Below are 230,686 nucleotides of genomic sequence, written 5' to 3'. Positions count from 1 at the left end.
TTCTTCACTAGCTTGTGCAACTATGAGAAAAATTATTCCAAGCAAATCTTGTTGTAAGTTTTTTAATTTTTTTAAATCCATGATAATTATCATTAATATTTAAATATTTTAGTGAAATAATATAGTACTATAGTTATCCAATCAAGATAAATAATTAATATATTAAGGAATAAAATGCCAATTAGCAGTCAAAAGAATAGAATGAAATATCAAGCGATATCCTCTATAATTAAATTTTTTGAATGAAGAGATGATGATTCGTGTAGGAATTAATGGTCTGGGTAGAATAGGAAGAAGTGTTCTGCTTGCTATCCATGAAGTGGAAAAATATAGCAAGCAGATAGAAGTTGTAGCAGTGAACGGATCGCTCGGTGCTGAGCAGCATGCACATTTGATTAAATATGATTCTGTTCATGGCAAATTCAGTGGTGATATTGATTTTAATGAGTCTCAAAATTGGCTATCTATAAATGGCAGAAAATTTTCTTTATATAGAGAACGGAGCCCTGAAAATATTCCTTGGAATGTTGATGTAATACTTGAATGTACTGGTGCATTTAACAAGCGTGAAGAAGCAATAAGGCACAATGCAGAGAAAGTAATTGTCTCTGCTCCAGTTCCGGATGCTGATGTCACTATAGTTTACGGTGTGAATAACGATATGCTCGAAAAAGAGCATAAAGTGATATCAGCAGGTTCTTGCACTACAAATTGCCTGGCTCCGATTGTGCAGGTTCTACACTCCAATCTAGGTATAAAAAGCGGTTTTATGACTACTATACATGCCTACACGAATGATCAAAATGTTCTTGATGGTAATCATAAAGATTTGCGCAGGGCAAGGGCTTGCGGACTATCTATGGTGCCAACTACAACCGGGGCAGCAAAAACAATTGGTTCTATAATTCCTGAATTAAAGGGAAAGCTAGATGGCACTGCCGTCAGAGTTCCGGTTAGCAATGTTTCTATGGTTGATTTTAAATTTACGACTGATAAGAAAGCGACCGTTAAAGAAATAAATGAAATGTTTAAGGATGCAGCAAGCAATGTGCTTTCTGTATGTGCGGAACCTTTAGTTTCAATAGACTTTGTGCATAACCCTTATAGTGCAATTGTGGATTCAACTGGTACATATGTTACAGGCAACATCTGTAGAGTTGCAGCGTGGTATGACAATGAGTGGGCTTTTTCGCTGAGAATGTTAGACATAGCATTATTGAGCCATAGTAAAGTATGAATGAAAACTCGAACAAATATGCCTCTTTTTATGAGCACTTTGCGGAACTCAGAAAAAGAGTTATCTTTTGCTTTCTATTTTTTTGCGTTGCTTTTGGTTTTTGTTACTACTTTAAGGAAAATATATACCGTTTTTTACTTGCACCTTTAATAGAAGCAACAAAAGGTAGCGAAGGTTTTTCTTTAATTTACACAGACTTAACAGAGGCATTTTTTGTATATCTTAGGGTTGCTGTAATGAGTGCACTTTTGCTCTCTTTTCCTGTGTTTGCATGGCAATTCTATATGTTCTTAGCACCTGGGTTATATAAAAGTGAAAGGGCAGTGTTGCTGCCATACTTAATTGCAACACCGGTTTTATTTGTAACGGGAGCTACTGTAGTCTATTACTATATATTTCCTTTAGCCTGGAAGTTTTTTATCAACTTCGAACACAGTGGTAAATCCTTCGATATACCGATAGAGTTTATGCCATCAGTTAGCGAATATTTAGACCTTGTTCTCCAATTTATGTTTGCATTTGGCACTGCATTTCAAATTCCAGTCATACTCACATTAATGGTGAGAGTTGGGCTACTGACTGCACAAAGTTTGTCAAATAAACGTAGAATCGCAATAGTGGTAATTTTTATTATTGCTGCAATCTTAACTCCACCTGATGTATTAAGCCAAGTAGGGCTTGCAATACCAATGCTGATTCTATATGAATTGTCCATTCTGATATGTAGGTATATTGAAAAAAAGAAGACAAAGGATTAGATATAGCTAATTAAAGTTATATGGACGGAGTATTTAAAATACAAGGAGAAAAATGGAAATAGAAGATGAAAAAAGCACAAAAAATCTTATTCGTGAGGCAATCAATGAAGATCACCCTCTAACGCGAATTCTGGATTAAGGAAGGAAGAAAGTATAGGAAATAGAAGGCTTTTTGGATTTGATGGAATAGGAAATGAGAGTAGAAAAGATATGAACCAAAAAATTAACAGGGGATCTATGGCGAGTGTGTTCAATTTCTAGTCTATTTTTTAGGTAACCAAAAACAGTCTCAATGATAGACCTTTTTCTCAGTAAAATCTTCTCATTTAGCGAAATCAATGCATTTTTCATACCTTTTTTCACCTTGGTAACAAGTTTCAAACCTCGGTCAAACAGCTTCTGAAAAAGCTCTTTTGCAATATAACCTTTGTCACCAAACAAAAGGCCGGTTAATTTTTCCGTCAGATTTGGCACAGGTATCCTATCATCAACATTGCCTTTTGTTAGCGTAAGTGAATGAATTTCACCATTTTCATTGATTACCATATGTAATTTGAAACCAAAAAACCAGCCGTAAGTACTCTTGCTTAATTTTGCAATTCCAGCAAAAACTTTGTTTTTGGATATTCTTTTTGCATGACAAACTGCAATGGGAGTTGTGTCTATATATGAAATTCCAGTGTTTTCTGACTGTCCACAAAGCCAATGCAACAACATTGCTAAATGCCACAAAACCCTAGGCTTTAGAGCAACAAACCTGGTATATGAAGGCAACTTTGGAAACTCTGATTTGTAGAGCAACGTTAGGTAATGTAGATAGAAAGTTTTGAAATTTTTACACGGAGATTGTTGATATAGCAGGATTATTGTCATGATTTCGGAGTGCTCAATTTCCGTTGTTCTTGTGGGTTTTTTACCATTTGGCAGTAGTTTACCTGCAAAATTTTTCTCTATATCTCTGCAAAAATCATCGACCAAACAAAACAGTTTGTTATATCTTCCATGGTTAACCTCATCTATTAATCCAGAATTCGCGTTTTTAGTAGAGCATCGTTACTAAGCAGCTGTCAAAAATTTGAATGCATAACTTCAAGACGTAACACTGCTGATACGCCATTTTTAGTCATTGGTCATAGAATTAGTATTCATGACATATTTGGCTATTTAGAGAAGAAATCAGAGCGGCAGTTTGAAAAGATTATAATACCTGCAGTACTTGAAGATGGGACAAGTATTGATGAAGATAGATTGCCGATACAGGAATTGAAAATTAAGGAAAAAGCTGAGCCTTATGTTTATCAGTCACAATATATGCAGGACCCGCAAGAACCAAAATGGCGAATATTTAATGAAAAATACTTTAAGAAGATTGATTTTGCTTATAAGACAATTGGCGATAAAGATCTGGTAGCATTTGAACCAAAACGGTGTGGAGTATGGGTGGCTTTGTTGCATCGCTAGCTATGATGGATTAAAGATAAAAAAGATAGAGAATATCAGCAGCTTATTATTCTGGTATTTATAACAAGAACGGTCAGTGAATACCTAAATTTGAGTAAAAGAAATTTCACTACCACTCACTAATCCGGCTAAAATTCAAGAATTTCAATGCTTTAGCTATTTTCAATAGAATTAAATTTATTAATACAAATAACAAATTACTATTCTTAAATTTGATCAGATTGATTGCAAAAAAACAAGATTTTCAATAGGTTGCTTATAATCCTAACTATGTTAGCCTTTCATAGGTAGCGATGCAACAAAGCCAGTATGGGTAGACTTACTAGCAGCAAAATTAGACCCAGCTACAGTTGAACGGGATATTCATAACTTTTTGAGAAAGTACGAACAGAGATTACATGCCATAGTAGTAGAGGAACATGGTATAGGTTTTAAGGTTATAGCGGATTTACGAACGCTACTGCAAAATACATTGATTTTAGGCTCAAGAAGGAAGAGATCAAAAATGGAAGTATTTCAGTCTTGTAGCCAATTTGTGAAGCAGGGACATATATTTCTTGAAAGAGAATATCGAAATTTTCATTATTTGATATTCAATGAATTTGAAAAGATCCACACTGAAACTAAATACACAGATGATATAGCTGATGTTTTGAGTGAATTTATTATGTGGTTTCCTGAAAAAAACCGTCTTGGAATACCTTGTCCTGAAAGTATAGTTTTATAAATTATAATAAATATGACTTTCAAACACTAAAAAATTACATAATATATATTATGGAAAATAAAATCACATAATATAAGAAGCAAGGTTTTCCTACGTCATACCGCGATTCATTCGCGGTATAGATTCCGCTATAGCTTAATGCATAAAGGTAGAGACAAAGGTGTAGAGATATGGTAGAGTAGAAAAAACCAAAAGAGAGGTAATAGATGGCATCACCATATCAATATGAGCTAAGGGAAAGAGTGATTTCAGCAGTGGAATCTGGAATGGCAGTAGTAAAAGTAAAAGAAATCTTCAAAGTAGGTAGGGCAACTATTTACAGATGGAAAAAAATCAAACAAGATACTGGAGATATAAAATCGAGGACCTGCTATCAAAAAGGTCATAGTCATATAATAAAAGATCAAGAAGAATTCAGGGAATTTCTCGATAAAAATAATGATAAAACTTTACAAGAACTATCGAAGATATGGCGAAAAAAAGTATCTCCAACAACAATACACCGAGCAATAAAAACACTTGGTTACAGCTATAAAAAAAACTTTTTATCATCCGAAAAGGGATACTGGAGCAAGAAAAAAGTTTCAAGAAATAATTGCAGAAATTCCAAGAGATAAGCTTGTATTTATAACGCGAATTCTGGATTAAAGGAGAATAGAAAAGGCAAGAAAACAGGGTAAACTCAGCAGTTATAAAAAAACAGATGAGGTTAACCATGGAAGATATAACAAACTGTTTTGTTTGGTCGATGATTTTTGCAGAGATATAGAGAAAAATTTTGCAGGTAAACTACTGCCAAATGGTAAAAAACCCACAAGAACAACGGAAATTGAGCACTCCGAAATCATGACAATAATCCTGCTATATCAACAATCTCCGTGTAAAAATTTCAAAACTTTCTATCTACATTACCTAACGTTGCTCTACAAATCAGAGTTTCCAAAGTTGCCTTCATATACCAGGTTTGTTGCTCTAAAGCCTAGGGTTTTGTGGCATTTAGCAATGTTGTTGCATTGGCTTTGTGGACAGTCAGAAAACACTGGAATTTCATATATAGACACAACTCCCATTGCAGTTTGTCATGCAAAAAGAATATCCAAAAACAAAGTTTTTGCTGGAATTGCAAAATTAAGCAAGAGTACTTACGGCTGGTTTTTTGGTTTCAAATTACATATGGTAATCAATGAAAATGGTGAAATTCATTCACTTACGCTAACAAAAGGCAATGTTGATGATAGGATACCTGTGCCAAATCTGACGGAAAAATTAACCGGCCTTTTGTTTGGTGACAAAGGTTATATTGCAAAAGAGCTTTTTCAGAAGCTGTTTGACCGAGGTTTGAAACTTGTTACCAAGGTGAAAAAAGGTATGAAAAATGCATTGATTTCGCTAAATGAGAAGATTTTACTGAGAAAAAGGCTATCATTGAGACTGTTTTTGGTTACCTAAAAAATAGACTAGAAATTGAACACACTCGCCATAGATCCCCTGTTAATTTTTTGGTTCATATCTTTTCTACTCTCATTTCCTATTCCATCAAATCCAAAAAGCCTTCTATTTCCTATACTTTCTTCCTTCCTTAATCCAGAATTCGCGTTTCTAGTCTATTTTTTAGGTAACCAAAAACAGTCTCAATGATAGCCTTTTTCTCAGTAAAATCTTCTCATTTAGCGAAATCAATGCATTTTTCATACCTTTTTTCACCTTGGTAACAAGTTTCAAACCTCGGTCAAACAGCTTCTGAAAAAGCTCTTTTGCAATATAACCTTAAAACCCTAGGCTTTAGAGCAACAAACCTGGTATATGAAGGCAACTTTGGAAACTCTGATTTGTAGAGCAACGTTAGGTAATGTAGATAGAAAGTTTTGAAATTTTTACACGGAGATTGTTGATATAGCAGGATTATTGTCATGATTTCGGAGTGCTCAATTTCCGTTGTTCTTGTGGGTTTTTTACCATTTGGCAGTAGTTTACCTGCAAAATTTTTCTCTATATCTCTGCAAAAATCATCGACCAAACAAAACAGTTTGTTATATCTTCCATGGTTAACCTCATCTGTTTTTTTATAACTGCTGAGTTTACCCTGTTTTCTTGCCTTTTCTATTCTCCTTTAATCCAGAATTCGCGTAAGAAAGGTTTCCCGCGATTCATTCGCGGTATCTCAGCCGCTAACAAGTAGCGGGATGACAGCAATTCTACGTCATACCGTCACGGTATCTCATCCGCTAACAAGCAGCGGGATGACGGTTGTCGTTTAGCTATAAATATTAAGAAATTTACCAAACGAAAAAAAGGCAAAAGAAGCCCTGGTCATTGTCTATTTTCAATATTGGCGTTTTTTTATGTTTTAAACGTTTAATAACCGCGACTCAGCTGCTTTTTAATGCAACTAACCTTTAGTCATAAATGTTTAAGAAATTTACTAAGCAGAAAAAAAGGCAAAGAAACCCCGTGGTAATTAGTGTTCACTCTCTAATCCTTCAAATTGGCGTACTATACTGTCTTAAACGCTTTATAAGCGCGTTTCGGCTTGTATAGGTAGAAACCTAAAAGTTTTATAAAGACATAAGGTGCACATAGTGCGAAAAATTAAAAATAAGACGCCAAGTACGTTGTTTTTTTTGCTGTTTAATCTGCACAGATGAAGATAACTGAATACCTTCAGTACCATGATAAGGGCGCTGGTGGAGTTTGTCAAGTAAGTTTTCGTTTCTGTGAGCCACCTGCTAACCGACAGCTAACATTAACACCAATATCATATCTGAAGAAACCCCCTGGCCATTCTAAAAAATTTAATGCTGAGTACACCTTACTTTTGGCTTCCTCTATAGTGCTCCCTTCTGCTACTATATTTAGCACTCTTCCGCCATCTGAAACCCAATTACCACTCTCATCTAATTTAGTACCAGCATGAAACACCAATATACCAGGAATGCTTTCAATTTTATCTAATCCCTTAATTACTTCTCCCTTTTGATAATCACCCGGATAGCCTTTACTTGCAACAACTACACAAATTGTAGATTTGTTATTAAGCTCCACCATTTTGACATTTAACTTTCCTTCTGCAGCTGACAACATCAATTTTAACAAATCGCAATTTGAATCAAATCTAGGTAATATAGATTGCGTTTCTGGATCACCGAATCTAACGTTATACTCGAGAAGTTTTGGGCCATCTCTGCAAATCATTAAACCAGCAAAGAGTACTCCCTTATAAGGCGTACCCATGTTAACCAATGCTTGAGCTGTAGGGTATATTATTTTTTGGATAATTTTTTGCTCCATGTCCTTACTTATAATTGAAGGTGATGAGTACGATCCCATGCCTCCAGTATTTTGGCTTTCATTACTTTCATCAACTCTCTTATAATCTTTTGCACACCCAAGAGTTACTACTTTCAACCCATCAACAAGAGCAAAAAAACTTACTTCTTCTCCAATTAAAAACTCTTCTATGATTATTTCTTCACCTGATTCACCAAATTTTTTCTCCACTAGCATTGAATCTATTGCTGAAAAAGCTTCGTTTTCTGCGCAACATATCATCACGCCTTTCCCTGCCGCAATTCCATTTGCTTTCACTACAAGTGGAAACTTTATTTTATTGCTACGTACAAAATCTTTAGCTAATCCTTCATCAACAAAACACTCGTACTTGGCAGTTGGTATACCATATCGCTTGCATAGTCCCTTGGTGAAAGACTTTGATCCCTCAAGCTTTGCAGTTGCTTGACTCGGAGCAAAAACATTTATTCCCTCTGCAACTAAATCATCAGCAAGCCCATCAATTATTGGTTGTTCTGGACCAATAACAACCAACTCTATATTTTCTCTCTTGCAAAATTGTGTAACATCCACTGAATTTTGAATATTTACATCCACAAGAACTCCCAAATTTTCCATGGCCGGGCGACCAGGAGTTACATATAACTCAGTCAAGATAGGAGATTTTTTTAGAGCCCAAAGTAGAGCGTGCTCACGTCCACCAGAACCTATAACCAGAACCTTCATCTTTATTTCCTCGCTTTTCTATATGTCAAAATTATTATTTGCTTATAACAGTATCATTACTCATGTATTTTTGCAACACGTTTGGTATTATAATCGATCCGTCGGAATTTTGGTAATTCTCCATTATGGCAATAATCGTTCTTCCTATAGCTAAAGCTGAGCCGTTTAAAGTGTGAACATATTTTTTTATCTTTTTATCAGTTTCTGAAGAGTATTTAGCGTTCATCCTTCTTGCTTGAAATGCACCACAATTTGAGCAGCTTGATATTTCTCTATATTTATTTTGCTCAGGTAACCATACCTCTATGTCATAAGTCCTTTGTGCAGCAAAACCCATATCACCACTACACAGTAGCATTACTCTATACGGTAATTCTAGTTTTTTTAATATCTCTTCAACAACACTCGTCATGCGCTCAAGTTCATCGTTTGATTGGTCTTCAGTTGTAATACTCACCAATTCCACTTTACCAAATTGGTGTTGCCTTATCATGCCTCTCGTGTCTCGCCCTGCGCTGCCTGCTTCTTTACGAAAACACTCTGAATACGCAGTAAAGCGAATAGGCAGTTCTTTTTTTTCTATTATTTTATCAGTAACCAAATTTGTCAGAACCACTTCACCTGTGGGAATCAGCCTTAATTCGTCGGTAGTTAGATATGAATCATTAGAAAATTTCGGTAGCTGACCAACATTATACATAGCCTCGTTTTTCACCAAAGTCGGGTGGTACACCTCAGTATAGCCAAATTCATTAACATGCATTTCAAGCATAAAATTTATTAGCGCTCGTCCAAGCTTAGCTAACTGTCCTTTTAATATCGCAAATCTTGATCCGGAAATTCTCGCCGCTTGTTCGAAGTCCATTAAATCTAATTTTTCTCCGAGTTCATAATGAGATTTTGCTGTAAAATCAAACTGTCTTTTTTCTCCATATTTTCTCACCTCTAAATTAGAGTTCTCATCTGCGCCTATTGGCACATCTTGCGCAGAAATATTCGGCAAGTTAGATAAAACATTCACTAACTTATCCTTTTCTGCTTGCTCTTTTAAGCTAATTGCCTCTATCTCATTCGTGATGTTTTTTGATGATTTTATTTGCTCTTCACAAGGGCTCTTGCTCATTTTAAGCTTCTTTATTTCCTCTGTGATTTCATTGCGCTGCCTATTTAAATCTTGCAATTTAGTGGTTAATGACCTTTTCTCGTGATCAATTTCTAATACCTCTTTTGCAGTAAACTCTCTTATCCCCCTGCTTTTCATTGCCTTTTCAAATCCTTTAGGGTTTTTGCGTATATATTCTATATCGTGCATATATTGTGCTATTACTAACATTATTACTGTACTTCAAAAGCTCTTAATATTCAATATTTTCTCATACTACTAAAATTATTATGGTTGATTTTTTTGTTAGAATTTGTTAAAATTTAATTAACTTAGCGTTCATAGGATATAGTATGTTGGGCATCACAGAAAAATATAATCAATTTAAAGAGAGCACTTACTTTGCTGGTGGGAAATTTGTTATCTGCGCTACTTGTGTATGCCTAGCAGCCACATTCGCTGCTGGCTGTTTAGGAGCGGTAATAGGATCCCCTCTATTGACCTTTCCACTTGCTATGCTAATTTCTCATCCTGTAATTTGGATTATAATGGGAGTAGTTCTTACAACAGCATACAAATTAGCGAAGAACTATATTAATGGAAATGGAAAAGGAGCTTCAAAGGGGGAAAAGAGTAAAGAAAAAGATACAGAACTACAAGATTTGCAAGGCAAGACTCCAGAAAAGCAAGCAAGACCAAAAATTCCTGATAGGGATAGTGGTATTGTACCAGGCAGTGAACCCGATTCAAGGAACAGTAGTCGTAGAAGCTCTTTGGATAGTGGTTTGGGTGGTAAAGAGTTTCATGAAAATTTGGACACTCTTGTGCATCAGACAAATAGAAAGAATTACGCTTACTGGTTGCAGCAACATGATATTGCTCATATTGCAAGAATTAAATATAAGTATTCAGAAGGTTTTACGGATGGTGTATTCTTCTGTATTCCTGGTAATCTTGAATCCTTGAGTGAAAGGTTGAGAGAATATAAAAATAAAGCAGAACGAGAGAGTTCGAAAAGGATATTTTACTTCAGTTATTAATTTGGGTGGTAATCATTGGGTAACGCTAGTTGTTGCATACAGCTTAGATAACAAACAATTTAGAGCTTATTATTGTGATTCTTTTAGTGCTGATTTACCAAGTCCTGGTAGTCAACGTAAGAAAATAGAACTTGCAAATGAAATTAAAGAATTGGTTACACCTCTTACTGATCAAGCTAGTGAGTTGAATGCGCAAGGAAAAAAAGAAATGAGTAAAGATGTCAAAGAGACAGCACAAACGTGTCGGAACAAGAAAGATGAATTAGTTAACGTCCCAATAAATACCGATAATATAGTGAGTGCACTGGAAGAAATTTTGAAAATAGGAAAGGATAACATAAGAAGCTCTAAAACTAAGCAGCAAAACGATGGCTGCAATTGTGGCATATTCGCACTAGAAAATGCTCATAAAATTACACAAATGCTCAACGAAGGCAAATCATTTGACGAAATTGACAAAGAGTTATCAGAATATAAATTTGATTTGAATGGGAAAAGAAGAGAGTTTACAAAAGCGCTTATGGAGGATGAAGGGTGGAAAGAGCATTTAAAAAACGGGCTTTTGTGCGATCTTCCACCAGGAACGGACACCTCTCTTACCTCAAGGGTGCAGAATACAGCTCAGGTTGCTATATAGTTTACAATGAAGAATTACCATTAACCTTATGCCCCTGCAAATAGGAAATCTAACGATTGATTCCCCGGTAATCTTAGCTCCAATGTCTGGGGTGACTGATTATCCGTTCAGAAGTATTGTAAAGAAACTTGGTGCAAGTTTGTTAGTCTCAGAAATGATTGCAAGCAGAGCCATGATTATGCAAACTCGCCAGAGTCTGCAAAAAGCAAAAGTCGATGAATTAACTGCTGTGCAGCTTGCTGGGTGTGAGCCAGATGTTATGGCGGAGGCTGCAAAACTAAATGAGGATATGGGTGCAAAAATTATAGACATAAACTTTGGTTGCCCTGTTAAAAAAGTTGTAAACGGTTATGCAGGATCAGCGCTAATGCGTGATGAGAAAAAAGCTGCTGAAATCATTGAAGCTGTGGTCAATGCAGTAAATATACCAGTTACAGTGAAAATGCGCACTGGATGGAATGATGAAAATCGCAATGCTCCACGTTTAGCAAAAATCGCAGAGGACTTAGGGGCAAAAATGATTACTGTGCATGGAAGGACAAGAGCGCAGCTCTATAACGGTCAAGCAGATTGGAAATTCGTTAGAAATGTTAAAGAACAAGTGAAAATTCCAGTTATAGTAAATGGCGATATTAAAAACTTGAGTGATATTCAAAGTGCTCTTAAAGAATCCGGAGCAGACGGAGTGATGATAGGTCGTGGTGCCTACGGTAAACCTTGGCTGATTAATCAAGCAATGCACTTTCTCAGTGGAAGTAAAACTTCTGAGCCAACAGCTTCAGAGAGATTAAGCATCATACTTGAGCATTACGATAATATTCTTGAGTACTATGGAAATGACACGGGGATAAAGATGGCCCGCAAACACATAGGTTGGTACAGTAGCGGGCTTCAATGCTCATCTGAATTTCGTGTGAGAGTAAATAACATGACAGATAGCACAGAAGTGAAAGAAAATATTATTGGCTTTTTTGGTCAAGAGACACACGTATCTGTTTAGGGGCGTGGCTAATGTGCAAATATTGAAGCAAAAGTGGTCAGTGCTTGACACTGGCTTTTTAAGTCATAAAAACCTACTTGACAAACTCCCCCAGCCCTCTTATCATGAAACTGAAGCTATTGTATTTGCTTTCGCCAATCTGCAGATTAAAAGGTAAGGATTACTTAATGTATCGGCGTCTTATGTTCAATTTTTTGCAGTATATAGATACTGTATGTCTTTACAAAACTTCATCTACATCTAGATTTTTATCTAAATAAGCTGAACGCGCTTATAAAGCGTTACAAGACATCAAAAAATGCCAATACTCGACAGAGATAGTAAAAGACTAGCTAACTCGGGGATTCTTTGTCTTTTTTTCTGCTTAGTAAATTTCTTAAACATTTGCAGCGTAGGTTAGTTGCAATTAAAAGCAGCTGAATCTCGCTTGTCAAGCGTTTAAAACGCGAATTCTGGATTAAGGAAGGAAGAAAGTATAGGAAATAGAAGGCTTTTTGGATTTGATGGAATAGGAAATGAGAGTAGAAAAGATATGAACCAAAAAATTAACAGGGGATCTATGGCGAGTGTGTTCAATTTCTAGTCTATTTTTTAGGTAACCAAAAACAGTCTCAATGATAGCCTTTTTCTCAGTAAAATCTTCTCATTTAGCGAAATCAATGCATTTTTCATACCTTTTTTCACCTTGGTAACAAGTTTCAAACCTCGGTCAAACAGCTTCTGAAAAAGCTCTTTTGCAATATAACCTTTGTCACCAAACAAAAGGCCGGTTAATTTTTCCGTCAGATTTGGCACAGGTATCCTATCATCAACATTGCCTTTTGTTAGCGTAAGTGAATGAATTTCACCATTTTCATTGATTACCATATGTAATTTGAAACCAAAAAACCAGCCGTAAGTACTCTTGCTTAATTTTGCAATTCCAGCAAAAACTTTGTTTTGGATATTCTTTTTGCATGACAAACTGCAATGGGAGTTGTGTCTATATATGAAATTCCAGTGTTTTCTGACTGTCCACAAAGCCAATGCAACAACATTGCTAAATGCCACAAAACCCTAGGCTTTAGAGCAACAAACCTGGTATATGAAGGCAACTTTGGAAACTCTGATTTGTAGAGCAACGTTAGGTAATGTAGATAGAAAGTTTTGAAATTTTTACACGGAGATTGTTGATATAGCAGGATTATTGTCATGATTTCGGAGTGCTCAATTTCCGTTGTTCTTGTGGGTTTTTTACCATTTGGCAGTAGTTTACCTGCAAAATTTTTCTCTATATCTCTGCAAAAATCATCGACCAAACAAAACAGTTTGTTATATCTTCCATGGTTAACCTCATCTGTTTTTTTATAACTGCTGAGTTTACCCTGTTTTCTTGCCTTTTCTATTCTCCTTTAATCCAGAATTCGCGTTTAAAACATAAAAAACGCCAATATTTTAAAGCGGATAATAACCACGGGGCTTCTTTTGCCTTTTTTTTTATTTGGTAAATTTCTTAATGTTTGTAGCTAACATGAAGCTAAGTACGAACTTTGTTAAACACAACAAATGGTGTCATCCCAGTGTCAGCTACTTGCATGACAGGAGAAAGAGGCTACTGGAATGACAGGAAAAGGGGCTACTTGGATGACAGGAAGAGAAGGCTATTTAGAAGGACCCAAAAAACGCGAATTCTGGATTAAAGGAGAATAGAAAAGGCAAGAAAACAGGGTAAACTCAGCAGTTATAAAAAAACAGATGAGGTTAACCATGGAAGATATAACAAACTGTTTTGTTTGGTCGATGATTTTTGCAGAGATATAGAGAAAAATTTTGCAGGTAAACTACTGCCAAATGGTAAAAAACCCACAAGAACAACGGAAATTGAGCACTCCGAAATCATGACAATAATCCTGCTATATCAACAATCTCCGTGTAAAAATTTCAAAACTTTCTATCTACATTACCTAACGTTGCTCTACAAATCAGAGTTTCCAAAGTTGCCTTCATATACCAGGTTTGTTGCTCTAAAGCCTAGGGTTTTGTGGCATTTAGCAATGTTGTTGCATTGGCTTTGTGGACAGTCAGAAAACACTGGAATTTCATATATAGACACAACTCCCATTGCAGTTTGTCATGCAAAAAGAATATCCAAAACAAAGTTTTTGCTGGAATTGCAAAATTAAGCAAGAGTACTTACGGCTGGTTTTTTGGTTTCAAATTACATATGGTAATCAATGAAAATGGTGAAATTCATTCACTTACGCTAACAAAAGGCAATGTTGATGATAGGATACCTGTGCCAAATCTGACGGAAAAATTAACCGGCCTTTTGTTTGGTGACAAAGGTTATATTGCAAAAGAGCTTTTTCAGAAGCTGTTTGACCGAGGTTTGAAACTTGTTACCAAGGTGAAAAAAGGTATGAAAAATGCATTGATTTCGCTAAATGAGAAGATTTTACTGAGAAAAAGGCTATCATTGAGACTGTTTTTGGTTACCTAAAAAATAGACTAGAAATTGAACACACTCGCCATAGATCCCCTGTTAATTTTTTGGTTCATATCTTTTCTACTCTCATTTCCTATTCCATCAAATCCAAAAAGCCTTCTATTTCCTATACTTTCTTCCTTCCTTAATCCAGAATTCGCGTAAAAAGGGTGTCATCCCAGTGTCTGGGCACTGCCCTTTTGGATGGAAACCAGTGTCAGCTACTTGGATGACAAGAGAATGATGTTATTCCAGACTGGAATGACACCATCTGTTGTAAACTCACTTTTACTTTATTGGTTATCTTGTTATGCTACCTTGTCTACCTTATTTTGTCACTCTCCTGAACTGATACGAAACACACTAGCTGTACTCAATTCGACTGATCATATGCCACTACGCTCTCTTCCTCACCAGAGTGTAAATAACAACCATTATCCATCAACCATTTCTCGTCATAAGTTTCAATATCAAAATATTTTTCATATTCATCTATATTATCACAAAGTGAAAGTGCTCTGATCTTATTCATAATCAAACCTGTACCAGCAGGAATTAATCTTCCTACTATAACATTTTCTTTTAATCCACTTAAAGGATCACTCTTTCCGCAGAATGCTGCTTCTGTAAGTACCTTTGTTGTCTCTTGGAAAGAGGCAGCAGAAATAAAGGAGCTAGTTTCAAGACTTGCCCTAGTAATCCCCTGCAGAATAGGAAGATAATGAGTAGGCCGTTTGCCAGAGTTACTCATAGCATCATTTTCCCTATCAACTTCCAGCTTGTCAATGCTTTCGCCAATCAAGTACATAGTATCACCAGGATCAGTAATTTCCACTTTTTGTAGCATTTGTTTTAAGATCACCTCTAAATGCTTGTTGTCTATACGAACACCCTGCAATCTATAAACTTGCTGTATTTCAGAAATCATATAGTGTGCTAAAGCTTCTAACCCAAGCACACGTAAAATATCATGGAGATCAGGGTCACCATCCATCAATAGATCACCTTTACGTACAAAATCACCTTCATTGACTATTACATGCTTACTTCTTGATACCAAATATTCAACTGGAGAAATTTGTTCATCTACAGGTTTAATTAATATACTGCGTTTTCCTCTACGGTCTTTTTCAGAAAACGCTACATAGCCATCTATCTCACTAACAATAGCATGCTCTTTAGGACGACGTGCTTCAAATAACTCTATAACCCTCGGTAAACCACCAGTAATATCACGAGTTTTAACTGACTCTCTTGGTGTTCTTGTAATAACATCACCTGCATGAACCTTCTGGCCATCTTGTACATTGAGCACTGCCCCGATTGGTATAAAATAACATGCTTCAACGCCACTTGCGAGTGTCATTACTTTACCATTATCGTCAAGCAGGACAATACGAGGACGTAAATTAGCTCCACCAGAATGCAATTTCCAATCTTTTACTACTTTGCTTGATATTCCTGTAGATTCATCCATCACTTCAGTGATCGAAACTCCATCTTTTAAGTCCTGATAAGACACTGTACCAGTCTTCTCCGTGATAATAGGCAATGTATAAGGATCCCATTCCGTAACTTTATCGCCAATTTTTACTGACCCACTCTCATCCACATAAAGTTTAGCACCGTAAGGTACACTATGCTTCAACTTTTCACTACCAAGGCTATCAATCAACACGACTTCACAGGAACGGCTTATCACAATTTTATTTCCGTTTCTATCTATAATTATATTACTATTGTTTAACTTTATTTTAGCATTAATAGAAGCTATAATATTCGAGGATTCAACGCCTCTAGTCATTACTCCACCTATATGGAAAGTACGCATCGTTAACTGAGTACCTGGCTCTCCAACAGATTGAGCAGCTATAACACCAACTGCTTCACCTATTGAAACAATTTTACCAGTTGCAAGGTCTCTTCCATAACATAAAGAACACACACCAGGACTTATTTCACAAGTTAAAGGCGATCTAATTTTTATAGCATCAAGACCTGCAATGCTGATTTGCTTTACTTTATCCTCATCAATTAATCCCCCTGCTTTTACTAATAATTCTTTTGTCACTGGGTTATATATATCATCTGCAGCTGTTCTACCCAGCACAACACTCTCTAGAGATGCAACTATAGTACTTCCTTCAACTTTAGCTCTCACAACAAGACCATTTTTTGTTTTACAGTCATGCTTTGTAACTATGCAATTTTGAGACACATCAACTAAACGACGAGTTAAGTATCCAGAGTTTGCAGTTTTAAGCGCAGTGTCAGCTAAACCTTTACGTGCACCGTGAGTAGAATTAAAATATTCAAATACGTTCAATCCTTCACGGAAATTAGAAATTATAGGTGTTTCTATAATCTCACCAGAAGGTTTGGTCATGAGCCCTCGCATTCCTGCTAGCTGTTTCATCTGTGAAGTAGAACCCCTTGCACCAGAGTTAACCATCATATACACTGAGTTGTACTTACTATTTTCATCATATATAGATATTGCTTTTAACATATCATTAGCTATCATATCCGTACACTTAGACCATTCATCTATAACCTTGTTATACCTCTCACTTCTAGTTATTAGCCCATCTTGATATTGCATAGAGAATTTCTTAATTTCACCCCTCGCGTGATCAACATGTGTAGCTTTAGTTTCAGGTATAACCATATCACAACGACCAAAAGAAACACCAGAAAATGTGGCATACTCAAAGCCAAGTACCATTAATTTATCAGAAAATGCCACTGTAGCACTTTGACCACAGTTACGATATACCAAATCAACTATACTAGTTATTTCCTTGACTGTTAATATCTGATTTATTAGATCGAAGCCTAGATTCTCATGCTTAGGAAAAATTTGCCATAATATTAAACGGCCAGGAGTTGTACAAACAGTTTTATAGTGAATTTCACCGCTGCTATTAATATACTCCATCCTATACTTTATACTAGAATGAATATGCAAAGTACCATCACTCAAAGAATGCTCAACTTCACAAAAAGCACCAAAAGATGGTATATTATCTTCCTTAGGTTCTTGTAAAGTCAGATAATATATACCAAGTACTATATCTTTACTAGGAACTATAATCGGTCTGCCATTAGAAGGACTTAAAACGTTATTAGTAGACATCATCAACACCCTAGCTTCAAGCTGAGCTTCCAATGAAATTGGCACATGCACTGCCATTTGATCACCATCAAAATCAGCATTAAACGCCGTACAGACAAGCGGATGAAGCTGTATTGCTTTGCCTTCAATAAGGATTGGCTCAAAAGCCTGAATACCAAGTCTATGTAGCGTAGGCGCTCTATTCAACAAAACAGGATGCTCTTTTATTACCTCTTCAAGCATATCCCAAACTTCTGGTTTTTCTGCTCTTATCAACTTACTAGCAAACTTAATAGTTGGAGCCATACCATACATCTTAAGCTTTGAGTAAACAAAAGGTTTGAATAGTTCAAGAGCCATTCTTTTTGGTAATCCACACTGATTTAGTTTCAAAGTTGGACCAACAACTATTACAGAACGTCCAGAGTAGTCTACCCTTTTTCCTAAGAGGTTCTGGCGAAAACGACCCTGTTTTCCTTTTAACATATCACTAATGGACTTTTTATATCCAACAGCACCAGCTTTATTTACCAAAGTACTACGACGACTATTATCAAAAAGAGAATCAACTGCTTCTTGTAACATTCTTTTTTCATTACGAATCATAATCTCAGGAGGATTTAAGCTCAACAATTTCCTCAACCTGTTATTTCTATTAATAATAGTCCTATAATGATGATTCAGATCAGAAACTGCAGGACGACCACTTTCAAGCGATACCAAAGGACGCAAATCAGGTGGTAAAATAGGTATAGTTGTAAGTATCATCCACTCAGGCCTATTTCCAGATTTAATGAAGTTTTCAACAATACGCAATCTCTTTATAATTTTCTTTCTTCTTATCTCAGAAGCAACAGACTCTAATTCTAGTCTTAAATCCTTCCTAATTTCATGTAAATCAAGGCGCGTTAGCAACTCTCTTATAGCTTCAACACCTTGCATAGCTACAAAACTATCGATCCCATAGCTATCTTTAACTTCATTATAAGCTTTTTCACTAATAATCTCACCTTTTTCAAAAGGCGAAACAAGAGGATCTATCACGATATAATTATCGCTATGTAAAATATTCTCAATATCTCTGAGAGACATATCCAATAATGCTCCAATTCTTGAAGGAAGCGATTTCAAAAACCATATATGAGCAACAGGAGATGCAAGCTCTATATGACCCATCCTTTCTCTTCTTACTTTAGAAGATGTAACTTCTACTCCGCATTTTTCGCATATGCGACCCCTGTGTCTTCTTTTTTTGTATTTTCCACATAAACACTCATCGTCATTGACAGGGCCAAAAACCTTAGGGCAAAATAATCCACCTTTCTCAACTTTGAACGTACGATAATTTGCAGTTGAAACATCTTCTATCTCACCACAAGATATACGCTTAATACTTTCAGGGCTAGCAATCGATATGCTAACCTCATTAAAAGGTTGTGCAATGTTAGTGTGAGATATATCTTCAATCACTACATCATTTTGCTTTAAATCTACATTTAAACATAAAGAACGTAGTTCTTTTATCATCACATTAAAGGATTCAGGAATTCCACATTCAAAATTACTGTCACCTTTTATTATCGACTCGTAAATCTTAACTCTACCATTAATATCATCAGACTTCACAGTTAACATTTCCTGCAAAGTATAAGCAGCACCATAGGCTTGTAATGCCCAACATTCCATTTCACCAAAACGCTGACCACCAAAATGAGATTTTCCTCCTAGAGGTTGTTGAGTAACCAAACTATAAGGCCCTACTGAACGCGCATGAATTTTACCATCAACTAAGTGGTGCAACTTAAGCATGTACATGTAACCAACTGTAACCTTGCGGTCGAATTTTTCACCACTGCAACCGTCATATAATACAGCTTGTCCAGAGTTATCCAAACCAGCAAGTTCAAATAATTTTGCTATTTGTTCATCTTTTGGACCCTCAAATACAGGTGCAGCAACAGGAACGCCATCACGTAATTTACGTGCAAATTCAATGAGATTATTATCACTAATATTACGAATATCATTACAGATAGATACGTTACTACCATAGCTATAAACCTCAATCAGGAAATTACGTAAATTGCTGTATGAACTTTTACAAGAGTTCAAATAGTTCTCTACTAACGCATTCAACTCGTCATTTAGTGCATTCTTATTAGGTGTATTTAAAACAGAAGCCATTATTTCATCATCATCAATATTTTCAATTTTTTTATTGTCAAGGTATGCTACTGCAAATTGTGTAAAATTATCATCGTTAAGGGACCTAATTCCCTTGCAAAAAGCACTTTTGATTTTATTGATCTCATCGAGAATATTACTTACCCTTTCCCCTAATTTTCTACAAGCCCAACCTACATGCGTTTCCAGTATTTGCCCTACATTCATTCGTGAAGGAACACCAAGAGGGTTAAGAATAATATCAACAGGAGTACCATCTTCCAAATAAGGCATATCTTCCACTGGCACAACTCGAGAAATCACACCTTTATTCCCATGTCTACCAGCCATTTTATCCCCTGTTTGCAGACTATGTTTCACAGCAATGAAAACTTTTACTGACATCGACACACCTTGAGGCAGGTCATAACCTTCATGTAATTTTTCTACTTTTCGCTTAAACTGTGCTATTGCATGTGATACTTTTTCATCAAAATCTTTTTTTAAGCTCTTAACTTGCTCATAAATGGATTGGTTTTTTAATCCCATACCCCACCATTGCTCACGTTCAATAGAGTCAAATTTTTCTTGATCTTGAGAACCAGAATTAATAAGAAGTTTCTTCAGTTCATCATAGAAATATTCACTAGTAACATTGATTATATAATCTCGCTCTTCCTCAAAGTCATTTACCTCTTTTTGTTTGATGAGTAATGCCCTTTCATTTTCTTCAACCCCCCTGCGTGTAAAGACTTGTACATCAATTACTGTCCCTTCAACATCTGGAGATGTATATAAAGAGGAATCCGCACAATCGAATGACTTTTCACCAAAAATTGTCATTAATAACTTCGTTTCAGGAGGCAATGAAAGAGAAGGTTTAGGTGTAACTTTACCTACCAGAATATAGCCTGGACCAACTCTTGTACCAATTTTCACTATACCACTATCATCCAAGTGATATAGATTTTCTTCATTAACACCAGGTATAGCACGAGTTATTTTTTCTGATCCTAAAGGGATATCATGTACAACACAGTCAAATTCTTCTATATGAATAGAAGTAAAGAGATCTTTTTTAACAACTTCACTAGAAATAATAATAGAGTCTTCAAAGTTATAACCTTGCCAAGACATAAAAGCGACTAGCAAATTTTTACCAAGAGCCAACTCACCACTGTTAATTGCAGGACCATCAGCTATTACATCACCCTTTTTAACATAATCACCTACGCACACTAGCGGTCTTTGATTAATACAAGTATTATGGTTAGAACGCTGAAATTTCCTTAGATGATAAATATCTACATCCAAGTAGTTAACCCTTTCTTTATCAAAAGCACGTATAACTATAGAGTTACTATCAGAACTATCAACTATGCCATCGCATTTTGCTAAAACTACAGCACCAGAGCCAGAAGCTACAAAAGACTCCATACCAGTAGCAACCAGAGGAGCGGTAGGCTTCAATAAAGGTACGGCCTGACGTTGCATATTTGAGCCCATTAATGCTCTATTAGCATCATCATTTTCTAAAAATGGAATCAAGGAAGCTGCAACTGATATTACCTGCTTAGGAGATACGTCAATGTAACTCACCTGATCACTACTTACCATAATGAAACTACCAGCATATCTACAGTATAGCATGTCATCAACAAAGCAATTATTTTCATCGAGCTTTACGCTGGTATCAGCTATATAATATAAACCTTCATCTATAGCAGACAGATACTCAATTTGATCAGTAACAACCCTATTAACTACTTTTCTATAAGGACTTTCAATGAAACCATATTTATTAATACGCGCGTATATAGCTAAGCTGTTGATTAACCCTATATTTTGCCCTTCAGGAGTCTCAATAGGGCAAATTCTTCCATAATGAGTTGGATGAACATCACGCACTTCAAATCCTGCCCGTTCTCTTGTTAAACCGCCAGGACCTAACGCGGACAACCTTCTTTTATGTGTTATTTCAGATAACGGATTAGTCTGATCCATAAATTGAGATAATTGAGAAGAATTGAAGAAATCTCTTAAGACATTAGTTAACACTTTTGGATTAATAAAATCAGATGGAGAAACTTTATCTAAACTAGAAGTGGACATAGAATCAACTATTGCGCGTTCCAATTTCAACAACCCAGTTCTAAATTGATTTTCTATAAACTCTCCAACTGATCTTACTCTTCTGTTTCCTAAATGATCAATATCATCTACAGATCCTTGACCGTCACGTAACAATACTATTTTTTTTACAATTTCAATAATATCTTCATATGTTAAAACAGTTAAATCCTCATCATAATTTAATCCAAGGTAAGAGTTAAGCTTCAACCTACCAATGTTAGACAAATCATAATATTCCGGACTGAAGAAAAGATTACGGAAAAACTCCTCTACTATCTCTAAAACAGGAACTTCACCAGGACGCAAAACTCTATATATTTCATATAGCGCATCCTGATAAGACATGTTTTCGTCTAAGAAAAGCGTATTTAATATATAAGGTCCAACAGATACATTATCTATGTTCAATACTGATATTTCATCCACAGACAATAACTCAAGCTTCTTTATGTCTTCCAGCTTTATAGATTCACCAGCAGATAAAATTTTCGTAGAGCTAGCACTATCCATTAAATCTTCTGCGAGGAATAAACCACATATAGAATTAAAAGGAACCAGATACTCTTTTAATTCATTATCATATAGCTTTTTAGCTAGTCTTGAGGTAATACGAACGTTAGCTTTAAGCAGCACATTACCTTCAATATCCATTAAGTCGAAAGGCAGCCTCACTCCTTTAAATTTATCAGGAACAAAAGGCACTTTCCAACCATCTTTATGTTTTACATACTTTATTTTCTGATAAAATCTATCGAGTATATCATTATTTGATAGACCCAACGCCTTTAATAAAACTGAGATTGGCAATTTTCTTTTTCTATCAACACGAAAATACAAATGGTCTTTAACATCAAATTCAATATCAAGCCAAGAACCCCTATAAGGAATAATTCTAGCAGAATAGATCAATTTACCAGAATTGTAAGTTTTTCCCTTATCGCTATCAAAAAATACACCAGGAGACCTATGCATTTGTGAGACGATAACTTTTTCCACACCATTAATGATGAAAGTGCCCTTATCAGTCATCATAGGCAACCCACAAAAGTGGACTTTCTGCTCTTCTATAGATTTTACAACGGTTGCAAGTTTAGAATGATCTCCACTCTCTTTAATCGATTTATATTCATCAAGAGAAATACCATCCTGCATAACAACAAGACGTATAGAAGCAATAACCTGAGCAGAAAAAGTTACACCACGCTTTATACACTCAGATTCGTCATACTTAGGATCATCTACCCTACAACTTATAAACTCAATAGTAGCCCTACGCAAAGGATCATTTATTGGAAAGATTGTATGAAAGATAACTTCAAGTCTTTCATTACCCTTATTCTTAGGAGCAAATGAATCATACGATTCTTTTTGAACCTTAACCAAATCCAATAAAGAATCTTTTAAATCAATCGACCTAGAATAAGAAACTCTAGGAACAAAAGCACCAGAAGCGTACATATAAGAAGAATCAACCATTAAAATACCCCAAATTAATTAAAAGAGCTATATCAATATAAAATTAATACATTAAATATTATTCAAGCTCCACTTTAGTTGCTCCTGCTTCAATAAGTTTTTGCTTGATTTTTTCTGCTTCGTCTTTAGGAACATTAGCAGTCAAATCTTTAGGTAAAGATTCAACCAACTCTTTTGCTTCTTTTAAACCCAATGTAGAATTAACTTCTCTCACAGCTTTAATAACTCCTATTTTTTTACTCGCATCAATTTCTTTAATCACAACTTTATACTCAGCTTTTTCTTGAGCAGCAGGAGCAGCAGCATTATCACTAATAGGCGCCCCAGCACCAACAGCTCCACCAAGAAAAGAACCAGCAGGCAACCCTATTTTCTCTTCTAGAACTTTTACAAGTTCAGAAGCCTCTAATAGGTTTAAAGATAATATTTTATCAACCAAATCACTTGTTACATTACTCATAATTATCACCTTACTTAACAACAAATTTATTTTTTAGAACTATAATAATCCAAAACTCTCATAAGCCTCATAGAAGATGAATTAATAGACAACGCCAACCGAGCAGGAATATCATAAGATATTAAACGCATAATTTTAACACGCAATTCATCCAGAGAAGGCAACTTAGCCAGTTTATTAACATCTTCCACTGTTAACAATTCATTTAAATGAGCTGCGCAAATCACAGACATTTTTTCTTTGTTAGCATTAGTAAAATCAACTATTAATTTTGCAGCTTCTACTATGCCACTAGAGTATATAATAGCAACAGGACCAGAAAATTTGCCCGATAAATAAGAAAATTTACCAGTCCTTTCTAAAGCCAAGCGAGCTAGAGTATTTTTAACTACTAATACCCCACCTGCTATAGACTTCAGGCTATTTCTCAGAGTTAACGAATCATTAGCATTTATAGATTTAAAATTTACTAATATTAAGAAATCATTATTTACAAATACGTTTATTGTGCTCTGTATAAATTCATCCTTATTTTTACGCTTCACGGTATCACTCCCTTAAATTACATCTTCCACTTTGCTTATCTTATAAGCTTTACCCATAGTTGAATTTAAAAAAACACCCTTAAAGTAAATTCCTTTCACAGAAATAGGTTTATTATCTTTAATTACTTTAAGAAAGGCTTTTAAATTTTCTAGCAAGCCATCAATATCAAATTTAATATTTCCTAATTTACCATGAATAACACCATTTTTATCTGTTCTAAATTTCACCTGACCAGACTTAATGGTTTTAATAGCTTCTGCAATGTTAGAAGTCACAGTACCAAATTTAGGGTTAGGCATCAGCCCTTTAGCACCCAATACTTTTGCAATAGGAGTGATTTTTGCCATAAAATCAGGAGTAGTAATGCACCAATCAACATCTAATTTTCTACCTTTTTTTATTTCTTCAACTAAATCCTCTCCTCCTGCAATATCAGCACCAGCTTTTTCAGCTTCTAATAAATGTTTATCTTGAGCGAAAACAGCTACTTTAATATTTTTCCCGATACCTTTAGGCAAAACTACTGTACCACACACCTGCTCTTCAGATTTACGTGAATCTACGCCTAAATTGACTGCAATATCAACTGATTCATTAAATTTTGCTGAAGCAGACTCAACAATCTTCTTCAAACACTGCCTAGGATTATCATTATATGTATTCATTTACCTAACCTTCCACAACTTCTATACCCATAGATTTTGCAGTGCCTACAACCATTTTCACTGCTGAATCTTCATTATCCACCTTCATATCAACCATCTTGCACTTTGCCACTTTAATTATAGCAGACATAGGTAATTTAGCCACTAATTCTTTACCAGGATTACCAGAACTTTTACTTAATTTAGCCTCCTGCTTAAGTAAATAAGCCACAGGCGGACCGCTGACAGTAAAATCATGAGAGCGATCATCCTTTATGGAAATTCGCACTGTTACTAAATCGCCTACTTTATAATTAGCGTTAGCAGTGCTAGTAACTTTATTAAAAGCTTCACAAAACTTAGGAACAGGTATACCACGTGGACCAAGTACTGAAGCAATTTTCGGCCCTGGAACTGCTTTCCCAGCTTCCATAAGTAAGTTAATCTTAGCAACTACAACACTCATAATTAATCCTCTATTTTCTCTACTTGAGCCAGATCAAGCTCTATTATTGTCGGCTTACCTAAAATCGATACTTCCACATTAATAATTTTTTTCTCATTGTTTACCATATTTACCTTACCAGTAAAATTTTGAAAAAGACCATCATTAATTTTCACTTTTTCACCTTTTTCATAACCATAACCTAACTTCTTTGTCTCTTGAGCATCATAAAGTGCATTACACATTGAGTGAATCTCATCATCCAAAATCACCTTTGGAATATTACCATTTTTCAAAAATCCATAAACCTTAAGAGATTTTGGTATATTATTGATAAAATTCAATACTTCATCGCATAAATTCACGTATAAAAAGACATAACCAGGAAAGCATTTCCTTCGTGTAGCAATTTTCTTAGATTTCAACTCTACTTCACTTAGCTCTTCATATGGAATAAAAACTTCCTTAAAGTAATCATTAACACCCAATCTCATAGAATTTTCCAATATATGTTTGCGCACTTTCTCTTCACAATTGGAAGCAACTCTCAAGATATACCATTTATATCTATTAAATTCTTTACACTTTAAACTTATTTCATCATCTGAAATCATCTCAAAATCACCAGATTCGCCACTGCAGAATCCAGGCGTTTGATTCAAAATATTTTTGCTTTCATCACATAGATGCATATATACATACACTTCACATAACTCTTTTATATCAGACTTTGAATTACATACCGTTTGATAAGGAATAAACACTTCCTTAAAATAAACAGCATCACTTACCAATTCGCGTATATTTTGCTCATATCCATAATCAACTTTAATGATATACCATTTATATTCACATTCCATAAATAATTCCAAATAAAGCCTTAATTACGTAAAGAGACATAAAATCCACAAAACAGAAGAAAATCGAAAAGCATAATATAACAATCATTACAACAAATAGAGATGACAACACCTCCTGTTTCTTTACCCAAGCAATTCTTCGTATTTCTTGCTTTATATCACAGAAAAAAACACACAAACTTTTTAACATTTTCACCACAACATTAATGCAGGAGCGATAGGAATTGAACCTACAACCTCTGGTTTTGGAGACCAGCGCTCTACCAATTGAGCTACACTCCTATAACTCAAACTCTCACTCCAAAATTTCAGAAACAACACCAGAACCAACAGTTCTACCGCCTTCTCTTATCGCAAAACGCAATCCCTTATCCATTGCTATCGGTACTTGCAATTCTACTTCTACACTCACATTATCTCCTGGCATTACCATCTCCTTCCCATCTAGCAATTTTATGCTCCCAGTTACATCCGTTGTCCTTAAATAAAACTGTGGCTGGTAATTCGCAAAAAATGGTGTATGCCTTCCTCCTTCCTCTTTCTTTAATATATAAACCTCCGCCTTAAACTTTCTATGCGGCGTTATCGTCCCCGGTTTTGCTAATACTTGCCCTCTCTCCACTTCTTCTCTTTTTGTTCCTCTTAACAATATTCCTACATTGAGTCCTGCACTTCCCTTATCCAGCAACTTCTTAAACATTTCTACACCTGTGCATATCGTCTTTTGCGTCTCCTTCAGACCTATTATCTCTATCTCTTCTCCCGTCTTTATCTCTCCCTTCTCTATTCTTCCTGTTACCACCGTCCCTCGCCCCAATATCGAAAATACATCTTCGATTGGCAATAAAAATGGTAAATCCACAGGCCTTGGTGGAACCGCCACATATTCATCTAACTTTTCCATCAATTTGTCTATTGATTTCTTTCCATATTCGCCGCTGTCATCCTCCAGCGCCTTGAGTGCTGACCCAACTACCACAGGCACTTCATCCCCTGGAAATCCGTATTTACTCAGCAATTCCCTCACTTCCATTTCTACTAAATCTATCATATCAGCATCAGCAACATCAGCTTTATTTATATACACCACGATATATCCAACACCCACCTGCTTCGCCAGCAATATATGCTCTCTCGTTTGTGGCATTGGCCCATCAACTCCCGACACTACCAATATCGCTGCATCCATCTGTGCTGCACCTACTATCATATTCTTTACATAGTCAGCGTGTCCAGGACAATCAACGTGTGCATAATGCCTTTTTTCCGTCTGATACTCAACATGCGCTGTTGCTATCGTTATCCCCCTCTTCCTTTCTTCTGGCGCTTTATCTATCTGATCGTACGCTACAAAATTTCCATAATGCTTTGTTATCGCCGCTGTTAACGTTGTCTTCCCATGATCCACATGTCCTATTGTTCCCACATTTACATGTGGCTTTCCAAATGCTTCCACTACTGCTGTCATAATTTAAACTTTTCTACCTAAAATACAAATACATCAATAAATAATATGTTGATTTTATAAAAATACAATAAAAAAAAGAGCGGATAGTGGGAATCGAACCCACGTCACTAGCTTGGAAGGCTAGAGCTCTACCATTGAGCTATACCCGCACAATGGAGGAGGTAGGATTCGAACCTACGTACGCAATGCGGACAGATTTACAGTCTGTTACCTTTAACCACTCGGTCACTCCTCCACAAAAATTTGTTAAGAGAACGCTATTTTAGTACCTTAACTCAAGCTTTTATTGTATTTAATACTAAACGCCTAAAATTAAAAAATCAAGCAATAAAACCTACCCTGATTAAAATCATGCAGATTTCATTTTATACAACACAATATTGTCAATAAAACGTCTAAACAAATAATGCGAATCATGCGTACCTGGCGCTTCTTCTGGATGATATTGCACAGAAAAGACTAGGTAATCCTTCATCATTATTCCCTCTACACTATTATCAAATAGAGAAATGTGAGTAATTTTAACATTACTTGGAAGAGAAGCTGAATCAACAACGAAACCATGATTTTGGCTAGTGATCTCAACTTTTCCACTACTTACATCATAAACTGGATGGTTACTCCCTCGGTGACCAATATCCATCTTGATGGTCTTTGCCCCCAAAGTAATCGCAAGTAATTGATGGCCCATGCATATGCCAAAAATTGGTATTTTAGATTTTATAATAATGTCTATTTCTGAAACTACACTTTCTCCTATTTCTTGCGGATCACCAGGACCATTTGAAAGCACTATACCATCTGGATTCATACTCAACACTTTTTGAGCAAAACCTGTGCTTGGTCTGATTAATTCAACTGTACAACCAAGTTCTATTAAGCGTGAAACTATACTGATTTTTACGCCAAAATCAACGATTACAACCCTATATTTTGCATTAAGGTCACTTTTAAAATTACTATGCAAGCTAACTTTATTGGTTATTTCCATCCCATTTACAGGTTTGTATTTCTTCAATTCATCCAACACATACGTCTCGCTTGACGGGCATATCATTCCATTTTGAGATCCATGTTCTCTCAAATGTCTCGTTAAAGCTCTAGTATCAACTCCTGATATCCCAATCACGTTATTTTTCTCTAACCAATCATTTAAACTGATATATGAAGAAGGGTGGGACATAGAAGAAAGTTCACGCATAACCACACCACTTGCAAAAATTTTCTTTCCTTCATTATCTTTATGGTTTATTCCAATGTTACCAATATGAGGAAAAGTGAACGTTATAATTTGATCAGCAAAAGAAGGATCAGTTATAGTATGCTGATAACCGGTCATACCAGTGGTAAAACAGACCTCACCTATGCACTTGCCTTTTTTACCTACTGATTTTCCCCAAAAGCACTTGCCATCTTGTAAAATTAAAACTGCGTCCTGCACTTCATTATCTATTTAACTGATTCAAAACAGTATACAAGAATTTTAAATAATACGTAACTCTTTCTAAAATTCCAAATTTAACCACGAGGCGGCGAAGAACAATATGAAAAAAATTTTTAACGCGCCCTTTCATAAAATATGTTGACTATCTCCGTATTTTATATTAGGTATACTCCGGCAGTTATGAAATGGAGGTTTATTATGTCAAATGAAATCCAACCTAAAAATAAGTTACTAATTGTAGGAGCTGGCTTACTATTCTTTGCAATGGTGTTCCCATCATTTTTTCTCTTAGCAAAAATAGCCATAGGATTAGCTATGATCGCAATTGCAACAATCGTGGTAAAAATTTTCTCAAAAACAATATCAAACGTTCTTGAAAAAGAAAAAGTAGATCAGAATCAGGCAGCACAACAAACAACACAAAGTAAAATTATAAACCTAGCTATTGGATTAACATTTATATTTGCAGGAGGATTATCAATGCTCATTATAGCAAAAACTGGCTTAATTGCAGCATGTGCAGCTATAACTGCTTTAGCTCTACACGAATATGTTAAAAATGAAGAAATAGGAAAAAAGATAAATGATAAATTCGATAAGGTAGCTGACGATACAATCAATTTTATTGTTAGCAGTGTTGAAAAACTTATTCCAACAAAGCCGCCAGGCATAACAGCCTAAACTGTCTCCGTTCAGCAGAGTGGTTTAAGAAACAATAGATAAGAGGTTTTGAAAAGGGTTCAGCCTTCTTTTTATGTCCATCTTGAGGAACTTCTTGTACAATTAGTTTCTCTTGAGAAAATGAATCTAACATTTTAACACTCCCTTTAACTCTTACATAATATATTGAAAAATAATTAACCTAACTTTTGTATAACTTGCACCTTTATCAGCTTGTTAGGTAGAATTATTAAAGAACTAGTTGAACAGAAGTTATCAACTCCATCCACAAGTTCTCCGTTTGTTACTCCAGTTGCAATGAACACTGATTCACCTCTTGCCATATCTTTTATGGTGTAGATTTTTTCTGGATCGTGAATGTTCAAATCTTTTGCTCTTTCTCTTAACTGATCCGTGTCAAATATTAACCTTCCCTCCATCTGTCCGCCGATTGAGCTTAGCGCTGCAGCCGCAAGCACCCCTTCTGGTGCTCCTCCTATACCGATATACATATCGTGATTGCCATTTACTAGTGAAACTACGGCCGCAACATCACCATCATCTATTAGTTTAACTTTTGCTCCTAACTTCCTGATTTTCAATATTAATTCATCATGCCTTTCACGTTTAAGTACAGTTACCACGAGATCATTTACTTTGCATTTTTTTGCCTTGGCTAAATTGTCTAGATTCTTTTCAATGCTATTTTTTAGTGAGACTACACCCTCTGGAAGATTTTTTCCTACTGCTATCTTTTCCATATAAACATCAGGTGCATGTAAAAAATTACCTTTTTTCGTTGCAGCAAGAACGGACATTGCCCCCTGTTTGTAGTGAGCGCAAATTGTGGTACCCTCAAGTGGGTCAACAGCAATGTCGATTTCAGGACCATTTCCAGTGCCAACCTTCTCGCCAATATATAGCATCGGCGCTTCATCTCTCTCACCTTCACCAATTACGATAGTACCATTTATTTCCATTGAATTTAACACTGTTCGCATTGCATCAACTGCAACCTGATCAGCCTTTTTTTCATCCCCAAAGCCTGCTAGTTTATATGCAGCAAGCGCCGCAGCTTCGGTCACTTTCACTAACTTATAGGCTAAATCTTCCATCATTTGCTTTAAGAACTATATTCAATATATATCATGCTGCTTGAAACTGCAATATGTCTTGACTGGTTGTGGGAAAGTTGCTATAATAAATTAGATAGTAATAGTGGTAAAATTTGACATGACTTATGAAGAGATAAAAGAAATTGTAACTAACAATCCTGATATAACTGCTGAGGAGTTTTACTGGACATTGATACAGGGAGGAAAAACAGATATAGAAATTTTTGATTTATTTGCGGATGCTATCCGTTCAGGAGGGTCCGATATTTCAAACGATCGTGATACATTTCTAAAAACTATTGAATTGCTTGCGAATTCAGGCATTAAAATCAATGATATTAAAGATACTGCTTCCAATACTCTGTTGGATATAGCTGCAATGAATAAACAAGCTGACGTTGTAAGGATACTTTTGAATAGTGGCAAGTTTAATAAAGAAGAAAAATTGCATGCTTTGAATTCTGCTATTGTTCAAGGCAATGTCCAAGAATTTAAACTATTTTTAGATTACGTAGATCATGCAAGCATACAAGAGCATTTAAATGCAGCTCCTTGCAATGAGAACACTGACATTATGAAGGTGCTTTTAGATAATAAGAGATTTACTGAAGGAGAAAAGGTTGATGCTCTGAGTAATGCTTCCATAGATGGTGATCTACCAAAGGTTAGGTTGCTTTTAAAGCATATGACAGGTATACCAGCAAATGGTATAAGGAGTCTTTTAGAAATGATTAAAGAAAGTAAATCATCACTTGAGATAGATTCTGAATTTAAAGTGGACTTCAACAATTCTGATCACTGTAAATACCTCTCGAATTATGTAATAATTGCAATACTTAGATCAGCAATAAACAAGAAACAAAACACACTTAATGTGGAAGAGAATGGAGCGGGACTCAGTGGCAGTAATATAACCACGCTAAATGATGGTGACATTAGGAATCTGTGTCTTGATATAGATAGGGTTACAAAACAGGATAGCACAGTTACTAGTTTTGAAGATTTGCAAAAAAGGTTAAAAAGGAAGGGAATTAATCTTCAGAGCAAATGTGAAAAAAATGCTGTACTAGAATATGCAATTAAAGATCAAAATTTGAACGTTATAAAATTTCTCTTACAAAATGAAGTGACTATCATCAATGCAATCAGTCAAGAAGGAAGGTATTACGTTAGCAAAATTGAAGAAGACAAATCTATATTATGCTCTGTTGTTTCTTATACTGATAACAGTAATGCTGAGATTCTAGGCACGCTACTGCGAAATATTAATGCAGAGCAATCAAAGTTAAATCCTGAAGATGAATTGTACATATTATACCAACAATCAAAAGATGATGCATTCTGCACTGCTGTTGCAGAAAGTAATTCTGTAGCAGCAACAGTGCTAATACAGAACGATCAAGAAAGAATTGCACCACGCGCATCAGCAGTAAGCAAGAATGGGATACCTATAGCAACAGTGCATCCTATATTAACAAAAGAAACAAATACCAATCAAACTGTTACACCAAATAGTGGTAACGGTCAGCATCATAATAACGAAGGTGAAACGCCTGTAGTAACAGCACCTACTATATTAACAAAAGAAACAAATACCAATCAAACTGTTACACCAAATAGTGGTAACGGTCAGCATCATAATAACAAAAATAAAACGCCTGTATCAACAAGGACTGACCGAACTGCCACACCAAATAATGATAACAAAGCTAACAGCTTCATAGATGCTCAATTTTCTCCACCAAATACACAAGAAACTAAATATAAAGAAAGCAAGGAAAATTTTTATACCTCATTAACAAAAGATGTTGTTGGAGTTGTTGTTACAACGCGAATTCTGGATTAAAGGAGAATAGAAAAGGCAAGAAAACAGGGTAAACTCAGCAGTTATAAAAAAACAGATGAGGTTAACCATGGAAGATATAACAAACTGTTTTGTTTGGTCGATGATTTTTGCAGAGATATAGAGAAAAATTTTGCAGGTAAACTACTGCCAAATGGTAAAAAACCCACAAGAACAACGGAAATTGAGCACTCCGAAATCATGACAATAATCCTGCTATATCAACAATCTCCGTGTAAAAATTTCAAAACTTTCTATCTACATTACCTAACGTTGCTCTACAAATCAGAGTTTCCAAAGTTGCCTTCATATACCAGGTTTGTTGCTCTAAAGCCTAGGGTTTTGTGGCATTTAGCAATGTTGTTGCATTGGCTTTGTGGACAGTCAGAAAACACTGGAATTTCATATATAGACACAACTCCCATTGCAGTTTGTCATGCAAAAAGAATATCCAAAAACAAAGTTTTTGCTGGAATTGCAAAATTAAGCAAGAGTACTTACGGCTGGTTTTTTGGTTTCAAATTACATATGGTAATCAATGAAAATGGTGAAATTCATTCACTTACGCTAACAAAAGGCAATGTTGATGATAGGATACCTGTGCCAAATCTGACGGAAAAATTAACCGGCCTTTTGTTTGGTGACAAAGGTTATATTGCAAAAGAGCTTTTTCAGAAGCTGTTTGACCGAGGTTTGAAACTTGTTACCAAGGTGAAAAAAGGTATGAAAAATGCATTGATTTCGCTAAATGAGAAGATTTTACTGAGAAAAAGGTCTATCATTGAGACTGTTTTTGGTTACCTAAAAAATAGACTAGAAATTGAACACACTCGCCATAGATCCCCTGTTAATTTTTTGGTTCATATCTTTTCTACTCTCATTTCCTATTCCATCAAATCCAAAAAGCCTTCTATTTCCTATACTTTCTTCCTTCCTTAATCCAGAATTCGCGTTTTAGAGCAACAAACCTGGTATATGAAGGCAACTTTGGAAACTCTGATTTGTAGAGCAACGTTAGGTAATGTAGATAGAAAGTTTTGAAATTTTTACACGGAGATTGTTGATATAGCAGGATTATTGTCATGATTTCGGAGTGCTCAATTTCCGTTGTTCTTGTGGGTTTTTTACCATATGGTTAACCTCATCTGTTTTTTTATAACTGCTGAGTTTACCCTGTTTTCTTGCCTTTTCTATTCTCCTTTAATCCAGAATTCGCGTTTATAACAAGAACGGTCAGTGAATACCTAAATTTGAGTAAAAGAAATTTCACTACCACTCACTAATCCGGCTAAAATTCAAGAATTTCAATGCTTTAGCTATTTTCAATAGAATTAAGTTTATTAATATAAATAATAAATTACTATTCTTAAATTTGATCAGATTGATTGCAAAAAAACAAGATTTTCAATAGGTTGCTTATAATCCTAACTATAGTTAGCCTTTCATAAGTAGCGATGCAACAAATCCCACTGGGATCTATAGCTAGCACAGCCCTACGTCATACCGCCGCGGATAGATTCCGCTAACAAGTAGCGGAATGACGAGTTTCACACTTATCAAATTGTAGGTAAACCTAAATTACTTTAGCTATAATTTACCCAACAAACTTAGATTTTATGCTAAATTGTGCTGCTACTAACTTTGCAACCGGTACTCTATAGGGTGAGCATGAAACATAATCCACCCCTGATTCGATGAGAAACTCTATAGATCTTGGATCTGCTCCATGCTCTCCACATATACCCAGTTTTATTTCTTTTCGGGTTTTTTTGCCTCTTTCAATGGCTATCTTGATTAACTCCCCTACCCCTTCGATGTCCAGCACTTCAAACGGGTCGTTTTCGAATATGTTGCTTTCCTTATAAGAATCGAGGAAATTAACTGAATCATCTCTTGAAAGTCCCATGGTTGTTTGCGTTAAATCATTAGTGCCAAAACTAAAAAACTCTGCATGTTTTGCTAACTTATCAGCAATCAGTGCCGCTCGTGGCAGTTCTATCATAGTGCCGATTGAATAAGCCTTGTCTGATGTCATTCCAGCGCGTGACGCTGGAATCTGCATCTGGATCCCAGCTGAGATGACAGAGGATTCTTTCTTTGCTAGCTCGTATATCATAACAAACTCTTTCTCACTCATGATAAAAGGAATCATGATTTCAGGCTCCACTTCTATCTTCTTTTCTTTCTTTAATTCACTTGCAGCACTAAGTATTGCCCTAATCTGCATGCTATATATTTCAGGATGAGAAATGGCAAGTCTACAACCTCGATGGCCAAGCATTGGGTTCTTTTCTGATAACTGTGCTATTTTATTTTTTACTGACTCAACTGACTTACTAAGTGATTTGGCGATTTTTTCTATAGTAGACTGATTATTGGGTAAAAATTCATGCAAAGGCGGATCAAGCAACCGTATAGTGACCTCCCTGCCCTCCATAATAGAAAATATTTCTTTGAAATCAGACTTTTGCATTCCTTCCAGTTTAATGAGCGCATCTGCCCTTTCATTTTCATCGTCAGCTATTATCAACTTTTGAATGAATTCGATTCTATCACTAGCGAAAAACATATGTTCTGTGCGACATAAGCCTATACCTTCTGCACCGAATTCTTTTGCAATTTTTGCATCTTTTGGAGTATCAGCGTTCGCTCTCACTTTGATCGTTTTGATTTCATCTATCCAGTTAATTATCGTTTTGAATTCTTGCGATAATTCAGGTAAAATTGTAGGGAGAATGCCAAGCATAACCTCCCCTGTTCCTCCGTTGATGGTAATTGGTTCACCTTTATTTACTTTTGTATCCCCTACAGAAAAGAAAATTCCATCTTTATCGATATAAAGTCCACTCACACTGCAAATGCATGGCTTACCCATTCCACGGGTTACAACAGCAGCATGCGAGGTCATCCCTCCCCGTGCTGTTACTATGCCACTTGCAGCATTCATTCCATTAATATCTTCAGGACTCGTTTCTGACCTTACTAAAATCACTTTTTTGCCCTGCTCTGCAGCTTTTTCAGCATCACTTGCACTAAACACTACATATCCAGAAGCAACCCCTGGAGAAGCCGGCAGTCCCTTCCCTATTACTTTCTGGTCACTCTTAACATCAAGAATTGGATGCAATAAATTGTCAAAAGTTTTTGGATCAATTCTCAATATTCCTTCTTCTTTTGTAATCGTTCCTTCGTTTACCATATCAACTATTATGCGAATAGCAGCTTCAGCCGTGCGCTTGCCAGACCTAGTCTGCAAAATCCATAACTTACCGTCCTGTACAGTAAATTCGATATCCTGCATGTCTTTATAATGCCTTTCAAGTTTTTCACATACCACGCATAATTCTCGGTAGACACTTGGCAGCAACTTCTCCATAGTGTTTTTTTGCTCTCCGTCAATTGGCATAGGAGTATAAACACCAGAAACCACATCCTCACCCTGAGCATTAACCAAAAACTCACCAAAAAGCTTTTTTTCTCCAGTTGAAGGGTTTCGTGTAAATATCACACCAGTTGCAGAATTATCATTTAAATTACCAAAAACCATTGCTTGCACGTTGACTGCTGTTCCAAGGTTTTCAGGAATATTATGTATTCTTCTATAGGAAACAGCCCTATCATTTTTCCAAGAGGCAAATACTGCATTAACTGAGTTTAACAATTGCTCTTCAACGTTCTGCGGAAAATGTTTTCCTGTTTTTTCATGTACTATCCTTTTGAAATTGCTAACAATTCTCTTTAAAACATCAACATCAAGATCAGCTAAGCTTTTTGCTCCACTCTTTTGCTGTTCATTATCAACAACATCTTGAAATAGGTGATGGTCAAGCTGTAGTACAACATTGGAGTACATCATAATGAAACGGCAGTAGCTATCGTAAGCAAAACGTTCGCCACTTTTTTTTGCAAGCCCAACAACGGTTTCATCATTTAGGCCAACATTTAAAATAGTATCAAGCATGCCCGGCATTGAATTGACACTACCAGAGCGTATGGAAACTAATAAGGGGTTATTTAAATCCCCAAATTTACAACCGATGTCATTTTCGAGCATCGCCATGTAGTTTTTGATCTCGTTACGTAGGTCGTTAGACAATTCATTATCCTGACAGTAAGTCTGACAAACAGAGGTGGAAATTGTGAAACCAGGTGGAACAGGAATGCCAACATTGCACATTTCTGCTAAATTTGCTCCCTTCCCTCCCAGCAGATTTTTCATTTCTGCATTGCCTTCGCACTTGTTCTGGCTGAAGTAATGTATTAACTTTTCCCCCATCATTTTCTCCGGATTTTCACTGATAAACACATTGTACATATAGTTCCAATAAACCTGTGAGGACTTGAAACCTTAGGATAATAAATTTTACAAAATTTGGCAACAACGTTCCTTCTGGCAACATCAGTAAAGTTAACAAAAAAGATGACAAATTATTATCAATAAGAATATATAATATAAAGATACATTTAAAAATTTTTTTATGGCTCTTTATTTAAGAGATAGGGTCAATTTTTCTATGAACGCGAATTCTGGATTAAGGAAGGAAGAAAGTATAGGAAATAGAAGGCTTTTTGGATTTGATGGAATAGGAAATGAGAGTAGAAAAGATATGAACCAAAAAATTAACAGGGGATCTATGGCGAGTGTGTTCAATTTCTAGTCTATTTTTTAGGTAACCAAAAACAGTCTCAATGATAGACCTTTTTCTCAGTAAAATCTTCTCATTTAGCGAAATCAATGCATTTTTCATACCTTTTTTCACCTTGGTAACAAGTTTCAAACCTCGGTCAAACAGCTTCTGAAAAAGCTCTTTTGCAATATAACCTTTGTCACCAAACAAAAGGCCGGTTAATTTTTCCGTCAGATTTGGCACAGGTATCCTATCATCAACATTGCCTTTTGTTAGCGTAAGTGAATGAATTTCACCATTTTCATTGATTACCATATGTAATTTGAAACCAAAAAACCAGCCGTAAGTACTCTTGCTTAATTTTGCAATTCCAGCAAAAACTTTGTTTTTGGATATTCTTTTTGCATGACAAACTGCAATGGGAGTTGTGTCTATATATGAAATTCCAGTGTTTTCTGACTGTCCACAAAGCCAATGCAACAACATTGCTAAATGCCACAAAACCCTAGGCTTTAGAGCAACAAACCTGGTATATGAAGGCAACTTTGGAAACTCTGATTTGTAGAGCAACGTTAGGTAATGTAGATAGAAAGTTTTGAAATTTTTACACGGAGATTGTTGATATAGCAGGATTATTGTCATGATTTCGGAGTGCTCAATTTCCGTTGTTCTTGTGGGTTTTTTACCATTTGGCAGTAGTTTACCTGCAAAATTTTTCTCTATATCTCTGCAAAAATCATCGACCAAACAAAACAGTTTGTTATATCTTCCATGGTTAACCTCATCTGTTTTTTTATAACTGCTGAGTTTACCCTGTTTTCTTGCCTTTTCTATTCTCCTTTAATCCAGAATTCGCGTTCATAGTATCAGTCAATCGCTCTGTAATAGCTTGTTCAATTGTTTGCTTTAATTGTGCATACTGCTCGTAACTAAAATCTAGGTCTTTATGTTTTAAAAGTTTTGTCAATACTTCTTTTTCATCTTCTGTTATCGCTCGTAAACATAATCGAATAATTAAGCTAAGTGGTGTTTTTATTCTTCCATCTTGGGTTCTTCTCCAGCAATTAGGATTAAGCTCTTGATTCAATAGTGTTTTCGCTTGGTAAATGTTTCCGCTAGAAAGAGCAGCTAATAATTCTTTTCCTTTTCGTGCTTTTTGTATTTCTATTACCAAATGTTCAGCACGATTTTGCTCAGCATACTCACTAGGACTTTGATATCTCTTATTGGTTATATTAGTGTTTATGTTTGGGTGACTAAGCAAAAGTTGATAACGTTTTCTTTTGTTGAAAGCACATTGCTAGGTGTAAAGCTGTATCGTCATTACTTTTTTCACAAATATTAACATCTATTCTCTGGTGCAGTAGAAGTAACCTAATCATATTCTGATATTCTTTTTTAAAGCCTGCAGACAAATTAGTAACTATGGACACCAAAGGTGTCATGCCTTCTTTATCAAACGCATTAACATCCGCACCCTCTGCCAGAGCTTGTTTAAAACCTTCTAGGTTTTCATCATCAATAGCCTCAAATAACTTTTGTGTTGGTTCATCTAGAGTTCTCTGATATCTGTAACCATTAGTATTTGTCCTATTCTCTCCATAAAGCATATTAAACCTACCTAATAATTTACTAATATAATTATGAAAAAGAAAAGGAAAATAGCAAGCGATTTATCTATAGCTAACCCAAGAAAGGTGTCATACCGCCGCGGTATCTCAGCATAGATTCCGCTAACAAGTAGCGGAATGACGAATTTTTGTTTTTAAAATTATCGGTGAACTTAAGTCACTTTAGCTATAAAATCCTAATTCTGAGTTAATTAATTACGACTCTAAAAACTTCTCTGCATCAAGTGCAGCCATGCACCCTGTTCCTGCGGCAACTACTGCCTGGCGATACACCTTATCTTGAACATCACCTGCAGCAAACACCCCTGCCCTACTAGTTAAAGTTGTTCCAGGTTTCGTAATTATATAACCCTGCTCATCCATTTCAACAAAGCCTTTAAAAATACCTGTATTTGGTGCATGCCCAATTGCAATAAACACTCCATCGACTTTCAATTCTTGAGCTTCCGTTGATTTAACTATAATACCAGTAACTTTTTTCGGATTTTCTTCTCCAAGAATCTGCTCTACGGTATGGTTCCATATTACTTTTATTTTATCATTTTTAAAGAGCCTATCTTGCATTACTTTTTCCGCTCTCAATTTATCACGCCTGTGTATTAGTATAACTTCTTTGGCAAATCGAGTTAAAAATATTGCTTCTTCAACAGCAGTGTTTCCACCACCAATCACGGCTACAACTTTATTCCTAAAAAATGCACCATCACAAGTTGCACAAGCCGAAACTCCGTAACCTTGAAATTCCTTTTCACTCTCCAAACCAAGCCACTTCGCTTGCGCACCAGATGCAATTATAATTGCATCTGAATAGTAGTCATTAGTATTACCAGAAGATCTAAACCTATACTCATTAGAATCCTCAAGTTGTTCAACGCTTTTTATCTCATCATCTATTATTTTTGCTCCAACCTGTTCTGCATGCAACCTCATCTGCTCCATTAGTTCTGGACCCTGTATTGAAACAAAACCAGGATAGTTTTCAACATCTGTAGTAATTGTAAGCTGACCACCAGGCTGCATTCCCGTTACTACAATTGGCTCTAAGTTTGCACGTGCTGCATATATAGCAGCAGCATAACCCGCTGCCCCGGATCCAATAATAAGAACTTTTGTACTAAATCTATAATTCTTCACTGTATGAGTTTAGATAATCAGCTACTCCTTCATCGCTTGCCTGCATTGCTGGCTTACCTTTCTTCCACCCTGCTGGACATACTTCACCATGCTCCTCATTATGTTTAATTGCATCAACGATTCTAACGAATTCATCGATATTACGCCCTAAAGGCAAATCATTTATCGATTGATGACGTACAATAAATTTATCATCAATAACGAAAGTTGCTCTCAGCGCAATTGAGTCATCATATAAGACCCCATAGTCTCTTGATATAGACTTTTTGATATCAGACACTAAAGTGTAGCTAACCTCTCCAATACCACCATCATTAACTGGAATGTTTCGCCATTTATAATGTGAGAACTTTGAATCTACACTTACCCCTATAACTTCAACACCACGTTTTGAAAAATCCTCTATTTTATTACTAAATGATATCAACTCAGTTGGACAGACAAAGGTAAAATCAAGTGGATAGAAAAAAAGGACAGCATACTTATTTTTTATGCGCTTACTCAGACAGAAATCATCAACAATTTCTCCGATGGAGAGAACGGCTGGAGCAGTAAAATCGATAGCAGATTTTGTTACAAGATTCATAATTGACCTATTCTTTTAAAACAACTCTAATTTTACACCTTGATGAACCTATATGCAAGTTTTCTTTAGTTTCAACCCTATAAAAACTTCCTAAAATAGCTCTTCTTTTTTACCGATAAGATACAATCTAGTTTCACTTTATGATGGTGTCATCCTGCTGCTCCTTTCTTGTCATCCCGCTAACAAGCAGCGGGATGACGATTGTCAGGCTAGCTGTCATCCCAGTTTGGAATCCAGGAAAAAGAATGGTGTCATCCCAGTGCGTGACACTGGGATGGCTTTGTTGCATAGCAACCGAAAAAATCTGGTGGCTACTGACAAAATTCATTATAAATAACCATTTAACTGTTGAAGAAAAAATATGCCACAGAAAATGAAAGTCAGTAACCAAAACGAATATAACAAATTCCTTGAAAAAAGGGGAAATATTTTTCATTACATCGATGAAGCTATCGAAAATTGGTATGAAAATAGTCCAAAAATGCAGGGCGGCAACTATATTTACAGTGATAAAGTCGTAATTTTGGTGCATATAATTGTCAATCTTTTTAGAATTGGTTTAAGACAAACGGTGGGGTTTATAAAAGGATATCTGCAACAAATAGGAAAAAATTTGGCAGTTATCAGCTATTCACAAGCATCAAGAAGGTTTAAAAAACTTAATATTAAGATAAATGATTGCAGGGTTGATAAAAGCAACATGGAAAATATTGAAATTATCATAGATAGCACAAGTATCAGCATTTACAGTAACACTCCTGGCCACAGTAAGGAAAACAGTGCAGATAGAAAGTACCGAAGCTACGAGCAAGTAAGAAAGTTACATGTTATGTTAAGTGTAAATAGTAAAAAAGCTATAGCTGCAAGATACAGTAATGGCTTCTACTCTGACCACTATGGAGCTTGCGATTTGCTTGAAGAAGTTAATTTTCAGCACAAAATAAAAGCATTATATGCAGATAGGGCATACGATAGGCACAAACTTTATAAATTGTGTAAGAAATACGATATAAAGACAAAAGTTCTACCAAAAAAGGATGCAGCAGAACATTCAAAATAGATTATATGTCTGACAGAAATGCTGCTATTAGGTTAATAAAATTATATGGACAAGATGGTGTAAAAGAGTGGAAAAAGGAAGCAATTTATGGAAAGAGATCTTACATAGAAGGATTTTTCTCAAGGTTGAAGCAAGTATTTGGATTTAGCTTTAGGAATAAATCTGAAGTAAATCGTGAAAAAGAATTACTAATTAAGTGCTATTTGCTCAACAAATTCACTGATATTGGTATGGCTAAATTTGAAATCATTACATAAATTTGTCGTAAACCATCACTGCTTAAGTTGCTATGCAACAAAGCCCACTGGGATCCAGGAAAGTTTGCTTGTTTACAAGCAAACTAGCATAGAAAGTGGTTACAACGTTTTCGATGAGATTATATGGAAAACTGGATTCCAGTGGGCTTTGTTGCATCGCTACCTATGAAAGGCTAACATAGTTAGGATTATAAGCAACCTATTGAAAATCTTGTTTTTTTGCAATCAATCTGATCAAATTTAAGAATAGTAATTTGTTATTTGTATTAATAAATTTAATTCTATTGAAAATAGCTAAAGCATTGAAATTCTTGAATTTTAGCCGGATTAGTGAGTGGTAGTGAAATTTCTTTTACTCAAATTTAGGTATTCACTGACCGTTCTTGTTATAAATACCAGAATAATAAGCTCCTAACGCGAATTCTGGATTAAGGAAGGAAGAAAGTATAGGAAATAGAAGGCTTTTTGGATTTGATGGAATAGGAAATGAGAGTAGAAAAGATATGAACCAAAAAATTAACAGGGGATCTATGGCGAGTGTGTTCAATTTCTAGTCTATTTTTTAGGTAACCAAAAACAGTCTCAATGATAGACCTTTTTCTCAGTAAAATCTTCTCATTTAGCGAAATCAATGCATTTTTCATACCTTTTTTCACCTTGGTAACAAGTTTCAAACCTCGGTCAAACAGCTTCTGAAAAAGCTCTTTTGCAATATAACCTTTGTCACCAAACAAAAGGCCGGTTAATTTTTCCGTCAGATTTGGCACAGGTATCCTATCATCAACATTGCCTTTTGTTAGCGTAAGTGAATGAATTTCACCATTTTCATTGATTACCATATGTAATTTGAAACCAAAAAACCAGCCGTAAGTACTCTTGCTTAATTTTGCAATTCCAGCAAAAACTTTGTTTTTGGATATTCTTTTTACGCGAATTCTGGATTAAAGGAGAATAGAAAAGGCAAGAAAACAGGGTAAACTCAGCAGTTATAAAAAAACAGATGAGGTTAACCATGGAAGATATAACAAACTGTTTTGTTTGGTCGATGATTTTTGCAGAGATATAGAGAAAAATTTTGCAGGTAAACTACTGCCAAATGGTAAAAAACCCACAAGAACAACGGAAATTGAGCACTCCGAAATCATGACAATAATCCTGCTATATCAACAATCTCCGTGTAAAAATTTCAAAACTTTCTATCTACATTACCTAACGTTGCTCTACAAATCAGAGTTTCCAAAGTTGCCTTCATATACCAGGTTTGTTGCTCTAAAGCCTAGGGTTTTGTGGCATTTAGCAATGTTGTTGCATTGGCTTTGTGGACAGTCAGAAAACACTGGAATTTCATATATAGACACAACTCCCATTGCAGTTTGTCATGCAAAAAGAATATCCAAAACAAAGTTTTTGCTGGAATTGCAAAATTAAGCAAGAGTACTTACGGCTGGTTTTTTGGTTTCAAATTACATATGGTAATCAATGAAAATGGTGAAATTCATTCACTTACGCTAACAAAAGGCAATGTTGATGATAGGATACCTGTGCCAAATCTGACGGAAAAATTAACCGGCCTTTTGTTTGGTGACAAAGGTTATATTGCAAAAGAGCTTTTTCAGAAGCTGTTTGACCGAGGTTTGAAACTTGTTACCAAGGTGAAAAAAGGTATGAAAAATGCATTGATTTCGCTAAATGAGAAGATTTTACTGAGAAAAAGGTCTATCATTGAGACTGTTTTTGGTTACCTAAAAAATAGACTAGAAATTGAACACACTCGCCATAGATCCCCTGTTAATTTTTTGGTTCATATCTTTTCTACTCTCATTTCCTATTCCATCAAATCCAAAAAGCCTTCTATTTCCTATACTTTCTTCCTTCCTTAATCCAGAATTCGCGTTTTTGGTGAATTTGTAAAGAAAACTAGATGCCAGTGTCAAGCACTGGCATGACATCATCTTGGATAACATCACGTGCTGGAATGACAAAGAAGAGTGGGCTTTCATATGGTTATGCAAGAGGTTTACTGAATGCAACCTAACTTCTCACACACACATTTTACTACATGATCTGCACTGATATTAAAATGCTCATAAAGTGTTTTATAAGGTGCTGATTCTCCAAAGCTTTTCATGCCAATAAATATACCGTTTGAACCTATATACTTATGCCAACCCATTTCACTTCCAGCTTCAATTGCAACTTTAATGCTGTCATTATTTAATATCGCCGCTTTATATTCATCGCTTTGCTCGTCAAAAAGCCTCCAGCATGGCATAGAAACAATCCTTGTACCTATACCCTTTTCCTGCAATTTCTTCCCTGCTTCAACTGCAATTTCAACCTCGGACCCCGTAGCAAATATCGTCACTTTTAATTCTTTTGAACATTCACACAAAATATATGCACCAAACTTCGATAGATTAGCAGATTGATCGATATCAGAATGCATGTAACTTACGTTTTGCCTTGAGAGCGCAAACAGTGCTGGAGATTCTTTCTTTTCGAGTGTAATGCTAACACACTCCAGAGTTTCAACTGCATCGGCTGGTCTAAAAACATATAGATTTGGTATAGCACGCAAAGAAGCTAAATGCTCTATTGGTTGGTGAGTTGGGCCATCTTCCCCTACTCCAATTGAGTCATGAGTCATCACATAGATAACCTGCTGTTTCATCAAAGCTGAAAGACGTATAGCAGGACGACAGTAGTCGGAAAATACCAAAAAAGTGCCACCATAAGGAAGAATCGCGCCGTGAAGAGCCATACCATTCATACAAGCTGCCATAGCGTGTTCTCTCACTCCATAGTGGATATAAGAACCACTATAATTATTACTATCTATTACCTGCATGTGCTTATATTTAGTGCAATTTGACCCAGTAAGATCAGCAGAACCGCCGATTAATTCCGGCATATGTTGTGTTAAAAGTTCCATTACCATGCCGAAAGAAGAACGTGTAGCTTCGTTTGGCATTAGCTCACATATTTGTTTCTTCAGGTCAGCTAAAACACCAGCGATATTATCTGGTAGACGTTTATCTAACCGTCTTTGAAGTTCTACATGATATCCTGTTACCCCAGCTCCACTTTTTGTCATCCCAGTGCTTGACACTGGGATCCATTCTTTTTCTTCTTTCCTGGATTCCAGCGTCACGCGCTGGAATGACATCGTGTAATTTTGTTTTGCTCTCTCAACAGTTTTCTTCCAGGCGTTTTTCACATCTTCTGGCACATGAAATGGCTCGTAGTTCCAATCCAATTTTTCTCTCATCTGTTTGATGTCTTCCTCCGAAAAAGCACCACTGTGAGTAGAGGATGTGCCAGCACGGCTTGAAAATTTTCCGATAATGGTTTTGCAGCAGATCATTGTAGGTTTATCAGACTTTTTTGCTTGCTCTATTGCAAAGGATATGGCATCAAAATCATGGCCATCAATTTTGTCAACATTCCATCCATACGCTAAGAAGCGTTTCTCTACATCATCAGAACAGGAAAGGCAAGTAGCGCCATCTATAGAGATATCATTATCATCAAAAAGGGCTATTAATTTATTCAATTTAAGATGTCCAGCAAGTGATGCTGCTTCATGGCTTATTCCTTCCATAAGACAGCCATCCCCTAGCATTACGTAAGTGTAGTGATTGATTCTGAATTGCTTTTTAAGGATTGATTCAGCAAGTGCCATGCCAACAGCAGCGGCAAACCCCTGACCGAGCGGGCCTGTTGTTGCCTCTACCCCAGAAGTCAAGCCGAACTCTGGATGACCTGGGGTCTTGGATCCCATTTGCCTGAAGTTTTTTAGCTCATCTATGCTAATATAACCTGTCAAATATAATATTGAATATAGTAACATTGACCCATGACCGTTTGATAAAACAAAGCGATCTCTATTGAACCATTTAGAATCATCAGGATTATGATTCAGATATTTAGCAAACAAGACAGTTGCAACATCTGCCATGCCAAGTGGCATACCTGGGTGTCCAGAGTTTGCTTTTTGTACTGCATCAATTGATAAAAAACGGATGGCGTTTGCCATAGGTTCCAAAGGTAGATGATTCATAGAAAAACTTAAAAATGAAGTATAAAAGATTATACCAGCAAAAACAAGTTGACACTGAGTGCTAAAATCCTTAATAATCTAGAGTTGAATCGTGAGAGTTTTTATATGACAACTGTTATCACTAGAAAGTATAGGATTAGCCGTAGACTTGGTGTAAATTTATGGGGTAGAGCTAAAGACCCAGTAAACAAAAGGAAATACCCTCCTGGTCAACATGGTATTCTTGGATTCAAGAAGTTATCCGACTTTGGTAAGCAGTTTGCTGCGCATAAGAAATTTAAGTTTTACTATGCGATTTCAAGTAAGCAGCTCAGACGTACATTTTTAGATGCTTATAACAGAAAGGGTTATATGGCTGATAATTTTATCGGTATCTTAGAATCGAGATTAAGTTCTGTTTTATACCACTCTAGTCTTGTGCCAACAATTTATGCAGCGAAGCAGCTCATATCTCATAAGCACGTTACAGTTAATGATAAGGTGGTTAACATATCAAGTTATCGAGTGAAGCCAGGTGATATAATAAAAATAAGAGAAAGGGCAGCAAAAATCCCTGTAGTAGTAGAGGCTGAACAAAAACAAGAGCGCAAGGCTCCGGATTATTTAGAAGCAGATAGTAAAGAGCATTCAGTGAAATATTTGAGGTCGCCTCAATATTCTGAGGTTCCTTATTCAGCGGACATGGAAGTCAATTTAGTAGTAGAGTTTTACTCTAGATAGGTAAAAAAAGCCCGTGTGGCGGAATCGGTAGACGCAGCGGACTTAAAATCCGTGGGTTTTGCGACCTTGGGAGTTCAAGTCTCCCCATGGGCACCAATTTAACTTAGCAGATAAATACAAAAAAGTATGAAATGGCTTGATATAGAAGATATTGTAGAAGCTCTGGAGGAAAAATTTTCAGATGAGAATATAATTAGTATCAGATTCACTGAGCTTAAAAAAAAGGTCTTGAGTTTAGAGGAATTTGATGATGATGAAAAACGCTGTAACGAGAAAATACTCGAAGCCATTCAAGCAGCTTGGATTGAGGAAAGATCTTACAAATAAGAAATAACTATCGCTATTAAAAGTTAGCGCGTGACGCTGGGATGGCTTTGTTGCATAGCAACCGAAAAAATCTGGTGGCTACTGACAAAATTCATTATAAATAACCATTTAACTGTTGAAGAAAAAATATGCCACAGAAAATGAAAGTCAGTAACCAAAACGAATATAACAAATTCCTTAAAAAAAAGGGGAAATATTTTTCGTTACATCGATGAAGCTATCGAAAATTGGTATGAAAATAGTCCAAAAATGCAGGGCGGCAACTATATTTACAGTGATAAAGTCGTAATTTTGGTGCATATAATTGTCAATCTTTTTAGAATTGGTTTAAGACAAACGGTGGGGTTTATAAAAGGATATCTGCAACAAATAGGAAAAAATTTGGCAGTTATCAGCTATTCACAAGCATCAAGAAGGTTTAAAAAACTTAATATTAAGATAAATGATTGCAGGGTTGATAAAAGCAACATGGAAAATATTGAAATTATCATAGATAGCACAAGTATCAGCATTTACAGTAACACTCCTGGCCACAGTAAGGAAAACAGTGCAGATAGAAAGTACCGAAGCTACGAGCAAGTAAGAAAGTTACATGTTATGTTAAGTGTAAATAGTAAAAAAGCTATAGCTGCAAGATACAGTAATGGCTTCTACTCTGACCACTATGGAGCTTGCGATTTGCTTGAAGAAGTTAATTTTCAGCACAAAATAAAAGCATTATATGCAGATAGGGCATACGATAGGCACAAACTTTATAAATTGTGTAAGAAATACGATATAAAGACAAAAGTTCTACCAAAAAAGGATGCAGCAGAACATTCAAAAATAGATTATATGTCTGACAGAAATGCTGCTATTAACGCGAATTCTGGATTAAGGAAGGAAGAAAGTATAGGAAATAGAAGGCTTTTTGGATTTGATGGAATAGGAAATGAGAGTAGAAAAGATATGAACCAAAAAATTAACAGGGGATCTATGGCGAGTGTGTTCAATTTCTAGTCTATTTTTTAGGTAACCAAAAACAGTCTCAATGATAGACCTTTTTCTCAGTAAAATCTTCTCATTTAGCGAAATCAATGCATTTTTCATACCTTTTTTCACCTTGGTAACAAGTTTCAAACCTCGGTCAAACAGCTTCTGAAAAAGCTCTTTTGCAATATAACCTTTGTCACCAAACAAAAGGCCGGTTAATTTTTCCGTCAGATTTGGCACAGGTATCCTATCATCAACATTGCCTTTTGTTAGCGTAAGTGAATGAATTTCACCATTTTCATTGATTACCATATGTAATTTGAAACCAAAAAACCAGCCGTAAGTACTCTTGCTTAATTTTGCAATTCCAGCAAAAACTTTGTTTTGGATATTCTTTTTGCATGACAAACTGCAATGGGAGTTGTGTCTATATATGAAATTCCAGTGTTTTCTGACTGTCCACAAAGCCAATGCAACAACATTGCTAAATGCCACAAAACCCTAGGCTTTAGAGCAACAAACCTGGTATATGAAGGCAACTTTGGAAACTCTGATTTGTAGAGCAACGTTAGGTAATGTAGATAGAAAGTTTTGAAATTTTTACACGGAGATTGTTGATATAGCAGGATTATTGTCATGATTTCGGAGTGCTCAATTTCCGTTGTTCTTGTGGGTTTTTTACCATTTGGCAGTAGTTTACCTGCAAAATTTTTCTCTATATCTCTGCAAAAATCATCGACCAAACAAAACAGTTTGTTATATCTTCCATGGTTAACCTCATCTGTTTTTTTATAACTGCTGAGTTTACCCTGTTTTCTTGCCTTTTCTATTCTCCTTTAATCCAGAATTCGCGTTTTTAAGTGCAACTAACTTTAGCTAAAATGTTTAAGAAATTTACTAAGCAGAAAAAAAAGGCAAAAGAAACCCCGTGGTAATTAGTGTTCACTCTCTAATCCTTGAAATTGGCGTACTATACTGTCTTAAACGACTTATAAGCGCGTTTCAGCTTATATAGGTAAAAACCTAGATAATGTTGTGAAGACATAAGGTGCACATAGTGCAAAAAATTAAAAATAAGACGCCAACTACGTTGTTTTTTGCTGTTTAATCTGCACAGATGAAGATAACTGAATACCTTCAGTTTTATGATAAGGGGGCTGGCGGAGGGTGTCAAGTAGTTTTTAGTTCTGCCTTCTAAGGCTTTTACTCGTGACAACCACTGTGCTTGCGATCTTATCGTGCCAAGTTTGACAGCGTTTGTTGAAATTTGACCATAAAAAGCCCAAGAATAATGGTGGAACTGACAATATAAAGGAAAAAAATCTCTTTGTTGCTTGTCTTAGAGTCATCTTTTCGAAAGTTTGTGCATCCACAACTCTAAGCCCGAGTAATAGTTTTCCAGGTGTGGCAGCAAACCTTACCCACATATATGTTACATAGCAAAAGAGCATAATGCATTGGACTATTTGATTTAGGATCCACAGTTTACCAAGTCTACTCTGCATTGCCTTTTCTTCCGCAGACAGTGGTGCTTGCATTTGGGATTTTGCAGCAATTTGACTTAATATTTTGCTATCCTCTGAGTTCATAAAGAGCTGATTTAAGGCTTGGCTGCAAAACTGCAAGAACAAAACGATAATAATCAAATCAAGCAATACTGATATATAGCGCCTGAGGCCCGTTACATAACATATTCCATTTTCGTCTTTCTTTACCTTTTGAATAACATTTATAGAAGAAAAAATAGAGAATAAACGATCAAAAAATTTATGTAACATATATACGCTTTCCAATATTTAACGTGCCCCTGGCCGGACTTGAACCAGCATGCTTTTGCAAGCAACAGATTTTGAGTCTGCCGTGTCTACCATTCCACCACAGGGGCATTAAGTTTTAATGCTATAGGTAGCACAAAATTAGTCAAATTTTATATGTCTTTCAAATCAAAACTAAATATTCTACAATAATCAACAGTTACTCTCAAAACTTAAAATGAATGAATTAGCTAGTCTCCTCAGTTCAAGAGGTGTAGACAAGGAAATATGCAAATTACCGCATAATTTAGAAGCCGAGCAAATGCTTATTGGTGCAATGATCCGTGATAATAGAATCTGTGATGCAGTTGAAGACACAATAACAGCAGAAAATTTCTATGATCCATTACATCAAAGTATTTTTACGCAAATATCCAAAACCAGAAAACACGGCATAATTGCCAATGAACTCAGCCTAAAAATGTTTTTTGAGAACGACCAAGCATTTACCGAATGTGGTGGGGTAGAGTACTTAGCAAAGCTTGCAGCTAAAGCAAGTATTGCACTTGATATCTATAGTTTGACTAGAATAATCCGTGACACTTACTTAAGGAGATGTTTAATTAAGCTCGGGCAAGAAATAGTTGGTGATAGCTACAACTACGATATTGAAAATCCTGCACAGGCGCAAATTGAACAAGCAATGACAAAATTGTTCAACTTAGCAATAAAAAAACAAGGTGAGAAAACATATATAAAACTTGCAAGTTCAATTAAAGACGTAGTTGAGAAGATCAGCACGCTGAAAAATAATCCAGAAGCGCTGGGCGTTACAACCGGACTTCAAGATCTAAATCAGCTTCTTGGTGGTTTGCAGAAATCTGACCTATTAATTCTAGCTGCAAGGCCTTCTATGGGTAAAACAGCATTGGCGCTAAACATCGCACTTAATGCTTGTAAGATGTTGCAAAAAAGAGCAGATAAACAACACTATGTAGCGTTTTTCTCGCTTGAAATGTCAGCAGAGCAATTAACTGCAAGGCTGATCACTATAGATTCAGGGATTAGTTATTATAAGGCATTAACCGGGAGAATTAGTGATTTTGAATTGCATGAATTTATCAATACTAGTACAGAATTATCTGAACTGCCTTTTATCATAGATGACACCCCTGCGCTATCAATTAGTGCCCTTCGCACCAGAATACGCTTGCTGTATCAATTATATAATGTAGAAGTGGTATTCATTGATTATTTGCAGCTAATCAGAGGAACAACAAAAAGGAGTAATGAAAATAGAGTGCAAGAAATCTCGGAAGTGACGCAGGGTTTGAAAGCAATTGCAAAGGAACTAAATATTCCCGTTGTTGCACTATCTCAGCTCTCTCGTTCTGTTGAGCAGAGAGACGACAAAAAACCACAACTTTCTGATTTGCGTGATTCAGGAAGCATAGAGCAAGACGCAGATATAGTAATGTTTCTCTATAGAGAAGAGTATTATGAACTAAGAAAACAGCCGAATGAAGGGAACAATAAACATCGAGAGTGGCAAGAGAAAATGGAAAAAATTAGAAATATTGCAGAGCTCGTTATTGCAAAGCAGAGAAATGGGCCAATTGGCAGTGTGAAATTATATTTTGACTCTAATCGAGGTTCATTTAAAGATTACACGGAAAGGCATAGTTTGTAGCTTGGCAGCAATCTTCTTGTTCCCAAGTTCATTGATTATTTTTTTTATGTAAAAAGTTAACTTGACAATTTCTTAAAAATCCTTTTATAATGATACTATATTTTATAATACGTGAGGAATAATCGTGATAAATAAAAACAATGTACCCTATTATATAACTGGAACTTTGGCTACTTTCACTTTATTGGCATCAGGAGTGTTTGCTGCAGCTCCTTATATTGGGTTCTTAGCTCCAGTTGCAGCCTTAAGTGTTGGCCTTCCATTTATTATTGGTGGTGCTGTATTTTCTGCTGTAGCTATTGCACTTTCATATGCTGCAATTAGTAAAAACAAAACTATTTCTGAGAAGGAAGCTCAGCTTGCTGATGAAAAAAGTAAAGTAGAAGCTAAAAATAAAATAATTTCTGAGAAAGAAGCTGTAGTACAGGATCAAAAGCAAACCATTTCTGAGTTAGAAGCTAAGATACAAGCTCAAGAACAAACAATTTCTGGGCAAAATGACCAGCTGACTAAAAAAGAAGTGGAAGTAAAAGCTAAAGAGGAAGAAATTTCTAAGCAGAAAATTGAAATTAATAAAAAAAATGAGGAGATTAATAATCCAAAAGAAGAAATAGAAAAATTTAAACACAAGAAAACTTTTGTTCCGCAAGTAATAAAGGATATCAAAACAGCATGTGAAGAAGCAGTTACAACTGTAAAAACGCGAATTCTGGATTAAGGAAGGAAGAAAGTATAGGAAATAGAAGGCTTTTTGGATTTGATGGAATAGGAAATGAGAGTAGAAAAGATATGAACCAAAAAATTAACAGGGGATCTATGGCGAGTGTGTTCAATTTCTAGTCTATTTTTTAGGTAACCAAAAACAGTCTCAATGATAGACCTTTTTCTCAGTAAAATCTTCTCATTTAGCGAAATCAATGCATTTTTCATACCTTTTTTCACCTTGGTAACAAGTTTCAAACCTCGGTCAAACAGCTTCTGAAAAAGCTCTTTTGCAATATAACCTTTGTCACCAAACAAAAGGCCGGTTAATTTTTCCGTCAGATTTGGCACAGGTATCCTATCATCAACATTGCCTTTTGTTAGCGTAAGTGAATGAATTTCACCATTTTCATTGATTACCATATGTAATTTGAAACCAAAAAACCAGCCGTAAGTACTCTTGCTTAATTTTGCAATTCCAGCAAAAACTTTGTTTTTGGATATTCTTTTTGCATGACAAACTGCAATGGGAGTTGTGTCTATATATGAAATTCCAGTGTTTTCTGACTGTCCACAAAGCCAATGCAACAACATTGCTAAATGCCACAAAACCCTAGGCTTTAGAGCAACAAACCTGGTATATGAAGGCAACTTTGGAAACTCTGATTTGTAGAGCAACGTTAGGTAATGTAGATAGAAAGTTTTGAAATTTTTACACGGAGATTGTTGATATAGCAGGATTATTGTCATGATTTCGGAGTGCTCAATTTCCATTGTTCTTGTGGGTTTTTTACCATTTGGCAGTAGTTTACCTGCAAAATTTTTCTCTATATCTCTGCAAAAATCATCGACCAAACAAAACAGTTTGTTATATCTTCCATGGTTAACCTCATCTGTTTTTTTTATAACTGCTGAGTTTACCCTGTTTTCTTGCCTTTTCTATTCTCCTTTAATCCAGAATTCGCGTTTACTGCATTAGATGAGTTGTTGGCACCAGTAAATCCTCTATTGGCAGCGATATATGTTGCTCCTGTTCCTACTGCTATCCAGCCTACTGTTTTTAAGCTAGGAACCAGATTACGTACTGACTCAGTTGATGGTATAATATCATAGACATCTTTCAAGCGACGCTTAGCAATATCAAAAATACGCCCACTACTGCACGCTTCTTTTAACGCGAATTCTGGATTAAAGGAGAATAGAAAAGGCAAGAAAACAGGGTAAACTCAGCAGTTATAAAAAAAACAGATGAGGTTAACCATGGAAGATATAACAAACTGTTTTGTTTGGTCGATGATTTTTGCAGAGATATAGAGAAAAATTTTGCAGGTAAACTACTGCCAAATGGTAAAAAACCCACAAGAACAATGGAAATTGAGCACTCCGAAATCATGACAATAATCCTGCTATATCAACAATCTCCGTGTAAAAATTTCAAAACTTTCTATCTACATTACCTAACGTTGCTCTACAAATCAGAGTTTCCAAAGTTGCCTTCATATACCAGGTTTGTTGCTCTAAAGCCTAGGGTTTTGTGGCATTTAGCAATGTTGTTGCATTGGCTTTGTGGACAGTCAGAAAACACTGGAATTTCATATATAGACACAACTCCCATTGCAGTTTGTCATGCAAAAAGAATATCCAAAAACAAAGTTTTTGCTGGAATTGCAAAATTAAGCAAGAGTACTTACGGCTGGTTTTTTGGTTTCAAATTACATATGGTAATCAATGAAAATGGTGAAATTCATTCACTTACGCTAACAAAAGGCAATGTTGATGATAGGATACCTGTGCCAAATCTGACGGAAAAATTAACCGGCCTTTTGTTTGGTGACAAAGGTTATATTGCAAAAGAGCTTTTTCAGAAGCTGTTTGACCGAGGTTTGAAACTTGTTACCAAGGTGAAAAAAGGTATGAAAAATGCATTGATTTCGCTAAATGAGAAGATTTTACTGAGAAAAAGGTCTATCATTGAGACTGTTTTTGGTTACCTAAAAAATAGACTAGAAATTGAACACACTCGCCATAGATCCCCTGTTAATTTTTTGGTTCATATCTTTTCTACTCTCATTTCCTATTCCATCAAATCCAAAAAGCCTTCTATTTCCTATACTTTCTTCCTTCCTTAATCCAGAATTCGCGTTGCAAATGTTTAAGAAACTTACTAAGCAGAAAAAAAGACAAAGAATCCCCGAGTTAGCTAGTCCTTTACTATCTCTGTCAAGTATTGGCATTTTTTGATGTCTTGTAACGCTTTATAAGCGCGTTCAGCTTATTTAGATAAAAATCTAGATGTAGATGAAGTTTTGTAAAGACATACAGTATCTATATACTGCAAAAAATTGAACATAAGACGCCGATACATTAAGTAATCCTTACCTTTTAATCTGCAGATTGGCGAAAGCAAATACAATAGCTTCAGTTTCATGATAAGGGGGCTGGCGAAGGGTGTCAAGTAAGTTTTTGTTTCTATGACCAGTTGGACTCAAAGTCTACACAAAAAACGTTTACAACCAACGTTCAACGTGATAAATTAAAGACGGTTTATTCCTCGGTAGCTCAGTGGTAGAGCAATTGGCTGTTAACCAATTGGTCGCTGGTTCGAATCCGGCCCGGGGAGCTCTTCTCTGTTAAATTCTAGTGTTAATCTTATATGGGCATTAAATCAGTCGTTTTATGTATACTAGATGGCTGGGGAAATGGAGTAGAAAGCAGTAAATACAATGCTATCAGCAACGCAAATCCACCCTGCTGGCAATATATTAGCTCTAATTATCCAAAATGCAGTTTATCCGCCTGTGGAGCTGATGTTGGGTTACCTGGTGGTCAAATAGGTAATTCAGAAGTTGGCCATATGAATATTGGCAGTGGTAGAGTAGTAATGCAAAGCCTTCAGCGTATTAATCAAGAAATCGGAACAATAGAAAATAATACAAATCTACAAAATTTTATTAGTAATCTAAAAAGTAAGAATGGCATATGCCATATAATGGGGTTGATATCAGATGGTGGTGTTCATTCGCATCAAAAGCATATTGGAGCTTTAGCAAAAAAAATATCACAGCATGGAATCAAAGTGGTGATACATGCATTTTTAGATGGCAGAGACACATTGCCGAATTCAGGAAAAAAATGCATTCAAGAATTTGAAGAGAGTATAAAGGGAAATGACACAAGAATTGCTACTGTTTCTGGACGTTATTATGCTATGGACCGTGATAACAGGTGGGAGAGAACAATTGAAGCTTATGAGGCTATCGCATTTGCAAAGGCACCTCGTCATGATAATGCAGTATCGTTGATTGATGAAAATTATCAAAATAACATAACTGATGAGTTTATAAAACCCGCAGTAATAGGTGATTATCAAGGTATAAAACCAGAAGATGGAGTGTTACTGGCTAACTTTCGTGCTGATCGAATGATACAATTAGCAAGTATTTTGCTAGGCAAAACAGACTATATTGAGGTAGCAAAATTCTCTTCAATTCTAAGTATGATGAAGTATAAAGAAGATCTCAAAATTCCTTATATTTTTCCTCCTACTTCTTTCGTTGATACTCTAGGACAAACAATAGAAGACAACAAATTACGACAATTACGCATTGCCGAAACCGAGAAATACGCTCATGTGACTTTCTTTTTCAATTGTGTAAAAGAAGAACCTTTCCTTGGTGAAGAAAGAATACTCATTCCCTCACCAAAAGTTCAAACTTATGATTTGCAGCCCGAAATGTCAGCCTCCGAGCTCACAGAAAAGCTTGTAGAAAAAATTCACTCCCAAGAATTCGCACTGATAGTTGTAAATTACGCTAATCCTGATATGGTAGGGCATACAGGTAATATAAAAGCAGCCGAGAAAGCTGTGCTAGCTGTAGATGATTGTCTTGCAAAAGTGCTGAGTGCTGTTAAAAAGTCAAGCAACACCGCATTAATTGTTACTGCAGACCATGGTAATGTGGAATGTATGTTCGATGAAGAAAATAATACACCTCATACAGCACACACTCTAAATAAAGTGCCATTTATGGTGTCTTGCGATAATCTAAAACTAAGAGACGGAAGGTTATCTGACATCGCCCCTACTATTTTACAGTTACTTGGAATTAAGAAACCGGATGAAATGACAGGTAGTTCGTTGATTGTGTAATGTATCCGTTCAGCAGAGTGGCAAAATAGGTAGACAAGATAAACCAAAAAATCAAGAAAAAGTGAGTTTACAAGTTTACAACAAATGGCGTCATGCAAGTAGCTGACACATAACTGTACGAACATTACAATTTGAGCCTACCAGAAGAATGTCATCCCAGTGCGTGACACTGGGATGGCTTTGTTGCATAGCAACCGAAAAAATCTGGTGGCTACTGACAAAATTCATTATAAATAACCATTTAACTGTTGAAGAAAAAATATGCCACAGAAAATGAAAGTCAGTAACCAAAACGAATATAACAAATTCCTTAAAAAAAAGGGGAAATATTTTTCGTTACATCGATGAAGCTATCGAAAATTGGTATGAAAATAGTCCAAAAATGCAGGGCGGCAACTATATTTACAGTGATAAAGTCGTAATTTTGGTGCATATAATTGTCAATCTTTTTAGAATTGGTTTAAGACAAACGGTGGGGTTTATAAAAGGGTATCTGCAACAAATAGGAAAAAATTTGGCAGTTATCAGCTATTCACAAGCATCAAGAAGGTTTAAAAAACTTAATATTAAGATAAATGATTGCAGGGTTGATAAAAGCAACATGGAAAATATTGAAATTATCATAGATAGCACAAGTATCAGCATTTACAGTAACACTCCTGGCCACAGTAAGGAAAACAGTGCAGATAGAAAGTACCGAAGCTACGAGCAAGTAAGAAAGTTACATGTTATGTTAAGTGTAAATAGTAAAAAAGCTATAGCTGCAAGATACAGTAATGGCTTCTACTCTGACCACTATGGAGCTTGCGATTTGCTTGAAGAAGTTAATTTTCAGCACAAAATAAAAGCATTATATGCAGATAGGGCATACGATAGGCACAAACTTTATAAATTGTGTAAGAAATACGATATAAAGACAAAAGTTCTACCAAAAAAGGATGCAGCAGAACATTCAAAAATAGATTATATGTCTGACAGAAATGCTGCTATTAGGTTAATAAAATTATATGGACAAGATGGTGTAAAAGAGTGGAAAAAGAAAGCAATTTATGGAAAGAGATCTTACATAGAAGGATTTTTCTCAAGGTTGAAGCAAGTATTTGGATTTAGCTTTAGGAATAAATCTGAAGTAAATCGTGAAAAAGAATTACTAATTAAGTGCTATTTGCTCAACAAATTCACTGATATTGGTATGGCTAAATTTGAAATCATTACATAAATTTGTCGTAAACCATCACTGCTTAAGGTGCTATGCAACAAAGCCCACTGGAATCCAGTTTTCTGGCAATTTCATCGACAATGTTGTATAGTGCGCTTGTTTACAATCAATTTTGCTGGATTCCAGTGGGCTTTGTTGCATCGCTACTTATGAAAGGCTAACTATAGTTAGGATTATAAGCAACCTATTGAAAATCTTGTTTTTTTGCAATCAATCTGATCAAATTTAAGAATAGTAATTTATTATTTATATTAATAAACTTAATTCTATTGAAAATAGCTAAAGCATTGAAATTCTTGAATTTTAGCCGGATTAACGCGAATTCTGGATTAAGGAAGGAAGAAAGTATAGGAAATAGAAGGCTTTTTGGATTTGATGGAATAGGAAATGAGAGTAGAAAAGATATGAACCAAAAAATTAACAGGGGATCTATGGCGAGTGTGTTCAATTTCTAGTCTATTTTTTAGGTAACCAAAAACAGTCTCAATGATAGACCTTTTTCTCAGTAAAATCTTCTCATTTAGCGAAATCAATGCATTTTTCATACCTTTTTTCACCTTGGTAACAAGTTTCAAACCTCGGTCAAACAGCTTCTGAAAAAGCTCTTTTGCAATATAACCTTTGTCACCAAACAAAAGGCCGGTTAATTTTTCCGTCAGATTTGGCACAGGTATCCTATCATCAACATTGCCTTTTGTTAGCGTAAGTGAATGAATTTCACCATTTTCATTGATTACCATATGTAATTTGAAACCAAAAAACCAGCCGTAAGTACTCTTGCTTAATTTTGCAATTCCAGCAAAAACTTTGTTTTTGGATATTCTTTTTGCATGACAAACTGCAATGGGAGTTGTGTCTATATATGAAATTCCAGTGTTTTCTGACTGTCCACAAAGCCAATGCAACAACATTGCTAAATGCCACAAAACCCTAGGCTTTAGAGCAACAAACCTGGTATATGAAGGCAACTTTGGAAACTCTGATTTGTAGAGCAACGTTAGGTAATGTAGATAGAAAGTTTTGAAATTTTTACACGGAGATTGTTGATATAGCAGGATTATTGTCATGATTTCGGAGTGCTCAATTTCCGTTGTTCTTGTGGGTTTTTTACCATTTGGCAGTAGTTTACCTGCAAAATTTTTCTCTATATCTCTGCAAAAATCATCGACCAAACAAAACAGTTTGTTATATCTTCCATGGTTAACCTCATCTGTTTTTTTATAACTGCTGAGTTTACCCTGTTTTCTTGCCTTTTCTATTCTCCTTTAATCCAGAATTCGCGTGATTAGTGAGTGGTAGTGAAATTTCTTTTACTCAAATTTAGGTATTCACTGACCGTTCTTGTTATAAATACCAGAATAATAAGCTACTGATATTCTCCATCTTTTTTATCTTTAATCCATCATAGCTAGCGATGCAACAAAGCCATTCCAGTGTCAAGCACTGGGATGACACCCCTACCGGTAGGGATTGCTCTAAAATCACAACGTTCATACAGTTGTGTGCTTGACACTGATTTTTTTATGGATTCCAGCATTGCATGCTGAAATAACATCAAAGAATACATTGTTAACTTCTTACTCAAATAATGGTTAATAAAAGAGGTATATTTCTATACCTGTTCTATCTGGACTTCAATTATAGGTCTTTTTAGTAAATATTCCTTTAAGATACTAAATATTGAACTTTCAATCTTATTTCTTATTTTTTTTGTCGGCTGTAAACTAAACGCTGACTCAACCTTCTCTATGATCCTTTGCATAATAGCTGCATCTTCTGGCGCTTCGAAAACACCAGGTGCAAATACTTTTGGTTTAGCAAGCAATTTATTTTTCTTGTTTACAACTGCTGTCACTACAATAGCTCCAGCATCTCTCATTTTCTTACGCATTTTTATAACACTGCACTCCGGATGACGTAGCAACATACCATCAATACCAAAGTAGTCAACATCGATTGAATCAACTTTTTCTCCGTTCTCCAAATTAACAATATCACCTGGTGCAATCATTATTGCTTTTGCCACACCGCACTCTTTAGCAAATTTTACATGTGCATGCGTGTGAATATATTCGCCGTGAACTGGAATAGACATCTTCGGTTTTATTAAAGAATACATTTCCTTTAGCTCTTCTCTTGTTGGATGCCCAGAAGCATGAACATGCTCTGTTTTTTCAGTAACAACTTCTACCCCCATCTCAATAAAGGCATTGAGCATGTTGTGCGCACGAGTTTCATTTCCAGGAATGATTTTTGACGAAAAAATCATGGTATCACCTTGCTGCATTTTAAATGCTTGATGACTCTTAGCAGCAAGTCTTGCGGTAGCTGCCAGTGGCTCACCTTGACAACCTGTGCAAAGTAGCACCAGTTTTTCCCTTGGAAAATTTACTGCTTCCTTTGCTTCTAGAAACTCAGGAGAATCAGTTAAATAACCACTATCTTGCGCAACTTTCACTATTCTCCATAAAGATCTACCAAGTAAAACTACTTTTCTATTTAGTACTTTTGCAGCTTGGCTTATCGTTTCAATTCGTGCCACATTTGAAGCAAATAGCGAAACAGCAACTAATTTTTTAGACCGCTTTATTATGTTATAAATATTATTATAAATTTCACCTTCTGACTCAGGGTGATGCTTGCTTAATATATTGGTTGAATCGCAAATTGCTGCAAGCAGATTACCTTTATCGCCAATTTCTTTTAAACGCTCTATATTGGAAGTTAATCCAACAACAGGTTTTGGATCGAATTTCCAGTCTCCAGTATGAAGTGCACTACCCATTTCAGTGCTAATTAATATTGAATTTGCCTCAGGAATTGAATGAGTTACATTTATAAACTCAACGGTAAAAGGACCCAAATTTATGCTGCCATTTATCTCTACCTCTTTCACAGGTACCACACCTTCCAATCGAAACTCCTTTAGTTTCTCCTTGAGAAAATTAACCGTAAACTTTGTTGTATATATGGGGCACTGCAATTCTTCCCACAAGTGGGGCACTGCACCGCAGTGGTCCTCATGTGCATGTGTAATTATTATTCCAAGTAAATCTTTTTTTCTTTGAGCAATAAAATCCACATCAGCAATGAGCAGCTCAACACCTGGCATAGTTTCATCTGCAAAACCGATACCAAGGTCGATCATAATCCACTTGCCTTGGTAATGATATAGGCTAACATTCATCCCGATTCTTCCTACTCCTCCAAGAGGAAGAAATAAAAACTCATTTTTGTTTATATTCATTAAATTTAAATTATTAAAACCTGAGAATAGCAAAACTTCGACCTTAAATAAAGAAATTTATTGCTTTTACATAGTTTTAAGGAACTGAGAAGTCTCTGTTGGCTAATAATAACACTATTGTTAAGTTTTCCATTAATAAGATCAAAGAATTGCAGGATTAAATGAAAACCCGTAAACAGTTACCCCTTCATGTCATTTAGCAGATTTCTTATTTTTTTTTTACTTTACTAAAAAACCCTTCAGATTGCTGTTGTACACTTGCATTTTCCTCTTCTTCAAGCGCTTTTAATAGCTCAATTTGCTTTTTAGTTAAATTCTTTGGATTTAAAGTCTCAACTATTACCTGTACATACAAATCACCACGAACATGTGAGTTCATATATTGCATACCCTTCTCCTTACAACGTAACTTGGTACCAGTTTGAGTGCTCTCTGGAACTTTTACTTTTATTTTAGCTCCATCGATTGATTGTACATCGATTTCACCACCAAGCACTGCTAGTGTCATCCTTATAGGCACTTTACAGTGTAAATCTGCTTTATTTCGAGTAAAGATTTTATGGGGAACTATTTTCACGTATACGTATAAATCTCCACTTTTTCCACCTCTTGCTCCAGCTTCTCCTTTACCACTTACCCTTACCTTAGCTCCTTCTTCTATGCCTTTTGGAATTGAAACGGATATATTTACTTCATCTCTTCTACGTCCACTTCCACCACATTTCTTACATTTATTTCGTATTATTTCTCCTTCCCCATAGCATGTAGTACATGTTCTTTCGATGGTAAAAAAGCCTTGTTGAGTTCTAATCCTACCGCTTCCCTGGCATGTGTGGCACTGAACTGGTTTAATTGCTCCTTCGCCACCTGTGCCTTGGCATGTATCACATTTTACATTTGTCACATAATGTATAGGCGCTTGTATTCCTTTAAATGCATCTTCCAAGGTAATTTCAAGATCATAACGTAGGTCTGCTCCAGATACTCCTGTTGTACTTCTTTTTGCTCTCGATCTACTTGCACCACCACCGAATCCTCCACCAAAGAAGTCATTGAATATGTCGCTAAAATCTCCTGCAGAGCTGAAGCCTTGAAATCCACCAGAAGCACCTTCGTGGCCATAACGATCATAGCCTGCCCTTTTCTCAGAGTCAGATAGAACTTCATATGCAGCTGTTACTTCTTTAAATTTTTCCTCTGCTTCTTGATTGCCAGGATTTCTATCAGGATGATATTTTAACGCTAATTTTTTATACGCTTTTTTTATCTCATCAATACTGGCATTTCTGCCTACTTCCAACAGATCATAGTAGTCTTTTTTGCTCATATATAATAGTTTAGTGTTTAACCTTTAAAGATAGGTATTGCATATATTAATTTCAAGTGTGACTTCTGTTTCCTATAAAATGTGGTGCACCCTGAGCGACTTGAACGCCCGACCTTTTGATCCGTAGTCAAATGCTCTAATCCAACTGAGCTAAGGGTGCTTTCATAAAGTTAACTTTAGCAGATTTTGTAGCTTGATTCAATTGATTTGGCTAAAAATAAAACTGTTAATTTTTATCACGCGTGAAACCTGCAAAAAATTGCATTTGCTTTCTTAAGAATCATTTTATGGTCAAGCCCACAACTATACGAACATTTGCTTTTGTTAAGTACAACAAATGGTCAGCGCGTGACTGTGGCCCTACCCAGAAAAAGTAGAGAGAAAGTTAAGAGAATTTTGTCATGAAAATGATGAATCAAAAAGTTCAGGAATGCAATAGTTATACCAATTCCCATTACACGGCAAACAGATGGACAATGATGGAAGAAAAGCCATAATGAAGTAAATAAAATAGTTGAGGTATAAATGGCATTAAGATCAAAATTATTGGATGAAAAAGTAGTAGAATCAGCAAAAGAAATGCTGAAGAAAGTAAGGAATAATGCATATGTTTCAAAAAAACTAAATGCTGTAATTGCAGCAAAAAAGTACAGTATAAACGCGAATTCTGGATTAAGGAAGGAAGAAAGTATAGGAAATAGAAGGCTTTTTGGATTTGATGGAATAGGAAATGAGAGTAGAAAAGATATGAACCAAAAAATTAACAGGAGCAGTTGTGTTAAAAGTCAATAGAAAAATTGATGTAGCTGTGAATAAGTACTTAAAATTTGTGTGGGCGTACTTATTCACAGCTACGCTATTAACGCGAATTCTGGATTAAGGAAGGAAGAAAGTATAGGAAATAGAAGGCTTTTTGGATTTGATGGAATAGGAAATGAGAGTAGAAAAGATATGAACCAAAAAATTAACAGGGGATCTATGGCGAGTGTGTTCAATTTCTAGTCTATTTTTTAGGTAACCAAAAACAGTCTCAATGATAGCCTTTTTCTCAGTAAAATCTTCTCATTTAGCGAAATCAATGCATTTTTCATACCTTTTTTCACCTTGGTAACAAGTTTCAAACCTCGGTCAAACAGCTTCTGAAAAAGCTCTTTTGCAATATAACCTTTGTCACCAAACAAAAGGCCGGTTAATTTTTCCGTCAGATTTGGCACAGGTATCCTATCATCAACATTGCCTTTTGTTAGCGTAAGTGAATGAATTTCACCATTTTCATTGATTACCATATGTAATTTGAAACCAAAAAACCAGCCGTAAGTACTCTTGCTTAATTTTGCAATTCCAGCAAAAACTTTGTTTTGGATATTCTTTTTGCATGACAAACTGCAATGGGAGTTGTGTCTATATATGAAATTCCAGTGTTTTCTGACTGTCCACAAAGCCAATGCAACAACATTGCTAAATGCCACAAAACCCTAGGCTTTAGAGCAACAAACCTGGTATATGAAGGCAACTTTGGAAACTCTGATTTGTAGAGCAACGTTAGGTAATGTAGATAGAAAGTTTTGAAATTTTTACACGGAGATTGTTGATATAGCAGGATTATTGTCATGATTTCGGAGTGCTCAATTTCCGTTGTTCTTGTGGGTTTTTTACCATTTGGCAGTAGTTTACCTGCAAAATTTTTCTCTATATCTCTGCAAAAATCATCGACCAAACAAAACAGTTTGTTATATCTTCCATGGTTAACCTCATCTGTTTTTTTATAACTGCTGAGTTTACCCTGTTTTCTTGCCTTTTCTATTCTCCTTTAATCCAGAATTCGCGTCAAAAGAGCTTTTTCAGAAGCTGTTTGACCGAGGTTTGAAACTTGTTACCAAGGTGAAAAAAGGTATGAAAAATGCATTGATTTCGCTAAATGAGAAGATTTTACTGAGAAAAAGGTCTATCATTGAGACTGTTTTTGGTTACCTAAAAAATAGACTAGAAATTGAACACACTCGCCATAGATCCCCTGTTAATTTTTTGGTTCATATCTTTTCTACTCTCATTTCCTATTCCATCAAATCCAAAAAGCCTTCTATTTCCTATACTTTCTTCCTTCCTTAATCCAGAATTCGCGTTATAGGAGCCACACTAGCTGCAATGGGAATTATACCTAAAATTGTTGCTATTGGAGTAATTGCAACTGTTGTGTTGTCAGGAATCGCTGGTGCTATAGTAGGTGGCGTAGCGGGATATCTTGTTGATGTGGCGATAAATCAATTTCATGGTAATACAGTTAATCAGCAGTGTGCAGCTCAGTAGTTCAAAAATAAGACCAATCCGGTAAAGAAGCATTTGTAGGAGTGGAAACGATTTTTTGATTTTTCTTTACTAAGTCTACTAAATATAGTTTAGAGTTGCTTGGTGATTCTGTTCTTGTAAAAATGATTTCTCTGCCATTTGGTAGCCATGCCGGAGATTCAATTTTATGCCCCTCTAAAAGCAGACGTTCTTCTTTGCCATCTGGCTTCATAACTCCTATGTAAAATTTTCCTGACTGAATCTTTGTAAAAGCTATCAGATCTCCTTTTGGCGACCAAACAGGCGTAGCATATCTTCCACTTCCAAAACTAATTCTTTTAGGTTTTTTACTTTTGTTAGTAAAATCGATAACGTACAGTTGCTGACTTCCACTTATATCAGAACTAAAAACCATATACTTTTGATCTGGAGAAAAAGAGGGAGAAGTGCTTATAGCTGAGCCTTTAGTAATTTTTTTTGTTCGTTTACTACTTAAATCTAAAGATAATATATTCGTTTTACCACCCAATGAGTGGGAAATTAAAAGAGATTTACCATCAGGAGAAAATCTTGGTGCAGAAACAACTCCTTCAAATGCGCTGATCATTGATTCAGTGTTATCTTTTAAATTTTTTAATATTATATAACTTTTACCATTTGCATATGAGATATAAACAATACCCTCTCCATTTGGTGAGAATCTCGGTGTTGACACAAATCTATCGCCATTTGTTAAGTATTTTATATTACTTCCATCTTGATTCATCACAGCAATTTTACGCACAGATTTGTAATTGCTATCTTTTTCTTCAGCGATATACGTGATTTTTGTGTTGAAGTGCCCTTTCTCACCAATCAATCTATCATGTATCACATCCGAAACAAGGTGACCAATTTTTCTCCAGTCTTTTGCTGGAAAAACAACTGACTGAGTAAGTAATTCTCTTTTTGTAAAAGTGTCAAACAAACGAAATGATAGCTCTAATGCACTACCAGATATTTCGCTTAAACTTACTGTGACTACAGTATCGCTTTTCCAAGATTTAAATTCAGCTTCCGCGTCACGTTTTACATTAAATAAGCCACAATTAGATAAATTTGTTCCTATTACCTTTGCAATATTTTCGCTTAATTCGCTTTCCAGCGCTGTTTTACATGTACATTTAGATACAACAAGACCAATGTTACCAACACTGCTTTTTTTTATATCAACATATAAAGCAGCTTTTGTAAAATAAGAAATAAATAACGAAATAAATAACACCAGCTGAACGAATAACTTCATTAGACTTCCTGCTTTGCTCTCTATCATCTCAGCAAACGTTTACTTTTGAAGGTAAACTGCACAACAAACGACGTCATGAAAGTAGCTGATACACAACTGTTCGAACTTCTCGTGTTACAGTAGGTGACATTAACCTCTGATGTCATCCCAGTGCGTGACACTGGGATGGCTTTGTTGCATAGCAACCGAAAAAATCTGGTGGCTACTGACAAAATTCATTATAAATAACCATTTAACTGTTGAAGAAAAAATATGCCACAGAAAATGAAAGTCAGTAACCAAAACGAATATAACAAATTCCTTGAAAAAAGGGGAAATATTTTTCGTTACATCGATGAAGCTATCGAAAATTGGTATGAAAATAGTCCAAAAATGCAGGGCGGCAACTATATTTACAGTGATAAAGTCGTAATTTTGGTGCATATAATTGTCAATCTTTTTAGAATTGGTTTAAGACAAACGGTGGGGTTTATAAAAGGATATCTGCAACAAATAGGAAAAAATTTGGCAGTTATCAGCTATTCACAAGCATCAAGAAGGTTTAAAAAACTTAATATTAAGATAAATGATTGCAGGGTTGATAAAAGCAACATGGAAAATATTGAAATTATCATAGATAGCACAAGTATCAGCATTTACAGTAACACTCCTGGCCACAGTAAGGAAAACAGTGCAGATAGAAAGTACCGAAGCTACGAGCAAGTAAGAAAGTTACATGTTATGTTAAGTGTAAATAGTAAAAAAGCTATAGCTGCAAGATACAGTAATGGCTTCTACTCTGACCACTATGGAGCTTGCGATTTGCTTGAAGAAGTTAATTTTCAGCACAAAATAAAAGCATTATATGCAGATAGGGCATACGATAGGCACAAACTTTATAAATTGTGTAAGAAATACGATATAAAGACAAAAGTTCTACCAAAAAAGGATGCAGCAGAACATTCAAAATAGATTATATGTCTGACAGAAATGCTGCTATTAACGCGAATTCTGGATTAATAGATGAGGTTAACCATGGAAGATATAACAAACTGTTTTGTTTGGTCGATGATTTTTGCAGAGATATAGAGAAAAATTTTGCAGGTAAACTACTGCCAAATGGTAAAAAACCCACAAGAACAACGGAAATTGAGCACTCCGAAATCATGACAATAATCCTGCTATATCAACAATCTCCGTGTAAAAATTTCAAAACTTTCTATCTACATTACCTAACGTTGCTCTACAAATCAGAGTTTCCAAAGTTGCCTTCATATACCAGGTTTGTTGCTCTAAAGCCTAGGGTTTTGTGGCATTTAGCAATGTTGTTGCATTGGCTTTGTGGACAGTCAGAAAACACTGGAATTTCATATATAGACACAACTCCCATTGCAGTTTGTCATGCAAAAAGAATATCCAAAACAAAGTTTTTGCTGGAATTGCAAAATTAAGCAAGAGTACTTACGGCTGGTTTTTTGGTTTCAAATTACATATGGTAATCAATGAAAATGGTGAAATTCATTCACTTACGCTAACAAAAGGCAATGTTGATGATAGGATACCTGTGCCAAATCTGACGGAAAAATTAACCGGCCTTTTGTTTGGTGACAAAGGTTATATTGCAAAAGAGCTTTTTCAGAAGCTGTTTGACCGAGGTTTGAAACTTGTTACCAAGGTGAAAAAAGGTATGAAAAATGCATTGATTTCGCTAAATGAGAAGATTTTACTGAGAAAAAGGTCTATCATTGAGACTGTTTTTGGTTACCTAAAAAATAGACTAGAAATTGAACACACTCGCCATAGATCCCCTGTTAATTTTTTGGTTCATATCTTTTCTACTCTCATTTCCTATTCCATCAAATCCAAAAAGCCTTCTATTTCCTATACTTTCTTCCTTCCTTAATCCAGAATTCGCGTTACAAGCAAACTAGCATAAAAAGTGGTTGTTAAAACACAACGTTTTCGATGAGATTGCAGGAAGGCTGGATTCTAGTGTCAGCTACTTTCATCTGCCTACCTGCAAATTGCAATGTTCGTACAGTTATGTGTCACGCTACTTGGATAACACCGTTGAAAGAAATGAACCGCCTTTTCAAAATTGTTTTGAATAGAGGAATAACATTCACAAGTAAAATTTCATATTACCATTTTTTAATTTATGTATTATAATAAGCTTAATTTATAAGAAAAACAAAGTTGGAAGGACTAAGCAAAAACTGGGTGATAAAAACGGGAAGATTTTTATCTTCATTGTTTTTTTTACTGTTGATTGCGCTGTCAATACGTAGTTTTTTATTCGAGCCATTTCATATACCTTCTGGTTCAATGAAAAGCACCTTACTTGAAGGGGACTACATTTTTACTAGTAAATATTCATACGGTTACAGTAAACACTCCTTTCCATTTTCTCCAAACATTTTTAGCGGCAGGATTTTTTACACCCCTCCAAAGCGTGGCGACATAGTAGTTTTCAAACCCACAAGAAACGACAGTATCAGGTTTGTTAAGCGAGTAATAGGAACACCGGTCGACAAAGTGCAAATGATAGAGGGAGAATTATACCTAAATGATCAGAAAGTAGAGCGAAGGCAAATTGAAAGTTTTTTTGATTATGAGTCAAATCGCAGCATACCAAGATATATAGAAACGCTTTTAAGTGGCAAGGAGCATGAGATTTTGATAGATAACGTCTCTAATAAGCTATCATATAATACTCCGGTTTATTATGTACCTAACAATCAATTTTTTGTTATGGGAGACAATAGAAATAATTCTTTGGATAGCAGGTTTCCTGAAGTTGGTTTTGTACCAATGGAAAATATCATTGGGCGTGTAAGCATAGTTGGTTTATCGTTTAAATTGGGGAAGGTCGATTGGTTACCATTTAATTTCAGATTACCTGTTGCTTTGAGATTAAATAGGGTATTGCACAAGGTTGTGTAAGCTTTTTCTACCTATTTGTTAATTCACACAACTCTAAAGAAGAATTTTCTAACTCGGCGATAGTGTTGTTAATTTCATTCAAGTCATTGCCTTGTAAAGCGTTTTTTACATTTTGTAATAGGTTTTTCAACTTTTGATCAGTGGAAAGGTTATTATTGTTTTCAACCAAATGTATGAGTTTATTTCCATTAATTTTAGCACCTGCAAGGGAACGAGCCTTCATATCCTCGTCAAAGCTGTTTATTGACTGGTTAACCATATTTTGAACATCAGCTTCACTCAAGCCAAAACTTGAATTTACTTTAACTGTCTGCTCAATTCCAGTAGCTTTTTCTCTTGCAGTAACAGTCAAGATTCCGTCAACGTTAACTGTAAATTCTATTTCAACTCTTGCAGAACCTGCAGGCAGTGGCGGTATACCTTTTAGTTCAAACTGCGCTAGAGATTTGTTATCCTCTATCATTTCACGTTCTCCCTGACAAACGTGAATTTTCATTGCTGTTTGCCTATCAACATAAGTTGTAAACTCTTTTATCTCTGAAACTGGTAGTGGCGTATTTCTTGGTATGATTTTTTCAACTATGCCTCCCATAGTTTCTATGCCAAGTGATAAAGGTAAAACATCCAGGAGAATATTCCTATCTTTTGAGCTCGAAGTTAAATCATGAGCCTGCAGAGCTGCCCCAATGGCAACTGCTTTATCTGGATCCACGTCATTTAGTACTTTATTTCCAAAGAGTTTGACTAGTGAATTTTGAACCAATGGTGTTCTAGTTGCACCACCAACTAAAATTACTCCTTTTATATCGTCAATTTTAAGATCTATATCGCTTATAGTACGAGTGACTATATTAATAGTCCTATTAACTAAAGGACTTATTGCCGGCTCGAATTCTTCTCTAGTAATTTCGCATTCAAATAATTCGCCGTTAATGTTGAATTTAAAAGTGCCTACAGTATTTTTGCTCAGATATTCCTTCACAGTACGTAATTCAACGAATGATAATAGCCCTGTCATGTAAGTAGCTGACACTGGAATCCAGTTCTTATTATATAACTTTCTAGTGTGTTCATTTGTAATCAAACTTTCTGGATCCCAGTGTCTGGGCACTGGGATGACACTAGAGCATTCTTTATTTAAATCTACCTTTTCTCTATACTTATCAATCACAATTGAACTCAGCAAATGATCAAAATCATCACCGCCGAGTTTGGTGTCACCACCAACTGCAAGAACTTGAAACACTCCTTGATGCAATTTCAATATCGAAATATCAAATGTTCCACCACCAAGGTCATAAACTGCATATATTCCACTGCTATTGTTCTTTTCAATGGAGTAAGAAAGCGCTGCAGCGGTTGGCTCGTTAACGAGGCGAAGAACTTCTATGCCGGCTAATCTTGCTGCATATTTGGTTGCGTTACGTGCTGAATCGTCAAAGTAAGCTGGCACAGTAATCACTGCTTTTTTTACTTTCAGCCCCTTAGACTTTTTTACCCTCTCACATAAAGCTTTTAATATCTCAGCAGAAATCTCAACAGGAGTAAGATACTTTTCCTCTGCGCATTTTATTCTAATAACTTTTTCGCTTTCATGATCTATTTCAAAATTGACGCCTTCTTTATTTAATTCTTCAACACTTTTACCCATTAAACGCTTTATTGAGTAGATTGCATTTTGACCGACATCGTAGCCAGTTTTCAATGTATTATTTTCATATGAAAGAGCAGAATGCAGCAGTTCTCTTCCTTGTTCATCTTTAAATATCTCCACGTTACCAGCTTTATTTACCATAGCAATCAAAGAATTGGTAGTACCAAGATCTATACCAAAAACTACTTCACTTGAATTTGGTTCAGAAATTTGAATTGGTTGCATTCTTTTTCACCTCCTCAAATGACTTATATAAATATTTCAATCTTAAGACTTGTGTAGCAGCTCTATCAAAATTCTTTACAGCAAAAGTGTTAATTAGGTTTTTAATGCAACCTTTTATTTTTTCATCAACCATCCTACTTGCAAATTGTAGGTCGTCGCAGTCTAGTAAGTACTCTCTTATTTCCATTGATTCATTTAATATTTCAGAATTCAGATGATCCTTTTGATTTTTTACATTAAAAAGATTCAATAAATGCTCGGCACGTTCTAGTGGTGACTTTAGCACTTGATAAGCTTTGTTGATATTTTCCATATTTTTGGACTGCTTTTCATTTATATCAGTCTTGCTTAGCTCAATATATTTTTTCTCTAACTCATCAAAGCTGATATTGAAAGCTGGTTCAATTTCAAACAATGCAAAATAGTTGCTAGACATGAAAACTCTCTCCACAACCACATTTTCCTTTCTCATTAGGATTTTTGAAAACAAAACCCGATGAAAATTTTTCTTCTACATAATCCATTTCAGAGCCAAGAATAAACATGACGGATTTTGGGTCGATCAACACTTTAACTTTTTGGCCATCACTACAGTTTTCCTCAATTATCGACTCTAAAGGACGAGTATCATATGCATATTCAATATCATATTTTAAACCAGAACATCCTTTTTGCTTAATTAGCACTCTTATTCCTATTGCTTCTTCCGGTTTCTCAAGGTTAGTATGCTTCTTTTGGTCCAATAAATACCTTATCCTTTCTACTGCTTCCGCAGTTATAGTGATAAGTTTTTTATTCTTTTTTACAGTTTCACCTCCGCCTACTTCTTGATATTCACCCATGTTCGTAGCTTCTTAATTCTTTTGTTTACTTTGATAGTCATGAATAGCAGCCTTTATAGCATCTTCAGCAAGTACCGAACAGTGTATCTTCACTGGAGGTAAAGACAACTCTTCCACTATTTGAGTATTCTTTATCTGTGTAACGTCACTGATGGTTCTCCCCTTTATCATCTCTGTTAACAAGGAACTTGAAGCAATGGCAGAACCACAACCAAAAGTTTTAAATTTTGCATCTTCAATAACACCTTTGTCATTGACCTTTATCTGCAATTTCATTACATCACCGCACGATGGTGCACCAACTAAACCAGTACCAACATTTGGATCATTTTTATCCAGAGAGCCAACATTCCTTGGATTTTCGTAATGATCTAAAATTTTCTCATTATAACTCATAAAATTACCTGTGAACCGCTATTCTACATTATAACATATTTAGGTTAAAAACTAAAGTAAAATACACTCAAAAAGAGTAATTTTTGTAAAGTAAAATATGTGGTTTGTGAGTGCATTTTACTTTACAAATACACGTAGTGCATGTCATTCTCTATATTGTAATTAAAAAGGAGTATTCTCTTGAGTTTATTTGGTAACCTTTATAAAGGCTTGTTAAAAACTTCTTCTCGCTTTAGCAACGGAGTAAAAAGTATTTTCTCTGACAAAAAAAAATTAGATCAGTCGCTTTTAGACGAGCTAGAAGAATTGCTAATTAGCATGGACATTGGTCATAAAACTTCCAAGTTGATTATTGACAGGCTCACAAGCATCAAGTTTGACAAGGAAGTTGAACATAACATTATCACACAGCAGTTAATGAACGAAATAGAAGCTATATTAAATCCGGTCGTGCAGCCGTTAGTTTTGAATAAAAAACCCCACATAATAATGGTATGCGGAGTGAACGGTAACGGTAAAACCACAACTATAGGTAAGCTCGCATATAAATACAAGGAAATGGGAAAATCCGTTATGCTTGTTGCATGCGACACATTTAGAGCGGCTGCTAGTGAGCAATTAAATATTTGGGCAGAACGCTCTGGTTGTTCTATCGTTACTGGAGAGTACGGTAGCGACTCTGCAAGTGTGGCATATAGAGCTGTAAGTCAAGCTATAAAAGATAACGTTGATGTTGTTCTAATTGACACAGCAGGAAGGCTGCAAAATAATGTGAACCTTATGGAGGAATTATCAAAAATATATAGAACGATAAAGAAATTGGATGACACTGCCCCTCATGACGTTATTTTAGTTCTTGATGCAACTACCGGCCAAAATGCTTATAGCCAATTAGAAGCATTTAGCAAAATGGTTAATGTTACCGGGCTAATCGTAACAAAGCTAGATGGCACTGCTAAGGGTGGAGTGGTAATTGGACTCGCAGAAGCCTATAAGATAAAGTTATATGCTATAGGAATTGGCGAAAGTATAGAGGACTTAAGGGAGTTTACTAGCAAAGAATTTGCTGAAGCGTTATTTAATTGTAATTAAAAATTTCTCTTAATTCCCTTACGTGACCAAGCTTGATTATCTCAATATCATGAGAAGAGTAATTACCATTTTTAGGCATAATTGCTTTTTTGAATCCTAACTTTTGTGCTTCTTTTAGTCTGAGATCAGCATGCGAGACATTCCTAATTTCTCCTGAAAGTGCAACTTCACCGCAGATTATTGAAGAAGTTGGCAGCGGTAAATTTACTACACTTGAAATAAGAGAAGCAGCAACAGCAAGATCAGCCGATGGTTCCTGTATTTTGAGTCCCCCTGCAATGTTTAGGTATACCTCTTTATCATGCAAAAACATTTTGCAACGAGCATTTAGCACCGCGATGATCATAGCCAATCGATTAATATCCCACCCAACTACTGCCCTTCTTGGAGTTGCCATATTAGTCCCTGCTATTAATGCTTGCACTTCCATTAAAATTGGTCTTGAACCTTCAATTCCTGCAAATACGGCGCTGCCAACTACTTCTCTGTCATGGGCCATCAGAAACAATGATGATGGGTTATCAACAGGCACAAGTCCTGCTTCAGACATCTCAAAAACACCAATTTCATTTGCAGGGCCAAATCTATTTTTAATAGTACGCAAAATGCGATATTGATTACTGTTTTCACCTTCAAAATATAATACCGTATCCACCATATGCTCCAAAGTTTTAGGTCCAGCTATTTGTCCATCCTTAGTTATATGACCAACTATTAAAAGAGAAATACCATATTGTTTCGCAAGAATGGTTAATTCATGAGCGCAAGTACGAACCTGGGTTACAGTTCCTGGTGCTGATGTAATTCTGCTATCATACATTGTTTGTATAGAGTCAATTACTAAGTATTTAATACTTTTGTTTTCCTTTATTGTTGCTACTACATCAGTTAAAGACACTGTAGATAAAAGCTTAATTTTAGGTTCATTTATCTTAAGACGCTTTGCTCTGAGACTCACTTGCTCTAAAGATTCCTCGCCGGATACATAAAGACATTCAAAAGAGGAAAGTTGCACAACATTAGCTGCAATTCTAAGCAAAAGGGTGGATTTTCCAATACCAGGTTCGCCTCCAATTAAAATGCTAGCACCTTGAACGATACCCCCACCAAAAACTCTATCTAATTCTTCTATCCCTGTTAAAAAACGACTTGGAGTGATAATTTCGCTACCCGATAACGTCTTTATTAAAATTGGCGCAGATATACTTCTTTTGCCCGTTTTTACTGCTATTTCCTCAACAATTGTACCCCAATTGTCACATGCGATGCACTTCCCTACCCACCTGCCAGTGCTATGACCACAGGATTGACATACATATACAGTTTTCATCAAAGCCAAAATTATTTTGTTGTAATTGTAATAAAAACTAGCTGAATAGGCGAAGTAAATCTAAACACTGAGTCTCACAAACGTTGTGGTGCGAAGATAATTGTCATAAGTTGTGCCATTTAAATTCATGCACAATAATTGCACGCACGCTTCCCTCCAGGATCTAAGTAGCCCCTTCTCACGCGAATTCTGGATTAAGGAAGGAAGAAAGTATAGGAAATAGAAGGCTTTTTGGATTTGATGGAATAGGAAATGAGAGTAGAAAAGATATGAACCAAAAAATTAACAGGGGATCTATGGCGAGTGTGTTCAATTTCTAGTCTATTTTTTAGGTAACCAAAAACAGTCTCAATGATAGACCTTTTTCTCAGTAAAATCTTCTCATTTAGCGAAATCAATGCATTTTTCATACCTTTTTTCACCTTGGTAACAAGTTTCAAACCTCGGTCAAACAGCTTCTGAAAAAGCTCTTTTGCAATATAACCTTTGTCACCAAACAAAAGGCCGGTTAATTTTTCCGTCAGATTTGGCACAGGTATCCTATCATCAACATTGCCTTTTGTTAGCGTAAGTGAATGAATTTCACCATTTTCATTGATTACCATATGTAATTTGAAACCAAAAAACCAGCCGTAAGTACTCTTGCTTAATTTTGCAATTCCAGCAAAAACTTTGTTTTGGATATTCTTTTTGCATGACAAACTGCAATGGGAGTTGTGTCTATATATGAAATTCCAGTGTTTTCTGACTGTCCACAAAGCCAATGCAACAACATTGCTAAATGCCACAAAACCCTAGGCTTTAGAGCAACAAACCTGGTATATGAAGGCAACTTTGGAAACTCTGATTTGTAGAGCAACGTTAGGTAATGTAGATAGAAAGTTTTGAAATTTTTACACGGAGATTGTTGATATAGCAGGATTATTGTCATGATTTCGGAGTGCTCAATTTCCATTGTTCTTGTGGGTTTTTTACCATTTGGCAGTAGTTTACCTGCAAAATTTTTCTCTATATCTCTGCAAAAATCATCGACCAAACAAAACAGTTTGTTATATCTTCCATGGTTAACCTCATCTGTTTTTTATAACTGCTGAGTTTACCCTGTTTTCTTGCCTTTTCTATTCTCCTTTAATCCAGAATTCGCGTTTTTAGTTCTTCTTGCTTTTTTGAAACTATGTATTCTATTACCTCGTCATTTTTTGTGATAAATTCAGCATATTTTTCTAGTAATTTTGCATCTAATTTATCTGTTTTTGCAAAGTGGTTGCAGGCTTTTGCAAATGCATATACCCGATTTGGGTGAGCTCTGTGAACAGCTATGTTATGTTCCCGTAACAACTTTATGACAAGTTTTTCATAACCACCTGTTGATTCTACTACACATAACCTAACAAATACGTTAACTATTTTTGACTTTATAAACTCAGATATAGCTCTTTCTACATTTTCTATACGCTGATGTTTATTGTCGATTGAGATATCAAGTGTTTCTTTTGAAACATCAATACCAATGAAAACTGTTCTAGCCATTTTTGTACCTATAGATATAATCAAATAATAATGTAAATGCTGTACAGGATTGTGATTCGATCTTTTAGATCCCCCTACCGTTCGTACTCCATTTTTTAAAGCTAGGAGTGCACTGAGATGCCTACGATTTCTATCAATCAATCCAATTGACAGTATCACTCCTTGCTCATTATAGCCTTGCGGCTTTGATTTAATATACAATCCCAGTACCTTCATCCTGTCACCCTAGTGACCATGTAAGGAGGGCAGTGCCAGCTACTCGGATGACAGGAAAGTAGCACTGGAATGGCTTTGTTGCATAGCAACCGAAAAAATCTGGTGGCTACTGACAAAATTCATTATAAATAACCATTTAACTGTTGAAGAAAAAATATGCCACAGAAAATGAAAGTCAGTAACCAAAACGAATATAACAAATTCCTTAAAAAAAAGGGGAAATATTTTTCGTTACATCGATGAAGCTATCGAAAATTGGTATGAAAATAGTCCAAAAATGCAGGGCGGCAACTATATTTACAGTGATAAAGTCGTAATTTTGGTGCATATAATTGTCAATCTTTTTAGAATTGGTTTAAGACAAACGGTGGGGTTTATAAAAGGATATCTGCAACAAATAGGAAAAAATTTGGCAGTTATCAGCTATTCACAAGCATCAAGAAGGTTTAAAAAACTTAATATTAAGATAAATGATTGCAGGGTTGATAAAAGCAACATGGAAAATATTGAAATTATCATAGATAGCACAAGTATCAGCATTTACAGTAACACTCCTGGCCACAGTAAGGAAAACAGTGCAGATAGAAAGTACCGAAGCTACGAGCAAGTAAGAAAGTTACATGTTATGTTAAGTGTAAATAGTAAAAAAGCTATAGCTGCAAGATACAGTAATGGCTTCTACTCTGACCACTATGGAGCTTGCGATTTGCTTGAAGAAGTTAATTTTCAGCACAAAATAAAAGCATTATATGCAGATAGGGCATACGATAGGCACAAACTTTATAAATTGTGTAAGAAATACGATATAAAGACAAAAGTTCTACCAAAAAAGGATGCAGCAGAACATTCAAAAATAGATTATATGTCTGACAGAAATGCTGCTATTAGGTTAATAAAATTATATGGACAAGATGGTGTAAAAGAGTGGAAAAAGGAAGCAATTTATGGAAAGAGATCTTACATAGAAGGATTTTTCTCAAGGTTGAAGCAAGTATTTGGATTTAGCTTTAGGAATAAATCTGAAGTAAATCGTGAAAAAGAATTACTAATTAAGTGCTATTTGCTCAACAAATTCACTGATATTGGTATGGCTAAATTTGAAATCATTACATAAATTTGTCGTAAACCATCACTGCTTAAGACGCGAATTCTGGATTAAAGGAGAATAGAAAAGGCAAGAAAACAGGGTAAACTCAGCAGTTATAAAAAAACAGATGAGGTTAACCATGGAAGATATAACAAACTGTTTTGTTTGGTCGATGATTTTTGCAGAGATATAGAGAAAAATTTTGCAGGTAAACTACTGCCAAATGGTAAAAAACCCACAAGAACAACGGAAATTGAGCACTCCGAAATCATGACAATAATCCTGCTATATCAACAATCTCCGTGTAAAAATTTCAAAACTTTCTATCTACATTACCTAACGTTGCTCTACAAATCAGAGTTTCCAAAGTTGCCTTCATATACCAGGTTTGTTGCTCTAAAGCCTAGGGTTTTGTGGCATTTAGCAATGTTGTTGCATTGGCTTTGTGGACAGTCAGAAAACACTGGAATTTCATATATAGACACAACTCCCATTGCAGTTTGTCATGCAAAAAGAATATCCAAAACAAAGTTTTTGCTGGAATTGCAAAATTAAGCAAGAGTACTTACGGCTGGTTTTTTGGTTTCAAATTACATATGGTAATCAATGAAAATGGTGAAATTCATTCACTTACGCTAACAAAAGGCAATGTTGATGATAGGATACCTGTGCCAAATCTGACGGAAAAATTAACCGGCCTTTTGTTTGGTGACAAAGGTTATATTGCAAAAGAGCTTTTTCAGAAGCTGTTTGACCGAGGTTTGAAACTTGTTACCAAGGTGAAAAAAGGTATGAAAAATGCATTGATTTCGCTAAATGAGAAGATTTTACTGAGAAAAAGGTCTATCATTGAGACTGTTTTTGGTTACCTAAAAAATAGACTAGAAATTGAACACACTCGCCATAGATCCCCTGTTAATTTTTTGGTTCATATCTTTTCTACTCTCATTTCCTATTCCATCAAATCCAAAAAGCCTTCTATTTCCTATACTTTCTTCCTTCCTTAATCCAGAATTCGCGTTTCTCCTGTCATTCCAGTGCTTGACACTGGAATCTTGTTTCAATGTTAAACAAAATACCATAGAATTCAAGAAGACAATTCCTAGAAAATTTCTACATCCAAAAAAAGGCATAAGTCATGTTAATGCTGTTTAAATGAGCTGATATAAAGATAAGCCAAATTTTTACAAGGAAAAGCAATACAAAACCTAGCGATCATAGCAGCATCTGATCTATCTGTTTTATTTCTAAGTAGCTCACTTTTGCCAAAAGCTTTGATTTGGGCTGGCACTTACATTATGTCCCAGGTCATACATAAAATTTTTCACTATAACAACCTGTTGCTTCAAGACACAGATGAATAAGCTCTGCTCCATGATTATTGCACCAAGTCACAAGCTTTTCAAAACCATCTTGGTTGTTGTGAAAAACTTTATGTCGTTTTTTGCTGCCTACCAACAAACAAGCATCAAATTTTTGTTTAGCAATATCTATAACTAAAATAGCATTTGTTTGCATAAAACCGCCTCCAAGACTATAAACAAAATTGAGAGTTCTTGTAAATACGGGATATAATTTCAAAGATACTGTTCAGTCTTTTAACTCTATTGGAAGGAGAGCAAAATCTAATTTTCGGCCTTATTGGCGTTAGTTCACATCCGGCTTCACCCTTTCCTGCAAGATATTTTAGCTCTAATACCTTACATCATAAAGATACAAGTTCATATTTAGAGATTTTGAGTGTATAATTATAAGCAAATTAAATAATTTAAGATGATGACTAATGTATCCAGTGATACAGAATCAATAAAAAGCATGATTGTAAGTATAATAGATCAAAATAAAGGTCACGATATAGTTACTTTCGATGTGCAGAATAGAACCATTATTGCAAAATATATGATTATTGCATCTGGTGATTCAAGTCGCCATGTGAAAGCGTTAGCTGAACACGTAATAAAAAGTCTCGAGCGACATGATAAAATAGATGTAGAAGGTATGGATGAAGGCAATTGGGTGGTTTTGAATTTTCAAGGCATAATGGTTCACATATTCAGGTCAGAAGTAAGGGAGTATTATAAAATAGAAGAGTTATGGAACTGATTGCCTGGGCCATTCAAGTACAACTGTATAAGTATCGCCTTTAGGATAGCTCCCCAAGAAAAGGTGTCATCCCAGTGCTTGACACTGGGATGGCTTTGTTGCATAGCACCTTAAGCAGTGATGGTTTACGACAAATTTATGTAATGATTTCAAATTTAGCCATACCAATATCAGTGAATTTGTTGAGCAAATAGCACTTAATTAGTAATTCTTTTTCACGATTTACTTCAGATTTATTCCTAAAGCTAAATCCAAATACTTGCTTCAACCTTGAGAAAAATCCTTCTATGTAAGATCTCTTTCCATAAATTGCTTCCTTTTTCCACTCTTTTACACCATCTTGTCCATATAATTTTATTAACCTAAAAACGCGAATTCTGGATTAAAGGAGAATAGAAAAGGCAAGAAAACAGGGTAAACTCAGCAGTTATAAAAAAACAGATGAGGTTAACCATGGAAGATATAACAAACTGTTTTGTTTGGTCGATGATTTTTGCAGAGATATAGAGAAAAATTTTGCAGGTAAACTACTGCCAAATGGTAAAAAACCCACAAGAACAACGGAAATTGAGCACTCCGAAATCATGACAATAATCCTGCTATATCAACAATCTCCGTGTAAAAATTTCAAAACTTTCTATCTACATTACCTAACGTTGCTCTACAAATCAGAGTTTCCAAAGTTGCCTTCATATACCAGGTTTGTTGCTCTAAAGCCTAGGGTTTTGTGGCATTTAGCAATGTTGTTGCATTGGCTTTGTGGACAGTCAGAAAACACTGGAATTTCATATATAGACACAACTCCCATTGCAGTTTGTCATGCAAAAAGAATATCCAAAACAAAGTTTTTGCTGGAATTGCAAAATTAAGCAAGAGTACTTACGGCTGGTTTTTTGGTTTCAAATTACATATGGTAATCAATGAAAATGGTGAAATTCATGCACTTACGCTAACAAAAGGCAATGTTGATGATAGGATACCTGTGCCAAATCTGACGGAAAAATTAACCGGCCTTTTGTTTGGTGACAAAGGTTATATTGCAAAAGAGCTTTTTCAGAAGCTGTTTGACCGAGGTTTGAAACTTGTTACCAAGGTGAAAAAAGGTATGAAAAATGCATTGATTTCGCTAAATGAGAAGATTTTACTGAGAAAAAGGTCTATCATTGAGACTGTTTTTGGTTACCTAAAAAATAGACTAGAAATTGAACACACTCGCCATAGATCCCCTGTTAATTTTTTGGTTCATATCTTTTCTACTCTCATTTCCTATTCCATCAAATCCAAAAAGCCTTCTATTTCCTATACTTTCTTCCTTCCTTAATCCAGAATTCGCGTTTCAAGCATAAAATTGCTATCAATAACACCACCAACAGCAAAACCCCTATATCCGATATGCATATTTACATCTTCATTTATGCGATAATCAAGGCCAGCTTTTAATTGACCTGCGGGTCTTATTGACGATTTTTCAAACATTGTCATTCTTGTTGCACCGATTCCAATACCAATGTAAGGAGAAAAAGAGAAACGGTCACCCTTCCAATGATGATAAACATTTGCCATTACAGATATGTTCTCAATTTGGTCGTGATTGACTATAGCACGATACAAATATTCTGTATCAGTGTTGTTTGCGTTCTTCTTAACTTTTTCCTTTGTGTACGATACAGTCATTTGATTGCTTGTTAAACCAATATTATCCACTTTTACAGAAGAATACATCCCTTCCAATTCAGCCCTATAGCTGTTGCCATTCAATTCCCCTGTATAACCCAATGCTACATTTGCAGCAAAAGGTGGATTATAATCTCCTTTATACTTACTTAGTAATTGACCTTTTGTATTCTCAGCACTCCTGTCATTTATAGATAAACTTTTGATACCTGTAGTGCTTGTTTTTAGTTCACCCATGCCATTAAAAAATTGACCGTAATATCCACTACCAAAGTAAAACCCTTCTGTTTCACTTGCAAAAGACTGTTGTGATAACAACAAAGCAAGTGCTGTAACCGCCTAATGTTTTTTTACTAATCATTACTACTCCCCTAGTTAAAATAGCTAATCTAATACTAATTAATTAAAAATGGCTTAATATGAAAAACCTAATTATTTGCATAACTTGCACTTTTCTAAGCTAAAAATAGGCAAAGTTAACCTTACTTCTCGTCATTTTTTAATTTATCGTCAATATCCTCATCTTCAAATTCATCCTCCTCTTCTTCGTCATCGCTCCTATCCTCATCTTCTTCGTCATCATCTTCAAACTTATCGTCAATATCTTCATCATCAATATCTTCGTCTGCAAATTCATCTGATTCATCATACACTGCATCTTCTGTTTTAGTTTCAGCAGGATAATCAGCAGCGTTAGGCCCTTCGATAGCGTTATTTTCTTCGTTATTAACCTTACCTTTGCCAACACCAGAAAAAGCTTTATTTGGATCATATGGTTCTTGTGTAGGCACACGAGTTTGTTTGAGCAGCCTTCTTGTGAAGGTGGTATCACTGTAGTATAAAATTTTCTTTGATTTAATTGGGTAAGTCGACTCTATTAAAATTATCTGATCGTCACGTGGCAACATAATAACTTCTTGAGGCAATAGCAATGCTCTCTGTGTTTCAGAGATATGTAATGACCTTGAAGCAGGATTTAAATCTAAAAATTTAGGCTTATTCAACGATTCTTGTTGTACAGTTTTGTTTCCTATAAGTTGCGATATTAAATTAGCTGTTTCAATATTATTGGCTGCAAAAGTTATTCTGTAAGTCGAGTTTGACAAAAAGGAGTTCATTCCTGCTTCTTCGTATATTCCTTTAAGCTGCTCAGTATCTTGAACAATTAAGAATAATCTAACTCGATAACCACGAAAATATGCAATACCTGTTTGAAATTGCTCCATTTTTCCAAGCGTAGGAAACTCATCCATTAAAAACAATACGCCATAAGGCTCGTCATCTGATGGCAATTTTCTACATAAAAACTCAGTTGCCTGTTGGTAAAAAACCTGCATTAAAGGCCTGAGCCTAGTCAAGTTGTCAGGAGTTAAACCAACATAAACTGTAATTTTCTTCCTTTTAAAATCTAGAATATTAAAGTCACTTGACGCAGTTGCAGTATCAATCAATGGGTTTGCCCACAATTCAAGCGATGAGTTCATAGTTGATACAACACCCGACCTTTCTTTATCAGCTTTTTGTAAAAAAGCTGCAATATTCATATATGCTACAGGGTGTAGTATTTTACCCATTGTATCAAGAGCAACAGCAAGATTATAAACTACGTCATCACTACGCATCGTACGAACAACTTCACCAAAAGATTTAACTTTCTCTGGTGCAGCAAGTAAGTATAATACCACTCCAACAAATAAGCTTCTTGCTTCATTTTGCCAAAAGTCTTGTTCAGGCATGATTAAGTTAGCTATTTTCTGCACATCGTCAACCATCTGCCCAGGTTTTTCACTAATCCATTGTAATGGATTGTAACAGTGACTTATTCCATCTGGCTGCGCTGGATTCCATACGTATACTTTTTGTCCTTGTCGTTCTCGCCAACCACTTGTTATTTCATAGTTTTCTAATTTTATGTCGTGTACAATTACCGAGTCAGTCCAAAATAATAAATTAGGAATTACAAAGCCAACACCCTTACCAGAACCTGTAGGTGCAAATAACAATGCATGCTGAAACCCATCAGCAATGAAGTATCCTCTTTTATCTTTACCAAGCAATAATCCCTTTTGGCTTCTTAATCCTGCTTTTCGTATGTCTTTCTCTGATGCCCACTGCGAGTCTCCATGAAGTGATTCTTTCTTTTTAAACGGTCGCCACTCAATTATCCTTTCTCTTAAATTCCACAAAATAATCATTAAAACAACGATAGGCAGTGCAGAAGATATAATTAATTTGATTTTGAGCTCAAGGCTATATAACTTTGGATGATGCCAACAATATTGTATATGATCAAAAATCGTTGGCCAAAGAGCTTGAGGGAAAGGCGTCAAACTAGGATTAATTGCCTTAAAATCCACAGCATCTGGACCATCAGCAAACAGAACAAACAATATACCAGATAGATAGAAGCAAAAGTCAAGTACGCTAAAAGCTACTACACCTCCTACGAGAATATTACGTAGGTGATTTCCATTACTCATAAACTACTCTTCCTTAACTTATGTATAAATTTAAGCATTTTCGCTCGCAGATCTAGTAAATAATATCTCAGAAATGCTTCTTTTGCCCCCACCGGTTCTTTTTAGCTGAATAACAATATCAATCACATTTCTAATGTATGGTATGATCTGATCTGGAGGAATGCCAAGATTTGCCTGCATAACCATCAATTTTATTTGCTCAAGGGCCATTGTTGGACTATCCGCATGAAGGGTTGATACTGATCCAGGGTGACCAGTATTTATTGCCCTGAGAAAGCTAAAAGCTTCCGCCCCACGAAGTTCACCAACTATTATTCTATCTGGCCTTAAACGTAAGCACGCTTCTATCAAATCTTGAGTGGTTACTTTTGCTCTGCCCTGCCCTCCTTTAGAGGCAATTAGATGGACTTTATTGGGATGTTCGTTCAAAACGATTTCCCTTGCATCCTCAACAGTAATAATTCTTTCCTCAGCTGGAATAGCACGCAAAGTAGCATTAGTAAAAGTAGTCTTACCAGTGGAAGTTCCACCGCTAATTATAATATTTTTCTTACTTATTACAGCGTATTCTAAAAACTCTTTTATTTTCTTTTGTTTTAACAGTAAATCCAAATGACGGTCAACTAGATTATCAGTTGCTTCTGTAACAGTTTCAGAAAAAGCCCCCATTTTTTCGTAATCATCCAATGCTAATTGTATGCTAGAAGGCTTACGAATCGACATGACTACTTTATCAGGTTCACATGCTGGTGGAAATACTATCTGTATACGATAACCATTTGGTAATGTTGCCGAAAGTAACGGTGCTTCTTCGCTAAGTTTTTGTTCTGTAGCTTGAGCAATCAGTCTGCCAAGAGATTTCAAATGGTTAAGATCGAATACTTCTAATTTTTCACACCTTATTTCACCGCGATTTTCAATCCATACTTCCTTTGGCTTATTTATTGATATTTCATTTACGCCTTCTTCTTGAAATATGCCTTGTAATGGCTCCAAATATGTATCAAGTGCAGCATAATTCATTTCATTGATTTAATATTGCCTGTGAAGGAAATACTATATCTTGGTTAACAAATACTTTCAATGCGGTGCCTTGATCGACATAAATAGTTGGTTTTTTATCTGTATATCTGCCCACTATATCTCGCATGTCTTTAGAAAAATCATTGATTGATTTTCCGATTGCTTCATCATAAACAGATTTGCTTCTTTTCTGAGTTTGCCTCAACAGTTGACGTACATCGTCTAAAGTTATACCGATATTGTCACTAGTAATTGCATCAACTCCACTAGCTCCAGAACTTTTTATCACACTTACTATTTCTTCCTTTATTATTCTCAGTAAATCCTGATCACTTTTAGCATTCCGAATTTTTTCAATAGCCCTAAGACCCAATTTCCATTTTTCGTCTCCTACCTTCCCAACTTCAGTTTTTATAGCATCCTCCAATCTCTCAACAATAGCCCCTTTGAGAGAAGAAATATCTATTTCAGTTGCCGTAATAGACTTCACTGCATCCATGGCAGTTATCGCATCGATAAGATTAGAAGCCTTTTGCCCTATAACAGCCGAACCAATTGAAACACCAGCAAGTGCCACTGAAGAGAATAATGCACTTACTATTTTATTATCAACTATTCCTGCTATCCCTGCTCTACCAAGCTCGTCAGTACTAAGTGATGAGATAGCAATATCTATTCCATGTGGAATAATCACTCTGTTCCAATTTATATTTACACGGGCTCCTGCAACATTCGAGTCAAATGAATAACTGCCTATCAATCTTGAGCCTTTAGGTATTAAAACTGTATCACCAGTTTCTGCATAAACATCTCTACTCACCATAGCACGCAGCATTCCTTGCAGATCAGAATTTATTGCAGTTTCAAGAACAGCATCAATAATTTTACCTTGAGTAATCATTAAACCAAGCTTTCCTACTCTGGTAGCTTTGCTCGATTGTGCTGAAGTAATAGCATCAGCAGCCTTGTTCTCCCCACCATCACTTGAAATTGTTAACATTTGTGCACTACGTCTGTCTCTAGGATAACCGCCACCCCCTATTGTAGGAAACGAGGTAGGTAAATTGCCCATAACATTACTAGAAGGAAAATTTTGCTTTGGCAAAATAGGTATATTTGACACAGAGATTTCTTTTGGTTTCTCTTCTTCTTTTTTTATTGGTTTTATTTCTGGTATGATTTGTGGTGTAGGAAGAGGAGGTAAGGGTGGTAAGGGATCAGTTATTATTCTTTCAGGAACCATTACATTATCTGGAACTTGTTCCAACTTTCCTTTCAATTCTTGAACGTTTTGCTTTGTTTCCTCTTTTTTAATAACTTCTAAACCCTCTTTAGGAGAAGGACTAAAATAGAGATAATACACTCCACCAACCAGAAGCACTAAAATAACGACCATCAATGCCCTATGACCTTGATTAGAGCCAACTGTTACTACCTTGTTCTCTATTTCTGATTCATCTTCTGAATTGTTACGCCTTTCTTTATTCATATTGCATGTACCACAGCTAAAGTGACCTATTTATAATTTCAACTTCACCATCTTCATAACGCATAAATAGCTTTTTATGTACTCCTTTTATTATAACATAATCATCAAATAACAGCCTTTTACAAGGTTTATCCTCCTCTTCTACAAAAATCTGAGGTATTTTATTATTATTTCTAAATTTTAAATAGGTTAAATAACCATCATCAAATAGCTCAATCGGAACTATATCCACATTACCACCTTCATCAATATATGTATAATTGTACTTCGTATCATTTTCTTGTATTATTTTTTCTGGCTTGTCTGTAGTATATTGCATTTGAGTAGGTAAAGAAACCTCATCTAAATCAACATCAAATTCACCTTCTTCTTGAGGATAATAAAAACGTACTACATAAGATATATCCTTTTCAGCAGAATAATCATGATCCACTTTTTTAGCATCAGTATCTGGGTATTTATCGTAGTTTGGCCTTGAGATTAAATCAAAAATGTAATTTCTTTTTTTAGTTGTCGTAATAATCATGTTAGTGCGACTACTAACTTCAAATGGCATGATAAGCAATTTATTGTCATAAGGATTAATTTTCCAACTTGATGCATCACCAACAGCGATATTTTTAACTTTTTCTCCTTCCGCAAATTCAATATAAGAATAGTAACCCTGACTAAAAACCACCGTAAATACTTCATTAGGGCTATACACAAAAGTCTTTATTCTACTATCTACAGAAATAGGCTCATTATAATTAATGGATGCGTTTAAATTGCCACTTATAAGTAAAGCTAAAACTAATAATATCCTATACATATTCATCATCTACTCTATATGAAATAACTTGAAATCCTAATGGGTTAATATATCTTTGCTGATCATCCATTTCAAGCGATGCATATCTATATGACATAATAACTATCTTATTTTTTCTTGTGGAACTTCCATCTTTCCGTGTAAATTCCACAAAAAACCTCACCTGAAGAGCATCGTTACCCAATTTTTGAATTGAGCGAATTTTAAATTCACTTTTGGTATCTGAGTATAAATTAAAAAGATCATCCATATTCTGCGATCCTACATAATTTCTAAATTCATTATACACATTAGGTGAGGAAAACAACCTCACCTTTGTATAATAGTTATAATTATAATGATATGGATCAAAAACCTCCCTTGCTTTTATATACTCTGAAATAAAATAATCGTTTAGCGCTTCATCTGCAGAATACTGCTTTACTGTGACAGGATCAACCAATTGCACTATTCCAGATTTCTTGTCAATTTCTATAACAAATGGCTCAATAGTGCTACTTGTGCTAATTTTAAATATGACTAATATGCTGATAGAGATCGTTGCTAATAATATTAACGCAAATAAAAGTAGAATATTCCTTTGAGCAATAACTGTGCTGTAGCGGTTTGAATTCCAATTTATATCCTTATCTAACGATTCAGTACTTTTCTCTCGCTTAAAAAATCTTAGCATTTTAATATTCTTAAAAATCTTAACTTGTGTTAATAAACATAGCAAATTAACAAAGTAGTTACAACAAAAAAGCTAAAAAACTCTTAACTTATGGCCTAGCTTACCAAACTTTGTCTCCATATATGAATCGTTATATTTATTACGTTCCACAATAAGTGGTAGACACTTTGTAACCTCTATACCACTACTTTCCAATTCTGACAATTTCCTATCATTGTTTGTAAGTAATTGGATTTTGTTAATGTTCAATTTCTTAAGCATTTTAGCTGCAACAACAAAACTCCTTTCATCATCTTCAAAACCCAATATTCTATTTGCATCAACAGTATCAAGGTTATGTTCTCTTTGCATACTGTATGCTCTTAACTTATTAGTTAAACCAATACCTCTTCCATCCTGCATCAAATACAATATAATACCACTTCCAAAGTCAGCTATCATTTGAATTGCTTGATGTAACTGACTTCTGCAATCGCATGATAAGCTATCTAACAAGTCACCCGTATAGCACGAAGAATGAATTCTTACTAATGGTTCGTCATCTTTATCTGGATTGCCAATGATAATTGCATGATGTTCTCTTCCGCCACTTTCGGTTCTATAAGATATGATATCTACTTCTTGAGTCTGTTTTAAAAATAATGATGTTTTGCACACTTCATACACACTCTGATTTTGTTGAAAATCATTTACGAGTAACGTATCTAGTGCAATAATGTCATTTTCTTCACACCAATTTCGCATTTCATACTTATTCTCAAAAGTCATATCAGCTACTAACGCGTATGGCAATAATTCTGAGAACTTAAGCAAGGCAATAGCACATTCATCTATTGTCTTTGAGCATTGCAACTCTTTTATGCAATCTTCCTTTGAACAGTTTATTAAATGGAGCAGTTCATCAAAATTATTCACCAACAGACGTTTGCTATTATGTTCTTTATTCTGAGATATGTATTTTACCTTACTTGAAGTTAAAGTAACATATACATTACTTGATATAAGCTTGTATTGATTAAATAAATCTCTTTCTAAAGCCTCAGCAGCAGCGAACAATAGGTAATTACTTTCATCATATATTACAATTGGCCGACCGCGTCTGATTTCGCTGATAGCTCTTCCTACCTTATTGCTACTCTGATTTCCTATAAACATTTTACCCATATTAAACAGCGATAAAAACTGGTGCGGCCGAGAAGACTTGAACTTCCAAGGCCTTATGAGCCACAGCGACCTCAACGCTGCGTGTCTACCAATTCCACCACGGCCGCACTATATTCTAGTTTTTATATAATTATTTTAAATTACTTAATCATTTTAGAATTTTTCATCTAGAGTGTCAATCTGATACTAGAATAATTTAGAAATTACCTGTATAATTTGATTGTGAATTTTGTGATTATAAATTTTAATCATTTAAAATAACCTTACTACTAATTTTTAACTTAGGTTTTTATACAAATGAATATAGCTAATATCTTTATTTTTTTAGCTCTCTCTCTTATAACTAGCTTTCATTTCGTCCATGCACAAATATTATACACATGGTCTCAAGTTATCCCAGAAAATAAATTAAGCATACGTGCAATTACAGAGAATGACATGTGTCCCATTGTTTATGTCGATGGCGAGGAAACAGAAATGCTGAATCGCAGCTCGATTAACAATGGTGATCATAACGAAACAGTTTGTGAACTGACAGTACAAACAAGTGCCAAAAACATTAGTATTGAGGATCTACGAGTTCCTATATTACCAGAAAAGGTTAATAAAATTGCTTTTATTGGTGACACGGGTTGTAGAATAAATATGTTATTTCAGCAGGAATGTAATTCGGTAGATAGCTGGCCTTTAAAAAAAAATTTAGATTCAATCGCCCTTCATAAACCAGATTTAATTATCCATGTTGGTGATTATCATTATAGACAAACAAAATGTAGAAATACAAAAAAGTGTGGCGATATTTATGGATATAATAAAGAAGTTTGGTACGCTGATTGGTTTGAGCCTGCAAAGGATATTTTATCACAATCCCCTTTTCTTTTTGTTCGTGGAAACCATGAGAGTTGTGATAGAGCTTATGAAGGATGGTTCAGGTATCTAGATTCATACCCCTTTTCGTCTGAAAAATGTGGAAACTTCGTTTCTAGTTGGTCCTTAGATGCTGGACCGATGAAATTTTTTATCTTCGACTCTTCATCCGGTGAGGATATTTTTACAACCCAAAGCACAATTGATGCTTTTGAGAGGCAATTTGATAAATTGATACAAAATAGTTCTGACAAGCCCATGTGGTTTTTAACTCATAAACCGCTTTGGAGATCTCCAAAAAAAGAATTTTTGACATTAAAAAGCCATGGTAATCTTACACAAATTGAAGCTTTTGGAGATAAATTTCCAAGCAATGTTACTACCATAGTTTCTGGCCACATTCACATAGCCCAGATTTTATTAATGGATAATGTTCCAGACCAAATTATAGTTGGAAACGGTGGTGCATCATTACACGCTCAAGATCAAGAATCTGTTTATCAAAATGTAGAATTTGACTATTCAAATGGTAAAAACTACTTAGCACACGAGGTTAGAAACTTTTTTGGCTTTGGCTTTGCAATACTAAACTTAGATGATCACAAATTTACCTTCTATAATCAACACAATAAGGAAATGTATTCTGCGAAGCTAACGGAAGATTTTAAACTCAAAACGGATTAAAACTATAGTCGATTCATTTTAGGATTTGTTATTAGCTATTTTAAAAACGCTACTTAAACATCTTTTTTAATCGATTGATTTCATCAGCAAATTTTGAGTCGGTCTTTATAAAATTTTCTACTTGTTTTACTGCATGTATAACAGTAGCATGGTCTCTGCCACCAAAGTTTCTCCCAATATCTGGTAGGCTTTTTTGCGTAAATTTTTTGGCAAAATACATAGCTATTTGTCTTGGCCTTGCAAGACTGCGAAGCCTTCTATTGGATTGCATATCTGCAACCTTTATATTGAAAAATTCAGCTACTTTCTTTTGTATTTCTTCTATTGTGACTGACCTATGATTTGACCTAAGAAGATCGATTAGGGTTTCACTAGCTGATTCTACCGTCATACTTCTTCCAATTAATGAGGTATGGGTAATCTTATTTAATGCTCCTTCTAATTCTCTTATATTAGATTTTATGTTCCTTGCTAAAAACTCTAGGACATCTTTCGGAACATACATATTCATCTGCTCCACTTTTGCCTGCAATATACCAAGCCTTAATTCAAAAGTTGTTTCATTAATATCTGCCACCAACCCCCAACCGAGTCGTGATCTTATTCTTTCTTCCACTCCATCAAGATCACTAGGAGACCTATCAGCTGATATAACCAATTGTTTATTTTGGTCTATCAATGCATTGAAAGTGTGAAAAAATTCTTCTTGTGTACTATCTTTACCACTGATAAATTGCACATCATCTACCATCAATACATCTACTGATCTAAATTGCTCTTTAAATAACATAATATCTTTGCTTCGCAGCGCTGTAATATATTGGTACATGAATTTCTCTGCTGATAAATATACTACTTTTCTTTTTTCTGATGGGGAATTGACTATGTGCCAAGCTATAGCATGCATTAGATGTGTTTTACCAAGTCCCACTCCACCATATAGAAACAAAGGATTGCTGCCTAATATTGGATCTATAGATCCTGCCACACGCTTTGCCGCCGTAAATGCTAATTCATTTGACTTTCCTACCACAAAATTATCAAAAGTGAATCTGGGATCCAGTGGTGAACCAAGATTATGATTACTTTCCTCTCTGTTTTTTAGTATAACATTAGAATTTGAATTCCTTTCCTCAATTACTTGAATATCAATAGAACATATACTTTTATCTTCGCTTTGCCATAATGATAGTATTTTTTTCATGTAATGAACTGTAATCCACTCTTTTATAAACCTTGTTGACACGGATAAAAGCACTTCCTCATTTCTGCTACTGATAAATTTTAGCGAACTCAGCCAGCTGTTATATGTTGCTTCTCCATAAAGATTATAAAGACAATTTTGGATTTTTTCCCAAGTAACATTGTGATCCGTTACTGTAATAATCTGATCAAAAAACATAGTAGAAACCTTAGGGCTAGTTAAGTTCATATACCACACCAAGAAAAAAGCAATAATTAGAAAATTATAAGACAATCAATAGCTTACTGCAAAATGAAAAGCTAATACTACTTAATACATACTAAAAATTATGGTGATTTTTGATGGGTTGTAAAGGGTATAAAAACACTAAAATTGATCATTTTTATTTCAAAGAAATGAAAAATTTGTAAATGTCGCTTGTATCGAGGATTAGAAGCGTGCTATTAAAAATAGTAATACATTATGTATAAATAAGATGTTAAATTTACTGGCAAATAAGTAAAGTATTCATATAAATATAGCTAACCTAATATAGATTTACTGAAGCAAATTTATGATTATATTAAGTAATTTGAGTTGTTATGCTGTATTCGGTATTGAACTAGAGTTTTACATTGAAAGAATAGAAAAAGAATATTTATTTCTGAATAGCATCAAAAATAAAATAGCATTTCTTGAATTTTCTTGCGAGAAGGAGAATTCTACACATCAATATGAGATAAAAAGTGGTTGTTATACGAACTCCGACAATTTAATTAAGCATTTTGAGTTAGCAAAACAATCACTTACTGAAGTAGCACAAAAACTAGGCGGGAATGTTTCTTTTAAAGCAAAGCCCTATTTGGATAGAGCAGGCAGTGCATTAAATGTGCATGTTAATCTCGTGAATTCAAATAACGATAACCTATTTTATATCAATGAGCAAAAGTACAGTGACTATCTGATTCACAGTATTGGTGGATTATGCACAATGATGAAAAAACATATGTTGTTTTTTGCTCCAAATGATGATTCATATTTAAGATTTCAGTACCCGGATATTCACACTCCAACTACGATTAGTTGGGGAGTAAATAACAGAACTGCTGCGATAAGAATTCCCTATTTTGGCAACGATTCCAAAAGATGCCGCCTAGAGCACCGTGTTCCTGGAGCAGACTGTAACCTTGAAAAAGTACTCACAGCAATAATTGAAGGTATAGTTTTTGGTATAGAGAACAAAATTGCTCCGCCAAATAGAGTGTATGGCATTGCATCTGATCCTCAATATGAGATGGAGAGTTTAATATAAACTCTAATCACGTTGGTTAACAACACCTTCCATAGTTAGCTGCTCTGGCATTCTCATTAAGTTATCACTGAAAAAAGTCCTCGGAGCCTTGGTAGGTTCTTTGATTTCTTGGTAACATCCATTCATATGCATAGGAGGGGATCGCATTAAATTCATATAGTTCGTTGCGTATTTAGTCTGACTTGTATCATCAGCCCCAGCAAGTGAGTTACCGTCAAGGTCCATATGTTTAGGTAATCCATTTTTCATTTCTTCTTCTGCTCTTTTCCTCATTATTTCTTCTAGCTCAGTTTCAGTTCTTTTTACGCGAATTCTAGATTAAGGAAGGAAGAAAGTATAGGAAATAGAAGGCTTTTTGGATTTGATGGAATAGGAAATGAGAGTAGAAAAGATATGAACCAAAAAATTAACAGGGGATCTATGGCGAGTGTGTTCAATTTCTAGTCTATTTTTTAGGTAACCAAAAACAGTCTCAATGATAGACCTTTTTCTCAGTAAAATCTTCTCATTTAGCGAAATCAATGCATTTTTCATACCTTTTTTCACCTTGGTAACAAGTTTCAAACCTCGGTCAAACAGCTTCTGAAAAAGCTCTTTTGCAATATAACCTTTGTCACCAAACAAAAGGCCGGTTAATTTTTCCGTCAGATTTGGCACAGGTATCCTATCATCAACATTGCCTTTTGTTAGCGTAAGTGAATGAATTTCACCATTTTCATTGATTACCATATGTAATTTGAAACCAAAAAACCAGCCGTAAGTACTCTTGCTTAATTTTGCAATTCCAGCAAAAACTTTGTTTTGGATATTCTTTTTGCATGACAAACTGCAATGGGAGTTGTGTCTATATATGAAATTCCAGTGTTTTCTGACTGTCCACAAAGCCAATGCAACAACATTGCTAAATGCCACAAAACCCTAGGCTTTAGAGCAACAAACCTGGTATATGAAGGCAACTTTGGAAACTCTGATTTGTAGAGCAACGTTAGGTAATGTAGATAGAAAGTTTTGAAATTTTTACACGGAGATTGTTGATATAGCAGGATTATTGTCATGATTTCGGAGTGCTCAATTTCCGTTGTTCTTGTGGGTTTTTTACCATTTGGCAGTAGTTTACCTGCAAAATTTTTCTCTATATCTCTGCAAAAATCATCGACCAAACAAAACAGTTTGTTATATCTTCCATGGTTAACCTCATCTGTTTTTTTATAACTGCTGAGTTTACCCTGTTTTCTTGCCTTTTCTATTCTCCTTTAATCCAGAATTCGCGTTATTAACTATTGCATTCCTGAACTTTTTGATTCATCATTTTCATGACAAAATTGTCTTAACTTTCTCTCTACTTTTTCTGGGTAGGGCCAATGTTTACAGACCTAAATGTTCAAGCAGCATGGGAAATGGCGCGGGGTAAGTCACTATAGATCACTCAGTAATAACCTTAAGTGTTAATAATGATAAAGAGAAATTAAGGCTAGATATCTACATAGCTGAAAAGTGCAACATATCACGCAGTAAAGCTCAAAGATTGATACAAAATGAGCAGGTAAAATTACTTGGCACACCGATAATTAGTAATGACCACATAGTAAAACCAGGTGAAGAGTATATAGTACATCTCGTTCAACCTGACATATCCACATCAATTGAGCCTAATTATGACATAAAACTTGATATCGTCTATGAAGATGAGGACATTATAGTTCTGAGTAAACAAAGTGGATTAACAGTGCACCCAGGTGCTGGAACAAACAATGATACACTCTTGAACGCAGTTATCGCTCACCTTGATATAAGACCAGGAATTGTTCATAGACTCGATAAAGATACCAGTGGGCTAATGGTAATTGCAAAAAATGAAGGAGCCCATGGGTTTTTGTCTGAATTGTTATCAAATCGTAAAATAAAGCGAGAATATTTAGCAGTAGTTTGGGGAATATTATCTTCTCAGCAAAGCACAATAAAAACTAACATTGCTCCCAAACGCGGTAATAAAGAAATGATGTGTGTAACAAAAATCACAGGCAAATTAGCAATCACTCACTATTTAGTGCAAAAAGTTATAGGACAAGTAAGCCTCGTTAAATGCACTTTAGAGACAGGCAGAACACACCAAATTCGAGTCCACATGAGCCACATAGGACATTCCATAGTTGGTGATCAAGTTTACGGAAAAAATAGTAGTAAAAGCACAAAATATGCTAAAAACTCTAGTTTTATTCGTAATTTCAATAGACAAGCACTACATGCTTATACACTGGGCTTATACCACCCAAAAAGTAAGGAATACATGGAATTTGTCTCTGATTTACCGCAAGATATAAAAACTTTAATTGGTGAGTTTGAAAATATACCTAAGAAAGGTTCACCTGATTTTTGAAGTATAAAATCAACTTATTGGTTTTGAAATTAAGATTTACTGCAACTACAATAAACGCGAATTCTGGATTAAGGAAGGAAGAAAGTATAGGAAATAGAAGGCTTTTTGGATTTGATGGAATAGGAAATGAGAGTAGAAAAGATATGAACCAAAAAATTAACAGGGGATCTATGGCGAGTGTGTTCAATTTCTAGTCTATTTTTTAGGTAACCAAAAACAGTCTCAATGATAGACCTTTTTCTCAGTAAAATCTTCTCATTTAGCGAAATCAATGCATTTTTCATACCTTTTTTCACCTTGGTAACAAGTTTCAAACCTCGGTCAAACAGCTTCTGAAAAAGCTCTTTTGCAATATAACCTTTGTCACCAAACAAAAGGCCGGTTAATTTTTCCGTCAGATTTGGCACAGGTATCCTATCATCAACATTGCCTTTTGTTAGCGTAAGTGAATGAATTTCACCATTTTCATTGATTACCATATGTAATTTGAAACCAAAAAACCAGCCGTAAGTACTCTTGCTTAATTTTGCAATTCCAGCAAAAACTTTGTTTTTGACGCGAATTCTGGATTAAAGGAGAATAGAAAAGGCAAGAAAACAGGGTAAACTCAGCAGTTATAAAAAATAGATGAGGTTAACCATGGAAGATATAACAAAACTGTTTTGTTTGGTCGATGATTTTTGCAGAGATATAGAGAAAAATTTTGCAGGTAAACTACTGCCAAATGGTAAAAAACCCACAAGAACAACGGAAATTGAGCACTCCGAAATCATGACAATAATCCTGCTATATCAACAATCTCCGTGTAAAAATTTCAAAACTTTCTATCTACATTACCTAACGTTGCTCTACAAATCAGAGTTTCCAAAGTTGCCTTCATATACCAGGTTTGTTGCTCTAAAGCCTAGGGTTTTGTGGCATTTAGCAATGTTGTTGCATTGGCTTTGTGGACAGTCAGAAAACACTGGAATTTCATATATAGACACAACTCCCATTGCAGTTTGTCATGCAAAAAGAATATCCAAAACAAAGTTTTTGCTGGAATTGCAAAATTAAGCAAGAGTACTTACGGCTGGTTTTTTGGTTTCAAATTACATATGGTAATCAATGAAAATGGTGAAATTCATTCACTTACGCTAACAAAAGGCAATGTTGATGATAGGATACCTGTGCCAAATCTGACGGAAAAATTAACCGGCCTTTTGTTTGGTGACAAAGGTTATATTGCAAAAGAGCTTTTTCAGAAGCTGTTTGACCGAGGTTTGAAACTTGTTACCAAGGTGAAAAAAGGTATGAAAAATGCATTGATTTCGCTAAATGAGAAGATTTTACTGAGAAAAAGGTCTATCATTGAGACTGTTTTTGGTTACCTAAAAAATAGACTAGAAATTGAACACACTCGCCATAGATCCCCTGTTAATTTTTTGGTTCATATCTTTTCTACTCTCATTTCCTATTCCATCAAATCCAAAAAGCCTTCTATTTCCTATACTTTCTTCCTTCCTTAATCCAGAATTCGCGTTTTTGGATATTCTTTTTGCATGACAAACTGCAATGGGAGTTGTGTCTATATATGAAATTCCAGTGTTTTCTGACTGTCCACAAAACCAATGCAACAACATTGCTAAATGCCACAAAACCCTAGGCTTTAGAGCAACAAACCTGGTATATGAAGGCAACTTTGGAAACTCTGATTTGTAGAGCAACGTTAGGTAATGTAGATAGAAAGTTTTGAAATTTTTACACGGAGATTGTTGATATAGCAGGATTATTGTCATGATTTCGGAGTGCTCAATTTCCGTTGTTCTTGTGGGTTTTTTACCATTTGGCAGTAGTTTACCTGCAAAATTTTTCTCTATATCTCTGCAAAAATCATCGACCAAACAAAACAGTTTGTTATATCTTCCATGGTTAACCTCATCTGTTTTTTTATAACTGCTGAGTTTACCCTGTTTTCTTGCCTTTTCTATTCTCCTTTAATCCAGAATTCGCGTTATAAGTACTCTTGTTATCACATTTTGGTGTTAAGTCAGGATAGAACGTAAGTATAGCATCATTCTTTCTTACAAACACTGATTGATAATTGTCATCTTCCATTTTATATAGGAACATTCCATCTCTTCCTAATTCCTTAAACGCCTTAGTTGCAGAAATTAAAATATCATCAGCATGAAGGTTATATGCATATCCATTTGAGCATTTAACTTTTATGATAAAGGGGCTGGCAAAATGTGTCAAGTAAGTTTTTTCGTTTCTGCGGGCTACCTGGTTTTCCTACTGAAATTTTGAAAAATGTAATCTACTTCTATATTCAAATATATCAAGCAGTAATTCAAAATCAGCCATTGCGCCTTTTGCGTTATTATACGCAAGATTGAGCAGCTCTCTGTCCTGATATAAATCAGCAAATTTAAATTCCATACATCCTGATTGTTTTGTGCCTAAAATATCTCCACTGCCCCTTAGCATCATGTCCCTTTCAGCAATGTAAAATCCGTCCTGTGACTCACATATGATCTTTAACTTTGAAGATGAGCTTTTACTTAAATTATCGTATAATAATACACAAAAAGATGGCTTGTTTCCTCGTCCTACTCTGCCTCTTAATTGGTGTAATTGCGATAACCCAAATTGCTCTGCATTTTCTATAATCATAATGGTTGCATCTGGTACATCTATACCAACTTCTATCACAGTGGTTGCAACAAGCAGAGAAAATTCATTTCTTTTGAAGGAAAACATAACTTGATCTTTCTGCTCCTGAGTCAATTTTCCGTGTATTATGCTAACTTTATCAAAAAATGTTTTTTGTAATTCCTGAAAACGCATCTCTGCTGCTGCAATATTGGTCTCTTCGTTTTCTTCTATGTATGGACAAATCCAATATGCTTTTTCGCCCCTGTTTATAGCACCTTTTAGCTTTTCAATAACATCTGGCACCCTACTAATGTTCATAGTTACAGTTTTTATTGGCAATCTGGATTTTGGTTTTTCTTTCAAAATTGAACATTCAACGTCACCATACATAGCTTGCTGCAAGGTTCTTGGAATGGGAGTTGCAGTAACGAAAAGTATATCGGCATTTTCTCCTTTTCCTACCAAGCGATTTCTCTGCATCACTCCAAATCGCTGTTGCTCGTCTATGACTGCAAGCCCTAAATTTTTAAATGTAACGTTAGCTTGAAATAGTGCATGAGTGCCAATTACTATATTTAAAACACCACTTGCAAGTTCGTTCATGATAATCTTTCTTTCCTTGCGCGAAGTTTTACCAGTAAGCAGCGCAACTTTTATATCGGTACAGGATAAAACTTCCTCAATCCAATTATAATGTTGCTCCGCCAAGATAGTAGTCGGTGCCATTAGAGCTGCCTGCATGTTGTTTTCTACCACATTTAGCATCGCAAAAAGTGCAACTACGGTTTTGCCACTACCAACATCACCTTGCAGCAAGTTTATCATGCGGTACTTGGATTTTTGCCTCTCTGAAATTTCATCTATTGCACGAATTTGATCGTTTGTTAATTGAAACGATAATTCATTTAAAACTTGCTCTTTATATTTACTCAATACTATAAATTCTCTTCCCCTTTCTTTTACATGATTTTCTCTTGCAAGTTTCAGTGCTAGCTGATACGCAAACAATTCATCATAAGCAAGCCTTTTTCTACAAACCTCGGCTTCCGCCAATGAGCTTGGTCTGTGCAACTTTATGATGCTTTCCCTCCAACTTAGCCATTTTTTTTGCTTGATTAATGTATCATCTATCCACTCTGGCAAATCAGGCAATTCTTTCAGGTTAGAGCTTATTATGTTCCCAATGCTCTTATTAGTAATGCCACGGCATAATTGATAGACTGGCTCTATGCGAGCTATTTCTTTAAATTGGTTGATGTCAAGCGACACGTAATCTGGGTGAGTAATCTGCCAATGTTCAGCAAACTTTTCGAGTTTACCACTGATGATTACAGAAGCTCCAATTGGAAATAGTTTATATAAATACTTAACTGAGTAATTAAAAAAGACTATGAATATATACTGACTCTCACTTTCAACGACTATTTTATATGGTCTACCTCTCAAAGTGGGAGGCTGATGTTCATAAACTTTTGCCATGAAAGTTGTAAATTCTCCAACTTGAGCATCAGATAGCGACTTACTTCTGTCTACATAACTAAGTGGCCTATAAAATAGCAGGTCCACCACTTTGTCCCCAACACAAAGTTTAGGCAATATTGTGGAATGAAATTTAGGTATATTCTCCAGCCTGCTATTTAGAAAAATCTGATTGCTCATTGAGATTCATACATGTGTAAAACTGTTATAGAGCCTTTTTAAAATCTTGTCACCTTATGGTCAAGCCATGCACTGTTTGCTATCATAGAACTTGCGTTTACATAAAATATTTATTGACTTATTAATCATTTTTATGTATTATTATACTATCTACGCGAATTCTGGATTAAAGGAGAATAGAAAAGGCAAGAAAACAGGGTAAACTCAGCAGTTATAAAAAAACAGATGAGGTTAACCATGGAAGATATAACAAACTGTTTTGTTTGGTCGATGATTTTTGCAGAGATATAGAGAAAAATTTTGCAGGTAAACTACTGCCAAATGGTAAAAAACCCACAAGAACAATGGAAATTGAGCACTCCGAAATCATGACAATAATCCTGCTATATCAACAATCTCCGTGTAAAAATTTCAAAACTTTCTATCTACATTACCTAACGTTGCTCTACAAATCAGAGTTTCCAAAGTTGCCTTCATATACCAGGTTTGTTGCTCTAAAGCCTAGGGTTTTGTGGCATTTAGCAATGTTGTTGCATTGGCTTTGTGGACAGTCAGAAAACACTGGAATTTCATATATAGACACAACTCCCATTGCAGTTTGTCATGCAAAAAGAATATCCAAAAACAAAGTTTTTGCTGGAATTGCAAAATTAAGCAAGAGTACTTACGGCTGGTTTTTTGGTTTCAAATTACATATGGTAATCAATGAAAATGGTGAAATTCATTCACTTACGCTAACAAAAGGCAATGTTGATGATAGGATACCTGTGCCAAATCTGACGGAAAAATTAACCGGCCTTTTGTTTGGTGACAAAGGTTATATTGCAAAAGAGCTTTTTCAGAAGCTGTTTGACCGAGGTTTGAAACTTGTTACCAAGGTGAAAAAAGGTATGAAAAATGCATTGATTTCGCTAAATGAGAAGATTTTACTGAGAAAAAGGTCTATCATTGAGACTGTTTTTGGTTACCTAAAAAATAGACTAGAAATTGAACACACTCGCCATAGATCCCCTGTTAATTTTTTGGTTCATATCTTTTCTACTCTCATTTCCTATTCCATCAAATCCAAAAAGCCTTCTATTTCCTATACTTTCTTCCTTCCTTAATCCAGAATTCGCGTTATAACCTTTGTCACCAAACAAAAGGCCGGTTAATTTTTCCGTCAGATTTGGCACAGGTATCCTATCATCAACATTGCCTTTTGTTAGCGTAAGTGAATGAATTTCACCATTTTCATTGATTACCATATGTAATTTGAAACCAAAAAACCAGCCGTAAGTACTCTTGCTTAATTTTGCAATTCCAGCAAAAACTTTGTTTTTGGATATTCTTTTTGCATGACAAACTGCAATGGGAGTTGTGTCTATATATGAAATTCCAGTGTTTTCTGACTGTCCACAAAGCCAATGCAACAACATTGCTAAATGCCACAAAACCCTAGGCTTTAGAGCAACAAACCTGGTATATGAAGGCAACTTTGGAAACTCTGATTTGTAGAGCAACGTTAGGTAATGTAGATAGAAAGTTTTGAAATTTTTACACGGAGATTGTTGATATAGCAGGATTATTGTCATGATTTCGGAGTGCTCAATTTCCGTTGTTCTTGTGGGTTTTTTACCATTTGGCAGTAGTTTACCTGCAAAATTTTTCTCTATATCTCTGCAAAAATCATCGACCAAACAAAACAGTTTGTTATATCTTCCATGGTTAACCTCATCTGTTTTTTTATAACTGCTGAGTTTACCCTGTTTTCTTGCCTTTTCTATTCTCCTTTAATCCAGAATTCGCGTTTTAAGAATAGTAATTTGTTATTTGTATTAATAAACTTAATTCTATTGAAAATAGCTAAAGCATTGAAATTCTTGAATTTTAGCCGGATTAGTGAGTGGTAGTGAAATTTCTTTTACTCAAATTTAGGTATTCACTGACCGTTCTTGTTATAAATACCAGAATAATAAGCTACTGATATTCTCTATCTTTTTTATCTTTAATCCATCATAGCTAGCAATGCAACAAAGCTATTCCAGTGTCAGCTACTTAGATGACAAAAAAAGTGAACAAAATTTCCTGATTTATTTATACCTACACTTTGGAACCTTACAAATATTGAGCAAATCCAATAATATCCTTGATTTCTTTTATATTATGGGTTGCAATTTCTGCTGCTTTCTTTGTGCCTTTTTTTAATATTTCATGTAAATGGAATTGGTCTTTTAAAAGATCATTCATCCCCTCACGTATGGGTGACATAACACTGATAATTAAATCAGCTAACTCTTTTTTGAAGTGTTTCATGTCATGTTTGTTCACTTCTTCACACACTTTTTCCACATTTAAATTACTAAGCACTGAATAAATGTTTATCAAATTGCTTATTTCTGGTCGGCACTCTAAAGTAGCAAAATCAAAGCCTAGAATTGAATCTGTTTTTGCTTTTTCTATTTTTTTAACAATTAAGTCATCTGTATCATCAAGGTTAATGCACGAATGTTCTGAAGGGTCAGATTTACTCATCTTGCTTGTACCATCTCTTAAGCTCATTATCCTTGATGTGCAATCCAAAGTTAAGATTTCAGGTACGATGAAATAATCCAGTTTATAATGATTGTTAAAAGCTGATGCAATATCACGTGCAAGCTCCAAATGCTGTTTTTGATCATCACCAACAGGAACGTATTTAGTTTGATACAACAATATATCTGCAGCCATAAGTACTGGATAACTATATAATCCAAGAGAGGCTTTTTGTTTATCGCTGCCAGCTTTATCTTTAAATTGAGTCATGCGATTAAGCCAACCAATTGGTGTATAGCACCCAAGCAGCCAGCCCAGTTCTGCATGACTACTAACTGTGGACTGATTAAAAATAATGGACTTTTCTGGATCTATTCCACATGCAATATAAGCTGCTGCTGTTTTGAAAATATTACTTTTTAATTCACTTGCGGGAAGCTTATTTGCTGTGATTGCATGTAGGTCGACAATACAAAAAAGAGATTTGTATTTATCCTGTAAGTCTATCCACTGTTTGATTGCACCAAGATAATTACCTAAATGTAGTACGCCACTTGGCTGGATACCTGAAAAGACAATACTTGTCATTACACATGTACCTTATGCGTTTTGCTAATCGTTTCCACAATCAGCAAGAAATAATAACCATTGCAGGGCGGAGCAACCTATTTTTGATAGTATAACCAGTTTGTAATACTTCTATAATAGTGCCAGGCTCTTTTTCATCGTCCTCTCTTTCCACAACGGCTTGGTGTAAATTACTGTCAAAAAGCTCACCAAGTGGGTCTACTTCTTCTATTTCATGTTTTTTTAGATCATTTATAATTTTTTGATGCGCTACTTTGATTCCTTCATGAACAGGATCACCGTCTTTCAAAATTTCTATTACTTTTTTTAAATTGTCGCACGAGTCGATCATATCACGTGCAAACTTTGTGACTGCGTAGTCACTTGCATCGCTAATTTGCTTTTGCATTATACGTTTGACGTTTTCATTATCTGCAACAGCACGGCGTAAATGATCTTCAAGCTGAGCTGCACGTTCTTTTAATGTATTGAGATCTTCATTTAAATCATCAGTTTGCTTATGGTTATCACTTTGTTGGTCGTCACCTTTCTGCCCACTTACCATATCGGTAAACTTCTTCTTTTTCTCTTTACTGCTGTCTGACATATTATTACCCTTAAGAATCTAATAAATATATAGCAATTAATCTGAAAATATCAAGCGCTAGCTACATTCGTCTTTCTATGCTCGCATTTAAAAAGTCAATTAAAGTAGTTTTATAAAAAGAATCAGAAAAAGTACTAATATTATTTAGCGCCATATTAATGTAGTGTCTAGCTTTTTCCATAGAAAGCTGAATGGCATTATGGTGATTAATATAGTGTAATGCTTGGTCAAAATTGTCTCTAGCTGAAGAAAAGCATTTTTCCCAGAATTTTTGCTCTGCTGGACTGCCCTTTTCGTATGCTATAATAGCAGGTAAGGTGACTTTACCTTCGAAAAAGTCTTTTCCGACTTGTTTTCCAGAAGTGCCTTGATTAGCAGTATAATCGAGCATATCATCAACTATTTGAAATGCCATACCAAAATTAAAACCAAAATTCTTTAGCCTCTCTGTTTCGTCATTTGTTGCACCAGATACTGTAGATGCAGCTTCACAGCATGCAGAAAATAAAGATGCTGTCTTTTCTCCAATGATATCAAAATAATTTTCCCTGACTGTGTGGGGATCAAAACGTGTTGTCATCTGCTTTATTTCACCCTTCACAAGTAAATGCGATGCTTTAGATAAAATAGAGAGAATATTTAAATTTCCACACTTTATAAGCCATCTAAATGCTAGAGTCAACAATAGATCACCAACTAAAATGCTTGATTTATTTCCCCAAATCTTATTCGCTGTTTTAACTCCATGGCGTGCCTCACTTTCATCGAGCACATCATCATGAAGTAAAGTAGCATTGTGTATAAACTCTACCGATGCAGCAACGTTGATCCTATTCTCCCCAGAATAGTTTAGCATTTTACATATAATAAAAACTAGTTTAGGCCTTATTTTTTTTCCACCTGACCTAACAAGATGAGATATAATATCAGTAGCAAGCTTAGCATCTTCATCATTGACATTTTTGAAGATAAAGTCCTTCATAGCTGATAAATCAGAAGATACGACATCGTCTAATTTATCGCTGTTTGTTAAATCAGTATTTAGCATTTTAAGAGACTTATGCCTCTTGCCCTTGTGCTTTCTCGTTCTCTGCTTTCTTCTTTTCTGTTTTCTTTGGTTCTGTTTCTAAAGTTACTATGCCTTTTTTAATGAACCATAGTACTCTTTCAGTTGCTTGCGCGCCTACGCTTAGCCAATGTTTTAATCTATCAGCCTTCACCACAACACGATTTTTATTGTCTTTTGGTAACATTGGATCATATTGTCCTATTTTCTCAATAAAACGCCCATCTCTTGGTGCTCGTGAATCAGCTACAACTATCCTATAAAAAGGGCGTTTCTTTGCGCCAAACCTTGCCAACCTTATTTTAACTGCCATGTTAACCTTTATTCATATATTAGTCACAATTTTATACAATGAGCCGTTTTAAGTCAAATGAATTATACAACTTTTGCACCTTATAACGCGAATTCTGGATTAAGGAAGGAAGAAAGTATGGGAAATAGAAGGCTTTTTGGATTTGATGGAATAGGAAATGAGAGTAGAAAAGATATGAACCAAAAAATTAACAGGGGATCTATGGCGAGTGTGTTCAATTTCTAGTCTATTTTTTAGGTAACCAAAAACAGTCTCAATGATAGACCTTTTTCTCAGTAAAATCTTCTCATTTAGCGAAATCAATGCATTTTTCATACCTTTTTTCACCTTGGTAACAAGTTTCAAACCTCGGTCAAACAGCTTCTGAAAAAGCTCTTTTGCAATATAACCTTTGTCACCAAACAAAAGGCCGGTTAATTTTTCCGTCAGATTTGGCACAGGTATCCTATCATCAACATTGCCTTTTGTTAACGCGAATTCTGGATTAAAGGAGAATAGAAAAGGCAAGAAAACAGGGTAAACTCAGCAGTTATAAAAAAACAGATGAGGTTAACCATGGAAGATATAACAAACTGTTTTGTTTGGTCGATGATTTTTGCAGAGATATAGAGAAAAATTTTGCAGGTAAACTACTGCCAAATGGTAAAAAACCCACAAGAACAACGGAAATTGAGCACTCCGAAATCATGACAATAATCCTGCTATATCAACAATCTCCGTGTAAAAATTTCAAAACTTTCTATCTACATTACCTAACGTTGCTCTACAAATCAGAGTTTCCAAAGTTGCCTTCATATACCAGGTTTGTTGCTCTAAAGCCTAGGGTTTTGTGGCATTTAGCAATGTTGTTGCATTGGCTTTGTGGACAGTCAGAAAACACTGGAATTTCATATATAGACACAACTCCCATTGCAGTTTGTCATGCAAAAAGAATATCCAAAACAAAGTTTTTGCTGGAATTGCAAAATTAAGCAAGAGTACTTACGGCTGGTTTTTTGGTTTCAAATTACATATGGTAATCAATGAAAATGGTGAAATTCATTCACTTACGCTAACAAAAGGCAATGTTGATGATAGGATACCTGTGCCAAATCTGACGGAAAAATTAACCGGCCTTTTGTTTGGTGACAAAGGTTATATTGCAAAAGAGCTTTTTCAGAAGCTGTTTGACCGAGGTTTGAAACTTGTTACCAAGGTGAAAAAAGGTATGAAAAATGCATTGATTTCGCTAAATGAGAAGATTTTACTGAGAAAAAGGTCTATCATTGAGACTGTTTTTGGTTACCTAAAAAATAGACTAGAAATTGAACACACTCGCCATAGATCCCCTGTTAATTTTTTGGTTCATATCTTTTCTACTCTCATTTCCTATTCCATCAAATCCAAAAAGCCTTCTATTTCCTATACTTTCTTCCTTCCTTAATCCAGAATTCGCGTGTAGAGCAACGTTAGGTAATGTAGATAGAAAGTTTTGAAATTTTTACACGGAGATTGTTGATATAGCAGGATTATTGTCATGATTTCGGAGTGCTCAATTTCCGTTGTTCTTGTGGGTTTTTTACCATTTGGCAGTAGTTTACCTGCAAAATTTTTCTCTATATCTCTGCAAAAATCATCGACCAAACAAAACAGTTTGTTATATCTTCCATGGTTAACCTCATCTGTTTTTTTATAACTGCTGAGTTTACCCTGTTTTCTTGCCTTTTCTATTCTCCTTTAATCCAGAATTCGCGTTTATAATATAATTACCAATAATGTAGGGTGTCATTCCAGCACCGGGCACTGGAATCTAGTTTGCATCATGCAGCCACTTAGTAAGTTTCTGGGTCCAAGTTCGGAGCACTGGATGCGTTTGAGGTAAAACAGGTTCTTATAAGGATTTAATTCTTATCTGGCTATATATCATCAAGTATAGCGTGATTAACTTCGACTTTATACTTTGATTCCAGATAGCTAATTAATTGCTCTTTTAGCGATATCATCACACGTTTTCCGGTGTCAAGCGTGTTTAATTTACCATTTGATGAATGCATTTCTTTTAGAACACCTATTATAATTTCATTATTGTATTGAATAGGGTCTGTCACTGAACCAGTTGTTTTCATATTGAAAATCTCTTCTACAAAAGAAAAGGGGTAGTTTTGTTGATCCACTTCATTGCGGTGCATCTGCTGACCTTTAACTAATTCCACACCTTGAATTTCTTCCAAATCTGTTTTTTCTCTTAGTTGAACTGCAACCTCTTGCCCAATTTTAAACATTCTTTCTTTTATAAACTCACTACACCAAAGCTCTACCGCTAATGCCCTGCCTTCTTCAAAACTTTGCAATTTGGGTGGAACGATATCAATGATTTTTACACTAACAACAGCGTCCCCAACGCCCTTAAAATAACCTTTCTGCTCCTTTTCTCGCGAAAAAATGAAAGAAATCAAATCACTAGAATCTCCTACGTTATTACCGTTTTGATCTTTTCCATTCGCATCTACTGGACCAATAGTTTGTATAGGTAAATTATATTCACTCAATATTTCTTCAATTGTTGAACCATTGTATATCTTATAGTTCACTTGGTTTATGAAATCATTGACTCTTTCAAAAGACTTTTGGTTAGTTAAAACTGACTTTATATCTTTTTTTAAATCAGCTAAGTCTTCATCAGAGATTTGATGCGCCCCTTCCACTTTTATTATGTGCCAACCAAAACTGCTTGCTAAAACTTCACTTACTTCACCTACTTTGAGAGCAAATACCTTTTCCCTCACATCTTCTGGTAAAAAATCCTTAGTTATATTATTTACTCTAGTTTCCTCAAGCTCTGCTTTGCCAGACTCTTCTACTATCTGTTCAAAGCTTGTTTTACCCTCCTCAAATGCTCTTCTTGCTGTCTCAGCTTCTTCTTTGGTAGAAAATATTACATTGAATATATCTCTTTGATCTTTTAGTTCCTGTTGTTCTATTATACCATCAACTTCTTCATCTGAGATCTTGATTTGATCTTCAAAATACTTTTGGCCTAAGGAAATATATTGTGCAGTTCGATACTCAGGATAATAAAAATGGGATTTATTTCTTTCGTACAAATCAAGTAAGGCTTGATCATCTGGTTCAGGAATGTTTGTAACTGCATCTTCAGTTATTTTAACAATATCCACTACTCTAGTTTGGTAGCGACTTTTGTATATCTGCTCATCAACTCTCTCGCCAAAAGTTACCGGATAATTATCTTTAAATAACGAAGTCATGAACATCATTGCAGGCAGGACTTTCTCTAGCTTTGCTATATACTCTTTCTCTGTCATATGCAGGTCATTTAGCGTTTCATGGAATTTATTTTTGTCAAATTCGCCTTTATCATTCTGAAAGTACTTGGTGTTTTTAATATGGTTTTTTATAGACTCTTCTCCAACTGTCAACCCCAGCTCACTAATTAGGTTAAACAATAGTTTTTGCTCTATAAGTGCGTTAAGCAAATCATATTTCAGCTTTTTTACTTGTTCTCTACTCGCATCAGATCCAGAAATTTGCTTTTCATAATTTTGATATAGTGATTTATACTCATCTGACGTTATAACTTCTTTTCCAACCCTAGCTACCTCTTCTTTTTCATCATCACCTGATAAAAGGTTGCCAATTCCCATGAAGATTAACAAGCAAGCTAAAAGGACAACGGTTACTTTAGTGAAAAAATTTTTAACATTCATTTTAAACTCAGTTAATTAATGGTTAATTATAGAATAGTGATAATTTAATGCTTGTAAACCTGTTGCTTTATTAGCTAATATATATAATATTACAATATATTAACTTAAAATTTAACTCTCTAATCTTAAATAGAAACATATATTTAACTGAGTTATACTATACCTTAAGAAGGGGAAATATTTTGTTTGAAATATGTTTAAAGGTAAGCGCATTTAATTAACTTCAGAGGTAGGAAGTGACAAACAAAAGTTATTGAATGACAAAATTAATGCTTTTTTAGTTTTAATAGTTTATATTTTAGCTCTGTATAACAGTAAGGGATACTTTAAATGGGAGATGCTTTTTTGATGTCAATGGAATCTTCTAAGGGCAATAACGATAGAAATAAACAGTTTCTAATGCAAATAGCTGCTTGGTTAGTAGACAACACTGGTTTAACTTTTAATCAAATAGCACAATGCTGCAGGTTGGCCCTTGAAGAAGTACAAGACATAGCTGATGAGGAAATAGAAGTTGAAAAATATAACCCTATTATTTCTGGGATAATTACTGAAAAAGAAATCGATGATTGCAAAAAAAATCCAAATCGTGTACCAAATTTGATTATAAAAAATATAAAAAAAAGGAGTAAGGCGATTGGTAACATTCTTGGCTTTGCTTCTACGGCAAGGCGTAGAGATAAACCTGATGCGATTTATTATCTAGTAAAAAAATTTCCTATCTTGGACAATAACGTTATAGCTAAATTAATTAGTACAACAAATTACACAGTTGAGCAGATAAGAGATGGATCTCATCATAACATGCAAAATATAAAACCCCAAGATCCTGTACTACTTGGCTTATGTAGCCAAGAAAATTTAGAAGCAGAAGTGGAAAAAGCAAAAGTAGAAGAAGAGAAGCAAGAAAGGTTAAAAAATATAAAGAATAGCTATTGAAAATCCTCAAATTTTTGTGCTTTGTTAACATTAAATTAACTTGACTTGCTAGTGTTTATTAGTATAATATAAGTAAAGTACGGGGTTTAATGATAATTAAGCTTAATACGCAATAAAACTAGCTCAGCCTAATTTATTATCTTGTAGTCACATTTTAGGTTAGTAAGCATCAATTAAAATTTTTGGAGGATTATGACAACAATCAATGAAGATGTTTTAGCAAAAGGAAAAGTTACAGCTCAACCTGAAACAAGTGAACGAGTTCACAATAACGATACAGTAAACCAGATAGCTAATGAAGGTACTGAAAAAAACAGAAAAACATTAGATCTGAGCGAATTAAAAGAGAAAACAGCAGAAGAATTGTTGGAGTTAGCTGAAGAAAGAAAAATTTTAACTAACGGTAAAAACAATGGTAGAATGCTAAAGCAGGAAATAATATTCAGCTTAATGAAGAAAATGAGTGAAGAAGGAGGCATAACCACAGGGAGTGGAATAGTGGAAATATTGCCTGATGGTTTTGGTTTCTTACGTTCAGCAAGTGCAAATTATGCCCCAAGTACCGATGATGTTTATATTTCTAACGGGCAAATAAAGAAGTTTAATTTACGTACAGGAGATATGGCATATGGAGAAATAAGGCCACCTGGTGATAAAGAAAGATATTTTACTTTAACTAAGGTTCAAAGTATAAACTCTACTGAAGTAAGTGAATTAAGAAAGTACGTCCATTTTGATAATTTGCTTCCTCTTTATCCTGAGGAAAGCATAGTACTTGAGTGTAATAATGGTGATGATAAAAAAGGCTTAAGCATGCGTGCTATAGATATAGTAGCTCCTCTTGGAAAAGGGCAAAGAGCGTTAGTAGTTGCTCCACCTCGCACAGGAAAAACTGTATTGCTTCAGCAAATGGCTAACTCTATAGCTATAAATCACCCTGAAGTAGAATTAATAGTGTTACTTATAGATGAAAGACCTGAAGAAGTAACAGATATGATACGTTCTGTAAAAGGTGAGGTAGTAAGTTCTACGTTCGATGAGCCTGCTTACCGTCACGTACAGCTTGCTGAAATAGTAATAGAAAAAGCTAAAAGAATGGTTGAGCATAAAAAAGATGTGGTAATTCTACTTGACAATATTACTAGACTTGCACGTGCCTATAATGCTGTTATTCCTTCGTCTGGGAAAGTTCTAACTGGTGGTGTGGATTCAAACGCACTGCAGAGACCAAAGCGTTTTTTTGGAGCGGCTCGTAATATTGAAAATGGTGGTTCTTTGACAATCATCGCTACAGCCCTTATAGAAACTGGTTCAAAAATGGATGAAGTGATTTTTGAAGAGTTTAAAGGTACAGGAAACGCTGAGATCATACTTGATAGAAAACTTTCTGATAAACGTATATTTCCAGCTATTGATATTACAAAATCCGGAACAAGGAAGGAAGAGCTATTAGTTGATAAGGCTATACTAAATAAAATATGGGTGTTGCGTAGAATACTTAATCCTATGGGATCTGTTGAAGCAATGGAATTTTTACGTGATAAACTACTTTTAACAAAGAGCAACGCTGACTTTTTTAACTCCATGAATCACTAAAAGTAAGCCAGTTATGATGGATATGCTGAGTAAAAAGTAAAACGCTCTTATAGTTAAAATAATTGTATCCGTTCAGGCAATGGCGAACTTAGGGAGCGTTCATACGCATCAAGTTAAGAAGCAAAGGTAAGAAAATTCAATGAACTTAAGGTGGATATTCTAGTTTTTCTATATCTGTCTTTCACAGAAAATTATGACCAGTCTGTGGTAAGTTTTTTCAGGAAAATTCTCAAATTATTAATTTTGCTGCTTAACGCTAAAAACAAGTAACCGTTCACGGATTGTGAAAATGAATAAAGAACTAAGCAGTCGTAACTTGTATCCGTTCAGCGGAGTGGCAAATAAGGTAGACAAGGTAGTCTAAAAAGACAATCATAGAGCGAAAGTGAGGTAACATGTTTTAGAACTTTGCAAAAATTTACAGCAAAAAATAGAAAGGTTAGAAGCAAAAATAGAAAGATTGGAAAAATAGAATGAAATTTTAAAAGCAGAAAGTAAGGCATTGAAGATAGAAAACGCTGAGTTAAGAGAAAGACTCGGTTTAAGCTCAAAAAATTCATCAATACCAAGTTCCAAAGAGTTGTATAAAATAAAAAAGAATAAGCCGAAAAGAGAAAGGAATATTGGCGGTCAGGTTGGTCATAAAGGAAGTTTTCGCGCCAAAATGGATGCAGATGAGGTGATAAAAACGCGAATTCTGGATTAATAGATGAGGTTACCCTGTTTTCTTGCCTTTTCTATTCTCCTTTAATCCAGAATTCGCGTTCAAAGAGTGTACTAAGCAACAGCAGTATGAGGAAAATTTATACTTATAACGCGAATTCTGGATTAAGGAAGGAAGAAAGTATAGGAAATAGAAGGCTTTTTGGATTTGATGGAATAGGAAATGAGAGTAGAAAAGATATGAACCAAAAAATTAACAGGGGATCTATGGCGAGTGTGTTCAATTTCTAGTCTATTTTTTAGGTAACCAAAAACAGTCTCAATGATAGACCTTTTTCTCAGTAAAATCTTCTCATTTAGCGAAATCAATGCATTTTTCATACCTTTTTTCACCTTGGTAACAAGTTTCAAACCTCGGTCAAACAGCTTCTGAAAAAGCTCTTTTGCAATATAACCTTTGTCACCAAACAAAAGGCCGGTTAATTTTTCCGTCAGATTTGGCACAGGTATCCTATCATCAACATTGCCTTTTGTTAGCGTAAGTGAATGAATTTCACCATTTTCATTGATTACCATATGTAATTTGAAACCAAAAAACCAGCCGTAAGTACTCTTGCTTAATTTTGCAATTCCAGCAAAAACTTTGTTTTTGGATATTCTTTTTGCATGACAAACTGCAATGGGAGTTGTGTCTATATATGAAATTCCAGTGTTTTCTGACTGTCCACAAAGCCAATGCAACAACATTGCTAAATGCCACAAAACCCTAGGCTTTAGAGCAACAAACCTGGTATATGAAGGCAACTTTGGAAACTCTGATTTGTAGAGCAACGTTAGGTAATGTAGATAGAAAGTTTTGAAATTTTTACACGGAGATTGTTGATATAGCAGGATTATTGTCATGATTTCGGAGTGCTCAATTTCCGTTGTTCTTGTGGGTTTTTTACCATTTGGCAGTAGTTTACCTGCAAAATTTTTCTCTATATCTCTGCAAAAATCATCGACCAAACAAAACAGTTTGTTATATCTTCCATGGTTAACCTCATCTATTAATCCAGAATTCGCGTTAAGAAGAGAAAGAGACATTTTAAAAAAAGCCCTGGGATATTTTGCCAAAGAAAAAGAGTAAAATATTCTTTTATAAAAGAGCATAGAAATTGCTATAAAATACAGGAACTATGCAGGGTTTTGTGCTGGTGGTTATTATAAATGGATTGCTAAAGAAAAAAGCAATAAAGAATTAGCAAGGGAAGGACTTCTAGCAGAGATTCAAAAAAAGCATCTAAATGCAGATATGGAGCCCCTAAAATCCATAAAAGCTTTAGGCAAAAATTATAACATCAAAACAGTGCAAAATGTTATGCAGGAAAATGACATTATAGCCAAACTTAGACGAAGATTTAAAACTAAAAAACAACCAAATAATATGGTTATTGCTCTTAATATATTAGATCAAAATTTTATCACTGAGCAACCAAATAAAGTATGGGATTACTTATATAAAAACCAAGGAAGGTTGTTGGCAGCAATAATTCTCACGCATGGTAGTTAATGAGTCATACAATGACAAAACAATTAATTGTGGATTCTTTGCTTATGGCTGTTAACAAACGCAAACCCCCTGAAAATCTACTGTTACATAGCGATCAAGGGTCACAGTATACCTCTCAAAATTACCAATTTCTATTGAATACAAAAAACATCATTTCCAGCATGAGCCATAAGGGCTGTTGTTACGATAATTCTGTTGCAGAAAGCTTCTTCAGTTCACTCAAAAGGGAGCTGCTTATTGATATTTCTCAACATTCTGCTCAACAAACTAGAACTGCCATATTTGAATACATAGAAATCTTTTATAACAAACAACGTAGACATTCTACTATTAACTATTGCATTCCTGCACAATTTGATGCATCATTCTCATGACAAAATCGTCTTAACTTTCTCTCTACTTTTTCTGGGTAAGGTCACTGAGAAGTGATTCTCTTCTCTTGCTTCCAACCAAGCAATACCTAATTCATACCTTCTGGGTAGGACCAGTTTTTTGAAAACTTTCCTTTACATGCCGGTGCTTCTAGTCTGCATTTTTCTTGAGCTCTCATTTGCGTAACGACGTTGACAAAGTGTAACCAAGGTGTTTCTTTTATAACATATTTTTAACTTACAACCGCCGCGGTATCTCTTAGCCGCTAACAAGTAGCGGAATGACGAATTTGTCGTTTTTTAAATCGTCGGTAAACCAGAATTACTTTAGCTATAACAAAATAGAAATAAGTTGTTGTAAAAAATTTTTCATGGTAAAATTATTTATTTTCACCACATGTTTAAAGGAATTATCACGGATATCGGGACTATAACTGATACTACCACTCACTCCAACTCTGATCAAATTTTCCATATCAAAACACAAAACTTACCCTCTATAAATAAAGGAGACTCAATAGCTTGCTCTGGTGTGTGTTTAACTGTTGTTGATATAATGAGCGATACATTTACAGTCCAAACGTCTCAAGAAACTATGAAGGTTTCTAACTTAAATACGTGGAAGATAGGCAAAAAAATAAATCTCGAACAAGCAATGAGATTAAGTGATAAGATCGATGGCCACCTAGTTCAGGGTCATGTTGACGGGATAGTAAAAATTTTAACAATTGAGCGAAATTTAGATTCTCATGAAATCAAGCTATCATGCCCACAAGAATTAATTAAATTTGTTGCAAAAAAAGGCTCTGTTACACTAGATGGGGTTTCTCTCACAGTGAACTCAGTTATTAATCAGGAATTTACAGTAAATATCACTCCCTATACATGGGAAAATACAACTTTTCAGTACAACAAAGTAAATGATTATCTGAATTTAGAAATTGACATGATCGCTAGGTATTTAGATCAACTGATGCAGCATAAATACAATTAATTTTACAACCTCGTTATTTATAACTATTATATCTTGAAAACCATATAGATATAAAATATGCTTTTCGATAGTCTAATTATCTTCATTGTTGTTCTATGTGTAATAATCTCGATAACTAGAGGCTTTATAAAAGAGCTATGCGCACTAATGTTTCTATTTTTATCAGTTTTTCTGACAGCTAATCACTATGATTTTTTCACTCTAAATTATAGTAAATATTTTGATTCTAAAGTTACGTTAAACATACTCTCTACAATTTCTGTATTTATTATACTTAATCTTATATTGATGATAATAAATAACTGGCTAATGTACATATTATCGCCCATAAGGTTGGGGTTTATCGATAGAGTTACTGGAATCTTTCTCGGAGTGCTTAAAGGAATATTGCTCTCTTATATATTATTTTTTGCTGTGCACTTATATTGCTACACAGTATATGACAAAAAAGAGGAACATTCTGAAATAAAAGCAGAAGACATATTGCCTAATTGGATAATAAATTCACACTCTTATCAGACTTTATTTGTGACAGCAGAAGAAGTAATTGACATGTATGTACCAGAGTCGTTGATACTAAAAATAAAAGAGATCGGTGGAGAAATGGTTGATTAAGAAAAACCTAAAAACAATAAAAAAGAAGAGTAAATATTTATTTATAAATATGTTCATTGGGAGTATTCAAAAAGCCATATGTGTCAGGTTAAGAGCAAATATTCAAAATTGTAAGTCAAAAATATGGTTGAATAACTGTGTGTATAATTATTAATCTTTTCTAAGCATTTTAGCAATGGCTCTTTCTAAATTTCTCGACCCTAAGAACGCGAATTCTGGATTAAGGAAGGAAGAAAGTATAGGAAATAGAAGGCTTTTTGGATTTGATGGAATAGGAAATGAGAGTAGAAAAGATATGAACCAAAAAATTAACAGGGGATCTATGGCGAGTGTGTTCAATTTCTAGTCTATTTTTTAGGTAACCAAAAACAGTCTCAATGATAGACCTTTTTCTCAGTAAAATCTTCTCATTTAGCGAAATCAATGCATTTTTCATACCTTTTTTCACCTTGGTAACAAGTTTCAAACCTCGGTCAAACAGCTTCTGAAAAAGCTCTTTTGCAATATAACCTTTGTCACCAAACAAAAGGCCGGTTAATTTTTCCGTCAGATTTGGCACAGGTATCCTATCATCAACATTGCCTTTTGTTAGCGTAAGTGAATGAATTTCACCATTTTCATTGATTACCATATGTAATTTGAAACCAAAAAACCAGCCGTAAGTACTCTTGCTTAATTTTGCAATTCCAGCAAAAACTTTGTTTTTGGATATTCTTTTTGCATGACAAACTGCAATGGGAGTTGTGTCTATATATGAAATTCCAGTGTTTTCTGACTGTCCACAAAGCCAATGCAACAACATTGCTAAATGCCACAAAACCCTAGGCTTTAGAGCAACAAACCTGGTATATGAAGGCAACTTTGGAAACTCTGATTTGTAGAGCAACGTTAGGTAATGTAGATAGAAAGTTTTGAAATTTTTACACGGAGATTGTTGATATAGCAGGATTATTGTCATGATTTCGGAGTGCTCAATTTCCGTTGTTCTTGTGGGTTTTTTACCATTTGGCAGTAGTTTACCTGCAAAATTTTTCTCTATATCTCTGCAAAAATCATCGACCAAACAAAACAGTTTGTTATATCTTCCATGGTTAACCTCATCTGTTTTTTTTATAACTGCTGAGTTTACCCTGTTTTCTTGCCTTTTCTATTCTCCTTTAATCCAGAATTCGCGTTAACGGTGCTAAAATTAAGAGATATCTGGATAACTTCAGTGGTGGGTGCTATTACTTTTGGAACATTTTTAGCACTTAATACCTTGTGGGCTCCAAGGTTACTGAGCAACTCAGAACTCAATGCAATGGAGTCAGGTATAGCAACCGCAATACTATGGCTTGGTCTTGCAGTTGGTGCTCCAATTGCAGATCGAATCTCAAACTTATTTAAAAATAGGAAACATGTAATTTCTGCTTTTGCTTTATTGCAAGGCGTCTCAATTATTATTTTACTATGCAGCCATTTAACAGTCCACGTTGTGTACTTTTGTATGTTAATGTTCGGGTTTTTTGCGGGAGGACATATGCTTAATTTTACTGTCGGCAGCGAGATTGTGAAACGAAAATACATTAGCACATCATCATCCATTATCAATGGATTTATGTTTATTGGCAGTGGAGTTATAGTGTCAATGTTAGCACTTTTTACAGATTATCAAATGGCGCTTTTTGCAATATTCGTAACGTTGGCAACTGCCAGTATTTTAAATTATGCTACAAAAGAGACATACCCTAAAAAATAAAGTAGCTGAACCTTAAGTCAGTTGCTATATTGTGTTTACATATTGCAATACTTACTCAATTATGGATCACGTTACAACAAAAGACACAACAGTAACTAAGGCAATGATAGCTGAAAATATAAACCAAGAAATAGGATTATCAAAGGAAGACTCTGCTTCGATAATAGACGATATATTGGACGAAATGAAGACGAGCTTGGCAAAGGATGGAATAGTGAAAATATCGTCATTTGGAACATTCTTGGTCAAAAAAAAGAAGGAAAGACCAGGAAATATACCAAATACATCAGAGAAAGTGATGATTCAAGCAAGAAACTCAGTTTCTTTTAGGCCTTCAAAAACTATAAAAAAATCAATAAATAATTAATGAATAAGGAAAAATTATTTTATACGATTAGGGAAGTAGCTGAAGAGCTACATTTGGAACAGCATGTTTTGAGATTCTGGGAAGGTCAATTTCATCAAATTAAGCCTACAAAGCGTAAAGGAAGAAGGCTATATGATCGTAAGTGTATAGAGGCCATAAAGAAAGTAAAGTACATGCTATATGATAAAGGATATACAATAAAAGTAGTGCAAAAGGAATTTGGTAATGATATAAAAGTCAATCGTGATCCAAAGAATTTGTTGCAAGAACTTACCGATTTGAGGGACTATTTAACTAGTAAAATAAATAACGAGGAAAGTAACGAACAGGCGTGAAACACTACGTCTCGCTAGAATTTTGGAGTTTTGTGAGAGTTGATATATCTAAAATGTGGCATATAGCCTCATTTCTTATGTTATTAGCAATATTAATAGGCTGTGGCCTGCAAAAACCTGCACCTGTGCTGCTTAAAGGCGAAGGATTTTACGGAAAAAGAGAGCTGGAATATACAAGAGAGTACCATTTAACTAGGGAGCCTTCAGTGCAAAAAGAAAGTAGAAAAGCCATCATAAACAGGATATACAAAGATAACAATAATGCACAAAACGTGGAAATTAATGGGGTAAATTGTAAATTTGTAATGCCAGTTAAAGGTACAGTTATTTCAGCTACTTCTTCTGATGAAATGTGTAAGGATGGCATAAAAATTGCTGCTCAAAATGGAACGAACGTAGTTGCCTCTGCACCTGGCAAAGTGGTATATGTAGGCAAAGGGCTGAGATGGTATGGGAATTTAATTATAGTGGAACACAAAGATAATTACATGACTGTGTACTCCTATTTAAAAAACATACATGTTGAAATTGGCGATAAAGTAAAGCAAGGTCAAGTAATTGGATCTGCAGGTAAATCAAGCACACAAGATAAAGATCCACAGATGTGTTTCACAATACGGCATAATGGCCAAGCGGTTGATCCTTTGATGCATATGAACTGTAATTGAATTTGGATTTATATGAAATATGATTTTAAAAGTGTTGAAAAATTTTATCAAGATAAATGGGATTTTTCTGTAAGCAAGAATAGTAAACAAAAAAAGTGTTACGTGTTGGAAATGTTTCCATATCCATCTGGTAAAATTCATATGGGACACTTACGTAACTATGCAATAGGGGATGTGATAGCACGTTACAAGAGAGCTAATGGATTTGAGGTTTTGCATCCAATTGGCTGGGATGCGTTTGGATTACCAGCTGAAAATGCAGCAAGGGACAACAATATTAGCCCTGAAACATGGACAAAAGAGAATATAGATAATATGCGTACACAGTTGAAATCTATAGGTCTTTCTTATAATTGGGAGCGTGAACTCTCCACATGTGAGCCTGATTATTACAAACACGAACAAAAATTTTTCCTGGATTTTTTAAAGCATGGGCTTGCCTATCGAAAAGAGTCATGGGTTAACTGGGATCCAGTGGACCAAACAGTGCTTGCAAATGAACAGGTGGTTGATGGAAAAGGATGGCGATCAGGTGCAGTTGTTGAAAAACGTAAGTTGTCCCAATGGTTTTTAAAGATTACTGATTTCGCTGAAGATTTACTCAAGTGCCTGCAAAGTTTGAAAAATTGGCCAGAAAAAGTCAAAACAATGCAGGAGCGTTGGATAGGAAAATCTGAAGGAGCAACTATAGAGTTTGAAATCGTTGGCCTGAATAAGAAATTAAAAGTTTTTACGACTTATCCTCATACTTTGTTTGGGGCTTCTTTTTGTGCAGTGGCAGCAGAGCACCCTATTGTGCAAGATATCAGGCTTCCAAATGCTCCTGAAGTTTTGTCATCCCAGTGCTTGACTACTTGGATCCAGGAAATAGAATCGAAGAGAGGGAGTGACGAAAAAATAGGAGTTTACACCGGATTAAACGTAAAACATCCATTTCTTGATAAGGAATTGCCACTTTACATAGCGAATTTTGTGTTGATGGAATATGGAGAAGGCGCGATTTTTGGTTGCCCTACACACGATCAGCGTGATTTTGAATTTGCGCAGAGGTACAATTTGCCGATTATTCCCGTTATTTCTTCAGCCCACTTAGGTGTCATTCCAGCGCGTGACGCTGGAATCCAGAATTCTTACAATGGATCTCAGTGGGCTTTGTTGCATAGCACCTTAAGCAGTGATGGTTTACGACAAATTTATGTAATGATTTCAAATTTAGCCATACCAATATCAGTGAATTTGTTGAGCAAATAGCACTTAATTAGTAATTCTTTTTCACGATTTACTTCAGATTTATTCCTAAAGCTAAATCCAAATACTTGCTTCAACCTTGAGAAAAATCCTTCTATGTAAGATCTCTTTCCATAAATTGCTTCCTTTTTCCACTCTTTTACACCATCTTGTCCATATAATTTTATTAACCTAATAACGCGAATTCTGGATTAAAGGAGAATAGAAAAGGCAAGAAAACAGGGTAAACTCAGCAGTTATAAAAAAACAGATGAGGTTAACCATGGAAGATATAACAAACTGTTTTGTTTGGTCGATGATTTTTGCAGAGATATAGAGAAAAATTTTGCAGGTAAACTACTGCCAAATGGTAAAAAACCCACAAGAACAACGGAAATTGAGCACTCCGAAATCATGACAATAATCCTGCTATATCAACAATCTCCGTGTAAAAATTTCAAAACTTTCTATCTACATTACCTAACGTTGCTCTACAAATCAGAGTTTCCAAAGTTGCCTTCATATACCAGGTTTGTTGCTCTAAAGCCTAGGGTTTTGTGGCATTTAGCAATGTTGTTGCATTGGCTTTGTGGACAGTCAGAAAACACTGGAATTTCATATATAGACACAACTCCCATTGCAGTTTGTCATGCAAAAAGAATATCCAAAAACAAAGTTTTTGCTGGAATTGCAAAATTAAGCAAGAGTACTTACGGCTGGTTTTTGGTTTCAAATTACATATGGTAATCAATGAAAATGGTGAAATTCATTCACTTACGCTAACAAAAGGCAATGTTGATGATAGGATACCTGTGCCAAATCTGACGGAAAAATTAACCGGCCTTTTGTTTGGTGACAAAGGTTATATTGCAAAAGAGCTTTTTCAGAAGCTGTTTGACCGAGGTTTGAAACTTGTTACCAAGGTGAAAAAAGGTATGAAAAATGCATTGATTTCGCTAAATGAGAAGATTTTACTGAGAAAAAGGTCTATCATTGAGACTGTTTTTGGTTACCTAAAAAATAGACTAGAAATTGAACACACTCGCCATAGATCCCCTGTTAATTTTTTGGTTCATATCTTTTCTACTCTCATTTCCTATTCCATCAAATCCAAAAAGCCTTCTATTTCCTATACTTTCTTCCTTCCTTAATCCAGAATTCGCGTAAGAAGAGCCATTAGAGCTATGTTGGTAGAAAGTCCGCTTGCTAATATAAGTTCATCTATATCAACAGGTACAGAGTTAATATGATCAACTATAACAGATTTTGCCTGTTGTAATTTTTCTTGTTTTTGGTTAACAGAATGGTGCTCAACATCAAATAGGTTTTTTTGCTGCGGAGGTAAACTAAACCTAACACTCTCTATTATGTCATCAGCGGATTCGATAAGCTTAGCACCGTTTTTAATTAAATGATTGCTACCACTACAGCGTGAATCTAAAGGGAAACCAGAAACTGCAAACACCTCTCTCCCTTGATTTAAAGCAAAATCTGCTGTTATTAGAGAGCCAGAACGTTTCGATGCTTCAATCACTGCAACACCCAGCGATAGACCAGATATAATTCGATTCCTCTGAGGAAAATATTGAGGCTTTGGTTTAGTAGCAAATGGAAGCTCAGTAATTACTAAACCACCATTCCCAGTGATTTTTTTGTATAGATCAAAATTCTCTTTTGGATACACCACATCAATTCCGCTTGCTGTAACAGCAATAGTGGGATGATTTTTGTATATTACACTGTTTGCTGCAGTATCGATTCCTTTTGCAAGTCCAGAAACGATAATAAAACCAGCTTCGCTTAAATCAAGTGCCAACTTATTGGCAAAATTTCTTCCATTCATTGAAGAGTTACGCCCACCGATTATTGCAATTATCTCACGGCTTAATAATGATATATCACCAAGCGCAGTTATTACAGGAGGACAACTAGAGATATTTCTTAAAAGATCAGGGTAATCTGGGTCACATGCGGGTATAATTTTAGCTCCAATTCTTTCTGCATTATTGATTTCTTCTCGTGCATCTTGAATGCCATAATACACCTTATTATTAGCCACCCTATTGAGATATTTCAACACCTCATCTAGCGATCCATATGTTCTTAGTATACTAAAAAACTTTATTGGTCCTATAGTTCTAGCCAAGCTTAACCATACTTCTAATTCTTTGTTGTTCAATTTATTTATCTTCATAAAAGGCTTGAATTTCTTATCAATTTAGTGTACCCAAGATAATGCAAATATACAGTGTTTTATGACGCATTTTGTTACAGATAAATGCATAAAATGTAAATATACGGACTGTGTGGAAGTATGTCCCGTCGACTGCTTCTATGAAGGTAAAAACATGCTCGTGATTAACCCAGATGAATGTATTGATTGCGGAGTGTGCATACCTGAGTGTCCAGTAGATGCAATTGTAACTGATGATTCCATAAAAGATATTTTAGAACTAGATGAAGAGTTGCTGAGCAGCGAACAAAAAACTTTCAAGTTATTTTACGATATAAATGTAGAATACTCACAAAAGTGGCCAAATATCACAGCTAAGAAGCAACCTCTCTATACTGCAGAAGAGTATAAGGAAAAAAAGGATAAAACAGCTTATTTTGATGAAAATTTAGAATAATGCTACTGAAGGAAAAGAAACTTTTTGTATTTCAGGGTTGTTGTTTGGGTGCTGAAAATAGTTGCGTTATCTAAGTTGTTATGCTGATAAATTAGTATCGATTAATTTAAGGATTAAGGAAAAAAGCTTATTGACTTTTGAAATATTTGATTATAAAACTAGCTGTTAGCATCAAATCTTGGGGGTAAGTTATGAGTATAAATAAAAGAGAAACCATTAAAAAGATTGAAGGGTTACTTTTTCAAGCGAACGGTAATCTTGAAAAAGCATGTGATCTATTATCAACAGTAGAGTTAACCGAAGATGATATTAAAATATTGCTGGAAGAGATGATAAAAGAGTATCATAGCTTGTCTGAAAAGATTTCTTGGAGTTGTGGAATTACTGCAGGCGGTGCACAAGATGCCAACGCAAGCAGCTTCAACGAAGTTTTTAAGCTAGGTTCAAAAGAGTTAGCATTAGCAATGACGTCAGATTTCAGAAAGTCTTATGATCAAGAATTATTTAAGAAATATAAAAAAGAAGAAATGTCTTATCCTGAAGGAGAAGGAGTACAATTTATTAGAGAATTAAGAGTTCTAAGTAGAATACTTACTATATCTTTAATAAGGAAACTTGATGAAGTTTACAAGTTTACTCCAGAAGAAATTGAGCGTTTGAAGGAATATATATTAGTTAGCAACTATGATACAAGCAAAAGTCTTTCTGATATAGACAAATATATGCATGCACTATCTGCCTTAATTAGAAACCCCTCACTTGATACAAAAAAGATATTTGAGCTAAATAATCGAATGATAATACACACTACAGCCTTAATTGATTTAGTAACTAGTGGAGTAGTGAAAAAAGAAGAAGCAAAAGAACAATCTGCTGAGGATTTAGAAAAGCTTGTCTGTGAACAGTATAAAGGTGCAGCAAACACGCCAGTACCGTTGCCGAGCACGCTATTTGAAGTGGATAAAAAAAGTGCTTAAAGGAAAGTAAGAAGGTCTTATAGTTAGCCAAAGTAGGTATTTAATAAGCTTAATGTAACCATTATATATGCTATATAGTAAAACATAGAATGCTTATGGTTCCAACTATAGCAATTTTAAGTGGTGGGTTTTCTTGTGAGAGAGAAGTGTCGCTTATGAGCGGAAAAGCAGTAAAGAAAGCGCTCGATAGCCTTTCATATAATGCAATAGAAATAGATGTTGACAGCAACGTTGCTGAAAAGCTTAGAAAAATTAATCCTGAGCTTGCTTTTATTGCTCTGCATGGACCTTATGGTGAAGATGGCTGCATTCAAGGTTTATTGGAGATTTTAGGTATAAAATATACACACTCAGGAGTTATGGCTTCTGCTGTTGCTATGAATAAAGTGATGTCAAAGCATATATTTCGATCCCTTAATATCGACACTCCAAAAGGTTATGTAATTAGCCGAGAAGATGTACTAAAAAATAATATTAAAATCGATTATCCGTACGTCTTAAAACCAATTAATGAAGGCTCTAGCATCGGAGTGCACATAATTTTCTCGCACGAGGATTACTTAGAACTGAAAGATAATAGTTCTACTATAATGGAAAAGATGATCGTAGAAGAATACATACCGGGCATAGAGTTACATACTGCTGTATTGCTGGATGAAGCAATTGGCACTATAGAAGTACGACCAAAAAATAAATTCTATGATTATGAAGCAAAGTATACAGATGGATTTGCAGAACATATATTTCCTACTGAAATTCCTAACAATATATATAAAATGACCTTGGAACACGCACTGAAAGTTCATCAATTTTTAGGATGCAAAACTATTTCCCGCTCAGATTTCCGTTATAATCCCAAAAATAACACTTTAAAAATGCTTGAAATTAATACACATCCTGGCTTTACTGAGTTATCGTTAGTGCCAGAAATTGCAAAATTGGCAAAAGGAATCAATTTTAATGAATTAGTTAAAATTATTATTGAAGATAGTTTGCAGCACAAAAATATTAGGGATTTAAGTCATGTTGAGCAGTATTACTAGAAGCCAAAGGAGTTTTTTGCGTAAGTGTGCCTTGGTTATTATCACAGCACTTTTTCTTACGCTAATACTTTACAGCTCACTTGATAAAATAATAAATCGATTTAATTACTACTTTACTTGGTATAATGACTGCCTATCTAGTTTATTACTCAGTAGTGGATTTTCAATCGACGAAGTAGTCGTGAGCGGCAATAAATTTACAAACAAAAAGGATATTCTAAGTTTGACAGATAGAACGCAACCTATCCTGTATATATCACTTTCAAAACTTGCCGGTAACATACAATCCGTAAGCAGGTGGATAAAACACGTAAGAGTTCACAGAATTTTGCCCAATACTCTACACATTAATATAGATGAGCATAAACCGTTTGCTCTCTGGAAAGATAATAACAAAACCTCGGTAATTGATTTTGAAGGTAAAGTGATCGTAGATGACTATCTAGTAGATGATCTTGTTGTAATTACAGGACAAAACTCGTTATCAAACCTAGAATTTGTTAGAGATGTGTTGGAGAGTAAAACTCAATTAAGAGACCACATTTCTTCTTTTGCTTATATAGGGAATAGAAGATGGAATATCATACTTGATAACGATTCCACAGTAAAACTGCCTGAAGATAACCCTTATAGTGCATGGGACTATTTAAACCACTTACACAATACAACTGATTTTACTTTCAGCGATTGGAGTATTATTGATATGCGTATTACTGATAAAATCTTTGTGAAGAGGTGATCTGCTGTCATCCAAGTAGCCCCTCTCCCTGTCATTCCAGTAGCCTCTTTCTCCTGTCATCCCAGTGCCCAGACTACTTGGATCCAGAAAAAAGAATGGTGTCATGAAAGTAGCTGACACTGGTTCCTTTATGACGGTGTCATGAAAGTAGCTGACACTGGAATGGCTTTGTTGCATCGCTACTTATGAAAGGCTAACTATAGTTAGGATTATAAGCAACTTATTGAAAATCTTGTTTTTTTGCAATCAATCTGATCAAATTTAAGAATAGTAATTTATTATTTATATTAATAAACTTAATTCTATTGAAAATAGCTAAAGCATTGAAATTCTTGAATTTTAGCCGGATTAGTGAGTGGTAGTGAAATTTCTTTTACTCAAATTTAGGTATTCACTGACCGTTCTTGTTATAAATACCAGAATAATAAGCTACTGATATTCTCTATCTTTTTTATCTTTAATCCATCATAGCTAGCGATGCAACAAAGCCATTCCAGCGTCATGCGCTGGAATGACAACTTAAGGTATCACCTATCTACGCGAATTCTGGATTAAAGGAGAATAGAAAAGGCAAGAAAACAGGGTAAACTCAGCAGTTATAAAAAAACAGATGAGGTTAACCATGGAAGATATAACAAACTGTTTTGTTTGGTCGATGATTTTTGCAGAGATATAGAGAAAAATTTTGCAGGTAAACTACTGCCAAATGGTAAAAAACCCACAAGAACAACGGAAATTGAGCACTCCGAAATCATGACAATAATCCTGCTATATCAACAATCTCCGTGTAAAAATTTCAAAACTTTCTATCTACATTACCTAACGTTGCTCTACAAATCAGAGTTTCCAAAGTTGCCTTCATATACCAGGTTTGTTGCTCTAAAGCCTAGGGTTTTGTGGCATTTAGCAATGTTGTTGCATTGGCTTTGTGGACAGTCAGAAAACACTGGAATTTCATATATAGACACAACTCCCATTGCAGTTTGTCATGCAAAAAGAATATCCAAAACAAAGTTTTTGCTGGAATTGCAAAATTAAGCAAGAGTACTTACGGCTGGTTTTTTGGTTTCAAATTACATATGGTAATCAATGAAAATGGTGAAATTCATTCACTTACGCTAACAAAAGGCAATGTTGATGATAGGATACCTGTGCCAAATCTGACGGAAAAATTAACCGGCCTTTTGTTTGGTGACAAAGGTTATATTGCAAAAGAGCTTTTTCAGAAGCTGTTTGACCGAGGTTTGAAACTTGTTACCAAGGTGAAAAAAGGTATGAAAAATGCATTGATTTCGCTAAATGAGAAGATTTTACTGAGAAAAAGGTCTATCATTGAGACTGTTTTTGGTTACCTAAAAAATAGACTAGAAATTGAACACACTCGCCATAGATCCCCTGTTAATTTTTTGGTTCATATCTTTTCTACTCTCATTTCCTATTCCATCAAATCCAAAAAGCCTTCTATTTCCTATACTTTCTTCCTTCCTTAATCCAGAATTCGCGTCTCTTGGGCTCTTTCAGCTACAAACATTAAGAAATTTACCAAACGAAAAAAAGGCAAAAGAAGCCCTAGTCATTGTCTATTTTCAGTATTGGCGTTTTTTAAGTCTTAAACACTGCAATTTAGCTGCTTTTTAATGCAACTAACCTTTAGTCATAAATATTTAAGAAATTTACTAAGCAGAAAAAAAGGCAAAAGATATCCCGTGTTAGCTAGTTGTCACTCTCTAATCCTGCAAATTGGCGTTCTATACTGTCTTAAACGCTTTATAAGCGCGTTTCAGCTTATATAGGTAAAAACCTAGAAATGTTGTGAAGACATAAGGTGCTCATAGTGCAAAAAAATTAAAAATAAGACGCCAATCACGTAATACTGTTGTCGTTTAATCTGTACAGATTGAAGATAAATGAATACCTCCAGTACCATGATAAGGGGGCTGGCGAAATGTGTCAAGGAATTTTTATGTAAGAGATCTATTGAAATGCCCCTGTAAAATTATACTATTAATTAGTACACTGTAAATTTAAAATTATAAATATGTTAAGCAGATTGGTAATTTTGCTATTAGTTTTTATACTTCCTTTTTCTTTATACTCATACCAGTTTAGAACCAAAGCAAAGCAAGCAGTAGTTTTAGATTTAGCTTCAGACTCGTTCATTTTTGACCATAATTCCGATGAAAAGATGGCCCCATCTTCAATGAGCAAGCTAATGACTTTATATGTAGCCTTCGATTATCTAAAAGCTGGAATAATAAATATGGAGGATAAATTTCGAGTAAGCAGAAAAGCGTGGGAAAGAAAAGGCTCTTCTATGTTTTTGAAAGAAGGTCAATTTGTTACGGTGAGGGAATTACTTGAAGGAATTACAATAGTCTCAGGTAATGATGCCTGCATAACACTAGCTGAGGGCATTGCAGGATCAGAAGAGAATTTTGTGGCTGAAATGAATGAGGTTGCACAAAATTTGAATCTGAATGACAGTCATTTTGTCAACTCAAGTGGGTGGCCAGACGAAGATCATTTCATGAGCGCAAAAGACTTGGTAATACTGGCAAAAAGGATTTTCACCGATTTTCCTGAATATTATGATTTATTTTCTGAACAATATTTGACATATAACGAAATTGCACAAAAGAATAAAAATCTTCTACTTTTTCACGACATTGGGGTTGACGGTTTAAAAACCGGTTATACAAATGCTGGTGGTTACGGCATTGTAGCATCTGCAAAACGAAATGATAGAAGAATTTTTGCTGTCGTAAATGGTTTAAACACTGAGAAAGAGCGAATAGAAGAAGCAAAAAGACTGATACAATACTCCTTAAATCATTTTAATACTAAGAAAATATTCGTTAAAGACAGTGTAGTTGAGGAAGTAAATGTTCTTTATGGGAAAGATAGAAAAGTACCTGTCACAGTTGCAAACGATGTTACCATAACTTACAACCGCAAATTGCATGACCAAATTAAGGTGCGTATTGAATATAAAGATATGATACCTGCACCAATTAAAAAAGGTCAAGAAGTGGGCAAAGTTTTTGTAGAAATACCAGGCATTGAACAACAAACTACACCACTTTATGCAGCAAATGACGTACAGGAATTGAATTTCGTAGAAAAGTTTTTTAGAATGTTGTTTTAAGTTTGATATTAAAGTAATTTCGAAAGAGAGATCTATTGCACTTTAGTGTAGTTTTGACTAACAATTTCTGTTACAATACAAGATTGAAATGTTACGAAAATGTGCTGGTTATATTTGTTGCTGTCCAGTATCCTAGAGATACTGTGGGCTGTAACGCTAAAGTTTAGTAACAGTTTTACTAAAGTTGTGCCTTCGATTGCAACATTGGTAATTATGATCATTAGCATTTACTTTTTATCTCTTGCAGCATGCTTTCTACCTATTAGAGTATGCTATGCAGTTTCCTCTGGAATATGCACAATTGGAATAACTATAATTGGTGCAACCACTTTCACAGAGAATATTAATTTATCTCAAGTTTTATGTATCGTTTTAATTGTAATAGGAACCATAGGGCTAAAGCTCTCTATTTAAACCTAAAAATTTATGCATGAATTGGATATATTTACTCTTATCGTCACTAATTGAAGTGTTCTGGGTCATAACACTTAAGCATAGTTATGGATTTACTCATCTTGTACCATCAATAATTAGCATATTCTCCATGGCTCTTAGTACGTATTTACTTTCGCTCGCTACACGTTCTATACCTATCGGAGTATGCTATGCAATTTGGACTGGAGTGGGCGCTATAGGAGCTTCGATACTTGGAGTTTACCTATTTAATGAACCAGTTAATTTATTCGAAGTAATATGCTTTATTTTAGTTACATTCGGGATTATAGGATTAAAATTGTTTGATACTGCAAAACAAACTGTTGATAAAATGGAATAAGAGATCCCAAACTGGGATGACACTAAAGGCACTCCATCTTGTCATGCAACTGGAATCCAGCTTATGAGAGCTACAAAAAATAGCTTGACAAACTCCGTCAGCCCTCTTACCATGAAACTGAAGCTATTTATTTATCTTCGCAATCTCTGCAGTGGATTAATGACAAAAAAATTAATGTATTTGGCGTAAATCATTCTTAATTTTTGCACTATGTGCACCTCATGTCTTTATAAAACTAGGTTTCTACCTATATAAGCTGAAACGCGCTTATAAAGCGTTTAAGACAGTAAAAGACGTCAAATAGACAAGGGAGAACTTGAATACTAGCTACCCTAGGGTTTCTTTGCCTTTTTTTTACTTAGTAAATTTCTTAATGTTTATAATTTAGGTTAGTCGCATTTAAAAGCGGCTGAATCGCGGTTATTAAGCGTTTAGAATAAAAAACGCCAATATTTTGAAGTACATATAAATAACTAGTCACCAACGGGGCTTCTTTTGCCTTTTTTTTCGCTTGGTAAATTTCTTAATGTTTATGGCTAACATGAAGCTAAGTACGAACTTTGTTAAACACAACGAATGGTGTCATTCCAGTGCTCCTTTTTTTGTCATCCCAGTCTGGAATGGCTTTGTTGCATAGCACCTTAAACGCGAATTCTGGATTAAAGGAGAATAGAAAAGGCAAGAAAACAGGGTAAACTCAGCAGTTATAAAAAAACAGATGAGGTTAACCATGGAAGATATAACAAACTGTTTTGTTTGGTCGATGATTTTTGCAGAGATATAGAGAAAAATTTTGCAGGTAAACTACTGCCAAATGGTAAAAAACCCACAAGAACAACGGAAATTGAGCACTCCGAAATCATGACAATAATCCTGCTATATCAACAATCTCCGTGTAAAAATTTCAAAACTTTCTATCTACATTACCTAACGTTGCTCTACAAATCAGAGTTTCCAAAGTTGCCTTCATATACCAGGTTTGTTGCTCTAAAGCCTAGGGTTTTGTGGCATTTAGCAATGTTGTTGCATTGGCTTTGTGGACAGTCAGAAAACACTGGAATTTCATATATAGACACAACTCCCATTGCAGTTTGTCATGCAAAAAGAATATCCAAAAACAAAGTTTTTGCTGGAATTGCAAAATTAAGCAAGAGTACTTACGGCTGGTTTTTTGGTTTCAAATTACATATGGTAATCAATGAAAATGGTGAAATTCATTCACTTACGCTAACAAAAGGCAATGTTGATGATAGGATACCTGTGCCAAATCTGACGGAAAAATTAACCGGCCTTTTGTTTGGTGACAAAGGTTATATTGCAAAAGAGCTTTTTCAGAAGCTGTTTGACCGAGGTTTGAAACTTGTTACCAAGGTGAAAAAAGGTATGAAAAATGCATTGATTTCGCTAAATGAGAAGATTTTACTGAGAAAAAGGTCTATCATTGAGACTGTTTTTGGTTACCTAAAAAATAGACTAGAAATTGAACACACTCGCCATAGATCCCCTGTTAATTTTTTGGTTCATATCTTTTCTACTCTCATTTCCTATTCCATCAAATCCAAAAAGCCTTCTATTTCCTATACTTTCTTCCTTCCTTAATCCAGAATTCGCGTCTTAAGCAGTGATGGTTTACGACAAATTTATGTAATGATTTCAAATTTAGCCATACCAATATCAGTGAATTTGTTGAGCAAATAGCACTTAATTAGTAATTCTTTTTCACGATTTACTTCAGATTTATTCCTAAAGCTAAATCCAAATACTTGCTTCAACCTTGAGAAAAATCCTTCTATGTAAGATCTCTTTCCATAAATTGCTTCCTTTTTCCACTCTTTTACACCATCTTGTCCATATAATTTTATTAACCTAATAACGCGAATTCTGGATTAAGGAAGGAAGAAAGTATAGGAAATAGAAGGCTTTTTGGATTTGATGGAATAGGAAATGAGAGTAGAAAAGATATGAACCAAAAAATTAACAGGGGATCTATGGCGAGTGTGTTCAATTTCTAGTCTATTTTTTAGGTAACCAAAAACAGTCTCAATGATAGACCTTTTTCTCAGTAAAATCTTCTCATTTAGCGAAATCAATGCATTTTTCATACCTTTTTTCACCTTGGTAACAAGTTTCAAACCTCGGTCAAACAGCTTCTGAAAAAGCTCTTTTGCAATATAACCTTTGTCACCAAACAAAAGGCCGGTTAATTTTTCCGTCAGATTTGGCACAGGTATCCTATCATCAACATTGCCTTTTGTTAGCGTAAGTGAATGAATTTCACCATTTTCATTGATTACCATATGTAATTTGAAACCAAAAAACCAGCCGTAAGTACTCTTGCTTAATTTTGCAATTCCAGCAAAAACTTTGTTTTTGGATATTCTTTTTGCATGACAAACTGCAATGGGAGTTGTGTCTATATATGAAATTCCAGTGTTTTCTGACTGTCCACAAAGCCAATGCAACAACATTGCTAAATGCCACAAAACCCTAGGCTTTAGAGCAACAAACCTGGTATATGAAGGCAACTTTGGAAACTCTGATTTGTAGAGCAACGTTAGGTAATGTAGATAGAAAGTTTTGAAATTTTTACACGGAGATTGTTGATATAGCAGGATTATTGTCATGATTTCGGAGTACTCAATTTCCGTTGTTCTTGTGGGTTTTTTACCATTTGGCAGTAGTTTACCTGCAAAATTTTTCTCTATATCTCTGCAAAAATCATCGACCAAACAAAACAGTTTGTTATATCTTCCATGGTTAACCTCATCTGTTTTTTTATAACTGCTGAGTTTACCCTGTTTTCTTGCCTTTTCTATTCTCCTTTAATCCAGAATTCGCGTTAATAGCAGCATTTCTGTCAGACATATAATCTATTTTTGAATGTTCTGCTGCATCCTTTTTTGGTAGAACTTTTGTCTTTATATCGTATTTCTTACACAATTTATAAAGTTTGTGCCTATCGTATGCCCTATCTGCATATAATGTAACTTTCTTACTTGTTCGTAGCTTCGGTACTTTCTATCTGCACTGTTTTCCTTACTGTGGCCAGGAGTGTTACTGTAAATGCTGATACTTGTGCTATCTATGATAATTTCAATATTTTCCATGTTGCTTTTATCAACCCTGCAATCATTTATCTTAATATTAAGTTTTTTAAACCTTCTTGATGCTTGTGAATAGCTGATAACTGCCAAATTTTTCCTATTTGTTGCAGATATCCTTTTATAAACCCCACCGTTTGTCTTAAACCAATTCTAAAAAGATTGACAATTATATGCACCAAAATTACGACTTTATCACTGTAAATATAGTTGCCGCCCTGCATTTTTGGACTATTTTCATACCAATTTTCGATAGCTTCATCAATGTAACGAAAAATATTTCCCCTTTTTTCAAGGAATTTGTTATACCCGTTTTGGTTACTGACTTTCATTTTCTGTGGCATATTTTTTCTTCAACAGTTAAATGGTTATTTATAATGAATTTTGTCAGTAGCCACCAGATTTTTTCGGTTGCTATGCAACAAAGCCGTCTGGGATCCAGTTCTTATTACCTGGTATAAAGTTAAGTTTTCTGGATCCAAGTAGTCTGGGCACTGGCTGCCTAGTGGAAATTTATAACAACTGTGTCAACCTTCTCTACACAGCTCCTTCTTTTCATTTACGTTTTGCGCTTCTTTCGTTTCGTCCATTTTAGTACTAGGTTTTAATATGCTATATGTAATACCACCAAATGAATTCTTATAGCTAGACAGCCCCATGTCATACCGCCGAGGCGCTAACAAGCAGCGGGATGACGGTTGTCAGTAAGCCTAAATTACTTTAGCTATAAAAGTCTAATTTTGCTTAGTAAGCACACTAACTATGAAACAGTCTATATTACCATCAAAAACAGAATTTATATTACCCACTTCATGTCCAGTTCTTAAATCCTTCACCATTTGATATGGATGCATAACGTACGATCTGATCTGATTACCCCAGCCTATATCGCATTTTTTACCATACTCTTCAGCCATCTTTTGTTCTTTTTTTTCCAGTTCAATTTGGTACAAACGTCCTTTAAGTAATTTTAACGCCTCATCCTTATTTCTGTGTTGAGAACGACCATTTTGGCATTGAACTACAACACCAGTTGGAATATGCGTAATGCGTACCGCACTTTCAGTCTTGTTCACATGCTGACCGCCTGCTCCGGAAGCACGGTAGGTGTCGATTTTCAGATCCTTTTCATCCAAAGCAATATCAATTGAATCTTCTATCACTGGAGTTACTCCTACACTTGCAAAACTGGTATGACGTTTACCATTTGCATCAAACGGCGATATTCTAACCAGCCTGTGAATTCCACTTTCACTTTTTGCCCATCCATAAGCTTTTTCTCCAACGATTTTTATCATTGCAGACTTTATACCAACCGACTCTCCTTCTAATTTTTCTACAACTTCAACTTTAAAGTTGTGATAAATTTCTGCCCACCTTACATACATGCGCATCAGCATTTCAGCCCAATCATTGCTCTCGGTTCCGCCAGCTCCTGAGTGGATTTCTAAAAAGCAGTAATTGTTATCTGCTTCACCAGTAAATAAGGATTCTGTTTCTTTACACTTGATTAATTTTTCTAACTTTACCAGTTCATTTTCAACTTCGGAGAAAAATTCTTCATCATTTTCATCAATAGCGGATTTCATTAAATCGATAGCGTTACTGTAGTCGCTTTCCAGCTTTAAAAACGACTCTACGTCATTCTTAATTTTAGAACGTTCTTTTAAAATTTCTTGTGCTTTTTGGTTATCTTGCCACAGATCATCATCTGCAGCTTGGGAGTCAAGCTCTTCAAGACGCAACTTTAATTTTTCTATGTCAAAGACACCTCCTAATAAGAGAAATACTTTTATTTAAGCTTTGAAAGTGTTCAAGAATTTCTGAATAAGTTTTCATTATACTTTAGATTTTAATATATTTACTATTACTAACAATAACAGCAAACAAAATAGAAATTTAACCATATAGTAGTTAATTTGAAATAATTTTATTATACTTTAATGCTCAACGGAATCAAGCACGTATATTTAAAGGTAAAATAATGAATATTAAAATAAGTTCTCATTATGGTTTAGACAAAAAGGCTATTGATGACTTAATAGAGTCACTTGATAACGATGAGCTAGAAAATGTTCGTAATATTGTAAAAACGATAGATAGCGTTCAGTTAGCTTATTTTTTATCTACTTCAATCAGTGATCACAGGGAGAAACTAGTTAATATCCTCGATCAACATTTGTTAAGTGATGCCCTAGTGCATGTAGTGCCAGATTTACAAATAGAGATCATAGAAACATTGGGAATAGAAAATACAGCAAAGTTACTAATGCTCCTTGATGTAGAAGATATAGTAACCATAGTGAAAGATTTAGATAGAAAGTCTGTAGAAAATATACTTTACTATTTGCCCAGCAAGACTCAGAAATCAGTAGAGGAGTTGATATCATACCCAGAAGAAAGTGCAGGGAGGTTAATACATAAAGATATGGTTATAGCTCCATATTATTGGACAATAAATCAACTGACAGAATTTGTGTGCAACTATAAAAAAATACCAGAAAAATTTTACCAGATATTCATTATCAACTCAAAATTAGAGCCTATAGGCAGTGTTAATTTAAATAAGGTAATATCTCACTCAGGAGACACAATAATAAAAGAGATAATGGATCATGACATAAAAATCATTAAAACTGGAGTAGACCAAGAGGAAGTAGCAAGAATATTTAAAGATTACTCTCTATTATCAGCTCCGGTAGTAAATAAGAATGGTAAAATTATAGGTGTGATCTTAATTGAAGATGTGATAAAAGTTGTTCAACAAGAAACAGAAGAGGATGTACTCAAAATAAGCGGTGTATCTTCTAAAGCCGATATAAATGCCCCTATATACAAAACTATAATTAAAAGGCTACCTTGGTTACTGTTTAACCTCTTAGCTGCAACAATGTGTTCCATAGTAGTTGGCTTTTTCGATGATGTAATAAAAAGTTTTATAGTACTGCCAATAATCATGCCGATAATTGCATCAATGAGTGGAAATGCAGGATCGCAAACGGTAACACTAACCATCCGGGCAATCGCAACAAAATATCTAACTGAGCAGAATGCAAAAAGAATACTTGTAAAAGAGTTTTTAATAGGTCTTATAAACGGGGTGATCTTATCTACTATTTCATTAGTAGTGTTAGCAATAAGGTTTCACAGCTTCAAAGTGGAGATGATTTTTGTGGTCTCCATGATTATGATGTCAATTATTGCAACGTTCATCGGAACTTTCATTCCTATAATGCTTCATCGTTTAAAGTCTGACCCTGCCGTTTCTTCTTCAATCCTAACATCGGCAACAACTGATATTCTCTCAGCTCTTATATTTCTTGGTTTAGCTACGATCTTTTTATTAAACAGTTGACACTATCTATAGCTATACCGCGATTTATTCCATAGCTGTACGAACATTCATTTTTAAAGGTAAACTGTACAGCGAATGGTGTCATTCCAGTCTGAAATCCAGCCTTTTCATAATCATCAAAACGTTGTATTGTAACATAAAACGGCTACTTTTATGCTTACCAACTTAATAAAATTCCTGGATTCCAGTGGGCTTTGTTGCATAGCAACCGAAAAAATCTGGTGGCTACTGACAAAATTCATTATAAATAACCATTTAACTGTTGAAGAAAAAATATGCCACAGAAAATGAAAGTCAGTAACCAAAACGAATATAACAAATTCCTTGAAAAAAGGGGAAATATTTTTCATTACATCGATGAAGCTATCGAAAATTGGTATGAAAATAGTCCAAAAATGCAGGGCGGCAACTATATTTACAGTGATAAAGTCGTAATTTTGGTGCATATAATTGTCAATCTTTTTAGAATTGGTTTAAGACAAACGGTGGGGTTTATAAAAGGATATCTGCAACAAATAGGAAAAAATTTGGCAGTTATCAGCTATTCACAAGCATCAAGAAGGTTTAAAAAACTTAATATTAAGATAAATGATTGCAGGGTTGATAAAAGCAACATGGAAAATATTGAAATTATCATAGATAGCACAAGTATCAGCATTTACAGTAACACTCCTGGCCACAGTAAGGAAAACAGTGCAGATAGAAAGTACCGAAGCTACGAGCAAGTAAGAAAGTTACATGTTATGTTAAGTGTAAATAGTAAAAAAGCTATAGCTGCAAGATACAGTAATGGCTTCTACTCTGACCACTATGGAGCTTGCGATTTGCTTGAAGAAGTTAATTTTCAGCACAAAATAAAAGCATTATATGCAGATAGGGCATACGATAGGCACAAACTTTATAAATTGTGTAAGAAATACGATATAAAGACAAAAGTTCTACCAAAAAAGGATGCAGCAGAACATTCAAAAATAGATTATATGTCTGACAGAAATGCTGCTATTAACGCGAATTCTGGATTAAAGGAGAATAGAAAAGGCAAGAAAACAGGGTAAACTCAGCAGTTATAAAAAAACAGATGAGGTTAACCATGGAAGATATAACAAACTGTTTTGTTTGGTCGATGATTTTTGCAGAGATATAGAGAAAAATTTTGCAGGTAAACTACTGCCAAATGGTAAAAAACCCACAAGAACAACGGAAATTGAGTACTCCGAAATCATGACAATAATCCTGCTATATCAACAATCTCCGTGTAAAAATTTCAAAACTTTCTATCTACATTACCTAACGTTGCTCTACAAATCAGAGTTTCCAAAGTTGCCTTCATATACCAGGTTTGTTGCTCTAAAGCCTAGGGTTTTGTGGCATTTAGCAATGTTGTTGCATTGGCTTTGTGGACAGTCAGAAAACACTGGAATTTCATATATAGACACAACTCCCATTGCAGTTTGTCATGCAAAAAGAATATCCAAAACAAAGTTTTTGCTGGAATTGCAAAATTAAGCAAGAGTACTTACGGCTGGTTTTTTGGTTTCAAATTACATATGGTAATCAATGAAAATGGTGAAATTCATTCACTTACGCTAACAAAAGGCAATGTTGATGATAGGATACCTGTGCCAAATCTGACGGAAAAATTAACCGGCCTTTTGTTTGGTGACAAAGGTTATATTGCAAAAGAGCTTTTTCAGAAGCTGTTTGACCGAGGTTTGAAACTTGTTACCAAGGTGAAAAAAGGTATGAAAAATGCATTGATTTCGCTAAATGAGAAGATTTTACTGAGAAAAAGGTCTATCATTGAGACTGTTTTTGGTTACCTAAAAAATAGACTAGAAATTGAACACACTCGCCATAGATCCCCTGTTAATTTTTTGGTTCATATCTTTTCTACTCTCATTTCCTATTCCATCAAATCCAAAAAGCCTTCTATTTCCTATACTTTCTTCCTTCCTTAATCCAGAATTCGCGTTAATAGCAGCATTTCTGTCAGACATATAATCTATTTTGAATGTTCTGCTGCATCCTTTTTTGGTAGAACTTTTGTCTTTATATCGTATTTCTTACACAATTTATAAAGTTTGTGCCTATCGTATGCCCTATCTGCATATAATGCTTTTATTTTGTGCTGAAAATTAACTTCTTCAAGCAAATCGCAAGCTCCATAGTGGTCAGAGTAGAAGCCATTACTGTATCTTGCAGCTATAGCTTTTTTACTATTTACACTTAACATAACATGTAACTTTCTTACTTGCTCGTAGCTTCGGTACTTTCTATCTGCACTGTTTTCCTTACTGTGGCCAGGAGTGTTACTGTAAATGCTGATACTTGTGCTATCTATGATAATTTCAATATTTTCCATGTTGCTTTTATCAACCCTGCAATCATTTATCTTAATATTAAGTTTTTTAAACCTTCTTGATGCTTGTGAATAGCTGATAACTGCCAAATTTTTTCCTATTTGTTGCAGATATCCTTTTATAAACCCCACCGTTTGTCTTAAACCAATTCTAAAAAGATTGACAATTATATGCACCAAAATTACGACTTTATCACTGTAAATATAGTTGCCGCCCTGCATTTTTGGACTATTTTCATACCAATTTTCGATAGCTTCATCGATGTAACGAAAAATATTTCCCCTTTTTTCAAGGAATTTGTTATATTCGTTTTGGTTACTGACTTTCATTTTCTGTGGCATATTTTTTCTTCAACAGTTAAATGGTTATTTATAATGAATTTTGTCAGTAGCCACCAGATTTTTTCGGTTGCTATGCAACAAAGCCATCCCAGTGTCACGCACTGGGATGACATCAATCGTTAACGTCTTACATTTATTCTATTGCCTTATGGAACATTTGAATAATCACGCTTGGATTTGGATGACAAAAGGTCTGATGAATGATTAAAGTTACTTTTTCAACCGAACAAAAAGTAAAAGAATACAGTGGTAAAGTCACTGGCTTTGATATATTACAACCGGATGCTTTGAAAGAAGTAGTTGTATTGAAAGTAAATGGTGAGTTATATGATCTCTCACGTGAAATTGAATCTGATACAGAGATAGAGGTGATACAACTGAGTGACGAAGCGGGTTTAGATATAATAAGGCATGATGCTGCTCATATAATGGCGCAGGCAGTGAAAGAGCTATTTCCTAATACTCAGATTACTATTGGCCCAACAATTCAGGACGGTTTTTACTATGATTTTGCTACAGATCGTACCTTCACTACGGATGATCTTGCTGCAATAGAAAAGAAAATGAAAGAGATTGTGAAAAGTAATCACAGATTTGTTCGAGAGGTTTGGACTCGCAAGCAGGCAGTTGATTTCTTTAGTGGTATAGGCGAAAAATATAAGGTTGAAATTATATCCTCTATATTAGAGAGTGAAAACCTAACTGTTTATAGACAAGGCGATTTTGTAGACCTATGCCGTGGTCCGCACTCACCATCAACCGGCAGAGTTAAAGCGTTTAAACTTATGAAAGTAGCGGGTGCATACTGGCGAGGTGATGCAAAGGGCCCAATGTTGCAGCGAATATATGGCACAGCATGGAGAAATAAGGATGAATTAAACGCTTATCTTGAGTGTCTCAAAGAAGCAGAGAAACGTGATCACCGCAAAATTGCCAAGGATATGGATTTATTTCACATCCAAGAGGAAGCTGTCGGGCAGGTTTTTTGGCATGAACAAGGATATATTTTATATAATGTTCTTGAGTCTTACATCAGAAAGAAGTTAATAAATAATGGCTATTTTGAGGTAAAAACCCCTATTTTAGTAGGCAAAGAGCTGTGGGAAAAATCTGGACATTGGGATAAGTTTCGTGTAAATATGTTTACTGTTGACGAGTCTGAAAGTAAAAAGCTAGCAATAAAACCCATGAATTGCCCCTGTCATGTGCAGATTTTTAATTCTCACACCAGAAGCTATCGTGATTTACCGATACGTATGGCAGAGTTTGGCATATGCCATAGAAATGAAAGCTCAGGCTCATTGCATGGACTGATGCGAGTGCGTGGTTTTACGCAAGACGATGCACACATTTTTTGTATGGAAGAACAAGTGAATTCTGAGACTATAAAGTTTTGTGACCTTTTAAAAGAAGTATATTCAGAGCTTGGATTTAATGAAATTTCTGTGAAATTTTCAGACCGTCCAGATATTAGAGCAGGTAATGATGAAGTGTGGGATAGAGCTGAAAAAGCGCTGCTTGAAGCCGTTCAAGAAGCGGACTTGAGTTATAAACTTAACCCTGGTGAAGGTGCGTTTTATGGTCCAAAGTTAGAGTTCGTTTTGAAAGACGCAATAGGCAGAAATTGGCAATGTGGAACATTACAAGTTGATTTCATTTTACCAGAACGTCTGGGAGCTTTTTATATAGGGGCAGATGGACACAAGCATCACCCTGTCATGTTACATAGGGCAATTCTTGGGACTTTTGAGCGTTTTATTGGAATTTTGATAGAAAATTATGCAGGAAAATTTCCAGTTTGGCTTGCTCCAACGCAACTTGCTATTCTGACCATTACAAATGAGGCTGACAGTTACGCCACAGAAATCAGCAATGTCTTAAAAAAACAAGGTGTGAGAGTCAAGACTGATTTGACCAATGAAAAAATTAGTTATAAGATACGTTTGCATAGTTCAAACAAGGTTCCTATATTATGGATTATAGGCAAAAATGAAGTTACAAGTAAAACTGTGTCAGTGAGAAATTTAGGATCAGAAAGACAGGAGTCTTTTTCTTTGGAAAAGGCTACTGAATCGCTGTTAAAAAGTATTAATTTGAATTAAGGGAGTTAAAGTTTGCAAGTTAAAAAGAACAATAAAAACAGAATTAATGGATTCATCACAGCTAAGGAGGTACGCTTAGTTGATCATAGTGGTGAAATGGTCGGAATCGTGCCAATAGAACGAGCTTTGGAATTTGCACAGGGTGTTGGTTTAGACTTGGTAGAAATTGCACCTGATTCAACTCCTCCAGTATGTAAAGTTCTGGATTATAGCAAACAAAAGTATGATATAAAAAAGAAGGTAAGTGAAGCAAAAAAGAAACAAAAAACATTAACTATAAAAGAAATTAAACTGGGCCCCAATATTGGTGATCACGATTACGAAACAAAATTGCGTCAAGCAAGAGACTTACTTGCCCACGGACATAAAATCAAAGTTACAATGAGATTTAAGGGCAGAGAGCTTATAAACACTGAAGTCGGACTGGAAAAATTAGAACGGCTAATTAGAGACACTGAAGATATTGCAAAGGTAGAATTGGCACCTAAAAGGGAAGGGAATCAATATTTTTTAGCTCTGGTTGCTAAGTAGCAAAACGGCTTAAGAAGTATAAGTAGAGTTAAACTATCGCTCTCTCTTTGATAACATGGCGAAAATGTCTTATTAATCCTTGAATCGGCCAAGCTGCAGCATCACCAAGCGCGCAAATTGTATGTCCTTCTATTTGAGTTGTAAGGTCAAGCAGCTTATCTATTTCATCAGGCTTAATATCTCCTGCCACCATCCTCTTCATAATCCTCCACATCCATCCAGTACCTTCACGGCATGGTGTGCATTGTCCACAGGACTCATGCATGTAAAAGTGTGATAACCTCTCTATTGCAGCTATTATATCAGTTGATTTATCCATCACTATTACAGCAGCAGTACCAAGCCCTGATTGTGCGGTTCTTAATGAATCAAAATCCATTTTAATAGTATCGCATATAGATTTTGGAATTAATGGCACTGAAGACCCACCAGGTATTACAGCAAGTAAATTATCCCAACCCCCTCGCACTCCACCTGCGTATTTTTCAATCAATTCACGTAGTGGAATTCCGAGCTCTTCTTCAACATTACACGGGTTGTTTACGTGTCCTGAAATACAAAAGACCTTGGTACCAGTATTATTTGGTTTACCAAGAGATGCAAACCATTCTCCTCCGCGATTCAGAATATCTGGAACCATGGCTATAGTTTCAACGTTGTTTATTGTGGTTGGGCAGCCAAAAAGTCCAACACCTGCGGGAAATGGAGGTTTCATGCGAGGAAAGCCCTTTTTTCCTTCAATTGATTCGAGTTGAGCTGTTTCTTCCCCACATATGTAAGCTCCTGCACCCCTATGGATAAACACATCAAGATCATAACCTGATTTGCAGGCATTTTTTCCAATTAAGTTTTCTTTATAGGCTTCCTCAAGTGCTTTTTTTAGAACTAAATATTCATTATAAAATTCACCCCTGATATAAATATACGCAACTGATGCGCTGATCGCTTTGCCGGCTAGGAGAATTCCCTCAAGTAACTTATGTGGCTCATATCGCAATATATCTCTATCTTTACATGTACCAGGTTCTGACTCATCTGCATTGACTACTAAATATGCTTTTGGGAGATTTTTGGGCATAAAGCTCCACTTAAGGCCGGTGGAAAATCCTGCACCCCCTCGACCTCTCAAACCAGATTTCTTTACTTCATCAATGATCTTTTCTGATCCTAAATCTAGTAACTCCTTTGTTTTTTGCCAGCTACCACGTTTTTTTGCACCCTCAAGTAGTGGAGTTTCTTTACCATTTAAGTTTGTAAATATTTTGTCCTGTTCCTTCAGCATGCTTTTTAAGATTCTAAGTGATCCCGACGCGATTCGAACGCGTGACCCACTGATTAAAAGTCAGTTGCTCTACCGGCTGAGCTACGGGATCATTTCATTTTTTAGCTATACTAAACAGTAATATAGTTTTTATCCGTTTTAATCAAACTAAAATTTTCATGTGTGGTTAAATAAATTATATAATATACTGCGTTAGTGATAATTTAGTTCAAAAATCTATGGATAATTTAAAAAAATTTCCAAAGGAAAACTTCTTGTTAATTTTCGGTTCACAGATTCATTTGGCAAAGCTTATAACGCGAATTCTGGATTAATAGATGAGGTTAACCATGGAAGATATAACAAACTGTTTTGTTTGGTCGATGATTTTTGCAGAGATATAGAGAAAAATTTTGCAGGTAAACTACTGCCAAATGGTAAAAAACCCACAAGAACAACGGAAATTGAGCACTCCGAAATCATGACAATAATCCTGCTATATCAACAATCTCCGTGTAAAAATTTCAAAACTTTCTATCTACATTACCTAACGTTGCTCTACAAATCAGAGTTTCCAAAGTTGCCTTCATATACCAGGTTTGTTGCTCTAAAGCCTAGGGTTTTGTGGCATTTAGCAATGTTGTTGCATTGGCTTTGTGGACAGTCAGAAAACACTGGAATTTCATATATAGACACAACTCCCATTGCAGTTTGTCATGCAAAAAGAATATCCAAAACAAAGTTTTTGCTGGAATTGCAAAATTAAGCAAGAGTACTTACGGCTGGTTTTTTGGTTTCAAATTACATATGGTAATCAATGAAAATGGTGAAATTCATTCACTTACGCTAACAAAAGGCAATGTTGATGATAGGATACCTGTGCCAAATCTGACGGAAAAATTAACCGGCCTTTTGTTTGGTGACAAAGGTTATATTGCAAAAGAGCTTTTTCAGAAGCTGTTTGACCGAGGTTTGAAACTTGTTACCAAGGTGAAAAAAGGTATGAAAAATGCATTGATTTCGCTAAATGAGAAGATTTTACTGAGAAAAAGGTCTATCATTGAGACTGTTTTTGGTTACCTAAAAAATAGACTAGAAATTGAACACACTCGCCATAGATCCCCTGTTAATTTTTTGGTTCATATCTTTTCTACTCTCATTTCCTATTCCATCAAATCCAAAAAGCCTTCTATTTCCTATACTTTCTTCCTTCCTTAATCCAGAATTCGCGTTAGTAGCTTTGGGTACTCAAGCTTTGCTCGATATACATCAAGTAAATAGAATTTATTATCTATTTTTGCCCAGGTGGTGCAGACACTAAAGTCGCTGGAATCGTTTGTTGAAACTGCAGTGTCCCAGCTTTGAGTTACATGTGAGAGATTATCAGGGAAATTTTATAGCGCTTTAGCCACTCTTGTTTTATGATACCACTTGAAAGCGGCAGGGGGTTTTGTTGATATTGAGCAGCAAAAGCGTAACTCCCAAGTTCAACTTTTATCATCTCAACTTCTTCTCTTCCTCCCTCGAGGGGATATAATAACTCATTCTCTTCTCTTGAATATAAACCTTTTTCTTGTGTCGTAATTGAGTCGATTATCTCCACTTTTTCAGAAATCATTGGCAAACAAATGTGATGCCATATGTTTTTTGGCTTGGATAAGAAGTGCCCAGTTAAGTCTTCCAGGTGCAGCCTGTGCATAACAAGCACAATTACTCCTTTTTTTCTATCGTTGAGCCTCGTTACCAAAGTCTGATCGAACCAGTTTGTGGCACGTTTTCTAAATGTCTCACTCAAAGCTTGAGCAGGATTAAGTGGATCATCCACGATGATGAAATCTCCACCTTCACCGGTTAACGTCCCTCCAACTGATGTTGCGATTCTAAATCCTCTCTGCACTGTTTGGAATTTATATTTAGTGTTCTGGTCTTTGGATAATTTTACCTCTGGAAATAGTTCTTTATACCAATCAGATTGCATTATGCACCTGGTGTCAAGCGAGTGCTTTTCGCTGAGCAATTGAGAATAACTTGCAACTATTATTCTTGCAGTCGGCTGATTTCCCAGTATCCACGCGGGCCACGCAACACTAGCACATATGGACTTCATTGAACGCGGAGGCATATTGAATATTATGCGCCTTACTTCGCCAGCATTCGCTGCTTTCAGCCTGTCTTCTATGACTTTTATGTACTGATAATCATTATACTCACATCCCGGCACCACCGTTTGAAAGCACAATTCAATGAATTTTAAAAAGTTGATTTTGTTCATAAGATTTGACTCTTTTAAAGATTTTATGTATTATGAAATTGATGTAGTGAGAATTAAGGTATGACAGCAACGGAAAGAATAAACACTAAGGAAGAGTTTGTAAGAACTCAAAATGGGATAAAAATCCAGACAATAACGCTTCCTGGTAAAAATATAGATCAAAACAATAATCAAAGTGAAAAACATCTAATATATTTTATTGGCGGGAATAGAGCGTTCAAATCTAGCAAAGATTATACCCAAAACTGGGATTGGGCTACAGATCAAGGTATTACTGTTCATCTCTTTAATTATCCTGGACTTGGCTTAAGTAGAAACAGCTCATTGATACGTAGCAATAGAGTTAAATCTGGTATAGCAGTTGTAACTAACTTATTAGAAAAAGGTATAAAACCAGATGATATCATATTGTTCGGAGACTGCCTGGGTGGACATGTAGCTGCAGAGGTTCATAAAAATTTTAAAGATAAGGATATACATTTGAGATGTATCGTTAGCAATGCTGCTAGTTCACTCAAACAAGCGTCTCTTTATTATTTTTGGTTCATAGCGAAATTAAAAATTTTTCTTGCTCCGATAATCAAATTAGTACTAAAGATTTTTGGTTGCCATTGGAAAACACACAAAATTATCAATGCAATTACTCCTTACATGATGTACTTCAATCGAGAGGGAGACAAGACGATTGAACAACCAGCGCAGCTTGCGACAAAAATAGAAAGAATAGAGCAAAACGGTAGAGGGAAAGATTACCAAAAAAAAGAAATCTTTGAAGATTTTGAGGAATATGAAGAATTTTTCAAGCAACATACAATATTAAGAAGGAATGATGAATGTATTGATCCTAAAAAAGCTGATAAAGATGTACACAAATTGCCAATTACATGTTTAAAATCTTACAATGAAGTTGGTTACACTTTTCCTGAGTTGATTAGTTTATATATTCAGGTGACAGATGAGTATTTTTCTAAACATGGTTCACTAAATGATAAGAAGAAAGTTGAAGAGTTTAGAAAAAGTAAGTTTTATGAAGATTTTTCTGGCTGTACAAGTTCGATGTCGAAAGTAAATATTACGGCAGTAAATAAAGGAATAAATGTGTGATTTACGATGTTGCCTTGGTTACGATTTCTTTAACTTTATTGAAGTAAAAAATTGATTTCCATTGCGGTAAATGAGCAACATTATTGAATCTTTACCGTTTTTCTTTACTGCTAAATCAACTTGTTTTTGAAAATCGTTAGTATTTTCTATATCAGTTCCATCCAATTGGATAATAATGTCTCCTTTTTTAATACCACGCAGCGTGGCATTACTGTTACTATCTACATTAGTAACTATCACACCTTTTGTAGGCACATCATTTTTGCTTTCTCTTAATTCTTTTGGCAGGTTTGAAACGGTTAAACCAGTTATGTAATCGGATGTTGATTTATTTTCTTCTTGATTATTACCTTGACCATCATTTGCAGATTCTTCAATCACAACCTTAATATTGACCTCTTTGCCCTTTCTAAGTAACTTAATTTGTACTTTTTTTCCAGGTTCAGTTCTTGAAACCATTTGAGGCAGTTGTGTCATTCTATCAATTTTTTTATCATCAAATTCTAATAATATGTCACCCACCTTAATTCCACCTTTTTCTGCAGGGCTATCCTTTACTATACTTGCAACCAGTGCACCTTTTGTATCTTTTAAACCCAAAGACTCAGCAAATTCTTTCGTTATAGGCTGAACTTGCACACCAAGCCAACCATGTTTTATTTTTTTGCCACTTTTTAATGTGTCAATAATTGACATAGCTAAATTAGATGGTATAGCAAAGCCTATACCCACGTTGCCGCCAGACTCAGATGGAGAATAGATAGCAGTATTAATACCTATAACTTTTCCATTTAAATCAAATAACGGTCCTCCAGAGTTACCCCTATTAATTGCAGCATCAGTTTGAATAAATTCATTCATGGTGCCAATACTAATGTCCCTGGACCTTGCAGATATAATTCCTGTGCTTACAGAGCCACCCAAACCAAATGGGTTACCTATTGCCATAACCGTATCACCAACCCTTGCTTTATCAGAATCACCAAATGCAACAGAAGAAAGATCTTTATCAGAATTAATCTTAAGCACAGCAAGATCAGTTCTTGCATCATAGCCTAAAACTTCTGCTTTGAAATAAGTATTATCGTTCATAGTAACTGTGATATCTTTGGCATTTTTAATAACGTGATAATTGGTTACTATAGTTCCACCTTTATCTATAATAAACCCAGAACCAAGCAACACCACCTCTCTGTTAACACTAGGGCCCCTATCCATAAAAAACTGATCAAAGTGCTCAAAAAACTCTCTAAAATCATCAAAAAAATTATTTCCTGGCATAGATGGAACTCTAGTTCTGCTGTTATTTTCTTGTTTGATGATTTGTTCGCTTGAAATATTTACAACCGCAGGAATGAGTTCTTCCACTAAATCGGCAAGTCCTTGATTACAGTTGCATGCAGTAGTGCTAGCATCAATGACCTTTTTTGCATTCCAATCAAACATATTAGCATGCGAAGAAAACGCAATTAAAAAATATGCAAATATAGATAAAATAAATGCCTTACTTTTCATAAACTATTTCCATCCTTTATTTAAAATATCTAAAAAGTTATTGTTTGGTGAAAGTATAAATTTAGTATTATTTTCGGCAAATGATTTACTGTAAGCGCTCATGGAGCGATAAAAGTTAAAGAACTCTTCATCAATCTTAAATGCCTCATTATAAATTCTAGTTGCTTCAGCATAACCACGGCCCCTTGTTTCATATGATTCTTTTACTGCACTGGAGATAATTTCCCTTTTTAATTTATCAGCTTTTGATCTAATTTCCTGCCCCGCTTGCTCTCCTTCTGCTCTAATTTCTTTTGCTTCTTTTTCCCTTTCAGTTTGCATACGGCGAAATATTGCAGAACTATTTTCTTCTGGTAAATCTGCTCTCTTAATTCTTACATCTATTATTTCTATGCCAAATTTTTCAGCTTCAGAGTAAACTCCGTGCTGAATTAACTGCATGACTTCTGACCTTTTTTCATTCAGCAAACTAATCAACGAAAATCTGCCTATATTTTCTCTTATGTGTGCTTCTATAACCGGATATAATCTTCTAACCAGCCCTGATTCATTCCTCACAGCCTGGTAAAAAGTAACAGGATTCGTTATTTTATATTTTGCATACGCATCTACTATAATACGTTTTTGATCCGCTGTTATCACTTCCCTTGGGGTTTTATCAGGACTTAGATCTAAAACTCTTTTATCAAGAAACTCTACACTATTTATGAATGGTAACTTAAAATATAAGCCACTTTCCCTAACATCCCTTACAACTTTACCCAGTTGTATAACTATAGCTTGCTTTGTTTCTTGTACAACAAATATTGAATTAGATAAAACAATCAATAAAACAACAAATACAGAAACAAAAATGATTTTAATATTACTACTCATGGTTATTTCCCTAAATTTGTAAGAGGTAAATAAGAAAACATACCTTTCAGATCATCAGTTACAACAACTTTGTCTACCTTACTGAAAATATTTTCCATAGTTTCAAGATAAATACGATTCTTAACGAGAGAAGGATTCTGTCTATATTCCTCATAAAGAGATAAAAAGCGATTTGCATTACCTTTTGCTTCATTTATTACTTCATTCTCATATGCCTCTGCATCTAATTTTATCTTTATCGCTTCACCTTTTGCTCGAGGTATGATATCATTACTATAAGAATATGCTTCGTTTATAGTACGCTCTTTATCTGCACGAGCACTTTGCACATCTCTAAATGAGCTAATTACTTTTTCTGGTGGATCGATTTTTTTCATTTGAACAGATAAAATCTCTATGCCCATTTGGTATCCATCAAGAATCTGCTGCAATAGAATTCTAGTATCTCTGGAAATTTCGGCTCTCCCTTGACCTTCCAGTGCAAAAGAAATTGTATTCTTACCTATTATCTCCCTCATAGCACTTTCAGCAGCGTTTTTAACGCTTAAACCAGGTTGATGATCCCGCACTTTGAATAAATAGTCCTTAGCATCTCTAACGCGCCACTGAATTTCGAAGTTAACGTTGACTATATTTTCATCTCCAGTTAGCATCACACCTTCACCACGGTCTGTATCTCGTCCATAAGAACCGCTTACACCAATTTCTTCACGATTTACTTCCTTAACGTTTAATTTAAAAACCTTACCAATAGGATAGGGGGAGTGATAGCGCAAACCGGACATCTCTGTGTTAGAGTATTTACCAAAGGTAAGTTCTATGCCTTCTTCACTGGGGTGAACAATATAAAAGCCAGTGCAAGCATAGAACAGCAAAATAATGAAAATGATGAAATAAGGTTTTTTGCCCCTGTTTCTGGTTAATCCATTAAGAAAGAACCTTATATCAGATACAGCTTTACTTAAAATATCTTCATTATTAGGAGTTTTGTTCCCTATCGATTTCTTTCCCGGATTCCAAGGATTATTCTCATCAAACATAATGATTGATTCTATAATTAATACGCTAATATTACTCATCTTATAAGAAAATGCAAAACTATTTTATTTATAAATTAATTATCAGGATGGAAAACATGATCATACACTTCCTTTTCTCTATGTAATATGGTCGATTCTATGGAATTTTCTGGCTTTTTTTTGAATTCTTTATTGTCACTCTTTAAGTGCACTACGTCTTCGTGAAGGTGAGAACAATAATGAGATAACAAAACCATTATTATTAAAACTGCAATAATTAAAAGGGTGGGTATCCTTTTTGTGCACCTCATAAATACTCTAGCTCGAAGAGCCCTTAACCTAATTTTCTACGCTTCCGAAAAACATGTCAAGCAGAATTATTCAAAGACAAATAAATACTGGCAGCCAAATTAACACTAACTTAAGAATCGAAGGTGTACAATATAATATATTTAATTAATAGTGAGGTTTAAAATGTCACCTGATAAACAAACAAATTTAGTTTCTAAGGGGAAGCAACAAAGTATATTTGCTGGAACTTTTAGTAAGTTATTTGAGAATAAAGAGAGCAACATGTTTGATAGATTCTCTTCTGATTTGTCTTCAAAGGAAAAAATATTAGCAGTAAGTGTAGCAGGTGCGATATTTGCTTCAGCACTTCCAATTGTGGCAGTTGCCTTACCACTTGCTGTACCAGGTGCAATAGTTGCCCTAACTCTATTTTTTGCTTATAAAGCAGTTGAATACACATTCAAAGGGCTCAAATGGTCAGCAGAAAAAACAGTTGATGGGGCGGAATATACTGCAGGAAAAATTAGAAAGGCAGCAGAATATTCTGCAGAAAAAGCAAGAGAAGGTTATTATTCAGTAAAAGGAGCTATAAGTTCTGTGGGACGAGCAACAAAAGAGGGAACTGGTGCTGCGTTAGGAAAAATGGGGCGCAGTTTAAGTAATTTAAGTGGAAGTATGTCTAGTTTAGATGCCATCCCATATTCAATAGGTAACGAAGGTCAAACTGTTGTTTTGAAAACAGAAGAAAAAACAAGGAATTTCAATAGTGTAAAGGAGATGTTTATTAAGGAAGTTCTTGAAGACAAAGCCATGAATAGCTCTGCTTTAACTAAGGAAATATTTTCTAAGCTGGGAGAAAAAATATTAGAGAAAGCTTATTCTGTTGATGGTCAATCAGGTTTCCAAAAGGACCAGTTGATCAATCAGTTGAAACAGCAAGCAGATTTTGTCAATAAATTAGACGCTAAGAAGTTGCAAAATTTGTTGGCTCAAGATGATAACAATCTCTATGAAATTTTCTCTGACCATCACGATGAAATCAAGAGGATTGTTAAAGAGTGCAGAGCAGAGCATAAACTTTCTAACTCTATAGAGAACCTTAATGAAGTAGCAGGAAAGTATGGTATCAGAAAAGGTTCAACGCAATCTATTGAAAACAGCTTGTCAAAAAGCAGTTCACTAGACTCTGTAAGAACTGAAAGTACTGCTAGCAGCGAAGCGGAATTGTTAAATCCTGCGGAGCATAAAGAAGTAGAAACAACTTCTTCACTTAGAAACAAGTTGCCATCCTTGTTCAAGGATGGCAAGAAATCAGAACAGACTACTGAAGTTAAATATCAAGATCTTTCTGAACCAGACACGTCATCTAGACGAGTAGGGGAGAGCACTTTTTACGTTGCTCCACCGAAGCCACCAAGGAGCAATTCACTAAATTCTATAGGAACTGAAAGTACTGCTACTGTCTCTGATTCAGATTCTCAGGACTTTGTAACAGTAGATCCTAATCGTCTTAGAAGAAGCAGTTCATCTAGTAGCTTAGGTGGTAGTTCTTCTAAGCTTACTCCAGTTGATCCACCAAAGGTGCCTGGAATTCCCTCTCTGAACTCTTTAAATGATGGAATTGGGGCAGCAATGGAGAAAAACTTAGAAGAATTTAGTTCAAGTGCTAAAACTGAATCTACACAGAGTTCTTTGAGTAATCGTAATGGTTCTGATAGTGGATTCAATTCACCAACTTCCTCTCCAACACACACAATGTTTACTAACGAAGATGGCAAGGCAAAAACCCAAGCTGACTTAAAAAAGACAGGTTATCTGAATAAACTGGTGGGACAGCCTTCTACGAAAGTAGGTGAAAATAGCGTTCATCATCCTGCAAGTGTGAAAACGAAATAAATAAAACTACTTACTTTCTCTAAAAGGATGTTACTCGTTGAGTAACATCCTTTTTTGTTTTTTCTAACTGAAGGTTTGACCATAGAAATTTTCTATAGCTAGTACAGCTCTACGTCACACCGCCGCGGTATCTCGGCATAGATTCCGCTAACTATAGTAGTTTCTAAAATGAATGATAAATTTCCATTATGGTATTACCAACTAAAAGCTGCAAGTCTGTATAACGCGAATTCTGGATTAAAGGAGAATAGAAAAGGCAAGAAAACAGGGTAAACTCAGCAGTTATAAAAAAACAGATGAGGTTAACCATGGAAGATATAACAAACTGTTTTGTTTGGTCGATGATTTTTGCAGAGATATAGAGAAAAATTTTGCAGGTAAACTACTGCCAAATGGTAAAAAACCCACAAGAACAACGGAAATTGAGCACTCCGAAATCATGACAATAATCCTGCTATATCAACAATCTCCGTGTAAAAATTTCAAAACTTTCTATCTACATTACCTAACGTTGCTCTACAAATCAGAGTTTCCAAAGTTGCCTTCATATACCAGGTTTGTTGCTCTAAAGCCTAGGGTTTTGTGGCATTTAGCAATGTTGTTGCATTGGCTTTGTGGACAGTCAGAAAACACTGGAATTTCATATATAGACACAACTCCCATTGCAGTTTGTCATGCAAAAAGAATATCCAAAAACAAAGTTTTTGCTGGAATTGCAAAATTAAGCAAGAGTACTTACGGCTGGTTTTTTGGTTTCAAATTACATATGGTAATCAATGAAAATGGTGAAATTCATTCACTTACGCTAACAAAAGGCAATGTTGATGATAGGATACCTGTGCCAAATCTGACGGAAAAATTAACCGGCCTTTTGTTTGGTGACAAAGGTTATATTGCAAAAGAGCTTTTTCAGAAGCTGTTTGACCGAGGTTTGAAACTTGTTACCAAGGTGAAAAAAGGTATGAAAAATGCATTGATTTCGCTAAATGAGAAGATTTTACTGAGAAAAAGGTCTATCATTGAGACTGTTTTTGGTTACCTAAAAAATAGACTAGAAATTGAACACACTCGCCATAGATCCCCTGTTAATTTTTTGGTTCATATCTTTTCTACTCTCATTTCCTATTCCATCAAATCCAAAAAGCCTTCTATTTCCTATACTTTCTTCCTTCCTTAATCCAGAATTCGCGTTTGCAGAGTGTTCAGCCAGTTTCTTTTTCTTTAAAAGATGTAGTAGAAACGTTCAAAGAAGAACCTTTGAAGTGGTTGACTAAAATAGACTATTCGCTAGACTCTGTGGACAAAATTTTAGAGAAGCCAAATGAGAGCCTACACGAAATTTAAAAAGCCCATAAAAACTTCAGAGGTTTTGTCAAAGCGAGAGAAAAGACTTTTAAGCCTCTTATGAGTAACTATTTATCACGCAGTTGATCTATGGATATAATACTACCGTTTGATAATTTTTCAGTACATTTTTCACTTTTGTATTCTTTATCAGAATCGATACTGATTTTGTCAAATATTAAAACATCTCCTGAAATTTTATCACGAAACTCACTAATAGCAAAAAACGGTATAGTAATTCGCTCTTGTTTTCCTTGAAAACTCAAACTGACGCTAAATTTATCCTCAGAAACTTTTAAATCATAGAATTGATGCTGTAATATAATAAGCATTTGAGTGGGGTATGACTTTTTCAAACGATCTGGCATGGTCACACCATTAAAATATGTGAAAAATAATATTTCTAAATGAGGGATAAAACCATTACCTGATATAACATCTAAAGTCTTTTTGATAACTTGAAACTTGGCAGAATTAAGCAATTTTTTGTAATCTGTTTGCTCCATATAACTTCCACATACGTAAATTTTGGGGAACTTCTGTTACCCGGCGTTCCCTAAACCGTGCTTATAGCAATGAAGTTATAGTGCTTAAATTAAGCAGCTATTGCAACATTGTCTTCAGCAGCAAAATTATCGTTTGCATTTAAATTATGAACTCTTAGCGGTGGTGTCTAACCGAGCAAAGCTACCATCTTTACTATGCATGTCGATCCTTATTCGCCCCCATATAAATTAAAAAACATGGTGGAGGCGCCGAGTACTGCCCTCGGGTCCAATACACCTATTACAAGGTAATTTTATTGCTATAGTACACAAAATATACATAGCTATTATATAGCAACATTAAATAAATGTCAAGATATTATGACCTTAAGTTGATTTATTGCTAAAACAAAATTAAGATTTCCAGTAAAAAATTCTGTGACCTTACCCAGAAGGTATGAATTAGGTATTGCTTGGTTGGAAGCAAGAGAAGATAATCACTTCTCAGAACGCGAATTCTGGATTAATAGATGAGGTTAACCATGGAAGATATAACAAACTGTTTTGTTTGGTCGATGATTTTTGCAGAGATATAGAGAAAAATTTTGCAGGTAAACTACTGCCAAATGGTAAAAAACCCACAAGAACAACGGAAATTGAGCACTCCGAAATCATGACAATAATCCTGCTATATCAACAATCTCCGTGTAAAAATTTCAAAACTTTCTATCTACATTACCTAACGTTGCTCTACAAATCAGAGTTTCCAAAGTTGCCTTCATATACCAGGTTTGTTGCTCTAAAGCCTAGGGTTTTGTGGCATTTAGCAATGTTGTTGCATTGGCTTTGTGGACAGTCAGAAAACACTGGAATTTCATATATAGACACAACTCCCATTGCAGTTTGTCATGCAAAAAGAATATCCAAAACAAAGTTTTTGCTGGAATTGCAAAATTAAGCAAGAGTACTTACGGCTGGTTTTTTGGTTTCAAATTACATATGGTAATCAATGAAAATGGTGAAATTCATTCACTTACGCTAACAAAAGGCAATGTTGATGATAGGATACCTGTGCCAAATCTGACGGAAAAATTAACCGGCCTTTTGTTTGGTGACAAAGGTTATATTGCAAAAGAGCTTTTTCAGAAGCTGTTTGACCGAGGTTTGAAACTTGTTACCAAGGTGAAAAAAGGTATGAAAAATGCATTGATTTCGCTAAATGAGAAGATTTTACTGAGAAAAAGGTCTATCATTGAGACTGTTTTTGGTTACCTAAAAAATAGACTAGAAATTGAACACACTCGCCATAGATCCCCTGTTAATTTTTTGGTTCATATCTTTTCTACTCTCATTTCCTATTCCATCAAATCCAAAAAGCCTTCTATTTCCTATACTTTCTTCCTTCCTTAATCCAGAATTCGCGTTTTAAGCCTTGAAAATTCTCTTTTTTTAGGTGCTTCATACTATTTCGATATTGTAAAATTTAGTACCAAAGAACCTACAATAGAAAATAACAACTCTGGTTATGTGCTCTTGGCTGGGTTGAAATTAAGTTTTTAATGAGGTTGTATTGCCTCCTGTCATCCCAGCACTCTTTTCTGTCATCCAAGTAGCGGATGACCTTACCCAGAAGGTATGAATTAGGTATTGCTTGGTTGGAAGCAAGAGAAGATAATCACTTTTCAGAGTGGATAGGTGGCAGGTTGGCACTTTTTCTGGGTAAGGTCAAGTATGCATTATCTCACATAATAATATTATATTTCGTTCATAAATCAACGTTTTTAACATGCAGCAAGAACATTTCCGTTGTAATTAAGGTTCTTAAGATGTATATTAATTAAGTCTTGTTTTCAATAAGTAATGAAAGTAATAATTGTCATGATAATGTTATTGTGTAGCAGTTACACAATGGCAAGCGAGCGAATAAGTCTAGTGGATAAAAAACTATCTCAAGGGTATGTAGCTCCAGTGCTTACAGAAGATAGCGTTATTTTATCAGACAAGCACGGCGCTTTATATTCCTTTGATATTGATAACTCAAAGGCTATGAATTGGAAATTACACCTCTCACACAGAAAAAAAATTAGTAACATGAGCCTATTGCGTCACAGAGGAAACGTTTTCTTTATAGTGGATAACGTTCTACACACAATAGATGCAAAAACCGGCGAGATTCAGTGGGAAAAAGAATTGAGAGCTCCAGTAAGAGGGAAAGCAGCAGTAATAAACAATAAATTGGTAGTATTGACTATTGATAATTATCTGTACGTGTTTGATATAAAAGATGGCAGCTTCGTTTGGACTTATCAAAACGGTATCAATGAGGTTCGAGGTTTGTATTCCATATCGCCAGCAATTTCTAACGATAAAATAATAGCACCATTTTCAAATGGTGAGTTAATAGCTTTTAATGAAGACGGTAAAAAATTGTGGAGCCAAAAATTGGCTACAAACCTTTTGGATACACAGCTCACAGATGTAACTACTACACCGAGAGTGTTTGGCGATACTTTAATAGCTACAAACAATTCCTATATTTATGGTATTGACGTGAGATCAGGAAATATTTTATGGTCAAAGTCACTGCAAGTAAAAAGTGTATCAGACATTGAGTCATATTACAGTCCTCTTATTCCTCCAAAGGAGCAAAAAGCAGGCGGAAGAATTTTTATAGTTACTAAAGACGATAAAATAATTGGCCTAGATATAAAAAATGGAGAAACAGTCTGGGCATCTGATTTAATAGAAAATACGCAATTGTTTGCTCCAATTATGCATGCCCATACACTGTGGGTGACAAGCAATAAAGGTTCAATGTTTGCTTTTCCGGGATCTGAAAGTGCAGGAAAGGTAGTCAAAGTACCTGGTAATGTGTTCCACACTCCAGTGTTTACTCGCAATAAGATATATGTAACAACTGAGAAGAATGGTGTTTATTCTTTAGAAAATAGGTTTGTTCTTTATGATTGATTATGACCTGATTGTTATAGGTGGTGGTCCAGGCGGTTATAAGTGTGCTATCGCTGCTGCAAAACTTGGATTGAAAGTTGCCTGTATAGATAAAAATAGCATTTTTGGTGGTACGTGCCTGCGGGTTGGGTGCATACCCTCCAAAGCATTGCTCCATTCTTCCTATCAGTATGCTCACACGAAAAATGATCTGTCGAAGCTTGGCATAAAAATTAAGGACGCAAGTTTCGATTTAAAAGAAATGCTAGGTTATAAGGATGCCAGAGTTCAGGAACTTGGAAAAGGTATAGAATATTTGTTTAACCTTCACAAAATCACTAAAATCAATGGGCTTGCTTCTTTTGACCAAGGTAATCTTGAAGTTTCAGTTGAAGGTAAGGTGCTGAAGACAAAAAATATAGTAATTGCAACCGGTTCTGACGTTATTTCTTTGCCAGGAATTAATATCGATGAGAAAGACATTATTTCGTCTACTGGTGCATTATCTTTAACTGAAGTACCAAAAAAACTTGTCGTAATCGGAGCCGGGGCAATAGGGCTTGAAATGTCTTCTGTATGGAGGAGGCTAGGGTCTGAAGTCACTGTAGTAGAATTTTTTGATAGAATCGCTGCAGCAATGGATGGAGAATTAAGTAAGTCTCTACTTTCTAGTCTACAAAAACAAGGAATAAAATTTTTACTTAGCACTAAAGTCGAGGAGATAAAACAAAGTAGCAACTCTTTGAGTGTGAAAGTTTGCTCTGTAAAAGATAATCAAACAAACACTATAGAGGCGGATAAGGTATTGGTGGCAGCAGGACGCAAACCATGCACTGAGAATCTTGGTATTGATGAAAAAATAGAAAAAGATAATCGCGGTTTCGTTCAAGTTAACAACAGATATGAAACTAATGTGAAAGGAATATTTGCTATTGGTGATGTGATCGGTGGAGCAATGCTTGCTCATAAGGCAGAAGAAGAAGGAGTGGCAGTTGCAGAGATAATAGCAGGACAGTCACCTCACGTTGATTATGAAATTATACCATCTGTCATTTACACTCACCCTGCGGTTTCTTCAATCGGTAAAACTGAAGAGGAGTTGAAAAGTGTTGGCCGTAAGTACAAAGTTGGTAAATGTCAATTTGCTGCAAACGGCAGAGCAAAAATCACTGATGATGCTGAAGGATTCGTGAAAGTGCTGACTTGTAGCAGAACAGATACAATACTAGGTGTGCATATCATAGGAGCATACGCTGATACGCTAATCAACGAAGCAGCGGTTGCAATGGCATATGGTGCAGCAGCAGAGGATATATACAGAATTTGTCACTCTCATCCTGATATAAATGAAGCCTTTCGAGATGCGTGCATCGATGCTTTCTTTAAAAAATAATTGTGGACCTCGGTTCAATCATTGAAAAATGGTATGAGTGGCTGAGGTGCAACAGATCTTATTCACCAAACACTTTAGAGTCATACATGAGGGACTTGAAGGATCTTATAAGTTTCCTAAATACTCATATTGGTGGAGAAGTAAATGTTGGTACTCTGAAAAATTTAAGTATACCTGAGTTAAGAAGTTGGCTTACCTCTCGTTATGCAAGAGGTGTAAATGCAAGATCTAACACTCGAGCACTCTCAGTAATCAGAAATTTTTTCAAGTACATAAAAAACAACTACAATATAGACAATGAAGCTGTATTTTCCTTATCAAGGCCAATTCAGAGAAGAACTCTGCCCAAAGCATTATCAATACCTGATATAAAAACTTTAGTAGACTTTTTCTTACATAACCACTATTTACACGGGGCTCACTCTTCTTTGTCATTCCAGTGCTTGACACTGGAATCCAGAAAAAAAGAAGAATGGATCCCAGTGTCAAGCACTGGGATGACAGGAGGCAACGCAAAAACTTTGGTGAAAGAAATGAAATTATCTGACTTGAGCGAACCTTGGGTGGTAAAAAGAGAAATTGCAATTATTGTCCTGCTATATGGTACGGGCTTAAGAATCAGTGAAGCGTTGAACCTTGGGGTTAGTGATATTAACAATGAAAGTTTAATAGTAACAGGCAAGGGAGATAAACAAAGGCAGGTATTCATTCTTCCGGTAGTAAAAAAATGTATACAGGAATATGTAAAAGCCTGTCCTTATCTTGGCATTAATGATGAAACACAATATCTTTTTTTGGGAGTAAGAGGAAAAAAATTGGGAAGAACTTATGTGGCCAATCGTTTGCAGAAAATAAGGAGAATGTTAAATTTACCAGAAATTTTATCTCCACATGCATTTCGTCATAGTTTTGCTACTCATTTGCTTCAGGAAGATATTGACATAAGATCAATACAACAACTGCTTGGTCATTCGAGTCTTGAGACCACTCAAGTTTACACTCACCTCAATTATCAAGATGTTTTTAATATGTATAAGAATTTTCAGCAGAGTTTGGAGAAAAAGTCAAAACCCTTTTAACGCGAATTCTGGATTAAGGAAGGAAGAAAGTATAGGAAATAGAAGGCTTTTTGGATTTGATGGAATAGGAAATGAGAGTAGAAAAGATATGAACCAAAAAATTAACAGGGGATCTATGGCGAGTGTGTTCAATTTCTAGTCTATTTTTTAGGTAACCAAAAACAGTCTCAATGATAGCCTTTTTCTCAGTAAAATCTTCTCATTTAGCGAAATCAATGCATTTTTCATACCTTTTTTCACCTTGGTAACAAGTTTCAAACCTCGGTCAAACAGCTTCTGAAAAAGCTCTTTTGCAATATAACCTTTGTCACCAAACAAAAGGCCGGTTAATTTTTCCGTCAGATTTGGCACAGGTATCCTATCATCAACATTGCCTTTTGTTAGCGTAAGTGAATGAATTTCACCATTTTCATTGATTACCATATGTAATTTGAAACCAAAAAACCAGCCGTAAGTACTCTTGCTTAATTTTGCAATTCCAGCAAAAACTTTGTTTTGGATATTCTTTTTGCATGACAAACTGCAATGGGAGTTGTGTCTATATATGAAATTCCAGTGTTTTCTGACTGTCCACAAAGCCAATGCAACAACATTGCTAAATGCCACAAAACCCTAGGCTTTAGAGCAACAAACCTGGTATATGAAGGCAACTTTGGAAACTCTGATTTGTAGAGCAACGTTAGGTAATGTAGATAGAAAGTTTTGAAATTTTTACACGGAGATTGTTGATATAGCAGGATTATTGTCATGATTTCGGAGTGCTCAATTTCCGTTGTTCTTGTGGGTTTTTTACCATTTGGCAGTAGTTTACCTGCAAAATTTTTCTCTATATCTCTGCAAAAATCATCGACCAAACAAAACAGTTTGTTATATCTTCCATGGTTAACCTCATCTGTTTTTTTATAACTGCTGAGTTTACCCTGTTTTCTTGCCTTTTCTATTCTCCTTTAATCCAGAATTCGCGTTATGAGTAGCTACAATTTAAAGACCTTGCTTCATCAATGTAATGGAACAAAACCTTTTTAGTAAGTTCAAAACCTTCTAAAGTCTCTCCTTCGCATCTTGCTGTAATGCAGTTTTGCGTATTTGATACCCTAAGAAGCCACCAACCTTTATTATCGGTTACCTTAACACCATCAAGATCTGAAAATACAATATTTTGCTGCTCCAGTGTTTTCTTTATTGATTCAATTATTTGAAATTTTTTCTCATCTTTCACTATAATCTTTACTTCATGAGTGATATATAACTTCGGTAAATCCTCAATTACTTGAGATAGGCTTTGGTTTTTCTTAAGCAAAATGTCAACTGCTTTAACAGCAGAATATAGCCCATCATCAAAACCTAGCTCAGAAAAGAAGAAGTGCCCGCTTAATTCACCAGCAAACTTTGCCTCTTCCTCTACCATCTTCTTCTTAACTAGTGAGTGTCCAGTAGCGCAGGTAATAACTTGCCCTCCTAACTTACTAACAAAATCATGCACTTTCATACTCATTTTTACGTTGGCAATAACTTTGCTTTCTGGATATTCCTCCAACACTTCACGTGCAAAAATTATAAATAAATGGTCATTGGAAACAACGTTGCCTTTATTATCAATTAAGCGCACCCTATCGCTATCGCCATCTAGCGCAATGCCAAGATCACATCCATATCCCTTCACAATGTCAATTAATTGAGCGAGATTTTTTTCCTCTATGGGATCTGGATCATGCAGTGGAAATGCCCCATCTATAGAGTTATTGGTTACGATATGCGTATGACCAGGCAAGATCTTTTCAATATACCTTATAATTCCACTTGCTGGACTATTTCCACAATCCCAGGCTATTTTTAATTTCTGTGTAGCATTATTCTTCACTGCACCTTTTAATATGCGAATGTACTCACCATATATATTTATGTTAATTAAGCTTCCAATTCTTGTACTGTTTTTAATTGGACTGCTTATAATTTCCTTCATTTCTTGATCTGAGAAGACTTTTTTATTACTAAAAAATTTAAAGCCATTATATTCGCTGGGGTTATGAGAGGCAGTTATTATGATACCAAGATCCGCCTGCGTGATTTGTGTTGCAGCATAGAGCATAGGTGAAGAGCATAGTCCAACGCGTATAACATTTGCACCGGATAAAGTTAAGCCCCTAATTAATTCTCTTTCTATACCTGGTGAATCTATTCTGCTGTCGTAGCCGACACAAACACTAGCTACGGTTTGGCCAAACTTTCTACCTATCTCGTACCCATCATTAATCTGCAAATCTTTGCCTACTATACCTCTAATATCGTATTTTCTTATAATGGTATTGTCCATACTGCACTGCTTAAGGAGTAACTACTATATAACATAATGGACAAGTGTTCAAATTTCTTCTTTATTTACCCACATAATTAGTTAATTTTTTAATTAAAATTGTTAGTATTATAGTATATTTTCTAAAAATGTAAAATTATGCCATGGGAGAACGAAAATGTATTTATAGCTGAGGGTCAAAGTTTAAATGTAGATGAACAGCAGAAAAAACGCGAATTCTGGATTAAGGAAGGAAGAAAGTATAGGAAATAGAAGGCTTTTTGGATTTGATGGAATAGGAAATGAGAGTAGAAAAGATATGAACCAAAAAATTAACAGGGGATCTATGGCGAGTGTGTTCAATTTCTAGTCTATTTTTTAGGTAACCAAAAACAGTCTCAATGATAGACCTTTTTCTCAGTAAAATCTTCTCATTTAGCGAAATCAATGCATTTTTCATACCTTTTTTCACCTTGGTAACAAGTTTCAAACCTCGGTCAAACAGCTTCTGAAAAAGCTCTTTTGCAATATAACCTTTGTCACCAAACAAAAGGCCGGTTAATTTTTCCGTCAGATTTGGCACAGGTATCCTATCATCAACATTGCCTTTTGTTAGCGTAAGTGAATGAATTTCACCATTTTCATTGATTACCATATGTAATTTGAAACCAAAAAACCAGCCGTAAGTACTCTTGCTTAATTTTGCAATTCCAGCAAAAACTTTGTTTTGGATATTCTTTTTGCATGACAAACTGCAATGGGAGTTGTGTCTATATATGAAATTCCAGTGTTTTCTGACTGTCCACAAAGCCAATGCAACAACATTGCTAAATGCCACAAAACCCTAGGCTTTAGAGCAACAAACCTGGTATATGAAGGCAACTTTGGAAACTCTGATTTGTAGAGCAACGTTAGGTAATGTAGATAGAAAGTTTTGAAATTTTTACACGGAGATTGTTGATATAGCAGGATTATTGTCATGATTTCGGAGTGCTCAATTTCCGTTGTTCTTGTGGGTTTTTTACCATTTGGCAGTAGTTTACCTGCAAAATTTTTCTCTATATCTCTGCAAAAATCATCGACCAAACAAAACAGTTTGTTATATCTTCCATGGTTAACCTCATCTGTTTTTTTATAACTGCTGAGTTTACCCTGTTTTCTTGCCTTTTCTATTCTCCTTTAATCCAGAATTCGCGTTAGGAGGGTGTCATCTAAGTAGCCTCCTTCTCCTGTCATCCCAGTGCCATGACTACTTGGATCCAGAAACTTAATTGCAAGTAAGTAAACTGCTTTGATGAAATTGTATAATGGAAACTAGATCCAAGTAGTCATGGCACTGGGATGACACCCTACTGGATAGAGCCTTCACAGGCTTTTTCTCGAATAGCTGCTCTTAATTTCAGTAGTTAAATTAATATACTAATGAAAAAAATACATTATAATTAAGTATATTTAATCCAGTAAATCATTAAGTGAAAACAGCTCTTTCGCAAAATATCATCTCTCTTATTATGATATTGTCTGTAGCAATTGTCGATATGGCAACTGATTTGTACTCAGTTGCACTACCAAGCATTGCCAATTATTTTAAAGTAGAGGGCAGTGTAGTGCAGCTTACAATTAGCTTGAATCTAGTTGGATTTGCGGTATCTGGATTAATTTATGGTCCATTATCGGACCATTATGGTAGGCGTCCAATGATGCTGATTGGTATGACAATTTTTACTTTGGCAAGTGTCATGTGTTATATAGCCGACAGTATTGCACTCTTGATACTAATTCGCTTCATACAAGGAACAGGGGCTGGTGTTGCAGGTGTTGTTGGGTATGCAGCAATAAGGGATATGTACTCGGGTAGTGAATACTCGAGAGTAATTTCAAAATTAAATATGGTTGTGGCACTCTCACCTGGAATAGCTCCAGTGGTGGGCAGTTATATAATTTCACATGGGTATCATTGGAAATTTTTGTTTTTTATTATATCACTTGCGGCAATTGCTATACTTATTTTTATTTACTTTAAATTACAAGAAACACTCACTGTAAATAAAAATGAAACCAGTATAACTAACATAACTACTAATATCTTCAAGCAATATATATCAATATTTAGAAATTATCGTTTCCTTGGGTTTTCAATTATTCATGGATTAACTTTCATGTGGCTTTGGGCATACGTTGCTAACTACCCGTTCATATTTGAATCGATGGGCATTGAAGTACAGTATTTTGGCTACCTCATATCGATCATAGTCATATTTTACATAATTGGAACTTTAATTAATAGAAGGTATGTACCAAAAATAGGGGTTAGCAAAATGCTAATAATAGGTTTGGTGTTACCGATAATATCCGATAGTTTATTGGTATATTTTTATTTCGCGGACAAGTTGAATATATTAATTCTTCAAGTCGTCTGGATTCCAGCCAATATCGGACTTGCATTAATAATAAGCAATAACGTAACTTCTGCTTTAGAAACGATCAAAGGTATAGGGCTTGGTAGTGCAGTCCTCTCATTCTGCAATATGATGTTTGGGGCTATTGGAATATATATAGTAGGAAAATTTTTTCGCTATGGTATTTTACCAAATTTACTATTAACAATAGCATGTTCTACAATTGCGATTCTTATGTACAGCCAGCTCAAATGCACTGAAAAACACAGGGAATAACCATTATTTGCGTGATCCAGAGCTCATGGGTTATTAATGACTTTATCATGATAATATAATTTTACAGGGGGTGAGAGCTCATAGATTATTAACGGCTTTATCATAACAATATAGTTTTACAAAGAGGTGTAGGATGAGTAGTTCACAAAGTATAGATGATTTGTTTCAGGCTGCTAAAAACGCGAATTCTGGATTAAAGGAGAATAGAAAAGGCAAGAAAACAGGGTAAACTCAGCAGTTATAAAAAAACAGATGAGGTTAACCATGGAAGATATAACAAACTGTTTTGTTTGGTCGATGATTTTTGCAGAGATATAGAGAAAAATTTTGCAGGTAAACTACTGCCAAATGGTAAAAAACCCACAAGAACAACGGAAATTGAGCACTCCGAAATCATGACAATAATCCTGCTATATCAACAATCTCCGTGTAAAAATTTCAAAACTTTCTATCTACATTACCTAACGTTGCTCTACAAATCAGAGTTTCCAAAGTTGCCTTCATATACCAGGTTTGTTGCTCTAAAGCCTAGGGTTTTGTGGCATTTAGCAATGTTGTTGCATTGGCTTTGTGGACAGTCAGAAAACACTGGAATTTCATATATAGACACAACTCCCATTGCAGTTTGTCATGCAAAAAGAATATCCAAAAACAAAGTTTTTGCTGGAATTGCAAAATTAAGCAAGAGTACTTACGGCTGGTTTTTTGGTTTCAAATTACATATGGTAATCAATGAAAATGGTGAAATTCATTCACTTACGCTAACAAAAGGCAATGTTGATGATAGGATACCTGTGCCAAATCTGACGGAAAAATTAACCGGCCTTTTGTTTGGTGACAAAGGTTATATTGCAAAAGAGCTTTTTCAGAAGCTGTTTGACCGAGGTTTGAAACTTGTTACCAAGGTGAAAAAAGGTATGAAAAATGCATTGATTTCGCTAAATGAGAAGATTTTACTGAGAAAAAGGTCTATCATTGAGACTGTTTTTGGTTACCTAAAAAATAGACTAGAAATTGAACACACTCGCCATAGATCCCCTGTTAATTTTTTGGTTCATATCTTTTCTACTCTCATTTCCTATTCCATCAAATCCAAAAAGCCTTCTATTTCCTATACTTTCTTCCTTCCTTAATCCAGAATTCGCGTTAATAGCAGCATTTCTGTCAGACATATAATCTATTTTTGAATGTTCTGCTGCATCCTTTTTTGGTAGAACTTTTGTCTTTATATCGTATTTCTTACACAATTTATAAAGTTTGTGCCTATCGTATGCCCTATCTGCATATAATGCTTTTATTTTGTGCTGAAAATTAACTTCTTCAAGCAAATCGCAAGCTCCATAGTGGTCAGAGTAGAAGCCATTACTGTATCTTGCAGCTATAGCTTTTTTACTATTTACACTTAACATAACATGTAACTTTCTTACTTGCTCGTAGCTTCGGTACTTTCTATCTGCACTGTTTTCCTTACTGTGGCCAGGAGTGTTACTGTAAATGCTGATACTTGTGCTATCTATGATAATTTCAATATTTTCCATGTTGCTTTTATCAACCCTGCAATCATTTATCTTAATATTAAGTTTTTTAAACCTTCTTGATGCTTGTGAATAGCTGATAACTGCCAAATTTTTTCCTATTTGTTGCAGATATCCTTTTATAAACCCCACCGTTTGTCTTAAACCAATTCTAAAAAGATTGACAATTATATGCACCAAAATTACGACTTTATCACTGTAAATATAGTTGCCGCCCTGCATTTTTGGACTATTTTCATACCAATTTTCGATAGCTTCATCGATGTAACGAAAAATATTTCCCCTTTTTTCAAGGAATTTGTTATATTCGTTTTGGTTACTGACTTTCATTTTCTGTGGCATATTTTTTCTTCAACAGTTAAATGGTTATTTATAATGAATTTTGTCAGTAGCCACCAGATTTTTTCGGTTGCTATGCAACAAAGCCATCCCAGTGTCATGCTACTTGGATGACAAGAAAAAACCCACTGGGATAACAAGACTGAGATAGACTAGAAATTAAACGCTACTCCAGCTTCTGCACCAACAGTGCTGTAAAGAACTTTGATTCCGGCATCGTCTTTAGCTGTCTTACCAAAGTTAGCACCATAAGAACCGAAATAACGAGCTCCAGCATAAAGTTTGACTTCTGGAGTTATATCATAACTAACACCAGCTTTTGCTTGATAAGCAACACCAAATCCAGAGGCTTTATCATCAGTAACTTTTGTTGCTAAAGGATTGCTTACATATGCTGCACCAACACCAACACCAATGTATGGAGTGATAGGCATATCTTCAATTGCTATATCGTAATAAACGTTAACTAATCCTGAAAATGCTGTTAAACTGTCTGCAACATTTTTCTCAGACGTATTTATTATAGTTGCATCTTTACTCAACTGTGAGTAAAGCCCTTCAACATCAACTCTAATGTCGTCCATTTTATAGCCAAACGCACCACCGCCAGCTATAAAAGATGCTTTTAAGGGACTATCCTTTTCTTTGCCTGTTACATTTGTAATACCATCAACTTTTGTGAAAAGAGGTAAAATTTCACCGTTGTATTGCAAACGAACGTAGTAGCTAGTTTCTTCATCACTTATTGGACCAACAGGATCTGAGAAAGCAGAGTTTGATAAACTTAGCAACGTTGCTAAAGCGGCTGCTGAAAAAAACTTTTTATAATGCATAATTGTCCTCGTAAAAAAAAAATTAAAATTCCACTTTAGCAGTCTAAGTAACAACTAAAGTTAAGTCAAGTGCTAACTTAATAACACAAAATATTCTACATTTTAACTAATTTTTAGGAGAAGACAAAGATTTTATTAATGAATAAATAGAGTTACACGACTTTTGATTTTTTGGTATAGCTAACATAGGTAAGATTTACTATCGAAAGACCTCGTCATCCCTCTGCTTGTTAGCGGGATCTAGAGATACCGTGACGGTATGACGTAGGACTTGCTGTCATTCCGCTACGTGTTAGCGGTTGAGATACCGCGAATGAATCGCGGTATGACGGTTAATTATTCCGCGCGGGATGACAAGAAAGGAGCAGCAGGATGACGCCTCACCATGTCATTCCAGTGCTTGACACTGGAATCTAGTCCTTTTTACGCGAATTCTGGATTAAAGGAGAATAGAAAAGGCAAGAAAACAGGGTAAACTCAGCAGTTATAAAAAAACAGATGAGGTTAACCATGGAAGATATAACAAACTGTTTTGTTTGGTCGATGATTTTTGCAGAGATATAGAGAAAAATTTTGCAGGTAAACTACTGCCAAATGGTAAAAAACCCACAAGAACAACGGAAATTGAGCACTCCGAAATCATGACAATAATCCTGCTATATCAACAATCTCCGTGTAAAAATTTCAAAACTTTCTATCTACATTACCTAACGTTGCTCTACAAATCAGAGTTTCCAAAGTTGCCTTCATATACCAGGTTTGTTGCTCTAAAGCCTAGGGTTTTGTGGCATTTAGCAATGTTGTTGCATTGGCTTTGTGGACAGTCAGAAAACACTGGAATTTCATATATAGACACAACTCCCATTGCAGTTTGTCATGCAAAAAGAATATCCAAAAACAAAGTTTTTGCTGGAATTGCAAAATTAAGCAAGAGTACTTACGGCTGGTTTTTTGGTTTCAAATTACATATGGTAATCAATGAAAATGGTGAAATTCATTCACTTACGCTAACAAAAGGCAATGTTGATGATAGGATACCTGTGCCAAATCTGACGGAAAAATTAACCGGCCTTTTGTTTGGTGACAAAGGTTATATTGCAAAAGAGCTTTTTCAGAAGCTGTTTGACCGAGGTTTGAAACTTGTTACCAAGGTGAAAAAAGGTATGAAAAATGCATTGATTTCGCTAAATGAGAAGATTTTACTGAGAAAAAGGTCTATCATTGAGACTGTTTTTGGTTACCTAAAAAATAGACTAGAAATTGAACACACTCGCCATAGATCCCCTGTTAATTTTTTGGTTCATATCTTTTCTACTCTCATTTCCTATTCCATCAAATCCAAAAAGCCTTCTATTTCCTATACTTTCTTCCTTCCTTAATCCAGAATTCGCGTTGCTGGGGTTACCGCGCCGCCTTTTGGCTTGTATTTGGTAAAGATAGATTACTAATTAATAAAAAATAACATTCTTAGTGAAATAAGTGTCATACCGCCACGGTATCTCCAGATCCCGCTAACAAGCAGCGGATGACGTGTTTAAGTTCTCATTGGCATCACTACATATAATACACTTGAATCGTCTTCATCAGTGATAATTGTAGCACTATTACCATCGGCTAAGCTAAACTTACATTTATTTTTTATACAGGATAGAACATCAAGCAAATAACGCGAGTTGAACCCTATTTCTATAGGGGCTTTATTGTAGTCCGCTTCTATGGATTCAGTTGCATCACTGCACTCTTGAGAGTTTGAATGCAAAGTTAGCAGCTTTTCTTGTAGTGAGAATTTAATGGATTTTACTTTATCAGATACAACAACGGAAACTCGATCTATAACATCTAAAAGTTTTTTACTTTCAATAATCATATGCTTATCTTGAGATGCTGGAATAACTGCTTTATAATTTGGAAAAGTCCCATCTATTAATTTTGATATTAGTATATATTCACCGCATGTAAACTTGATTTTTCTGTCTGAAAGTTTTATATTAACTTCATTACAATCGTCCAATATTTTTAACAGCTCCATAACAGTTTTACGTGGAATGATCACACCAAATTCATCATTGATGTTCCCAGGCTTTGGCCTCTTTATACATGATAAACGATGGCCATCAGTTGCAACGCAGTACAGAAACTGCTCATCCGTATGCAGATATATTCCATTTAAATTATACCTTGTATCATCTAGTGATACAGCAAATTTTGTTTTAGTTAATAAGTCTATCAGGTCCGTATTTAGTAGAATAAAATCATGTTTATAATTGTCTTCTTCAAGAGCAGGAAAGCTGCTTGAAACTACATTCGGTAAAGAAAAGTTTGCATTTCCGCAAGACATCAATAATTTTCCTTGGTTGTTTACTTCAAAATTGACATCCAAATCAGCGGGTAACTTCTTCACTATGTCATGTAAAGTATGCGCTGAAATTTTTACTTCTCCTTCTGTTAATACGGTTGCAGCAAGTGAGGCAAACATTGAAATGTCAAGATCAGTTGCCATTAGTTTTATGCTGCCGTGTTGTGCTTTGATATTTATACATGCCAAAACATCTATTGCATTACGCCTTTCAACTACTCCACTTACTCTGGATAATGCATTTAAAAGACTTGTGCGGCTCACGCTAAAACGCATCTGCTCACACACAGAATTTTGCTTTTTGATTTCTGTATCTACACCTGCAACCTCTGACATTGCTAACTCTCAAAAATATATTTTAAATGATATCCACATCCCATATAAAGTAAAGTGCTATTTATATTTCCATTGAAAGAGTAGTCTAGTTTATACTATAGCTGGGTATTCTGTTACAATAATTTACTTTGTATGGCATAAATTATGCATTTTTTGATACGCTTTTTGAAACCCAAGTAGGGAATAAGTATCATCAATGGTCACTGTTTTTGTTTTCCCATTCACTACCATTGATAATCCCTGCTTCATTTTTAGAATGAGATCTTGATCTATTTTTGTATGCTCTGCCCACGCAAGACTTCCCTGTATTATAGGCAATGTGTATTTAATTTTTTTGTCGATATTGAGAGCTACAGGCTCTTTATCATATTGAAAACCAGAGGTAACGCTTACCTCATCTGCTTTTTTATCAACATAACTAACCATTACATATGGCTTGCGGTTGGTTGTATAATGTTCGCTTTTTTTTTTAGGATAGGATACAATATAACATACTTTCTCTCCATCTTCCAATGCAGTATACACGAGCCAATCTTTATATTTTTCCTTCAATTGTACATCACTAACTGATGCAAAAGTGCCTATTGAAAAAAATATTAGAAATATAAAAAAACTACGCATGCAAACCAAATTTCAAACTTTCAGATTGTATATATCGTTTTACCTTAGCCATCGCCTGCTCAGCCAACTGCCTTATTCTTTCTCTTGAAACACAATATTTTTTACTAAGTTCATCCAGAGTTTGAATGTTTTCAGACAAATATCTACTGATAAAAATGTCTCTTGCCCTTTCGTTGAGACTCGCTAGTGCATTGTTTAAAATTGTTTCTTTTAATTCTTTTTCTTCATGATTCTGATAGGTTACTTCTTGACTAACCAAGTTACATGGGATCATATCTTGCAACTCCCTTTTAGAGTCATCACCTATTTTTATGCAATCGTTTAGCGACTGATCCTTACAAGCCAAACGGTAATTCATCTGCAGAACGTCTCCTTCGGATACAGAAAGCTCATTAGATATTGCTTTTATTTCTTCATTATTTAAAGTTTCCCTGTTTGTATACTGTAAAATTCTTTTTTTTATTTTACGTAAACTAAAAAATAATCTTCTTTGTGCTTGCGTTGTGCCTATTTTCACGAACGACCAAGATTTCAATATAAAGTCTTTTATTGAAGCTTCAATCCACCACACTGCATAAGTTGAAAAACGAAACCCTAAATCAGGATTAAACTTTTTCACTGCATGCATTAAACCAAGATTCCCTTCCATGACCAGGTCCATCAACAATAGTCCATAATTTTTGAATTTCATTGCAATTTTGACTACCAAATTCAAATGGCTGGTAATCAATTTATGAGCAGAAGAAATATCCTTATATTGGTTCCAATTTTTTGCTAGTTGTACTTCTTCCTCTTGAGACAGCATGGGAAATTTTCGCACCCTAGCAATATATTGCATGAGATTGGTTCTGCTATCAACACATAAGCTTGCCATTGGGGTCAACATAACAACTTAAATTAAAACTTCATGCATATGATATATTGATTTTCTAGCAAAAATTCAAGCTTTGATTTGAAAAAAGTACAAATTTTCCATCTAATTTCTTGGAGACAGTAGGCCGCAGTGTTAGCTAATTGGACAACATTATGTAACTTTAGATAATATTCTACCAGTACAATGGTGAACATTATAGCTTAAACACATAGCAAGTAGTGTTATTCCAGTGCCTTGACACTGGGATGGCTTTGTTGCATAGCACCTTAAGCAGTGATGGTTTACGACAAATTTATGTAATGATTTCAAATTTATCCATACCAATATCAGTGAATTTGTTGAGCAAATAGCACTTAATTAGTAATTCTTTTTCACGATTTACTTCAGATTTATTCCTAAAGCTAAATCCAAATACTTGCTTCAACCTTGAGAAAAATTCTTCTATGTAAGATCTCTTTCCATAAATTGCTTCCTTTTTCCACTCTTTTACACCATCTTGTCCATATAATTTTATTAACCTAAAAACGCGAATTCTGGATTAAGGAAGGAAGAAAGTATAGGAAATAGAAGGCTTTTTGGATTTGATGGAATAGGAAATGAGAGTAGAAAAGATATGAACCAAAAAATTAACAGGGGATCTATGGCGAGTGTGTTCAATTTCTAACGCGAATTCTGGATTAATAGATGAGGTTACCCTGTTTTCTTGCCTTTTCTATTCTCCTTTAATCCAGAATTCGCGTTAAAAAGATTGACAATTATATGCACCAAAATTACGACTTTATCACTGTAAATATAGTTGCCGCCCTGCATTTTTGGACTATTTTCATACCAATTTTCGATAGCTTCATCGATGTAACGAAAAATATTTCCCCTTTTTTTAAGGAATTTGTTATATTCGTTTTGGTTACTGACTTTCATTTTCTGTGGCATATTTTTCTTCAACAGTTAAATGGTTATTTATAATGAATTTTGTCAGTAGCCACCAGATTTTTTCGGTTGCTATGCAACAAAGCCCACTGGAATCCAGTTCTTGTTATACAATTGCCTAGGGCGCTCATTTACAGTTAAGTTTTCTGGATCCAAGTAGTCAAGCACTGGGATGAGATCCTTTTCGGTAAAAATTGCTCTTATATCACAACATTCATACAGCTGTATGCCTAGGCACTGGGATGACATAAATAAGCGCTGAAATGACATAAATAAACATTGGAGTGACAATCTTGTAGTGACTTGCATGACAACTAACTTTTTGTTTACTTCAAAATAGCACTGTAAAAAATTTAACATATCAAATTATAGAGCTAATATAGGATATACCTTGCTAAATAAAAAAAAAAGTATAATATTTTATAAGGTATGCAGGCAAAAACTCTGTAATTTGGTCAGATCAGAAATGAAGCAGCCATATCAGAACCTTTTTGGGTTGCATACCTATTTCATTATTTGTTTTATCCGAGGCTATGAATATAGCATTAAAACATCGTCCTAGTAGCTTTAAAGATCTAGTAGGTCAAGATATATTAGTGCGTGTATTAGAAAATGCTTTTACTTTAAACAAAATCCCACAATCTATACTGCTCTCTGGTAGTAGTGGAGTTGGTAAAACTACCACTGCAAGGATAATAGCTTTATGTTTGAATTGTTCTCTGGGGCCAATTTTTGAACCTTGCGGATCATGTGAAAACTGTCTAGCAATAAAAAATTCAAGCCATCCAGATGTGATTGAAATCGATGCAGCAAGTCACACTAGCATTGACGATATTAAAGTAATCCTGGGAGATATTTGCTATTCACCTATAAGCTCTAAATTCAAAGTCTACATTATAGATGAAGTACATATGTTATCCAGCAGTGCATTTAACGCATTACTTAAAACCCTAGAAGAGCCACCATCTAGTGTAAAATTCATTTTAGCAACTACGGAAATAAAAAAGATACCAATAACTATTATTGCACGTTGTCAAAGATTTGATTTACACAACATTCCTGTAGCTAAAATAGTGGAACGTTTAAATGATGTTGCACAAAAAGAGAGTTATTCCATTGAAAAGGGAGCATTAGAATTAATTGCACGACACTCTGGAAATTCAATGCGTAACGCCTTGTTTTTGATGAATCAAGCAGTGCTATATAGCAAAGATGGTGCAATATCCACTAAAAACGTGACAGACATACTTGGCCTAGTGGATAAAGATATTATATTCGATCTATTAGGAGCAATATTAGAAGGTGATTTACAGAAAGCTCTGTTAGTGTTTGACAAGGCGGTAAAAACAGCAAACCCACTTAGTATTTTTGAAGGTCTATTGCAAACAATTCAGTTAGTATGCCGTTTTTTGATTACAAAAGAAATTGATAATGCAGTTACAGAGCATGAAAAGAATAGGATAAAAGATTTAAGTATAAAGAAGTCTTTAATATTTTTTTCGAGATTGTGGAAGGTGTTGCTTAAAGGTATTCAAGATATAAAAACTTCAACATGCAACGATGTTGCTGCTGAAATGATGTTAATTAGCCTCTGTTATCTTTCTGATCTGCCTTCTCCGGAACAGGTGGTCAAAAAAATTCTTTCGCAGAATACACAGCCGGAAAATACGCGTAATGTAAGAAATGAACAGCAACAAAATTACGATTTTGACAAAGTTTTGCAACTATTACGGCGGAGTAACCAAATTTATCTTTACAAACAACTGTGTAATAATCTACAATTAATAGGTTGTAAACCTGGGTATTTAAAATTAAAAGCTGTATCTAAGTTGGATAGTAATTTTTGCAATGATTTAAAAAATTACTTAAACCAGGTGACTCAGCAGGAGTGGGTTATTACAGTTGATACGAGTTATATAAACAGGGAAGTGAGTAATTTAAATTATGCACCTGCAGTTAAGGATGTACTTGACACGTTTAAAGGTGCAAAAGTAGTTAATATAGAAAATAAGGAGTAAGTTGTGGATTTTAGTCAAATAATGAAACAAGCGCAAGAGATGCAAAAAAAGTTTGCAGAAGCTCAAGAAAAATATGTTGGGAAAGAGTTTCAAGGTATTTCTGGTGGTGGCAAAGTTTCTGTATTAGTGGAAGTCATAAAAATAGCTAGCTATAAAGCTAAAAAGGTGAACATAGACTTAGAACTTATGAGAAATGAGGAAAAAGATATAGTAGAGGATTTAGTGACAGCAGCGTTTAATGATGCCGTTAAAAAAGCAGAAGAAGATATGGCAAATGCAACTTCTGATCTTGCAGGTATGATGGGTTTACCACCTGGATTTAAACTTCCTTTTTGAATTTACTACTGAAGTTTCTTTTAGTGTAAGTATTTCTTTTTTAATATTTCTAACGCCAGTACTTCTTCATATAATGCACCTATACTAGCACAGCCCTATGTCATACCGCCGCGGTATCTCAGCCGCTAACAAGTAGCGGAATGATGAGGTTATCGTCTGCTGCCACGAACCGTCATACCGCGATTCATTCGCGGTATCTCATCCGCTAACACGTGGCGGAATGACAGCAGTCCTACGTCATACCGTCACGGTATCTCTAGATCCCGCTAACACGTAGCGGGATGACGGTTGTCAGGCTAGTACCTTCCCCTGTCATCCCAGTGCCCTGACTACTTGGATCCAGGAAACTTAACTTTAATGAACGTGTCAAGTAGGCTGCATAATAAACGCGAATTCTGGATTAAGGAAGGAAGAAAGTATAGGAAATAGAAGGCTTTTTGGATTTGATGGAATAGGAAATGAGAGTAGAAAAGATATGAACCAAAAAATTAACAGGGGATCTATGGCGAGTGTGTTCAATTTCTAGTCTATTTTTTAGGTAACCAAAAACAGTCTCAATGATAGACCTTTTTCTCAGTAAAATCTTCTCATTTAGCGAAATCAATGCATTTTTCATACCTTTTTTCACCTTGGTAACAAGTTTCAAACCTCGGTCAAACAGCTTCTGAAAAAGCTCTTTTGCAATATAACCTTTGTCACCAAACAAAAGGCCGGTTAATTTTTCCGTCAGATTTGGCACAGGTATCCTATCATCAACATTGCCTTTTGTTAGCGTAAGTGAATGAATTTCACCATTTTCATTGATTACCATATGTAATTTGAAACCAAAAAACCAGCCGTAAGTACTCTTGCTTAATTTTGCAATTCCAGCAAAAACTTTGTTTTTGGATATTCTTTTTGCATGACAAACTGCAATGGGAGTTGTGTCTATATATGAAATTCCAGTGTTTTCTGACTGTCCACAAAGCCAATGCAACAACATTGCTAAATGCCACAAAACCCTAGGCTTTAGAGCAACAAACCTGGTATATGAAGGCAACTTTGGAAACTCTGATTTGTAGAGCAACGTTAGGTAATGTAGATAGAAAGTTTTGAAATTTTTACACGGAGATTGTTGATATAGCAGGATTATTGTCATGATTTCGGAGTGCTCAATTTCCGTTGTTCTTGTGGGTTTTTTACCATTTGGCAGTAGTTTACCTGCAAAATTTTTCTCTATATCTCTGCAAAAATCATCGACCAAACAAAACAGTTTGTTATATCTTCCATGGTTAACCTCATCTGTTTTTTTATAACTGCTGAGTTTACCCTGTTTTCTTGCCTTTTCTATTCTCCTTTAATCCAGAATTCGCGTTAATAAATTAATTGTTAGTATTCTAACATTTATTGATTAATTTATTGTTAAGTTAGTATATATCAGAATTATAATAACAAACATTACTTGTGTAGAGAAAAGTTACGAAAAGAAATAGGGATTTTTTAGGGAACTAGTGTAAAATACTCATGAGCTAAAATAAGCTGACTTTATGATATGTTAGAACCTATATTGGTGGAGGCAAGCGGGATCGAACCGCTGACCTTCTGCGTGCAAAACAGATGCTCTACCAGCTGAGCTATACCCCCAGGTAATTCTTGCTTAAAGCATAAATCACTCAGGCTGAAATGCAAGAAATATTTATCTGTTAGGCTATTGCTAAATAGTGCACAAATTCTGCAGTTATGTACAATTCTCTATCTTTTTGTCTTTTCAGATTTGTACATCACACTATTAACGCGAATTCTGGATTAAGGAAGGAAGAAAGTATAGGAAATAGAAGGCTTTTTGGATTTGATGGAATAGGAAATGAGAGTAGAAAAGATATGAACCAAAAAATTAACAGGGGATCTATGGCGAGTGTGTTCAATTTCTAGTCTATTTTTTAGGTAACCAAAAACAGTCTCAATGATAGACCTTTTTCTCAGTAAAATCTTCTCATTTAGCGAAATCAATGCATTTTTCATACCTTTTTTCACCTTGGTAACAAGTTTCAAACCTCGGTCAAACAGCTTCTGAAAAAGCTCTTTTGCAATATAACCTTTGTCACCAAACAAAAGGCCGGTTAATTTTTCCGTCAGATTTGGCACAGGTATCCTATCATCAACATTGCCTTTTGTTAGCGTAAGTGAATGAATTTCACCATTTTCATTGATTACCATATGTAATTTGAAACCAAAAAACCAGCCGTAAGTACTCTTGCTTAATTTTGCAATTCCAGCAAAAACTTTGTTTTGGATATTCTTTTTGCATGACAAACTGCAATGGGAGTTGTGTCTATATATGAAATTCCAGTGTTTTCTGACTGTCCACAAAGCCAATGCAACAACATTGCTAAATGCCACAAAACCCTAGGCTTTAGAGCAACAAACCTGGTATATGAAGGCAACTTTGGAAACTCTGATTTGTAGAGCAACGTTAGGTAATGTAGATAGAAAGTTTTGAAATTTTTACACGGAGATTGTTGATATAGCAGGATTATTGTCATGATTTCGGAGTGCTCAATTTCCGTTGTTCTTGTGGGTTTTTTACCATTTGGCAGTAGTTTACCTGCAAAATTTTTCTCTATATCTCTGCAAAAATCATCGACCAAACAAAACAGTTTGTTATATCTTCCATGGTTAACCTCATCTGTTTTTTTATAACTGCTGAGTTTACCCTGTTTTCTTGCCTTTTCTATTCTCCTTTAATCCAGAATTCGCGTTATGACGGTCTGCGGCGGTATGACGGTTCGCGGTGGCATGACGATAACCTCGTCATCCCGCTGCTTGTTAGAGGATGAGATACCGCGAATGAATCGCGGTGTGACGGTTCGCGGCAGTATAGTGATTCGTCATCCCGCTACGTGTTAGCGGATGAGATACCGCGGCGGTATGACGTAGAGTCAGCGTTAGCTATAACACAACACTTTTATACTCACCAAATCAGTTTGCTTGCTTACAAGCAAACTTTCCTGGATCCAAGTAGTCAAGCTACTCGGATGACACCATTATAGAGTGAACCAGTGTCAGCTACTTGAGTGACACCCTTTCTAGCAGAAACTGCTCCTCAAATCACAACGTTCGTACAGTTGCGTTTTAGATTAGGCACTGATGCATTACTTCCAATACCTTCTTACCAATCACTGCAGGGGTTTCAGCAATTGCAATCCCGGCACTCCGCATAACTTCTAGTTTTGCACCAGCACTTCCACCGCTGGAAGAGATGATTGCTCCAGCGTGTCCCATACATCTTCCTGGAGGTGCTGTTTGACCTGCTACAAAACCAACGATTGGCTTTTTAGTCTTTTCTGTTTTCACAAAATGTGATACATCTTCTTCTTCGTTTCCACCTATTTCACCAATAACTACAATACCATGAGTATCGTCATCTTTTAAAAAGAGCTCCATACAGTCGACAAATGTCATACCATGAACTGGATCTCCCCCAATCCCGATACATGTGGATTGACCAAGACCAACAGCGGTTGTTTGTGCTACTGCTTCGTAAGTTAAAGTTCCAGAGCGAGACATAATTCCTATGTGTCCACGCTTATGGATATGGCCAGGCATAATTCCTATTTTGCACTCTTCAGGCGTAATAATTCCCGGACAGTTGGGACCAACCAATCGACTTTTTGAATCAACAAGCGCGCGCTTAACTTTCACCATATCAAGTATAGGAATGCCCTCTGTAATACAAACTATCAATTCTATTTTTGCATCTATTGCTTCAAGTATTGCAGCAGCAGCAAATTTAGCAGGTACATATATAACTGTAGCATTTGCACCGGTTTTTTCTTTGGCTTCTGCTACAGTATTAAAAACCGGTAAATTAAGGTGAGTGCTACCACCCTTTCCAGGAGTTACACCGCCAACCATTTTCGTCCCGTAGTCAATAGCTTGCTCTGAATGAAACGTACCTTGTGCACCAGTAAAACCCTGGCATATTAATCTTGTATCTTTATTTACTAAAACGGACATGCTTTATTTTACCTCTTTTACTATCTTTTGCGCAGCATCACCCAGTTCATCTGCAGCAATAATATTTAATCCTGACTCTTCTAAGATTTTTTTTCCTTCTTCAAAATTAGTACCTGATAATCTAACCACTAGAGGAACTTTAATGCTCATTTCTTTTGCAGCCGCAACAATTCCACTTGAGATAATATCGCAACGCATTATACCACCAAATATATTAACCAAAATTCCTCTTACGTTGCTATCAGACAATATGATTTTAAATGCTTCAGTTACAGTTTCTTTACTCGCTCCACCACCAACATCCAAAAAGTTAGCAGGCTCTGCTCCGTAGTATTTTATTATATCCATTGTTGCCATAGCAAGACCTGCACCATTTACCATGCAACCAATACTGCCATCCATTTTTATGTAACTGAGCCCATACTTTGAAGCCTCTATCTCTTCTTTCACTTCTTCATCATAATCACGAAGTTCCATAATTTCTGGGTGACGATATAAAGCATTGTCATCGAAATTAATTTTCGCATCGAGCGCAATAAAATCTCCAGAACTTGTTTCAACCAGTGGATTAATTTCAATTTGGCTCGCATCAGTTGCAATAAACGCATCATATATATTTTTTGCAACATTTGTTATTTTTTCTATTTGTTCTGGACTCAAATGAAAACTGCTGCTTAACTTGCTGCTATCAAAACTTGTAGCAGAATCAATATCAAATTTCACAATTTTTGCGGGAGAATTTTTCGCCACTTCTTCAATGTCCATTCCACCTTCTGAGGAAAATATGAATATTGGCCTACTGAGCTTCGGGTCGATTACCAGGCTTAAATAATACTCTTTCTTAATGCTTGAGCCTTCTTCAACGTACACTTTTCTTACTTGCTGCCCGCTTGGCCCTGTTTGATGAGTAACTAAAGTCATACCAATCATGTCCTTTACAAACTGTTGAGCTTCTTCAGCTGACTTTGCTAGCTTTACGCCACCGGCTTTACCCCTACCACCTGCATGAATTTGAGCTTTAACTACAAACACGTCAGATTTTAATTGACTTACTTGAGTCTTTACTTCTTCCGCAGATGTAGCAACAAAACCTTTTGGCACTGGGACATTAAATTTATGCAAAACTTCTTTCGCTTGATATTCGTGAATATTCATAAAATAACCAATGATAAACTATTAACTTGAGTACAAACTACCAACCATAACGCTGCCTTCTGCACTCTTGTTGGTACCTCTTTTTTTTAGCTTCAGCTTTCTTTTTGGCTCTTTTTTCTGATTTTTTTTCATGATATTGTTTTTTCATTTTCAACCTTCTTCCTTCCTTTTGAATTGTTTTTTTCAATACTGGAAGAGCTCTGTCTACATCACCATAATGGACTGATACTTCTATCAAACTCTATACCTCCTTCGGTAATCATTTCAAAATCTATTTATAAATTAGAAAATTAACATTGTCAATTATTTTATAAACTTGAGCGTTAAAATGTAATATGCCATAATTTACATGGTGAATAATGTCATTCCAGTGTCAGCTACTTGCTTACTGATGGAGATTGCTCTTATGTTACAGCGTTCTTACAATTATACTAACATCGGGGCGGAGAGATTTGAACTCCCGACCCTTTGGTCCCAAACCAAATGCGCTACCAGGCTGCGCTACGCCCCGACTTCTTTACTCAGAGTATCAATAACTCAGGCAAAATGCAAGATTCATTTGTTTACTTTAGAAAAAATATAATATGAGATTTAATATTATCTTAGAATATGTTTTTTATTAGCTCCTCTTTAACAACAGACTGCTTTGTAGAAAGTCTACAGGGTTTTTGTGCGCGCAACACTGAACCAGATTTCTTTATGACCCAAACCTTAGCCATATTTAAAAATCTAGCTACACCAATTGGTGAAAGTGAGTGCAGCAACTACAGCAGTATCGACCCTTAAAATTCTTTTTCCTAGACTCAATTTTTGACAAAACTTATCGGCAAGATCAAGTTCATAAGATGAAAAACCACCTTCAGGGCCAACAATAATAGCAACATTTTTTTTGCCTTTCAGCACTTTATCAGCTTTACCTGTTTCATCACATAAAACAAAATTTTTACTCTGGGAATCAGGTAACTCACAAAAGTTAATAACGCGAATTCTGGATTAATAGATGAGGTTAACCATGGAAGATATAACAAACTGTTTTGTTTGGTCGATGATTTTTGCAGAGATATAGAGAAAAATTTTGCAGGTAAACTACTGCCAAATGGTAAAAAACCCACAAGAACAACGGAAATTGAGCACTCCGAAATCATGACAATAATCCTGCTATATCAACAATCTCCGTGTAAAAATTTCAAAACTTTCTATCTACATTACCTAACGTTGCTCTACAAATCAGAGTTTCCAAAGTTGCCTTCATATACCAGGTTTGTTGCTCTAAAGCCTAGGGTTTTGTGGCATTTAGCAATGTTGTTGCATTGGCTTTGTGGACAGTCAGAAAACACTGGAATTTCATATATAGACACAACTCCCATTGCAGTTTGTCATGCAAAAAGAATATCCAAAACAAAGTTTTTGCTGGAATTGCAAAATTAAGCAAGAGTACTTACGGCTGGTTTTTTGGTTTCAAATTACATATGGTAATCAATGAAAATGGTGAAATTCATTCACTTACGCTAACAAAAGGCAATGTTGATGATAGGATACCTGTGCCAAATCTGACGGAAAAATTAACCGGCCTTTTGTTTGGTGACAAAGGTTATATTGCAAAAGAGCTTTTTCAGAAGCTGTTTGACCGAGGTTTGAAACTTGTTACCAAGGTGAAAAAAGGTATGAAAAATGCATTGATTTCGCTAAATGAGAAGATTTTACTGAGAAAAAGGTCTATCATTGAGACTGTTTTTGGTTACCTAAAAAATAGACTAGAAATTGAACACACTCGCCATAGATCCCCTGTTAATTTTTTGGTTCATATCTTTTCTACTCTCATTTCCTATTCCATCAAATCCAAAAAGCCTTCTATTTCCTATACTTTCTTCCTTCCTTAATCCAGAATTCGCGTTAAAAAGATTGACAATTATATGCACCAAAATTACGACTTTATCACTGTAAATATAGTTGCCGCCCTGCATTTTTGGACTATTTTCATACCAATTTTCGATAGCTTCATCGATGTAACGAAAAATATTTCCCCTTTTTTCAAGGAATTTGTTATATTCGTTTTGGTTACTGACTTTCATTTTCTGTGGCATATTTTTTCTTCAACAGTTAAATGGTTATTTATAATGAATTTTGTCAGTAGCCACCAGATTTTTTCGTTGCTATGCAACAAAGCCATCCCAGTGTCTGGGCACTGGGATGACATCAGACAAACAGTCGTACACATGCTAGTCAAAATAGGTACCAGAGGAAGCAGCCTTGCAGTTGCCCAGGCTTTGGAAGCAAAACAAAAGTTGCTGGACTCTTTTCCTAACTTATTTATTGAAATTGTTAAGATAAAAACTTCTGGAGATAAGTATGCAAACGCAAATCTTGCTGAAATAGGGGGCAAAGGATTATTCATTAAAGAAATTGAGACTGAATTGCTCGAAAATAATATAGATATGGCAGTTCATTCGCTAAAGGATGTGCCTGCGTTTTTCTCAGGGGGTTTAACAATTCCTTGTGTTTTAGAAAGGCTAAGTCCATGCGATGCGTTTATTTCTCATAAATACAATAGCCTTGAGTCTTTGCCACAACAGGCTACTATTGCCACTTCTTCAATAAGAAGAAAAGTTCAGTTACTAAATTTTAGACCAGATTTAAATATAGTACCGTTACGTGGAAATGTAACAACCAGATTGCAAAATCAAAGTTTTGATGGAATAATTTTAGCTGAAGCTGGACTCATAAGATTAGAAAAGCATCACTTAATTACAGAGGTATTGCTACCAAAAGTTATGTTAAGTGCAGTGGGACAGGGAGCGATTTGTATTCAATGTAGGAGGAATGATGTAAAAATTATCGATCTTTTAGAGAAAATTAATAATAATATGTCTTTTATAAGAGTGAAATCAGAGCGCAGTTTTATGAAGACAGTGAATGGTTCATGTTTTACACCACTTGCAGCTTTGGCTGAATATGTGAACGAAAATATGCTACACCTTCGTTGTATGTTGGCAGATGGAAAAAATATATACTTCACTGAGCGCACTTCATTTATAGAAGATGCGGAGAAAATGGGTATGGATGCAGGGTTAGAGTTGAAATCAAAATGCTTATAAGCTTACCTAAAGTACGTGGAATCTATCGTTATGACATCTTAATGTCTAAAGCAACGTGGTTAAATGTCGGTGGACGAGCTGATATATTATTTAAACCACGTGATATTGAAGATTTAACATGCTTGATTAAAAACACTGAGTTGCCAATTAACGTTATCGGTGCAACATCCAACATAATAGTGCGAGATAGTGGCATTCGAGGAATAACAGTAAAATTAGGTAAGGAGTTTGCATATATTAAAAGTAAGGGTAACAACTCTATTGTTGCAGGTGGTGCTGCGCTGCTCAGGAACCTTGCTTACTTTGCAGGAGAGCAACAAATTAGTGGACTCGAGTTTCTAGTTGGAATTCCAGGAACAGTTGGTGGCGGAATAGAAATGAATGCAGGTGCATATGGTAGTGATATCGCAAGTGTTGTACAATCCATAAAAGCAGTGAATCTAGAGGATGGAAACCTATATGAGTTCTCCAGCAAAGAAATGGGGTATTTTTATCGTGGACATGGCCTAAAAGGGAATTGGATTTTTGTTGAAGCTGAGTTTAAAGGAGTAAACTCAGAGTATGAGCTTATATTGCAAAGGTTAAAGGAAATTATCGATAAAAAAAACAAAAGCCAGCCAACGAGAGGAAAAACTGCTGGGTGCATATTCAAAAATCCAAAAAACTACCGAGCATGGGAGTTAATTGATAAATCTGGCTGCCTAGGGTTAAATATTGGTGGAGCTAGAATCTCTAAGAAACATTGTAACTTCTTGCTCAATTACAATAATGCAACTGCATCTGACTTGGAAAACCTTGGCAACAGAGTAAAAGACGCAGTGAAGGATAAATTTAATGTTGAACTTGAGTGGGAGATAAGGGTTTTGGGTAGCTATTAGACAGTTTTTATAGCTTCTGTATATTCGTTCAGGAAACGGCAAATAAGGTAGACAAGTAATCTAAAAATAATCATAGAGAAAACGTGAGGTAATGTGGTTAATCTTGTAGAACTTTGCAAGAATCTATAGCTAAAGTGACTTAGGTTCTCTAATTGCACGGGAATGTTTAAAAAACCATACGCGTCAAGTTAAGGGAAAGTAGCATAAGGAAAAAGAAAAGTGGTAAAAATTATTTTAGATATTAAGCAATAAATCTAGTAATTTATAGACTCTTCTAAAAGAATTATCTTATTTTAGATCAAAATTTCCAAAAAAATAAATGTAACAAACAAGTTTAAATGGTGCTATATTGGGCCTTAACTTGACGCGTATGGTTTATTTAACACTCCCATTTTCTGTGAAAGACAGATATAGAAAAACAAGAGTATCCACCTTAAGTTCATTGAATTTTCTTACCCTTGTTTCTTAACTTGACGCGTATGGTTTATTTAACACTCCCCTTTCTAATAGTAATTTTTGCGTCAAAACGCTCCTCAAACGCGAATTCTGGATTAAAGGAGAATAGAAAAGGCAAGAAAACAGGGTAAACTCAGCAGTTATAAAAAAACAGATGAGGTTAACCATGGAAGATATAACAAACTGTTTTGTTTGGTCGATGATTTTTGCAGAGATATAGAGAAAAATTTTGCAGGTAAACTACTGCCAAATGGTAAAAAACCCACAAGAACAACGGAAATTGAGCACTCCGAAATCATGACAATAATCCTGCTATATCAACAATCTCCGTGTAAAAATTTCAAAACTTTCTATCTACATTACCTAACGTTGCTCTACAAATCAGAGTTTCCAAAGTTGCCTTCATATACCAGGTTTGTTGCTCTAAAGCCTAGGGTTTTGTGGCATTTAGCAATGTTGTTGCATTGGCTTTGTGGACAGTCAGAAAACACTGGAATTTCATATATAGACACAACTCCCATTGCAGTTTGTCATGCAAAAAGAATATCCAAAACAAAGTTTTTGCTGGAATTGCAAAATTAAGCAAGAGTACTTACGGCTGGTTTTTTGGTTTCAAATTACATATGGTAATCAATGAAAATGGTGAAATTCATTCACTTACGCTAACAAAAGGCAATGTTGATGATAGGATACCTGTGCCAAATCTGACGGAAAAATTAACCGGCCTTTTGTTTGGTGACAAAGGTTATATTGCAAAAGAGCTTTTTCAGAAGCTGTTTGACCGAGGTTTGAAACTTGTTACCAAGGTGAAAAAAGGTATGAAAAATGCATTGATTTCGCTAAATGAGAAGATTTTACTGAGAAAAAGGTCTATCATTGAGACTGTTTTTGGTTACCTAAAAAATAGACTAGAAATTGAACACACTCGCCATAGATCCCCTGTTAATTTTTTGGTTCATATCTTTTCTACTCTCATTTCCTATTCCATCAAATCCAAAAAGCCTTCTATTTCCTATACTTTCTTCCTTCCTTAATCCAGAATTCGCGTTCATAGTGCTATTAATGTAGCAAGCACAATAAGCGGAGAAAATGCTACTCCTAATACTATTCCAGTAGAAGCTATTCCAATTTTTTTGTTTGCAGATGCTGATTCAAAATAATTGACTAGATCATCCAGCGGGCCTTTATTATTATTTATAACATTACCTATTGCTTGATCATTGACATGCTTTAGCGCATCTTCTATTACTTCTAAGTTGGTTTTTTCAAAAGTTGGACTTTTAAGTGCTTCTTCAATGAATTTTATAAATAATTCTTTGTTGACCTCCTTTTGCAAGCCTTGGTCATTAATCGCTAAATCTAAATTATTAAAATTCATTTTTTCAACTTGTTCTGATAGGGTTGTAAATAACTTCCCTTTTTCTTCCTGTTGGGATTGTGCAATGCTTTCTATTATATCTGAAACAGCTTTTCTTAGTTCTGGGTAGTCAGTGTCAAAAAACGTACTGTTTGTAGGTGCCATATTCAGCTTTATTAACTACGGATATGCCTAATTATACATACTAATTATTAATTATATTATAATAAATATGAGATAATTAATATAGTTACCCCTTTCCAAATATATAATTTGTATTAAAATATCTAGATTATATGAAATCAAGGTACTTTATGGGTGAAAAAAAATTAAAAGCTGCTGTGGTTTTATCAGGGTGTGGTCACCTTGACGGTGCAGAGGTAAGAGAAGCGGTTTTAAGTCTGCTTGTGCTTGATCAGCAGGATGTGGATGTTAAATGCTTTGCACCTGATATCAATATCACACAAGTTATGAATCATAAAACAAAGGAGGCAGTGAAAGAAAAAAGGAATGTACTTGTAGAAGCAGCAAGAATCGCAAGAGGCGAAATATATGACTTAAAAGAAGCCAAAGCTGAAAATTTTGACATGCTAGTTGTACCTGGTGGATACGGAGTTGCAAAAAATTTATCTGACTTAGCTGAAAATAAAGGCATGGTGACAGTAATGCCTGAATTTGAAAGATTAGTTTCAGAATTCTTTGTTACAAAAAAGCCAATAGGAGCGATATGCATATCTCCAGCTATCATTGTTTCAATTTTAAGTAGTAAGATAGGTAAAGAAGAAAGTAAGGTTAAGGTAACTATAGGAGATGACAAAGAACAGTTGATAGAAAAGCTTGGCGGCGAACACATAAAGTGCGATACAGGGTTATCAATAGAAGACGAAGAGTATAATGTATTTTCCTGTTCTGCTTATATGCGTAGTGACGAAAGTACATACTCTGTATATCAAGGGATAAAGCATATGATTGACAGCATGGTAAAAAGATTAACAAAAAAACTAAACAGCCATTCCTCTAAGATGTAGTAATTTAGACTTCCTTACACAATTAACTGTTGAATTTTACATTCCTAGCTGTATTATGGTCATATAGCTAAAGTGATCTAGGTTTACTGACGATTACTTGTTAGCGGCGTGGCGTAGGGCTGCACTAGCTATATATATTTAGCTCTTTTTTTATAAACGCAAGGTATTTTATATGTTAGACCTTTTCTATATTGAAACTACGTGTTGTGTGGACGGTCAGTGTGATGTCTATACAGGGGAAGTGAGTTTTAATGATGTCATGTTAGGCAAGTTCAGTCTAAATTCGTACAGCGGGAAAGAAGCTATGATAAATCTAGACGTTATTACATTCGATATTAATATCGCTATTGATGGTCAAAATGGAAAGACAATAAAAAGAGATCTTAAAGGTCTTGAATTTGTAACTAAAGATGATGGTTCTTGGTATATTAATAAGGATTTTGGTAATGATAAATTTGAAATTACAGTAAAGCAATCATAATTTTACATCTCAGGTGTAACATTTAGTATAGGTGCTATTCTATTTATAATGTTCTTTACTATAGGCGCAGCAATTATTCCCCCGGTATGGTGTATCCCTTGAGGTTCATCAATAGCAATTAGCACTATATACCTTGGGTCAAGCATGGTTAGCACTCCTATAAATGACGCTATGTTTGCATCTTTGCTATATTTACCATCTACAACTTTTTCCGCCGATCCAGTCTTTCCCCCTATTGAATATGCCTTTATTTTTGCTTTCCTGCCAGTGCCATCTGTTACTGCTGCGCGTAATAATTTTCTCATTTCCCTGGAAGTTCTTCTTGAGATAATTTGCTCTCCTATACTTCTTTTATTCAACATCAAGGTTGCGTTATGAAATATCCCATTGTTGATTAATGCTGCTGCAGTTTGTGCAAGATGTATAGGAGTTACAGCTATGCCATAACCATAAGATGCTGTTATTAAAGTGTTTTCACTCCATTTATCTGGGATTATCGGTGTAGATTTTTCTGGTATTTCTATTTTCAAAGGAGAAAATAGCTTCATAGCTTTAAAGTATTCTACTTGTTTTTCAATACCTAATTTGACTGCAATTTTTGCTGCACCAATGTTGGATGATTTTACAAATATATCTTGCACAGTAATTTTTGGAATTTTAGATTTGTGAAAATCCTGAATTTTATACTTTCCAATGGTGATTGGTGTTGATACGTCATATAAATCGCTAGTTTTTGTAACGTTTGCATCAAGTGCTGCGGCTATTGTAAAGTATTTTAATACCGACCCCATCTCATACACCCCAAGACTGGCGCGATTAAACTTTTGTACGTCTTCTGCCTTATTCTGTAGGTTGGGGTTAAAATCAGGTAGACTGATCATCGAGATGACTTCACTATTTCTCACATTTAAAACAATTCCTACTCCGCCGAGTGCCTGATATCTGCTTACAGCTTTAGTTAGCTCTTCATGCACTATGCTTTGCACTCGTGTATCTAAGGATAGTTGAACATATTGATCAGCAGAGCGTGACCATCCCTGTTGGATGACAGAAGATTGTGCAGAAACTTGGTCTGGTGTCATTCCAGTGCACTGACACTGGAATCCAGTTTTATGCGCAATTTCATCACTAACATTGGTTTTGACATATGTTTCTGGAATCCGTTGTTCATCACGTAATTTGTCAGTATTTTTATCCAGTGTCACGCACTGGATCTGTTGTGTGGGGGATTGCTGTGCAGAAGATGATGCCACCTGCTGTGCAGGGGATTGTTGTGCAGGAATTGCTTTCAAGTTGCAATATTCGTACAACTGTATATCAGCTACTTGGATGACGGAAAGTTGCGTAAGGAATCTATTTTTTATGTACGCCTCAACTCCTGCAATACCGTTGCCATCTATGTCAGTGTAACCAAGCACGTGTGAAAATAAATTACTGTGAGGATATATACGTTTTACATCGTTATAGAAGTTTATTCCTGGCACGCCGGCATTTTTTATTGCTAACAGTTCTTTTGGAGTCAAGTGCCGCTTTATCCAAGCAAATTTCTTTTCTGAAGTAAGTATTCTATATAAGTTCTCGTATTCGAGGTCATGCAAAGTAGAACACAGTTGTGCTGCTATACTTTCCGGATTCTTTACTTTGGTTGCATCTGTATATAGTGATGTTGTGGGCACATTTGTTGCTATTACCACTCCATTTCTATCTAAAATATCAGGTTGTTTATGTACTATATTATCTTTTCTAAAATTTTCTGAAGTAGTAGGTTGATCAAATGTTAAAGAGAATATGCAAAAAATAATTATTATATAAAATATAAATAATGGTACTATAAAACACAGTGAGCGGAGCTTATTTTTAAGTAATGCTTGCATATTTACTTGATTTGACAAAAATGGAAATCATCTTAGCTGAGCCGCGAGGTTTTTGTGCCGGGGTAAAAAGAGCTGTGGACATATTAGCTATTACTTTAGAAAAATACAAAAACAAGTGCCAAGTTTATGTGCTACACGAAATTGTTCACAATAAATATATAGTAGAGGACTTTAAGAGACAAGGAGTGGTTTTTGTGAACAGTATCGAGGAAATTGAAGATAATGGAGGAATACTGATCTTCAGCGCGCACGGAGTGTCAAAAAATATAGAAGATGAGGCAAAAAGAAAGGGTATTCAAGTGATTGATGCAACATGTCCTTTAGTCAGCAAAGTGCATAAAGAGGCAAAAAGGTATGAAAACAGTGGTAAAGAATTAATTCTCATTGGGCATGAAAACCATCCAGAAGTTAAGGGAATTAGAGGAAGAGTAAATAATCCTATCATTTTAGTGCAAACTGTGCAGGACGTACACAATTTAAAAGTTAAAGATCCAGATAATTTGTCTTATGTTACACAAACTACGTTAAGCATCGACGATACCCGTGACATTATTGCTGCCCTGAAATTAAGGTTTCCAGGCATAACAGGTCCAGATTTAAAGGACATATGCTATGCAACGCAAAACAGACAAAATGCTGTTAAAAAGCTAGCTGAAATTGTAGACATGGTATTAGTTGTAGGAAGTAAAAATAGCTCAAATTCAAATCGCTTATTAGATCTATGCACTGCCAGAGGAAAAAGAGCCTACTTGATTGATAATTACAGCTGTGTGAATAAAAGCTGGTTTCAGGGCGTAGAAAAGATAGGAATCACTGCAGGTGCTTCCGCTCCTGACATATTAGTTGATGAATTAATAGACTACCTAAAAGTAAGTATGAATGTAGAAGTTTCAGTTATGCCAGATGGTATTATTGAAAATGTTCAGTTTAAAATACCGAATCTGGTTTAAAACACAACTTATCTACTAAGCTTCTCTTGAAATCACACAAATCAGTATCTATAGCTAAGACGTCATACCGCGATTCATTAGACTTCTTGCATAAGCTTATAACAAACTTTTATTGGGAATAGAAACGAAAAAACTTACTTGACAAACTCCGCCAGCGCCCTTATCATGAAACTGAAGGTATTCAGTTATCTTCATCTGTGCAGATTAAACAGCAAAAAAACAACGTGGTTGGCGTCTTATTTTTAATTTTTTGCACTATGTGCACCTTATGTCTTCACAATATCTGGGTTTTTACCTATATAAGCTGAAACGCGCTTATAAGTCGTTTAAGACAGTATAGTACGCCAATTTGAAGGATTAGAGAGTCAACACTAATTACCACGGGATTTCTTTTGCCTTTTTTTTCGTTTGGTAAATTTCTTAACGTTTATAGCTAAACGACAATCGTCATCCCGCTGCTTGTTAGCGGGATCTAGAGATACCGTGACGGTATGACGAGGGTAGAACAGTTAGCGGCTGAGATACCGCGAATGAATCGCGGTATGACGTAGGACTGCTGTCATTCCAGTACTCCTTTTTTTGTCATCCCAGTGCGTGACACTGGGATGGCTTTGTTGCATAGCAACCGAAAAAATCTGGTGGCTACTGACAAAATTCATTATAAATAACCATTTAACTGTTGAAGAAAAAATATGCCACAGAAAATGAAAGTCAGTAACCAAAACGGGTATAACAAATTCCTTGAAAAAAGGGGAAATATTTTTCGTTACATTGATGAAGCTATCGAAAATTGGTATGAAAATAGTCCAAAAATGCAGGGCGGCAACTATATTTACAGTGATAAAGTCGTAATTTTGGTGCATATAATTGTCAATCTTTTTAGAATTGGTTTAAGACAAACGGTGGGGTTTATAAAAGGATATCTGCAACAAATAGGAAAAAATTTGGCAGTTATCAGCTATTCACAAGCATCAAGAAGGTTTAAAAAACTTAATATTAAGATAAATGATTGCAGGGTTGATAAAAGCAACATGGAAAATATTGAAATTATCATAGATAGCACAAGTATCAGCATTTACAGTAACACTCCTGGCCACAGTAAGGAAAACAGTGCAGATAGAAAGTACCGAAGCTACGAGCAAGTAAGAAAGTTACATGTTATGTTAAGTGTAAATAGTAAAAAAGCTATAGCTGCAAGATACAGTAATGGCTTCTACTCTGACCACTATGGAGCTTGCGATTTGCTTGAAGAAGTTAATTTTCAGCACAAAATAAAAGCATTATATGCAGATAGGGCATACGATAGGCACAAACTTTATAAATTGTGTAAGAAATACGATATAAAGACAAAAGTTCTACCAAAAAAGGATGCAGCAGAACATTCAAAAATAGATTATATGTCTGACAGAAATGCTGCTATTAGGTTAATAAAATTATATGGACAAGATGGTGTAAAAGAGTGGAAAAAGAAAGCAATTTATGGAAAGAGATCTTACATAGAAGGATTTTTCTCAAGGTTGAAGCAAGTATTTGGATTTAGCTTTAGGAATAAATCTGAAGTAAATCGTGAAAAAGAATTACTAATTAAGTGCTATTTGCTCAACAAATTCACTGATATTGGTATGGCTAAATTTGAAATCATTACATAAATTTGTCGTAAACCATCACTGCTTAAGGTGCTATGCAACAAAGCCATCCCAGTGTCACGCACTGGGATGACATCATCATAAAGGAACCAGTGTCAGCTACTTGAATGACATCATAGGTGCGCTGGCCTGACAATCGTCATCCCGCTGCTTGTTAGCGGGATCTATGCTAAAGGAGATACTTGGATAACAAGAAATAGGCACTGGAATTGCAAAGAGTTTGCAAATATTAGTTATTACCTGTAGGATATAGAGAAATTAGTAAGGATTTTAATAGGAATAATATGCCATCTGTTACTTTTATTTTACCTGATGGGAGTAAGAAAAGCTATGAAGCTGCAGAGGGAGAAACTCTGCTCAATTTAGCCCACAGAAGTGATCCAGATCTGCTTGAAGGTGCATGTGAAGGTTCTCTTGCTTGCTCTACATGCCATGTAATTGTTGATCCAAAGTTTTATAATGCTGTAGAAATACATAACCCTATATCTGATGAGGAAAATGATATGTTAGATCTGGCTTTTGGCTTAACAGAGACATCAAGACTAGGGTGCCAAATTAAAATAACAAAAGATATTGATGGTTTGTGTGTTAATATACCAAGAGGTACAAGAAATATATCGCTGGATAAACAAGGGAGTGATTAGCTATGCGTAAGGTTTTTATCTATATTATCGTCTCTTTATGCTTGTTTGTTCCAACAGCATATAGCGGTTTCTGGTATCTTTCTGCATGGAAGACAAAAAATCTTTTAGCTGAAACAATATCCTACATCAATGACGAAAAATTTGACATCTCATATGATTTTAGCGGATTTCCTTTTAATCTAATCTTCCACGTGACAAACCCAAAATTTTCCAATGAGCAATTGAGTATTTCATCTAAAGCTCTACTGGTGAAAAACAGATTATTTGATAAATCAGTATATATTTATACACCAAGTAATGAAGTTGATATTACTGTTCATGGTGATGAGAAAAAGAATATAAAATGCCACACAAACGATAGCAGCCACTTTGTTGTTAGACTAAACGATTTACCATCTTCATTGCGATTCAACAGCGTGATAGACTATATAGATACACTTCGTTACGAAGATTATGGATTAAAATGTGATGTTTCAGAAAATCAGCAAAGTGTTATAACTGAAGTGAATGATAAAAGTAATTACATTCAATTTCACCTCGATAAAGAACCGAGTGGAAATACTAAACTAGGATTTGATTTGTATACTTATCGGTATAAAAATACTGCAAGTCCTGAAAGTTACCTTAGTATCGACACTAAATTTGATTATGAATTTGTAAACGACATCTCAGCTTCCAGAATTAATTTCAACATAGAGAAACTTTTAATTCAAAGTAATAATTTTTCTCTTGCTGCAGATGGTGGAGTGCAAAATTATAATTTGGTTACGTCTTCATTTAAAGACAAAATCAACGTGGCCATATCAAATTATAAAGAATTAATCTCGTTTATGATTGGTGACTCAAAAACTTCAGATGTGTTTGAAAAATTAATGTCTTCCTTATCAGAAAAAACAACTGATAATGGCATTCAATTTTCAATAAAGTACGATGATGATGTAGGGTCAAGCTTTATTGGAAAGTTATCCATCACTGATTTCATGAACCAACTCAGTAAAATAATCCAATTAACCAAGAATGAGAATAGTAATTAGCTTACTTTTCATATTGATATTCCACTCAGGCGTAAACGCTTTTACTCTGGATAATAAACTCAGAGATAAAAGCATGGAAAAACGAGCAACCAGTTTATTTGAAATAATAAGGTGTCCAATATGTTCTGGCGAATCATTGTCTGAATCTGGATCTCAGATTGCGTATGATATGCGAGAAGCAATTCGTAAAAAAATCAATGATGGATACACTGATGAAGAGATAATCTCAGAGTTAAAAAATTCTTACGGTAATTCAATTATAATCGTACCACCTGTAAAATCTAGCACTTACATTTTGTGGTTTATTCCACTTACAACTCTGCTTATTGGGTGTTTTTTAATACAAAGATACATCAATACAACCACTTAAACCTTTTATATATAGCTAAAGTAACTTAGGTTCACCAACAATCGTCATCCCGCTACGTGTTAGCGGCTAAGAGATACCGCGGCGGTATGACGTAGGAACGCGAATTCTGGATTAAGGAAGGAAGAAAGTATAGGAAATAGAAGGCTTTTTGGATTTGATGGAATAGGAAATGAGAGTAGAAAAGATATGAACCAAAAAATTAACAGGGGATCTATGGCGAGTGTGTTCAATTTCTAGTCTATTTTTTAGGTAACCAAAAACAGTCTCAATGATAGACCTTTTTCTCAGTAAAATCTTCTCATTTAGCGAAATCAATGCATTTTTCATACCTTTTTTCACCTTGGTAACAAGTTTCAAACCTCGGTCAAACAGCTTCTGAAAAAGCTCTTTTGCAATATAACCTTTGTCACCAAACAAAAGGCCGGTTAATTTTTCCGTCAGATTTGGCACAGGTATCCTATCATCAACATTGCCTTTTGTTAGCGTAAGTGAATGAATTTCACCATTTTCATTGATTACCATATGTAATTTGAAACCAAAAAACCAGCCGTAAGTACTCTTGCTTAATTTTGCAATTCCAGCAAAAACTTTGTTTTGGATATTCTTTTTGCATGACAAACTGCAATGGGAGTTGTGTCTATATATGAAATTCCAGTGTTTTCTGACTGTCCACAAAGCCAATGCAACAACATTGCTAAATGCCACAAAACCCTAGGCTTTAGAGCAACAAACCTGGTATATGAAGGCAACTTTGGAAACTCTGATTTGTAGAGCAACGTTAGGTAATGTAGATAGAAAGTTTTGAAATTTTTACACGGAGATTGTTGATATAGCAGGATTATTGTCATGATTTCGGAGTGCTCAATTTCCGTTGTTCTTGTGGGTTTTTTACCATTTGGCAGTAGTTTACCTGCAAAATTTTTCTCTATATCTCTGCAAAAATCATCGACCAAACAAAACAGTTTGTTATATCTTCCATGGTTAACCTCATCTGTTTTTTTATAACTGCTGAGTTTACCCTGTTTTCTTGCCTTTTCTATTCTCCTTTAATCCAGAATTCGCGTTGAAAGTTTTGAATAGGAGACTTGAGGCATAGCTAGTAGCTGCCAGCAAAGCAACAAACCAATATCAACTGTTGGTGTCACCCAAGTAGCTCACAGAAGCGAAAAAGCTGCTTGACACGCTGCCAAAAGTTTGTTATGCAAGAGATCCCATAAATTGGGTGTCATAATAACTACACCCACATTAATTTTGATGTACGTGACCTTGAAAGATCGTAATTCAATACTTAAATTATTAGGATAGTAGGCTAATCATGGAGCTCAAAATGCATAACGTACAAGAAACTGAAAATTTAAAATTTGACGCTGAAGTAGGAAAAGTACTGAATATAGTGATTCATTCACTTTATACTAACAAGGACATTTTTCTGCGTGAGTTAATATCAAATGCATCGGATGCATGTGATAAGTTGCGTTATGAATCTCAACTAAATCCTAATTTGCTAGATTTGAGTGACGAATTAAAAATCACTATCAGCTCCAATAAAGATAAGAACGAGCTATATATCACTGATAATGGTATCGGAATGAACAGACAAGATTTAATAGACAACCTTGGTACAATTGCAAGCTCTGGTACGCAAAAGTTCTTAGATGCGATTAAAAATAGCAAAGATTCAAGCCAAGCTGTGGAGCTGATTGGGAAGTTTGGTGTTGGTTTTTACTCAAGCTTTATGGTTGCATCGGAGGTAATAGTAGAATCAAGAAAAGCTGGAGAAGAAGAATCTTGGGTCTGGCAATCCAAAGGAAATGGGGAATATTCAATAAGTAAATCAGATAATCAAGTCCCTCGCGGAACCAAAATTACGCTCATTATGCGCCCTGAAGAGAATGAGTTTTTAGACAAGTTTCGTGTTGAAAACATTGTCACTACTTATTCAGATCACATAAACTTTCCTGTTGAATTTATAGACGAAGAAGGAAAAAGTGAAAAGTTAAACAGTAAGGCTGCAATTTGGACTAAGCCAAAAAATGACGTTACTCAAGAGGAGCACAATGATTTTTTCCGCAGTGTTGCGCATGTTGGTGGTGAACCTTGGATGATATTGCATAATAAAAATGAAGGTGCAATAGAATATACGAATTTGCTTTATGTTCCTTCCATTAAACCTTTTGATTTATTCCATCCAGATAGACGTTGCTCTGTTAAGTTATATGTAAATAAAGTATTTATCACTGAAGATAATGTACAGATCATACCGCAGTATTTACGTTTCTTGAAAGGTATTGTTGATTCACCGGACCTGCCTCTTAATATCAGCAGAGAAACACTGCAGAACAATCGTGTTATTGAGCAAATCAGGAAATCCCTCACTAAACGCGCGATATCAGAGCTTGGTAAAAAGGCAAAAGAGAATTTAGAAGAATACACAAAATTCTGGACCAATTTTGGTGCAGTTTTAAAGGAAGGTCTTTGCGAAGCTATGCCAACTGATGAGAGAGAGGCACTGCTCTCGATTTGCAGATTTCATAGCACTGGTGATGAGAAATTAGTCAGCATTGATGACTATATAAGCAGAATGAAGCCTGAGCAGGAGCATATCTATTATCTCACCGGAAATAGCCTCGATTCAGTGAAAAACAGTCCACAACTTGAGGGGTTTGTCAGTAAAGGACTAGAAGTGCTCCTATTTGTTGATCCAGTTGATGACTTTTGGACTAGTGTAATTCATGAATACAAAGATCAGAAAATCAAGTCTGTGACCCGCGCTGATGTTGATTTGGAAAAATTCTCTTCAGAAGAAGATAAGAAAGATCAAGAAAATAAATCGAATAAAGAAAAAACTGAGGAAAATGCAGATTCTATACTGCAATATTTCACCAAAGTTCTTGGCAATTCAGTGAAAAGCGTAAAAATTTCCAAAAAGCTAACCGGTAGTCCCGTATGCCTGGCGGTTGACGAAGGTGCTGTGGATCTTCGCATGGAGCGTTTTTTACGCGAACAAAAGCAGCTAAATTACCGCACGCCAAAGGTGCTGGAAATTAACACTAAACATCCTGTAATAAAAAGCATAATGAAATCTCACGCTGAAAGTGGTGAAACCCCAACATTGGAGGACATGGTTCACTTATTGTTTTACCAAGCTTGCATCGTGGAAGGCGAAGAGATGGATGACGCGAGCAGCTTTGCTAAGAGACTGAATAATTTGCTTGGCAAGATTTCTGTTTAATGATATACTTAGCTTAGCTGCTAGTTAGGAGGTAAAACATGTTTGGTTCCAATTTTAGAGACTTTGTATCACAAGATACAACTTCACAGGGCCAATCAAATTCTGAAAGATTAATCAAAAGTTGGCATGGTTTTGAAAAACCAGATTCTGAAGATTCAGGTATTGAAGAAGAGTTTGAAGTTTTAGATGACGAAAGTCAAGAGATACCAGCTAATCCATGTGATACACTCCCTGAAGATCTGAGTCTAGATAATGAAATACTTGCAAACTTTCCTGATGGTTGTGATAGGTCGCTTACCGTAGAATCAAAGGATGAAGATTTATATGATATCATCCCTGAAAATTTAACTTTTGCTGAAATAATAAACATCTTAAATCAAGTTATAAAAGAAGATAATTGTGAAGAATTAGATAAGGCTATACAAAATATTGAAGATTATGAAGGCCAGTCTATTACACTAGATAGTGTAAATTTTCAAAATTTTTGTCTACAACAACTCAATTTAGATTTAAATCGGAGTGATCACCAACATATATATTCAGGCATACTATCACGATACGGGTTTGATCAAACAGAGTATAATCATAGTTACTCAGTAAAAGAATTGATATTATTGGCAATTGCAGCTAATGACAAACTGACAGAAAAATATCAGGACATACTTTTTATTGAAGAAAATTTGAGTCTTTTACCTTTACTTGTTGGTGGTCAAAAATATATTGAAGCTTTTATAGAAAAATTCCATGGTAACGATGGAGTTTATGGAAGATTAAAAGGTCAAGCTATACAACTTGTCGAACCTGATAAGATTGACTTCTTCTCAGCTACAGCATTAAGAAAGGAACAAAATTTATTAGACACAGTTTTTGTTGAATGCGTCTTAAGAGATCTTGAACAAGTATTAAAAACAAGTAATCCTGATCCTTTGTATGGTGTGCTTGAAACAGCGTCTCTGGTCAAAAATGAAGAATTCATCACGATAGTGCTGGATGCATTTGAAAGATATATTAATGAGCCAACTAAAAAAGCCTCAACAGAAGAGTTATTAAAAAAGAGCTTTGCTACCTTGTTAGGAACTGCGATAAGTCAAGAACACATATCTGTCATTGAATACTTGTGCAAACGATACACTAATAGTGCAGATCGTGCCATTTACGATATATATGAACAAGCATTTGCAGATGATAAAGTTATTACAACACTAAGGCAACAAATCCTGAGAAACATAGGAGCTCGTGGCAGAAAAGAAATTTATGATTTAATTCTGAAAACTGCATTGGATGCTGGCAATATTGCATTTATTGAGCACCTATGCAAAGAATGTGCTGAATGCGTCAATGATGTTATTAATTATCTTGATCATAAACTTAAAAATAACGAATTTGATAACATACACGAATCAATCCTCATTGCATTGTCTAATGTTGAATACACAAACACAGACGTTATAGTCGAGGTGCTTTTTTACACTAAAGAAATCCATCAAAACGTATCACATAATGAGCAAGTGATTAGGCAGGTCATACAGAATATACTGAAAAATGCAACACACTACTCAACAGGCCAAGAAGATTACTCCTTAGTCAAGGGAGTATGTTACTTATGCACAGAAATTGATGCAATTAACATAATTTTTCAAGAGGAGTGTAAGATTTTTAAATCTAGCATAGAAAAGCGCATAGAAGATCTGGAAAAGGAAAACAAATTATTGCAATCTGAAGCTTTACGTGAATATAACAGCCGTCTTCCAGGTATTGTAAATGGATTAGTTCAGACTGCTTGCATAGTGTATGATGAATACACTAAAGATCAAAAAGACAATAAACGTCAAGAGAATACTGATCTTATATTCAGTTTAATGCAAATTAGAAATATTCTGCAATTTTCTATTGATGTACAAAAATATTCCTGTCATGAACGTCAAGATTTGTGGGATGAAATGTACCAAACTCCTGGAACTTTTATAATACGGAAAAGAAGTAATAACGTTGCAGATGAATTAGCAATTCCAGTTATAAAAAGTGACATTCTATCAGACAATCCAGAACCTGAAAATTCTGGCAGTCAAAAGGTGGAAGAAAATGCTCTTGCACAAAAAGGAGAAAGCGATATACTAAATAGCATGAGGGTTTCAATAACGGGGCCTATAAGTAATAATTTTGAGGAGGGTGAAATGGGTAAAAATAGTAACAAGCAACGCCAAGAGAGAATAAAACAATCTAAAAAAGAAAAAAAGAAAAATGAACAAAAAAAAGAAGAGCAATTTAGGGAAACATATATTGGTAACAATAATAGTTCACAGGTAACTACTGAAGAGGATGATAAGAACGATGCTACCGCACCATTAGTTGATATTGGTAAGAAAGAGCAAACTCCTGTTCAACCTGCTGAACATGTACCACAATATGGTCTTGGTAATACTTCAGTTCAACCTGATAACAGTGATACATCAGTAATTGTAGAAAAAGGACCTGTGTTAGGTGCAGCAAATGGTGAGGATAGTTCTGCACATGAAGGTAATGATAGACAAGATACACAATCGAAATCAAGTTCAGCAGAAGTACCTTTAGTAGGTAACAAAAAACTTGAACAAAATGGTACTCCAACCAACAGCAAACAGTCTACTAATCCAACCAATGGTTCACAAAATATAAAAAGTAGTAAGCTGCCTGTTATAGCTGCTTCTGCATTAGCAGTAGCTGGAGTTGTTTCAGGAATAGCTATTGCAGTTTACTTGGAAATGCTAGCTGCAGGAATAGCAGTTGGAGCTTGTTGTCTGGTTGCTGCTGCAGTTATATACTGCTGCACACCTAAAAGCTCAGTTGAAAACAGCAATGTTGAAACTGTTAAAACAGCTGAACTAACAGCACAATAAGGAATAAATATTGTAGTTTACCATTTAATAATTTATTATAATTATATTAATTATTAGCGAATAAAAACTTGGTAAACTACGAAGAAATATTCTTGAACAAAATCAAAGATATAAAAGATGAGGGGCGCTACCGTGAATTTACGAACTTTGCGTCATTGCCAGGTAGGCTCCCCCACATTATGGACTATGAAAGAAATAGGGAAGTAATAGTCTGGTGCAGTAATAACTATTTAGGAATGTCACAAAATGAGAAAGTTATTGCCGCTATTCAAAATTCATCTGTTGGCGCTGGAGGAACAAGAAATATATCTGGCACAACAAAAGAGGTTGTCGAACTTGAAAAATCCTTAGCTTGTTTGCATAAAAAAGAGGCTGCTTTAACTTTTGCTTGTGGCTACCTCGCTAACCAGACAACACTTAGCACTTTATCGTCTGTTATTCCTGACGTAGTAATTTTCTCAGATGAGAAAAACCATTCTTCGATGATAGAAGGCATAAAATCAGGAAAAAGACCAAAACATATATTTAGACATAATGATGTTGATCACTTAGAGCAGTTGTTAAAGTCCGTAGACACAAAAACACCAAAGATAATAGCACTTGAATCCGTATATTCAATGGATGGCGATATAGCGCCGCTTGAAGCGATATGTGATCTTGCAGATCAACATAATGCAATCACCTATTTGGATGAGGTGCACGCAGTTGGCATGTATGGTTCACATGGTGGCGGAATTGCAGAAAGAGAAGGCCTGGTGGATAGAATAACCGTTATTCAAGGTACACTATCGAAGGCTTTTGGAGTGATGGGTGGGTATATAGCGTCTTCAAAGAGCTTGGTAGATGTAATAAGAAGTTCCGCTCCAGGATTTATTTTCACCACTGCTATGTCGCCTGTTTTAGCAGCGGCAGCAAAGGCAAGCGTTGAGCACCTAAAATCGAGCAACATTGAAAGGGAAAAGCAAAAGCAAGTCGTTGAAAAAGTAAAAAACTCACTGAGAAATGCAGGAATTAACTTCATTCCAACAGAAACTCATATAATTCCAATAATAATTGGCGACCCAGAGTTATCCAAAGGAGCATCAAAATTATTATTTGATGAGTATGGAATATACGTTCAACATATAAATTACCCGACAGTTCCAAGAGGAACTGAGCGTTTCCGTATTACCCCTACACCTTATCATACTGATGAAATGATAGAACATTTAACAGAATCTCTTGTAAAAGTTTTCGAAAAGTTGTCTATCTCTGTAGCCTGTTTATCCTAATTTAATATCGCCAGCAATAATTAATCCGTTGTCTTCCGTTAGCCTTCCACCGCTTTCTTGCAGAAAAAGCCTACCGAGCGAAGTTTTGTATTTGTTAATTCCAGAGTAAACTATTCCACTGTATCTTCCTGCAGCAAGATATGCAAAACCCAGAACTGTTGAACCGATGGAGCGTACATTATTATTGCCAGGCAGCAATTTATTTAATAAATTACCACTTACATCTATTAGCCCCCCTTCACGGCTTTTCACCCGCATTTTTATATGACGAGATCTAAAATCTTCAAGAAAAGCACCTTTCTTTTCTTCTGCCCAAAAAGTTTCTCTAAGAGCCGGAGCATCAATCACAGCTGCTACAACTTTGTCTTTATGAATGAGACAGACTGATACTGCAAAATAAACCATACAACTAGAAAAATTCTCCCTGCCCTCTATAGGCATAATAAACCAGGTATAAGTGTCATCTCTTACTTCTTGATCAGTATCATCTTCGGAAATAAACCCATAGTCTCGTTTGTAGTCGTGCAAGCAATCGTATATGGTTTGCTTGGATTTTGAATAAGTTTTATTGATAAAGTCCGCTGACTTAACACTGGAGATTTGCAATTCATTAAAATCGCGCATAAGCTGCTTGGAAGCACTGCGTACAGAATCAAGCATCACATTGATTCGTGGTGAGGAAATGGACATTTACTCTTTTACTCTTTCGTAATAGCTGTCATCAGTAGTGTGTACTATAATTTTATCCTCTTCTTTTATAAACTGAGGCACGTTAACACGCATTCCGTTTTCTAAAATTGCAGGCTTATAAGAAGCAGTAGCAGTTTGTCCTTTAATAACAGACTCTGTTTCTTTCACAGCAAGTGTAACATAATCAGGCACATGCGCAGAAATTATTTTGTCTTGATAAGTTACTACTTTAATTTTCATATTATCTTGCAAATAAATCTTTTTTTCTCCCAATAATTCTAAATTTATAGTGATTTGTTCGTAATTACTTGGATGCATAAGATTTACAATGTTTCCTTCAGTGAAAAGGTAAACATACTCCTCTTCATCTAAAATTGCCCTTCTAATTGTTGCATCAGAGCGAAATCTTTCATAGTGTTTTGCTCCGGTTTTGATGTTTTTCATTTCGGCTTGTATGTATGCACCACCTTTACCAGGTTGAGTATGCATAATACCTACAACCAAAAACAATCCGCCGTTATGTTCCAACACCTGACCTGGTCTAATATCGTTAGCTCTTTCTGCCATAATTACATTTTCAGTTTGATCTTACAATTATAAATAGCTTTATATAAATATCAAAGTCTTTATTAGTCAATAAATTCTGGCATATTTAATACTATATACCTCCCCTTTATATTTATATGTGGAAATATCTCTTTAGTGAAAGATAGCATAATGCGTTTTTTTGTGCTGATAACTAAAATTTCTAATATATCCCCTGAGCCAAAATTATACACAGATTTTACATGGCCATATAATTCATTACTTTTCAGCCTTACTTCCATATCTACAAGGTCACTTTGGTAAAATTCATCCTCATCATTTAGCTCTGGTAACTTGCTTCTTTCTATATATAGCTTCTTATTCCTTAAAAGCTCTGCTTCATTACGGGAATTTACTCCGCTTATTGTAGCTATTACTAAATTATCACCTATGACGGATACTGAGTCTATTTCATAATTCTCATCACCACTTATTAGCTCACCATATAAGAAGATATTTTCGGGCTTTTCAGTAAAGGTTTTTACTTTAACAGCTCCTTTAATTCCGTGAGGAGAGGTAATAATTCCTAAGCATACCAGATTGTCGTTCATATTAATATGGATTATCTAACCAGAAGATTTCTCAGATAAATATTGTCTAAGAATCTCAATTCCTTCATCAATCCCTTTTTCAGCAATGATTAATGGAGGCAAAATTCTCACAACGTTATCTGATGTTACCCCAACAGTGAGTAAACCACGATGACTTAACTCTTCTGCAAACTTTTGATTGTCTGCTTTCACTTTTATTCCAAGCATTAGCCCCTCCCCTCTCACTTCTTCTATTATTGGAAATTTACTTGCTAAGTTTTCTAGTTTATTTTTTAGGTATTTACCTCTAATTTCAACATTTTTCAAAAAGCCGGGGCTGAGCAATTCTTCGAGCACAGCATTACCTACTGAGATTGCAAGCGGATTGCCACCAAAAGTGGAACCGTGCATACCAACTGCCATGTATTTAGCAGCATTTTCAGTTGCAAGACAAGCCCCTAGCGGAAACCCCCCGCCTATTCCCTTTGCAAGAGCACATATATCAGGTTCCACTCCTATATGTTCGTATGCGAATAATTTTCCTGTCCTACCGGCACCGCATTGCACGCAATCAAAAAATAACAATATGTCATTTTCATCACACAGCTTTCTTAGTTCTTTCATAAAGACTTCATTCATTACTTTGATACCACCTTGCCCTTGTATTGGTTCTATTAATATAACGCCTATATCACTTGAAATTGCTTTCTTTACACTCTCAATATTGGGCTCGATATTATCACACCAATCAATACAGGGACTCAGTAATTCAGAAAATTTCTGTTTATCGTTTGCAGCACAAGTTAGGAAGGTTCTTCCATGAAATGCACCATGGAATGTTAAAATTCTGTGACGGTTTTTATTGCCTTTTCCGTTTTGATAGACCCTAGCAATCTTAAGCCCACATTCTACTGCCTCTGATCCAGAATTTGAGAAAAATACAGTGTCAGCGAAACTGTTGTTTATTAATTTTTCTGCAAAATTATTGGCGGCAGGTATATTATAGGTATTTGATATATGCCATAATTTTTCTCCTTGCAATTTAAGAGCACTAATTAATCGCGAATTAGTGTGACCTAAGCTACTAACGGCTATTCCGGAGTGAAAATCTACGTAGCGCTCACCATCAACATCATATAGGTAGATACCTTTACCATGAGAAAAATTTATATTAACAGGAGAATAAACTGGCAAGATAGGAGAAATTGTCATAAAATATTATATGCTAAATTTTATTATTAATAACATAAAAACCGTTGTTTCACAATAAGAAGGATATGTATAAGCTAGGTAAATTAATGTTTTCTGCACTGGAGAAAAACAAATACACAAAAGTTATTGTATTACTCTCATCGATCTTTATGATTTTATTCAGTGTGATATATTGTAATTATTTACTAAGGAGTAATTTCCTTTCTTCTTACCGTGATTCAAGTGTAAACTTAAAAAGTGTACTGGAAAATGGTATCATAAAAAAATACCATTATTTACTAATAGAAAAGCATCACATTAAATACAAAAGTTTTGATTACATAAACCAACTGGTAAAGCTGCGTGCTGAATTATTACAATCAGTGAGCAAAGTAAAGGATTTCAGCTTAATACTGTATGATCAAAACGGCAGAATAATATTCAGTAATTTTAACACTCAAGATTATGATTATGAACAGTTACTTACAAACGATGAAATTGATAAACTATTAAGTAACCAAGAAATATTTTATACTACAGGAAATACATTAACTTCTATTTTCCCTATATTCCATGAAAATAGCGTTAAACCGTCGTTTTTTTTGAAGATTCTTCGAAACTACAATAATTCTTATATTATAGCATATGGCCTATTTTTAACATTTTTAGGCTTATTATTAATAATTTTAATATTAATAATGTTCTATTTGCACTTTTCTAATACCCAAATGCTAGCCAAGCAACATAAAACTAACATTGAATTACAGCAGATAAAAGAGACATTAGAGCAAGAAAATGCAAACAAGCTAAAGTTTTTTGCAAGCGTTACACATGAATTACGCACACCTCTTAATGCTATTATTGGATTTGCGGAGTTGATCAAAAATAAAACTTTAGGTTCAATGGATAATTCTCAATACAAGGAGTATGCAGACGATATATATAATGCAGGAACACACTTACTTACCTTAATTAATGATGTGTTAGATTTTTCAAAAGCTGAATCAAGTAGTTTAACAGTAGAAAAAGTGAAGTTTAACCTGAACAAAATAATGGATTCATGCATAAATATGCTATTACCTAAATTAAGAGAAACTGAGATTAATTTAAAAAAAGAGATACCTAATAAGCAATTATTAGTTATTGCAGATCCTAAGAGAATGAAACAAGTTATAATAAATTTATTATCAAACTCAATCAAATTTACCCCAAAGGGTGGTTTAATAAGAATGGTGGTAAAAGAAAATATAGAAAAAAACTTATTAACTATTGAGTTTCATGACAATGGAATAGGAATAATGCAGCAGGATATATATAAAGTTATGTCTGTTTTTGGCCAAGCAAATTCGGGATATAGAAATGAAGGTACGGGCATCGGATTGCCGCTAAGCAAGAAATTAGTAGAGTTAATGGGTGGAACTTTCGACATTAAAAGTGAAGCAAAACTTGGTACTACAATAACATTGAACTTCTTTTATGAAGAACAAACATGTGAAGATTCGATTGATTTTTAATAGGATCTATTGATATGGTCTTGAGAATCACACTTTATCAAAAGCGGCAAGCCGAGAAGGCAGTTATCAATAAGCCCCCTATCAAGAATCTTATCTGTGTTAGCTATATATAAAATTTGATACTCTGACTACAATATACTACTATAGATAAAAGTGTTATTAATGGAGCAAGGTATGGAATTAGCAGTAGGAAATAATGCACCTGATTTTAGCTTACCAACAGATTCTGGTGAAAATTTATCATTGAGTGAATTCTTTGATAAAAAAAATGTAGTTCTTTATTTTTATCCTAAAGATGATACTCCGGGTTGTACAATGGAGGCAAAAGGCTTTAGAGATAAAATAGATGACTTCTCTTCCCTCGATACAGTGATAATTGGTGTATCAAAAGATAGCGTTAAGTGCCACGCTAACTTCAAAGCAAAATATTCTCTGCCATTTTCTTTAGTTTCTGATGAGAATGCTGAAATGTTGGGAAAATATGGTGTTTGGGTAGAGAAAAGTATGTTTGGCAAAAAGTATATGGGAATAGAACGCACTACTTTTTTAATAGATAAAAAAGGTAAAGTAGTGAAGATCTGGAAAAATGTAAAAGTTAGTGGACATGTTGATGAGGTTCTGGAAGAAGTAAAGAGAATATAAACTAAAGAATAGGTTAATGGCTACCCATTGCTACATAAAAAAGCTGAAATTACATAATTTTCGTAGCCACTCAAACTTTGAACTGGATTCAGATGATAGCTCAGTTGTAATAACTGGCAAAAACGGTATTGGTAAAACTAATATACTTGAAGCAATCTCGTTGCTTGCTAAAAGCAATGGAATGAAAAAAGCAAAAGCCAGTGAGATACAAAATAGATTCAGTAATGAAGATTGGGTAGTGCACTATGATTTTTTTAATGGAACAGATTTTAATTCAATTGGTATCGCAAAGAGTTTTGATAAGAAACTAATACAAATTGATGGAAAAACGCAATCGAGTTATTCATCTCTGTATAAGATATCCAATGTAATATGGCTGATTCCACAAATGGACTATGTTCTTCTTAATTCTCCAAGTGACAGATTAAAATTTTTAGACCGTATAGTCTCACTGTTTGAAGAAAATTACACTTGCTGCTACATGAAACACAGAAAAGCTAAACGTGAGCGAAGTAAACTGTTGAGAGAGAACACCTTGGACGAAAATTGGCTCTCTAGTCTTGAAAACATAATGGCCGTTAATGCAGTTAGTATTTTACGTATGCGATCGTCTGTTTTAAAGACACTACAAGACACAATTGATAACCATTCCAGTGAGCTTTTTCCGAAGGCAAGTTTAAAATTCAGCAGCCAACTAACTTTGAACGATACTGCAGAATATTTTCAGAATCGCCTAAAGGAAAACAGAGAAAAAGACTCATTGACTGGTAGAGTAACCTTTGGTGTGCATAACGATAATTTTCGGGTTTTTTGCCAAAAAAGAAACGTACCAATAAATCTGTGCTCCACTGGAGAACAAAAGTTATTACTGCTTTCTATTATTTTATCCAGTGTAAAAGCAAGGTGTATTCATTACAATAAGGCACCACTTCTTCTACTTGATGATATAATGTCTCATTTGGATAAACATTACAGAAAGGCGTTAATGGAGGAAGTGTTAAGTATTCAATGTCAAACTTGGATAACTGATGTAAATCAAGATAATTTCAATAGCTATCTTTATTCTTTCAAGTTTTTTGAATTATCAAATGAATTAAATGCAAAACTTCCTTGACAAACCTCGCCAGCCCCCTTATCATGGCGCTGAAGGTATTCAGTTATCTTCATTTGTGCAGATTAAACAGCAAGAAAACAACGTAGTTGGCGTCTTATTTTTAATTTTTTGCACTATGTGCACCTTATGTCTTCACAACATTTCTGGGTTTTTACCTATATAAGCTGAAACGCGCTTATAAGTCGTTTAAGACAGTATAGTACGCCAATTTGCAGGATTAGAGAGTGACAACTAGCTAACACGGGATTTCTTTTGCCTTTTTTTCTGCTTAGTAAATTTCTTAAACATTTAAACTAAGGTGAGTTGCATTTAAAAGCAGCTAAATTGCAGTGTTTAAGACTTAAAAAACGCCAATACTGAAAATAGACAGTGACTAGGGTTTCTTTTGCCTTTTTTTTCGTTTGGTAAATTTCTTAAACATTTATGGCTAAACGACAACCGTCATCCCGCTGCTTGTTAGCGGGATCTATGCTAAGGGATACCGCGAATGAATCGTGGTATGACGGTTCGTGGTGGCATGACGATAAGCTCGTCATCCCGCTGCTTGTTAGCGCTTACTATTACCCACAAATATAAATGTTTGTTGCATAGCTCTTAATGGCATAACTTTTGCTTGAAATAACTGTTTATATGGTGCAATTTACAGCTTTTAGTTGCTAAAATTATAACTCTTAATTTAATAATTTTAATCCAATAAGCTTTCAGGTTAATAAAATTAAATTATTTGAGTAAATACAATACCATGTCTTTATTTGTGGGTAATAGTAAGTTGTTAGCGGGATCTAGAGATACCGTGACGGTATGACAAGGGAGAACAGTTGCTACTATGTTAGCGGATGAGATACCGTGACGGTATGACTTAGGACTGCTGTCATTCCAGTGTCAGCTACTTGGATGACACCATTCTTTTTCCTGGATCCCAGTGGGCTTTGTTGCATCGCTACTTATGAAAGGCTAACTATAGTTAGGATTATAAGCAACCTATTGAAAATCTTGTTTTTTTGCAATCAATCTGATCAAATTTAAGAATAGTAATTTATTATTTATATTAATAAACTTAATTCTATTGAAAATAGCTAAAGCATTGAAATTCTTGAATTTTAGCCGGATTAGTGAGTGGTAGTGAAATTTCTTTTACTCAAATTTAGGTATTCACTGACCGTTCTTGTTATAAATACCAGAATAATAAGCTACTGATATTCTCCATCTTTTTTATCTTTAATCCATCATAGCTAGCGATGCAACAAAGCCATCCCAGTGTCAAGCACTGGGATGACACCTTTCTTGGCAGAGATTACTCTTAAATCACAAGTTCGTATAATTGTGGAATAATGGTGCTCCTTTAAACGCGAATTCTGGATTAAGGAAGGAAGAAAGTATAGGAAATAGAAGGCTTTTTGGATTTGATGGAATAGGAAATGAGAGTAGAAAAGATATGAACCAAAAAATTAACAGGGGATCTATGGCGAGTGTGTTCAATTTCTAGTCTATTTTTTAGGTAACCAAAAACAGTCTCAATGATAGACCTTTTTCTCAGTAAAATCTTCTCATTTAGCGAAATCAATGCATTTTTCATACCTTTTTTCACCTTGGTAACAAGTTTCAAACCTCGGTCAAACAGCTTCTGAAAAAGCTCTTTTGCAATATAACCTTTGTCACCAAACAAAAGGCCGGTTAATTTTTCCGTCAGATTTGGCACAGGTATCCTATCATCAACATTGCCTTTTGTTAGCGTAAGTGAATGAATTTCACCATTTTCATTGATTACCATATGTAATTTGAAACCAAAAAACCAGCCGTAAGTACTCTTGCTTAATTTTGCAATTCCAGCAAAAACTTTGTTTTGGATATTCTTTTTGCATGACAAACTGCAATGGGAGTTGTGTCTATATATGAAATTCCAGTGTTTTCTGACTGTCCACAAAGCCAATGCAACAACATTGCTAAATGCCACAAAACCCTAGGCTTTAGAGCAACAAACCTGGTATATGAAGGCAACTTTGGAAACTCTGATTTGTAGAGCAACGTTAGGTAATGTAGATAGAAAGTTTTGAAATTTTTACACGGAGATTGTTGATATAGCAGGATTATTGTCATGATTTCGGAGTGCTCAATTTCCGTTGTTCTTGTGGGTTTTTTACCATTTGGCAGTAGTTTACCTGCAAAATTTTTCTCTATATCTCTGCAAAAATCATCGACCAAACAAAACAGTTTGTTATATCTTCCATGGTTAACCTCATCTGTTTTTTTATAACTGCTGAGTTTACCCTGTTTTCTTGCCTTTTCTATTCTCCTTTAATCCAGAATTCGCGTTTGCAGGTTGCAATAAAACATTTCCAACTTGCAGAAGCAAGTTTAACAATACTGTAAATTTTCGTGGTGAACCCTATATACCAGGTTTTTATATTGTTTAGCAGTACAATTTTCAATATTATGAATAAGCATGGAAAGGTGGCTGAGTGGTCTAAAGCACACGCTTGGAAAGCGTGCACATATGAAAATATGTCGGGGGTTCGAATCCCCCCTTTTCCGTATATTACTTCTAGAATGGTATAAAACCCTCAGTCGCGCGCGCAACTCTATTCCTATAACGCGAATTCTGGATTAAGGAAGGAAGAAAGTATAGGAAATAGAAGGCTTTTTGGATTTGATGGAATAGGAAATGAGAGTAGAAAAGATATGAACCAAAAAATTAACAGGGGATCTATGGCGAGTGTGTTCAATTTCTAACGCGAATTCTGGATTAATAGATGAGGTTACCCTGTTTTCTTGCCTTTTCTATTCTCCTTTAATCCAGAATTCGCGTTTTCAGAAGCTGTTTGACCGAGATTTGAAACTTGTTACCAAGGTGAAAAAAGGTATGAAAAATGCATTGATTTCGCTAAATGAGAAGATTTTACTGAGAAAAAGGTCTATCATTGAGACTGTTTTTGGTTACCTAAAAAATAGACTAGAAATTGAACACACTCGCCATAGATCCCCTGTTAATTTTTTGGTTCATATCTTTTCTACTCTCATTTCCTATTCCATCAAATCCAAAAAGCCTTCTATTTCCTATACTTTCTTCCTTCCTTAATCCAGAATTCGCGTCTATAGTGAGTAGCTCCCTCTTATCTCATTTATATCATATTTTTAACTTACCCAATAACATAAATTACTTTAGCTATGCTATCAATAGCATTGCTTTAAAAAGAGTGCCCATATTTTCAGTCAACCTTAGGAATTCACTAAAGATCCTATTCCTTTGTTCATCACTTGCGCTTTTCATTAAAGCCTGGGTTCTTTCTTTTATGCCAAAAAGATATAAAAATTCCCTTTGAGTTAAAATCTCGCAATCTACGTGTTTTAATGAATCTTTTAATGCTTGAAAATTTACAAGTGCGGTAATATCACTATTACCAACATTCTCAAGAGAATTAGCATACTTATGTTGTTTTATCGATTGCAAAGTGCTCTTATACGCGGGGTATACATAACCGTAATCTATAATCAAAGCAGCTCCTTTATGATTATATATCTTCTTCTCAAGTTTTTTTAATATTTCAACCCCAGTTGAACATATTTCCACCACTGCACCATCGAAACCCCCTGTCATGCAAGTAGCTGACACTGGAATCCATGATTCTTTTTTTCTTGATTCCAGTGTCACGCACTGGCATGACACCAAGAGACTGCCATCATCTTGTTTTGTCACCCTATTTTCATACCACCCCTCATTACGATATACAAACTGATCTATCGGAAGAGCGTCAAAGAACTCATTTGCTAAAAAAATGGTTGGTTGTTCTGGTAGGTTGTCAATATTTTTGTGCCAATTAACATCTAAGCCTTTTAATTTTTCCTTTTGTATCTTCCGTAAAGTAGGGCTTATTTCAACTAAGTAGATAGACATTGAATTAAAAAAGCTGCTGTATTTTTTAGTGACTCTTATTATATCGTGAATGAGTGTTCCTTTGCCTGGTCCAAGTTCAACTAGAGAAAATTTTGATGGCTTTCCTAATTTTTCCCATGTATGCATTATCCAAACTGCAATGACTTCACCAAATAATTGGCTGATCTCAGGTGCAGTAGTAAAATCACCATCCTTACCAAGTGGTAATTTATTCGTATAATAGCCGTATTTTTCATGGTACAAAACGGCATTCATGAAATCACTGATGGATATTGATCCTTGACTTTTGTCAATTAATTCGTGTATATAAGTGAGCATGTTATTAATAAATGTTTAACTATAGTGTGCCATACTATAAAATAGTAGAGTATTTATATATATAGTATAAACTTAAGTTTGTGAGTAATAGTGCTTCAGTTATGGACGACAAAAACACCGATTATGTTGCCCTTATACCTCAAGATGATAGTATTGAATACAAATTTGAAGAAGCTGTCAATTTTATAGAAAACAAGGTTATAAATGCTGACGGGTTAACTTTAGCAGAGGTATTTCAAGTGCTAGTTCAAATGCTAAATGGTGATCTAGAATTGGTAAAAAAAGTACTAGCATATGCTAATATTATGGCAAAGCATGGAATGAAGGTAGCAAAAGAGTCGCAATTAAGCAGAGCTGATGTTTGCCGAGCTTTGGAAGGTAAAGAAAGTGTTGTCAATAGACAAGATTTTATAAAGAAACCACCTCTTCCACCTGCTATAAAATCGACCAAAAAGAAAAGTAGAGGTCTTTAGATGGCTGAATCTATAAAAAAATTTACTGTACAATGTGACTTCAAAGGGCAAAGTTCACCTTTTGCAATATATATAGGAAATCCAAAAAGTGATGCTCATCCAATTCATCATCAAGATTCCTGGCTTGTAAAAGAACGTGGAGGGAATATCCCTAATAAAGTAAAAGAAAGTCTACAAAAATTATATAAATTATCTCAAGAAAATGGAGTCTCTTTCTCAGAGCTATGCGCGTATGCCATTACTGTGGTTAGTAATAATGATAAAAAAAGTGACTACAAGCAGTGAGATAGTTTAATCCCTCAATATTTCATTTATAGAGACTTTCGATCTCGTCTTTTCATCCACTTTTTTTACTATGACTGCACAATAGGTTGAAATGTTATTTTTAGATGGAATAGACCCTGGTATCACTACAGAATAAGGCGGCACTTCGCCATAAAATACCTTGCTAGTTTCTCTATCAATAATTTTTGTTGATGCCCCAATAAACACACCCATGCCAAGGACTGATCCTTCTCTCACTACCACACCCTCGGCCACCTCGCTACGTGCTCCAATAAAGCAATTATCTTCTATAATGACAGGTGAAGCTTGAATAGGCTCTAAAACTCCACCTATTCCCACTCCACCGGAAATATGGCAGTTTTTTCCTATTTGCGCACAGCTACCAATCGTTGACCAGGTATCTATCATTGTTCCTGAATCAACATATGCACCAACGTTGATAAAACTTGGCATTAGAACAACATTTGTACCTATATAAGCAGATCGGCGAACAAAACACCCAGGAACTGCTCTAATTTTTAACCGGCGAAATTTTTCCTCATTCCATTCACTAAACTTGTTACCGATCTTGTCAAACCAGCAATTGGTATTGTCTATTATTTTGCTTTCTTCAGTGAGAAAATGTAATAATATTGCCTGCTTTATCCACTTATGTACTACCCATTCTCCACTTGATAGCTTTTCTGCTACTCTAATTTTGCCACTATCAAGGAGCTCAATTACCTCTTTAATTGCTATTCTTGCTGTTTTCTTTAGATTACAGTCATTAAATTTTTCTCTATTTTTCCAAATATCTTTTATCTCACTCTGTGTTTTTTTTAGTTGCAAACCTTCCATTTGTTATATATATATTGATATTAAATTTATAGCTCGTATCATTTGGGCTTGTTACTACTTATATGTAAGTGCTATGAAAATACAATGTAATAGTTGTACTAAAACTTACTTAGTATCTCCTAAGCAAATTGGTGCGTCTGGAAGGAAGGTAAAATGTACGAACTGCAATCACATATGGCATGAATATCTAGAAGAAGTGTCAAACAAATCGCACTCTGCTAATATACAGGAAAAAAAAGTTAGTGGAAGGAATTTTTTACAAAATCTAGCATTTACCACTCTAGCTTTTGCAACAGCTACGGGGTTATGCGTCGTAATTGCTAATGGCATCTTTCCTAGAGAGATGAACAAAGCATACAAAACGATCAGTTCATATAAGGATTCAATAGGCTATAAATTAGGGTACAAAAAAGAACAAACAGAAAGTCCAAATGTAAAAAAACTTGCTGTAAATAAGTTTTATCAAGACTACCTTTTTTTATCTAATTTAAGATCTAGTTAAATAGGCATACCGATATCGGTATCCAGTTCCTCTAGTTATTCAGATGGTGCTTAGGGTGACAGAGTTTTAAAAATAAGTTATTTTTTAACAAAAAAGGCAGCTCATGAGTATTAAAATTGCACCTTCTATACTTTCAGCAGACTTTGCAAAATTAGGAGAAGAAGTAAGAAAAATTAGCGATTTAGGTGTAGATTACATACACATAGACGTTATGGATGGGAATTTCGTTCCAAATATTACAATTGGTCCTAGCGTTGTCTCTGCAATACGTAAATATAGCAATCTTCCTTTTGATGTGCATTTAATGGTCAAATCTCCTGGTAACCACATTGAAAGCTTTATAAATGCTGGTGCTGATATTATCACTGTACATGCAGAAGCAGAGATACATCTTGAGAGGTTGATAAGAAAGATAAAGTCATACAAAAATGTAAACGATGCAAAAAAACCGATTCAAGTTGGAGTTTCAATTGTTCCTTCAACTTTCCCAAGTGTGCTTGAATACATAATACATGAGCTAGATATTGTGCTGATTATGACAGTCAACCCTGGCTTTGGAGGGCAGGAATTTATTCATTCACAGTTGAACAAGATATCTACTATAAAAAAAATGATACAGGAGCATAATCTTAAAACACAAATTTCAGTAGATGGTGGAATTAACTTTTCTAACGCAGCTGATATAATAAAAGCAGGTGCAGATATTTTAGTTGCGGGATCGGCGATATTCAAGGCTGAAGATATTAAGAAGGCCGTAAACGATCTTAAAAATCCATCGTTGTGACCCTATATAGCTAAAGTGGCTTAGGTTTACCTACAATTTGAAAACAATAAATTCGTCATTTCGCTACTCGTTAGCGGAATCTATACCGCGAATGAATTGCGGTATGACGTAGGGAAACCTTTCTTGGGTTAGCTATAGCTAACACCACAATTGTACTAACATTGTGATTTGAGAACAACCTTCACCAGAAAGGGTGTCATTCCAGTGCTTGACACTGGAATGACGAGAGGTAACGCAAGAAGTTTACTCTTAATAAAAACCTGATGATGAATCATTATTACCAAATTTCGGCCTGTTTCTGTTGCTGAAACCAGAACGAGGACGAGGAGGCCTCTTATGGTGACTTCCTCCAGGTTTTCTATTAAATGAATTATTGTAATAATTATCCCTGTCATTTGGACCATCTTTCCTTTCCTCGTTGTAAAGCTCACCTTCAAAAAACTCTCCCGTCTCTTGATCAACCCGACGTCTTGACAACTTTGGACATCCACCTTTTTCGAAGTCAATTACTAGTGCTTTGAAAGTATCATCTTGTTTAAGTATGCTCTCTATAGAATCTATGTGTTCATTAGCTACTTCACTTATGTGCATTTTTCCTTTTTTGCCATTAAGAAATTCAAGCTCTACAATAGACTTCTCTATTCTTACAACCTTGACATCAACTATAGAACCTTGTTCTAGTTCTGTTATTGAATCAATCATCATACTCTTTGCAATTTCAGCTTCAGTGCCACTCGTGGCAAAAACAGAAACTTTACCATCATCTCCTATTTCAATTTTTGCATTACTTCTTTCACACACACTGCGTATATTTTTTCCTTTAGCACCAATAGCTGCAGAAATTTTATCTTTATCTATGTAAAATGATAACATTCTTGGTGCATGGTCTTTGACATCATCACTGTGTTCTGAAATTACTGCATTCATTTTTTCTAAAATATGTAATCTTCCAGCTTTTGCCTGTTCTAAAGATTTTTCAACAATTTCAAAGCTTATACCAGAAATTTTCATATCCATTTGTAGTACCGTAACCCCTTCACTAGTTCCTGCTACTTTAAAGTCCATATCACCAAGATAATCTTCATCACCCAATATATCGGAAAGTATCACATACTCGTCTTTATCTTTAATAAGGCCCATAGCAACTCCAGCAACAGGGGCCTTTATTGGCACACCCGTATCCATTAAAGCAAGAGAAGTCCCACAAACTGTTGCCATAGAAGAAGAACCATCAGACTCCAAAATTTCGGACACTACTCTTATTGTATAAGGAAATTCAGATTTATCGGGTAAAACAGGATGAATTGCTTTCCAAGCAAGTTTACCGTGACCAATTTCTCTTCTTCCAGGTGGACGTCCAGTAGAAATTTCTCCAACAGAAAAAGGAGGAAAATTATAATGTAACATAAAGTGCTCACGTCTATCCCCTTCAATATCATCCACGATTTGCTCATCTTGCGTAGTGCCAAGAGCAGTAACAACCAGCGCCTGAGTGTTACCTCTGGTAAACAACGCAGAACCGTGAGTCTTGGATAGAACATCAACTTCAATTTCTATCTGACGTATTTCATCATGCTTACGACCGTCTATCCTTACACCTTTCTTTCTAATTATTTCACGTACTAAAGATCTTTCAAAGTTTTTTACTGCATACGTAATTAACTTTTCGTCTTTTCCAGCTTCCTTAAGAGCATTCAATATATTATCTCTGATCGCTTCTAGAGCTTGAACTCGCTCTTGTTTTACTGTTTGTGAATATGCTTTCTCAAAATCTTTACCGTGTTTTTCAAGCTCTTGTGTTATATCTGATATATCAACAGGAGCAAAGCTTTCAGGTTTATTGCCAACTGTATCAGCAAACTCTTTTATGAGCTCAATGACAGGCTTAAGGTGTTCATGGCCAAATTTTATTGCATTAAAAACATTTTCTTCAGAGAGCTCTTTCACTTCTGATTCAACCATTAAAATTGAATTTTCATCACCAGACAAAAATAGATCCAAGCTGCTTGCTTTCATCTCTTGAACAGAAGGGTTGAGTATATAGTTATTATTTTCATCACAACCAACCATCACTCCAGCTATAGTAAAGTAAAAAGGAACACCAGAAATTGCAAGAGCTGCAACAGTACCAATCAATGCTGGCACTTCAGGAGGATTGACTGTATCATAAGTTAATAGATTGCACACCACACTAACTTCATCATTAAATCCTTCTGGAAATAGTGGTCTTATACTTCTATCTATTACTCTTGAGATTAAAGTTTCTCTATCAGATGGCTTGCCTTCTCTTTTAAAAAAGCCGCCAGGGATCTTACCTATGGCATAGCTTTTTGCGATAAACTGTACATTTAAAGGTAGGAAATCAACATTTTCTTCCTTCTTCTTACTTACAACGGTTACTAAAACAGAAGTATCACCGTAATTTACAACTACTGAACCATGAGCTTGGCGTGCTATTTTTCCTGTTTCTAAAGATAAGGCACGACCACCCCACTCTATAGATTTTTTTATAATTTTAAACATACTAAATTCCTCGATTATTTTCTAATGCCTAACTTCTCTATTAATTCCTGATAGGCTTCATTACCAAATTTACGCTTTATATAATTTAAGTGCTTGCGTCTTCTACCTATCAATATAAGTAAACCACGCTTAGAGTGATGGTCATGCTTGTGCACTTTAAAATGCTCAGTTAAATTACTGATCCTCTCGGTCAAAATTGCACATTGTACAAAAGATGAACCTGTATCATCTTCTTTAATTGCATATATATTTATCAAACTCTTTTTCTTTTCGGATGTTATCGACATCTAAACCTCATTTTAAATATTAAAAACACGAATAGGTTTCACACAACCATAAATAAAACTGCAGATTGCAATAGGTACACTACCCACTATCGTATAACAAGTATCATAATTCTTTAAATTACGCAAGTTATTTAATACAATTTCCTGACCTTTTCTGATTTTCCCCGCATCTTCTAACGCGAATTCTGGATTAAGGAAGGAAGAAAGTATAGGAAATAGAAGGCTTTTTGGATTTGATGGAATAGGAAATGAGAGTAGAAAAGATATGAACCAAAAAATTAACAGGGGATCTATGGCGAGTGTGTTCAATTTCTAGTCTATTTTTTAGGTAACCAAAAACAGTCTCAATGATAGACCTTTTTCTCAGTAAAATCTTCTCATTTAGCGAAATCAATGCATTTTTCATACCTTTTTTCACCTTGGTAACAAGTTTCAAACCTCGGTCAAACAGCTTCTGAAAAAGCTCTTTTGCAATATAACCTTTGTCACCAAACAAAAGGCCGGTTAATTTTTCCGTCAGATTTGGCACAGGTATCCTATCATCAACATTGCCTTTTGTTAGCGTAAGTGAATGAATTTCACCATTTTCATTGATTACCATATGTAATTTGAAACCAAAAAACCAGCCGTAAGTACTCTTGCTTAATTTTGCAATTCCAGCAAAAACTTTGTTTTTGGATATTCTTTTTGCATGACAAACTGCAATGGGAGTTGTGTCTATATATGAAATTCCAGTGTTTTCTGACTGTCCACAAAGCCAATGCAACAACATTGCTAAATGCCACAAAACCCTAGGCTTTAGAGCAACAAACCTGGTATATGAAGGCAACTTTGGAAACTCTGATTTGTAGAGCAACGTTAGGTAATGTAGATAGAAAGTTTTGAAATTTTTACACGGAGATTGTTGATATAGCAGGATTATTGTCATGATTTCGGAGTGCTCAATTTCCGTTGTTCTTGTGGGTTTTTTACCATTTGGCAGTAGTTTACCTGCAAAATTTTTCTCTATATCTCTGCAAAAATCATCGACCAAACAAAACAGTTTGTTATATCTTCCATGGTTAACCTCATCTGTTTTTTTATAACTGCTGAGTTTACCCTGTTTTCTTGCCTTTTCTATTCTCCTTTAATCCAGAATTCGCGTTTATAACAAGAACGGTCAGTGAATACCTAAATTTGAGTAAAAGAAATTTCACTACCACTCACTAATCCGGCTAAAATTCAAGAATTTCAATGCTTTAGCTATTTTCAATAGAATTAAATTTATTAATACAAATAACAAATTACTATTCTTAAATTTGATCAGATTGATTGCAAAAAAACAAGATTTTCAATAGGTTGCTTATAATCCTAACTATGTTAGCCTTTCATAGGTAGCGATGCAACAAAGCCATTCCAGTGTCAAGCACTGGAATGACACCATTTGCTGTGCAGTTTACCTTCAAGAATGAATGTTCGTACAGTTGTGCGCGGTATCTCAGCATAGATTCCGCTAACAAGTAGCGGAATGACGAATTTGTTGTTTTTCAAATTGTAGGCAAACCTAAGCCGCTTTAGCTATAAATCAATAAAAACTAATTTCTGCTTTTTTCAATAATTTTCTTTGCTTCTTCTACACCAACCCATTCTCCAACTGCTACTGTTTTTCCCTTTTCTAGATCTTTATAATGAGAAAAGAAATGAGCAATTTTATCTAGTAGGTTTTTAGATAAGTCAGAATAGTCCTTTATATTGTCATAATAGCTATCAACACTGGAAACAGGCACCGCTAATATCTTTTCATCTTCTCCTTTTTCATCTTTAGTGAGTAATGCGCCTATTGGACGCACCGATATTAAAACACTAGATGCTAAGGGAAATTGAGTTAGCACCAAAACATCCACAGGGTCACCATCACCTGCGCAGGTATTTGGTATAAACCCATAATTGCAAGGATAAGTCATTGAGGTAGACAAAAATCTGTCAACTTGTAACAACCCAAGCTCTTTATTAAATTCATACTTTACAGGCTCAGCATTTGCACTTATTTCAATTACCACATTCACCGCATTTGGTCCCGCTGTTATTTTACTTAAATCCATAAATTACCTCTTAACTTAAGAATAAGCATTATACAATATGTGCTTTTAAGTTGCTACATTTATGTAGTTCTAAGATTGTTTTGCATGGAGCTGTTCAAATTTTCATTCGTCATCTTATTGACTGTTGAAAGTGGTGGTTTCTGTGATAATTGAAATAAAGCATATACTATTACAATAGTAAGCACCGCACCAACTATCAGGTTAGTAAGGTTATCTTGTGGCAAAACATTTTTTATTGAGTTGAGCAATTTTTGCTCCATAAGGAAATAATCAGCAACATATAACCCAACAGATAATACAAACATACCCAAAATAAGTTTACAGACTGTGTTTTTATGGTCTTTTTCTTTTTTCTTGCTGACAATGAAATTTGGCCTACATTTATTCTCTTCTTGTGGCACTGAGTAGTATATATTTTTAGGGCTCGTTACTAATTGTTCAAATTCATCACTATTTTGGTTTTTTAACAGTTGCTCTAGGGTGTTTTTTGTATTTATAGGATATATTAATCCATCCATTTTTAATTCTTTCTCTTGTCGATCCACATTCTCATGGTTGATTGTATATTTGATGGTTCCATCTCTACTTGATAATCCGATCATGTGTAGTTTGCCAGCCAAGAACATTATATAGCTCTCTATTAACTGATTCTCACATATCTCTAATACTTCTCTTTTTACTGTTTTGTTAGATGACGAAAGTTCTTTATAGTGACCACCCAAAGAAAAGAACAATGCTATATCTTTATCTGCTTTTATGTCATGAATGGAATAATAGCTGCTGATAACGCACTTATTTAATGCAAATTCTCTGTCATATTTGTTTAATGTATTTCCTTCACTTAGTAACTTTCTAAGACCAATGAGTACTTTATTTTCAAAATCTTCTTCTGTTTTAAATATTGGTTCTCTCTTTGGACTTGCTAAGATGTTAAGTAAATCTAATTTACTTCCATCTACTACTTCATTTATATCTCTATTTAACTCAGACCCTTTAATAACTTCATATATTTTATCTATGACATCTTTAGTATTCAGGTTATTGTTTTCACTAAGTATCTTATAAGCTTGAGCATAAATTAAAAACAGCCCTTGTAGACTAAACTTTAAGTTAAAATATTCATCTAATGGCTCCACCTCTTTTTTAATGAATGCAGACAATCCAAAATGATTTCTGTGGTCCATACTACAATCTAAGTCAGCGTGTTGAAAGCTACCTAAAAAAATAAATAACGTCTCTAATAAATTACCCTTACCAACAATTTTTATTAGTTCTTCAATTTCCTTAACCATCCCTCAAACCTGCAATATAATAATTATCTTTATAGTATAAACGATATAGGATAAAATAGCAATAAATGTTATTAGACTTCTTGCATAACCCAAACTAAGTAGAAAAAGGTATCACCCAAGTAGCTGACACTGGTTCCTTTATGACGGCAGTGCCCTCTTCTTGTCATCCCAGTGCGTGACACTGGGATGGCTTTGTTGCATAGCAACCGAAAAAATCTGGTGGCTACTGACAAAATTCATTATAAATAACCATTTAACTGTTGAAGAAAAAATATGCCACAGAAAATGAAAGTCAGTAACCAAAACGAATATAACAAATTCCTTGAAAAAAGGGGAAATATTTTTCGTTACATCGATGAAGCTATCGAAAATTGGTATGAAAATAGTCCAAAAATGCAGGGCGGCAACTATATTTACAGTGATAAAGTCGTAATTTTGGTGCATATAATTGTCAATCTTTTTAGAATTGGTTTAAGACAAACGGTGGGGTTTATAAAAGGATATCTGCAACAAATAGGAAAAAATTTGGCAGTTATCAGCTATTCACAAGCATCAAGAAGGTTTAAAAAACTTAATATTAAGATAAATGATTGCAGGGTTGATAAAAGCAACATGGAAAATATTGAAATTATCATAGATAGCACAAGTATCAGCATTTACAGTAACACTCCTGGCCACAGTAAGGAAAACAGTGCAGATAGAAAGTACCGAAGCTACGAGCAAGTAAGAAAGTTACATGTTATGTTAAGTGTAAATAGTAAAAAAGCTATAGCTGCAAGATACAGTAATGGCTTCTACTCTGACCACTATGGAGCTTGCGATTTGCTTGAAGAAGTTAATTTTCAGCACAAAATAAAAGCATTATATGCAGATAGGGCATACGATAGGCACAAACTTTATAAATTGTGTAAGAAATACGATATAAAGACAAAAGTTCTACCAAAAAAGGATGCAGCAGAACATTCAAAAATAGATTATATGTCTGACAGAAATGCTGCTATTAACGCGAATTCTGGATTAAGGAAGGAAGAAAGTATAGGAAATAGAAGGCTTTTTGGATTTGATGGAATAGGAAATGAGAGTAGAAAAGATATGAACCAAAAAATTAACAGGGGATCTATGGCGAGTGTGTTCAATTTCTAGTCTATTTTTTAGGTAACCAAAAACAGTCTCAATGATAGACCTTTTTCTCAGTAAAATCTTCTCATTTAGCGAAATCAATGCATTTTTCATACCTTTTTTCACCTTGGTAACAAGTTTCAAACCTCGGTCAAACAGCTTCTGAAAAAGCTCTTTTGCAATATAACCTTTGTCACCAAACAAAAGGCCGGTTAATTTTTCCGTCAGATTTGGCACAGGTATCCTATCATCAACATTGCCTTTTGTTAGCGTAAGTGAATGAATTTCACCATTTTCATTGATTACCATATGTAATTTGAAACCAAAAAACCAGCCGTAAGTACTCTTGCTTAATTTTGCAATTCCAGCAAAAACTTTGTTTTTGGATATTCTTTTTGCATGACAAACTGCAATGGGAGTTGTGTCTATATATGAAATTCCAGTGTTTTCTGACTGTCCACAAAGCCAATGCAACAACATTGCTAAATGCCACAAAACCCTAGGCTTTAGAGCAACAAACCTGGTATATGAAGGCAACTTTGGAAACTCTGATTTGTAGAGCAACGTTAGGTAATGTAGATAGAAAGTTTTGAAATTTTTACACGGAGATTGTTGATATAGCAGGATTATTGTCATGATTTCGGAGTGCTCAATTTCCGTTGTTCTTGTGGGTTTTTTACCATTTGGCAGTAGTTTACCTGCAAAATTTTTCTCTATATCTCTGCAAAAATCATCGACCAAACAAAACAGTTTGTTATATCTTCCATGGTTAACCTCATCTGTTTTTTTATAACTGCTGAGTTTACCCTGTTTTCTTGCCTTTTCTATTCTCCTTTAATCCAGAATTCGCGTTTTTAGGTTAATAAAATTATATGGACAAGATGGTGTAAAAGAGTGGAAAAAGGAAGCAATTTATGGAAAGAGATCTTACATAGAAGGATTTTTCTCAAGGTTGAAGCAAGTATTTGGATTTAGCTTTAGGAATAAATCTGAAGTAAATCGTGAAAAAGAATTACTAATTAAGTGCTATTTGCTCAACAAATTCACTGATATTGGTATGGCTAAATTTGAAATCATTACATAAATTTGTCGTAAACCATCACTGCTTAAGTTGCTATGCAACAAAGCCATCCCAGTGTCACGCACTGGGATGACAAAGGTGAGCACTGGAATGACAGGGAAGAGAATACTGGATGACAGAAAAAAAGCACTTGGATGACAAAAGTTGGGCTACTTGGATGACAAGAAAGTGATAACCGACTTTTTGCCTAAAACAACTAAGAAAGAAACTTCTCATCAAGAGAACTTAAATATATACTAATTCTCTTATTTTTAAACGATTTCTCATCATGAATTGCACGATCAAAAACCTGAATTTGACTTGTTATAATGCTACAATTATTATTTGCAACTTCTAATACGCCACTATCAATTACAACCTTCTTTCCTGTTTGGTTACTCATTTTAACAGTAATCATACCAGGCAATAAATAAATTAAGTAAGGAGCATGGTGAGCTAAAATCATAAGCTCCCCTTCGAGCCCAGTTACTGAAAGAGAAACCACTCCACTGAATGAAATTTGATCGTCAGGAGAGAAAAATTGCACTTTAAAAGTATTCATAATCTTTAACTTTTATTTAGCTTCAGCTTGTATTAATTCAGCCTTTTTTATTGCTTCATCTACATTCCCCACCATATAAAAAGCAGCCTCTGGTAAGTGATCATATTTACCTTCAACAATCTCTTTAAAACTGGAAACAGTATCAGAAAGTGAAACAAATTTACCAGGCATACCAGTAAATATTTCTGCAACGTGAAAAGGTTGAGAAAGAAATTTCTGAATCTTACGAGCCCTATCAACAATAATTTTATCTTCATCAGATAGCTCATCCATACCAAGTATTGCGATAATATCTTGCAGTGATTTATAAGTTTGCAATATACGTTTCACCTCAGAAGCTACCTTATAATGTTCTTCACCAATGATTTCAGCAGATAAAGACTGAGAAGTTGAATCAAGTGGATCAACAGCAGGGTATATTCCCATTTCAGCTATTTGCCTTGACAACACTGTGGTGGCATCAAGATGAGAGAATGTAGTTGCTGGGGCTGGATCAGTTAAATCGTCCGCAGGAACATATATAGCTTGCACAGAAGTAATAGAGCCAGAAGTTGTTGAAGCTATTCTTTCTTGCATTGCACCCATATCAGTTGCAAGGGTTGGCTGATAACCAACAGCTGACGGTATTCTTCCAAGTAAAGCAGAAATTTCAGAACCAGCTTGTGTAAAACGGAAGATATTATCCACAAAAAACAGAACATCTTGGTTTTCACGGTCACGAAAATACTCTGCCATAGTAAGTGCTGTTAAAGCAACTCTAGCCCTTGCTCCAGGAGGCTCATTCATCTGACCATAAACCAAAACAGCTTGAGATTTTTCATGCTCATTTATATTTATTACATTTGAAGTGATCATCTCGTGATAAAGATCGTTACCTTCACGTGTTCTCTCCCCTACCCCGGCAAACACAGAAAATCCTTTATGAGCTTTTGCTATATTATTAATTAATTCCATTATCAGGACTGTTTTACCAACACCGGCTCCACCAAATAAGCCAATTTTTCCTCCTTTAAGATAAGGTGCAAGAAGATCTATAACTTTTATTCCCGTAACTAAAACTTCTTCCTGTATTCTCTGTTCAGTAAAACTTGGAGGTGCTCTGTGTATAGACTCTAAGTTATATTTTCCCTTCAGTGGACCACACTCATCTATAAGCTCTCCAACAACATTAAAAATCCTTCCTAAAGTTGAACGCCCAATTGGCACAGATATTGGTGCACCTGTATCAAAAAATTCATCCCCCCTTGACATGCCATCTGTGCTATCCATAGCAATACAACGAACTATATTGTCACCTATATGCTGCGAAACTTCTAAAACCAGCTCCTTATCCTTATATTTTAGTTTGCTTTTTAAAGCATTAAATATTTTAGGCAATTCACCTTCAAATTTTATATCAACAACTGCTTGAGTTACCTTAATCGCTCTACCTATATTCATCTCTTTACTTTTATCACCTAACACTAGAATTCCATAAAAGAACTTCTAAAGAAAATAAATCTTATATTATTAATAGAAATTTTGCAACATTAAAACGCTTACTAGTTACGCTTCATTACAAACAATGCAAATGCATTTAATAGCCAAGTAATAATAAACAATACTAAGCTAAGCGCATAAGCAGCAAGAGTTTGTACACTATTGAAATCCTGATCTCCGGTAAGTAATGTAGCGATCTGCACGGTAATGGTAGTAACTGAATTAAGAGGGTTAAAAGTCAAATTTGCGTTGATTCCCACAGCCATTAGCACAATCATTGTTTCACCTATCACTCTTGAAATTGACAATAAAATTGCACTTAAAATTGTAGGCATTGCATAAGGTATTGTTATATGCCATATAGTTTCCGCTGGAGTTGCGCCAAGTGCCATGAAGCCATAACGCAAGCTTTTTGGAACAGATCTTATGGCATCTTCGAGTAAAGAAATAATAAAAGGAAGAATCATTATCCCAATCGATAAACCGGCAACTAAGGCACTTTCTGAGTGTATACTTAAACCAAAAAAATTTGCTACCTGCTTTATAAAGAAAGACAAAAACACAACCGCGAAATATCCATATACAACCGTAGGAATAGCAGACAAAACTTGCAAAGTTGTATTAACAATATAACGCACTTTCTCACTCGCATATTCACTAATATATATTGCAGAAAATAAACCAAGCGGAACGACAACTAACATTGCTATAATAGTTATAAGTAATGTACCCACTAAAAGCGGCGCTATACCAAAACATCCTACCTTCTCTTCATTGATAGTGACTACATTGTGGCCCCATTTCAAGCAAAACAAGAATTCTGAAATAGCTACTTTATTAAAAAAATTAATGGATTGAATAAAAATAGATAGCATTATAAATAAAGTGATAAAAAATGATATGGCCAAAGCCACAAATAACGAAAGTTTTATTATCTTATTTCTTTTATTTTTAAAGATAAAAGCAAGCATAAAAAAAAGTAACGCTATAGAAATAAAAGTTACAAAACAATTATTATAGAGTACTAACAACCAAGTTAGCATCCATACACAACTAAGATATAGATAAGATTTAACCTTATTTACCTCTTGAAACCTACTAAGACAAAATAAAAGGATTAGTAGGACAGGTATGACTATCACCGAATTCATTTTCCCATGCATCAAATTTTATTCTACAAAAATGTCATACAAGTTCACCATCATTTGACAATAAAGTAAAACAATTTAAAATAAATAATTATATTAATATAAAAACAATGAAGAGAACATTTCAACCAAAAATTTTGATAAGAAAGCGCAGACATGGATTTCGTTCACGTATGGCAACAAGAGCTGGAAGAAAAATCCTTAATAGGCGCCGTTCATTAGGGTGTAACAAATTATGCGCATAGTAAGTATAAAAAAAAAGATTTTTCCTTTGCTTTCAAAAATAAGTTAGCACTCAGCAGTCTTTTTTATCGTGGGCTTTATATATCACTGTATGCTATAAAAGAAAGAGAACCTGAAAAGTACATTCATACTATTAGAGTAGGTCTGGCTATCAGTAAAAAAGCCGGAAAAGCAGCAAAAAGAAATAAAATAAAAAGGCAACTACGAATACTTGCTAAGATTAGCATTTTAAATATAAGCAATATAGGGCACTACTACATAATACTAACTCATAGAAACATTATGCAAGCAAGTTATAAAAACTTACAAAAAGATCTAACTATTTGCTTAAAAAAGATAAAATAAAAAAAAATTTCAATTAAGGTATTTACAACTATATTTTTTATGATAACATAAGTAAAATTTTTAAAATAAATTAATGGGTGTGGGTGTTTAATGGTAGAAAGTAGAAAAGAACAAGATAAAAATCTCAATATAAATACAAATAATGTTAAAGAAGATTTTTATGAATATAAAGAATCTAGTTATCGTACACAATGGGAATTAGCATTTGAGCAAAGTCAATACTTAGAGCAGAATAAGAATAAGCCTAGACCGCAATTATTAGATTTGAACATAGAAGCGACTTCTCGTAATAAAAGAATTATTAAAAGGCGGTAAAAAGAAATTTTTATAAACTTGGCGGCGACCTACTCTCCCTTTTCAAGTACCATCAGCGCTAAAAAGTTTCACTTCCGAGTTCGCGATGAGATCGGGTGGTTCATTTTTGCTATAGCCACCAAGTCAATAAAAATTTCTAACTTAACAATTTTAACTTAATATTTAACACTGCATACACACATATAGAAAGCAAATAAATCAATCAGGCTATTAGTACTAGTTAGCTTCACATGTTACCATGCTTCCACACCTAGCCTATCAACGTGGTAGTCTTCCACGGCCTTAATTGGGAAATCTTTTTGAAGAGGGTTTCTTGCTTATATGCTTTCAGCAATTATCCCATCTATACATAGCCACCCAGCGATGCTATTGGCATAACAGCTGGTACACCAGAGGTATATCCATCTCGGTCCTCTCGTACTAGAGTCAGACCTTCTCAAATTTCCTTCACCCACGGCAGATAGAAACCGAACTGTCTCACGACGTTCTAAACCCAACTCACGTATCACTTTAATCGGCGAACAGCCGAACCCTTGGGACCTTCTTCAGCCCCAGGATGTGATGAGTCGACATCGAGGTGCCAAACGGTGTCGTCGCTATGAACGCTCGAACACCATCAGCCTGTTATCCCCGGCGTACCTTTTATCCGTTGAGCGATGACCCTTCCATACAGAATCACCGGATCACTATGACCGACTTTCGTCTCTGCTTGGCTTGTCAGCCTCGCAGTCAGGCAAGCTTATGCCATTATACTATCAAGCTGATTTCCGACCAGCTCTAGCTTACCTTCGCACGCCTCCGTTACTTTTTAGGAGGCGACCGCCCCAGTCAAACTACCCACCATACAATGTCCTAGTTCCAGATAATGAAACATAGTTAGATATCAAAAGTGTAAAGGGTGGTATCTCAAGGTTGACTCCATTATAGCTAGCGCCATAACTTCAAAGTCTCCCACCTATCCTGCACATCACACTTTTAATAGCAATGTAAAGCTATAGTAAAGGTGCACGGGGTCTCTTCGTCTAACCGCGGGTACCCCGCATCTGCACGGGGAATTCAATTTCGCTGAAGTGATGTTGGAGACAGTGGAGAAATCGTTACGCCATTCGTGCGGGTCGGAACTTACCCGACAAGGAATTTCGCTACCTTAGGACCGTCAGTGTTACGGCCGCCGTTTACTGGGGCTTCAATTCGGAGCTTGCACCCTTCCTATTAACCTTCCAGCACCGGGCAGGCGTCAGACCCTATACTTCCACTTACGTGTTTGCAGAGTCCTGTGTTTTTAGTAAACAGTCGCTACTCCCTATTTTGTGCCACCTACTCATAGTTACCTAAAAGCAGGTTACCCTTCTTCCGAAGTTACAGGTATAATTTGCCGAGTTCCTTCAACATCATTCTTTCAACACCTTAGTATACTCTACTCATCCACCAGTGTCGGTTTGCGGTACGGCCTCATAAATATAAGTGCTATTTCCTGGAGCTTCTTTTAAGCATAGATCAATCCAATAAGATCTATACAAATACGAAACCCGTCACACTTAAGAGGTTTAGGAATATTAACCTAATTGCCATCGACTACTCCTTTACGGACTCGCCTTAGGAACCGACTAACCCTACGCAGATTAACTTAACGTAGGAACCCTTAGATTTTTGGTGAGAGTGTTTTTCACACTCTTTTACGCTACTTATGTCAGCATTCTCACTTCCGATATCTCCAGCAGTTTTCACAAACCACCTTCACAGACTTACGGAACGCTCCGCTACCGCACCTATTGATCGAAATCAATAAGCACTCACATCTTCGGTATACAGCTTTAGCCCCGGTACATTTTCGGCGCAGAAAAACTTATTTAGACAAGTGAGCTGTTACGCTTTCTTTAAAGGATGGCTGCTTCCAAGCCAACCTCCTAGCTGTAATGGTTTTTCTACTTCCTTCCCCACTTAGCTGTAATTTTGGGACCTTAGATAGTGATCTGGGTTGTTTCCCTTTCCACCACGGACTTAGCACCCGTAGTGTGCCTGCTGTATAATTAATTGTTGGTATTCGGAGTTTAGTTAGATTTGGTAAGACGGTGAATCCCCCTAGTCTATCCAGTGCTCTACCCCCAACAACATACATACAACGCTCTACCTAAATAGATTTCGCGGAGAACCAGCTATTTCCAAGTTTGATTGGCCTTTCACCCCTAATCACAACTCATCCAATAATGTTGCAACATTAACTGGTTCGATCCTCCAGTGTGTTTTACCACACCTTCAACCTGGTCATGACTAGATCACTTGGTTTCGGGTCTAATCCATAAAACTAAAACGCCCTATTCAGACTTGCTTTCGCTACGCCTACACCTAACGGCTTAAGCTTGCTTCATAGATTAACTCGCTGACCCATTATGCAAAAGGTACGCTGTCACTCTAAATATCAATAAATTGATATAGAGCTCCAACTGTTTGTAAGCACTTGATTTCAGATTCTATTTCACTCCCCTCCCGGGGTTCTTTTCACCTTTCCCTCACGGTACTTGTTCACTATCGGTCGTTAAGGAGTATTTAGGCTTGGAGGATGGTCCCCCCATATTCAAACAGGATTTCACGTGCCCCGCTCTACTCAAGGATTTAAAAACTTTCTACTTATACAGGACTATCACCTTCTATGGTTACTATTTCCAGAGTATTCTAATTCTTATTCTTAAATCACTAGCCTTTTCCGCTTTCGCTCGTCACTACTAACAGAATCTCGGTTGATTTCTTTTCCTTTGGCTACTTAGATATTTCAGTTCACCAAGTTTGCTTTACATACTTAGTATGTAATAACTAGCTTAGCTAGTTGGGTTTCCCCATTCGGAAATCTGCGGATCAAAATTTGTTGACAATTCCCCACAGCTTATCGCAGCCTGCCACGTCCTTCATCGCCTCTTAACGCCAAGGCATCCATCAAGTGCTCTTAATAATTTATTTATCCGACTATATGTAGAATATGCAGAGTTAAATATTATTAAAATTGAATTGAGATTAAATTAATCTCTACCATAAAACTTGTCAAACATCTAAAAACTAAATTAATCTTTTATATATTATAACCTAACAAATAATATGTCAACGCCTTTTTGCACAAAACATTTACTTATATTATCAACAACAATATACTAGCAATCCTAAACAGTACAATCTGAGAAATATGCGGTAAACTTATATATACAGTAAAAATTAATGAAAAAGATATTTTGTAAGATAAAATGTGTTAAAATCAATTGCCTAAAAATGATAATGAACATTCGGAGTATTTCTAATGTATGAAAAGTAATCTCTCTTTTATAAAAAACGTTGCTTTAAATTGTATGTCTAAGCTCATTGGCGTATTAAATATTAAGAAAGTAAAACACTTCATTGTGAACAAATATAATACTCTTGATAAAGAAATGACAGTGCTTCTTGAAAAATCTAAAAACCTGTTAAATACCAACATTGAAATCGGTTTATATCACTTTTATAAAGGCAGCATATCAGATGCAAAGTTACGATTTTGGTTAATTAGCATATTTTACCCCCATCTACCTATAGTCTGGTATAACATCGGAAGGTGTCATTTTGCGGTAGGAAATACTAACAAAGCTTATAATTATTTAACAAAGACACTAAAATTAGATAGTGACCACGAGGAGGCGTCTTACTATATAAAAAAAATGACAAACTCAGCGCCTATTACAGAATTGCCAAAAAACCTCATAAGACAATATTTTGATTATACAGGTGAATATTTTGTTGAGCATTGGTTGATTGCTAAACAGTATAAAGGGCATGAACTTGTACATATGATAATTACAAAAATCTTCAACAACTCCACTTCTGAGCTCAATATACTTGACCTTGGTTGTGGAACTGGAATATGTGGTCATTTCTTGAAAATAAATAGTATTGGAAACCACATAACAGGAATTGACATTTCAAGTAGAATGCTAAATATTGCAAGAGGATGCTTTATAAAAGGTAAGCCTGTTTACAATGAATTAATACATATGGAAATGAAAGAGTTTCTTAAACAAGAGAAAAACCAGCAGTATGATGTAATTATCTTTGCTGAAGTGCTACATTATCTACATGACTTTCAAGAAGAGTTGGAATTAGCAAAAAGATCTACGAGCAAAAAAGGAGTTATTGTATGTTTAATAAGAAGAAAGGAAGGTGAAGGTATTGACTTTGTAAACAAAGGAGACTATTTTCGTCATTCAGAAAGTTATGTTCAACATGTTGCAAAAGAAATAAATATGCAAATAAGTTATATGAGTTACTGTAAAATATATGGCAGTCAGGTTGACTGTATCTTGTTTGCATTACAGCATCAACAAGAAAATCCGAAAAACCTAACTTAAAAATCGCTCAAAGTGGCTTTTAAGTATCTATATATAATAAAAGAATAAAAGGAATTTTATGAATAACATTACTATTAATTACGCAAAGGATAGCAAATTAACCGATTTTGGAAAAGCAGTTCTATCAGACAGGTATTTAATAGAAAATGAAAGTTATCAAGACCTCTTCATACGTATTGCCAATTACTACTCTGATAATAAAGAACATGCGCAGCGTCTTTATGACTACATGAGCAACTTGTGGTTCATGCCTTCAACACCAATACTCAGCAATGGTGGCACTAAGAGAGGGTTACCTATCTCTTGCTTTCTTAATGAAACCGAAGACAGCTTGCAGGGAATAGTTGACTTATGGAATGAAAATGTTTGGCTTGCTGCACGTGGAGGAGGCATAGGTAGTTATTGGGGAAATTTACGTTCAATTGGTGAGAGTGTAAAAGGCAGTGGTAAAACATCAGGAATTGTTCCATTTATTGTAGTGCAAAATGCTCTAACGCTTGCAATTAGTCAGGGATCCTTAAGGCGAGGAAGTTCAGCAGTTTATCTTCCTGTATTCCATCCGGAGATAGAAGAGTTTCTGGATTTACGTAAGCCAACAGGCGGTGACCCAAATCGCAAAGCGTTAAATATACATCATGCTGTAATAGTAACAGATAAATTTATGCAGGCTGTTGAGAATGATCAAGAATGGAATTTAATAAGCCCTCACAACAATAAGGTTATTTCAACTGTAAAAGCGCGGGATATATGGATCAAAATACTAACAGCAAGAGTTGAAACTGGAGAACCTTACATTATTTTCCTTGATGCAACAAATAACAATAAGCCAGAATCTTACAAAAAGCTCAACTTAGACATCAAGATGTCAAATCTATGCAGTGAAATAACTTTAACCACAGGTTATGATCACCTGAATAAGTCACGCACTGCTGTGTGTTGTCTATCATCCGTAAATCTTGAGTACTACGAAGAATGGAAAGACAATAAACTCTTCATAGAAGATATAATGCGTTTCCTTGATAATGTATTGGAAGATTTTATAAATAAAGCACCGAATGAAATGCAGCGAGCAAAATATTCTGCAGCCAGAGAACGCAGTATTGGTCTTGGTGTGATGGGTTTTCATTCATTTTTACAAAGCAAAATGGTTCCTTTTGAATCAGTAACAGCACAACAATGGAATAAAAAAATATTTAAGTATTTACGCAAGCAAGCAGATATAGTTTCTAAAAAATTGGCAGAAGAAAAGGGGGCATGTCCTGATGCCAAAGAAGTTGATCTAATGGAAAGGTTTACACACAAGCTCGCTATTGCTCCTACTGCCTC

Annotated in this window: 189 protein-coding genes, 12 tRNA genes, 2 rRNA genes, 2 other RNA genes and 48 pseudogenes (2 of these 253 running past the window's edge); 118 read left to right on the top strand and 135 right to left on the bottom strand. The window is 35.2% G+C overall.

What is annotated here, in order from left to right; genetic code table 11:
• A protein-coding gene (locus AAGD95_RS03585) for a hypothetical protein (protein WP_341818221.1) crosses the window boundary here: on the bottom strand, nt 1-93 show its 5' end (the start). Its footprint begins 324 nt before the window's first position; the window shows 93 of its 417 coding nt (coding positions 1-93); it begins with the start codon at nt 91-93; the stop codon falls past the left edge of the window.
• Nucleotides 94-250: 157 nt separating this feature from the next.
• On the opposite strand from AAGD95_RS03585, the gene gap reads away from it, so the two are divergent.
• Both gap and tatC read left to right on the top strand, forming a co-directional pair.
• Nucleotides 251-1,237 carry a type I glyceraldehyde-3-phosphate dehydrogenase gene (gap, locus tag AAGD95_RS03580; protein ID WP_341818827.1) on the top strand — a complete coding sequence of 329 codons (987 nt, stop codon included), beginning with the start codon at nt 251-253 and terminating at the stop codon, nt 1,235-1,237.
• The gene (gene tatC, locus AAGD95_RS03575) at nt 1,234-1,995 is read left to right on the top strand and encodes a twin-arginine translocase subunit TatC (protein WP_341818220.1); all 762 of its coding nucleotides are present in this window, start codon (nt 1,234-1,236) and stop codon (nt 1,993-1,995) included. Before gap ends, tatC begins: the two co-directional genes overlap by 4 nt.
• A 135-nt stretch (nt 1,996-2,130) precedes the next feature.
• Here the strand turns inward: tatC and AAGD95_RS03570 are convergent, their stop codons facing one another.
• Nucleotides 2,131-3,015, bottom strand: a complete 885-nt coding sequence (locus AAGD95_RS03570; RefSeq protein ID WP_410542086.1) for an IS982 family transposase — start codon at nt 3,013-3,015, stop codon at nt 2,131-2,133.
• 814 nt (nt 3,016-3,829) lie between these two features.
• Between AAGD95_RS03570 and AAGD95_RS03565 the strand changes: the two genes are divergently transcribed.
• The 3 genes and pseudogenes from AAGD95_RS03565 (at nt 3,830) to AAGD95_RS03555 (ending at nt 5,766) form a co-directional block, all read left to right on the top strand.
• Nucleotides 3,830-4,183 (top strand): hypothetical protein, encoded by a 354-nt coding sequence (locus AAGD95_RS03565; protein ID WP_341818219.1) that lies wholly within the window; start codon nt 3,830-3,832, stop codon nt 4,181-4,183.
• 206 nt (nt 4,184-4,389) lie between these two features.
• On the top strand, nt 4,390-4,800 hold the full coding sequence (locus AAGD95_RS03560; protein ID WP_341818218.1) for a helix-turn-helix domain-containing protein: 411 nt from the start codon (nt 4,390-4,392) through the stop codon (nt 4,798-4,800).
• 115 nt (nt 4,801-4,915) lie between these two features.
• Nucleotides 4,916-5,766, top strand: a pseudogene (locus tag AAGD95_RS03555) (IS982 family transposase).
• On the opposite strand, the pseudogene AAGD95_RS03550 reads toward AAGD95_RS03555, so the two are convergent.
• A pseudogene (locus tag AAGD95_RS03550) lies at nt 5,763-6,209 on the bottom strand (transposase). The pseudogenes AAGD95_RS03555 and AAGD95_RS03550 sit on opposite strands and share 4 nt — an antisense overlap.
• Before the next feature lie 15 nt (nt 6,210-6,224).
• Between AAGD95_RS03550 and AAGD95_RS03545 the strand changes: the two are divergent.
• Nucleotides 6,225-6,362, top strand: coding sequence for a hypothetical protein (locus AAGD95_RS03545; RefSeq protein WP_341818217.1), 138 nt, complete (start codon nt 6,225-6,227; stop codon nt 6,360-6,362).
• Nucleotides 6,363-6,877: 515 nt separating this feature from the next.
• Here AAGD95_RS03545 and purD read toward each other — a convergent pair.
• Both purD and serS read right to left on the bottom strand, forming a co-directional pair.
• The gene (gene purD / locus AAGD95_RS03540; RefSeq protein ID WP_341818216.1) at nt 6,878-8,197 is read right to left on the bottom strand and encodes a phosphoribosylamine--glycine ligase; all 1,320 of its coding nucleotides are present in this window, start codon (nt 8,195-8,197) and stop codon (nt 6,878-6,880) included.
• Nucleotides 8,198-8,231: 34 nt separating this feature from the next.
• A complete protein-coding gene (serS, locus tag AAGD95_RS03535; protein ID WP_341818215.1) occupies nt 8,232-9,509 on the bottom strand; it encodes a serine--tRNA ligase in 1,278 nt (425 codons plus the stop codon).
• A 146-nt stretch (nt 9,510-9,655) separates the two neighbouring features.
• Between serS and AAGD95_RS03530 the strand changes: the two genes are divergently transcribed.
• Genes AAGD95_RS03530 through dusB form a run of 3 tightly spaced genes read left to right on the top strand, consistent with a single transcriptional unit; the run spans nt 9,656 to nt 11,976 of the window.
• Complete coding sequence (locus tag AAGD95_RS03530; RefSeq protein WP_341818214.1) at nt 9,656-10,339, top strand: hypothetical protein; 684 nt, start codon at nt 9,656-9,658, stop codon at nt 10,337-10,339.
• A gap of 1 nt (nt 10,340) precedes the next feature.
• Nucleotides 10,341-10,976: a hypothetical protein gene (locus tag AAGD95_RS03525; RefSeq protein ID WP_341818213.1), complete on the top strand. Its 636-nt coding sequence runs from the start codon at nt 10,341-10,343 to the stop codon at nt 10,974-10,976.
• Between the two features lie 28 nt (nt 10,977-11,004).
• Nucleotides 11,005-11,976, top strand: coding sequence for a tRNA dihydrouridine synthase DusB (gene dusB, locus AAGD95_RS03520; protein WP_341818212.1), 972 nt, complete (start codon nt 11,005-11,007; stop codon nt 11,974-11,976).
• A gap of 457 nt (nt 11,977-12,433) precedes the next feature.
• Here the strand turns inward: dusB and AAGD95_RS03515 are convergent.
• A pseudogene (locus tag AAGD95_RS03515) lies at nt 12,434-13,283 on the bottom strand (IS982 family transposase).
• A gap of 15 nt (nt 13,284-13,298) precedes the next feature.
• Here AAGD95_RS03515 and AAGD95_RS03510 point away from each other — a divergent pair.
• Together AAGD95_RS03510 and AAGD95_RS03505 are read left to right on the top strand one after the other, a co-directional pair.
• Complete coding sequence (locus AAGD95_RS03510; protein ID WP_341818211.1) at nt 13,299-13,463, top strand: hypothetical protein; 165 nt, start codon at nt 13,299-13,301, stop codon at nt 13,461-13,463.
• 276 nt (nt 13,464-13,739) lie between these two features.
• A pseudogene (locus tag AAGD95_RS03505) lies at nt 13,740-14,589 on the top strand (IS982 family transposase).
• Nucleotides 14,590-14,813: 224 nt separating this feature from the next.
• Here the strand turns inward: AAGD95_RS03505 and AAGD95_RS03500 are convergent.
• From AAGD95_RS03500 to carA, 12 genes are all read right to left on the bottom strand, one after another.
• Nucleotides 14,814-23,327, bottom strand: coding sequence for a DNA-directed RNA polymerase subunit beta/beta' (locus tag AAGD95_RS03500; RefSeq protein WP_341818210.1), 8,514 nt, complete (start codon nt 23,325-23,327; stop codon nt 14,814-14,816).
• A gap of 58 nt (nt 23,328-23,385) precedes the next feature.
• Nucleotides 23,386-23,787 (bottom strand): 50S ribosomal protein L7/L12, encoded by a 402-nt coding sequence (gene rplL / locus AAGD95_RS03495; protein ID WP_253307301.1) that lies wholly within the window; start codon nt 23,785-23,787, stop codon nt 23,386-23,388.
• Between the two features lie 26 nt (nt 23,788-23,813).
• Nucleotides 23,814-24,332, bottom strand: coding sequence for a 50S ribosomal protein L10 (rplJ, locus tag AAGD95_RS03490; protein WP_265034342.1), 519 nt, complete (start codon nt 24,330-24,332; stop codon nt 23,814-23,816).
• 12 nt (nt 24,333-24,344) lie between these two features.
• Entirely contained in the window at nt 24,345-24,998 is a 654-nt protein-coding gene (rplA, locus tag AAGD95_RS03485; protein ID WP_341818209.1) for a 50S ribosomal protein L1, read from the bottom strand.
• Nucleotides 24,999-25,002: 4 nt separating this feature from the next.
• Nucleotides 25,003-25,443 carry a 50S ribosomal protein L11 gene (locus AAGD95_RS03480; RefSeq protein ID WP_265025462.1) on the bottom strand — a complete coding sequence of 147 codons (441 nt, stop codon included), beginning with the start codon at nt 25,441-25,443 and terminating at the stop codon, nt 25,003-25,005.
• 2 nt (nt 25,444-25,445) lie between these two features.
• Nucleotides 25,446-26,282 (bottom strand): transcription termination/antitermination protein NusG, encoded by an 837-nt coding sequence (gene nusG, locus AAGD95_RS03475; RefSeq protein ID WP_341818826.1) that lies wholly within the window; start codon nt 26,280-26,282, stop codon nt 25,446-25,448.
• On the bottom strand, nt 26,272-26,472 hold the full coding sequence (gene secE / locus AAGD95_RS03470) for a preprotein translocase subunit SecE (RefSeq protein ID WP_250295527.1): 201 nt from the start codon (nt 26,470-26,472) through the stop codon (nt 26,272-26,274). Before secE ends, nusG begins: the two co-directional genes overlap by 11 nt.
• A 19-nt stretch (nt 26,473-26,491) precedes the next feature.
• Nucleotides 26,492-26,564, bottom strand: a tRNA-Trp gene (locus tag AAGD95_RS03465).
• A gap of 13 nt (nt 26,565-26,577) precedes the next feature.
• On the bottom strand, nt 26,578-27,750 hold the full coding sequence (gene tuf / locus AAGD95_RS03460; RefSeq protein WP_341818208.1) for an elongation factor Tu: 1,173 nt from the start codon (nt 27,748-27,750) through the stop codon (nt 26,578-26,580).
• A gap of 78 nt (nt 27,751-27,828) precedes the next feature.
• Nucleotides 27,829-27,899, bottom strand: a tRNA-Gly gene (locus tag AAGD95_RS03455).
• Nucleotides 27,900-27,903: 4 nt separating this feature from the next.
• Nucleotides 27,904-27,985, bottom strand: a tRNA-Tyr gene (locus AAGD95_RS03450).
• A gap of 114 nt (nt 27,986-28,099) precedes the next feature.
• Nucleotides 28,100-29,191 (bottom strand): glutamine-hydrolyzing carbamoyl-phosphate synthase small subunit, encoded by a 1,092-nt coding sequence (gene carA, locus AAGD95_RS03445; RefSeq protein ID WP_265035452.1) that lies wholly within the window; start codon nt 29,189-29,191, stop codon nt 28,100-28,102.
• A gap of 201 nt (nt 29,192-29,392) precedes the next feature.
• On the opposite strand from carA, the gene AAGD95_RS03440 reads away from it, so the two are divergent.
• Entirely contained in the window at nt 29,393-29,875 is a 483-nt protein-coding gene (locus tag AAGD95_RS03440; protein WP_265035450.1) for a hypothetical protein, read from the top strand.
• A 176-nt stretch (nt 29,876-30,051) separates the two neighbouring features.
• Here the strand turns inward: AAGD95_RS03440 and glpX are convergent, their stop codons facing one another.
• Nucleotides 30,052-30,969 (bottom strand): class II fructose-bisphosphatase, encoded by a 918-nt coding sequence (gene glpX / locus AAGD95_RS03435; RefSeq protein ID WP_341818825.1) that lies wholly within the window; start codon nt 30,967-30,969, stop codon nt 30,052-30,054.
• A gap of 103 nt (nt 30,970-31,072) precedes the next feature.
• Here glpX and AAGD95_RS03430 point away from each other — a divergent pair, with 103 nt between their 5' ends.
• Nucleotides 31,073-32,815 (top strand): ankyrin repeat domain-containing protein, encoded by a 1,743-nt coding sequence (locus tag AAGD95_RS03430; RefSeq protein ID WP_341818207.1) that lies wholly within the window; start codon nt 31,073-31,075, stop codon nt 32,813-32,815.
• Between the two features lie 84 nt (nt 32,816-32,899).
• Nucleotides 32,900-33,751, top strand: a complete 852-nt coding sequence (locus AAGD95_RS03425) for an IS982 family transposase (protein WP_410542088.1) — start codon at nt 32,900-32,902, stop codon at nt 33,749-33,751.
• A 1-nt stretch (nt 33,752) separates the two neighbouring features.
• On the opposite strand, the pseudogene AAGD95_RS03420 reads toward AAGD95_RS03425, so the two are convergent.
• The 8 genes and pseudogenes from AAGD95_RS03420 to AAGD95_RS03385 all read right to left on the bottom strand — a co-directional run.
• Nucleotides 33,753-33,941 (bottom strand): annotated as a pseudogene (locus tag AAGD95_RS03420) (IS982 family transposase); the annotation flags it as partial.
• Nucleotides 33,942-34,406: 465 nt separating this feature from the next.
• The gene (gene ppdK, locus AAGD95_RS03415) at nt 34,407-37,088 is read right to left on the bottom strand and encodes a pyruvate, phosphate dikinase (RefSeq protein ID WP_341818824.1); all 2,682 of its coding nucleotides are present in this window, start codon (nt 37,086-37,088) and stop codon (nt 34,407-34,409) included.
• A gap of 256 nt (nt 37,089-37,344) precedes the next feature.
• The gene (locus AAGD95_RS03410; protein WP_410542088.1) at nt 37,345-38,196 is read right to left on the bottom strand and encodes an IS982 family transposase; all 852 of its coding nucleotides are present in this window, start codon (nt 38,194-38,196) and stop codon (nt 37,345-37,347) included.
• A gap of 52 nt (nt 38,197-38,248) precedes the next feature.
• Nucleotides 38,249-38,614 carry a hypothetical protein gene (locus AAGD95_RS03405; RefSeq protein ID WP_341818206.1) on the bottom strand — a complete coding sequence of 122 codons (366 nt, stop codon included), beginning with the start codon at nt 38,612-38,614 and terminating at the stop codon, nt 38,249-38,251.
• A gap of 82 nt (nt 38,615-38,696) precedes the next feature.
• On the bottom strand, nt 38,697-39,050 hold the full coding sequence (locus AAGD95_RS03400; protein ID WP_341818205.1) for an ankyrin repeat domain-containing protein: 354 nt from the start codon (nt 39,048-39,050) through the stop codon (nt 38,697-38,699).
• 216 nt (nt 39,051-39,266) lie between these two features.
• Nucleotides 39,267-40,205, bottom strand: a complete 939-nt coding sequence (gene trxB / locus AAGD95_RS03395; protein WP_341818204.1) for a thioredoxin-disulfide reductase — start codon at nt 40,203-40,205, stop codon at nt 39,267-39,269.
• Nucleotides 40,192-40,791, bottom strand: a complete 600-nt coding sequence (locus tag AAGD95_RS03390; protein ID WP_341818203.1) for a peroxiredoxin — start codon at nt 40,789-40,791, stop codon at nt 40,192-40,194. Before AAGD95_RS03390 ends, trxB begins: the two co-directional genes overlap by 14 nt.
• Before the next feature lie 133 nt (nt 40,792-40,924).
• Nucleotides 40,925-41,182: a hypothetical protein gene (locus AAGD95_RS03385; protein WP_341818202.1), complete on the bottom strand. Its 258-nt coding sequence runs from the start codon at nt 41,180-41,182 to the stop codon at nt 40,925-40,927.
• On the opposite strand from AAGD95_RS03385, the gene AAGD95_RS03380 reads away from it, so the two are divergent.
• Both AAGD95_RS03380 and AAGD95_RS03375 read left to right on the top strand, forming a co-directional pair.
• A complete protein-coding gene (locus AAGD95_RS03380; protein ID WP_341818201.1) occupies nt 41,153-41,851 on the top strand; it encodes a transposase in 699 nt (232 codons plus the stop codon). The two genes, AAGD95_RS03385 and AAGD95_RS03380, sit on opposite strands and share 30 nt — an antisense overlap.
• A 5-nt stretch (nt 41,852-41,856) precedes the next feature.
• Nucleotides 41,857-42,108: a hypothetical protein gene (locus AAGD95_RS03375; protein WP_341818200.1), complete on the top strand. Its 252-nt coding sequence runs from the start codon at nt 41,857-41,859 to the stop codon at nt 42,106-42,108.
• A gap of 428 nt (nt 42,109-42,536) precedes the next feature.
• On the opposite strand, the pseudogene AAGD95_RS03370 reads toward AAGD95_RS03375, so the two are convergent.
• A pseudogene (locus AAGD95_RS03370) lies at nt 42,537-43,034 on the bottom strand (IS982 family transposase); the annotation flags it as partial.
• A 103-nt stretch (nt 43,035-43,137) separates the two neighbouring features.
• On the opposite strand from AAGD95_RS03370, the pseudogene AAGD95_RS03365 reads away from it, so the two are divergent.
• Nucleotides 43,138-43,988, top strand: a pseudogene (locus AAGD95_RS03365) (IS982 family transposase).
• A 137-nt stretch (nt 43,989-44,125) separates the two neighbouring features.
• Here the strand turns inward: AAGD95_RS03365 and tkt are convergent.
• Complete coding sequence (gene tkt, locus AAGD95_RS03360; RefSeq protein ID WP_341818199.1) at nt 44,126-46,168, bottom strand: transketolase; 2,043 nt, start codon at nt 46,166-46,168, stop codon at nt 44,126-44,128.
• Nucleotides 46,169-46,273: 105 nt separating this feature from the next.
• Between tkt and rpsD the strand changes: the two genes are divergently transcribed.
• From rpsD to AAGD95_RS03340, 4 genes are all read left to right on the top strand, one after another.
• Nucleotides 46,274-46,888, top strand: coding sequence for a 30S ribosomal protein S4 (rpsD, locus tag AAGD95_RS03355; protein ID WP_341818823.1), 615 nt, complete (start codon nt 46,274-46,276; stop codon nt 46,886-46,888).
• 9 nt (nt 46,889-46,897) lie between these two features.
• Nucleotides 46,898-46,984 (top strand) — tRNA-Leu (locus AAGD95_RS03350).
• A 30-nt stretch (nt 46,985-47,014) separates the two neighbouring features.
• Nucleotides 47,015-47,215, top strand: a complete 201-nt coding sequence (iscX, locus tag AAGD95_RS03345) for a Fe-S cluster assembly protein IscX (protein WP_265034301.1) — start codon at nt 47,015-47,017, stop codon at nt 47,213-47,215.
• 165 nt (nt 47,216-47,380) lie between these two features.
• Complete coding sequence (locus AAGD95_RS03340) at nt 47,381-48,214, top strand: transposase (protein WP_341818822.1); 834 nt, start codon at nt 47,381-47,383, stop codon at nt 48,212-48,214.
• Here the strand turns inward: AAGD95_RS03340 and AAGD95_RS03335 are convergent.
• From AAGD95_RS03335 to AAGD95_RS03325, 3 genes and pseudogenes are all read right to left on the bottom strand, one after another.
• Nucleotides 48,095-48,939 (bottom strand): annotated as a pseudogene (locus AAGD95_RS03335) (IS982 family transposase); the annotation flags it as partial. The gene AAGD95_RS03340 and the pseudogene AAGD95_RS03335 sit on opposite strands and share 120 nt — an antisense overlap.
• 429 nt (nt 48,940-49,368) lie before the next feature.
• Nucleotides 49,369-49,965, bottom strand: a complete 597-nt coding sequence (locus AAGD95_RS03330) for an RDD family protein (RefSeq protein ID WP_341818198.1) — start codon at nt 49,963-49,965, stop codon at nt 49,369-49,371.
• 24 nt (nt 49,966-49,989) lie between these two features.
• Nucleotides 49,990-50,072 (bottom strand) — tRNA-Leu (locus AAGD95_RS03325).
• A 107-nt stretch (nt 50,073-50,179) separates the two neighbouring features.
• On the opposite strand from AAGD95_RS03325, the gene AAGD95_RS03320 reads away from it, so the two are divergent.
• Both AAGD95_RS03320 and AAGD95_RS03315 read left to right on the top strand, forming a co-directional pair.
• Nucleotides 50,180-51,631, top strand: a complete 1,452-nt coding sequence (locus AAGD95_RS03320) for a replicative DNA helicase (RefSeq protein WP_341818196.1) — start codon at nt 50,180-50,182, stop codon at nt 51,629-51,631.
• 124 nt (nt 51,632-51,755) lie between these two features.
• A complete protein-coding gene (locus AAGD95_RS03315; RefSeq protein ID WP_341818195.1) occupies nt 51,756-52,349 on the top strand; it encodes a hypothetical protein in 594 nt (197 codons plus the stop codon).
• Here the strand turns inward: AAGD95_RS03315 and AAGD95_RS03310 are convergent.
• Nucleotides 52,346-53,239 carry an IS982 family transposase gene (locus AAGD95_RS03310; protein WP_410542093.1) on the bottom strand — a complete coding sequence of 298 codons (894 nt, stop codon included), beginning with the start codon at nt 53,237-53,239 and terminating at the stop codon, nt 52,346-52,348. The two genes, AAGD95_RS03315 and AAGD95_RS03310, sit on opposite strands and share 4 nt — an antisense overlap.
• Nucleotides 53,240-53,568: 329 nt before the next feature.
• On the opposite strand from AAGD95_RS03310, the gene AAGD95_RS03305 reads away from it, so the two are divergent.
• The 4 genes from AAGD95_RS03305 to AAGD95_RS03290 all read left to right on the top strand — a co-directional run bounded on the left by AAGD95_RS03305 (nt 53,569) and on the right by AAGD95_RS03290 (nt 57,702).
• Nucleotides 53,569-54,462, top strand: coding sequence for an IS982 family transposase (locus AAGD95_RS03305; RefSeq protein ID WP_410542093.1), 894 nt, complete (start codon nt 53,569-53,571; stop codon nt 54,460-54,462).
• A gap of 419 nt (nt 54,463-54,881) precedes the next feature.
• Nucleotides 54,882-54,953 (top strand) — tRNA-Asn (locus AAGD95_RS03300).
• A 33-nt stretch (nt 54,954-54,986) separates the two neighbouring features.
• The gene (gpmI, locus tag AAGD95_RS03295; protein ID WP_341818193.1) at nt 54,987-56,483 is read left to right on the top strand and encodes a 2,3-bisphosphoglycerate-independent phosphoglycerate mutase; all 1,497 of its coding nucleotides are present in this window, start codon (nt 54,987-54,989) and stop codon (nt 56,481-56,483) included.
• A 298-nt stretch (nt 56,484-56,781) separates the two neighbouring features.
• Nucleotides 56,782-57,702 carry an IS5 family transposase gene (locus AAGD95_RS03290; protein ID WP_341818821.1) on the top strand — a complete coding sequence of 307 codons (921 nt, stop codon included), beginning with the start codon at nt 56,782-56,784 and terminating at the stop codon, nt 57,700-57,702.
• Nucleotides 57,703-58,031: 329 nt separating this feature from the next.
• Here AAGD95_RS03290 and AAGD95_RS03285 read toward each other — a convergent pair whose 3' ends face one another.
• The 4 genes from AAGD95_RS03285 to AAGD95_RS03270 all read right to left on the bottom strand — a co-directional run bounded on the left by AAGD95_RS03285 (nt 58,032) and on the right by AAGD95_RS03270 (nt 62,436).
• Nucleotides 58,032-58,883 (bottom strand): IS982 family transposase, encoded by an 852-nt coding sequence (locus AAGD95_RS03285; protein WP_410542088.1) that lies wholly within the window; start codon nt 58,881-58,883, stop codon nt 58,032-58,034.
• A gap of 431 nt (nt 58,884-59,314) precedes the next feature.
• A complete protein-coding gene (locus AAGD95_RS03280; protein WP_341818820.1) occupies nt 59,315-60,949 on the bottom strand; it encodes a ribonuclease J in 1,635 nt (544 codons plus the stop codon).
• A 208-nt stretch (nt 60,950-61,157) separates the two neighbouring features.
• Entirely contained in the window at nt 61,158-62,276 is a 1,119-nt protein-coding gene (gene dnaJ, locus AAGD95_RS03275) for a molecular chaperone DnaJ (RefSeq protein ID WP_265034614.1), read from the bottom strand.
• Nucleotides 62,277-62,358: 82 nt separating this feature from the next.
• A tRNA-Arg gene (locus tag AAGD95_RS03270) sits at nt 62,359-62,436 on the bottom strand.
• Nucleotides 62,437-62,801: 365 nt separating this feature from the next.
• Here AAGD95_RS03270 and AAGD95_RS06460 point away from each other — a divergent pair.
• A pseudogene (locus AAGD95_RS06460) lies at nt 62,802-62,939 on the top strand (IS630 family transposase); the annotation flags it as partial.
• 9 nt (nt 62,940-62,948) lie between these two features.
• Here AAGD95_RS06460 and AAGD95_RS03265 read toward each other — a convergent pair.
• A pseudogene (locus AAGD95_RS03265) lies at nt 62,949-63,047 on the bottom strand (IS982 family transposase); the annotation flags it as partial.
• Between the two features lie 105 nt (nt 63,048-63,152).
• Nucleotides 63,153-64,002: pseudogene (locus AAGD95_RS03260) on the bottom strand (IS982 family transposase).
• Between the two features lie 15 nt (nt 64,003-64,017).
• On the opposite strand from AAGD95_RS03260, the gene AAGD95_RS03255 reads away from it, so the two are divergent.
• Both AAGD95_RS03255 and AAGD95_RS03250 read left to right on the top strand, forming a co-directional pair.
• A complete protein-coding gene (locus AAGD95_RS03255) occupies nt 64,018-64,143 on the top strand; it encodes a hypothetical protein (RefSeq protein ID WP_341818191.1) in 126 nt (41 codons plus the stop codon).
• Nucleotides 64,098-64,385 (top strand): annotated as a pseudogene (locus AAGD95_RS03250) (transposase); the annotation flags it as partial. The gene AAGD95_RS03255 and the pseudogene AAGD95_RS03250, both read left to right, overlap by 46 nt.
• 199 nt (nt 64,386-64,584) lie before the next feature.
• On the opposite strand, the gene AAGD95_RS03245 reads toward AAGD95_RS03250, so the two are convergent.
• Nucleotides 64,585-65,847, bottom strand: a complete 1,263-nt coding sequence (locus tag AAGD95_RS03245; protein ID WP_341818190.1) for a protein TolB — start codon at nt 65,845-65,847, stop codon at nt 64,585-64,587.
• Nucleotides 65,848-66,099: 252 nt separating this feature from the next.
• On the opposite strand from AAGD95_RS03245, the gene AAGD95_RS03240 reads away from it, so the two are divergent.
• The 3 genes and pseudogenes from AAGD95_RS03240 to lepB all read left to right on the top strand — a co-directional run bounded on the left by AAGD95_RS03240 (nt 66,100) and on the right by lepB (nt 68,769).
• Nucleotides 66,100-66,798, top strand: coding sequence for a transposase (locus AAGD95_RS03240; protein ID WP_341818189.1), 699 nt, complete (start codon nt 66,100-66,102; stop codon nt 66,796-66,798).
• A gap of 47 nt (nt 66,799-66,845) precedes the next feature.
• A pseudogene (locus AAGD95_RS03235) lies at nt 66,846-67,729 on the top strand (IS982 family transposase).
• A gap of 293 nt (nt 67,730-68,022) precedes the next feature.
• Nucleotides 68,023-68,769, top strand: coding sequence for a signal peptidase I (gene lepB, locus AAGD95_RS03230; protein ID WP_341818188.1), 747 nt, complete (start codon nt 68,023-68,025; stop codon nt 68,767-68,769).
• A gap of 7 nt (nt 68,770-68,776) precedes the next feature.
• On the opposite strand, the gene AAGD95_RS03225 is transcribed toward lepB, so the two are convergent.
• From AAGD95_RS03225 to iscU, 4 genes are read right to left on the bottom strand one after another with little or no spacing between them, the layout of a single operon-like run.
• Nucleotides 68,777-70,648, bottom strand: coding sequence for an Hsp70 family protein (locus tag AAGD95_RS03225; protein WP_341818187.1), 1,872 nt, complete (start codon nt 70,646-70,648; stop codon nt 68,777-68,779).
• Entirely contained in the window at nt 70,626-71,084 is a 459-nt protein-coding gene (locus tag AAGD95_RS03220; RefSeq protein ID WP_341818819.1) for an iron-sulfur cluster co-chaperone HscB C-terminal domain-containing protein, read from the bottom strand. The genes AAGD95_RS03225 and AAGD95_RS03220 overlap by 23 nt, the downstream gene beginning before the upstream one ends.
• Nucleotides 71,077-71,490 carry a HesB/IscA family protein gene (locus tag AAGD95_RS03215; RefSeq protein WP_007548854.1) on the bottom strand — a complete coding sequence of 138 codons (414 nt, stop codon included), beginning with the start codon at nt 71,488-71,490 and terminating at the stop codon, nt 71,077-71,079. The genes AAGD95_RS03220 and AAGD95_RS03215 overlap by 8 nt, the downstream gene beginning before the upstream one ends.
• Nucleotides 71,491-71,502: 12 nt before the next feature.
• Nucleotides 71,503-71,886, bottom strand: a complete 384-nt coding sequence (gene iscU, locus AAGD95_RS03210) for a Fe-S cluster assembly scaffold IscU (protein WP_007548853.1) — start codon at nt 71,884-71,886, stop codon at nt 71,503-71,505.
• Nucleotides 71,887-72,066: 180 nt separating this feature from the next.
• Between iscU and ftsY the strand changes: the two genes are divergently transcribed.
• Entirely contained in the window at nt 72,067-72,978 is a 912-nt protein-coding gene (gene ftsY / locus AAGD95_RS03205; RefSeq protein ID WP_341818186.1) for a signal recognition particle-docking protein FtsY, read from the top strand.
• Here the strand turns inward: ftsY and radA are convergent.
• From radA to AAGD95_RS03190, 3 genes and pseudogenes are all read right to left on the bottom strand, one after another.
• Nucleotides 72,965-74,308, bottom strand: coding sequence for a DNA repair protein RadA (radA, locus tag AAGD95_RS03200; protein WP_341818818.1), 1,344 nt, complete (start codon nt 74,306-74,308; stop codon nt 72,965-72,967). The two genes, ftsY and radA, sit on opposite strands and share 14 nt — an antisense overlap.
• Nucleotides 74,309-74,502: 194 nt before the next feature.
• Nucleotides 74,503-75,353: pseudogene (locus AAGD95_RS03195) on the bottom strand (IS982 family transposase).
• Between the two features lie 83 nt (nt 75,354-75,436).
• Complete coding sequence (locus AAGD95_RS03190; protein WP_341818185.1) at nt 75,437-76,054, bottom strand: IS110 family transposase; 618 nt, start codon at nt 76,052-76,054, stop codon at nt 75,437-75,439.
• A gap of 193 nt (nt 76,055-76,247) precedes the next feature.
• Here AAGD95_RS03190 and AAGD95_RS03185 point away from each other — a divergent pair, with 193 nt between their 5' ends.
• Both AAGD95_RS03185 and AAGD95_RS03180 read left to right on the top strand, forming a co-directional pair.
• Entirely contained in the window at nt 76,248-77,168 is a 921-nt protein-coding gene (locus tag AAGD95_RS03185; protein WP_341818817.1) for an IS5 family transposase, read from the top strand.
• A 129-nt stretch (nt 77,169-77,297) separates the two neighbouring features.
• Nucleotides 77,298-78,148 (top strand): annotated as a pseudogene (locus AAGD95_RS03180) (IS982 family transposase).
• 301 nt (nt 78,149-78,449) lie between these two features.
• Here the strand turns inward: AAGD95_RS03180 and AAGD95_RS03175 are convergent.
• Nucleotides 78,450-78,659: an IS110 family transposase gene (locus AAGD95_RS03175; RefSeq protein WP_265026354.1), complete on the bottom strand. Its 210-nt coding sequence runs from the start codon at nt 78,657-78,659 to the stop codon at nt 78,450-78,452.
• Nucleotides 78,660-78,917: 258 nt separating this feature from the next.
• Between AAGD95_RS03175 and rsfS the strand changes: the two genes are divergently transcribed.
• Nucleotides 78,918-79,244 carry a ribosome silencing factor gene (gene rsfS, locus AAGD95_RS03170; RefSeq protein ID WP_265026353.1) on the top strand — a complete coding sequence of 109 codons (327 nt, stop codon included), beginning with the start codon at nt 78,918-78,920 and terminating at the stop codon, nt 79,242-79,244.
• Nucleotides 79,245-79,380: 136 nt separating this feature from the next.
• Here rsfS and AAGD95_RS03165 read toward each other — a convergent pair whose 3' ends face one another.
• Entirely contained in the window at nt 79,381-79,512 is a 132-nt protein-coding gene (locus AAGD95_RS03165; protein WP_265015624.1) for a hypothetical protein, read from the bottom strand.
• Nucleotides 79,513-79,714: 202 nt separating this feature from the next.
• Here AAGD95_RS03165 and AAGD95_RS03160 point away from each other — a divergent pair.
• Nucleotides 79,715-80,565, top strand: a pseudogene (locus AAGD95_RS03160) (IS982 family transposase).
• A 2-nt stretch (nt 80,566-80,567) separates the two neighbouring features.
• On the opposite strand, the pseudogene AAGD95_RS03155 reads toward AAGD95_RS03160, so the two are convergent.
• The 8 genes and pseudogenes from AAGD95_RS03155 to AAGD95_RS03120 all read right to left on the bottom strand — a co-directional run.
• Nucleotides 80,568-81,279 (bottom strand): annotated as a pseudogene (locus AAGD95_RS03155) (P44/Msp2 family outer membrane protein); the annotation flags it as partial.
• A gap of 121 nt (nt 81,280-81,400) precedes the next feature.
• Nucleotides 81,401-83,398, bottom strand: coding sequence for a type IV secretory system conjugative DNA transfer family protein (locus tag AAGD95_RS03150; protein WP_341818183.1), 1,998 nt, complete (start codon nt 83,396-83,398; stop codon nt 81,401-81,403).
• Nucleotides 83,399-83,428: 30 nt separating this feature from the next.
• Nucleotides 83,429-84,421, bottom strand: a complete 993-nt coding sequence (virB11, locus tag AAGD95_RS03145; RefSeq protein ID WP_341818182.1) for a P-type DNA transfer ATPase VirB11 — start codon at nt 84,419-84,421, stop codon at nt 83,429-83,431.
• Between the two features lies 1 nt (nt 84,422).
• Nucleotides 84,423-85,910 carry a TrbI/VirB10 family protein gene (locus AAGD95_RS03140; protein WP_341818806.1) on the bottom strand — a complete coding sequence of 496 codons (1,488 nt, stop codon included), beginning with the start codon at nt 85,908-85,910 and terminating at the stop codon, nt 84,423-84,425.
• Between the two features lie 16 nt (nt 85,911-85,926).
• Nucleotides 85,927-86,727, bottom strand: coding sequence for a P-type conjugative transfer protein VirB9 (gene virB9 / locus AAGD95_RS03135; protein ID WP_265026659.1), 801 nt, complete (start codon nt 86,725-86,727; stop codon nt 85,927-85,929).
• Entirely contained in the window at nt 86,714-87,394 is a 681-nt protein-coding gene (locus AAGD95_RS03130) for a type IV secretion system protein (protein WP_341818805.1), read from the bottom strand. The genes virB9 and AAGD95_RS03130 overlap by 14 nt, the downstream gene beginning before the upstream one ends.
• A gap of 72 nt (nt 87,395-87,466) precedes the next feature.
• Nucleotides 87,467-88,549 (bottom strand): GTP cyclohydrolase II, encoded by a 1,083-nt coding sequence (locus AAGD95_RS03125; RefSeq protein WP_341818816.1) that lies wholly within the window; start codon nt 88,547-88,549, stop codon nt 87,467-87,469.
• Between the two features lie 28 nt (nt 88,550-88,577).
• A tRNA-Leu gene (locus tag AAGD95_RS03120) sits at nt 88,578-88,665 on the bottom strand.
• Nucleotides 88,666-88,855: 190 nt separating this feature from the next.
• Between AAGD95_RS03120 and AAGD95_RS03115 the strand changes: the two genes are divergently transcribed.
• The gene (locus tag AAGD95_RS03115) at nt 88,856-90,109 is read left to right on the top strand and encodes a metallophosphoesterase (protein ID WP_341818804.1); all 1,254 of its coding nucleotides are present in this window, start codon (nt 88,856-88,858) and stop codon (nt 90,107-90,109) included.
• Between the two features lie 49 nt (nt 90,110-90,158).
• Here the strand turns inward: AAGD95_RS03115 and dnaA are convergent, their stop codons facing one another.
• Nucleotides 90,159-91,541: a chromosomal replication initiator protein DnaA gene (gene dnaA, locus AAGD95_RS03110; RefSeq protein WP_341818803.1), complete on the bottom strand. Its 1,383-nt coding sequence runs from the start codon at nt 91,539-91,541 to the stop codon at nt 90,159-90,161.
• Between the two features lie 325 nt (nt 91,542-91,866).
• Here dnaA and AAGD95_RS03105 point away from each other — a divergent pair, with 325 nt between their 5' ends.
• Complete coding sequence (locus AAGD95_RS03105) at nt 91,867-92,604, top strand: glutamine synthetase (protein ID WP_341818802.1); 738 nt, start codon at nt 91,867-91,869, stop codon at nt 92,602-92,604.
• A 3-nt stretch (nt 92,605-92,607) separates the two neighbouring features.
• Here AAGD95_RS03105 and AAGD95_RS03100 read toward each other — a convergent pair whose 3' ends face one another.
• Nucleotides 92,608-92,853: a hypothetical protein gene (locus tag AAGD95_RS03100; RefSeq protein WP_341818801.1), complete on the bottom strand. Its 246-nt coding sequence runs from the start codon at nt 92,851-92,853 to the stop codon at nt 92,608-92,610.
• Nucleotides 92,854-92,922: 69 nt separating this feature from the next.
• A pseudogene (locus AAGD95_RS03095) lies at nt 92,923-93,773 on the bottom strand (IS982 family transposase).
• A gap of 314 nt (nt 93,774-94,087) precedes the next feature.
• Here AAGD95_RS03095 and AAGD95_RS03090 point away from each other — a divergent pair.
• Nucleotides 94,088-94,981, top strand: a complete 894-nt coding sequence (locus tag AAGD95_RS03090; protein WP_341818815.1) for an RluA family pseudouridine synthase — start codon at nt 94,088-94,090, stop codon at nt 94,979-94,981.
• A 68-nt stretch (nt 94,982-95,049) separates the two neighbouring features.
• On the opposite strand, the pseudogene AAGD95_RS03085 reads toward AAGD95_RS03090, so the two are convergent.
• Nucleotides 95,050-95,535: pseudogene (locus AAGD95_RS03085) on the bottom strand (IS982 family transposase); the annotation flags it as partial.
• 85 nt (nt 95,536-95,620) lie between these two features.
• On the opposite strand from AAGD95_RS03085, the pseudogene AAGD95_RS03080 reads away from it, so the two are divergent.
• Nucleotides 95,621-96,489: pseudogene (locus AAGD95_RS03080) on the top strand (IS982 family transposase).
• A gap of 12 nt (nt 96,490-96,501) precedes the next feature.
• Here AAGD95_RS03080 and AAGD95_RS03075 read toward each other — a convergent pair.
• A pseudogene (locus AAGD95_RS03075) lies at nt 96,502-96,873 on the bottom strand (IS982 family transposase); the annotation flags it as partial.
• Between the two features lie 15 nt (nt 96,874-96,888).
• On the opposite strand from AAGD95_RS03075, the gene AAGD95_RS03070 reads away from it, so the two are divergent.
• Nucleotides 96,889-97,026, top strand: a complete 138-nt coding sequence (locus AAGD95_RS03070; protein WP_341818800.1) for a hypothetical protein — start codon at nt 96,889-96,891, stop codon at nt 97,024-97,026.
• Between the two features lie 229 nt (nt 97,027-97,255).
• On the opposite strand, the gene recG is transcribed toward AAGD95_RS03070, so the two are convergent.
• Nucleotides 97,256-99,277 carry an ATP-dependent DNA helicase RecG gene (recG, locus tag AAGD95_RS03065; RefSeq protein ID WP_410542085.1) on the bottom strand — a complete coding sequence of 674 codons (2,022 nt, stop codon included), beginning with the start codon at nt 99,275-99,277 and terminating at the stop codon, nt 97,256-97,258.
• Nucleotides 99,278-99,531: 254 nt separating this feature from the next.
• Between recG and AAGD95_RS03060 the strand changes: the two genes are divergently transcribed.
• Nucleotides 99,532-100,383, top strand: coding sequence for an IS982 family transposase (locus AAGD95_RS03060; RefSeq protein ID WP_410542089.1), 852 nt, complete (start codon nt 99,532-99,534; stop codon nt 100,381-100,383).
• Nucleotides 100,384-100,398: 15 nt separating this feature from the next.
• Here AAGD95_RS03060 and AAGD95_RS03055 read toward each other — a convergent pair.
• A pseudogene (locus AAGD95_RS03055) lies at nt 100,399-100,965 on the bottom strand (IS982 family transposase); the annotation flags it as partial.
• A gap of 15 nt (nt 100,966-100,980) precedes the next feature.
• Here AAGD95_RS03055 and AAGD95_RS03050 point away from each other — a divergent pair.
• Nucleotides 100,981-101,169: a hypothetical protein gene (locus AAGD95_RS03050; protein ID WP_341818798.1), complete on the top strand. Its 189-nt coding sequence runs from the start codon at nt 100,981-100,983 to the stop codon at nt 101,167-101,169.
• Between the two features lie 205 nt (nt 101,170-101,374).
• On the opposite strand, the gene trpS is transcribed toward AAGD95_RS03050, so the two are convergent.
• The 5 genes and pseudogenes from trpS to AAGD95_RS03025 form a co-directional block, all read right to left on the bottom strand.
• Nucleotides 101,375-102,379, bottom strand: a complete 1,005-nt coding sequence (trpS, locus tag AAGD95_RS03045) for a tryptophan--tRNA ligase (protein ID WP_341818797.1) — start codon at nt 102,377-102,379, stop codon at nt 101,375-101,377.
• A 40-nt stretch (nt 102,380-102,419) separates the two neighbouring features.
• Nucleotides 102,420-102,965, bottom strand: a complete 546-nt coding sequence (locus AAGD95_RS03040; protein ID WP_320157462.1) for a nucleotide exchange factor GrpE — start codon at nt 102,963-102,965, stop codon at nt 102,420-102,422.
• 61 nt (nt 102,966-103,026) lie between these two features.
• Complete coding sequence (locus tag AAGD95_RS03035) at nt 103,027-104,013, bottom strand: polyprenyl synthetase family protein (RefSeq protein WP_341818796.1); 987 nt, start codon at nt 104,011-104,013, stop codon at nt 103,027-103,029.
• Between the two features lie 10 nt (nt 104,014-104,023).
• On the bottom strand, nt 104,024-104,344 hold the full coding sequence (gene rpsP / locus AAGD95_RS03030) for a 30S ribosomal protein S16 (RefSeq protein WP_341818795.1): 321 nt from the start codon (nt 104,342-104,344) through the stop codon (nt 104,024-104,026).
• A gap of 99 nt (nt 104,345-104,443) precedes the next feature.
• Nucleotides 104,444-104,815, bottom strand: a pseudogene (locus AAGD95_RS03025) (transposase); the annotation flags it as partial.
• Nucleotides 104,816-104,916: 101 nt separating this feature from the next.
• Here AAGD95_RS03025 and AAGD95_RS03020 point away from each other — a divergent pair.
• Nucleotides 104,917-105,767 (top strand): annotated as a pseudogene (locus tag AAGD95_RS03020) (IS982 family transposase).
• A 14-nt stretch (nt 105,768-105,781) separates the two neighbouring features.
• On the opposite strand, the pseudogene AAGD95_RS03015 reads toward AAGD95_RS03020, so the two are convergent.
• Both AAGD95_RS03015 and AAGD95_RS03010 read right to left on the bottom strand, forming a co-directional pair.
• A pseudogene (locus AAGD95_RS03015) lies at nt 105,782-105,976 on the bottom strand (IS982 family transposase); the annotation flags it as partial.
• 263 nt (nt 105,977-106,239) lie between these two features.
• Nucleotides 106,240-108,048 (bottom strand): peptidylprolyl isomerase, encoded by a 1,809-nt coding sequence (locus AAGD95_RS03010; protein WP_341818794.1) that lies wholly within the window; start codon nt 108,046-108,048, stop codon nt 106,240-106,242.
• 330 nt (nt 108,049-108,378) lie between these two features.
• Between AAGD95_RS03010 and AAGD95_RS03005 the strand changes: the two genes are divergently transcribed.
• Nucleotides 108,379-108,987, top strand: a complete 609-nt coding sequence (locus tag AAGD95_RS03005; protein ID WP_265026455.1) for a cell cycle transcriptional regulator TrcR — start codon at nt 108,379-108,381, stop codon at nt 108,985-108,987.
• A gap of 192 nt (nt 108,988-109,179) precedes the next feature.
• Nucleotides 109,180-110,583: a transcription termination factor Rho gene (gene rho, locus AAGD95_RS03000; protein WP_265034621.1), complete on the top strand. Its 1,404-nt coding sequence runs from the start codon at nt 109,180-109,182 to the stop codon at nt 110,581-110,583.
• 113 nt (nt 110,584-110,696) lie between these two features.
• Here the strand turns inward: rho and AAGD95_RS02995 are convergent.
• Nucleotides 110,697-110,849 (bottom strand): annotated as a pseudogene (locus tag AAGD95_RS02995) (IS4 family transposase); the annotation flags it as partial.
• Nucleotides 110,850-111,013: 164 nt separating this feature from the next.
• Here AAGD95_RS02995 and AAGD95_RS02990 point away from each other — a divergent pair.
• Nucleotides 111,014-111,280: pseudogene (locus AAGD95_RS02990) on the top strand (DUF6444 domain-containing protein); the annotation flags it as partial.
• 131 nt (nt 111,281-111,411) lie between these two features.
• On the opposite strand, the gene AAGD95_RS02985 reads toward AAGD95_RS02990, so the two are convergent.
• On the bottom strand, nt 111,412-112,296 hold the full coding sequence (locus AAGD95_RS02985) for an IS982 family transposase (protein WP_410542086.1): 885 nt from the start codon (nt 112,294-112,296) through the stop codon (nt 111,412-111,414).
• A 244-nt stretch (nt 112,297-112,540) separates the two neighbouring features.
• Here AAGD95_RS02985 and AAGD95_RS02980 point away from each other — a divergent pair, with 244 nt between their 5' ends.
• From AAGD95_RS02980 to AAGD95_RS02970, 4 genes are all read left to right on the top strand, one after another.
• Nucleotides 112,541-112,798, top strand: coding sequence for a transposase (locus AAGD95_RS02980; RefSeq protein ID WP_341818415.1), 258 nt, complete (start codon nt 112,541-112,543; stop codon nt 112,796-112,798).
• On the top strand, nt 112,798-113,172 hold the full coding sequence (locus tag AAGD95_RS06455) for an IS3 family transposase (protein ID WP_353285022.1): 375 nt from the start codon (nt 112,798-112,800) through the stop codon (nt 113,170-113,172). Before AAGD95_RS02980 ends, AAGD95_RS06455 begins: the two co-directional genes overlap by 1 nt.
• A gap of 394 nt (nt 113,173-113,566) precedes the next feature.
• On the top strand, nt 113,567-114,163 hold the full coding sequence (locus AAGD95_RS02975) for a riboflavin synthase (protein WP_265026363.1): 597 nt from the start codon (nt 113,567-113,569) through the stop codon (nt 114,161-114,163).
• A gap of 57 nt (nt 114,164-114,220) precedes the next feature.
• Nucleotides 114,221-114,778 (top strand): CvpA family protein, encoded by a 558-nt coding sequence (locus tag AAGD95_RS02970; RefSeq protein WP_265026362.1) that lies wholly within the window; start codon nt 114,221-114,223, stop codon nt 114,776-114,778.
• Between the two features lie 220 nt (nt 114,779-114,998).
• Here the strand turns inward: AAGD95_RS02970 and AAGD95_RS02965 are convergent, their stop codons facing one another.
• On the bottom strand, nt 114,999-115,892 hold the full coding sequence (locus AAGD95_RS02965) for an IS982 family transposase (protein ID WP_410542092.1): 894 nt from the start codon (nt 115,890-115,892) through the stop codon (nt 114,999-115,001).
• 66 nt (nt 115,893-115,958) lie between these two features.
• Between AAGD95_RS02965 and AAGD95_RS02960 the strand changes: the two genes are divergently transcribed.
• The 5 genes and pseudogenes from AAGD95_RS02960 to AAGD95_RS02940 form a co-directional block, all read left to right on the top strand.
• Nucleotides 115,959-116,516, top strand: a complete 558-nt coding sequence (locus AAGD95_RS02960; RefSeq protein WP_341818475.1) for a hypothetical protein — start codon at nt 115,959-115,961, stop codon at nt 116,514-116,516.
• Nucleotides 116,517-116,577: 61 nt separating this feature from the next.
• Nucleotides 116,578-116,883 carry an integration host factor subunit alpha gene (locus AAGD95_RS02955; protein ID WP_265025836.1) on the top strand — a complete coding sequence of 102 codons (306 nt, stop codon included), beginning with the start codon at nt 116,578-116,580 and terminating at the stop codon, nt 116,881-116,883.
• Complete coding sequence (locus tag AAGD95_RS02950) at nt 116,883-117,218, top strand: MerR family transcriptional regulator (protein WP_341818474.1); 336 nt, start codon at nt 116,883-116,885, stop codon at nt 117,216-117,218. The genes AAGD95_RS02955 and AAGD95_RS02950 overlap by 1 nt, the downstream gene beginning before the upstream one ends.
• Nucleotides 117,219-117,271: 53 nt before the next feature.
• The gene (locus AAGD95_RS02945; protein ID WP_341818814.1) at nt 117,272-117,886 is read left to right on the top strand and encodes a M23 family metallopeptidase; all 615 of its coding nucleotides are present in this window, start codon (nt 117,272-117,274) and stop codon (nt 117,884-117,886) included.
• A 12-nt stretch (nt 117,887-117,898) separates the two neighbouring features.
• Nucleotides 117,899-118,963, top strand: a pseudogene (locus tag AAGD95_RS02940) (class I tRNA ligase family protein); the annotation flags it as partial.
• A gap of 116 nt (nt 118,964-119,079) precedes the next feature.
• Here AAGD95_RS02940 and AAGD95_RS02935 read toward each other — a convergent pair.
• Nucleotides 119,080-119,211 (bottom strand): hypothetical protein, encoded by a 132-nt coding sequence (locus AAGD95_RS02935; protein ID WP_265015624.1) that lies wholly within the window; start codon nt 119,209-119,211, stop codon nt 119,080-119,082.
• A 202-nt stretch (nt 119,212-119,413) separates the two neighbouring features.
• On the opposite strand from AAGD95_RS02935, the pseudogene AAGD95_RS02930 reads away from it, so the two are divergent.
• Nucleotides 119,414-120,264: pseudogene (locus AAGD95_RS02930) on the top strand (IS982 family transposase).
• On the opposite strand, the gene dprA reads toward AAGD95_RS02930, so the two are convergent.
• On the bottom strand, nt 120,261-121,307 hold the full coding sequence (dprA, locus tag AAGD95_RS02925) for a DNA-processing protein DprA (protein WP_341818793.1): 1,047 nt from the start codon (nt 121,305-121,307) through the stop codon (nt 120,261-120,263). The pseudogene AAGD95_RS02930 and the gene dprA overlap by 4 nt on opposite strands.
• Before the next feature lie 61 nt (nt 121,308-121,368).
• On the opposite strand from dprA, the gene AAGD95_RS02920 reads away from it, so the two are divergent.
• The 8 genes and pseudogenes from AAGD95_RS02920 (at nt 121,369) to AAGD95_RS02885 (ending at nt 128,422) form a co-directional block, all read left to right on the top strand.
• Entirely contained in the window at nt 121,369-121,743 is a 375-nt protein-coding gene (locus AAGD95_RS02920) for a ferredoxin family protein (RefSeq protein WP_010082601.1), read from the top strand.
• A gap of 191 nt (nt 121,744-121,934) precedes the next feature.
• Entirely contained in the window at nt 121,935-122,720 is a 786-nt protein-coding gene (locus AAGD95_RS02915; protein WP_341818792.1) for a hypothetical protein, read from the top strand.
• Between the two features lie 89 nt (nt 122,721-122,809).
• The gene (locus AAGD95_RS02910; protein ID WP_341818791.1) at nt 122,810-123,763 is read left to right on the top strand and encodes a D-alanine--D-alanine ligase; all 954 of its coding nucleotides are present in this window, start codon (nt 122,810-122,812) and stop codon (nt 123,761-123,763) included.
• Entirely contained in the window at nt 123,744-124,502 is a 759-nt protein-coding gene (locus tag AAGD95_RS02905; protein ID WP_006280710.1) for a cell division protein FtsQ/DivIB, read from the top strand. Before AAGD95_RS02910 ends, AAGD95_RS02905 begins: the two co-directional genes overlap by 20 nt.
• A 639-nt stretch (nt 124,503-125,141) precedes the next feature.
• A pseudogene (locus tag AAGD95_RS02900) lies at nt 125,142-125,992 on the top strand (IS982 family transposase).
• A 548-nt stretch (nt 125,993-126,540) separates the two neighbouring features.
• Entirely contained in the window at nt 126,541-127,647 is a 1,107-nt protein-coding gene (locus AAGD95_RS02895) for a D-alanyl-D-alanine carboxypeptidase family protein (RefSeq protein WP_341818790.1), read from the top strand.
• 99 nt (nt 127,648-127,746) lie between these two features.
• Nucleotides 127,747-128,061, top strand: a complete 315-nt coding sequence (locus AAGD95_RS02890) for a DMT family transporter (RefSeq protein WP_007548371.1) — start codon at nt 127,747-127,749, stop codon at nt 128,059-128,061.
• Between the two features lie 16 nt (nt 128,062-128,077).
• Nucleotides 128,078-128,422, top strand: a complete 345-nt coding sequence (locus tag AAGD95_RS02885) for a DMT family transporter (protein WP_265025536.1) — start codon at nt 128,078-128,080, stop codon at nt 128,420-128,422.
• Between the two features lie 582 nt (nt 128,423-129,004).
• Here the strand turns inward: AAGD95_RS02885 and AAGD95_RS02880 are convergent.
• On the bottom strand, nt 129,005-129,154 hold the full coding sequence (locus tag AAGD95_RS02880) for a hypothetical protein (protein WP_341818789.1): 150 nt from the start codon (nt 129,152-129,154) through the stop codon (nt 129,005-129,007).
• 15 nt (nt 129,155-129,169) lie between these two features.
• Here AAGD95_RS02880 and AAGD95_RS02875 point away from each other — a divergent pair, with 15 nt between their 5' ends.
• Nucleotides 129,170-130,021: an IS982 family transposase gene (locus AAGD95_RS02875; RefSeq protein WP_410542088.1), complete on the top strand. Its 852-nt coding sequence runs from the start codon at nt 129,170-129,172 to the stop codon at nt 130,019-130,021.
• 41 nt (nt 130,022-130,062) lie between these two features.
• Here AAGD95_RS02875 and AAGD95_RS02870 read toward each other — a convergent pair whose 3' ends face one another.
• The 5 genes from AAGD95_RS02870 to prfB all read right to left on the bottom strand — a co-directional run bounded on the left by AAGD95_RS02870 (nt 130,063) and on the right by prfB (nt 133,362).
• Complete coding sequence (locus tag AAGD95_RS02870) at nt 130,063-130,194, bottom strand: hypothetical protein (protein WP_265015624.1); 132 nt, start codon at nt 130,192-130,194, stop codon at nt 130,063-130,065.
• 114 nt (nt 130,195-130,308) lie between these two features.
• Nucleotides 130,309-131,160 carry an IS982 family transposase gene (locus AAGD95_RS02865; protein WP_410542091.1) on the bottom strand — a complete coding sequence of 284 codons (852 nt, stop codon included), beginning with the start codon at nt 131,158-131,160 and terminating at the stop codon, nt 130,309-130,311.
• A gap of 180 nt (nt 131,161-131,340) precedes the next feature.
• Nucleotides 131,341-131,616 carry a hypothetical protein gene (locus AAGD95_RS02860; RefSeq protein ID WP_341818788.1) on the bottom strand — a complete coding sequence of 92 codons (276 nt, stop codon included), beginning with the start codon at nt 131,614-131,616 and terminating at the stop codon, nt 131,341-131,343.
• Nucleotides 131,556-131,867, bottom strand: coding sequence for a transposase (locus AAGD95_RS02855; protein WP_341818787.1), 312 nt, complete (start codon nt 131,865-131,867; stop codon nt 131,556-131,558). Before AAGD95_RS02855 ends, AAGD95_RS02860 begins: the two co-directional genes overlap by 61 nt.
• A 390-nt stretch (nt 131,868-132,257) precedes the next feature.
• Nucleotides 132,258-133,362, bottom strand: a protein-coding gene (gene prfB, locus AAGD95_RS02850) for a peptide chain release factor 2 (protein ID WP_341818786.1) whose coding sequence is annotated in 2 segments (ribosomal slippage) — nt 132,258-133,286 and nt 133,288-133,362 — 1,104 coding nt in all. Because the reading frame shifts where the segments join, the coding sequence is not laid out codon by codon here.
• Between the two features lie 145 nt (nt 133,363-133,507).
• Here prfB and mgtE point away from each other — a divergent pair.
• From mgtE to AAGD95_RS02835, 3 genes and pseudogenes are all read left to right on the top strand, one after another.
• Nucleotides 133,508-134,878, top strand: a complete 1,371-nt coding sequence (mgtE, locus tag AAGD95_RS02845) for a magnesium transporter (RefSeq protein ID WP_341818785.1) — start codon at nt 133,508-133,510, stop codon at nt 134,876-134,878.
• Nucleotides 134,879-135,153: 275 nt separating this feature from the next.
• Nucleotides 135,154-135,933, top strand: coding sequence for a transposase (locus AAGD95_RS02840; protein WP_341818784.1), 780 nt, complete (start codon nt 135,154-135,156; stop codon nt 135,931-135,933).
• Nucleotides 135,934-135,985: 52 nt separating this feature from the next.
• Nucleotides 135,986-136,836 (top strand): annotated as a pseudogene (locus tag AAGD95_RS02835) (IS982 family transposase).
• Between the two features lie 44 nt (nt 136,837-136,880).
• Here AAGD95_RS02835 and AAGD95_RS02830 read toward each other — a convergent pair.
• Entirely contained in the window at nt 136,881-137,579 is a 699-nt protein-coding gene (locus tag AAGD95_RS02830; RefSeq protein ID WP_341818189.1) for a transposase, read from the bottom strand.
• Nucleotides 137,580-137,779: 200 nt separating this feature from the next.
• Here AAGD95_RS02830 and thrS point away from each other — a divergent pair, with 200 nt between their 5' ends.
• Complete coding sequence (gene thrS, locus AAGD95_RS02825) at nt 137,780-139,681, top strand: threonine--tRNA ligase (protein WP_341818783.1); 1,902 nt, start codon at nt 137,780-137,782, stop codon at nt 139,679-139,681.
• 12 nt (nt 139,682-139,693) lie between these two features.
• Nucleotides 139,694-140,212, top strand: coding sequence for a translation initiation factor IF-3 (gene infC / locus AAGD95_RS02820; protein WP_341818782.1), 519 nt, complete (start codon nt 139,694-139,696; stop codon nt 140,210-140,212).
• A gap of 28 nt (nt 140,213-140,240) precedes the next feature.
• Here the strand turns inward: infC and nuoF are convergent, their stop codons facing one another.
• Both nuoF and AAGD95_RS02810 read right to left on the bottom strand, forming a co-directional pair.
• Nucleotides 140,241-141,494: an NADH-quinone oxidoreductase subunit NuoF gene (gene nuoF, locus AAGD95_RS02815; RefSeq protein WP_341818781.1), complete on the bottom strand. Its 1,254-nt coding sequence runs from the start codon at nt 141,492-141,494 to the stop codon at nt 140,241-140,243.
• A gap of 18 nt (nt 141,495-141,512) precedes the next feature.
• Nucleotides 141,513-141,585, bottom strand: a tRNA-Lys gene (locus AAGD95_RS02810).
• Nucleotides 141,586-141,807: 222 nt separating this feature from the next.
• On the opposite strand from AAGD95_RS02810, the pseudogene AAGD95_RS02805 reads away from it, so the two are divergent.
• Nucleotides 141,808-142,691: pseudogene (locus AAGD95_RS02805) on the top strand (IS982 family transposase).
• Between the two features lie 2 nt (nt 142,692-142,693).
• Here the strand turns inward: AAGD95_RS02805 and AAGD95_RS02800 are convergent.
• A pseudogene (locus AAGD95_RS02800) lies at nt 142,694-143,745 on the bottom strand (terminase); the annotation flags it as partial.
• A 60-nt stretch (nt 143,746-143,805) separates the two neighbouring features.
• On the opposite strand from AAGD95_RS02800, the gene AAGD95_RS02795 reads away from it, so the two are divergent.
• Entirely contained in the window at nt 143,806-144,849 is a 1,044-nt protein-coding gene (locus AAGD95_RS02795; RefSeq protein WP_341818780.1) for an alpha/beta hydrolase, read from the top strand.
• Nucleotides 144,850-144,867: 18 nt separating this feature from the next.
• Here the strand turns inward: AAGD95_RS02795 and AAGD95_RS02790 are convergent, their stop codons facing one another.
• The 3 genes from AAGD95_RS02790 to hflK are packed head-to-tail and all read right to left on the bottom strand — an operon-like array spanning nt 144,868 to nt 148,280.
• Nucleotides 144,868-146,364, bottom strand: coding sequence for a DegQ family serine endoprotease (locus AAGD95_RS02790; RefSeq protein WP_341818779.1), 1,497 nt, complete (start codon nt 146,362-146,364; stop codon nt 144,868-144,870).
• 3 nt (nt 146,365-146,367) lie between these two features.
• Nucleotides 146,368-147,240, bottom strand: coding sequence for a protease modulator HflC (locus AAGD95_RS02785; protein ID WP_341818778.1), 873 nt, complete (start codon nt 147,238-147,240; stop codon nt 146,368-146,370).
• 2 nt (nt 147,241-147,242) lie between these two features.
• Nucleotides 147,243-148,280, bottom strand: coding sequence for an FtsH protease activity modulator HflK (hflK, locus tag AAGD95_RS02780; RefSeq protein ID WP_341818777.1), 1,038 nt, complete (start codon nt 148,278-148,280; stop codon nt 147,243-147,245).
• A gap of 453 nt (nt 148,281-148,733) precedes the next feature.
• On the opposite strand from hflK, the gene AAGD95_RS02775 reads away from it, so the two are divergent.
• On the top strand, nt 148,734-150,446 hold the full coding sequence (locus tag AAGD95_RS02775; RefSeq protein WP_341818776.1) for a hypothetical protein: 1,713 nt from the start codon (nt 148,734-148,736) through the stop codon (nt 150,444-150,446).
• Between the two features lie 163 nt (nt 150,447-150,609).
• Here the strand turns inward: AAGD95_RS02775 and AAGD95_RS02770 are convergent, their stop codons facing one another.
• Nucleotides 150,610-150,756 carry a hypothetical protein gene (locus AAGD95_RS02770; RefSeq protein WP_341818775.1) on the bottom strand — a complete coding sequence of 49 codons (147 nt, stop codon included), beginning with the start codon at nt 150,754-150,756 and terminating at the stop codon, nt 150,610-150,612.
• A 15-nt stretch (nt 150,757-150,771) separates the two neighbouring features.
• Here AAGD95_RS02770 and AAGD95_RS02765 point away from each other — a divergent pair, with 15 nt between their 5' ends.
• The gene (locus AAGD95_RS02765) at nt 150,772-151,623 is read left to right on the top strand and encodes an IS982 family transposase (protein WP_410542088.1); all 852 of its coding nucleotides are present in this window, start codon (nt 150,772-150,774) and stop codon (nt 151,621-151,623) included.
• A gap of 235 nt (nt 151,624-151,858) precedes the next feature.
• Here AAGD95_RS02765 and AAGD95_RS02760 read toward each other — a convergent pair whose 3' ends face one another.
• Nucleotides 151,859-152,296 carry a ClpXP protease specificity-enhancing factor SspB gene (locus AAGD95_RS02760; RefSeq protein WP_265025749.1) on the bottom strand — a complete coding sequence of 146 codons (438 nt, stop codon included), beginning with the start codon at nt 152,294-152,296 and terminating at the stop codon, nt 151,859-151,861.
• Nucleotides 152,297-152,317: 21 nt separating this feature from the next.
• Nucleotides 152,318-152,654: a transfer-messenger RNA gene (gene ssrA, locus AAGD95_RS02755) on the bottom strand.
• 147 nt (nt 152,655-152,801) lie between these two features.
• Here ssrA and AAGD95_RS02750 point away from each other — a divergent pair.
• The 4 genes and pseudogenes from AAGD95_RS02750 (at nt 152,802) to AAGD95_RS02735 (ending at nt 157,696) form a co-directional block, all read left to right on the top strand.
• Nucleotides 152,802-153,685: pseudogene (locus AAGD95_RS02750) on the top strand (IS982 family transposase).
• A gap of 450 nt (nt 153,686-154,135) precedes the next feature.
• Nucleotides 154,136-155,245: a PQQ-binding-like beta-propeller repeat protein gene (locus AAGD95_RS02745; protein WP_341818774.1), complete on the top strand. Its 1,110-nt coding sequence runs from the start codon at nt 154,136-154,138 to the stop codon at nt 155,243-155,245.
• Nucleotides 155,238-156,617 carry a dihydrolipoyl dehydrogenase gene (gene lpdA / locus AAGD95_RS02740; RefSeq protein ID WP_341818773.1) on the top strand — a complete coding sequence of 460 codons (1,380 nt, stop codon included), beginning with the start codon at nt 155,238-155,240 and terminating at the stop codon, nt 156,615-156,617. Before AAGD95_RS02745 ends, lpdA begins: the two co-directional genes overlap by 8 nt.
• A 2-nt stretch (nt 156,618-156,619) precedes the next feature.
• Nucleotides 156,620-157,696 (top strand): tyrosine-type recombinase/integrase, encoded by a 1,077-nt coding sequence (locus AAGD95_RS02735; protein ID WP_341818772.1) that lies wholly within the window; start codon nt 156,620-156,622, stop codon nt 157,694-157,696.
• Nucleotides 157,697-157,709: 13 nt separating this feature from the next.
• On the opposite strand, the pseudogene AAGD95_RS02730 reads toward AAGD95_RS02735, so the two are convergent.
• The 3 genes and pseudogenes from AAGD95_RS02730 to AAGD95_RS02720 form a co-directional block, all read right to left on the bottom strand.
• Nucleotides 157,710-158,559: pseudogene (locus AAGD95_RS02730) on the bottom strand (IS982 family transposase).
• Nucleotides 158,560-158,660: 101 nt separating this feature from the next.
• Nucleotides 158,661-160,010: a phosphomannomutase/phosphoglucomutase gene (locus AAGD95_RS02725; protein ID WP_341818771.1), complete on the bottom strand. Its 1,350-nt coding sequence runs from the start codon at nt 160,008-160,010 to the stop codon at nt 158,661-158,663.
• A gap of 223 nt (nt 160,011-160,233) precedes the next feature.
• Nucleotides 160,234-161,084 (bottom strand): annotated as a pseudogene (locus AAGD95_RS02720) (IS982 family transposase).
• A gap of 416 nt (nt 161,085-161,500) precedes the next feature.
• Here AAGD95_RS02720 and AAGD95_RS02715 point away from each other — a divergent pair.
• Nucleotides 161,501-162,664 carry a multidrug effflux MFS transporter gene (locus tag AAGD95_RS02715; protein ID WP_341818770.1) on the top strand — a complete coding sequence of 388 codons (1,164 nt, stop codon included), beginning with the start codon at nt 161,501-161,503 and terminating at the stop codon, nt 162,662-162,664.
• A gap of 281 nt (nt 162,665-162,945) precedes the next feature.
• Entirely contained in the window at nt 162,946-163,797 is an 852-nt protein-coding gene (locus AAGD95_RS02710; RefSeq protein WP_410542088.1) for an IS982 family transposase, read from the top strand.
• Nucleotides 163,798-163,827: 30 nt separating this feature from the next.
• On the opposite strand, the pseudogene AAGD95_RS02705 reads toward AAGD95_RS02710, so the two are convergent.
• Both AAGD95_RS02705 and AAGD95_RS02700 read right to left on the bottom strand, forming a co-directional pair.
• Nucleotides 163,828-164,529: pseudogene (locus AAGD95_RS02705) on the bottom strand (transposase); the annotation flags it as partial.
• A 161-nt stretch (nt 164,530-164,690) separates the two neighbouring features.
• Entirely contained in the window at nt 164,691-165,371 is a 681-nt protein-coding gene (locus AAGD95_RS02700; protein ID WP_341818769.1) for a P44/Msp2 family outer membrane protein, read from the bottom strand.
• Nucleotides 165,372-165,898: 527 nt separating this feature from the next.
• Between AAGD95_RS02700 and AAGD95_RS02695 the strand changes: the two genes are divergently transcribed.
• Entirely contained in the window at nt 165,899-166,750 is an 852-nt protein-coding gene (locus AAGD95_RS02695) for an IS982 family transposase (RefSeq protein ID WP_410542088.1), read from the top strand.
• Nucleotides 166,751-166,905: 155 nt separating this feature from the next.
• On the opposite strand, the gene dnaN is transcribed toward AAGD95_RS02695, so the two are convergent.
• The 6 genes and pseudogenes from dnaN to AAGD95_RS02665 all read right to left on the bottom strand — a co-directional run bounded on the left by dnaN (nt 166,906) and on the right by AAGD95_RS02665 (nt 170,488).
• A complete protein-coding gene (gene dnaN / locus AAGD95_RS02690; RefSeq protein ID WP_341818768.1) occupies nt 166,906-168,063 on the bottom strand; it encodes a DNA polymerase III subunit beta in 1,158 nt (385 codons plus the stop codon).
• A gap of 123 nt (nt 168,064-168,186) precedes the next feature.
• Complete coding sequence (locus tag AAGD95_RS02685; RefSeq protein WP_341818767.1) at nt 168,187-168,684, bottom strand: invasion associated locus B family protein; 498 nt, start codon at nt 168,682-168,684, stop codon at nt 168,187-168,189.
• The gene (locus tag AAGD95_RS02680; RefSeq protein WP_341818766.1) at nt 168,677-169,570 is read right to left on the bottom strand and encodes an RNA polymerase factor sigma-32; all 894 of its coding nucleotides are present in this window, start codon (nt 169,568-169,570) and stop codon (nt 168,677-168,679) included. Before AAGD95_RS02680 ends, AAGD95_RS02685 begins: the two co-directional genes overlap by 8 nt.
• Nucleotides 169,571-169,850: 280 nt before the next feature.
• A complete protein-coding gene (locus tag AAGD95_RS02675) occupies nt 169,851-169,982 on the bottom strand; it encodes a hypothetical protein (protein ID WP_341818765.1) in 132 nt (43 codons plus the stop codon).
• Between the two features lie 114 nt (nt 169,983-170,096).
• Nucleotides 170,097-170,219, bottom strand: a pseudogene (locus AAGD95_RS02670) (IS982 family transposase); the annotation flags it as partial.
• A gap of 29 nt (nt 170,220-170,248) precedes the next feature.
• The gene (locus AAGD95_RS02665; RefSeq protein WP_341818763.1) at nt 170,249-170,488 is read right to left on the bottom strand and encodes a transposase; all 240 of its coding nucleotides are present in this window, start codon (nt 170,486-170,488) and stop codon (nt 170,249-170,251) included.
• A gap of 419 nt (nt 170,489-170,907) precedes the next feature.
• On the opposite strand from AAGD95_RS02665, the gene ffs reads away from it, so the two are divergent.
• The 3 genes from ffs (at nt 170,908) to AAGD95_RS02645 (ending at nt 172,839) form a co-directional block, all read left to right on the top strand.
• Nucleotides 170,908-170,997: signal recognition particle sRNA small type (ffs, locus tag AAGD95_RS02655), an RNA gene on the top strand.
• Nucleotides 170,998-171,018: 21 nt separating this feature from the next.
• Nucleotides 171,019-172,503 (top strand): DNA polymerase III subunit gamma/tau, encoded by a 1,485-nt coding sequence (dnaX, locus tag AAGD95_RS02650; protein ID WP_341818762.1) that lies wholly within the window; start codon nt 171,019-171,021, stop codon nt 172,501-172,503.
• Between the two features lie 21 nt (nt 172,504-172,524).
• Nucleotides 172,525-172,839, top strand: a complete 315-nt coding sequence (locus tag AAGD95_RS02645; protein ID WP_341818812.1) for a YbaB/EbfC family nucleoid-associated protein — start codon at nt 172,525-172,527, stop codon at nt 172,837-172,839.
• Between the two features lie 400 nt (nt 172,840-173,239).
• On the opposite strand, the gene AAGD95_RS02640 is transcribed toward AAGD95_RS02645, so the two are convergent.
• From AAGD95_RS02640 to AAGD95_RS02630, 3 genes and pseudogenes are all read right to left on the bottom strand, one after another.
• On the bottom strand, nt 173,240-174,091 hold the full coding sequence (locus AAGD95_RS02640; protein WP_410542088.1) for an IS982 family transposase: 852 nt from the start codon (nt 174,089-174,091) through the stop codon (nt 173,240-173,242).
• Between the two features lie 295 nt (nt 174,092-174,386).
• Nucleotides 174,387-174,462, bottom strand: a tRNA-Ala gene (locus AAGD95_RS02635).
• 162 nt (nt 174,463-174,624) lie between these two features.
• Nucleotides 174,625-175,475 (bottom strand): annotated as a pseudogene (locus AAGD95_RS02630) (IS982 family transposase).
• Nucleotides 175,476-175,490: 15 nt separating this feature from the next.
• Here AAGD95_RS02630 and AAGD95_RS02625 point away from each other — a divergent pair.
• Nucleotides 175,491-175,655, top strand: coding sequence for a hypothetical protein (locus AAGD95_RS02625; protein WP_341818761.1), 165 nt, complete (start codon nt 175,491-175,493; stop codon nt 175,653-175,655).
• Nucleotides 175,656-175,950: 295 nt separating this feature from the next.
• Here the strand turns inward: AAGD95_RS02625 and sucD are convergent, their stop codons facing one another.
• The 5 genes and pseudogenes from sucD to AAGD95_RS02600 all read right to left on the bottom strand — a co-directional run.
• The gene (gene sucD, locus AAGD95_RS02620) at nt 175,951-176,835 is read right to left on the bottom strand and encodes a succinate--CoA ligase subunit alpha (protein ID WP_341818760.1); all 885 of its coding nucleotides are present in this window, start codon (nt 176,833-176,835) and stop codon (nt 175,951-175,953) included.
• Nucleotides 176,836-176,838: 3 nt separating this feature from the next.
• Nucleotides 176,839-177,990 carry an ADP-forming succinate--CoA ligase subunit beta gene (sucC, locus tag AAGD95_RS02615; protein ID WP_341818759.1) on the bottom strand — a complete coding sequence of 384 codons (1,152 nt, stop codon included), beginning with the start codon at nt 177,988-177,990 and terminating at the stop codon, nt 176,839-176,841.
• A gap of 37 nt (nt 177,991-178,027) precedes the next feature.
• The gene (gene rpsU / locus AAGD95_RS02610) at nt 178,028-178,228 is read right to left on the bottom strand and encodes a 30S ribosomal protein S21 (RefSeq protein WP_341818758.1); all 201 of its coding nucleotides are present in this window, start codon (nt 178,226-178,228) and stop codon (nt 178,028-178,030) included.
• 199 nt (nt 178,229-178,427) lie between these two features.
• Nucleotides 178,428-178,501, bottom strand: a tRNA-Pro gene (locus AAGD95_RS02605).
• A 218-nt stretch (nt 178,502-178,719) separates the two neighbouring features.
• Nucleotides 178,720-178,968, bottom strand: a pseudogene (locus AAGD95_RS02600) (RsmE family RNA methyltransferase); the annotation flags it as partial.
• An 18-nt stretch (nt 178,969-178,986) separates the two neighbouring features.
• Here AAGD95_RS02600 and AAGD95_RS02595 point away from each other — a divergent pair.
• Nucleotides 178,987-179,864: pseudogene (locus AAGD95_RS02595) on the top strand (IS982 family transposase); the annotation flags it as partial.
• Here the strand turns inward: AAGD95_RS02595 and AAGD95_RS02590 are convergent.
• The gene (locus tag AAGD95_RS02590; RefSeq protein ID WP_341818757.1) at nt 179,745-180,074 is read right to left on the bottom strand and encodes a transposase; all 330 of its coding nucleotides are present in this window, start codon (nt 180,072-180,074) and stop codon (nt 179,745-179,747) included. The pseudogene AAGD95_RS02595 and the gene AAGD95_RS02590 sit on opposite strands and share 120 nt — an antisense overlap.
• Before the next feature lie 132 nt (nt 180,075-180,206).
• Between AAGD95_RS02590 and hemC the strand changes: the two genes are divergently transcribed.
• A complete protein-coding gene (gene hemC / locus AAGD95_RS02585) occupies nt 180,207-181,085 on the top strand; it encodes a hydroxymethylbilane synthase (RefSeq protein ID WP_341818811.1) in 879 nt (292 codons plus the stop codon).
• Nucleotides 181,076-181,963, top strand: a complete 888-nt coding sequence (gene murB, locus AAGD95_RS02580; RefSeq protein ID WP_265034451.1) for a UDP-N-acetylmuramate dehydrogenase — start codon at nt 181,076-181,078, stop codon at nt 181,961-181,963. Before hemC ends, murB begins: the two co-directional genes overlap by 10 nt.
• Nucleotides 181,964-182,428: 465 nt before the next feature.
• Here the strand turns inward: murB and AAGD95_RS02575 are convergent, their stop codons facing one another.
• Entirely contained in the window at nt 182,429-182,587 is a 159-nt protein-coding gene (locus AAGD95_RS02575; protein ID WP_341818756.1) for a hypothetical protein, read from the bottom strand.
• A gap of 15 nt (nt 182,588-182,602) precedes the next feature.
• On the opposite strand from AAGD95_RS02575, the pseudogene AAGD95_RS02570 reads away from it, so the two are divergent.
• Nucleotides 182,603-183,453 (top strand): annotated as a pseudogene (locus tag AAGD95_RS02570) (IS982 family transposase).
• Nucleotides 183,454-183,467: 14 nt separating this feature from the next.
• Here the strand turns inward: AAGD95_RS02570 and AAGD95_RS02565 are convergent.
• Nucleotides 183,468-183,941 carry a hypothetical protein gene (locus AAGD95_RS02565; protein WP_341818755.1) on the bottom strand — a complete coding sequence of 158 codons (474 nt, stop codon included), beginning with the start codon at nt 183,939-183,941 and terminating at the stop codon, nt 183,468-183,470.
• Between the two features lie 149 nt (nt 183,942-184,090).
• Here AAGD95_RS02565 and elbB point away from each other — a divergent pair, with 149 nt between their 5' ends.
• Nucleotides 184,091-184,804, top strand: a complete 714-nt coding sequence (gene elbB / locus AAGD95_RS02560) for an isoprenoid biosynthesis glyoxalase ElbB (RefSeq protein WP_341818754.1) — start codon at nt 184,091-184,093, stop codon at nt 184,802-184,804.
• Between the two features lie 172 nt (nt 184,805-184,976).
• A complete protein-coding gene (locus AAGD95_RS02555) occupies nt 184,977-185,285 on the top strand; it encodes a hypothetical protein (protein WP_341818753.1) in 309 nt (102 codons plus the stop codon).
• Between the two features lie 2 nt (nt 185,286-185,287).
• Here the strand turns inward: AAGD95_RS02555 and AAGD95_RS02550 are convergent, their stop codons facing one another.
• Nucleotides 185,288-187,159 (bottom strand): penicillin-binding protein 2, encoded by a 1,872-nt coding sequence (locus AAGD95_RS02550; RefSeq protein WP_341818752.1) that lies wholly within the window; start codon nt 187,157-187,159, stop codon nt 185,288-185,290.
• A 20-nt stretch (nt 187,160-187,179) separates the two neighbouring features.
• On the opposite strand from AAGD95_RS02550, the gene ispH reads away from it, so the two are divergent.
• From ispH to AAGD95_RS02525, 5 genes are all read left to right on the top strand, one after another.
• Complete coding sequence (gene ispH, locus AAGD95_RS02545) at nt 187,180-188,109, top strand: 4-hydroxy-3-methylbut-2-enyl diphosphate reductase (RefSeq protein ID WP_341818810.1); 930 nt, start codon at nt 187,180-187,182, stop codon at nt 188,107-188,109.
• 692 nt (nt 188,110-188,801) lie between these two features.
• Nucleotides 188,802-189,758, top strand: coding sequence for an IS5 family transposase (locus AAGD95_RS02540; RefSeq protein WP_341818751.1), 957 nt, complete (start codon nt 188,802-188,804; stop codon nt 189,756-189,758).
• A gap of 281 nt (nt 189,759-190,039) precedes the next feature.
• A complete protein-coding gene (locus AAGD95_RS02535) occupies nt 190,040-190,399 on the top strand; it encodes a ferredoxin family 2Fe-2S iron-sulfur cluster binding protein (RefSeq protein WP_341818750.1) in 360 nt (119 codons plus the stop codon).
• A 2-nt stretch (nt 190,400-190,401) separates the two neighbouring features.
• Complete coding sequence (locus AAGD95_RS02530) at nt 190,402-191,433, top strand: hypothetical protein (protein WP_341818749.1); 1,032 nt, start codon at nt 190,402-190,404, stop codon at nt 191,431-191,433.
• Nucleotides 191,417-191,803, top strand: a complete 387-nt coding sequence (locus tag AAGD95_RS02525; RefSeq protein ID WP_341818748.1) for a cytochrome c-type biogenesis protein — start codon at nt 191,417-191,419, stop codon at nt 191,801-191,803. The genes AAGD95_RS02530 and AAGD95_RS02525 overlap by 17 nt, the downstream gene beginning before the upstream one ends.
• Nucleotides 191,804-191,914: 111 nt before the next feature.
• On the opposite strand, the pseudogene AAGD95_RS02520 reads toward AAGD95_RS02525, so the two are convergent.
• Nucleotides 191,915-192,765: pseudogene (locus AAGD95_RS02520) on the bottom strand (IS982 family transposase).
• Between the two features lie 365 nt (nt 192,766-193,130).
• Here AAGD95_RS02520 and htpG point away from each other — a divergent pair.
• The 3 genes from htpG to hemA all read left to right on the top strand — a co-directional run bounded on the left by htpG (nt 193,131) and on the right by hemA (nt 199,182).
• Complete coding sequence (gene htpG, locus AAGD95_RS02515; protein WP_341818809.1) at nt 193,131-195,035, top strand: molecular chaperone HtpG; 1,905 nt, start codon at nt 193,131-193,133, stop codon at nt 195,033-195,035.
• A gap of 38 nt (nt 195,036-195,073) precedes the next feature.
• Complete coding sequence (locus tag AAGD95_RS02510; RefSeq protein ID WP_341818747.1) at nt 195,074-197,911, top strand: hypothetical protein; 2,838 nt, start codon at nt 195,074-195,076, stop codon at nt 197,909-197,911.
• A gap of 68 nt (nt 197,912-197,979) precedes the next feature.
• Complete coding sequence (hemA, locus tag AAGD95_RS02505; protein ID WP_265034721.1) at nt 197,980-199,182, top strand: 5-aminolevulinate synthase; 1,203 nt, start codon at nt 197,980-197,982, stop codon at nt 199,180-199,182.
• On the opposite strand, the gene AAGD95_RS02500 is transcribed toward hemA, so the two are convergent.
• From AAGD95_RS02500 to AAGD95_RS02485, 4 genes are all read right to left on the bottom strand, one after another.
• A complete protein-coding gene (locus tag AAGD95_RS02500; RefSeq protein ID WP_341818746.1) occupies nt 199,174-199,872 on the bottom strand; it encodes an inositol monophosphatase family protein in 699 nt (232 codons plus the stop codon). The two genes, hemA and AAGD95_RS02500, sit on opposite strands and share 9 nt — an antisense overlap.
• Nucleotides 199,873-200,439 (bottom strand): elongation factor P, encoded by a 567-nt coding sequence (gene efp, locus AAGD95_RS02495; protein WP_265026164.1) that lies wholly within the window; start codon nt 200,437-200,439, stop codon nt 199,873-199,875.
• 62 nt (nt 200,440-200,501) lie between these two features.
• Nucleotides 200,502-201,008, bottom strand: coding sequence for a ribosome maturation factor RimM (rimM, locus tag AAGD95_RS02490; RefSeq protein WP_341818745.1), 507 nt, complete (start codon nt 201,006-201,008; stop codon nt 200,502-200,504).
• Nucleotides 201,009-201,023: 15 nt separating this feature from the next.
• Nucleotides 201,024-202,199, bottom strand: a complete 1,176-nt coding sequence (locus AAGD95_RS02485; RefSeq protein ID WP_341818744.1) for an aspartate aminotransferase family protein — start codon at nt 202,197-202,199, stop codon at nt 201,024-201,026.
• A 65-nt stretch (nt 202,200-202,264) separates the two neighbouring features.
• On the opposite strand from AAGD95_RS02485, the gene AAGD95_RS02480 reads away from it, so the two are divergent.
• The 3 genes from AAGD95_RS02480 to recF all read left to right on the top strand — a co-directional run bounded on the left by AAGD95_RS02480 (nt 202,265) and on the right by recF (nt 205,448).
• On the top strand, nt 202,265-203,692 hold the full coding sequence (locus AAGD95_RS02480) for a sensor histidine kinase (RefSeq protein ID WP_265035705.1): 1,428 nt from the start codon (nt 202,265-202,267) through the stop codon (nt 203,690-203,692).
• Between the two features lie 174 nt (nt 203,693-203,866).
• Nucleotides 203,867-204,334, top strand: a complete 468-nt coding sequence (gene bcp, locus AAGD95_RS02475; protein ID WP_341818808.1) for a thioredoxin-dependent thiol peroxidase — start codon at nt 203,867-203,869, stop codon at nt 204,332-204,334.
• 16 nt (nt 204,335-204,350) lie between these two features.
• Nucleotides 204,351-205,448 carry a DNA replication/repair protein RecF gene (gene recF / locus AAGD95_RS02470; protein ID WP_341818743.1) on the top strand — a complete coding sequence of 366 codons (1,098 nt, stop codon included), beginning with the start codon at nt 204,351-204,353 and terminating at the stop codon, nt 205,446-205,448.
• Between the two features lie 1,360 nt (nt 205,449-206,808).
• Here the strand turns inward: recF and AAGD95_RS02465 are convergent.
• A pseudogene (locus AAGD95_RS02465) lies at nt 206,809-207,659 on the bottom strand (IS982 family transposase).
• Nucleotides 207,660-207,724: 65 nt separating this feature from the next.
• Here AAGD95_RS02465 and AAGD95_RS02460 point away from each other — a divergent pair.
• Nucleotides 207,725-207,862 carry a phage BR0599 family protein gene (locus tag AAGD95_RS02460; protein ID WP_341818742.1) on the top strand — a complete coding sequence of 46 codons (138 nt, stop codon included), beginning with the start codon at nt 207,725-207,727 and terminating at the stop codon, nt 207,860-207,862.
• A gap of 31 nt (nt 207,863-207,893) precedes the next feature.
• Nucleotides 207,894-207,980 (top strand) — tRNA-Ser (locus AAGD95_RS02455).
• Nucleotides 207,981-208,052: 72 nt separating this feature from the next.
• Here AAGD95_RS02455 and AAGD95_RS02450 read toward each other — a convergent pair.
• Nucleotides 208,053-208,175 (bottom strand): annotated as a pseudogene (locus tag AAGD95_RS02450) (IS982 family transposase); the annotation flags it as partial.
• Nucleotides 208,176-208,254: 79 nt separating this feature from the next.
• On the opposite strand from AAGD95_RS02450, the pseudogene AAGD95_RS02445 reads away from it, so the two are divergent.
• Nucleotides 208,255-208,524: pseudogene (locus AAGD95_RS02445) on the top strand (transposase); the annotation flags it as partial.
• 87 nt (nt 208,525-208,611) lie between these two features.
• Here the strand turns inward: AAGD95_RS02445 and AAGD95_RS02440 are convergent.
• Nucleotides 208,612-209,658, bottom strand: coding sequence for a class I SAM-dependent methyltransferase (locus tag AAGD95_RS02440; protein ID WP_341818739.1), 1,047 nt, complete (start codon nt 209,656-209,658; stop codon nt 208,612-208,614).
• Nucleotides 209,659-209,759: 101 nt separating this feature from the next.
• Between AAGD95_RS02440 and AAGD95_RS02435 the strand changes: the two genes are divergently transcribed.
• Both AAGD95_RS02435 and AAGD95_RS02430 read left to right on the top strand, forming a co-directional pair.
• Entirely contained in the window at nt 209,760-210,131 is a 372-nt protein-coding gene (locus tag AAGD95_RS02435) for a hypothetical protein (RefSeq protein WP_264338774.1), read from the top strand.
• Nucleotides 210,132-210,416, top strand: a complete 285-nt coding sequence (locus AAGD95_RS02430) for a DUF2610 domain-containing protein (protein WP_341818737.1) — start codon at nt 210,132-210,134, stop codon at nt 210,414-210,416.
• A 6-nt stretch (nt 210,417-210,422) separates the two neighbouring features.
• Here AAGD95_RS02430 and dapD read toward each other — a convergent pair whose 3' ends face one another.
• A complete protein-coding gene (gene dapD, locus AAGD95_RS02425; RefSeq protein ID WP_265025805.1) occupies nt 210,423-211,253 on the bottom strand; it encodes a 2,3,4,5-tetrahydropyridine-2,6-dicarboxylate N-succinyltransferase in 831 nt (276 codons plus the stop codon).
• A 73-nt stretch (nt 211,254-211,326) separates the two neighbouring features.
• Between dapD and AAGD95_RS02420 the strand changes: the two genes are divergently transcribed.
• Nucleotides 211,327-211,755 carry a zinc-ribbon domain-containing protein gene (locus AAGD95_RS02420; RefSeq protein ID WP_265025804.1) on the top strand — a complete coding sequence of 143 codons (429 nt, stop codon included), beginning with the start codon at nt 211,327-211,329 and terminating at the stop codon, nt 211,753-211,755.
• A gap of 103 nt (nt 211,756-211,858) precedes the next feature.
• A complete protein-coding gene (rpe, locus tag AAGD95_RS02415; RefSeq protein ID WP_341818736.1) occupies nt 211,859-212,539 on the top strand; it encodes a ribulose-phosphate 3-epimerase in 681 nt (226 codons plus the stop codon).
• 249 nt (nt 212,540-212,788) lie between these two features.
• Here the strand turns inward: rpe and pnp are convergent, their stop codons facing one another.
• The 5 genes from pnp to AAGD95_RS02390 all read right to left on the bottom strand — a co-directional run bounded on the left by pnp (nt 212,789) and on the right by AAGD95_RS02390 (nt 218,722).
• Nucleotides 212,789-215,062, bottom strand: a complete 2,274-nt coding sequence (pnp, locus tag AAGD95_RS02410) for a polyribonucleotide nucleotidyltransferase (protein WP_341818735.1) — start codon at nt 215,060-215,062, stop codon at nt 212,789-212,791.
• A 14-nt stretch (nt 215,063-215,076) separates the two neighbouring features.
• Nucleotides 215,077-215,349 carry a 30S ribosomal protein S15 gene (gene rpsO / locus AAGD95_RS02405; RefSeq protein ID WP_006279944.1) on the bottom strand — a complete coding sequence of 91 codons (273 nt, stop codon included), beginning with the start codon at nt 215,347-215,349 and terminating at the stop codon, nt 215,077-215,079.
• A 190-nt stretch (nt 215,350-215,539) separates the two neighbouring features.
• A complete protein-coding gene (locus AAGD95_RS02400; protein WP_410542088.1) occupies nt 215,540-216,391 on the bottom strand; it encodes an IS982 family transposase in 852 nt (283 codons plus the stop codon).
• Nucleotides 216,392-216,923: 532 nt separating this feature from the next.
• Complete coding sequence (gene ppa, locus AAGD95_RS02395) at nt 216,924-217,430, bottom strand: inorganic diphosphatase (RefSeq protein WP_264731982.1); 507 nt, start codon at nt 217,428-217,430, stop codon at nt 216,924-216,926.
• A 59-nt stretch (nt 217,431-217,489) separates the two neighbouring features.
• Nucleotides 217,490-218,722 carry a hypothetical protein gene (locus tag AAGD95_RS02390; RefSeq protein WP_341818734.1) on the bottom strand — a complete coding sequence of 411 codons (1,233 nt, stop codon included), beginning with the start codon at nt 218,720-218,722 and terminating at the stop codon, nt 217,490-217,492.
• Between the two features lie 273 nt (nt 218,723-218,995).
• Here AAGD95_RS02390 and AAGD95_RS02385 point away from each other — a divergent pair.
• Nucleotides 218,996-219,709: pseudogene (locus AAGD95_RS02385) on the top strand (transposase); the annotation flags it as partial.
• Between the two features lie 30 nt (nt 219,710-219,739).
• Here AAGD95_RS02385 and AAGD95_RS02380 read toward each other — a convergent pair.
• On the bottom strand, nt 219,740-220,591 hold the full coding sequence (locus AAGD95_RS02380; RefSeq protein ID WP_410542088.1) for an IS982 family transposase: 852 nt from the start codon (nt 220,589-220,591) through the stop codon (nt 219,740-219,742).
• A 202-nt stretch (nt 220,592-220,793) separates the two neighbouring features.
• Here AAGD95_RS02380 and AAGD95_RS02375 point away from each other — a divergent pair, with 202 nt between their 5' ends.
• On the top strand, nt 220,794-220,925 hold the full coding sequence (locus AAGD95_RS02375) for a hypothetical protein (RefSeq protein WP_265015624.1): 132 nt from the start codon (nt 220,794-220,796) through the stop codon (nt 220,923-220,925).
• Between the two features lie 193 nt (nt 220,926-221,118).
• Here AAGD95_RS02375 and AAGD95_RS02370 read toward each other — a convergent pair whose 3' ends face one another.
• The 3 genes from AAGD95_RS02370 to pstC form a co-directional block, all read right to left on the bottom strand.
• Nucleotides 221,119-221,463: a F0F1 ATP synthase subunit epsilon gene (locus AAGD95_RS02370; RefSeq protein ID WP_341818733.1), complete on the bottom strand. Its 345-nt coding sequence runs from the start codon at nt 221,461-221,463 to the stop codon at nt 221,119-221,121.
• 12 nt (nt 221,464-221,475) lie between these two features.
• Entirely contained in the window at nt 221,476-222,903 is a 1,428-nt protein-coding gene (gene atpD / locus AAGD95_RS02365; RefSeq protein WP_265026639.1) for a F0F1 ATP synthase subunit beta, read from the bottom strand.
• A gap of 101 nt (nt 222,904-223,004) precedes the next feature.
• Nucleotides 223,005-224,093 (bottom strand): phosphate ABC transporter permease subunit PstC, encoded by a 1,089-nt coding sequence (gene pstC, locus AAGD95_RS02360; protein WP_265035377.1) that lies wholly within the window; start codon nt 224,091-224,093, stop codon nt 223,005-223,007.
• Nucleotides 224,094-224,200: 107 nt separating this feature from the next.
• Between pstC and rpmH the strand changes: the two genes are divergently transcribed.
• On the top strand, nt 224,201-224,335 hold the full coding sequence (gene rpmH / locus AAGD95_RS02355; protein ID WP_341818732.1) for a 50S ribosomal protein L34: 135 nt from the start codon (nt 224,201-224,203) through the stop codon (nt 224,333-224,335).
• A gap of 67 nt (nt 224,336-224,402) precedes the next feature.
• Nucleotides 224,403-224,678, top strand: a pseudogene (gene rnpA / locus AAGD95_RS02350) (ribonuclease P protein component); the annotation flags it as partial.
• 331 nt (nt 224,679-225,009) lie between these two features.
• On the opposite strand, the gene rrf reads toward rnpA, so the two are convergent.
• Both rrf and AAGD95_RS02340 read right to left on the bottom strand, forming a co-directional pair.
• Nucleotides 225,010-225,116 (bottom strand): 5S ribosomal RNA (gene rrf / locus AAGD95_RS02345).
• 66 nt (nt 225,117-225,182) lie between these two features.
• A 23S ribosomal RNA gene (locus AAGD95_RS02340) occupies nt 225,183-227,948 on the bottom strand.
• Between the two features lie 335 nt (nt 227,949-228,283).
• Between AAGD95_RS02340 and AAGD95_RS02335 the strand changes: the two genes are divergently transcribed.
• Together AAGD95_RS02335 and AAGD95_RS02330 are read left to right on the top strand one after the other, a co-directional pair.
• Nucleotides 228,284-229,360, top strand: a complete 1,077-nt coding sequence (locus AAGD95_RS02335; RefSeq protein WP_341818731.1) for a methyltransferase domain-containing protein — start codon at nt 228,284-228,286, stop codon at nt 229,358-229,360.
• A gap of 58 nt (nt 229,361-229,418) precedes the next feature.
• Nucleotides 229,419-230,686: the 5' portion of a ribonucleoside-diphosphate reductase subunit alpha gene (locus AAGD95_RS02330; RefSeq protein WP_341818730.1), read on the top strand. 517 nt of this gene lie beyond the right edge of the window; only the first 1,268 of its 1,785 coding nucleotides appear in the window; the start codon lies at nt 229,419-229,421; its stop codon lies beyond the right edge, outside the window.

This window comes from Wolbachia endosymbiont (group B) of Ennomos erosarius, assembly GCF_964026905.1.
Taxonomy (GTDB): domain Bacteria; phylum Pseudomonadota; class Alphaproteobacteria; order Rickettsiales; family Anaplasmataceae; genus Wolbachia.
Note: the sequence above shows the minus strand (reverse complement) of the source record. Positions and strands in the feature narration are given on the sequence as shown.

Bases quoted from the DNA above. Each gene is read 5' to 3' on its own strand.
- AAGD95_RS02565 (WP_341818755.1), bottom strand. From the start codon at position 183,941: ATGGCACCTACAAACAGTACGTTTTTTGACACTGACTACCCAGAACTA.
- rpsD (WP_341818823.1), top strand. From the start codon at position 46,274: ATGACAACTGTTATCACTAGAAAGTATAGGATTAGCCGTAGACTTGGT.
- pstC (WP_265035377.1), bottom strand. From the start codon at position 224,093: ATGAATTCGGTGATAGTCATACCTGTCCTACTAATCCTTTTATTTTGT.
- AAGD95_RS03510 (WP_341818211.1), top strand. From the start codon at position 13,299: ATGGTTAACCTCATCTGTTTTTTTATAACTGCTGAGTTTACCCTGTTT.
- AAGD95_RS03220 (WP_341818819.1), bottom strand. From the start codon at position 71,084: ATGTCTAGCAACTATTTTGCATTGTTTGAAATTGAACCAGCTTTCAAT.
- AAGD95_RS02700 (WP_341818769.1), bottom strand. From the start codon at position 165,371: ATGCATTATAAAAAGTTTTTTTCAGCAGCCGCTTTAGCAACGTTGCTA.
- AAGD95_RS02790 (WP_341818779.1), bottom strand. From the start codon at position 146,364: ATGAAAAGTAAGGCATTTATTTTATCTATATTTGCATATTTTTTAATT.
- AAGD95_RS02590 (WP_341818757.1), bottom strand. From the start codon at position 180,074: ATGCCACAGAAAATGAAAGTCAGTAACCAAAACGAATATAACAAATTC.
- secE (WP_250295527.1), bottom strand. From the start codon at position 26,472: ATGTTAAAAAGTTTGTGTGTTTTTTTCTGTGATATAAAGCAAGAAATA.
- AAGD95_RS02480 (WP_265035705.1), top strand. From the start codon at position 202,265: ATGTATAAGCTAGGTAAATTAATGTTTTCTGCACTGGAGAAAAACAAA.
- AAGD95_RS03215 (WP_007548854.1), bottom strand. From the start codon at position 71,490: ATGGGTGAATATCAAGAAGTAGGCGGAGGTGAAACTGTAAAAAAGAAT.
- iscX (WP_265034301.1), top strand. From the start codon at position 47,015: ATGAAATGGCTTGATATAGAAGATATTGTAGAAGCTCTGGAGGAAAAA.
- rsfS (WP_265026353.1), top strand. From the start codon at position 78,918: ATGACTAATGTATCCAGTGATACAGAATCAATAAAAAGCATGATTGTA.
- AAGD95_RS02715 (WP_341818770.1), top strand. From the start codon at position 161,501: ATGATATTGTCTGTAGCAATTGTCGATATGGCAACTGATTTGTACTCA.
- AAGD95_RS02625 (WP_341818761.1), top strand. From the start codon at position 175,491: ATGGTTAACCTCATCTGTTTTTTTATAACTGCTGAGTTTACCCTGTTT.
- sucC (WP_341818759.1), bottom strand. From the start codon at position 177,990: ATGAATATTCACGAATATCAAGCGAAAGAAGTTTTGCATAAATTTAAT.
- dnaN (WP_341818768.1), bottom strand. From the start codon at position 168,063: ATGTCAGAGGTTGCAGGTGTAGATACAGAAATCAAAAAGCAAAATTCT.
- dnaX (WP_341818762.1), top strand. From the start codon at position 171,019: ATGAATATAGCATTAAAACATCGTCCTAGTAGCTTTAAAGATCTAGTA.
- virB9 (WP_265026659.1), bottom strand. From the start codon at position 86,727: ATGAATATGTATAGGATATTATTAGTTTTAGCTTTACTTATAAGTGGC.
- dusB (WP_341818212.1), top strand. From the start codon at position 11,005: ATGCCCCTGCAAATAGGAAATCTAACGATTGATTCCCCGGTAATCTTA.
- murB (WP_265034451.1), top strand. From the start codon at position 181,076: ATGCTTATAAGCTTACCTAAAGTACGTGGAATCTATCGTTATGACATC.
- AAGD95_RS02555 (WP_341818753.1), top strand. From the start codon at position 184,977: ATGTTAGACCTTTTCTATATTGAAACTACGTGTTGTGTGGACGGTCAG.
- rpsP (WP_341818795.1), bottom strand. From the start codon at position 104,344: ATGGCAGTTAAAATAAGGTTGGCAAGGTTTGGCGCAAAGAAACGCCCT.
- ispH (WP_341818810.1), top strand. From the start codon at position 187,180: ATGGAAATCATCTTAGCTGAGCCGCGAGGTTTTTGTGCCGGGGTAAAA.
- AAGD95_RS03040 (WP_320157462.1), bottom strand. From the start codon at position 102,965: ATGTCAGACAGCAGTAAAGAGAAAAAGAAGAAGTTTACCGATATGGTA.
- AAGD95_RS02665 (WP_341818763.1), bottom strand. From the start codon at position 170,488: ATGCCACAGAAAATGAAAGTCAGTAACCAAAACGAATATAACAAATTC.
- AAGD95_RS03390 (WP_341818203.1), bottom strand. From the start codon at position 40,791: ATGAATCTTGTAACAAAATCTGCTATCGATTTTACTGCTCCAGCCGTT.
- dprA (WP_341818793.1), bottom strand. From the start codon at position 121,307: ATGAAGATAAATAAATTGAACAACAAAGAATTAGAAGTATGGTTAAGC.
- AAGD95_RS06455 (WP_353285022.1), top strand. From the start codon at position 112,798: ATGAGTCATACAATGACAAAACAATTAATTGTGGATTCTTTGCTTATG.
- AAGD95_RS02485 (WP_341818744.1), bottom strand. From the start codon at position 202,199: ATGACAATTTCTCCTATCTTGCCAGTTTATTCTCCTGTTAATATAAAT.
- hemC (WP_341818811.1), top strand. From the start codon at position 180,207: ATGCTAGTCAAAATAGGTACCAGAGGAAGCAGCCTTGCAGTTGCCCAG.
- AAGD95_RS02530 (WP_341818749.1), top strand. From the start codon at position 190,402: ATGCGTAAGGTTTTTATCTATATTATCGTCTCTTTATGCTTGTTTGTT.
- trpS (WP_341818797.1), bottom strand. From the start codon at position 102,379: ATGACAAGTATTGTCTTTTCAGGTATCCAGCCAAGTGGCGTACTACAT.
- tatC (WP_341818220.1), top strand. From the start codon at position 1,234: ATGAATGAAAACTCGAACAAATATGCCTCTTTTTATGAGCACTTTGCG.
- tkt (WP_341818199.1), bottom strand. From the start codon at position 46,168: ATGAATCATCTACCTTTGGAACCTATGGCAAACGCCATCCGTTTTTTA.
- AAGD95_RS02685 (WP_341818767.1), bottom strand. From the start codon at position 168,684: ATGCGTAGTTTTTTTATATTTCTAATATTTTTTTCAATAGGCACTTTT.
- thrS (WP_341818783.1), top strand. From the start codon at position 137,780: ATGATTAAAGTTACTTTTTCAACCGAACAAAAAGTAAAAGAATACAGT.
- AAGD95_RS02975 (WP_265026363.1), top strand. From the start codon at position 113,567: ATGTTTAAAGGAATTATCACGGATATCGGGACTATAACTGATACTACC.
- AAGD95_RS02910 (WP_341818791.1), top strand. From the start codon at position 122,810: ATGCTTATGGTTCCAACTATAGCAATTTTAAGTGGTGGGTTTTCTTGT.
- AAGD95_RS02980 (WP_341818415.1), top strand. From the start codon at position 112,541: ATGGAGCCCCTAAAATCCATAAAAGCTTTAGGCAAAAATTATAACATC.
- AAGD95_RS02390 (WP_341818734.1), bottom strand. From the start codon at position 218,722: ATGGTTAAGGAAATTGAAGAACTAATAAAAATTGTTGGTAAGGGTAAT.
- AAGD95_RS02955 (WP_265025836.1), top strand. From the start codon at position 116,578: ATGGATCACGTTACAACAAAAGACACAACAGTAACTAAGGCAATGATA.
- AAGD95_RS02510 (WP_341818747.1), top strand. From the start codon at position 195,074: ATGTTTGGTTCCAATTTTAGAGACTTTGTATCACAAGATACAACTTCA.
- AAGD95_RS03440 (WP_265035450.1), top strand. From the start codon at position 29,393: ATGTCAAATGAAATCCAACCTAAAAATAAGTTACTAATTGTAGGAGCT.
- AAGD95_RS03280 (WP_341818820.1), bottom strand. From the start codon at position 60,949: ATGAATATAAACAAAAATGAGTTTTTATTTCTTCCTCTTGGAGGAGTA.
- glpX (WP_341818825.1), bottom strand. From the start codon at position 30,969: ATGGAAGATTTAGCCTATAAGTTAGTGAAAGTGACCGAAGCTGCGGCG.
- AAGD95_RS02500 (WP_341818746.1), bottom strand. From the start codon at position 199,872: ATGTCCATTTCCTCACCACGAATCAATGTGATGCTTGATTCTGTACGC.
- rpsO (WP_006279944.1), bottom strand. From the start codon at position 215,349: ATGTCGATAACATCCGAAAAGAAAAAGAGTTTGATAAATATATATGCA.
- gap (WP_341818827.1), top strand. From the start codon at position 251: ATGATGATTCGTGTAGGAATTAATGGTCTGGGTAGAATAGGAAGAAGT.
- AAGD95_RS02785 (WP_341818778.1), bottom strand. From the start codon at position 147,240: ATGAGTAGTAATATTAAAATCATTTTTGTTTCTGTATTTGTTGTTTTA.
- AAGD95_RS03105 (WP_341818802.1), top strand. From the start codon at position 91,867: ATGATTATATTAAGTAATTTGAGTTGTTATGCTGTATTCGGTATTGAA.
- dnaJ (WP_265034614.1), bottom strand. From the start codon at position 62,276: ATGAGCAAAAAAGACTACTATGATCTGTTGGAAGTAGGCAGAAATGCC.
- AAGD95_RS03380 (WP_341818201.1), top strand. From the start codon at position 41,153: ATGCCACAGAAAATGAAAGTCAGTAACCAAAACGAATATAACAAATTC.
- gpmI (WP_341818193.1), top strand. From the start codon at position 54,987: ATGGGCATTAAATCAGTCGTTTTATGTATACTAGATGGCTGGGGAAAT.
- AAGD95_RS03050 (WP_341818798.1), top strand. From the start codon at position 100,981: ATGGTTAACCTCATCTGTTTTTTTATAACTGCTGAGTTTACCCTGTTT.
- AAGD95_RS03125 (WP_341818816.1), bottom strand. From the start codon at position 88,549: ATGTTTATAGGAAATCAGAGTAGCAATAAGGTAGGAAGAGCTATCAGC.
- AAGD95_RS02540 (WP_341818751.1), top strand. From the start codon at position 188,802: ATGCCACAGAAAATGAAAGTCAGTAACCAAAACGGGTATAACAAATTC.
- AAGD95_RS02885 (WP_265025536.1), top strand. From the start codon at position 128,078: ATGAATTGGATATATTTACTCTTATCGTCACTAATTGAAGTGTTCTGG.
- AAGD95_RS02795 (WP_341818780.1), top strand. From the start codon at position 143,806: ATGACAGCAACGGAAAGAATAAACACTAAGGAAGAGTTTGTAAGAACT.
- AAGD95_RS03070 (WP_341818800.1), top strand. From the start codon at position 96,889: ATGGTTAACCTCATCTGTTTTTTTATAACTGCTGAGTTTACCCTGTTT.
- nuoF (WP_341818781.1), bottom strand. From the start codon at position 141,494: ATGCTGAAGGAACAGGACAAAATATTTACAAACTTAAATGGTAAAGAA.
- dnaA (WP_341818803.1), bottom strand. From the start codon at position 91,541: ATGAACTTAACTAGCCCTAAGGTTTCTACTATGTTTTTTGATCAGATT.
- radA (WP_341818818.1), bottom strand. From the start codon at position 74,308: ATGAAAACTGTATATGTATGTCAATCCTGTGGTCATAGCACTGGCAGG.
- AAGD95_RS03130 (WP_341818805.1), bottom strand. From the start codon at position 87,394: ATGCTAAGATTTTTTAAGCGAGAGAAAAGTACTGAATCGTTAGATAAG.
- AAGD95_RS02430 (WP_341818737.1), top strand. From the start codon at position 210,132: ATGGCTGAATCTATAAAAAAATTTACTGTACAATGTGACTTCAAAGGG.
- rplA (WP_341818209.1), bottom strand. From the start codon at position 24,998: ATGAATACATATAATGATAATCCTAGGCAGTGTTTGAAGAAGATTGTT.
- AAGD95_RS02525 (WP_341818748.1), top strand. From the start codon at position 191,417: ATGAGAATAGTAATTAGCTTACTTTTCATATTGATATTCCACTCAGGC.
- AAGD95_RS02905 (WP_006280710.1), top strand. From the start codon at position 123,744: ATGTTGAGCAGTATTACTAGAAGCCAAAGGAGTTTTTTGCGTAAGTGT.
- AAGD95_RS03240 (WP_341818189.1), top strand. From the start codon at position 66,100: ATGCCACAGAAAATGAAAGTCAGTAACCAAAACGAATATAACAAATTC.
- atpD (WP_265026639.1), bottom strand. From the start codon at position 222,903: ATGAATATAGGTAGAGCGATTAAGGTAACTCAAGCAGTTGTTGATATA.
- rplL (WP_253307301.1), bottom strand. From the start codon at position 23,787: ATGAGTAATGTAACAAGTGATTTGGTTGATAAAATATTATCTTTAAAC.
- nusG (WP_341818826.1), bottom strand. From the start codon at position 26,282: ATGGAATGTGAATATAAATGGTATATCATTAAAGTTGATTATGGATAT.
- AAGD95_RS03190 (WP_341818185.1), bottom strand. From the start codon at position 76,054: ATGAAGGTACTGGGATTGTATATTAAATCAAAGCCGCAAGGCTATAAT.
- rpe (WP_341818736.1), top strand. From the start codon at position 211,859: ATGAGTATTAAAATTGCACCTTCTATACTTTCAGCAGACTTTGCAAAA.
- AAGD95_RS03255 (WP_341818191.1), top strand. From the start codon at position 64,018: ATGGTTAACCTCATCTGTTTTTTTATAACTGCTGAGTTTACCCTGTTT.
- dapD (WP_265025805.1), bottom strand. From the start codon at position 211,253: ATGGAAGGTTTGCAACTAAAAAAAACACAGAGTGAGATAAAAGATATT.
- virB11 (WP_341818182.1), bottom strand. From the start codon at position 84,421: ATGAATTATGCTGCACTTGATACATATTTGGAGCCATTACAAGGCATA.
- AAGD95_RS02440 (WP_341818739.1), bottom strand. From the start codon at position 209,658: ATGCTCACTTATATACACGAATTAATTGACAAAAGTCAAGGATCAATA.
- AAGD95_RS02335 (WP_341818731.1), top strand. From the start codon at position 228,284: ATGAAAAGTAATCTCTCTTTTATAAAAAACGTTGCTTTAAATTGTATG.
- AAGD95_RS03140 (WP_341818806.1), bottom strand. From the start codon at position 85,910: ATGAATAAAGAAAGGCGTAACAATTCAGAAGATGAATCAGAAATAGAG.
- pnp (WP_341818735.1), bottom strand. From the start codon at position 215,062: ATGTTTAAAATTATAAAAAAATCTATAGAGTGGGGTGGTCGTGCCTTA.
- AAGD95_RS03375 (WP_341818200.1), top strand. From the start codon at position 41,857: ATGTCTGACAGAAATGCTGCTATTAGGTTAATAAAATTATATGGACAA.
- AAGD95_RS02950 (WP_341818474.1), top strand. From the start codon at position 116,883: ATGAATAAGGAAAAATTATTTTATACGATTAGGGAAGTAGCTGAAGAG.
- AAGD95_RS02680 (WP_341818766.1), bottom strand. From the start codon at position 169,570: ATGTTGACCCCAATGGCAAGCTTATGTGTTGATAGCAGAACCAATCTC.
- AAGD95_RS02435 (WP_264338774.1), top strand. From the start codon at position 209,760: ATGGACGACAAAAACACCGATTATGTTGCCCTTATACCTCAAGATGAT.
- hflK (WP_341818777.1), bottom strand. From the start codon at position 148,280: ATGTTTGATGAGAATAATCCTTGGAATCCGGGAAAGAAATCGATAGGG.
- AAGD95_RS02880 (WP_341818789.1), bottom strand. From the start codon at position 129,154: ATGGTTAACCTCATCTGTTTTTTTATAACTGCTGAGTTTACCCTGTTT.
- AAGD95_RS02420 (WP_265025804.1), top strand. From the start codon at position 211,327: ATGAAAATACAATGTAATAGTTGTACTAAAACTTACTTAGTATCTCCT.
- efp (WP_265026164.1), bottom strand. From the start codon at position 200,439: ATGGCAGAAAGAGCTAACGATATTAGACCAGGTCAGGTGTTGGAACAT.
- AAGD95_RS03545 (WP_341818217.1), top strand. From the start codon at position 6,225: ATGGTTAACCTCATCTGTTTTTTTATAACTGCTGAGTTTACCCTGTTT.
- serS (WP_341818215.1), bottom strand. From the start codon at position 9,509: ATGCACGATATAGAATATATACGCAAAAACCCTAAAGGATTTGAAAAG.
- bcp (WP_341818808.1), top strand. From the start codon at position 203,867: ATGGAATTAGCAGTAGGAAATAATGCACCTGATTTTAGCTTACCAACA.
- lpdA (WP_341818773.1), top strand. From the start codon at position 155,238: ATGATTGATTATGACCTGATTGTTATAGGTGGTGGTCCAGGCGGTTAT.
- AAGD95_RS03010 (WP_341818794.1), bottom strand. From the start codon at position 108,048: ATGAATGTTAAAAATTTTTTCACTAAAGTAACCGTTGTCCTTTTAGCT.
- AAGD95_RS02535 (WP_341818750.1), top strand. From the start codon at position 190,040: ATGCCATCTGTTACTTTTATTTTACCTGATGGGAGTAAGAAAAGCTAT.
- AAGD95_RS03245 (WP_341818190.1), bottom strand. From the start codon at position 65,847: ATGAAGTTATTCGTTCAGCTGGTGTTATTTATTTCGTTATTTATTTCT.
- AAGD95_RS02725 (WP_341818771.1), bottom strand. From the start codon at position 160,010: ATGGACAATACCATTATAAGAAAATACGATATTAGAGGTATAGTAGGC.
- AAGD95_RS03175 (WP_265026354.1), bottom strand. From the start codon at position 78,659: ATGCAAACAAATGCTATTTTAGTTATAGATATTGCTAAACAAAAATTT.
- ppdK (WP_341818824.1), bottom strand. From the start codon at position 37,088: ATGGGGGAAAAGTTAATACATTACTTCAGCCAGAACAAGTGCGAAGGC.
- AAGD95_RS02775 (WP_341818776.1), top strand. From the start codon at position 148,734: ATGTCACCTGATAAACAAACAAATTTAGTTTCTAAGGGGAAGCAACAA.
- AAGD95_RS02915 (WP_341818792.1), top strand. From the start codon at position 121,935: ATGAGTATAAATAAAAGAGAAACCATTAAAAAGATTGAAGGGTTACTT.
- iscU (WP_007548853.1), bottom strand. From the start codon at position 71,886: ATGAGTTATAATGAGAAAATTTTAGATCATTACGAAAATCCAAGGAAT.
- sucD (WP_341818760.1), bottom strand. From the start codon at position 176,835: ATGTCCGTTTTAGTAAATAAAGATACAAGATTAATATGCCAGGGTTTT.
- AAGD95_RS02550 (WP_341818752.1), bottom strand. From the start codon at position 187,159: ATGCAAGCATTACTTAAAAATAAGCTCCGCTCACTGTGTTTTATAGTA.
- AAGD95_RS02830 (WP_341818189.1), bottom strand. From the start codon at position 137,579: ATGCCACAGAAAATGAAAGTCAGTAACCAAAACGAATATAACAAATTC.
- AAGD95_RS03560 (WP_341818218.1), top strand. From the start codon at position 4,390: ATGGCATCACCATATCAATATGAGCTAAGGGAAAGAGTGATTTCAGCA.
- AAGD95_RS02855 (WP_341818787.1), bottom strand. From the start codon at position 131,867: ATGCCACAGAAAATGAAAGTCAGTAACCAAAACGGGTATAACAAATTC.
- AAGD95_RS02370 (WP_341818733.1), bottom strand. From the start codon at position 221,463: ATGAATACTTTTAAAGTGCAATTTTTCTCTCCTGACGATCAAATTTCA.
- AAGD95_RS03035 (WP_341818796.1), bottom strand. From the start codon at position 104,013: ATGCTAAATACTGATTTAACAAACAGCGATAAATTAGACGATGTCGTA.
- purD (WP_341818216.1), bottom strand. From the start codon at position 8,197: ATGAAGGTTCTGGTTATAGGTTCTGGTGGACGTGAGCACGCTCTACTT.
- AAGD95_RS02890 (WP_007548371.1), top strand. From the start codon at position 127,747: ATGTGCTGGTTATATTTGTTGCTGTCCAGTATCCTAGAGATACTGTGG.
- AAGD95_RS03330 (WP_341818198.1), bottom strand. From the start codon at position 49,965: ATGTTACATAAATTTTTTGATCGTTTATTCTCTATTTTTTCTTCTATA.
- htpG (WP_341818809.1), top strand. From the start codon at position 193,131: ATGCATAACGTACAAGAAACTGAAAATTTAAAATTTGACGCTGAAGTA.
- tuf (WP_341818208.1), bottom strand. From the start codon at position 27,750: ATGACAGCAGTAGTGGAAGCATTTGGAAAGCCACATGTAAATGTGGGA.
- AAGD95_RS02840 (WP_341818784.1), top strand. From the start codon at position 135,154: ATGCCACAGAAAATGAAAGTCAGTAACCAAAACGAATATAACAAATTC.
- AAGD95_RS02745 (WP_341818774.1), top strand. From the start codon at position 154,136: ATGAAAGTAATAATTGTCATGATAATGTTATTGTGTAGCAGTTACACA.
- AAGD95_RS03115 (WP_341818804.1), top strand. From the start codon at position 88,856: ATGAATATAGCTAATATCTTTATTTTTTTAGCTCTCTCTCTTATAACT.
- AAGD95_RS02920 (WP_010082601.1), top strand. From the start codon at position 121,369: ATGACGCATTTTGTTACAGATAAATGCATAAAATGTAAATATACGGAC.
- rho (WP_265034621.1), top strand. From the start codon at position 109,180: ATGACAACAATCAATGAAGATGTTTTAGCAAAAGGAAAAGTTACAGCT.
- AAGD95_RS03400 (WP_341818205.1), bottom strand. From the start codon at position 39,050: ATGCTTTATGGAGAGAATAGGACAAATACTAATGGTTACAGATATCAG.
- AAGD95_RS03005 (WP_265026455.1), top strand. From the start codon at position 108,379: ATGGGAGATGCTTTTTTGATGTCAATGGAATCTTCTAAGGGCAATAAC.
- rpmH (WP_341818732.1), top strand. From the start codon at position 224,201: ATGAAGAGAACATTTCAACCAAAAATTTTGATAAGAAAGCGCAGACAT.
- AAGD95_RS03225 (WP_341818187.1), bottom strand. From the start codon at position 70,648: ATGCAACCAATTCAAATTTCTGAACCAAATTCAAGTGAAGTAGTTTTT.
- AAGD95_RS03100 (WP_341818801.1), bottom strand. From the start codon at position 92,853: ATGAAAAATGGATTACCTAAACATATGGACCTTGACGGTAACTCACTT.
- AAGD95_RS02945 (WP_341818814.1), top strand. From the start codon at position 117,272: ATGTGGCATATAGCCTCATTTCTTATGTTATTAGCAATATTAATAGGC.
- recF (WP_341818743.1), top strand. From the start codon at position 204,351: ATGGCTACCCATTGCTACATAAAAAAGCTGAAATTACATAATTTTCGT.
- ppa (WP_264731982.1), bottom strand. From the start codon at position 217,430: ATGGATTTAAGTAAAATAACAGCGGGACCAAATGCGGTGAATGTGGTA.
- AAGD95_RS02770 (WP_341818775.1), bottom strand. From the start codon at position 150,756: ATGGTTAACCTCATCTGTTTTTTTATAACTGCTGAGTTTACCCTGTTT.
- AAGD95_RS02970 (WP_265026362.1), top strand. From the start codon at position 114,221: ATGCTTTTCGATAGTCTAATTATCTTCATTGTTGTTCTATGTGTAATA.
- recG (WP_410542085.1), bottom strand. From the start codon at position 99,277: ATGAGCAATCAGATTTTTCTAAATAGCAGGCTGGAGAATATACCTAAA.
- AAGD95_RS03150 (WP_341818183.1), bottom strand. From the start codon at position 83,398: ATGAGTAATGGAAATCACCTACGTAATATTCTCGTAGGAGGTGTAGTA.
- AAGD95_RS02760 (WP_265025749.1), bottom strand. From the start codon at position 152,296: ATGGAGCAAACAGATTACAAAAAATTGCTTAATTCTGCCAAGTTTCAA.
- rimM (WP_341818745.1), bottom strand. From the start codon at position 201,008: ATGAACGACAATCTGGTATGCTTAGGAATTATTACCTCTCCTCACGGA.
- AAGD95_RS02575 (WP_341818756.1), bottom strand. From the start codon at position 182,587: ATGGTTAACCTCATCTGTTTTTTTATAACTGCTGAGTTTACCCTGTTT.
- AAGD95_RS02645 (WP_341818812.1), top strand. From the start codon at position 172,525: ATGAAACAAGCGCAAGAGATGCAAAAAAAGTTTGCAGAAGCTCAAGAA.
- AAGD95_RS02895 (WP_341818790.1), top strand. From the start codon at position 126,541: ATGTTAAGCAGATTGGTAATTTTGCTATTAGTTTTTATACTTCCTTTT.
- elbB (WP_341818754.1), top strand. From the start codon at position 184,091: ATGGGTGAAAAAAAATTAAAAGCTGCTGTGGTTTTATCAGGGTGTGGT.
- AAGD95_RS03480 (WP_265025462.1), bottom strand. From the start codon at position 25,443: ATGAGTGTTGTAGTTGCTAAGATTAACTTACTTATGGAAGCTGGGAAA.
- AAGD95_RS03500 (WP_341818210.1), bottom strand. From the start codon at position 23,327: ATGGTTGATTCTTCTTATATGTACGCTTCTGGTGCTTTTGTTCCTAGA.
- AAGD95_RS03320 (WP_341818196.1), top strand. From the start codon at position 50,180: ATGAATGAATTAGCTAGTCTCCTCAGTTCAAGAGGTGTAGACAAGGAA.
- mgtE (WP_341818785.1), top strand. From the start codon at position 133,508: ATGAATATTAAAATAAGTTCTCATTATGGTTTAGACAAAAAGGCTATT.